A 223,946-nucleotide genomic window follows, 5' to 3' on the forward strand; every position below is an offset into this window, starting at 1 on the left:
TCGGCGATGCCGCCGTGCGTGATCCAGGCCTTGGTGCCGTCGATCACCCAGTCCTCGCCGTCCCGCACGGCCCGGGTGCGCAGGGAGGCCGCGTCGGAGCCGGAGGACGGTTCGGAGAGGCAGTAGGCGCCGAGCAGTCCGCCGCCGAGCATCGCGGGCAGGTGCTCGACCTGCTGCCGCTTGGTGCCGTAGTTCGCCAGCGCGTGGCAGGACAGGGAGTGGACGCTGACGCCGAGGCCGACGGTGAGGCGGGCCGCCGCGAGCTCTTCGAGGACCTGGAGGTAGACCTCGTACGGCTGGTCGCCGCCGCCGTAGCCGGAGTCGTAGGGCAGGCCGAGCAGTCCCGATCGGGAGAGGAGGGTGAAAACCTCGCGCGGGAAGCGTCCGGCGTCCTCCTCCTCGGCCGCCTTCGGGGCGACCTCGCGCCGCGCGAGGTCGCGGGCCAGCGAGATCAGATCCCGGGCCTCGTCCGTGGGCAGTTGCCGGTCCACCGGCTGCGGGGCACGGTCGGGCATGGCGACGCTCTCCTCCCTGTCGGGCACGGCGGCGGGCGTACGCCTGGGGTCGAGGCGGGTCCGCCGGGTGTCGCACGGGCGTGCCGCTGCTCCCGCTCCCGGGTCTCGGAAGCGGCTGACCAGCGGCTGTGCGCTGTGAGTATGCCCGTTCGGAGGTGCGTCGTCACGGGTCGACGACCGCTCGCTCCGAGAACGGTCCGGGCGTCCGGAACGGGCCGGGCGCGCCCCGTCAGCCGTCCCGGCGGGCCGGGGCGGGCGCCGGATACGTCGGGTCCAGTTCCTCGATCGCGCGCAGGGTGCCGCCGAGGGTCTTCACGAGGAGTTCGCGCATCGTCTCGCGGGACAGGTCGGGGCCGCTGATCCACTCCAGGGTCGCGCCCTCGACGCTGCACACCCAGCCGAACAGGCCCATGCGGGCGAGGCGGGAGATGTCGCGGCGGCCGTAGGCGCCGTCGGCGATGGTCTCGACGATGGCCGCGCGCACTCCGTCGCGGATGGCGTGCACCTCGGTGTCGAAGCCGACGCCGCCGCTGACGATGGTGCGGTAGGCGGCCTGGTTGTGCTCGGCCCAGCGGAGATAGCTCTCCATCGTCCGCTGGACGCGGTCGAGTTGGGACAGTTCGTGACCGCTCGCCGCGAAGGTCACGAGGTCGGCGACGGAGTCGTTGATGATCGCCAGGTAGTAGCCGCGCTTGGACTGGAAGTAGTAGTAGATCAGCCCCTTGGCGACATGCGCCTGCCGCGCGATGTCGTCCATGGACAGCGCGTCGTAGGACGTGTCGGCGAACAACTTCCGGCCGATGGCGATGAGTTCGGCGCGGCGCGCCAAGGAACGCTCGGTACCGCGGGCCCGGGGGCGTGCGACGTCACGCTGCTGACTGATTTCCAATTTCGACTCTGGCTCTCCAACTGGGCTTGGTCAACCGCAGTATGGCAGGTCAAGTATGCGTCAGGTCACAGCAGGCCGATTTGCGCCACGAGCATCGCGATCACCACGACGAGGGTCCAGCCCATCACGTGTTCGACGATCTTGGGACCATCGTCCTTGGGGCCGCCGGTGCGGGTCCGGGTGCGGGCGGCGCTGGCTGAGTGTGCGGTCATGGTGGCTCGCAGAGGTCGGATGTGCGGTGGACTCCCCCGTTCTGTCCACCTTGCCATCCATATCGCCTTTCGAGCCGGAGACCTTGGTCACAGGCTCCGCGTCAGCGCACGCCCACCGCCGCGAGTGCCGCGCGCTGGCGGGCGGTCGGCCGCGCCGGGAAGTAGAGGTAACAGACGCCGCCGGTACCGGAGGAGAGCTTGCCGGAGGCGTTGTACCGCTTGGTGCGCAGCCAGATGTTCTCGAACTCGCGGCGCCGGTAGACGCGACGGACGGCCGGATCACCGGGCGAGTTGGGGTCGTTGGCGATCACGTCACCGGCGGCGGTGAAGCCGATCACGGTCATCAGATGGCCGGCCGTGCCGTATCCCGCGCCGGTCAGCTCACTGCTGAGGAACGACTGCGACGTGATGGCCGGGATGCCCGCCGCGATCAGCGTCTCCAGGTCGGTGAGGGAGCGGAGCCGGGTGACCACGCCCTGGAGGTCCGGGTACGTGGCCGCGTAGGCGGCGTTGAACGGCCAGTTGCCGCAGCCCTGGTACTGGTAGTCGTAGGTGAAGCGGGCCGCGTTGTCGACCTGGGGGTCGGCGTAGGACGGGTCGACCCAGGCGAGCTGTTCCGGGGTGAGCCGGCCGCCCCAGTACTCGATGATCATCTGCGAGGAGGTGGGGCTGCACCAGGCCTCGCCGCCGTTGTCGTACTCGGGGTACTGGCCGGTGTGGATCTCCTGCGAGTAGCGCGGGACGACCAGTTCCTGGGCGAGTCCGGGGGTGGAGGCCGGGACGGTGAAGCGGTCGGGGACGTCCGAGCCCATCGCGCCGAGCCGCCACACCGTGGGGGTCAGCCCGGTGCCCGGCTCGCGGTAGAGGGTCAGCCGCAGCCGGTACGACGCGAGGCGCAGGCCCGTGGTCGGGTCGTCGATCGCGAAGGTGTCCGTCCAGACGGCGGATCTGCCGTCCTTCTGGTCGTCGACGGAGGTCCGCCTGATGTCCTGGTCGCCGGCGGCCCAGCGGCCCATCACGTACCAGGGGGTGTCGGTGCCGTCGGAGTACGTGCCGCGCAGCTCGACCTGGAGCCAGGTGCCGGCGGGGGTGTGCGCGTTCCAGGAGGCGACGGCCTCCGTCGCGGGGACGGAGAGCGTGTGCACGGGGGACGTCCAGGTCGCGTACTCCCAGTTCGAGGTCCGGCCCGTGTGCGGGTCCGCGTAGGCGACGGCGCCGAGGGCGGTGGCGATGGCGAGACCGGGGCGGGTGCCCGGGACGGCCCGGGTGCCGTGGGCGGTGCCGCGGCACCAGTCGTCGTAGGCGGTCCAGGCGTGGTACTCGACCGTGGGCGTCGGGGCCTGGCCCCGGTCGGGGTCGGCGGGCTCGGCGCCGGTCGCGCTGTCGGCCGCCGCGGGGCCCGCGCCGCTCACCACGACGGCGCCGACCGCCGCGGCCAGGACGGTCCTACGGGACGGATGTTCGGCTCTGCTCATATGCGGAAGACCCCCAGATGCTCCGAGTCGGGACAGATCCAGTACGCGGTTGTGCGCCCACTATGTACGTCCGCGGCGGGCCCCTGCCAGCACCACGAGCCATGTCACGCCGACCAATATTGGTCTCGACCACTGGCGTCGACCACCGGCATGACCTGGGGCGCAGCCCGCCGCTCCGTAGAATGCGGGAGCGACCTGCGGCATCAGCCCACGACCTTCGGGACCAGTCATGCGCGACCTCGCCGAGCGGCTCCGCCGGCTGCCACCGTCCTGCGGCCCGGTCCGGCTCGTCGGTGTCGACGGACACGCCGGTTCCGGGAAGTCCACGTTCGCCGGACGGCTGGCCGCCACCCTGGGCGGGGCACCCGTGCTGCACCTGGACGACCTCGCCACCCACGACGAGCTCTTCGGCTGGACCGACCGGCTGCTGGACGAGGTGATCACCCCGCTCGGCCGCGCCGAGAGCGCCCGCTACGCCCCCTACGACTGGCGCGCCCGACGCTTCGGGGCGCCCCGCGCGCTGCCCTCCGCGCCCGTGGTGCTGATCGAGGGCGTCGGCGCCGGGCGGCGGGCGGTACGCCCGTTCCTCGCGCGGCTGCTGTGGATGGAGCTGCCCCGGGAGGAGTCCTGGGCACGGGGACGACTGCGGGACGGGAGGGAGCAGCGGGACTTCTGGGACGGGTGGGTCGAGGCGGAACGCGAACACTTCTCCGAGGACCCCTCGCGGCCGTACGCGGACGTGCTGGTACGGCAGTTGGAGAAGGGGTACGAGGTGCTGCCGGGGCCCTCCGGGACGATTGGACCGGACCACGAGATCACCCACCGTGACGAACCGCCCGCAGTGTGCTGAACTTGTGAAGACCGTCAGCCGCGAACTTGCCTGAGTGCCTCAACTCGGCTTGACCCAGGGGCCGTACAGGTCTTACGTTCTGAACGTGCGGCCGTTCGGAGCCGCCCAGAATCGCGAAGCCCCCGGTTGTTCCCCCGTGATCGGGGGCTTCGTTCTGCTCTCAGCGCCGTTTCCGGCCGCCACGACCCGTGATTCGCTCACCCTGGGTCACCGTCCCGAGTGCGCCCCATCTGCTCCCACCTCGCCAAACGGCCCGTGCGGCACCCTTCGATGGGCGACTGCCCCGCAGGTACGATGCCCAGGGTGCGACCGACGGACGGCTGCTGCGCGCACCACGGCAACTCCCGTCCGCGGCACAGCGGTTCGACCCAGACTGCCGACGGGCACCGGCCCGGCGGCGAATCAACGGGGGCACGGTTTGTGGGGGGACGTGATGGACTTCGGCACGCAGGGCCCCGAGGCCCCGGCCGACCTCGCGTGGCTGCGAGGCGTGGACGCCTACACGATGGGCGCTTATCCGCAGGCGGAGGAGGAGTTCCGCACCGCGGTACGGATGGATCCCGGGATGGCCGACGGCTGGCTCGGACTGCACGCGCTGCGCGTCGACACGACCACCGCGCTGCTGCGGATGTACCGGCACCGGGAACGCTTCGGCGAACAGCGCACCAGGCACCGCCGCACGCTCAACTCCTGGTACTGGCTGGGCTGGTGGGTCCAGCCGGTGCTGGAGAGCCCGCGCGATCTGCTGCTCGCGCACGCCTCGCACTGGCTGGACGGCCGTCATGTGCCCGAACTGGACCGCGCGTTGGCCGGACTGCCGCCCGTCGACACCGACCACCAGGTCCGCTTCCTGCACGCCTGCCGGGCCTATCTGGTCAAGGACTGGGAGCAGCTGGTCCGGCACACCGATCCGCTGCTGAACGACCAACTCCTCGGCATCGAGGCCGGGTTGTTCGGCGGGATGGCCCGGGTACGGCTTGAGATGTACGGCCAGGCCGAGCCGCTGCTGTCCGCCGCGCTGATGCGCTGCCGCAGCGAGCAGCCGCAGCGCAAGGAGCTGCGGTACTGGCTGGCGCGGGCCCACGAGGGCACCGGCCGCAGCGCCGCCGCGCTCCCCCTGTACCGGGCGGTGCATCGCGTCGACCCCTCGTTCATGGACACCTCGGCGCGGCTCGCCGCGATCACCGACTCCGACGGGTACGACGGCTCCGAGGACATGACCGACCTGGCGGCGATCACGCTCTCCGGCGGGGCGGACGCGCTGGAGGGGCCGGACGGGCTCGATCCGCTGTTCGGTGTGGAGGGGCGCGATCTGAGACTGTCGGAGCCCGGTCTTCCGGGGGCGGGTCCGCTGTCCTCGGCGGCCGACTCGGTGCGCGAGAAGACCGCGGTGCCGGTCCCACCGCTGCCCACCGGTCCCACCGATCCGGTCTTATTGGAGGAGGCGCTCAACGAGCTTGAGCGCATGGTGGGGTTGGAGCCGGTGAAGCGCCAGGTCAAGGCGCTGTCGGCGCAGTTGAACATGGCGCGGCTGCGCGCCGGGCAGGGGCTGCCGGTCCAGCCGCCGAAACGGCACTTCGTCTTCTCCGGTCCCTCGGGCACCGGCAAGACCACCGTGGCCCGCATACTCGGCCGCGTCTTCTACGCCCTCGGGCTGCTCGGCGGCGACCATCTCGTGGAGGCGCAGCGGGCCGATCTGGTCGGCGAGTACCTGGGTCAGACGGCCGTCAAGGCGAACGAGCTGATCGACTCCGCGATCGGTGGCGTGCTGTTCGTCGACGAGGCCTACTCGCTCTCCAACTCCGGGTACGGCAAAGGCGACGCGTACGGCGACGAGGCCTTGCAGGTGCTGCTGAAGCGGGCCGAGGACAACCGCGACCACCTCGTGGTGATACTGGCCGGCTACCCGGAGGGCATGGACCGGCTGCTGGCCGCGAACCCCGGGCTGTCGTCCCGGTTCACCACCCGCGTCGACTTCCCTTCCTACCGTCCCCTCGAACTCACCTCCATCGGCGAGGTGTTGGCCGCGGAGAACGGGGACGTGTGGGACGAGGAGGCGTTGGACGAACTGCGGTCCATCGCCGGGCACGTGGTGGACCAGGGGTGGATCGACGAGCTGGGGAACGGGCGGTTCCTGCGGACGCTGTACGAGAAGAGCTGCGCGTACCGGGATCTGCGGTTGTCGGTGTATCCCGGGATGCTGACGCGGGACGACCTGTCGACGTTGCGGTTGCCGGACCTGATGCAGGCGTACGGCGAGGTGCTGTCGGGACGGGGGCCCGCCGGCGGCTGAGCGGTACGCGCCGGGTGGGGTGGAGCTGTCGATTCACGGCTGCGGCCCGGCGGGGGCCGGTCGCGCCCGCGCGGCGGAGCCGCGGATCGACACAGCCCCGCGCCCCTGAGAACGGGGCGCAGGGGGACCTGCGTCAGCTCGGTACCGTCTCTTTCACTTCCGCCGTTCGTGGCTGTGCCGGTACCTCTCGATGGGCCGGGTCCGTCACCTCGCCCACCAGCAGCTCCAGTACGTCCTCCATCGCCACCAGGCCCAGCACCTTGCCGGCGGCGTCCGCCACCTGGGCCAGGTGCGTGGCCGCGCGGCGCATGACCGTGAGGGCGTCGTCCAGGGGGAGTTCGGAGCGCAGCGTCGTCATGGGGCGCCAGATCTGCTGGGGCACCGCCCGCTGGGAGTCCTCCAGGTCGAGTACGTCCTTCACATGCAGGTAGCCCATGAAGGCGCCGGTCTCCGTGGCGATCGGGAAGCGGGAGTAGCCGGTGCGGGCGGTGAGGGCGACGATCTCGCCCGGGGTGACCGAGGGGCTGACCGTGACCAGGTTCTCGCGGCGCAGCAGGACGTCGGTGACCGGGCGGGAGCCCAACTCCAGTGCGTCCTCCAGGCGTTCCTGCTCCTCGGGGTCGAGGAGGCCGGCCTGCCCCGAGTCCTCCACCAGGCGGTTGAGCTGCTCGCTGGTGAAGACGGCCTCGACCTCGTCCTTGGGCTCCACGTGGAACAGCCGCAGGACGGCCTGGGCGACGGCGCCGAGGGCGACGGTGATCGGCTTGCAGAGCCGGGCGAAGGCGACCAGGCCGGGGCTGAGCCACATCGCGGCCTTCTCCGGCGCGGCCATCGCGAGGTTCTTCGGGACCATCTCGCCGATGACGAGGTGGAAGAAGACCACGGCGGCCAGCGCGAGGACGTAGCCGAGGGGATGGATCATGCCCTCGGGCAGGTGCATCCAGGTGAAGACCGGCTCCAGGACGTGCGCGACCGTCGGTTCGGCGACCGCGCCGAGCGTCAACGAGCAGACGGTGATGCCGAATTGGGCCGCGGCCATCATCTGCGGGAGCCGTTCGAGGCCGTAGAGGACCTGGCGGGCGCGGGCCGTGCCGAGGGGTTCGATCTGGCTGCGGCGGACGGAGACGAGGGCGAACTCGGCGCCGACGAAGAAGCCGTTGGCGAGTACCAGGAGTACGGCGAAGAGGAGTTGGAGGACGGTCATCGGGCCGCCTCCATGACGTTCACGGGGGGAGCCGTGCGGACCAGGCGGACCCGCTCGGCGCGGTAGTGGCCCACCTGGCGCACCGAGAGTCGCCAGCCGGGGAGTTCGGCCTTGTCGCCGGGGGCGGGGATGCGGCCGAGGAGGTCGGCGACCAGTCCGGCGACGGTCTCGTACGGTCCTTCGGGCACGTCCAGGCCTATGCGTTGGAGGATGTCGACACGGCAGCTGCCGTCCGCGTCCCAGGCGGGTTTCCCGTCCTCGGGCGCCACGGCGGCGAGTTCGGGCAGGTCCTGTCCGTCGTGCTCGTCGCGGACCTCGCCGACGAGTTCCTCGACGATGTCCTCCAGGGTGACCACTCCGGCCGTACCGCCGTACTCGTCGACGACGACGGCGATCGGCTGCTCGCTGCGCAGCCGGGCCAGCAGGGGCTGGACGGGCAGGGTCTCGGGGACCAGCACCGGGGACTTGGCGATGCCGGTGACGGGGGTGCGGAGCCGGGCGTGCGCGGGCACGGCCAGGGCGTCCTTGAGGTGGACCATGCCGATGATCTCGTCGATCTTCTCCCGGTAGACCGGGAAGCGGGACAGACCGGTGGCGCGGGTCAGGTTGACCACGTCCTCGGCGGTCGCCGAGGACTGGAGCGCGCTGACCTTCACCCGCGGGGTCATGACGTGCTGCGCGGTCAGCTCGCCCAGCGACAGGGTCCGGACGAAGAGGTCGGCCGTGTCCTGTTCCAGGGCGCCGGCCTGCGCGGAGTGGCGGGCCAGGGAGACCAGTTCGCCGGGGGTGCGGGCGGAGGCCAGCTCCTCGGCGGGCTCGACGCCCAGGGCGCGGACGAGCCGGTTGGCGACGGTGTTCAGCGCGGCGATCACCGGGCGGAACAGCCGGGCGAAGGCGTGCTGCGGTGCGGCGACGAAGCGCGCGACCTGCAAGGGCCGCGACACCGCCCAGTTCTTGGGCACGAGTTCGCCGATCACCATCTGCACGGCGGAGGCGAGCAGCATGCCGACGACCACGGCGACACCGGAGACGGCGCCCTCGGGGATGCCGATCGCGCTGAACGGGCCGTGCAGCAGCTGGGCCAGGGCCGGTTCGGCGAGCATGCCGACGACCAGGGAGGTGATGGTGATGCCGAGCTGGGTGCCGGAGAGCTGGAAGGACAGCTCCTTGAGCGACTCGACGACCGTGGCGGCCCGTCGGTCGCCCTCGGCGGCGGCCTTCTCGGCCTCGGGACGCTCCACGGTGACGAGCCCGAACTCGGCCGCGACGAAGAAGCCGTTGGCCAGAATCAGCAGGATCGCCGCTCCGAGGAGCAGCAGGGGGATGGTCATGCCGCCGCCTCGATATGTCGGGAGGGGGCGGCGCAGGTACTACAGGACGATCCGTCCATCGCTGGAGGGAGTCACTCCTCGGGTAGCAGGGGGCCTCTGAAGACCGGGGGGAGCATCAGTGGCGGAGGCGCGACGAAAAACGCCACCGCGAACAGATTAATCAAGACATGGCCGTCTACGGCAGATCCCTTGTCGAGTGGGCCTCGGTGAGCGCCCGCAGAGCGCGCGCGTCCGCGATGGCCCGCTCCTTGGCGATGCCCGGCTGGATGCCGAGCACGGGGAGGCTGGTGCCGTCGTTGAGGTCGAGGAACACCCAGGGGTCGCCGGGGCGCAGATTCACCCGGAGGATCTCGGCCCACTCCAGTCGGCGCCTGCTGACGATGTTCACGACGGTCACTCCGGACTCGTCGGCGACGACCTTCACCCGCGCCAGCACGGCCAGCACGCCGAAGAGCAGGGCGCCGGTGAAAACGAAGCTCAGCTTCTCCCCCGGGGTGAGCTGTTCCAGGAGCAGCGCGACGGTCGTGATGACGACGAAGATCGCGACGCCCGCGGTCAGCAGCACGGCACGGGTACGGCCCGGCCGGAACGTGACCGGCAGGGCGGGGAGTTCGGACATGATCGGCGTGGTCCTCGGCCTGTTCCTCGGTGTGTCGCTCGGTGGGTCGCTCAGAGACGGCAGGCGTGGATGGCCGTCGTCAGGATGGCCCGGGCGCCGATGTCGTACAGGTCGTCCATGATCCGCTGGGCCTCCTTGGCGGGGACCATCGCGCGGACCGCGACCCAGCCCTCGTTGTGCAGCGGGGAGACGGTCGGGGACTCCAGGCCGGGGGTGAGCGCGACGGCCTTCTCCAGCTGCTCGACCCGGCAGTCGTAGTCCATCATCACGTACGTCCGGGCGACCAGGACGCCCTGGAGGCGGCGCAGGAACTGCTGGACCTTGGGCTCGGCGGTGTCGTCCGTCGGCGCGTCCTTGCGGCGGATGACGACCGCCTCGGACTTCATGATGGGCTCGCCGAAGACCTCAAGGCCCGCGTTGCGCAGGCTGGTGCCGGTCTCGACGACGTCCGCGATGACCTCGGCGACGCCCAGTTCGATGGCGGTCTCCACGGCTCCGTCCAGGTGGACGACGGAGGCGTCGATGCCGCTGTCCGCGAGGTGCTTGGCGACGATGCCCTCGTACGAGGTGGCGACCGTCTTGCCCTTGAGGTCCTCCAGGCCGCTCGCCGCGCCGGGCTTGGAGGCGAAGCGGAACGTGGAGCGGGCGAAGCCGAGCGGGAGGATCTCCTCGGCGGAGGCGGCGGAGTCGATGAGCAGGTCGCGGCCGGTGATGCCGATGTCGAGGCGGCCGGAGGAGACGTAGATCGCGATGTCGCGGGGGCGGAGGTAGAAGAACTCGACCTCGTTGACCGGGTCGACGATCCGCAGGTCCTTGGACTCCCGCCGCTGCTGGTAGCCGGCCTCATGCAGCATGTCCGCCGCAGGTCCTGACAGGGAACCCTTGTTGGGGACGGCGATGCGCAGCATGAGGTCGGCTTCCTTTGCGTGAATGCGTGAAACGGGTGGGTGTCGGAACTGGTTCTACAGGTGGGCGTAGACGTCGTCCAGCGAGATTCCGCGGGCGACCATCATCACCTGGACGTGGTAGAGCAGCTGCGAGATCTCCTCGGCAGCCGCCTCCTTGCCCTCGTACTCGGCGGCCATCCAGACCTCGGCGGCCTCTTCTACGACCTTCTTGCCGATGGCATGGACCCCCTTGCCGACCAGCTCTGCGGTGCGGGAAGTGGCGGGGTCGCCGGTGGCGGCCTTCTGCTGGAGCTCGGTGAAAAGCTCCTCGAACGTCTTATTGGACATGGTGCTGCCCACCCTATTGCAAACAATCGTGGGCTTAACGCCATGGTTCAGATACTGAGCGGAGGGTGGCCGCCGTCGCCACGGCCGCCGTCACCGCCTCGTGCCCCTTGTCCTCGTTCGAGCCCGCGAGACCGGCCCGGTCGAGGGCCTGCTCCTCGGTGTCGCAGGTCAGCACGCCCATGCCGACCGGGACGCCGGTCTCGACCGAGACCTGGGTGAGGCCCTGGACGACGCCCTGGCACACGTACTCGAAGTGCGGGGTCCCGCCCCGGATGACGACACCGAGGGCGACGATCGCGTCGTAGCCCCGGCCCGCCAACACCTTTGCCACGACCGGGAGTTCCCAGCTGCCGGGGACCCGGAGCAGGGTCGGCTCGTCGATCCCCAGGTCGTGCAGGGCGCGCAGGGCGCCGTCCACCAGACCGTCCATCACCTTTTCGTGCCACTGTGCCGCGATGACGGCGACCCGCAGGTCCCCGACGTTGCGTACGGACAGTTCCGGTGCGCCCTTGCCGCTCACGTACGTCTCTCCTCGTCGTTCTCTCGCTGGTTACTGGTTGCCGCAGGTGGACACGGGGGCCGTGTCCAGCCAGGGCAGGTCGTGGCCCATCCGGTCGCGCTTGGTGCGCAGATAGCGGAGGTTGTGCTCGCCCGCCTGTACGGGCATCGGCTCCCGGCCGGTGACCTTGAGGCCGTGCCGGACGAGCGCGTCGGTCTTGTCGGGGTTGTTGGTCATCAGGCGCAGGCTGCGCACCCCGAGGTCCTCCAGGATCTGCGCGCCCGCGCCGTAGTCCCGGGCGTCGGCGGGCAGGCCCAGTTCGAGGTTGGCGTCGAGGGTGTCCCGGCCGCGCTCCTGGAGTTCGTACGCCCGGAGCTTGGAGAGCAGACCGATGCCGCGCCCCTCGTGGCCGCGCAGGTAGACCACCACTCCCCTGCCCTCCTCCTGGATGCGCTCCATGGAGGCCTCCAGCTGGGGGCCGCAGTCGCAGCGCAGGGAGTGGAAGACGTCACCGGTGAGGCACTCGGAGTGGACCCGGACCAGGACGTCCTCGCCGTCGCCGAGCTCGCCGTGGACGAGGGCGACGTGCTCGACGCCGTCGAGCGTGGAGCGGTAGCCGTAGGCCTTGAACTCGCCGTGGGCGGTGGGCAGTCGGGTCTCGGCCTCGCGGCGGACGGTCGGTTCGGCGGTCTGCCGGTAGGCGATCAGGTCCTCGATGGAGATGATCGTCAGGCCGTGCTTGCGGGCGAACGGGATCAGTTCGGGGAGGCGGAGCATCCGGCCGTCCTCGCCGGCGATCTCGACGATCGCGCCGGCCGGGCGCAGGCCCGCGAGGCGGGCGAGGTCCACGGCGGCCTCGGTGTGGCCGTTGCGGACCAGCACTCCGCCGGAGCGGGCGCGCAGCGGGAAGATGTGGCCGGGGCGGACGAAGTCGTCGGCCCCGGTGGTGCCGCTCGCGAGCAGCCGGAGCGTGGTCGCGCGGTCGGCGGCCGAGATGCCGGTGCTCACGCCGTGGGCGGCGGAGGCGTCCACGGAGACGGTGAACGCGGTCTTCATCGACTCGGTGTTGTCCTCGACCATCTGCGGGAGCCGGAGCCGGTCCAGCTCGTCGCCCTCCATGGGCGCGCAGATCAGGCCGCGGCACTCGCTCATCATGAAGGCGATGATCTCGGGGGTGGCCTTCTCGGCGGCGATGACGAGGTCGCCCTCGTTCTCGCGGTCCTCGTCGTCCACGACGACGACCGGGCGGCCGGCCGCGATGTCGGCGACGGCCTGCTCGACCGGGTCGAGCGAGAAGTCCTCGAAACCGTCTGTGCTGTAGAGGATCGGTGCCGCTGTCATGCCGGCGCTCCTTCCAGGACGGGCTGCGGGGCCTTGCGGGAGCGCAGCCACCAGTCGCGCATGCCCCACAGGACGAGTGCGCCGTAGATGACGTAGACGAAGCCGGAGAAGGCGAAGCCGTTGGCGAAGTTGAGGGGGACGCCGACGAGGTCGACCAGGAGCCAGGCGAACCAGAACTCGACCATGCCGCGGGCCTGGGCGTACATCGCGACGATGGTGCCGACGAAGATGTAGGCGTCGGGCCAGGGGTCCCAGGACAGGGAGGGGTAGGCCTTGAAGAGGGCGGCCACCGCGACCGTGCCCGCGGCGGCGGCGCCGACCAGGATCGCGCGCTCGCGCCAGGTGGCGAAGCGGGGGGTGATGTGGCCGTCGGCGGAGCCGTCCCGGCCGCGGTTCCACTGCCACCAGCCGTAGACCGCGACGACCATGACGACGATCTGCTTGCCGGCGCTGCCGGAGAGGTGGGCGGTCGCGAAGGCGGCGAAGAGGATCACGCCGGAGACGAACTGGGTGGGCCAGCTCCAGATGGAGCGCCGCCAGCCGAAGGCGAGGCCGATCAGCCCGATCACATTGCCGATCATGTCCGACCACTTGATGTGCTGGCCGAACAGGACGAAGGCCTCGGAGTTGAGCCAGTTCACGGGGTCACCTCGCGTGAACCCATCAGCCGCTCCACGTACTTGGCGATGACGTCGACCTCCAGGTTGACCGGGTCGCCGGGCTGCTTGAGGCCGAGGGTGGTCAGGTCGAGCGTGGTGGGGATGAGGCTGACGGTGAAGAAGTCGGGGCCCGCGTCCACGACGGTGAGGCTGATGCCGTCGACGGTGATGGAGCCCTTCTCGACCACGTAGCGCGTGAGGTCGGCGGGGAGGGAGATCTTGACGAGCTCCCAGTGCTCGGACGGCTTGCGCTCCAACACCGCGCCGGTGCCGTCGACATGGCCCTGCACGATGTGTCCGCCGAGCCGGGCGCCGAGGGCCATCGGGCGTTCGAGGTTGACACGGGAGCCGACGGCGAGGGCGCCGAGGGTGGAGCGGTTCAGGGTCTCGGCCATGACGTCGGCGGTGAACTCGTCACCCTCGTGCTCGACGACGGTGAGACAGACCCCGTTCACGGCGATGGAGTCGCCGTGCTTCGCGCCCTCGGTGACGATCGGGCCGCGCAGACGGAAGCGGGAGGCGTCGTCGAGACTCTCGACGGCGGTGACCTCACCCAGCTCTTCGACGATTCCGGTGAACACTTCCCGGGTCCTCCTGCCACATCGGGGCACGGACTCCGGGGCCTGTCGAAGACGACAGAATGAGACGAACGGAAGCACCTTGAGCGACGCCGGACAGAACCCGTCCACGCAGGACGGACCGATACGGCGGCGCGCACGAATGCCCGCCCGCCGCGCACTGCCTCCCATCCGGACTTTAACCGTCGGTCCAGGAATTTCACCTGGTCAACCGGCCGCTGGAAGCGGACGGGTCGCGGACTGTAACCGCCGGTTCGGACTTTCACCGACCCCGGAGTGCGCTGCTTCTGGTACAGGGCAAGTGTGCCACGCCCGGCGAGGGTCCATCCAGGTGAAGCGTGTGGGCTGGCTCACAGAGAGCGTCCATGGACTTCTCAAGGGGCCCTCACCTGCTGGATCATCTGGTCTAGTCCTTTCCGGGGCACGGACTCCGGCCAGGACTCCCCCGAACCGGTCCGGCGGTGGTGACGACGGCCCTTGCCCACCGCCGGACCTCTCAGCCGAACAGCTCGTCCTGCGCGCCGTCCTGCGCGATGAGCAGCGCGCCGCGCAGCACGGCGGCATCGCCGAGGACGCTGTGGCGCACCTCCGTGGGCAGCGGCGACATGCTGGCGATCCGCCCGGCCACGCGTACGGCGAGGTCGGCACCGCCGGCCTGTCCGACCTCGCCACCGAGGACCACGCACCCGGGGTCCAGCAGCGCGACGACGGAGGCGGCACCGAGGGCCAGCCGCTCGGCGAGGGCGTCCAGGAAGCGGACGGCACAGGCGCGCATCCTCCCGGCAGCGGGGGCGCCTCCCGGGACGACCGGCGGCTCGACCCCGGCAGCCCCGACATCCCCGGCAGCCCGAATATCCCTGGCATCCCCGTCCGCCACAGTCACAGCCACGGTCGCGACCGCCCACCGCACGACCCCCGCCGCGGTGGCCCGCTCCCCCGCGCCTGCCACGCCCAACACCCCGCATTCCCGGGCCAGTTCGAGGACCGCGGCGGACCCGGCCAGCGAGTGGAAGCCGCCTTCGCAGTCCGTCGCCGAGGGGTGGCCCCGGGTGCCCGGCACCGGGAGGAAGCCGATCTCGCCCGCGCCGCCGGACGCTCCCCTGCGCACCGCGCCGTCCAGGACCACGGCGGCGCCGACGCCCATGTCCAGCCAGAGAAGGACGAAGGTGTCCCGGTCCCGGGCCGCGCCGTCGCGCATCTCGGCCAGGGCCGCGAGGTTGGTCTCGTTCTCGACGACGACACGGGCGTCGGGCAGCCGCTCCTGAAGGGCGCCGACCAGGCTGCGGTGCCAGGCGGGCAGGCCGGTGGTGTCGCGGAGTTCGCCGGTGGCCGGGTCGATCAGACCGGGCGCGCCGATGCCCACCGTGTGCAGACTGCCCCATTCGCGCACGGCCCCGGGTCCCCGAACTCCCGCCGCCTCGGGCCTGGTCGGCCGGGTCCCCGCCTCCTTCACGGCCCGCTCCACCAGGGCGACGGCCTGTTCCACCGCCAGGCCCGTCCCCGCGTCGGCGTCGATCGGCACGGAGGCCTCGGCGAGGACCCGACCGACCAGGTCGGAGACGAGCACGGAGACGCCCTCCAGGCGCACGTCCAGCGCGGCGAGATGGGCGCGGTCGCCGACGATGCCGTACAACCGGGCGTTCGGGCCCCGCCGTTGGGCCCCCGACTCGCCGACCATCTCGATCAGTCCGGAGGCCGTGAGGCGCTCGACGAGGTCGGCGACGGTGGGCCGGGACAGTCCGGTGAGCTGCTTCAACTGCCCTGCCGTCAGCGGGCCTTCGCGCTGCAGGAGCCGCAGGGCGAGCCGGTCGTTGATGGCCCGGGCGGTGCTCGGGGATGCGGGCATGCCGGGAATCCTCCCAGATCGAGGGCGCGCGACGGGCCGCCGGTGCGTCTCCGCCTACCGATGCGCCGCTGTCCACCGGTACATCCCTGTCCACCGGTACGTCTCCGTATCGGGCACTCTATCTATCAGGCAGGGTTCCTGATAGTTTACGCGACGCAGCTGAGGGCGGGGACGGGAATCGGAACAGCGGGAGGGCCGGAACGATGAGCGAAGTGGTCTACGACCGACGCGAGGTGAAGCGCGCGCGGTACGCCGTGGCGGCCGTCTTCACCGTGCACGGCGCGGTCACCGGCTCGTTCGCGACCCGGGTGCCGTGGATCCAGGAGCACGCGCATGTCGCCGCCGGCTGGCTCGGATTCGCGCTCGCCTTCGGCGCGTTCGGCGCGTCCTGCTCGATGCCGCTGGCCGGTTGGATCACGCACCGCTTCGGCAGCCGGGCGGCGCTGCGCGGGCTGATCTCGCTGTGGACCATGTCCCTGGTCCTGCCGTCCCTCGCGCCGAACCTGGTCACCCTGTGCCTGGCGATGTTCACGTACGGGGCGAGCGCGGGCATGGCCGATGTCGCGATGAACGCGCTGGGGGTCGAGGTCGAGCGGCTCCTCGACAAGTCGATCATGTCGAGTCTGCACGGCATGTGGAGCGCGGGTGCGCTGATCGGCTCGGCGGGCGGCACCCTCGCCGCGCACCTCGGCTCGGACGCGCGCGTGCACCATCTCGTCGCGGCCGTGATTCTCACCGCGCTCGGCGTCACCGCCTGCCGCTGGGTGCTGGACATCCAGCCGGGCGTGGAGGAGGAGGCTCCGCCCCGGTTCACGCTGCCGCCCCGGTCGGCGCTGCTCATCGGCGCGGTGGGCTTCTGCGCGGTGTTCGCGGAGGGGGCCAGCCTGGACTGGTCCGCGGTGTACCTGCACGACCAGTTGGGCACGTCGGCCGGGCTCGCGGCGGCCTCGACGACCGGCTTCATGCTGACGATGGCGGTGGCCCGGCTGGTGGGCGACGCGGTGGTGAACCGCTTCGGCTCGGTGCGTACGGTCCGTGCGGGCGGGGTCCTGGCCGTGGGCGGCGGGCTGTTGATCGTCGCGGCGGACGGTCCGGGGCTGGCGATGGCCGGCTTCGCGCTGCTCGGTCTGGGCATCGCCGTGGTCGTACCGCTGTGCTTCGCGGCGGCGGGTCGCAGCGGGCCGAACCCGAGCCAGGCCATCGCGGGCGTGGCGACGATCACCTACACCTCCGGGCTGATCGCGCCGAGCATGATCGGCGGGGTCGCGCAGGCGACGAGCCTGGTGGTGTCGTTCTGCCTGGTCACGGTGTTGGCGGGTGGGCTCGCGGTGTTCGCGGGGGTGCTGCGCGCCGGGGACCGGGACCGCCCGAGGATCAGCGCTCCGGGCGCAGCAGTGCCCGACCGGCAGCTCTGAACGCCTCGCTCCAGGGCGCGGGGCGCAGCGTCCCGGCATCCAGCCGGACCAGCACCCGGGTACCGGTCGCGTACGTCGTCGAGCCGTCCGCCGAGCAGAGCCGGAACCCGTAGGTCAGGCCGGTGCGGCCGAGCCGGTCGAGCCACAGGTGGACGGCGTAGGCGCCGGGGCTGGTGACCGGCGCCTCGTAACTGATCAGCAGTTCCCTCACGACGTTGCAGGCGTCGCCCGCGCTCGCCCAGTCGCCGTCGAACCGGACACCGTGCTCCTCCCACAGCTCGGCCCACGCCCGCTCGACGAGGAGCGGGTAGCGGGCGTTGTGCAGCATGCCGAGAGCGTCGAGGTCGTCGAAGTGGACGGTCACGGGAACGAGCCGGCCGTGGGTGAGGACGGCGGGGGTGGCGGACGGGCTCTCGACGGTCACTGCGGGGCTCCCGAGCGGTGCTGAATGGGGCGGTGGAGGCTGTGGGGACGCCCCATTCTAAGCAACCGCTCAGGAACCCCTGTCCGAGAGGGCCCAGGTCAGCCCGCGATCGAGTCCAGTTGCTCGGCCGCCGGACGCAGTGCCCACAGATCGCCGCCGGGCGGTGTCTCCAGCTTCGGTACGGCGGCCTTCGCGCTCGCGTCACCCGCGTCGGCCGCCGCGTGGACGACGTCGCTCGCCGCGTAGCGGTGGAACTCCAGCTCCGGATACGGCCACGCGGCGGCGCCGGTCGCAGTGGGCAGCAGGTAGTCGACCGCCTTCAACAGGCCCTGTCCGTCCGGGCCTTGGTAGGTCCACAGGTTCACGCCGACATGCCGGCCGATGGCCGCGAGCCGGGTGTACGCGACCAGGTCGAAGGTCGAGTAGTGCCAACTCCGGGTCCTGGCAAGCTCCTGCGGCTGGCTGCCGTCGCCCGCGATCTGCGCGTCGATGCGCTTGGCGCGGGCGTCCAGCACGGTTCGCCGGGCCAGCGCCTTGTCGCCGGTGGCGTACGCGAGGGCGGCCAACTCCATGTCGTAGAAGGTGCCGTGGTTGTTGGCGGCGGCTCCCTCCTCCTTGCCGAAGGCGCTGTTCCGCAGCCAGCCGAGGAAGTCGGAGTTCCACCCCGCCATCGCCGCGCGGTCGGTCTTCGTCCAGCCCGGCGCGCCGGTGCCGAGGATCGCGACGGCGTCCAGGACGCTGGTGTACGACTGCGAGAAGTCGATGATGCCGATGGCGCGGCCGTCGTACTTGCAGGGGATGAACTGGGCGTGGTTCAGGTTGGGGTTCATCCTGGTGCCGGGGTCGAGGAACCAGGTGCGCAGGACCTGGTCGGCCTTGCGCGCGTAGCGCTTGTCGCCGGTGTAGTACCAGGCGAGCGCGAGGTCGTAGGTCGAGTCGAAGACCTTCTCGACGTCCTGGCGGTCGGTCCCCGTGTCGACCTCGGGGTTGCGCTGTCCGTCGCGCTGGACGTACGGGCAGCCCCAGGGGTTGTCGGCGGTCGGGGCGGTCGTGGGCCACCAGTACGGGGCCTGGCTCAGGTAGTCGTGGACATCGCCGCCGGGGGCGGGCTTCGGCTTGTCGACGACCGTCCAGGGGCCCTGGTGCAGCCAGTTGTCGGCGCGGGTCGTCAAGTTCCGCAGGGCGCGCCGGAGTTGGGGGTCGCCGTGGTCGAGGCGGAGCTTGGTCTGCTGGAGGCGGGCGCCGTCGAGGACGGCGGTCCTCGGGACGGCGGGCGCCGGGTGCGCGGCGGCGGAGGGGACAAGGACGACTGTCAGCGCGCTCACGGCCGCGAGGACGACACCGAGGCGGGATCTGGCGCTCATCCATCAACTCCAATCATGCATATGAACCCAGTTCATGAATGGAACCGTGCGAGCGTAAGACCATGCGCCGGACATGACAATGGTCCGGACCGGATTCACGTACGGGGACGGGTGTCAGCGCGCCAAGTCGTAGGCGTACGACGCCGTGAAGGTGCCGGCCGCGCCCCTGCAACCGTCCGACTCCCCCGGCAGCTTGACCCACAGATAGCCGTCGATCCGCGCCTCCCCCGTGTCGAGGGTCGGCGCCCGGCCGATCCTGCGGCCCGCCGGGTCGCACCACTGGCCGTCGGCCGGGGCGCCGTTGCCGTTGCGGCTGGTGTCGATGACGGCGCCGAGACCCGCGGGACCGCCGAGGGCGTCGAGGACCTGCCGGTCGTAGGCGATCTCGGCCGAAGTGGCGTGGAAATTCGAGACGTTGCTGAAGACTCCGTCGGAGGACTCGGCGGAGGCCGCGCCCGCCTGCCGCAGCAGGGCCGCCTGCTGTCCGGCCGGGTTCCAGTCGGAGTGGCCCGCGTCGTAGTACACGCGGGCCTTCGGGTCGGCGGCCTTCAGGACGCGGCCCGCGCGGGCCAACGCCCTGAAGCGGTCGGCGCGTTGGGCCTCGGAGAGGCAGTCCGCCTGAGCTATGGAGTCCGGTTCCAGGATCACGACCACCTCGCCGGAGCCCAGCCCCGCCGCGAAGGCGTCGATCCACGCGTCGTACGCGGCGAAGTCGTCCGCACCGCCCTCGGAGGCCCCGCCGCAGTCCCGGTCCGGGATCGCGTACGGCACCACGACCGGCACCCGGTCCTGGGCCGCGGCGCCCGAAGTGACCGCGCGGACCCGGGAGGTGATCGTCGACGGCGTGAAGTCGGCGAACCACACGGCCGCGGGCCGGTCGGCGATCCGGGAGGCTATGACCTCGGTACGGGGGTCGTCGGGGTGGGCGCGGACCCAGTCGAGGACCTGGGACTCCGGGTGGCGGTAGAGGCGGGGAGCGGCGGCAGCGGTTCGGTGGGGCGCGCGTGCGGTGGCGGTCGGGCCGCTCTTCGTCGGACGGGCGGACGAACTCGCTTTCACGGACGGGGAGTTCGACACCGAGGGCACATCGGGCAGTGGCACCAGCAGGGTCGCCCCGGTCGCGTCGGGCCGTGCCGCCTGTGCGGTGCGCCCGTCGTCCAGGGCCTTGATCATCCCGGTCACGGTGCCGACCGCGACCACGACCGACGCGGCCATGACCAGCACGCCCCGCCGGGCGGTCCGCCCGCGCCGCCGGCCACGCCTCCCCGACACGCCGCCCCCTCCCGCGCGCCGCGCCCGTTCCCCCGTTCTGGGGAAGTGTCGGGCCCGCCCGCACCTCGGTCAGCCTAGGACTGGGACGCTGCCCCCATGGGGCAATTGGCACACTTCACGACACCCGTGGACAAGGTCGTCTCCCGGCTGCGCGCGCTCGACGAGGAGCTGCCCGCGCGGGACGGGGTCGCCGTGTTCAACCGCGTCTACCTCGCGGTCACGGAGGCGGTCGACCGGAGCGTCGACGCCGGGCGGTTCACGGACGCGCGGGCCGCGATCACGCTGGACGTACGGTTCGCGGAACGCTATCTGGCGGCCGTCGACGCGGTCACCGACGGGCGCCGGGCGCCCGCCTGTTGGCGACCGCTGTTCCAGCTGCGCCGCCATCCCGGCGTACGTCCGTTGCAGTTCGCCTTGTCAGGCATCAACGCGCACATCGGCCACGATCTCGCGCTCGCCGTGGTGGACACCTGTCGTACGCTCGACTGCGAACCGGCCGACCTGGAGGACGAGTTCGACCGCGTGGGTGATCTCCTCGTGTCGCTGGAGGAGCGGATCCGCGAGAAGCTGATGCCGGGCCCCGACCTGTTCCAGATCGCCGATCCGCTGACGCATCTGCTCGGCTCGTGGAGCCTGGAGCGCGCCCGGGACGCCACTTGGACGGCGGCCCGGGCCCTGTGGGCGCTGCGCGGACTGCCCGATGTCGCCGAGGAGTTCACCGAGCGGCTGGACGCGGCGGTGGGGCTCGCGGGCCGGATGCTACTCACGCCGCTGCCCGACTGACCCGGCCGAAGGCCGCGACCCCCCTCGGTCAGCGGCGAACTTCGGTCAGCGGCGAGCTTCGGTCCTCAGCCAGCCGCAGCTCTCAAGGAGCCTCAGTCCTCCGGGAGTTCGACCGGCGCGATGTCGTCGTAGACGTCTCCCGGGCCCGGGTTGGTCGGGTCGGTCGCGCCGCCGAGCTGGTGCATGACGCCCCAGACGGCGTTCAGCGCGGTCTGGACGGCGCCCTCGGCCCAGCCCGCCGTCCAGGAGATGTCGTCGCCCGCGAGGAACACGCCCCGCTTGTCGGCGGGCAGCCGGTCCTGCATGAAGTGGGTGAACAGGCGGCGCTGGTAACGGTAGTGGCCGGGCAGGTTGGCCTTGAACGCGCCCATGAAGTAGGGCTCGTTCTCCCAGGAGACGGTCACCGGGTTGCCGATGACGTGCTTCCTGATGTCGACCTTCGGATAGATCTCGCCGAGCGACTTCAGCATGACCTCCATCCGCTCGTTGGCGGACAGCGGCAGCCACTTGAGGCTGTCGTCGCACCAGGTGTACGAGAGGCAGATGACGGCGGGCTTGTCCGGGCCGTTGTCCAGGAGGTAGGTCCCGCGCGTCATTCGGTCGGTGAGGGTCATCGACATGACGTCCCGGCCGGTCGGCTCGCCCCGGTCGTCGACGGCCTCGTCGAGCCAGAACGGCCGGTCGACCGGGACGAAGAGCTTGGAGGACTCCATGTAGTGGGTGCGCTCGATCGCCGTCCAGTGGTCGATCGGGAAGAGCGAGTCGTCACAGGCGATCTTGGAGAGCAGCATCCAGGACTGGGCGGTGAAGATCGCCGCGCGGTAGGTGCGGATGTCCCCGGCCGCGTCGGTGACCGTGATGCCGTTGCCCGCCGTGCGCTGGAGCCGGGTCACGGCGGGGCGCGGCTCGCCGTTCACGTGCAGGGAGGCGAGCGAGGTGCCGTGGGGCCAGTGGACGATCTTCTGCGGCTCGCGGTCCCAGAGGCGGAGCGGGAGTTGCTGGGAGCCGCCGACGATGCCCCGGTGGTGGTCGTCGGCCTCGGTGTAGACGACGCGCAGGATTTCGAGGATCGAGTTGGGGAAGTCGGTGTCCCAGCCGCCGGTGCCGAAGCCGACCTGGCCGAAGATCTCGCGGTGCCGGAAGGACTTGAAGGACTCGGAGTCGCAGAGGAAGCCGTAGAAGGTCTGGTTGTCGAGTTTCTCGACCAGCTTCGACCAGATCTCGCGGATGCGCGGGACGTCGCGTTCGCGCATGGCGCGGTTCATGTCGGAGAAGTCGGCGCCCTCTTCGAGGCAGGCGTTCCAGGCGTGCATCACATCGCGGTAGACCTGCGGGAGGTCGTCGACGGTCCGCGCGTAGTGGGACTCGCCCTTGAGGTCGACCACCGTCGAAGGGGTGGCCTCCGCAAGGGGGTTGGGGAACGGGCGGGTCTCAAGTCCCACCAGGTCGATGTAGTGCTGGAGGGCGGTGGAGGAGGGCGGGAAGCGCATCGCGCCCATCTCGGCGGTCAGTTCCTCGGTGCCGGGGCCCTCGAAGCCGACGGTGCGCAGCCTGCCGCCGATCCGGTCGGCCTCGTGGACGACGGGCTTGAGGCCCATCTTCATCAGCTCGTAGGCGGCCACGATGCCGGACAACCCGCCGCCGATCACCGCGACTTCGGTGCCGTGCTCGGTCGCGGGTATCTGGCCGAGGCCCGCCGGGTGGGCGAGGAAGTCGTCGTAGGCGTAGGGGAAGTCCGGCCCGAACATGGTGATCGGCGGCTGCCGCTCGTCGGCGTGCTGGACGGCGTTGGGCACCGTGGACGTCATGGGGACGGAACTCCTTGCGGAACAGGAACGAGAACAGGCACAGGCACAAGAGCAAGAACACGCACAAGTGCAGGGAAGGCGGGGGGAATTCAGGACAGGGACCCGTAGAGGCCGGGGCGGCGGTCCGTCAGATACGGGTTCGCGGCACGGGAGTCGGCCAGGAGCCCGGGGTTCAGGTCGGTGAGGAGGAGTTCCTCGCCGCGTCCCGCGCGGGTGCGGGCGACTCCGTCCGGACCGGCGAGTGTGGAGAGGCCGTAGAACTCGAACTCCCCTTCCTGGCCGATGCGGTTGACGTACGCCACGTACATCTGGTTCTCCCAGGCCCGCACCGGGACCAGGGACTCGGCGACGAACTCGAACGGGTGCATGTTCGCCGTGGGCACGAGCAGCAGGTCGGTGCCGGCGAGGGCGTGGGCGCGGACCGGCTCCGGGAACTCGACGTCGTAGCAGATCATCAGGCCGATGGTCAGGCCGGCCAACTCGGCCTGGACGACGGGCTGTTCGCCGGGTGTGAAGTGGGCGCGCTCGAAGTCGCCGAAGAGGTGGGTCTTGCGGTAGTTGGCCAGGCGGGTGCCCTCGGCGGAGATGAGCTGGGCCGAGTTGTACACGGACTCGCCGTCGCGCTCGGGGTAGCCGTAGGCGATGGCGAGTCCGTGGCGGCCGGCGATCTCGGCGACGGTGTCGGCGGAGTCGCCGTCCGCGGGCTCGGCGAGGCGGTCGACGTCGTCGCCGATCGCGTAGCCGGTGAGGAACATCTCCGGCGCGGCGAGCAGCCCGGCACCGCCGGCCGCGGCCCGGCCCGCCGCCTCGTCGAGGACCTTGAGGTTCTCGACGACGGAGCCGGGGCGGCCGGAGCTCTGGAGCAGGGCGGTGCGCATGCGTGGTCCTCACCGGTACGAAAAGGTTGAAGAGCCACCTATCGGGGCCCACCTAGACGGTACGGCCGGGGGCCGGGCCGGACAAGAAGAAGCTGTTGCGTGCCGGTGAGCGGTTTGTTGCGTGCGGGTGCGGTGGGGCGGCGATTCGTTGCGCGCCTGGTCAGTGCGGCCGTCCCCGGTGCGGGGAACCGGCTGTCAGACCCCCGGCGTAGGTTTCCGCCCATGAATCCTGACCTGGTCGACCGGCTCGCCCCCTTCCGCGCGGAAGCACTGGGGCGCGGGATACCGGCCGAGGACGTCGAGCGGTGGATCGGCCTGGCCCGTCCGTCCGCGACCCTCGTCACCGGCGGGGACGGGCCGGTCGTCGGCCGGTTCGGCGGGCCGCTGCTGCTGCCCGCCGACGCCCCCGACCCCTGGTTCCCGCTGCTCGCGACCCTCGACTGCGCGGCCCTCCCCGAGGAGACGACCGGCCTCCGACTACCGCCCGAGGGCCACCTGTTGCTCTTCGGCTTCCCCGAGATGACGTACTACGGCGGCACGGCCGGCGAGGTCGTGTACGTCCCCGGGGGAACACCCGTCGAGGAGCGGAGCGTGAAGTACCCCCACGTCTTCGGCGAGGAGGGCGACGGCTTCGACGCCACCGACGCGCTCGCCGTCCACGAGCAGTTCCCGCAGCAGGAGCTGCGGCTCGCGCCCGACATCTCCCTGCCGCACCACTTCCTGGCCCCCTCCCCGGAGCCCGGCGGCGAGACGATCACGCTTCCCGGCCACCCCCGCGCCTGGGACCTGGCGGAGGTCTGGCAGGAGACCTACGGCGGCGTCGCCGTGGACGGCCCCCTGCACATCGGCGGGTACGCCTTCCACGAGTGCACGGAGACGGACCCGGTCACGGACGCCGCGGCGGACGCGGACGAGGGGCGCCGGCACCGGGGTGACAGCGCGGAGCTGCCCGCGCCCGACGAGTGGACCCTCCTGGCCCAATGGGACATCGGCCTGACCGGCCGCGAGGGCTCCACCCTGCACTGGGTGATCCCGCGCCAGGATCTGGCCGAGCGCCGCTTCGACCGCGCGCACGTGTCGTTCTTCTGGAACCCCTGACCCCGCTACGGGCGGCGGCGCACCGGGGCGCGGGGCACCGCGAACACCGTGAGGACGGCCGCGTGGTCGGAGGGCCAGCAGTTCGACGCGACGTCCGGCCACGCACTGGGCGTCCCGACCACGACCGTCCGGGAGTCCAGCACGGTCAGCCCCCGGTACAGGACGTAGTCGATCCGGTCCTGCGGCTCGGCCCGCCCGCTGCCGTCCTCGTGCACCGGATGGATCGGCGACCAGGTGTGCCCGGGCTCGGCCACCGGGTCCGGGTGGACCTCCCGGTACGAGTCCCGCAGCCCCGCGTCCGCCGCCGCCCTGGTCACCGGCCACTCGACATCCGGCCAGTCCAGATGCGAGGGGCAGTTGAAGTCACCGACCAGCACGACGGGCACCGCCTCGTCGCCCGCCTCGGCGATCCGCCCGAGGGCGTCCCGCATCTGGGCGAGCCGAACGTCCTCGTGGGCGATCAGCTCCGCGGCCGGGAGCCCGTCGAAGGCGGACTCATAGGGGCCGTAGGGCGTGTAGTCGAGGTGGCAGGTCCACAGGTCGACCTCACGGCCCTCCCCCACGGCGATCCGCACCCCGGCCGCGCCGTAGAAGCCGACGTCGGGGTCGCCGAAGCGGGCCGTGATCGGGTGGCGGCTGATGATCCCGAGGTTCTCGCCGGCCCGGTGGTGGTGCCAGCCGAGCGCCTCGGCGAGTTCCTGGGCCGCGGTGCCGCCGGTCTCCTGGAGACCGATCACGTCCGCGCCGGTCTCCGCGACGACCTTGAGCTGCTTGGCGCGGTGGTCGTCGACCTTGCTGCCGCCGAGCCAGAGGTTCCAGCTCAGCACGCGCAGTTCGGGTGCCGTGCCGGAGGTCACCATCGCGCGCAGGTCCGCCGGGGTGATCCCGGTCAGGCTCGCCCGTACCGTCCGGCCGGGAGCCGTGTCGATCGGGGCGAGCGACGGTACGGCCAGGACCGCGCAGCCGGCCGCCTCGGCGGAGCTGACGCCGGTCTGGGTGTCCTCGACAGCCACGCAGGCCGCCGGGTCGACGCCGAGGGCGCGGCAGGCGGCGAGGTAGGGGTCGGGGGCGGGCTTGGTGGCCCCGGTGTCGTCGGCGGTGACGGAGACGGCGAAGCGGCTCGCGCCGAGGGCGTCGAGGACGGTGTCGGCGACCGCGCGGGGGGAGGCGGTGACGAGCGCCGTGGGGACGCCGTCGCGGGCGAGGGCGTCGAGGAGGTCGAGCGCGCCGGGGCGGGGCACGATGCCGGTGCGGACGCGGGCGGCGAACTCCCGGTGCAGGGCGCTCGCGAGGTCCGTCGGCGAGGCGCCCGTGGCCGCCGCGAGCCAGTCGGCGGTGTGCTCGACCGGGCGGCCGAGCACCTCCGGCTGGTCGGCCTCGGTGAGGGATCTGCCCGCGACCTGCTCCACCGCCTCCCACCACAGCCGCTCGGTGTCGACGAGCGTGCCGTCCATGTCGAACAGGACGGCCTGGAGCGGGAGTTGGGTGTGGGGGGTCACGTTTCTCTCTTTCAGTACAGGCACTACGGGGGCGCGTACGGCCCTAGGTCGTGTCGGCGAAGTCCCGTCGTTCGCCCGGAGGGCGGGTCTCGCGGCGTCCGGTGCGTGCGCTGGGGGTCCCCCGGCCGGAGGCTGGGGGAGTGCCGCCCGGAAGTCCTCGTACTGGGCGTACTTGGGCTTTCGGGCGGTGCGGCGAGCGTGCGTGCCGGGCGTCGCGAGGCAGGCGGGACTTCGCGGACACGGCCTAGGGGTTGATGCGTTCCGCCACGAGGACCGGCCGTTCGGGCAGCGACACCGTCACGGCGGCTCCGGCACCGAGTGTGGCGGCCTCGTGCGTGGGCAGGTCGGCCTTGACCTCGGTGCCGTCGCCGAGCCGTACCGTGACGCGAACGACCGCGCCCAGGAAGGCGGTTCCCACGACACGCCCGTCACCGGTCGCGTCGGCGCGCACGTCGATGGCCTCGGGGCGCACGAGCACGTCGACGTCGGGTCCGGCCGGGGCCGCGCCGTCGACCGGAAGCCGCTGTCCGCCGAGCACGTCGACGAGCCCGTCCGTGAGCCGTCCCGGGAGGCGGCTCATCGTGCCGACGAACTCGGCGACGAACGCGGTCGCGGGCCGGCCGTACAACTCGGCCGGGGCGGCGCACTGTTCGAGCTTTCCGGCACGCATCACGGCGACCCGGTCGGCGATCGACAGGGCCTCTTCCTGATCGTGCGTCACGAAGAGGGTGGTGATGCCGAGTTCCTGCTGAAGGCGGCGGATCTCCTCGCGCAGCGACAGCCGGACCTTGGCGTCGAGCGCGGACAACGGCTCGTCCAGGAGCAGCACGCGCGGGCGCAGGGCGAGCGCGCGGGCCAGCGCGATGCGCTGCTGCTGGCCGCCGGAGAGCTGGTGCGGGAAGCGCTCGCCCTTGTCGCCGAGCCCGACGAGGTCGAGCAACTCGGCCGCGCGGGACCGCCGTTCGGCCGTACGGACCTTGCGCATGCGCAGTCCGAAGGCGACGTTGTCGAGCGCGTTGAGATGCGGGAAGAGGCTGTACGACTGGAAGACCATCCCGGCGTCGCGGCGGTGCGCGGGCACGTCGGTGACGTCCTTGCCGTCGACCAGCACCTCGCCGGAGGTGGGGTGTTCGAACCCGGCGAGCATCCGCAGGGCGGTGGTCTTGCCGCAGCCGGAGGGGCCGAGCAGGGCCAGGAACTCCCCCGGGTTGACGGTCAGGTCGAGTCCGTCGAGGGCGACCGTCGGGCCGAACTCCCGGCGCAGGCCCCGGAATTCGACGGTGGCGGCGCTGTCCGTCGTGGTCTTCTCAAGCGTGGTGGCGGTCATGGTTCATCCCCGGGACGAAGCGGTTTTGTCACGGCCGCCGACACCGGCGAGCGTGAGGAGGAGTGCCCAGGTGACGACCAGGCTGAGCACGGAGACGGCGACGGAGAGCTGGGCGTTGGACCCGCCGACGCTGTAGATCCACACGGCGAAGGGCTGGAAGCCGAGCAGTTGGGCCACGGTGAACTCGCCGAGCACCAGGGCCAGGGTCAGGAAGGAGGCGTTCAGCAACGCCCCGCGCAGATTGGGCAGTACGGCTCGCACCAGGGCCTGCGGCCACCCGGCGCCGCAGCTGCGAGCGGCCTCGACGAGGGTCTTCACGTCGATCGCGCGCAGCCCGGAGTCCAGCGCCCGGTACACGAAGGGCAGCGCCATCACGACGTAGGCGAGGACGAGGACGAAGGGGAAGCTCGGGTTCTGGATGGCGACGAAGGTCTCGAACAGCGGGGTCCGGGAGAGGTAGTCGGGGCCCCACTTCAGGACCGTGGCGATACCGGCGACGAAGGCGATCGGCGGCACCACCAGCGGCAGCGAGCAGATCACCTCGACGACCGGGCGCAGCCGGGGCGCGCCGAGCCGTAGCGCGACCATGGCGGGCACCATCAGGAGCAGCACGACGGCGATGGTGGCGGCGGCGAGTTCCAGCGAGAGCAAGAGGCTGGAGGTGAAGCCGTCGGTGGAGACGATCTGGGAGTAGGCGTCGAAGGTGACGCCCTCGCCGGGCACGTCGACCGTGAAGATCACGGACGCGGCGAGCGGCACCAGGAAGTACAGGGCGGCGAGGCCGAGGACGACCCACCGCCAGAGGTTCAGGCGTCCAGCCATCGCGCGCTCCGTCGTTGCAGGGGCAGGTACACGGCCATGACCAGGCCCGCGACCAGGACCATGTCGAGGCTGAGGGCGAGGGCCACGTTCTCCTGGCCGACCAGCACGTTGCCGGAGATGGCGTCGGCGATCTGGAGGGTGACCAGCGGGACCGAACTGCCCACCATGGCCGCGGCGGTGGCGTACGCGGCGAAGGAGCTGCCGAAGAGGAGGACGAACCCGCCGAGCAGGGAGGGCAGCAGCACCGGCAGGGCGATGTGGCGCCAGTACTGCACGCCGGTGGCGCCGTTGTTCTGGGCGGCCTCGCGCCACTGGGTGCGCAGGCCCTCCAGGGCGGGCGTGATGGTGAGGACCATCAGCGGGATGAGGAAGTACAGGTAGACGATGACCAGTCCGGTGAAGCTGTAGAGGTCCCAGCCGTGGTTCTTGAGGCCGAGGTGGGTGGTGAGCACACCGGCGTTGCCGAGGGTGGCGACGAACGCGAAGGCGAGCGGGACTCCGCCGAAGTTGGCGAGGACGCCGGACGCGGTGAGGACGGCCTCGCGCAGCGCGCGGAAGCGGGAGGTGACGACGACCTGCGCGAGCGGCAGGCCGAGGAGGGTGCCCAGCGCGGCCGAGACGGCGGACAGCTTGACGCTGCCGATCAGCGCGGTGAGGTAGGCACCCTGGAGCGAGTCGGTGAGGTTGGCCGTGCTGTACGAAGTGGCGCCCGTCGTCTGGTCCTTGACGGTGAAGGCGCCGTTCAGCATCGCGACGGCGGGCACCCCGAAGGCGACCGCGACGAACACGAGCAGCGGGACCACGGCGATCCAGCCGGGGACGCGGCGCCGCCGCTTCGGGGAAGCGGCGGCGACCACGTCGGCCCGCGTGAGCGTGGCCGTCATCCGGAGACGGCCTTCGCCCAGCCGGACGCGATGACGGTCTTGGCCTTGGCCTGCTGGGCCTCGGTCGGGAACGACGGGGTGCCGGTGACCTGCGGGAGCTTGGCGGCGGCGGTCTTGTCGAGGGTGCCGGCGGACTCCATGGAGGTCATCAGGACCGGGCGCGCGTAGCCCTTGAGCCACAGGTTCTGGCCCTCGGCGCTGTACAGGTACTCCTGCCACAGGCGGGCCGCCGCCGGATGCGGGGCGTCCTTGTTGATGGCCTGCGAGTAGTACTGCGCGTACTGGCCGTCGGTCGGGATGGAGACCTTCCAGTCGAGACCCTTGCTCTTGAACTCGTCGGCGTAACCGGCGTTGAGGTAGTCCCAGTCGATGGAGATGGGCGTCTCGCCCTTCTCGACGGTGGCCGGGGTGGACTCGACGGGCGTGTAGTTGCCGTTCTTCTTCAGCTTGGCGAAGAAGTCCAGGCCGGGCTGGATGTCGTCGAAGGAGCCCTTGTTGGCGAGCGCCGCCGCGTACACGCCGCCGAAGGCCGAACCCGACTTGGTGGGGTTGCCGTTGAGGGCGACCTGGCCCTTGTACTGCGGCTTCAGCAGGTCCGCGAAGGTGGTCGGACAGGTCTTGACACGCTTGGCGTCGCAGCCGATGGAGATGTAGCCGCCGTAGTCGTTGAACCACTGCCCCTTCGGGTCCTTCTGGCCCTCGGGGATCTGGTCGAAGGAGGCGACCTTGTACGGCGCGAGCAGCCCCTGCTGGGCGGCGCTCAGCGCGAAGGAGGAGCCGAGGTCGAGGACGTCGGGCGCACGGTCCTGGCCCTTGCGGGAGGTGACGGCGTTGATCTCGTCCTGGCTGGAGCCGTCCGGGTTCTCGTCCGTGATCTTGATGCCGTACTTCTTGGTGAAGCCGTCGATGATGGCGCCGTAGTTGGCCCAGTCGCGGGGCACCGCGATGATGTGCAGCGTGCCCTCCTTCTTGGCGGCCTTCACCAGGGCGTCCATCCCGCCGAAGTCGGCGGCGGAGGTGGCGGTGGCGGCGTTCTTGCCGTCGGCGGTGGTCGACGAGTTGGTCGGGGCGGCGCCGCAGGCGCTGAGGGCCAGCGCGGCGACGACGGCGAGGGAACCACCCAGGACGGCGTTTCTCGGCGGGGACACGGTCACGGTCTCTCCAGGGGTGCGCACTTGGGTTAGAGCAGAGCGGAGAACTTGTCCTTCAGAACTTGTCTGAACAAGTTGGCCTCAGTACGCCCGGCAATGGTGTCTTGTTCGTAAACATTGGCGAAACCGTGACCCCTTCTTCTCTGCACACTCCTGGCTGACACGGATCACCGAGACAACTCGACTACGCTGCTCACGCTGTGCACACTGGTCGACCCGGAGGGGGAGCATGACGGCGCGACACGAGGAGATCGCCGACGAGCTGCGGAAAGCCATCGACCGCGAGGAGTACACAGTCGGCAGCCGGCTGCCCGCGGAGACGGACCTCGCCGCGCAGTACGGCGTCTCGCGCGGCACGGTCCGCCAGGCCGTCGCCGCCCTCACCGCCGAGGGCTTGATCGGCTCCCGCCAGGGCGCCCGCCGGATGGTGCTGGCCAGCCGCCGCAGCCAGAGCTTCGCGGAACTGCGCAGCTTCGCCGAGTGGGCGCGCGCGATGGAGCGCGAGGCGACCGGGCACGTGGTCGAGCAGGAGTACCGCCCGGCCACGGCCGAGGACGCCGTACGCCTCCAACTCGCCGAGAAGACACGGGTGTTGCACGTGCTGCGGGTGCGCGGCCTGGACGGCGAGCCGGTCCTCCTGGAGCGGACCGTGTACGCCGACTGGATCTCCCCCGCCGTCGAGGCGATCGAGCCCGACTGCCCGTCCGTCACCCAACGCCTGTACGACGACACGGGGTTGGTCTTCGCCTACGGCGAGCATGTGATCGACGCGGTGGCGGCGGGCGCGCAGGACGCGGAGCTGCTGGGCATCCGCCGGACCAGCCCACTGCTGCGGGTCCGCCGGGTGACGACCACCCGAGAGGGACGGCCCGTCGAGTGGTCGGACGACCGCTACCGTTCGGACGCGGTGACCTTCAGCGTGCACAACTCGATCGGGAACAACGCGCTGGCCCGCAAGACGGCGGAGTAGGACCGGAGCAACGGGATCTCCTCAACCGGCCGCCACACAGAACTCGTTGCCCTCCGGGTCGGCCATCACCACATGGTGTCCGTCGACCTCGGTGAGCACCCGGCCGCCCGCCTCCACCAGCCGCCCGGCCTCGGCCCTGATCGCCGCCCATCTCTCCTCAGGACCGCCCGGCACCCGGACCCGGATGTCGAGATGGAGCCGGTTCTTGGCGGTCTTCGGCTCGGGCACCTTGAGGATGGACAGGCGCGGGCCGCCGCCGTCCGGGTCGCACAGCCAGGCGCCGTCCTCCTCCCCGCCGTCGTCCTCCGGGTCGTAGTGGGCGATCCACTCGGCACGGGTGGCGAAGGGCGCGGGCGGCGGCTCGTCGACGTAGCCGAGGGCCGTCTTCCAGAACGCGGCGAGGAGTCGGGCGTCCGCACAGTCGAGGGTGAGATCGATTCGTGCTGCCATGCCCTCGACGGTACGACCCGGCACTGACAATCGGCCGCGCGTGCCCTGCTCAGGTGCCCCGCGCCGAGGTGCGCCCTGCCCAGGCATGTCCTGCCCAGGTCGAACGGCGGGATCTCGCGGACACGGCCTACGTCGGCGAGCCGGACGAGAAGCGGCGCAGCAGGGGGGACAGCACCAGCACGGACTTCGTCCGCTCCACGAACGGCTCCCCCGCGATCCGCTCCAACACCCGCTCGAAGTGGCGCATGTCGGCGGCGAAGACCTGGACGACCGCGTCGGCGTCACCGGTGACGGTGGACGCGGCCACCACCTCCTGGTAGCGCTCCAGACCCCGCCGGATGGTGTCCGGGGAGGTGTTGTGCCGGCAGTAGATCTCGACGAACCCCTCGGTCTGCCAGCCGAGCGCCGCCGGGTCGACCCGTACGGTGAAGCCGGTGATGGCGCCGGAGGCCCGCAACCGGTCCACGCGCCGCTTCACGGCGGGCGCGGACAGACCGACGAGTTGCCCGATGTCCGCGAAGGAGCGGCGGGCGTCCTCGGCGAGGGCGTGCACGATGCGTTCGTCGAGTTCGTTCAGCACTGCGGGCGGTTCACTTCTCTGCGCTGGCCGGGTGGTGACGGCGATGGCCGTATACGAAGTAGAACACGGTTCAGCCCCAGGCCGTGTCCGCGAAGTCCCGCCTGCCTCGCGACGCCCGGCACGCACGCTCGCCGCACCGCCCGAGAGCCCGAGTACGTCCAGTAGGAGGGCTTCCGGGCAGCACTCCCCCGGCCTCCGGGCGGACGACGGGACTTCGCGGACACGGCCTAGTCCGGATCGCCCGCCAGCGCCCGCGCCTCGGCGAGGTCCGCCTCGTCGAAGCCGATCCGCCCGGGCTGGCCGTGCACCTCCGCCTGTGCGTCGATCCAGCGGGTGTGCGCTTCCCAGGCGGCCTGCTTGCTCATGCCGAGCGCGGCCCCGATCTGCGTCCAGGACGCGCCGGCCTCACGGGCCGCGCGGACGGTGAGCTGACGGCCGTAGGCGGCCTTGCGGGCGACGACCTCGCTCAGGGCGAGCAGTTCGAGTGTCTCGGCCTTGTCGAGCGCCTCGGCGTCGCTGCCGAAGCCGGCGAGGGACTCGCGGGTGCGGAGGTGGTCGAGGCGGGCGACCGCGGTGAGGAGGGTGTGCTCGGGTTCGATGCCCTGGGGTGTGGTCATGGGTTCAGCGTCGCGTCAGGACCACTTGACGTCAAGGGTGCCTGACGTCAAGGGCACCTGACGTCATCGGTGCCTGACGAAAGGTCCCGTCGGGCAGGGGCGGGACGGCCCCCGAACGTCCCGGGCGGAGGGACCGCGGAACGACAGGGGCCGTAGGAAAGTAGGTCGGGTCAGCTCCAGCTGGCGTGCAGGGGCTTGCCCTCCGCGTAGCCGGCCGCGCTCTGGATGCCGACGACCGCCCGCTCGGCGAACTCCTCCAGGGAGCCCGCGCCGGCGTAGGTGCAGGAGGAGCGGACGCCCGCGATGATCGAGTCGATCAGGTCCTCGACGCCCGGCCGGGACGGGTCGAGGAACATGCGGGAGGTGGAGATGCCCTCCTCGAACAGCGCCTTGCGGGCGCGGTCGTAGGAGGACTCGTCCGACGTGCGGTTGCGGACCGCGCGGGCGGACGCCATGCCGAACGACTCCTTGTACAGACGGCCGCCCGCGTCCTGCTGGAGGTCGCCCGGCGACTCGTACGTGCCCGCGAACCACGAGCCGATCATCACGTTCGAGGCACCGGCCGCGAGCGCCATGGCGACATCGCGCGGGTGGCGGACACCGCCGTCCGCCCACACATGCTTGCCGTACTTCTTCGCCTCGGCGGCGCACTCCTTGACGGCCGAGAACTGCGGGCGGCCCACGCCGGTCATCATGCGGGTGGTGCACATCGCGCCGGGGCCGACACCGACCTTGACGATGTCGGCGCCCGCCTCGATCAGGTCCTTGACGCCCTCGGCGGCCACGATGTTGCCCGCCACGATCGGAACCTGCGGGTCGAGCGCGCGCACCTGCCGGATCGCGCTGATCATCGACTCCTGGTGACCGTGCGCCGTGTCGATGACGAGCGTGTCGACGCCCGCGTCCAGCAGCTGCTTGGCCTTCTGCACGAAGTCGCCGTTGATGCCGACCGCGGCGGCGATCCGCAGCCTGCCGCCCGCGTCCACGGCCGGCGAGTACAGCGTGGCGCGCAGCGCGCCCTTGCGGGTGAGGATGCCGGCCAGCCTGCCGTCCTTGTCCACGGCGGGCGCGTAGCGGCGGTTGGCGCCGTCCAGCTTGTTGAACGCCTCGCGCGGGTCGATGTCCGCGTCGAGCAGCAGCAGGTCCCGGGACATCACCTCGGCGAGCTGGGTGAAGCGGTCCACACCGGTGAGGTCGGCGTCGGTGACGACACCGACCGGGCGCTGGTCCTCGTCGACGACGACCCCGGCGTTGTGCGCGCGCTTGGGCAGCAGGGCCAGCGCGTCGGCGACGGTCTGGTGCGGGGCCAGCCGGATCGGGGTGTCCAGGACGAGATGGCGGCTCTTCACCCAGGACACGACGTCGGTGACGACCTCGATCGGGATGTCCTGCGGGATGACCACGAGCCCGCCGCGCCGGGCCACGGTCTCGGCCATGCGCCGGCCCGCGATGGCCGTCATGTTCGCGACGACCAGCGGAATGGTGGTGCCCGTGCCGTCCGGGGAGCTGAGGTCCACACCCTGCCGCGAGCCGACCGCGCTGCGGCTCGGCACCATGAAGACGTCGTCGTACGTCAGGTCGTACGGGGGCTGGATGTCGTTGAGGAAACGCACGTGCCGCACATCCCAGTCGATCGAGGTGACCCCCGGACAGGTCAGCCAGGGGGAAGAGCACGTACTTCATTGTCCCATGTCGGGCGTAATGCCATGCCTCGGAGCATCGTCCAAGCGGCCCGGCGGCAGCCCTGGAGGAACGCCCGAGCGAGGCCGTGAGCAGAGCCCGTGACCAGAGCCCGTGATTCAGGCGTGGACAACCCTCCTCACCGCCCGCCGCGGGAAGCGCTCCCACCGAGAGCCACCTGTCCCGCCTCGGCCGAGAGCCGGGTCGGGACAGGAATGCGTACAGGAATGAGTACAGGAATCAGCACAAGGATCAGTACAAGAAGCGGTGCAGCGGGGCGGACTCGGTGAGGAGCATGGTCAGCCGGTGCGCGAGTCGCTGCCATGCCTCGTCCTGGCCGTAGGTGAGTCTCACGTCCTCGCCGTCGGCCGCCTCGATCGCCGCGAAGAGGGTGGCCGTGTCGGCGTCGGGCGTGAGGTCCACCAGGGACAGCACCCGCGCCAGCGCGCCGACCAGGCCTACGGCGGTCTTCTCGGGGGTCAGGACGGTGCCGCGGACCGCGGCCACCACACCCGAGGGGTCGGGCAGGTCCGGCGGTGCCACGAGGAGTCCGGACAGCTCGCGCAGCAGGGCGTAGAGCAAGTCCGTGTCGCCGGTGGGGAGTTCGACGATGCGCAGCCCCTCGTGCTCCCAACGGCCGTTCGGCGTCCACACCTTGGGGCCGCGCGCCACCGCCTCGGCGAATGTCTCCCGCACCCGCCGGAAGACCACGAGCCCGTCCGCGAAAAGCGCGTGCGCACCAGCTCCCCCGGCCGACTGGGCTCCCCCCGCCGACTCGGCCAGCGGCGCCAGCAAGTGTTCCTCGACCCGGTCGCACTGTGCGTCGAGATCCGGATCCACGACCACGAGACGCACCGCCGTGCGCCGCTCCTGTTGCTCCATACCGACCACTGTGCCAGCCGCCTCGGACAATGGACCTAGCGGCCGACTCCACCCAAGGCGAGCACCACGGACAGGTTCGGCGTCCGCTCGACCGCGTCCGCGAAGACGTCGACCGCCGTGTCCCACTCCTCGGGCCGAGCCTTGGCGTACGCCCGCCAGTTCCGTACGACGACCAACAGGCCCTGTTCCACGGCCCCTTCGGGCCACACGGTGTGGTCGCCGAGGCTGTCGGCGAGCGCGTCCCAGTTGCGGCCGAACCAGTCCGGCAGCCCGAGCGAGCGAGCGACACCGTCCATCAGGCCGGCCTTGTCCGTGACCCCGTCGAGGTCGAGCGTGACCGCGAGCCGCGTCATCTCAGTACCGTCCTGAACGACTTGTAGTGATCATCGGTGTAGTAGATCTCGCCGCCCCGCCCGGTGACAATGCGCCGGGCCCCACGATCGCGCGAGCCCGGTGTCCGGACGGTGTACTCGTGGTAGTAACCGCGCTTCTGCGCCGGCAGCAGCTTCTCGTAGTTCCCGAAGACGACCCCGTCCTTGGCGTACGGGAAGGGGCCGCCCCGGTCGATGAGGGCGATGGTCTGCCGTGCTTCGGCGGGGAGTTGGGACACCTTGACGGTGCCCGTGCCCCCGCTCGTGGCGGTGGACGAACAGCCGACCGGCAGCAGGAGGGCCAGCAGGACGAGGAACACCCGGGAGACGAACCGCGGCAGCATGCGCCCGATGCTGCCACGGCCGCCCCCGTGGGAGCCGCTGTCAGGGCCGTCAGATCCCGTCGGGGTCCGTCCGGCCGAGTGCCGACTTCGGCGGTGTGCCGGCCGTCATCAGATAGTCCGCGGCGGCGGTGTCCGTCACCAGGCTGGTCACGAGACCGGACCGCAGCACCGCGTCGATCGCCGCCGCCTTCCGCTGCCCGCCCGCGATGGCGACGACCTCGGGGATACGGCGCAGCTGGTCCGCCTTGACGGTGATGCACCGCTCGCCCAGGTCCCGGCCGACCCGGCGGCCCTCGGCGTCGAAGAGGTGCGCGGACGTCTCGGCGGCGACCCCGAGGGACGAGTAGTGCGCCCGCTCCTCGTCGCTGAGCATGTCGTAGACCGTCGAGATGCCCGACTCCCAGGAGCCGATGGAGACACAGGCGACCGTGACCTTGTCGAAGTACTCGAAGGCCCGGGCGATCCCCGTCTGGTGGCGCAGCGCCTCGGCGGTGGCCGCGTCCGGCAGCAGCATCGGCGCGTAGATCGGGTGGGCGTCGCCGCCCGAGACCTGCGCGGCCCGCCGGACCGCCTCGACCGAACCGCGTTCGGCCGTCCCGGCGTCGTACACACCGGTCAGCTGGACCACCGTGCAGGGCGGCAGCCGGTCGAGGGCGGCGGCCATGTGGATGGTGGACCGGCCCCAGGCCAGGCCGAGCACATCGCCCTCGTTGACCAGCTCGCCGAGCAGGTCGGCCGCGACCTCCCCGAGGTTCTCGGGGTCGGGCGACTCGTCGCTGACCTCGGCCGGGGACTCGACCACGACGGCGTGCCTGAGGCCGTAGCGGGCGCGCAACGCGTCCGAGCGCTCCGCGTCCAGCTCGGCCGGTACGCGGATCTCGATGCGTACGAGATCCCGTTCGAGAGCGGTCTCCAGGACCCGGGCCACCTTGAAGCGGCTGACGCCGAACTCCTCCGCGATCTGGATCTTGGATTTGCCCTCAAGGTAGAAGCGGCGGGCCATGGCCGCCGCCTGCACCAGCTCAGCGGGTCCCATCCGCATGGCTGACCGGCCCGCCGACATACCCGACACGGCGATCTCCTCACTGCTGTTCACACTCTGGATTCGCCGTTCATCCTTGCAGATCCGGCGCACTTGATCAGCCTTGATGGCCGCCGTTCACATACCTGCCGCTCAGTGGTCGCACGCCCAGGATGCCTTGCTCACGACCCCTTCGGCCTGTGTGCGCAATGCACGTACCGCCGCTGCCGGGTCGGATGCCCCGTACACCGCCGAACCGGCGACGAACACGTCCGCGCCGGCCTCCGCGCAGCGCTCGATCGTCGAGGCCGAAACTCCCCCGTCGACCTGAAGCCACAGCTCCAGCCCGTGCTTGCCGATCAGCTCACGGGTGCGGCGGATCTTGGGCAGCATGATGTCGAGGAACGACTGGCCACCGAAGCCCGGCTCCACGGTCATGATCAGCAGCATGTCCAGCTCGGACAGCAGATCCTCGTAGGGCTCGATGGGCGTCGCGGGCTTGAGCGCCATGGAGGCACGGGCGCCCTTGGCCCGAATCTCCCGGGCGAGCCGCACCGGGGCGGCGGCGGCCTCGACGTGGAAAGTGACGGAGGAGGCACCCGCCTCGACGTACTGGGGCGCCCACCGATCGGCGTCCTCGATCATCAGATGGCAGTCCAGCGGGGTGTCCGTCGCCCGGGCCAGTGACTCTACGACCGGCACGCCGAGCGTGAGATTCGGGACGAAGTGGTTGTCCATGACGTCGACGTGGAGCCAGTCGGCGCCCTCGACCGCCTTGGCCTCCTCGGCGAGGCGGGCGAAGTCGGCGGACAGGATGCTGGGGTTGATCTGCACGGCCATGCCCCAAGCCTGCCATGTCCCGCGGGGGTTAGCGGCATCGGTCGGGGTCGGACGGGGTCGGGTGCGAGGGCGGACGCGGTCGGGTGCGAGGGCGGACGGGGTCGGGTGCGGGGTACGGGGTCGCCGTGCCCACTGCGAGAATCCGTCCCTGAGCGACGAGGGAGATGGCATGGGACAGCCGTTGGGACAGCCGTTCGGTTCCTACCAGAACGAGATCTACTTGAACGGGCTCGGCGGCATCGTGCCGTCCTACCCGATGGCGTTCGCGGAACTGGAGGACAGGGCACGCGCCGCGCTCCCGCCCTCCGTGTGGTCCTACGTCGCGGGCGGCGCGGGCGACGAACGCACCCAGCGCGCCAACGTGACCGCCTTCGACCACTGGGGGCTGGTCCCCCGGATGTTCGTCGGCGCGGCCCAACGCGACCTGTCCGTCGACCTGTTCGGGCTCAAGCTGCCCTCCCCCGTCTTCATGGCGCCGATCGGGGTCATCGGCCTGTGCGCCCAGGACGGACACGGCGACCTGGCGACCGCGCGGGCCGCCGCGCGCACCGGCGTGCCGATGGTGGCCTCCACGCTCACCGTGGACCCGCTGGAAGAGGTCGCGGGAGAGTCCGGCGACACTCCGGGCTTCTTCCAGCTCTACACCCCCACGGACCGCGACCTCGCCGCGAGCCTCGTCCACCGCGCCGAACAGGCCGGCTACAAGGGCATCGTGGTCACCCTGGACACGTGGATCACCGGCTGGCGCCCCCGCGACCTGTCCACCGCCAACTTCCCCCAGCTGCGCGGCCACTGCCTCGCCAACTACACGAGCGACCCGGTCTTCCGCAGCCGTCTCGCCCGCACCCCGGAGGAGGACCCCCAGTCCGCGGTCCTCCTCTGGACGCAGCTCTTCGGCAACCCCCTCACCTGGGACGACCTGCCCTGGCTGCGCTCCCTCACCACCCTCCCGCTGATCGTCAAGGGCATCTGCCACCCCGAGGACGTCCGCCGGGCCAAGGACGGCGGCGTCGACGCCGTCTACTGCTCCAACCACGGCGGCCGTCAGGCCAACGGCGGCCTCCCCGCACTCGACGCCCTCCCGTCCGTGGTCGAGGCCGCCGACGGCCTCCCGGTCCTCTTCGACTCCGGCGTCCGCAGCGGCGCCGACATCGTCAAGGCCATCGCCCTGGGCGCCACCGCGGTGGGCATCGGCCGCCCGTACGCCTACGGCCTGGCCCTGGGCGGCACGGACGGCATCGTCCACGTCCTACGGTCCCTCCTCGCGGAAGCGGACCTGATCATGGCGGTCGACGGATACCCGACCCTGGCGAGCCTCACGGCGGATGCGCTTCGGCGGGTGGGGGGAGGACGGGGGTGATGGCGGGGGTGGCCTCGCCGACCGGGCTGCCCGCGATGTGTGGACGGCCCGCCCTTGGGGGTGTGCATGAGTGACGACCAGGTGACGATCAAGCTCACGAGTGACGAGGCGCTGGTGCTGTCGCACTGGCTGGAGAATCTCCAGATGACGGATCTCAGTCGTGTCGTCGACGATCCGGCGGTGTGGGCGCCGATCCATCGAATCGCCGGAACACTCGACAAGGCACTACCTGAACTGTTCGGCCCTGACTATGCCCAGCGACTTGAGGCCGCCCGGCGGCGGCTTCAGCGGGAGGACTGATCGAGCCGCCCGCACTCCTCGGTCCTCCGGCCGAAGCCGGGTGAGGGTCGCGGAAGGCGCCGCTCGCACCGCGTCCGGCAACGTTCCGTACCAGCAAGGCAGTTGACAGCCCCGACGCGCTGAGCCATCCCGCCGGTCACCAACCCCCGTAACCCCGCATCGACCGGGCGACACCTCACCCAGTACGACGGATCAGCGCCAGGTACATCGCGTCGGTGCCGTGCAGATGCGGCCACAGCTGGACGTCGGGACCGTCGCCGAGGGCCGGGACTCCCGGCAGGAGAGGGCGGGCGTCGAGGAGTTCGGTGTGCGGGTACTGCTTGAGGAGGTCTTCGACGACGGCCCGGGTCTCGGCGAGGTGCGGTGAGCACGTCGCGTAGCCGACGACACCGCCGACCCGGACGGATTCCAGCGCGGTGCGCAGCAGCCCGCGCTGGAGGGGCCCGAACCCGTCGAGGTCCTCCGGACGGCGCCGCCAGCGCGCCTCGGGGCGGCGGCGCAGCGCGCCGAGGCCGGTGCAGGGCACGTCCATCAGGACACGGTCGAAGCTGCCGGGCCGCCACGGCGGCCGGGTCCCGTCGGCGGCGATGACCTGATAAGGCCCGGGGTTCCCGGCGAGCGCCTTCGCCACCAGGCCCGCGCGGTGGGGCTGCTTCTCGGAGGCGAGGAGCGTCGCCCCGCGATCGGCGGCCACGGCGGCGAGCAGCGCGGCCTTGCCGCCGGGCCCCGCGCATCCGTCGAGCCAGGTCTTGTCCGGCCCGTCGAGCGGCGCGTTGGCGAGCGCGAGGGCGACCAGCTGGCTGCCCTCGTCCTGCACCCCGGCGCGGCCTTCCTTCACGGCGGTCACGGCCCCGGGTTCGCCGCCCTCGCTGAGCCGCACGGCGTACGGCGACCAGCGCCCCGGCAACGCGGCCTCCTCACCCATGAGTTCGTCGGTGGTGGACCGGCCGGGCCTGGCCACGAGGGTCACCTCGGGCCGCTCGTTGTCGGCCTCCAGCAGGTCCTCGATCCCGGCGCGCGGTCCGCCGAGCGAGTCCCACAGCGCGGAGACGACCCAGCGCGGGTGGGAGTGCACGATGGCGAGGTTGTCCTCGGGGTCGTCCTCGTAGGGCGGCGCGACCCGTTCGACCCAGGTGTCGAAGTCGTCCCGCGCGACCTTCCGCAGCACGGCGTTGACGAACTTGGCCCGTCCGTCGCCGAGGACGACCCGGGCGAGTTCGACGGAGGCGGACACGGCCGCGTGGGTCGGGATCCGCGTCCCGAGCAGCTGGTGCACGCCGAGGCTCAGCACGTCCAGCACCGGCGGGTCGACCTCGCGCAGCGGCCGGTCGACGCAGGAAGCGATGATCGCGTCGTACGTCCCCTGCCGGCGCAGCGTGCCGTAGACCAGTTCGGTGGCGAGCGCCGCGTCCCGTGCGTCGAACTTCTCGGGTCCCTCCTTCTCGCGCGCCTTGCGGAGCAGCGGCGGCAGGACGAGGTTGGCGTACGCGTCCCGCTCGTCCACGGCCCTGAGCGCCTCGAAGGCGAGGATGCGGACGGGGTCCTTCTGCGGCCGGCGGTAGGGCTTGCCGGGTTTACGGGGTCGAGGGGACTGCTCGCTCACGAAAAAGGTGCTCCGGATTTCTGGCCGAGATGTCCCTCAAGCCTACGTCGCACCGGCCCGACCGCGCGCGGGACGTCACGCCCCGGAACCTCACACCCCGGTACGTCACACCCCGGTACATCACGCCCCCCGGCCTCAGAGGGTCCCGACCGACTCCCCCGCCCCGATCCGCGCCCCACGCGCCCAGTCCGCCGCCCGCATCGGCTTCTTGCCCTGCGCCTGCACCCACAGCAGCTCGACGGCGTACGACCCGGTGCCCACGTAGACGTTGTTCTTGCCGACCGACAGCTCACCGGGCGCGAGGTCGGTCCGCTCCGGCACGGGCAGGGCCTGCACGATCTTGAGCCGCTCGCCCCGGAACCCGGTCCAGGCGCCGGGCGCCGGGGTGCACCCGCGCACCACCCGGTCCACGCGCAGCCCGGGAGCGGCCCAGTCGACCTGGGCGTCCTCGACGTTGATCTTCGGCGCGAGGGTGATGCCGTCACCGGGCTGCGGTACGGCCTTGAGGGTGCCGTCCTCGATGCCGTCCATGGTCGCCGCGAGCAGGCCGGAGCCGGCGAACGCGAGCCGGGTGAGCAGGTCGCCGCTGGTGTCGGTGGAGCGGATCTCCTCGGTGACGGTGCCGTAGACGGGCCCGGAGTCGAGCCCTTCCTCGATCAGGAAGGTGGACGCGCCGGTGATCTCGTCGCCGGACATGATGGAGTGCTGCACGGGAGCGGCGCCGCGCCAGGCGGGCAGCAGCGAGAAGTGCAGGTTGACCCAGCCGTGGGCGGGGATGTCGAGGGCGACACGGGGCAGCAGGGCGCCGTAGGCGACGACGGGACAGCAGTCGGGCGCGATCTCGCGCAGCCGCTCCAGGAACTCCGGGTCGCGCGGCCTGACCGGCTTCAGTACCTCGATGCCCGCCTCCTCGGCCCGCTCGGCGACCGGGCTCGCGACGAGCCTGCGCCCACGCCCGGCCGGTGCGTCGGGCCGCGTGACGACGGCGGCCACCTCGTGCCGCCCGGAGGCGATCAGGGCGTCCAGTGCGGGAACTGCGACCTCGGGGGTACCGGCGAAGACGAGCTTCATGGCTGGGTTCGGGCCTCTCGGGCGGGGGTCGGGCGGCAGCGCACCAGTCTATGGCGCGCGGGCCGAGGAGCCCACGTGGGAGAGCGTGCGGGGGCCCGCAGCGCGCACCGGTCCAACGGGGGCGTACGCATATGCCCTTACGCCCCCGTTGCGTGACCAGCGGAGCGCACAGGCGTTGGTCAAGAAAGAGTTGACCACTTTGGGCCGTACGCACGCGGCCCGATCCTTTTCATCGCCGGTTCGAGAGGCTTGTTCATGGCCGACCACGCAACCCACGACGCCCAGGCTCGGGCCAGCCTGCACTTGCTGGTGCGGGACATCGAGCGGGTCCGCCGGCAGGTGGACGCACTGCGCACGCTCACCGCCCAGCTGGGCAACGTCTACCGCCCGCGCCGCTCCGGCCCCTCCACGGGCTTCGTCGTCTACGGACGCGCTCCCGCCCCGACGGTCCGTCTCGCGCAGGAACTGCGGGACAGTGTCGAGACCCTGGTCACGGCCGCCGTGGACTTCGACCGCTCGCTCGGCTTCTCGTGGGACGCGGTGGGCTCGGCCCTCGGGGTCACCAAGCAGGCGGTGCACCGCCGCTACGGCGCGCGCCGCGCCGCGACCCAGGCGGCGGCCGACGCCGAACGCACGACGGAGGCGGCGACCGCCCGCCCGGTCACCGTGAACACGGGCCTCCCCACGATGCCCGCCCTGCCCACGGTCCCGGCGGCCCGCTCCATGCCGACCCAGCCGACAGCGGGCAGCCCCACCCTCCGGGACGAGGTCAGGCCCACCGCCTTCCCGGGCCCGCGCAACGGCTGAGCCCCGACCGATCCTTGTCTGCCTCCCGGACGACAACCGGGAGGCAGCCGCACGCCAGGGGCATGAACACCGACCGCTGACCGCCGACGGCAAGGACCCCCACGGCGCCCCCAAAGGGGAACCCGGGCGGCGTCTCGACAGGCCGAAGCCTGACCAGCCGCAATCAGACCAACCACCTTCAGGTCGACCGCAGTCGGGCAGGCAGTAGAACAGACGGTGCGCGGGTCAGAGAAGATCCACGGTCGCCCGAAGACCGAGGCCTGTCACCCGACGTCCGCCGGATCCACCCGCCGCCAGACACTCGCCGCTCGCCACCCGGCACCCGGCACCCGGCACCCGATGTCCGGTGGATTCACCCACCGCCCGACAACCGTCCCTCGCCACCCGACCCCGGCCACCCGCCAGCCACCACCCACCACCCGTCACTCCCCGCCCGTCACCCGATATCCGGCGGATCCACCCGCACCCGCACCACATCCCCCCCACCCCGAGCCGTCCGAGCGGCCTGTGCCCCCTTCAACGCGGCGGCCAACGCCCCTCCGCTCCCCGGCCGCACCCGGATCAACGCGCGCTCCCACCGCTCCCCCACCGGTGGCGCCCCCACCCGGCGAGGCCCCCCGGCCTGCACGACCGGCACCGGCACGGGTCCCAACACCTCAGCGTCCGGCGGCAGTTCGACAGCGGCGAGGAACTCCGCGACGGCCTCCCCCACCCCCGCCACGGCGGCCATGCGGGACACCGGCGGAAATCCCAGCTCCGCCCGCTCGGCGAGTTCCCGCACCGCGTGCCCCACGGGGTCCCACCGCACCAGGGCCTGCACGGGCCGCAAGGTGGGCTCGGCGACCACGACGACGGTTCCCCCGGCCCCCTGCGGCCGGACCAGCGAACCCGCCGCGATCCACCGCCGCAACGCGTCCTCCCCGGCGCGCAGATCGGGCCGCCCGAGCATGGCCCAACCGTCCAGCAGCAGGGCCGCCGCGTACCCGCCCTCGGCGACCGGCTCGGCCCCCGGTGTGCTCACGACCAGCGCGGGAGTCCCCGGCACGGTGTCGAGCACCTGCTCCCGCCCGGACGTCCGCACCGGCACCGCCGGAAACGCCCGCCCCAACTCCTCGGCCGTCCGCCGCGCCCCCACGACCTGGGCCCGCAGCCGGAACCCCCCGCACTCGGGACAGTGCCAGGAGTTCTCCTCGACCCCGCACCAGCCGCAGCGCAGCACACCCGCGTCCTGCGCCTCCAACGGCCCCGCGCAGTGCCGACACCGCGCGGCGGCCCGGCACTGCGCGCACGCCATCCGCGGCACGTACCCGCGCCGAGGCACCTGCACCAGCACGGGACCGTGCTTCAGCCCCTCCCGCACGGCCTGCCAGGCGAGCGTCGGCAACCGGGCCGCCCGCGCCGCCTCGTCCCGCGCCAGGTCGCCGTCCCCCACGGTCCGTACGAGCGGCGCGGCCAGCCGCACCTGGTCGCGCGAGGCGACCAAGGGCCGCGCCCACCCGCTCTCCACGAGCTGCGCGGCCTCCACCGTGCAACTCCAACTCCCCAGCAGGAAACCGCACTTGTCCTGGGCGGCGCGCAGCAGCAGCACCTCCCGCGCATGCGGCTGCGGCGCGTGTCGTTCGCTGTGGCTGTCGTCCCCGTCGTCCCAGATCACGACGAGCCCCAGATCCTGGACCGGCGCGAACATCGCGGCCCGTGTCCCGACCACCGCCCGCACCGAGCCCCGTCGCACGGCCAGCCACTGCCGGTACCGCTTCTCGGGCCCGGCGTCGGCGGTGAGCAGCGCGTGCCGCCCCTGCCCCAGCAGGGCGGTCAACGCGGCGTCGACCCGCCCGGCGGCCCGCCCGTCCGGTACGACGACGAGCGCGCCGCGCCCGGAGGCGAGCGTCGCGGCGACGGCCCGCGCGATCTCGTCGCTCCACTCCGGCCCAGGCAAGGCGTTCCACACCGCGCGCGGCGCGCCCCCCGAGGCCAGCGCCTCCAGGAACCCGGTCCCGCGCTCGTACCGCGCCCAGGACCGCGCGTCCGGCACCCCGGGCGGCGGCAAGGGCGCGGGCGACGGCTTCTGCTCGGCCCGTGCGCTGCGCGGCGGCACGGCCAGTTGCAGCACATCGGCGAGACTCCCCGCGTAGCGGTCGGCGACGGACCGCGCGAGGTTGAGCAGTTCGGCGCTCAGCACCGGTTCCGGTGACACGACCTGCGCGAGCGCGGCGAGCGGCCCGGAGTAGTCCGACTGCGCGAGGCGCTCGACGAGGAACCCGTCGATCAGCCCCCCGCCCTCCCGCCGCCCGTCCCGCACCCGATGCCGCCCGGCCCCGAACCGCACCCGCACCCGCACCCCGGGCTGCGCGTCGGCGTCGAGTTCGGCGGGCACGGCGTAGTCGAAGTACCGGTCGAGATGCAGCACCCCTTTGTCGACGAGCACCCGCGCGACGGGCAACTCCCCGGCCAGCGCGGCCCCCCGCCATGTCCGCGGCTTCGCCTTCGCCCCCTTCGCCTGCCGCACACTCTCCCGAATCAGCGCAAGCTGCTCGGGCGGCGCACCCTCCGCCCCGCCGTCCCGTTCCCCGTCCGCGCTGCTCACGCCTGCATTCTTACCAAACGGGACTGACAACGGCCGCCGACCGCCGTGCGCCCAGGGGTGCCTAGGTCGTGTCCGCGAAGTCCCGTCGTCCGCCCGGAGGGCGGGCCTCGCGGCGTCCGGTGCGTGCGATCGGTGCGCCGCCCGGAAGCCCTCGTACTGGACATACTTGGGCTTTCGGGCGGTGCGGCGAGCGTGCGTGCCGGGCGTCGCGAGGCAGGCGGGACTTCGCGGACACGGCCTAGGCCCCGCCGAGCGCCTGGACGACGAGCTGCTCGGCGAAGGCCATGTCGTCGTCCGGGTCGCCGTCCCGGAAGCGGCCCCCGGCCTCCGAGGCGGCGAACCCGAGCATGAACGTGGACAGCAGCCGCTCGACCTGCGGAATCCGCTCCTCCGCGACTCCGGCCGCGTGCAGGGCGTCGTAGACCGCGTTCCGTGGCCGGAAGGCCTCCGGGGTGGCGGCCGGACGCTGGAAGAGGAGCAGGAACAGATCGGGGTGGCGCCGGGCGGTGGTCCGCATGCTGCTCGCGAGCACGCGCAGTTGCTCACGCCAGCCGAGTCCGGGAGCCGGCACCTCGATCTCCAGGAGCAGCCGCTCGACCAGGCCGTCGAGGAGTCCCTGTTTGTCGCCGACGTGCCGGTAGAGCGTCATCGGGTTGACGTCGAGTTCCTGCGCGACGGCCCGCATGGTGACGGCGGGCAGCCCTTTCCGGGTCGCCAACTCCCATGTCACGTCGAGCACTTGATCACGACTGATGCGCCGTGGCGTCACTTGACATCCTCCCTCGAAGCTACGTATACAGAGTATACGTATACGTTGTATATATCGAGGGAGTGGCCATGCTGACCGTCAGCGGCCTGCGCAAACGATGGGGCCCCGTCCAGGCCCTCGACGGCTTCGACCTGCGGATAGCGCCCGGCGAGATCTGCGGTCTGATCGGCCACAACGGCGCGGGCAAGACGACCTTCGCCCGCGTCGTCGCGGGCCTGGAGCGACCCGACGCGGGCTCGGTCCTGGTCGCGGGAACGGACCTCGCGACGGCCCCCCGCCCGGCACGACGCCACATCGGCCTGGCGCCCCAGGAGTTGGCCCTCTACCCCACCGCCACCCTGCGCCAGAACCTCCGCCTCTTCGGCGGCCTGGCCGGTATGAGCCGCACCGAACAGCGCTCCGAACTGCCCCTCGTAGCAGAGCAGTTGGCCTTGGCCGACGTACTCGACCGCCCGATCGCGACCCTCTCCGGCGGCCAACAGCGCCGCGCGCAGGCCGCCACCGTGCTGCTCCCCCGCCCCCGCGTGCTGCTCCTCGACGAGCCCACCGTCGGCGCCGACCCCACCACCCGCGAAGCGCTGCTACGACTCGTCAGGACCCGCGCCGACGAGGGCGCCGCCATCTGCTACACCACGCACTACCTGCCGGAGTTGGAGGACCTTGGCGCCACCCTCGCGGTCGCCGCGGCCGGCCGGGTGATCGCCCGCGGCGACCGGGCCGACCTCCTGGACGGCCTGCCCGGCGAGGTGACGGTGACCTTCACCGGCCCCGTGCCCGAACACCTCGCCCCGACCTCGACCACCCCCGGGGAACTGCGTTTCAGCACCACGGACCCGGCCCGCTCCCTGGCCCGGCTCCTGCGCGACCTGGGCCCCGACACCACCCGGGTCCGCTCGGCCGCGGTCCGCGAACCCTCCCTCGACGACCTCTACCGAAGCCTGGCCGCCGACCGACTCCCCGCGGAGACCCGCCATGCGGTCTGAACCCGCCCCTGCCACGGCCCGCCGCACCTGGGCGATGACCCGCCACACCGTCGTCCTGTTGGTCCGCGACCCGGGAACCCCGCTCGCCTACACCGTTATGTCCCTGGTCCTCCTGAGCGTCCTCCACCCAGTCTACGACCGCCTGGCCGGCCCCGCCGTACCGGGCATCGTCCAGGCCGCTCCCGGCATCGCGGTGATGTTCACCCTGCTCGCCCTGGACGTGGCCGGCCAACTCCTGCTCTCCGAACGCACCTGGCGCACCTGGGACCGCCTGCGCGCGGGCCCCGCGAGCCCCACCACCGTCCTCACCGGCAAGACCCTGCCGCTCATGGCCCTGTTCCTGGCCCAGCAGGCCATCCTCTTCCTCTTCGCGACCGCGGCCTTCGGCTTCCCCCTCACGGCAGGCACCTGGCGCCTCCCCCTGCTGGCCCTCCTCTGGGCGGCCTGCGTCACCTCGTGCGGCCTGGCCCTCGGCGTCCACGCCCGCAGCCAGGGCCAACTGGCCGCCGCCTCCGACATAGGCGCCCTCACGATCACCTGCCTCAGCGGCTGCCTGGTCCCCCTCACCGTCCTCCCCCACTGGGTCTCCACCGTCGCCCCGGCGACACCGGGTTACTGGGCACTGCACGGCTTCCAGGCCGCCGTTCTCGGCGACACCACCGCCTACGCGCACGCGGCGGCGGTGATCGCGGCGATCACGGCGGCGGCCCTTTGGAGTGCCGTCCGCGGGACCCGCCGCTGACCCGGCCGCCGGAAAACGCCGAGGCCCGGCTCCCCCAAAGGGAAACCGGGCCCCGCGACAACGATCAGGACCTACAGCCCCGCAGCCTTCCGCAGTGCCTCCACCCGGTCCGTGCGCTCCCACGTGAAGTCGGGGATCTCGCGGCCGAAGTGGCCGTACGCGGCGGTCTGGGAGTAGATCGGGCGCAGAAGGTCGAGGTCGCGGATGATGGCGGCCGGGCGGAGGTCGAAGACCTCGTCGATCGCCTTCTCGATGCGGTCGGTGTCGACCTTGGCGGTGCCGAAGGTCTCGACGAACAGGCCCACCGGCTCGGCCTTGCCGATCGCGTACGCGACCTGGACCTCGCAGCGCGAGGCGAGGCCCGCGGCGACGACGTTCTTCGCGACCCAGCGCATCGCGTACGCGGCGGAGCGGTCCACCTTGGAGGGGTCCTTGCCGGAGAACGCGCCGCCGCCGTGGCGGGCCATGCCGCCGTAGGTGTCGATGATGATCTTGCGGCCGGTCAGGCCGGCGTCGCCCATCGGGCCGCCGATCTCGAAGCGACCGGTGGGGTTGACGAGCAGGCGGTAGCCGTCGGTGTCGAGCTTGATGCCCTCGTCCAGGAGCGCCTTCAGCTCGGCCTCGACCACGAACTCGCGGATGTCGGGGGCGAGCAGCGACTCCAGGTCGATGTCGGACGCGTGCTGCGAGGAGACGACGACCGTGTCGAGGCGGACGGCCTTGTCGCCGTCGTACTCGATGGTGACCTGGGTCTTGCCGTCGGGGCGCAGGTACGGGATGGTCCCGTTCTTGCGGACCTCGGAGAGGCGCTTGGCGAGGCGGTGGGCCAGGAAGATCGGGAGCGGCATCAGCGTCGGCGTCTCGTCCGTCGCGTAGCCGAACATCAGGCCCTGGTCGCCGGCGCCCTGCTTGTCGAGCTCGTCCCCTTCGTCACCCGCGGCGGCACCCTCGACCCGCTTCTCGTACGCCGTGTCGACACCCTGCGCGATGTCCGGGGACTGCGCGCCGATGGACACCGAGACACCGCAGGAGGCGCCGTCGAAGCCCTTCTTGGAGGAGTCGTAGCCGATCTCCAGGATCTTGTCGCGGACGAGCTGCGCGATGGGCGCGTAGGTCTTGGTGGTGACCTCGCCGGCCACGTGCACCTGGCCGGTGGTGATCAGCGTCTCGACGGCGACCCGGGAGGTCGGGTCCTCCCGCAGAAGCGCATCGAGAATGGTGTCGCTGATCTGGTCAGCGATCTTGTCGGGGTGACCTTCGGTCACGGACTCCGAGGTGAAAAGACGACGGGACACAACGCTCCCTGAGGTTGCAGCGGCTGCTGGCTGATCATTGGCGGACGGGACGGGAGCTGCGCCCGACGTCGTCCGAGAACAGTTTATCGGTCGCGGCCCACAGACGGTCCCCCTGTCTCGTCTCTCGGGAAGCGCTGTGACCTGCGGCACGCGCATTTTGCCGAATGCCGAGTGCCGTTGGCCAGAGCCGCCACGCGCGAATGTCAGGTTTCAGCGAACTGTCAGACCGCTGAAACAAATCAGGCGAGCCGCTGTGCGACCAGGTCCCAGACGGTCTCGGCCAGGGCTTCCTTCGGTCCGTGGGGCACCGCGGTCTCGCTGCCGTCGGCACCGAGCACGACGGCCTCGTTCTCCTCGGAACCGAAGGTCATACGCTCGCCCACCTCGTTCACCACCAGCAAATCGCATCCCTTGCGCGCCAGTTTGGTGCGTCCGTTGGCGAGGACGTCGTCCGTCTCGGCGGCGAATCCGACGACCACCTGTCCGGGCCGGGCGCGGTCGGCGGAGATCTCCGCGAGGATGTCCGGATTACGTACCAGGACGATGGGCTCGGGCTCCTTGTCGTCCTTCTTCTTGATCTTCCCGGTGGCGTACTCGGCCGGGCGGAAGTCCGCGACCGCCGCGGCCATGACGACCGCGTCGGCGTCCGCGGCGGCCTTGAGCACCGCGTCACGCAGCTGTACGGCGGTGCCGACCCGGACCACGTCGACGCCCGCCGGGTCGGGCAGTGCCGTGTTCGCCGCTAGGAGGGTGACCCGGGCGCCCCGGGCGGCGGCGGTGCGCGCGAGGGCGTACCCCTGCTTGCCGGAGGAGCGGTTGCCGAGGAAGCGGACGGGGTCGAGGGGCTCGCGGGTGCCGCCGGCGCTGACGACGACGTGCCGACCCTTGAGGTCGGGCTCGGTGACGCCCCGGGCGGAACCGCGCCTTCTCAGAACGTGGCGGCAGACCTCGAAGATCTCGGTGGGGTCGGGCAGCCGGCCCTTGCCGGTGTCGACGCCGGTGAGGCGGCCGACGGCCGGTTCGATCACGAGGGCGCCGCGGCGGCGCAGTGTCGCCACGTTCTCCTGGGTGGCCGGGTGTTCCCACATCTCGGTGTGCATGGCGGGCGCGAAGACGACCGGACAGCGGGCGGTGAGGAGGGTGTTGGTGAGGAGGTCGTCGGCGAGGCCGTGGGCCGCCTTGGCCAGTGTGTCCGCCGTGGCGGGCGCCACGACCACGAGGTCGGCGCCCTGGCCGATGCGCACGTGCGGGACCTCGTGGACGTCGTCCCACACCTCGGTGGAGACGGGGTGCCCGGAGAGCGCGGACCAGGTGGCGGCGCCGACGAAGTGCAGGGCGGAGGCGGTGGGGACGACCCGGACGTCGTGCCCCGACTCCGTCAGTCGGCGCAGCAGCTCGCACGCCTTGTACGCGGCGATGCCACCGCTGACTCCCAGGACGACCTTCGGCTTGTCCACGTCTCTCCCCGAGTTCGGAAACGTACGTATCCATGACACACCACAGGCCCGGCAGTCGCGCTGCCGGGCCTGTGGAGAGAACTGTCGCGACTCAGGTCGCGGGGCCCTCGACGGCCTCGGAGGTCAGCAGACCCGCGTTGATCTCGCGCAGGGCGATGGAGAGCGGCTTCTCGTGGACGTGCGTGTCGACGAGCGGGCCGACGTACTCCAGCAGGCCCTCACCGAGCTGCGAGTAGTACGCGTTGATCTGACGGGCGCGCTTGGCGGCGTAGATCACGAGGCTGTACTTCGAATCGGTGGCCTCAAGGAGCTCGTCGATCGGAGGGTTGATGATGCCCTCGGGAGCGGTGATGGAAGAGGACACGCTCTGCCTTCCGAAAGATGGGATGAGATCGGAAAAACGATCACACAACTTCCATCAAGGCTAGCAGCTCGCGCGCCACGTCCTCGACGGAGGTGTTGACCAGGGTCGCGTCGAACTCGGGCTCGGCCGCCAGTTCGACCTTCGCCGCGTCCAGGCGGCGTTCGATGACCTCGGGCGGTTCGGTGCCCCGTCCGGTGAGTCTGCGCACCAGCTCCTCCCAGGAGGGGGGAGCCAGGAACACCGAGTGGGCCTCCGCCATGGAGTCGCGGACCTGCCGGGCGCCCTGGAGGTCGATCTCCAGCAGCACCGGCACACCGGACTCCAGGTGCTCCAGCACGGCGTTACGGGGCGTGCCGTAGCGGTTGCCCGCGAACTCGGCCCACTCCAGCAGCTCGCCGTTGGCGATCAGCTTGTCCATCTCCTCGTCGCTGACGAAGAAGTAGTGGACCCCGTGCTTCTCACCGGGGCGGGGCTTGCGGGTCGTCGCCGACACCGAGAGCCAGACCTCGGGGTGTTCCTTGCGCATATGAGCGACGACCGTGCTCTTGCCGACCCCTGAGGGGCCGGAGAGCACGGTCAGCCGCGGACGTTCACTCATGCAGCGATTATTCCAGCAATCCCGGGGTGCCCGGGACTCAAGAGCCGGTGCTGCCGAACTCACGCTCCAGGGAGGCGATCTGGTTGGAGCCGAGGCCACGCACCCGGCGGCTCTCGGAGATGCCGAGTCGCTCCATGATCTGCTTGGCGCGGACCTTGCCCACGCCAGGCAGGGACTCAAGCAGGGCGGAGACCTTCATCTTGCCGATGACGTCGTTCTCCTGGCCCTGCTTGATGACGTCATGCAGGGAGGCGCCGGAGTGCTTGAGTCGATTCTTGACCTCGGCCCGCTCCCGGCGAGCCGCGGCGGCCTTTTCGAGCGCGGCTGCGCGCTGTTCAGGGGTAAGGGGCGGAAGAGCCACGCCTACGTCACCTCGGATGTCGAACTGTCGGATACGGACCGGTGAGGAACCTAGTCGCCCCACACCTGGGGAGCTACGAGCAACACGCTCGCCCGTTAACTCTGCTCGGAGACTAGCGGCCAGGGGCGCCAGAGTCAGCGAGAACAGAGGAAAAGTCCTGGTCAGCCTGCGCCAGGCCGGACATTTCCGACATAACGCCCCGGATTTGAGGATGTATTCAGACTCAAGCCACTCCGGATCCGGTCGTCGAACCACTCATCGGAGGACTCGATCGACCCGTTCGAACACCTCAGACGGTCGCAAAGGCGACGCGGATCTCCTCCGCGAAGCGGTCCGAGGCCGCCCGGAGCGCTCCCGCGTCCGGACCGTGACGTAGAACACCTCGGCTCACGTTCGGCACCACATTGCGCAGCACCGACCCGAAAACCCCGGGAAGATCGGCCGGAGTGGCCCCCTGCGCGCCGATGCCGGGCGCGAGAATCGGACCGTTCACGGCGAGGTCGTACGACGACAGGTCGCCCAGGGTCGCGCCGACCACGGCCCCGAAGGACCCCAGCGGCTCCTCCCCCGCGTTCTCGGCGGCCAGGTGGGCCAGCATGGTCGCTCCGACGTTACGGCCGTCCGCGCGGACCGCGTGCTGCACCTCGCCGCCCTCCGGGTTGGAGGTCAGCGCGAGCACGAAGAGGCCGGCTCCGCTCTGCCGGGCCAGTTCGACCGCCGGGGCGAGCGAGCCGTAGCCGAGGTAGGGCGAGACGGTCAGCGCGTCGGAGAACAGCGGGGAGTCCTTGCGGAGGAAGGACTCGGCGTAGGCCGCCATGGTCGAGCCGATGTCGCCGCGCTTGGCGTCCATCACGACCAGTGCTCCGGCCGCCCGCGCCTCCTCGACGGACTTCTCCAGGACGGCGATCCCGCGCGAGCCGAAGCGCTCGAAGAAGGCGCTCTGCGGCTTGAGGACGGCGACCCGGTCGGCGAGCGCCTCGACGACCGTGCGGCTGAACCGCTCCAGGCCCGCGATGTCGTCGTCGAGGCCCCAGTCCGCGAGCAGCGAGGCGTGCGGGTCGATGCCGACGCAGAGGGGGCCGCGTTCGTCCATGGCCGCGCGGAGGCGGGCACCGAAGGGTTCCAGGGGGCTCATACCGGCTGCTTCCTCACGTCGGCGCCGACCGCGTCGGCGAGGGTGGCGTACGGGCTGGTGCGCAGGCGCGCGGCGAGGCCCTTGTGGACGGCGCGGCCCCAGAAGGGGCCCTCGTAGACGAAGGCGCTGTAGCCCTGCACGAGCGTGGCGCCGGCGAGGATGCGCTGCCAGGCGTCCTCGGCGTTCTCGATGCCGCCGACGCCCACCAGGGTGATGCGGTCGCCCACGCGCGCGTAGAGGCGGCGCAGTACCTCCAGGGAGCGGGCCTTCAGGGGTGCTCCGGAGAGTCCGCCGGTCTCCTTGACGAGGGCGGGTTCGGACGTCAGGCCGAGGCCCTCGCGCGCGATGGTGGTGTTGGTGGCGATGATGCCGTCCAGGCCGAGTTCGACGGCGAGGTCGGCGACCGCGTCCACGTCCTCGTCGGCGAGGTCCGGGGCGATCTTCACCAGGAGCGGGACGCGGCGGTCGGTCACCGCGCGGTCGGCGGCCTCGCGGACGGCGGTCAGCAGCGGGCGCAGCGCCTCGGTCGCCTGGAGGTTGCGCAGTCCGGGCGTGTTGGGCGAGGACACGTTGACGACGAGATAGTCGGCGTGCCGGGCGAGTCGCTCGGTCGACTTCACATAGTCGCCGACGGCCTCCTCCTCGGGGACGACCTTGGTCTTGCCGATGTTGACGCCGACGACGGTCCTGAAGACCGCCTCGCGGGCCTCCAGGCGGGCCGCCACGGAGGCGGAGCCCTCGTTGTTGAAGCCCATGCGGTTGATCAGCGCGCGGTCCGGCACCAGGCGGAACAGCCGCTTCTTGGGGTTGCCGGGCTGCGGCTCGCCGGTGACCGTGCCGATCTCGACGTGGTCGAAGCCGAGCATCGACATGCCGTCGATCGCGACGGCGTTCTTGTCGAAGCCGGCCGCGAGCCCGAACGGGCCGTGCATCCGCAGCCCGAAGGCCTCGGTGCGCAGTTCCTCGAAGCGGGGCGCGAGCGCGGCGGCGAGGAACGTGCGCAGGACGGGGACGCGGGCGGCCAGCCGGATCCAGCGGAAGGCGAGGTGGTGGGCCCGCTCCGGGTCCATCCGTTTGAAGACGAGGTTGAAGAAGATCTTGTACATGGTGTCCTCACGAAGAGGGGGACACCGTTTCCGGTGTCCCCCTCTTCGGCTGCTAGTCGCGGGCCGCGGTCAGGTGCTGGGCGTGTTCCTGGAGTGAACGCACGCCCACGTCACCGTGGTTGAGGGCATCGATGCCCTGGACGGCGGCGGCGAGCGCCTGGACCGTCGTCAGGCACGGGACCGACCGGGCCACGGCCGCCGTACGGATCTCGTAGCCGTCGAGGCGGCCTCCGGTGCCGTACGGGGTGTTGACGATGAGGTCGACCTCGCCGTCGTGGATGAGCTGGACGATGGTCCGCTCGCCGTTCGGGCCGACGCCCTCGGACTGCTTGCGGACGACCGTGGCGTTCAGGCCGTTGCGCTTGAGGACCTCGGCGGTGCCGGAGGTGGCGAGCAGCTCGAAGCCGTGGGCGACCAGTTCGCGCGCCGGGAAGATCATCGAGCGCTTGTCGCGGTTGGCGACCGAGATGAACGCGCGGCCCTTGGTGGGCAGCGGGCCGTAGGCGCCCGCCTGGGACTTGGCGTACGCCGTGCCGAAGACGGAGTCGATGCCCATGACCTCGCCGGTGGAGCGCATCTCCGGGCCGAGGACCGTGTCGACGCCCCGCCCGTGGATGTCGCGGAAGCGCGACCACGGCATGACGGCCTCCTTGACGGAGATCGGCGCGTCCAGCGGGAGTTCGCCGCCGTCGCCGTGGGCCGGGAGCAGCCCCTCGGCGCGCAGTTCGGCGACGGTCGCGCCCAGGGAGATGCGGGCGGCGGCCTTCGCGAGCGGTACCGCGGTCGCCTTCGAGGTGAAGGGGACTGTACGGGACGCGCGCGGGTTGGCCTCCAGGACGTAGAGGATGTCACCGGCCAGCGCGAACTGGATGTTGATCAGGCCGCGCACGCCGACGCCCTTGGCGATGGCCTCGGTCGACGTCCGCAGGCGCTTGATGTCGAAGCCGCCCAGGGTGATCGGGGGCAGGGCGCACGCCGAGTCGCCGGAGTGGATGCCGGCCTCCTCGATGTGCTCCATGACACCGCCGAGGTACAGCTCGTGGCCGTCGTAGAGCGCGTCGACGTCGATCTCGATGGCGTCGTCCAGGAAGCGGTCGACCAGGACCGGCCGCGAGGGGCTGATCTCGGTGGACTCGGCGATGTACGACTCCAGGCGGGTCTCGTCGTAGACGATCTCCATGCCGCGTCCGCCGAGGACGTAGGAGGGGCGGACGAGGACCGGGTAGCCGATCTCGTCGGCGATGGCCTTGGCGCCGACGAAGGTGGTCGCGGTGCCGTGCTTGGGGGCGGGCAGGCCCGCCTCGGCGAGGACCTGGCCGAAGGCGCCGCGGTCCTCGGCGGCGTGGATCGCCTCGGGGGACGTGCCGACGACGGGTACGCCGTTGTCCTTGAGTGCCTGCGAGAGGCCGAGCGGGGTCTGGCCGCCGAGCTGGACGACGACGCCCGCGACCGGGCCCGCCTGCTGCTCGGCGTGGACGATCTCCAGCACGTCTTCGAGCGTGAGCGGCTCGAAGTACAGGCGGTCGGAGGTGTCGTAGTCCGTGGAGACGGTCTCGGGGTTGCAGTTGACCATCACGGTCTCGTAGCCCGCGTCGCTGAGCGCGAAGGAGGCGTGGACGCAGGAGTAGTCGAACTCGATGCCCTGGCCGATGCGGTTGGGGCCCGACCCCAGGATGATGACCGCGGGCTTCTCGCGCGGGGCGACCTCGTTCTCCTCGTCGTAGGACGAGTAGAAGTACGGCGTCTTCGCGGCGAACTCGGCGGCGCAGGTGTCGACGGTCTTGTAGACCGGGCGGATGCCGAGCGCGTGCCGGACCTCGCGGACGACGTCCTCGCGCAGGCCGCGGATCTCGCCGATCTGCTGGTCGGAGAAGCCGTGCCGCTTGGCCTCGGCCAGCAGCTCCGGGTCGAGCTTGGCGGCGGCGGCCAGCTCTTCGGCGATCTCGTGGATGAGGAAGAGCTGGTCGACGAACCAGGGGTCGATCTTCGTGTACTCGAAGACCTCCTCCTGGGTGGCACCCGCGCGGATGGCCTGCATGACGGTGTTGATCCGGCCGTCGGTGGGCCGTACGGCCTCTTCGAGGAGCTGGGTCTTGTCGCCGGGGTCGCCGACGAAGGTGAACTGGCTGCCCTTCTTCTCCAGGGAGCGCAGCGCCTTCTGGAAGGCCTCGGTGAAGTTGCGGCCGATGGCCATGGCCTCGCCGACCGACTTCATGGTGGTGGTGAGGGTGGAGTCGGCGCTCGGGAACTTCTCGAAGGCGAACCGCGGGGCCTTCACGACGACGTAGTCGAGGGTCGGCTCGAAGGAGGCCGGGGTCTCGCGCGTGATGTCGTTCGGGATCTCGTCCAGGGTGTAGCCGACGGCCAGCTTGGCGGCGATCTTGGCGATCGGGAAGCCGGTCGCCTTGGAGGCGAGGGCCGAGGAGCGGGACACGCGCGGGTTCATCTCGATGACGATGACGCGGCCGTCGACCGGGTCGATCGCGAACTGGATGTTGCAGCCGCCGGTGTCGACGCCCACCTCGCGGATGATCGCGATGCCGATGTCCCGCAGGTTCTGGTACTCGCGGTCGGTCAGCGTCATCGCCGGGGCGACGGTGATCGAGTCGCCGGTGTGCACGCCCATGGGGTCGAAGTTCTCGATGGAGCAGACGACCACGACGTTGTCGTTCTTGTCGCGCATCAGCTCCAGCTCGTACTCCTTCCAGCCGAGGATGGACTCCTCCAGGAGCACCTCGGTGGTGGGAGACAGGGTGAGGCCCTGGCCGGCGATGCGGCGCAGCTCCTCCTCGTCGTGCGCGAAGCCGGAGCCCGCGCCGCCCATGGTGAAGGAGGGGCGGACGACGACCGGGTAGCCGCCGAGGGTCTCGACACCCTGGATGACGTCGTCCATGGAGTGGCAGATCACCGAGCGGGCGGACTCGCCGTGGCCGATCTTCCGGCGGACGGCCTCGACGACGCCCTTGAAGAGGTCGCGGTCCTCGCCCTTGTTGATGGCCTCGACGTTGGCGCCGATCAGCTCGACGCCGTACTTGTCGAGGGTCCCGGCCTCGTGCAGCGAGATGGCCGTGTTGAGGGCCGTCTGACCGCCCAGGGTGGGCAGCAGGGCGTCCGGGCGCTCCTTGGCGATGATCTTCTCGACGAAGTCCGGGGTGATCGGCTCGACGTAGGTCGCGTCGGCGATCTCCGGGTCGGTCATGATCGTCGCCGGGTTGGAGTTGACCAGGATGACGCGGATGCCTTCGGCGCGCAGGATGCGGCAGGCCTGGGTGCCGGAGTAGTCGAACTCGGCGGCCTGGCCGATGACGATCGGGCCGGAGCCGATGACCAGGACGGACTGGATATCGGAGCGCTTAGGCACGCTGGCCCTCCATGAGAGATACGAAGCGGTCGAACAGGTAGGCGGCGTCGTGCGGGCCCGCTGCCGCTTCGGGGTGGTACTGGACGCTGAAGGCCGGCCGGTCCAGGAGCTGGAGTCCCTCGACGACCTGGTCGTTGAGGCAGACGTGGGAGACCTCGGCGCGGCCGTAGGGGGTCTCGGAGACCTGGTCCAGGGGCGCGTCGACGGCGAAGCCGTGGTTGTGCGCGGTGACCTCGACCTTGCCGGTCGTACGGTCCTGGACGGGCTGGTTGATGCCCCGGTGGCCGTACTTCAGCTTGTAGGTGCCGAAGCCGAGGGCGCGGCCGAGGATCTGGTTGCCGAAGCAGATGCCGAAGAGCGGGGTGCCGCGCTCCAGGACGGCCCGCATGACCGAGACCGGGTGGTCGGCGGTGGCCGGGTCGCCCGGGCCGTTGGAGAAGAACACGCCGTCCGGCTGGACCGCGTAGACGTCCTCGGCGGTCGCGGTGGCCGGCAGGACGTGCACCTCGATGCCGCGCTCGGCCATGCGGTGCGGGGTCATGCCCTTGATGCCCAGGTCGACGGCGGCGACGGTGTACTTCTTCTCGCCGATCGCGGGGACGACGTACGTCTCCTTGGTGGCGACCTCCGCCGACAGGTCGGCGCCCGTCATCTCGGGGGCCTGGCGCACCTCGGCGAGCATCGCGTCGTCGTCGGGCAGCGCGGTGCCGGAGAAGATGCCGACGCGCATCGCGCCGCGCTCGCGCAGATGGCGGGTGAGCGCGCGGGTGTCGACGCCGGAGATCCCGACGACGCCCTGGTTGCGCAGTTCCTCGTCGAGGGAGCGGCGGGAGCGCCAGTTGGAGGGCACGCGCGCGGGGTCGCGCACCACGTAACCGGCCACCCAGATGCGGGCCGACTCCGGGTCCTCGTCGTTGACCCCGGTGTTGCCGACGTGCGGGGCGGTCATCACGACGACCTGGCGGTGGTACGACGGGTCGGTCAGGGTCTCCTGGTAGCCGGTCATGCCGGTGGAGAACACGGCCTCGCCGAAGGTCACCCCCACGGACCCGTAGGCACGGCCGCGGAAGATCCGGCCGTCCTCCAGGACGAGTACGGCGGGAACCTTGTCGGCTCCCCTGGTGGAGGTGGTCATCGTGCGCCTTCCGTGTCGGTCTTTTCGAGACTCTTGTTGATCATGCTGTTGAGGGCGTCGACCCACTCGCCGTGCTCGGCCGCGGTGTCGGACCGGAACCCGGAGTCAATCAGCCGGTCGCCGTGCTCCCACGTCACGACCAGCAGTCCGCCCTCGCTGAGCACCTTCCCGGCGATTCCCTTGCCGAGCAGGGCCTCGCGCAGCGCGCCGGCCGGGATGAAGAAGTCGGTGGCTCCCGGCCGTACGACGTCCAGTCCCGCGTCCGTCAGGGTGAGCTCGACCCGGCTGCGCGTGCCCAGGCCGTGCGCCACGATGCGGTCGAGCCACTGCCCGGCGGTGGTGGAGCCGTGGTAGCGACCGCTCATCGTCAGTCTCGCCGGACCGGGGTCGGACGGCGCGTCGGGCAGCTCGGCCAGATCGCCCTGGAGGGTGCCGCGCCACTTCCAGCCCTCGCGCATCAGCCAGTAGACGAGCGCGACGAACAGGGCGAGCCCGACGAGCCAGCCGATACGGGCCGCCCAGTCGGTGACCGGGGCGGACTTCTCCCCGGCCGCGAGGTGGGTCAGTTGCAGTGGTGTCACGTGAGCTTCCCGTCGACGAGCGTGGCCTTGCCCCGGAGCCAGGTGTGCGTCACTCGGCCCGGCAGCTCACGCCCCTCGTACGGGGTGTTGCGACTGCGCGAAGCGAAGCCCGCGGGGTCCACCGACCCACGGTATTCCGTGTCGACGAGCGTGAGGTTGGCGGGCTCACCAGCCGAGACGGGGCGGCCGTGCCCCACCGCCCGCCCGATCTCGGCGGGCTTGGCGGACATGCGCTCGGCGACCCCGGCCCAGGTGAGGAGCCCGGTGTCCACCATGGTCTCCTGCACCACTGACAACGCGGTCTCCAGGCCGACCATCCCCATGGCGGCGGCGGCCCACTCGCAGTCCTTGTCCTCGTGCGGGTGCGGGGCGTGGTCGGTGGCGACGATGTCGATCGTGCCGTCGGCGAGCGCCTCGCGCAGGGCGAGGACGTCCCGCTCGGTGCGCAGCGGCGGGTTGACCTTGTAGACGGGGTTGTAGGAGCGCACCAGCTCATCCGTGAGGAGGAGGTGGTGCGGGGTGACCTCGGCGGTCACGTCGATGCCCCGGGACTTGGCCCAGCGGACGATCTCCACGGAGCCCGCGGTCGAGAGGTGGCAGATGTGGACGCGGGAGCCGACGTGCTCGGCGAGCAGGACATCCCGGGCGATGATCGATTCTTCGGCCACCGCGGGCCAGCCGCCGAGCCCGAGTTCGGCCGAGACGACACCCTCGTTCATCTGGGCGCCCTCGGTGAGGCGCGGCTCCTGCGCGTGCTGGGCGACGACTCCCCCGAAGGCCTTCACGTACTCCAGGGCGCGGCGCATGATCACGGCGTCGTCGACGCACTTGCCGTCGTCGGAGAAGACGGTGACCCCGGCGGCCGACTCGTGCATGGCGCCCAGCTCGGCGAGCTTCTTGCCCTCCAGGCCGACCGTGACGGCGCCGATGGGCTGCACATCGCAGTAGCCGTGCTCCCGGCCGAGCCGGTAGACCTGCTCGACCACACCGGCGGTGTCGGCCACGGGGAAGGTGTTGGCCATGGCGAACACGGCCGTGTAACCGCCGCTGGCGGCGGCCTGCGTGCCGGTCAGCACGGTCTCGGAGTCCTCACGGCCGGGCTCGCGCAGATGGGTGTGCAGGTCGACGAGACCGGGCAGCAGCACCTTGCCGCCGGCCTCCACGACCTCGGCGCCCTCGGCGCTCAGCCCGGTGCCCACCTCGGAGATCGTGTCCCCGTCGATCAGCACGTCCTGCGGCTCGCCGCCGAGGACCTTCGCACCACGGATCAGGATCTTGCTCATGTGACTCACTTCTCCTCGATGCGGGTGTGGCTGACGGCGGGTTCGTTGCCGCCCAGAAGCAGATAGAGCACGGCCATCCGGATGGACACTCCGTTTGCGACCTGCTCGACGACGGTGCAGCGGTCGGAGTCGGCGACCTCGGCGGTGATCTCCATGCCCCGGACCATCGGGCCGGGGTGCATCACGATCGCGTGCTCGGGCATCTTCGCCATGCGGTCGCCGTCGAGGCCGTAGCGCCGCGAGTACTCGCGCTCGGTCGGGAAGAACGCCGCGTTCATGCGCTCGCGCTGCACGCGCAGCAGCATCACCGCGTCGGACTTGGAGAGCGTGCTGTCGAGGTCGTACGACACCTCGCAGGGCCAGGACTCGACGCCGACCGGCACCAGGGTCGGCGGGGCGACGAGGGTGACGTCGGCGCCGAGGGTGTGCAGCAGGTCGACGTTCGAGCGGGCGACGCGGCTGTGCAGGATGTCGCCGACGAGCGTGATCCGCTTGCCGGCCAGGTCCTGGCCGAGCCCGGCGTCGCGGCCGACGAGCCGGCGGCGCATGGTGAACGCGTCGAGCAGGGCCTGCGTCGGGTGCTGGTGGGTGCCGTCCCCGGCGTTGATGACGGCCGCGTCGATCCACCCGGAGGTGGCGAGCCGGTAGGGCGCCCCGGAGGCCCCGTGCCGGATGACGACCGCGTCGACGCCCATGGCCTCCAGGGTCTGCGCGGTGTCCTTCAGGGACTCGCCCTTGGAGACGCTCGACCCCTTGGCGGTGAAGTTGATGACGTCGGCGGAGAGGCGCTTCTCGGCGGCTTCGAAGGAGATCCGCGTGCGCGTGGAGTCCTCGAAGAAGAGGTTGACGACGGTACGGCCGCGCAGGGTCGGCAGTTTCTTGATCGGCCGGTCGGCGACCCGGGCCATCTCCTCGGCGGTGTCGAGGATCAGGACGGCGTCGTCGCGGGTGAGGTCGGCGGCCGAGATGAGATGACGCTGCATCTGTCAGGCTCCGTAAGGCAGTTCACGAAAGAGGGAGATTCCGGGCAGTCGGGGGCACGCCGAACCGGCGCACACCGCTCGGGCTGCTACGGGGTCTGCTTGGCGCCGAGCAGCACGGTGTCGCGACCGTCCTCCTCGGCGAGCTGGACCTTGACCGTCTCCCGCAGCGACGTGGGGAGGTTCTTGCCGACGTAGTCGGCGCGGATGGGCAGTTCGCGGTGGCCTCTGTCGACGAGGACCGCGAGCTGCACCGCGCGGGGGCGCCCGATGTCGTTCAGGGCGTCCAGGGCGGCGCGGATGGTGCGGCCGGAGAAGAGCACGTCGTCGACGAGGACGACGAGACGGCCGTCGATGCCGTCACCGGGGATGTCGGTGCGGGCCAGCGCGCGCGGCGGGTGCATGCGCAGGTCGTCGCGGTACATCGTGATGTCGAGGGAGCCGACCGGGATCTTGCGGTCGGTGATCTCTTCGAGCTTGGCGGCGAGCCGCTGGGCGAGGAAGACGCCCCGGGTCGGAATGCCGAGGAGCACCACGTCGTCGGCGCCCTTGGCGCGCTCGACGATCTCGTGGGCGATGCGGGTCAGGACCCGCGCGATGTCGGGGGCTTCGAGAACCGGCCGGGCATCGGACTCGTACTGCTGGGTGTCCATAAGAAACGGACCTCCTTCTCCGCCTCACGGGACGGACCTTAAAGGACGTCGGAATTGCGCCATCCACGATAGCAGGCCGGGGCGACACCCCTGATCACCCCTATGGAGTAATCAGCCACCACGGGCACGGAACGCCCGGTGCGGACCATTCGGCTTGACGCGGAAGTGTAACGCTGCGTAACCTCACAGTGAGTTACGAGCCGCGCGGCGCGGGAACACCGTTGCCGCGTCGACACAGTGTCCGGGGAGCTATATGTCCAGCGAATACGCCAAACAGCTCGGGGCCAAGCTCCGGGCCATCCGCACCCAGCAGGGCCTTTCCCTCCACGGTGTCGAGGAGAAGTCCCAGGGACGCTGGAAGGCGGTCGTGGTCGGGTCGTACGAGCGCGGCGACCGTGCCGTGACCGTGCAGCGCCTCGCCGAGCTGGCGGACTTCTACGGGGTTCCGGTGCAGGAGCTGCTGCCGGGCACCACGCCGGGCGGGGCCGCCGAGCCGCCGCCGAAGCTGGTCCTGGACCTGGAGCGGCTGGCCCACGTGCCCGCCGAGAAGGCCGGCCCCCTCCAGCGGTACGCGGCCACGATCCAGTCCCAGCGCGGCGACTACAACGGCAAGGTGCTCTCGATCCGCCAGGACGACCTGCGCACACTCGCCGTCATCTACGACCAGTCGCCCTCGGTCCTCACCGAGCAGCTGATCAGCTGGGGTGTGCTGGACGCGGACGCGCGTCGCGCGGTCTCCCACGAGGAGAACTGAGCCGCTCCCACCTCAGCAGAAACGTGCCGCCGGGATGGCCGGAACTTCACCGTTCCGACCGTCCCGGCGGCTTTCTGCGGTCCTCGTGGGCCGCGGACCCGGGATACGCCAGGGGGCCCGCAGCGCTCATGCTGCGGGCCCCCTGGCGAATGCCTGCCTCTTACGCCTCGTCGCGGCGCAGCGAGGGCTTCAGGTCCTTGAACCGGCCCAGCAGGCCGTTGACGAACGAGGGCGACTCGTCCGTCGAGAACTCCTTGGCCAGCTGCACCATCTCGTCGAGGACGACGGCGTCCGGGGTCTCGTCCGCCCAGATCAGCTCGTAGGCGCCGAGGCGCAGGATGTTGCGGTCCACCACGGGCATGCGGTCCAGCGTCCAGCCGACCGAGTACTGCGCGATCAGCTCGTCGATGCGGCGCGCGTGCCGCGCGTACCCCTCGACCAGCTCCATCGTGTACTCGCTGACCGGCGGCTGCCGGGTGTCGTCCCGGGAGAGCCGGATCCAGTCCGCGAGAACGGTCTGGACACCGACTCCGCGCTGGTCGCCCTCGAAGAGGATCTGGAAGGCGCGCTTGCGGGCCGTATTGCGGGCAGCCACGGTTAGCTGTTCACCCGGCCGAGGTAGTCGCTGGAGCGGGTGTCGACCTTGATCTTCTCACCGGTGGTGATGAAGAGCGGGACCTGGATCTGGTAGCCGGTCTCCAGGGTGGCGGGCTTGGTGCCACCGGTGGAGCGGTCGCCCTGGACGCCGGGCTCGGTCTCCTGGATGGTCAGCTCGACGGCGGCGGGCAGCTCGACGAAGAGCACCTCGCCCTCGTGCTGGGCGACCGTGGCGGTGAAGCCCTCGATCAGGAAGTTGGCGGCGTCGCCGACGGCCTTGCGGTCGACCATGAGCTGGTCGTAGGTCTCCATGTCCATGAAGACGAAGTACTCGCCGTCCATGTACGAGAACTGCATGTCGCGCTTGTCGACAGTGGCCGTCTCGACCTTGACGCCGGCGTTGAACGTCTTGTCGACGACCTTGCCGGAGAGCACGTTCTTGAGCTTGGTGCGCACGAAGGCAGGGCCCTTGCCGGGCTTGACGTGCTGGAACTCGACGACGGACCAGAGCTGGCCCCCGTCGAGCTTGAGCACCAGGCCGTTCTTGAGGTCGTTCGTGGAAGCCACGGTTGCGGAATCTCCTGGACTGACGTGGACGACCACGGGACACGCGCACAGCTCGGAAGAGCTAGAGCGCGAGCAGCTCCTTGGTCGTGATGGTGAGTAGCTCGGGTCCGCCGTCCGCCTCAGGGCGTACGACGAGCGTGTCATCGATCCGGACACCGCCCCGGCCCGGGAGGTGGACCCCCGGTTCGACGGTGACCGGCACGCAAGCGTCCAGTTTACCCATGGCCGCGGGGGCCAACTGCGGGTCCTCGTCGATTTCGAGTCCGACGCCGTGGCCGGTGAGGGGTGCGAGGCCCTGTGAGTGCCCCGCGGAGTCCAGTACCTGGCGGGCCGCGCGGTCCACGTCGCGGTAGGCGGCGCCGGGGGTCAGGGACTCCCGTGCGGCGCGCTGGGCGGCGAAGACGAGGTCGTACAGCTCGATCTGCCAGTCGGCGGGCGAGGTCCCGATGACGAACGTACGGCCGATCTCGCAGCGGTAGCCGCGGTAGGTGGCGCCGAGGCAGACGGAGAGGAAATCTCCTTCCTCCACCCGGCGGTCGGTCGGCCGGTGACCGCGCCGGCCGGAGTGCGGGCCGGTCGCGACGGAGGTGGCGAAGGCGGGGCCGTCCGCGCCGTGGTCGACGAGCCGCCGTTCCAGTTCGAGGGCGAGATGGCGTTCGGTGCGGCCGACGAGGATCGACTCCAGCAGCTCGCCGAGGGCCTGGTCGGCGATCTCGGCGGCGATTCTCAGACAGGAGATCTCCTCCTCGTCCTTGACGACCCGCAGCTGTTCGGCCGCGCCGCCGATGTCGGTGAGGCGGAGCGCGGGGGCGACCGAGCGGAGGGCCCGGTGGCGGGTCACGGTGAGGTGGTGCTCCTCGACGGCCATGGACTCGGCGCCCTGTGCCGCGGCGAGGTCGGTGGCGGCCACGGCCGGGTCGCCGTCCGGGCCGGGGAGGGTGTGGAGGCGCAGCGTCTCGTCGGGGCGGCCCTCGCCTCCGGCGGGGCGGTCGTCGAGCGGGCCCGTGAGGACCAGCAGGTCTTCGGTCCTGCCCAGCAGCAGAACGGTGCCCTGCGGGGCGGGGCCGGCCAGGTAGCGCACGTTGGCCGGGTGGGTGACCAGGGCGGATTGGCTGCCGCCGGCTTGGGCGCGTTCCCTCAGCCTCGCTCGGCGGGCTGCGTAGACCTCTGACATGAGACGAGCGTAGGAGCGGTGGCCGAAATGTGCCGGTCGGGAGAGTGCCGTTCGGGGGACTGAGCATGTATTTCGGCTGCGGGCCGATAGGGGCTGGTCGCGCAGTTCCCCGCGCCCCTAAAGGCCACACGTCCCGTTGGTCACCAGCTCGGCGGGCTCGCTATCGACCTCGCCAGGACGTCGTTCAGGACCTGGGCCGTCTGCGGTACGTCCATCTGGGAGTTGTCGATGATCGGGAGGCCCGAGCCGTACCAGCCGGCCATCCGGCCGTGGATGCGGGCGACCTCCTCGTCGGTGAGGCGGCGGTTGCCGGAGCGTTCGGCGTTGCGTTCCAGGACTATTTCCAGGCCGGGGAGGAGGACGACCGGCAGGAGGCCCGGCCCGACATGGCGCTTCCAGCCGCCGAGGCCGACGACCGGGCGGTCGGGGAAGACCGCGTCGTCGAGGATGCAGGAGATGCCATTGGCGAGGAAGTTACGGGCGGCGAAGCCGCAGGTGCGGCGGGCCAGCCGGTACTGCGCCTCGGAGTGGTCGTTCCAGCCCGACTGCGGGTCGGCGAAACCGGAGCGGACCCATTCACGGACGTCGTCGAGGCTGATGTGCGCGGTGGGGACCCGGCGGTGCTCCGCCCAGTACTTGGCGACGCTCGTCTTGCCCGCGCCCGCGGGGCCGATGAGCAGCACCGCGAGGGTGGTGGAGGTCGGGTCGGGGGCGGCCTGTGCGGGAGGCGCGCTCGGCATGACCACGGGCCCGCCGGGCGGCAGTTGGACATGGCCGGTGGTGTCCGGCGCGTGGCGCGGGATCGTGTACGGCATCGGCGGTGCGGCCGGCGGCGGGGGCACCGGGCCCGGAGGGGGCGGTACCGGATGCTGTCCCGTCGGCATCCAGCCGGCGGCCGGTCCCTGCCCCGGCTGGTGGGGCGGCGGCAGCGGAGGCCCCACTGCGTGCTGCATCCGGTGCCACTCCATCTCGTACGGCGATTGGCGCTGGCAGCGAGCCCGAAACCCCGCTCCCTACCGAACGGTACCTTCCCCGGCCGCCATTTGGTGAACGGCCGGGGAGGGGCCGAAGTGCCCGCCCCCGCACGGCATATCGGGCGGACGGGGTCCGGCGGGACCTACTCCCCCACTTCGCCGTACGCGGCGAGGAGGACCGCCGGGTCGGGGCCCTCCAGGACGGTGGGCTTGGCGAGGCCGTCGAGGACGATGAAGCGGAGCAGGTCGCCGCGGGACTTCTTGTCGACCTTCATGGTCTCCAGGAGCTTGGGCCACTGGTCGTAGCGGTAGCTGAGGGGGAGGCCGACGGATTCGAGGACCGTGCGGTGGCGGTCGGCCGTCGCGTCGTCCAACCGGCCCGCCAGACGGCCCAGTTCGGCCGCGAAGTGCATCCCTACGGCCACCGCGGCGCCGTGCCGCCACTTGTAGCGCTCGTTCTTCTCGATGGCGTGCGCGAGGGTGTGGCCGTAGTTGAGGATCTCGCGCAGGCCCGACTCCTTGAGGTCGGCGGAGACGACCTCGGCCTTGACCTTGATGGAGCGTTCGATCAGCTCGGCGGTGTGCGGGCCGGCCGGGGTGCGGGCGGCCTGCGGGTCGGACTCGATGAGGTCGAGGATGACCGGGTCGGCGATGAAGCCGGCCTTGATGATCTCGGCGAGCCCGGAGACATAGTCGTTGACCGGGAGGGAGTCCAGCGCGGCGAGGTCGCAGAGCACACCGGCCGGCGGGTGGAAGGAGCCGACCAGGTTCTTGCCCTCGGCGGTGTTGATGCCGGTCTTGCCGCCGACCGCCGCGTCCACCATGGCGAGCACGGTGGTCGGGACGGCGATCCAGCGGACCCCGCGCAACCAGGTCGCGGCGACGAAGCCGGCCAGGTCGGTGGTCGAGCCGCCGCCGACGCCGACGATGACGTCGGAGCGGGTGAACCCGGACTGGCCGAGCGCCTTCCAGCAGTAGGCGGCGACCTCGGCGGTCTTGGCCTCCTCCGCGTTCGGCACCTGGATGGCGACGGCGTCGAAGCCCTGTCCGGCCAGGTCGGCGCGGAGCGCGTCACCGGTCTCGGCGAGCGCCTCGGGGTGGATGACGGCGACCCGCTTGGCCTTGTCGCCGACCAACCCGGCCAGCTCGCCCAGGAGTTGACGGCCCACCAGGACCTCGTAGGGGTCGCTGCCCGCCGTGCCGCCGACCTGGATCCGGGTCACTGACTCGCTCATGCTTCCTTCAACTCCAGTGCGTCCAGGACGGCTTGGGTGACCTCTTCGGGGGTGCGGCCGTCGGTGGGTACGACGGCCCGCGCGACCTCGGCGTACAAGTGGCGCCTGGCTTCCATCAGTTCACGCCACTGCTTGCGCGGGTTGATGGCCAGCAGCGGGCGGGCCGCGTTGAGGCCGGTGCGCTTGACGGCTTCGTCCACGTCCATGGAGAGGTAGACCACCCGGTGGCCGGCGAGCAGCGCGCGGGTGTCCTCGTCGAGGATCGAGCCGCCGCCGAGCGCGAGGACGCCCTCGTGTCCGGCCAGGGCCCGGTGCACGGCCCGCTTCTCGATCGCGCGGAAGACGGGCTCGCCCTCGTCGACGAAGATCTCGGCGATGGTGCGGCCCTCGGCGGTCACGATGTCGTCGTCGGTGTCCCGGTAGCCGACGCCGAGCCGCTCGGCGAGTTGCTGTCCGACCGTCGACTTGCCCACGCCCATCGGGCCGACCAGGACGACCAGGGGTACCGCGCTCACCGGATGGCCAGGTTTTCGAGGTACGACCGCACGTTGCGGCGGGTCTCGGGCACCGAGTCGCCGCCGAACTTCTCCGCCACCGCGTCCGCGAGGACCAAGGCGACCATCGCCTCGGCGACGATCCCGGCGGCCGGCACCGCGGACACGTCGGAGCGCTGGTGGTGGGCCTGGGTGGCCTCACCGGTGACCACGTCGACGGTCTGGAGGGCCCGCGGCACGGTCGCGATCGGCTTCATCGCGGCCCGCACCCGCAGCAGTTCACCCGTGGACAGCCCGCCCTCGGTGCCACCGGAGCGCCCGGAGACCCGCCGGATCCCGTCGCCGGTGTTGACGATCTCGTCGTGCGCCTTGGAGCCCGGCACCCGCGCCAGCTCGAACCCGTCGCCGATCTCGACGCCCTTGATGGCCTGGATGCCCATGAGAGCACCAGCCAGCCGGGCATCCAGCTTCCGGTCCCAGTGGACGTGCGAACCGAGGCCGACGGGAACGCCGTAGGCCAGGATCTCGACGACTCCGCCGAGGGTGTCGCCGTCCTTGTGGGCCTGGTCGATCTCCGCGACCATCGCCTTCGACGCGTCCGCGTCCAGGCAGCGCACGGGGTCGGCGTCGAGCTTCTCGACGTCGGCCGGGGTGGGCAGGACGCCCTGCGGGGCCTTGGCGGAGGCCAGTTCGACGACGTGCGAGACGATCTCGATCCCGGCCGTCTCCTTCAGGTACGACCGGGCGACCGCGCCCAGCGCGACCCGTGCCGCGGTCTCGCGCGCCGAGGCACGCTCCAGGATCGGGCGGGCCTCGTCGAAGCCGTACTTCTGCATGCCCGCGAGGTCGGCGTGGCCGGGGCGCGGGCGGGTCAGCGGGGCGTTGCGGGCGAGGCCGGCCAGGATCTCCGGGTCGACCGGGTCGGCCGCCATGACCTGCTCCCACTTGGGCCACTCGGTGTTGCCCACCATGATCGCGACCGGCGAACCGAGCGTGAGGCCGTGCCGGACACCGCCGAGGAAGGTGACCTCGTCACGCTCGAACTTCATCCGCGCGCCGCGTCCATAGCCGAGTCGGCGCCGGGCCAGGTGGTCCGCCACCATCTCCGTGGTGATCGGGACGCCGGCGGGAAGGCCCTCCAGCGTCGCCACGAGTGCGGGGCCGTGGGACTCCCCCGCGGTCAGCCAGCGCAACCTGCTCAACGGTGCTCCTCATGCTCGCGCCCTGGTACTGCCCTGCGTACGCGTGTCCTCGCGCACGGCGTCGGCGTGACCGGGTGCGCGGCCCTGGCCCGCCGCCCCCGATCCTCCCACGTCCGGCGCACGGACCTGCCCGACGGTCCAGAGAGCGGACGCCGAACGGCCGAGGTCAGGGACCGGCGTCCGGTACGGGGGCAGTGCCCCGCGCGCGTCAGCGGTCGGTCAGTGCCTTCTCGCCCGCTCTGCGCATCGCGTCGACGGGGGCCGGTCGGCGGCCGGTCATCTGCTCCACCTGGAGGACGGCCTGGTGGACCAGGAGGTCGAGGCCGCTGACGACCGCGCCGCCGTAGCCGGACCAGCGGGCCGCGAGGTCGGTGGGCCAGGGGTCGTAGAGGACGTCGAAGAGGGTGGCGGGACGTTCCGGTACCGCGGCGGAGAGAGCGTCCGTGGTGCCCGCGGGGGTGGTCGCGAAGACCAGGGGCGCGCGCAGGCCTTCGGCCGCGTCGGCCCAGTCAGCCGTACGGACCTCCACGTCGAGCCGCTCGCCCCAGTGGCGCATCTCGGCGGCGCGGGTCTCGCTGCGGACGTAGGCGACGATCTCGCCGGTGCAGACGCGGGCCAGGGCGGCGAGTGCCGACGACGCCGTGGCGCCGGCGCCGAGGATCGCGGCCGAGTCGACCTGTTCGATGCCGTGTTCGCGGAGGGCGGCGACCATGCCGGGAATGTCGGTGTTGTCGCCGACGCTGCGGCCGTCCTCGGTGAACACGACGGTGTTGACCGCGTCCACCGACGCCGCCGTCTCGCTGATCCCGTCGAGCAGCGGTATGACGGCGCGCTTCAGCGGCATCGTGAGGGACAGTCCCGCCCACTCCGGTCCCAGGTCCGCGAAGAACCCCGGCAGACCGGCCTCGTCGACGTCGAAGCGGTCGTAGGACCAGTCGTCCAGCCCCAGTTCCGCGTAGGCCGCGCGATGCAGCACCGGGGAGAGGGAGTGGGCGATGGGGGAACCGAGCACGGCGGCCCGGCGGGCGTCAGTTGCCCGTGCTGGCATTGAACTTGTCCTTGAGTGCCTGGAATTCGGCGTACGTCTTGGCGAATTCGGTCTTGTTCTGGCCGTCGGTCGCCACGAAGTAGATCCAGCCGTCGTGGGTCGGATTCAGCGCCGCCGCGAGAGCCTCGGCACCGGGGTTGTCGATCGGCCCCGGCGGCAGGCCCTTCTGGGTGTAGGTGTTGTACGGGTCCTTGTTGCTGTTGATCTCGGACTCGCTGATGTGGATGTTGCTCTGGCCCTTCAGGTAATTGAAGGTCGAGTCGAATTGCAGGTAACGGTTGGTCTCGGTGTTCGTGGTCTTGAGCCGGTTGTAGACGACTTCGGCCATCTTGCGGAAGTCGTCGTGCGTCTTTCCTTCGGCCTGCACGAGGCTCGCGACCGTGATGACCTGGAGCGGACTGTCCAGGTTGAGCGCCTTCGCCTTCGCGGAGAGGTCGATCGCGTCGTAGTTGTCGTTGGCCTGGGCGACCATCTGTTTGAGGACCGTTTCGGGTTTCATGCCCTTGGCGGCGCCATAGGTGCCGGGGTAGAGGAAGCCTTCCAGCGGGTCCTTGATGTTCGAGTTGTCGTTCGCCCAGTCGGGCAGTCCGAAGGTCTTGAATTCCTTCTTCGCGACGGCCTTGGTGGTGCCGTCGGGAATCTGGAGTTTCTTGTCGATATCCGCGTAGATCTTGGCGTTCCGCTGGCCCGGGGGAACGATCAGATTGTCCTGGCTCTTGGGGTCGAGCATGAGCTTGACGGCGGCTGCGGCGGACATCTCTTTCTTCAGGAGGAAGACGCCGGCCTGGATCTTCTTGCCGTCGGGATTCTGCGACTGGGCGGCGACGAACGCGTCGACGCTCTTGACGACGCCCGCCTCTTTCAGCTTCTGCCCGATGTCCGAGCCGAAGGCGCCCTTGGGGATGGTGACGCTCACCGAGCCCGTGCCGTCGCCCGCGTAGTCGGGCGCCGAGCCGAAACGGTTCTGGTAGAAGTGCCAGCCGAAATAGCCGACGCCGGCGAGGCCGCCGCCGAACACCAGGACGACGACCAGGCAGGCGCAGCCGTTGCGGCGCTTCTTCTCCTTGCCGCCTTTACCCTTGCCGCCCTTGCCTTTGCCGCCTTTGCCCTTGCCGCGTCGGCGGCCGTCCTCCGGCTCGTCGTCGGCCTCGTCATCGTCGTCGCCGTCGTCCGCGAAGAACGCGTGTTCGCCCTCGTCGGGTCCCGGGTCCCAGTCGGTCTTCTCCGGTTCGGGTTCCGTGCGGCGCTTGCCGGGGGGCTCCGGCGGCGGGAACGCGTCGGGCGTGCCGTAGAGATCGGGCTGCTGTTCGCCGTAGGCGGCGGCCTGTTGTCCGTACGGGTCGCCGGGGTCGGCGGCGTAGGGGATCTGGGCGTGGGTGCCCATGCCGTCCCAGCCGCCCTGCTGGTACTGCTGCTGCTGACCGGCGTACTGCTGATGACTCTGATCGGCGTACTGCTGCTGGTCGGGGTACTGCTGGTGCTGGCCGGGGTAGTGCGGGTGGCCCTGCGCGTCGTAGACCTGGTACTGCTGCTGCGCCTGACCGTAGTCGGCCTGCTGGCCGTGGCCCCAGTCGCCGTACTGCTGCGGCTGCTGCGGGTGTTCCGGATAGTGCTGCGGCTGGCCGTCGTAGGAGGACTGCTGGCCCACGTGGGCCTGCTGGCCTTCCCATCCGATGTCCCCGAACAACGGGTCCTCCGGATGCCACGGTTCGGAGCCTGGGCCCCGGCCATACTCAGTCATCGATCCCCTAGAGCCGCGAGGCGGCGGTCGCGGCGCTTGGGGCCCCGGCTCCCGTCCCGCCTCTTGCTGTGCCATGGCTGTTCGAACACCATCGCATCGCGCGGAACGTTACCGTATCGCGATCAGATGACCACTTCGACGCCCTCGCCGGGTGGTTTACCTGACACCCGTTCGGATTCCAACGCCTGCTGAAGGATGATGACCGCCGCTGCCTGGTCGATGACCGAGCGGCCCTTCTTGGAGCTGACGCCCGAGGCGCGCAGTCCCTGACTGGCCGTCACCGTGGTCATCCGTTCGTCCAACAGTCTGACCGGTACCGGGGCGATGCCCCTGGCCAGCTCCTGGGCGAAGGCCCGGACCTTCACGGCGGCCGGTCCCTCGCCGCCCTTGAGGGAGCGAGGGAGGCCGACGACGACTTCGACGGGTTCGTACTCCTCGACGAGCTGCCTCAGCCGGCGGTGGGCCGCCGGGATGTCGCGGCCGGGGACCGTCTCGACAGGAGTGGCGAGGATCCCGTCGGGGTCGCACGAGGCGACCCCGATGCGGGCGTCCCCGACGTCGAGTGCGAGCCGACGTCCTCTTCTCATACTCTCGGCCGCTTCTTACTTCGCGGTGTCGGCGACGAGGCGCTCGACGGCGTCGACGGCCTCGCCGACGGCGGCCGGGTGCTGGCCGCCGCCCTGGGCCACGTCCGGCTTGCCGCCACCGCCGCCGCCGAGGGTCTTGGCGGCCGTACGGACCAGGTCGCCGGCCTTGAGGCCGCGCTCGCGGGCGGCCTCGTTGGTGGCGATGACCGTGAGCGGCTTGCCGTTGTTGACGGTGAACAGGGCCACGACGGCGGCCCGTCCGCCCTGGATACGGCCGCGCACGTCGAGGACCAGCTTGCGCAGGTCGTCCGGGGTGGTGCCGTCCGGGACCTGACCGGTGACGACGGCGACACCGTGCACGTCCTTGGCGGACTCGGCGAGTCCGGCGGCGGCCTGGAGCACCTTCTCGGCGCGGAACTTCTCGATCTCCTTCTCGGCGTCCTTCAGCTTGCCGAGCATGGCGGAGACCTTCTCCGGAAGCTCCTCCGGGCGGCCCTTGATCAGCTCCTGGAGCTGGGCGACGACCGTGTGCTCACGGGCCAGGAAGTTGTAGGCGTCCACGCCGACGAGCGCTTCGATACGACGGACTCCCGAGCCGATCGACGACTCGCCGAGCAGCTTGACCAGGCCGAGCTGGGAGGTGTTGTGGACGTGGGTGCCGCCGCACAGCTCCTTGGAGAAGTCGCCGATGGTGACGACCCGGACCCGCTCGCCGTACTTCTCGCCGAACTCGGCGATGGCGCCCTGCTTCTTGGCCTCGTCCAGGCTGAGGATCTCGGCGTGCACGTCCAGGTCGCGGGCGAGCACCTCGTTGATCTTCTGCTCGACGTCGGTCATCACGGCGGTGGGAACCGCGGACGGCGATCCGAAGTCGAAGCGGAAGCGGCCCGGCTGGTTCTCCGAACCGGCCTGCGCGGCCGTCGGACCGAGGGCGTCACGCAGCGCCTGGTGGGTGAGGTGGGTGGCCGAGTGGGCGCGGGCGATGGCGGTGCGGCGGCGGACGTCGATCGAGGCCTCGGCCTTGGCGCCGACGGTGACCTCGCCGAACTGGACGACGCCCTTGTGGACGTAGACCCCGGGGACCGGCTTCTGGCAGTCGCGGATCTCGATGACGGCACCGGACTCGACCTTGATGCGGCCGGTGTCGCCGATCTGGCCGCCGCCCTCGGCGTAGAAGGGGGTGCGGTCGAGGACGATCTCGACCTCGTCGCCCTCGGTGGCGGCCGGGGAGGACACGCCGTCGACCAGGATGCCGACGACGGTGGACTCGCCCACGGTGTCGGAGTAGCCGATGAAGTCGGTCTCGCCGGCCTGGTCGGCGATGGCGCGGTAGGCGCCGACGCCGGCGTGGCCGGTCTTCTTGGCCTGGGCGTCGGCCTTGGCCTGGTCGCGCTGCTGCTTCATCAGGCGCCGGAAGCCGTCCTCGTCCACGGACAGGCCCTGTTCGGCGGCCATTTCGAGGGTGAGGTCGATCGGGAAGCCCCAGGTGTCGTGGAGCAGGAACGCCTTGTCGCCGGCGAGGACGGTCCCGCCGGACTCCTTGGTGTCGGTGATCGCGGTGTCGAGGATGTTGGTGCCGGCCTTCAGCGTCTTGAGGAAGGCGGCCTCCTCGGCGAGGGCCACGGTCTCGATGCGCTGGCGGTCGGTGACCAGCTCCGGGTACTGCTGGCCCATCATCGCGATGACGGTGTCGATGAGGTCCTTGACGACCGGGCCGGTGGCGCCGAGCAGGCGCATGTTGCGGATGGCGCGGCGCATGATGCGGCGCAGGACGTAGCCGCGGCCCTCGTTGCCGGGGGTCACGCCGTCGCCGATGAGCATCACGGAGGTGCGCATGTGGTCGGTGACCACGCGCAGGGAGACGTCGGAGTCGTGCGCGTCGCCGTACTCGACACCGGTCAGCTCGGTGGCCTTCTTGATGACGGCCATCGAGGTGTCGATCTCGTACATGTTCTGGACGCCCTGGAGGATCATCGCCAGGCGTTCCAGGCCGAGGCCCGTGTCGATGTTCTTGCTGGGCAGCTCGCCGAGGATCTCGAAGTCCTCCTTGCCGATGCCCTCGCCGCGCTCGTACTGCATGAAGACCAGGTTCCAGATCTCCACGTACCGCTCGTCGTTGACGGCCGGGCCGCCCTCGACGCCGAACTCGGGGCCGCGGTCGTAGTTGATCTCGGAGCAGGGGCCGCACGGGCCGGGGACGCCCATCGACCAGTAGTTGTCCTTCTTGCCCAGGCGCTGGATGCGCTCGGCCGGGACACCGATCTTGTCGCGCCAGATGGTCTCGGCCTCGTCGTCGTCGAGGTAGACCGTGATCCACAGGCGCTCGGGGTCGAGGCCGTAACCACCCTTGTCCTGGGGCGAGGTGAGCAGCTCCCAGGCGTAGGTGATGGCGCCTTCCTTGAAGTAGTCGCCGAAGGAGAAGTTGCCGCACATCTGGAAGAACGTGCCGTGCCGGGTGGTCTTGCCGACCTCTTCGATGTCGGGGGTGCGCACGCACTTCTGCACGCTGGTGGCGCGCGGCCACGGCGGCTTGACCTCGCCGAGGAAGTACGGCTTGAAGGGGACCATGCCGGCGGGGACCAGGAGCAGAGTCGGGTCGTCCGCGATGAGCGACGCCGAGGGGACAACGGTGTGGCCGCGCTCCTCGTAGAAGCTCAGCCAGCGGCGGCGGATTTCAGCCGACTCCATCAGTGGTCCTCATTCCGGTTGTACGAGTACGTCGTCCTGTCGTTGCCTTCGACGGACCGTGGGTTGCTGCGGTTCTCGATGGCCATGTACTGCCTGGCGGCCGGGAGTTCGGGGTCGACCGGGGCGTTGATCCCCAGCGCGTCGCCGAGCTCGGCCTCGCGCTGGGCCATGCCCGCGCGGACGTCGAGCGCGAAGCCCAGTGCGCTGTCCTTGAGCCGGTGCCCGGCTTCGAGCGCCTTGTTGGCGGCGGAGACGGCCAGGTGCTCGGGGGTCAGCTGCTTCAGCTTGCGGTTGACCTTGGTGGTCGCCCAGACACCGGCGGCCACGCCCGTGCCGAACCAGAACGTACGGCGGAACATCGCTCGGTCAGTCCTTCTTCCGGGTGCGCTTGACCCGCCGTGCGGCCGGGACCGTGCGGCCCACGATCACGGTACGCCGGGACTCCTTGGCGGGCACGTCCTCGCGTCGGCCGCCCAGGGCCCGGCGGACGCCGTAGCCGAAGGCCGCGACCTTGACGAGGGGGCCGCCGAAGGTGGAGGCGACGGTGGTGGACAGGGCGGAGGCGTTCGACGTGACTTCCTGGACGTCGGAGGCGATGGCGTCGACCCGGTCGATCTGGGTCTGCGCCGAGCGCACCGCCGCGGAGGCGTCCGCCAGGAGCGGGACGGCCTGGTCGGTGACGTCCGCGACCAGCTTGGTGGTCGCCTTGAGCGTCTGGGCCAGCCTCACCAGTGCGACGGCGAGGAAGGAGACCAGGATCGCCCAGAAGACGGCCACCAGGATCCCGGCCACCTCTCCACCGGACACCTGACACCTCTCTCACGGACACCTGTAGATAACTGGCCCCGAGCCTATCGCGCCGGGGATGGCGCTCCGTACCGCATTACCGCCCCGCGCGCGGTGGAGTCGAGCGAAGCGATTGTACGGACTGAACACGGTTCAGTACGCTCCGTGTTCCATGCGAGCTTCCCATGGCGGCGACGCCACCGCGGACGGCAATCTGCCCCTCGAACCCGACCGGTTCGTGGGCCGCCCGGCCGAACTCACCGAACTGGCGCGGGCGCTCGACGCCTCGCGCCTGGTCACGGTGACCGGGCCCGGCGGGGTCGGCAAGTCCCGGCTCGCGGCCCACGCGGCGGCCCGGTCCGCTCCCCCGGACGGTGTGTGGCGGGTGGAGCTGGCGCCGGTACGCGATCCGGAACTCGTGGACTTCGCGGTCATGGAGGCGCTGGGCCTGACGGACCACACCGCGCGGCTGCCGCGCGAGGCCCTGCTCGCACATCTGACGGGACGTCAAGTCCTGCTGCTGCTCGACGGGTTCGAGCATCTGGTGGAGGCCTGCGCCCCGCTGGTCGCCGAGCTGGTGGGACGGGTGCCCGGGCTGCGGGTGCTCGCGGTGGGGCGGCGCCCGCTGGAGCTGGCGGGCGAGCGGGTGGTGGCGCTGGCGCCGCTGGGCCCGGACGAGGCGGTGGAGCTGTTCACCGAGCGGGCCGCGCAGCAGGGCGTCGCCCTCGGCCAAGAGGACGCGGACGTACGGGAGTTGTGCGTACGGCTGGACGGGATTCCGCTCGCCGTCGAGCTGGCGGCGGGGCGGCTGCGGGCGCTGTCGCCCGGGGAGTTGCTGGCGCGCTTCGACGACCGGTTCCGGCTGCTGGCCGGCGGGCGCCGGGACGCGCTGCCCCGGCACCAGACGCTGCGGACGGCGATCGGCTGGAGCCATGAGCTGTGCACGCCCGAGGAACGGCTGTTGTGGGCGCGGCTGTCGGTGTTCGCCGGACGCTTCGACCTGGAGGCCGCCGAGTACGTGTGCGGCGGCGACGGACTGCCCTCGGACGGCGTCCTCGACGTGCTGTCCGAACTCCTCGCGCAGTCCGTGGTCGTCCGCGAGGCGACACCGACGGGCGTGCGCTACCGGATGCTCGACACGATCCGGGCCTACGGCGCGGACTGGCTGGAGGCGACCGGGGACGCGCCCCGGCTGCGGCGCAGACACCGCGACTGGTACCTGGGGCTGGCCACCTGGTGCGAGCTGGACTGGTTCTCGCCCCGGCAGGGCGAGGTCGCCGCGCGTGTGGAGGCGGAGCTGCCGAATCTGCGCGGTGCCCTGGAGTACTGCCTGACCGAGCCGGAGGAGACGCATCTGGGCCAGTACCTGGCGGGCTCCCTGTGGTTCTACTGGGCGGGCTGCGGACGGCTCTCGGAGGGCCGGCACTGGCTGGAGCAGGCCGTACAGCTGGACTCCGACAACGACCAGTCCCGGCTGAAGGCCCTGTGGGTGCTCGGCTATGTGGCGATCCTCCAGGGCGACACCGTGCCCGCGCTCGCCGCGCTCCAGGAGTGCCGCGAGGAGGCCGACGAGGCCGCGAACCCCACGGCGGTGGCGTACGCCGAACACCGCACGGGCTGCCTGGCGCTGGTCACCGACGACATGCCGCGCGCGGAGACCCTGCTGCGCTCCGCGCTCGACCGCTACCAGCAGATCGGCGAGCTGAACAGCAACGTACTGATGGGCCAGGTCGAACTGGCGATGGCACGGGCCTTCCAGGGCGACCTCGCGGACGCGGTGAAACTCTGCGAGGACGTACGGCGCGTCTGCGAGGACCACGGCGAACGGTGGACGCGGGCGTACGCGCTGTACGTCCTGGCCTACGTCGCCTGGAGCGAGGGCCGGCTCCCGGACGCGCGGGACCTGCTGGCGGACTGCCTGGGCAGCGCGCACGGCTTCCGCGATCTGCTGGGCTCGGTGCTGGCGGTCGAGCTGCTGGCCCTCGTCACGGCGGCGGAGGGCGACGCCGCCGAGGCCGCGCTGTTGCAGGGCGCGGCGGGCGGGATGTGGCCGTCGGTGGGCCTGCCGCTGTTCGGTTCGGCGTACTACAACGCGCCGCACGAGCTGTGCGAGGCGATGGCCCGGGAGCGGCTGGGCGACGAGCGGTACGCGGAGTGCGTGCGCGAGGGTGCGCGGCTGGGCCGGGAGGCCGCCGTGGCACGGGCGCTGGGGCAGCGCCGGCCGCTCGGCGCCGTACCGGTGCCGCGCGGGCCGCAGCGGCCCGCGCGGGCGGGTGTGGAACTGCGAAAGCCCGCCGCCTCGCCCACCCGGAAGGGCGGGGAGACGGCGGGCTGACGTGGTGCGGGTGGTGCTACGTCCGGTGAGTGATCAGCGGGCGTAGTACTCGACGACGAGCTGCTCGTCGCAGATCACCGGGATCTCCTTGCGGTTCGGCTCGCGGTCCAGGCGGAAGGCCAGGGCGGCGAGGTTCACCTGGAGGTAGCGCGGGGTCTCGCCGTCGGGGGCGAAGCCACCGGCGCGGGAGACCTCGAACAGGGTCTTGCTGCGGCTGCGCTCGCGGACCATGACGACGTCGTCCGGCTTGACGCGGAAGGACGGCTTGTCGACCTTCTGGCCGTTGACCTCGATGTGGCCGTGCACGACCATCTGGCGGGCCTGGTAGATCGTGCGGGCGATGCCCGAACGCAGGACCAGCGCGTCGAGACGACGCTCCAGCTCGATGATCAGGGCCTCACCGGTCTTGCCCTGGACCTTGGAGGCACGCTCGTAGGCGCGGACGAGCTGGCGCTCGGACACGTCGTACTGCGCGCGCAGACGCTGCTTCTCCAGCAGACGGACCTTGTAGTCCGAGTTCTGCTTGCGGCCACGACCGTGCTCACCCGGCGGGTAGGGACGGGCCTCGAAGTACTTGACGGCCTTCGGGGTCAGCGCGATGCCGAGGGCACGCGACTTCTTGACCTTGGGGCGGGACTGGTTCGCCACAATCTCTCATTTCTCGGGTTTCGGCTTGTCAGGGTGGTGAGGGAGGTCGCATCCGCAGCCGGGGAAACCCGTCGGGTCCGCGCAGGACCTGATGGGCAGCCGCTCCCCTGATCTGGGCACTACGTGCAGCACGCGAGTGGCCCACCGACCGGGCCCGCCCTGGGGCGGATGGTGGTGGGCTGCCCGCGACACCGTTCGAACGGTGCGCGACGCTCCTGGAACCCCTGGGGGTTCCGGCCGGTTGTCCCGCTCTGACTGCGCGGGACTCGGCACTCCGAGGGATTCTACAGGCCGCTCAGGACCGCTTTCGACCGAGGTGCTTCCGGGTCCACTCCACCGCGTCCGCGTACCGCGCCTCCGCCCCGTGCCGGGTCGGCTCGTAGTACTCGCGGTCCTTGAGCTCCTCCGGGGCGTACTGCTGCTCGGCGATCCCCTCGGGCAGGTCGTGCGGGTAGACGTACCCCTGGGCGTGCCCCAGCTTGGCCGCGCCCTTGTAGTGCCCGTCCCGCAGATGCATGGGGACCGGGCCCGCGTGCCCCTTGCGCACGTCCTCCATGGCGGCGCCGATCGCCGTGGTCGCCGCGTTCGACTTGGGGGCGAGCGCGAGCGCGATCGTGGCGTGGCTGAGGGTGAGCGCGGCCTCCGGGAAGCCGATCATCGCCACGGCCTGGGCGGCGGCGACCGCGAGCGGCAGCGCGTTCGGATCCGCCAGGCCGATGTCCTCGCTCGCGGAGATCATCAGACGGCGGGCGATGAAGCGGGGGTCCTCGCCGGCCTCGATCATGCGGGCCAGGTAGTGCAGGGCCGCGTCGACGTCCGAGCCGCGGATGGACTTGATGAGGGCGCTGGCCACGTCGTAGTGCTGGTCGCCGTCCCGGTCGTACTTCACGGCCGCGCGGTCGACGGTCTCCTCCAGGGTCTGGAGGGTGATGTCCGGCTCGCCCTTGTCGAGAGCGGCCCCGGCGGCTGCCTCCAGGGCGGTCAGCGCCCGCCGGGCGTCGCCGCCCGCGATGCGCAGCAGGTGGTTCTCGCTGTCCTCGGGGAGGGTGACCGCGCCCTTCAGACCGCGCTCCTCGCCGAGCGCGCGGCGCAGCAGGGCGCGCAGGTCGTCGTCCGTGAGGGGTTCGAGGGTGAGGAGCAGGGAGCGGGACAGCAACGGGGAGATCACCGAGAAGTACGGGTTCTCGGTGGTCGCCGCGATCAGGGTCACCCAGCGGTTCTCGACGGCCGGGAGCAGGGAGTCCTGCTGGGCCTTGCTGAAGCGGTGGATCTCGTCGAGGAAGAGGACGGTCTCCTTGCCGAAGCCGCCGGTGGCGCGCCGGGCGCCGTCGATGACCGCGCGGACCTCCTTGACCCCGGCGGTGATCGCGGACAGCTCCACGAACCGCTTGTCGGTGGCCTTGGAGACGACATACGCGAGGGTCGTCTTGCCGGTGCCGGGCGGTCCCCAGAGGATCACCGAGGACGGTCCGGCCGGGCCGCCCGCGCCTTCGCCGACCAGTCTGCGCAGGGGGGAGCCGGGCTTCAGCAGATGCTGCTGGCCCACCACCTCGTCGAGGGCGCGCGGGCGCATCCGTACCGCCAGGGGACTGCCGGACGGGTCCTTCTCCTGGCGTTCTTCGGCTGCGGCGGTGAAAAGGTCGGGCTCCACGTCGAAAACCCTATGTCACGCCACTGACAACCCGGTCCGGCCCGGACTCAGGCCCAGAGCTGGGTGCCCCAGCGGGTCAGGATCAGCATCGCGATGATGCCGACGTGGGTGACCGGGAGGACCCAGGTGAACTCGCCCAGGAAGTTCTTCACCGGGCGCGGGGCCTTCAGGAAGTCGTTGCGGATGTTGAACGAGGTGACGTACCAGAACATGGTGATCGTGGCGACCCAGGCCAGCGAGCACCACAGGCACAGCGCGTTGATCCGGTACAGCGACTGGAACTGGAGCCAGGTGCAGAAGCCCACCCCGAAGAGGGTGCCGAAGTTGAAGGTCAGCCAGTACCAGCGGGGGAACTTCACCCGGGTCAGCAGGCTCATGCCGACGCAGATCACGATGCCGTAGGCGACCAGGCCGAGCATCGGGTTCGGGAAGCCGAAGGCGGCGGCCTGCTTGGACTCCATGACGCTGCCGCAGGACACGATCGGGTTGATGCTGCAGCTGGGGGTGAACGTCTTGCCCGCGAGCTTGCCCTCAAGGATCTTGAACTTGTCGATCGTGATGACCCACGCGGCGAGCAGACCGGCCGCGCCGGTGATCACCAGCAGCACGGCGAAGGCCCGGCTGCTGCCGACCGCGCGCGGCTCCTCGGCCGTGTGCTCCGGCTCGGAGTCGGTGGAGACGTCCTTCACTGTCGTCTTGCTCATCACGCCGATCCGTCACTTGAGAGTTGGACCTTCTTCGGGCACGGCCATTGTGCCGCACGCGCCCCCGTGTCCACCGTTCGGTGGACATAAGGAAGTACGCACGGTCGTCCCCGAGCGCTCGATTCCGGACGATGCTCAAGGCATGACAACACAGGCGAACGAACTCGCAGTGGATGTGCGGGGGCTGCGCAAGCGGTACGGGGACGTGACCGCCGTGGACGGAATCGACCTGGAGATCCGCACCGGAGAGGTGTTCGGCCTGCTCGGACCCAATGGCGCGGGCAAGAGCACCACCGTGGAGATCCTCCAGGGCAACCGGGACCGGGACGCGGGCGAGGTCCTCGTCCTCGGGTCGGACCCGGCGACGGGCACGCGCGCGTGGCGTTCGCGGATCGGCATCGTCTGGCAGGACGAATCGGCACCCGCCGAGTTGACGGTCGGCGAGACCGTCCGGCATTTCGCCCGCTACTACCCGCGGCCTCGCGACCCCGAGGAGGTCATCGGACTCGTCGGACTCGACGCGAAGACCGACAGCCGGATCAAGGCCCTCTCGGGCGGCCAGCGCCGCAGGCTCGACGTGGCCCTCGGAGTGATCGGCGATCCGGAACTCCTGCTCCTGGACGAGCCGACGACCGGTTTCGACCCGGCGGCCCGGCGCCAGTTCTGGGACCTGATCCGCAAGCTGGCCGGCGAGGGCACCACCATCCTCCTCACCACCCACTACCTGGAGGAGGCGGAGAACCTCGCCGACCGCCTCGCCATCGTCGCCGCGGGCCGGGTGGTCGCCGAGGGCGAACCAGCCGCCCTGCGCGAACGGCACGGCACCGGGGCCACCGTCGAGTGGACCGACCTCGACGGCACCCCGCGCGCGGAGCACACCGACACCCCCACCAAGGTCGTGGCGGACCTCATGCGGCGCTTCGACGGCGAGATCCCCGGGCTGCTGGTCACCCGCCCCACCCTGGAGGACGTCTACCTCCGGCTGACCGGACAGGAGGACGTGCGATGACCACGACGACGGCGGGAACCCGGACACGGCCCCGCACCTCCGAGGAACGACTGCCCGGCGCCTGGGGACTCGGACTGCGCCGCGGAGTGCTGGAACTCAAGCAGTTCTTCCGCCAGCGCGACCAGGTCGTCTTCACCTTCGCCTTCCCGGTCGTCTTCCTCTTCCTCTTCGCGTCGATCTTCAAGGACGACGTCCGGGGCGCGGGCGTCACCGCCTCCCAGCTCTACGTCCCGGCCATGATGGCCGCCGGCATCATGTCCACGAGCTTCCAGTCCCTCGGCATCTCGATCGCCATCGAACGCGACGAGAAGGTGCTGCGCCGACTGCGCGGCACACCGATGCCACCGGCCGCGTACTTCCTCGGCAAGATCTGGCTGGTTCTGGTCACCGGCCTGCTGGAGACGGCCGTCCTGCTGCTCGTCGGAACCGGCTTCTACGGCGTCGACCTGCCCTCGTCCGCCACCAGGTGGCTGGACTTCGGATGGATCTTCGTGCTCGGTCTCACGGCCTGCGCGCTCCTCGGCATCGCGGTCAGCTCGGTCCCCAAGTCCGGCAAGAGCGCGACCTCCGTGGTCGTCCTGCCCTTCCTGGTGCTCCAGTTCATCTCCGGGGTGTACATCTCCATCGACACGATCCCGGACTGGATGCTCGACATCGGCGCGCTGTTCCCCCTGAAGTGGATGTGCCAGGGGCTGCGCGGGGTGTTCCTGCCCTCGTCCGCGCAGGTGCTGGAGCAGGCCGGGAGCTGGGAGTTCGGGAAGGTCGCGCTGGTGCTCGGGGCGTGGTGCGTCGGAGGATTGCTGCTGTGCCTGCTGACCTTCCGGTGGAAGAACCGGCGCGACGGATGACCGTTCCCGCCCCGGCGAAGGGCTCGTACACCTGGGACCGGTCGTTCCGGATCTGGGACACGTACTTCGCCCTGATCTGGCTGGCCACCCTGGTGTTCGTGCTCGGCACGGACAGGCCGGGGTGGCCGGTGCGGGTGGCGGCGGCCGGACTGCTCGTCCCGCTGGTCCCCCTGTACGTCCTGCTCGGGCGCCCGGTCCTCCAGGGCGATCCGCCCGACGAGCGGCGGGCCGTCACCTACCTCGTGGCGCAGATGGCGCTGTTCCTGCCGTCGGCCGTGCTGGTCGGTGAGACCCGGCTGATGTGCTTCGCGCTCGTCCCGCCCTGCTTCATGGTGCTGCGGCTGCGCTGGGCGCTGATCGCGGTGACCGTGATCAACATCGTGCCGGTGATCGGCTGGACGCTGCTGTGGTGGCCCGCCGCCCAGGACGTGTTCTTCAACTCGGTGTTCGCCGTGGTCACCCTGGTCTTCTCGATAGCCCTCGGCAGCTGGATCATCCGCATCATCGAACAGAGCCAGGAACGGGCCGAGTTGATCGCCGAACTGGACGCGAGCCGCCACGAGGTCTCCCGGCTCTCCTCGGCGCACGGCGCGCTGGCCGAACGCGAGCGCATGGCCCGCGAGATCCACGACACCCTCGCCCAGGGCTTCACCAGTCTGCTGATGCTCATCCAGGCCGTGGAGGCCGAATTGCACGACGACCCGGCGCAGGCCCGCCGCCATCTCGCTCTGATGGACGAGACCGCCCGGCAGAACCTCGCCGAGGCCCGCGCCCTCGTTGCCGGCGGCACCCCGGCCGACCTCGCCGACGCCTCACTGCCCGACGCCCTGCGCCGCCTCGCCGCCCGCCACGACGCGGCCCTCTCGGTGACCGGCCCGGTGCGCGCCCTGCCCGCCGGACCCGAGGTGGTCGCCCTGCGCTCCTGCCAGGAGGCGCTTGCCAACGCCCGCAAGCACGCGGGGAGTTCGGCGACGGTGAGCCTCACCCTCGCGTACGCCGACGAGACGCTCACCGTGTCGGTACGGGACGACGGCTGCGGTTTCGAGCCCGGCGCGGTGTCCGGCGGCTACGGTCTGGCCGGGCTCCGCACCCGGGCCGCCGAGGCGGGCGGGACGGCGCTGGTACGCAGCGCGCCGGGCGCGGGCACGACAGTGACGGTCCGGCTGCCGGTGTCCCCCGCAGCGTCTTCGAGGAGTCCGCGATGATCCGTATCCTGCTGGCCGACGACCACCCCGTCGTACGGGAGGGGCTGCGCGCCATGCTCAGCGCCGAACCGGATCTCGATGTGATCGCCGACGCGTCCGGCGGGCCGCAGGCCGAGGCGCTGGCGGCCCAACTCCAGCCCGACATCGTGCTGATGGACCTGCGGATGCCGGACGGTGGAGGTGTCGACTCCATCGTGCGGATGACCGCGGCCGGGCTGCCGTGCCGGGTGATCGTCCTCACGACGTACGAGACGGACCGGGACATCCTGCGCGCGGTGGAGGCGGGAGCGGCGGGCTACCTCCTGAAGGACCTGCCCCGGGGCGAACTCGCCGACGCCGTACGGGCCGCCGCGCGCGGCGAGACGGTGCTGGCGCCGTCCGTGGCGGCCCGGTTGGTGGACCAGCTGCGGACGAAGCCGGAGCGGCCTCGACTGTCGGAGCGGGAGACCGCTGTGCTGCGGTTGGTGGCGGAGGGATGCACCAACGCGGAGATCGGGCGGCGGCTGTACATCGGGGAGTCGACCGTGAAGACCCATCTGCTGCGCGTCTTCGGGAAGTTGGGGGTGGACGACCGGACGGCGGCGGTGACGAGTGCGATGCGGTACGGGTTGCTGGACCACTGAGACCCGATGGACGAGAGAGGCGCCGGATGCCTTCCACAGCACCCGGCGCCTACGGCCCGCACTCGAACTAGCCGAGCTTCGACTCCAGTTCCGCCACGATCTCGTTCACCGGGACCGCCGACTGCTCCCCGGACTCCATGTCCTTGAGCTGGACGACGCCCTCGGCGAGGTCGCGTTCGCCCGCGACGATCGTGTAGCGGGCGCCACTGCGGTTGGCGCTCTTCATCGCGCCCTTGAGGCCCTTCGCGCCGTAGGAGAAGTCGGCCGCGATGCCCAGCTTGCGCAGTTCGGTGACCTTGGCGAACAGGACCCGTCGGGCCTGCTCGCCGAGCGGGACCGCGAACACGCTGGTGGACGCGGGGAGTTCGAGTTCGACGCCCTCCGCCTCCAGGGCCAGCACCGTGCGGTCGACGCCCAACGCCCAGCCCACGGAGGGCAGCGCGGGTCCGCCGATCATCTCGGAGAGGCCGTCGTAGCGACCGCCGCCGCCCACCGCGGACTGGGAGCCCAGACCGTCGTGGACGAACTCGAAGGTCGTGCGGGTGTAGTAGTCGAGGCCGCGGACCAGCTTCGGGTCGTCCTCGAAGGCGACGCCCGCCGCCGTGATCAGTTCGCGGACCTCCTCGTGGTACGCCTTGCACGCGTCGCACAGGTAGTCGCGCAGCATCGGCGCGTCCGTCAACTGCTTCTGGACGTCCGGACGTTTGTCGTCGAGGACCCGCAGCGGGTTGATGTCCGCGCGGCGCAGGGTCTCCTCGTCGAGGTCCAGGCCCCGCAGGAAGCTCTGCAACGCCTCCCGGTACACCGGGCGGCACTCCTTGTCGCCCAGGCTGTTGAGGAGGATGCGGAACTGGCGCAGGCCCAGCGAGCGGTACGCCTGGTCCGCGAGGATGATCAACTCGGCGTCCAGGGCGGGGTCCTCGGCCCCGATCGCCTCGGCGCCGACCTGGGAGAAGTGGCGGTAACGGCCCGCCTGCGGCTGCTCGTAGCGGTAGTACGAGCCCGAGTACCAGAGCTTGACCGGCAGGTTGCCCTGACGGTGCAGGTTGGCCTCGAGTGCCGCGCGCAGTACGGAGGCCGTGCCCTCGGGGCGCAGGGCGAGCCGGTCGCCGCCCTTGGTCTCGAAGGCGTACATCTCCTTGGTCACGATGTCGGTGGACTCGCCGACCCCGCGCGCGAACAGCTCGACGTTCTCGAAGCCGGGCGTCTCGACGTAGCCGTAGCCGGAGTCGCGCAGCGGTGTGGCGATCGCCTCGCGCACCGCGAGGAACTTCGCGGAGCGGGGCGGAAGCAGGTCGTACGTGCCCTTGGGGGCCTGGAAGGTACTCACGGAAGGTCTCGTCACATTCCTCGTCGGGGAGCGTTCGCGTCAGCGCCGCGCTCGCGGTGGCCGGCGGCCACGTCCCGCAGATACGGGTTGGTCGCGCGCTCCTGGCCGATGGTCGTCTGGGGGCCGTGGCCGGACAGCACCACGGTCGAGTCGTCGAGCGGCAGGCACACACGGGCCAGCGAGTCGAGGATCTCGGCGTGGGAGCCGCCGGGCAGGTCGGTGCGTCCGATGGAGCCGGCGAAGAGCAGATCCCCGGAGAAGAACACGGAGGGGATCTCCGCGGTCTCGGGCATCCTGAAGGTCACCGACCCCTTCGTATGGCCGGGCGCGTGCGCGACCGAGAACTCCAGTCCCGCCAGCTCCAGCCGCGCGCCCTCGGTCAGCTCCTTGACGTCGTCGGGCTCCCCCACGGTCAGCTCGCCCATCAGCGGCATCCCGATCGAGCGGCCGAGCGCCTTCTCGGGGTCGCTCATCATGTAGCGGTCCTCGGGGTGGATCCAGGCCGGCACGTCGTGCGCGCCGCAGATCGGGACGACCGAGGCCACATGGTCGATGTGGCCATGGGTGAGGACGACCGCGACGGGCTTGAGCCGATGTTTCCTGAGCGCTTCCTCGACTCCCTCGGCGGCCTGATGGCCGGGGTCGATGATCACGCACTCCTCACCGGCGGCGGGGGCGACGAGATAACAGTTCGTCCCCCAGGCCCCGGCGGGGAACCCGGCAATGAGCACGATCGTCCTTCGTTGTGTCGATACGGGTGGGGATAAGGATCCCTGCGTCAGTGGTCAGAGCCTACCGGCGCTGCCGAATCCTCAGCGAACCCATATACGGTACGGGGCACACGCAGGCGGTCGGCTCATAAGACGCACGCGTCCCAGTCGACGTACGAGACGCATGAGGAGAGAATCCGGTGGTCACCCAGGAACAGCGGAAGCGGCAGCTCGCGCGGGAGAAGTTCTTGCGGCAGCAGCAGCGGCGCACGGCCGCCCGGCGCAAGGCGCGGGCGCGCAACTCGGTGATCGCGTCGGTGCTCGGCGTGATCGTGATCGGCAGTGTGGTGCTGTACACGACCGGGGTCATGAAGGACGACAAGAAGTCCAACGCGAGCGCGGACGTGACGCCCAGCGCCTCGGCGACGAGCAAGGCGCCGGACCCGTGCGCCAAGGCCGCCGCGGGCAAGGTCAAGACGGAGACCTGGAAGAAGGAGCCGGCGCTCACGATCGACAAGTCGGCGAAGTACACGATGAAGCTGGCGACGACCTGCGGTGACATCGACATCGCGCTGAAGGCCTCGGCCGCGCCGCACACCGTGAACTCCTTCGACTTCCTGGCCGGCAAGGGCTACTTCGACCACACGAAGTGCCACCGGCTCACCACCAGCGGCATCTACGTGCTCCAGTGCGGCGACCCGACGGGCACCGGCAGCGGCGGCCCCGGCTACACGATCCCGGACGAGAACCTGAAGGACGCCACCCTCAAGGGCAGCACCTACCCGGCGGGCACGGTGGCGATGGCGAACACCTATGACGCCTCCACCGGCAAGGGCCGCAACACCGGCGGCAGCCAGTTCTTCCTGGTCTACAAGGACAGTCCGCTCCCGGCCAACTACACCCCGTTCGGTACCATCTCGGCCTCCGGGATGAAGGTCCTCCAGAAGATCGCGGCGGCCGGTGAGAGCACGGGCGCGGGCGACGGCGCACCGAACGCGACCGTGGTGATCAACAAGGCGACGGTAACCAAATCCTGACCGTCAACAGCGAAACTTCGGTCGCGCGGGATGCGGACAGGCAACCCGCCGGTCGCCTATGTTGGCCGTGACGAAACTGTGGACGATGCCCGGGGGCACAGAGGCCCTGTGCAGGCATCATGTGGAGGAGGCGCTGTGAGCAGCGACCCGTGGGGACGCGTCGACGAGACGGGGACCGTGTACGTGCGTACGGCCGACGGCGAGCAGGTCGTCGGTTCCTGGCAGGCCGGCTCCCCTGATGAGGCGCTGGCCTATTTCGAACGCAAGTATGAGGGCCTGGTTGTCGAGATCGGCCTCCTCGAAAAGCGCGTGAAGACGACCGATCTGTCGGCGAAGGACGCGCAGACCGCCGTCGACCATCTGCGCGAGCAGGTCGACGCCCACCACGCGGTCGGCGATCTCGCCGCGCTGCGGGCCCGGCTCGACAAGCTCGTGGAGAACGTGGACGCGCGCCGCGAGGAGCGCAAGCAGCAGCGCGCCAAGCAGTCCGACGAGGCCCGGCACGCCAAGGAGGCGCTGGTCGTCGAGGCGGAGGAGCTGGCGCAGTCCGACCAGTGGCGGGCCGCCGGTGAGCGGCTGCGCGCCCTGGTGGACACCTGGAAGGGGCTGCCGCGTCTGGACCGCAAGTCGGACGACGAGCTGTGGCACCGCTTCTCGCACGCCCGGTCGGCCTTCTCCAAGCGCCGCAAGGCGCACTTCGCGTCGCTGGACGCGCAGCGCGAGGAGGCCCGCAAGACCAAGGAGAAGCTGGTCGCGGAGGCCGAGGGTCTGTCGGCCTCGAACGACTGGGGTCCCACGGCCGCGCGCTACCGCGAGCTGATGTCCGACTGGAAGGCGGCGGGCCGCGCCCAGCGCGAGCACGAGGACGATCTGTGGAACCGCTTCCGCGGTGCCCAGGACGTCTTCTTCGCCGCCCGCAGTTCGGTCTTCGCCGAGCGGGACGCGGAGCAGACGGAGAACCTGAAGCTCAAGGAGGAGCTCGCGGAGGAGGCCGAGAAGCTGCTGCCGATCGGTGACCTCAAGGCGGCCCGTGCGGCCTTCCGGTCGATCAACGAGCGCTGGGAGGCCATCGGTCATGTGCCGAGGGACGCCCGCCCGAAAGTCGAGGGCCGGATGCACACGGTCGAGCGGGCCCTCCAGGAGTCCGAGGAGACCGAGTGGCGCCGGACCAACCCGGAGGCACGCGCGCGTGCCGAGGGTCTGACCGGTCAGCTCCAGGCCGCGGTGGACAAGCTCAGGGGCCAGATCGAGCAGGCGCGCGCCCAGGGCAACGCCTCCCGCGCCGACAAGCTGGAGCGCGAGCTGGAGGGCCGCCAGGCCCTGCTGGACCAGGCGCTGAAGGGCCTCCAGGAGTTCGGCGGCTGACCCGTCCGCACGCACACGAAGAGGGGCTCCCGTACATCACGTACGGGAGCCCCTCTTCGTGCAAGCCGTTCGCCTACGTCTTGTTGCGCGCCGACGTCACCCGGTAGACGTCGTAGACGCCCTCCACTCCCCTGACCGCCTTCAGGACGTGGCCCAGGTGCTTGGGGTCGCCCATCTCGAAGGTGAAGCGGGAGGTGGCGACGCGGTCGCGGGAGGTCTGGACGGCCGCGGAGAGGATGTTGACGTGCTGGTCGGACAGGACGCGGGTGACGTCCGAGAGGAGCCGGGAGCGGTCCAGGGCCTCCACCTGGATGGCGACCAGGAAGACCGAGGACTGGGTGGGCGCCCACTCGACTTCGAGGATGCGCTCGGGTTCGCGGGACAGTGACTCCACGTTGACGCAGTCGCTGCGGTGAACCGATACTCCGCTGCCCCGCGTGACGAACCCGATGATGGGGTCGCCGGGGACAGGCGTGCAGCAGCGGGCCAGTTTGACCCACACGTCGTCGACGCCCTTGACGACGACACCCGGGTCGGCGTTCGACCGGCGCTTGCGGCCCCGGCCGGTCGTCGGCGGGACGCTCTCGTCGATCTCCTCGGTGGCCGCCTCCTCGCCGCCGAGCGCCTGCACGAGCTTCTGTACGACGTTCTGCGCGGCGACATGGCCCTCGCCGATCGCCGCGTACAGCGAGGAGATGTCCGGGTAGCGCATCTCGTGCGCGAGGGTGACCAGGGAGTCGCCGGTCAGGATGCGCTGGATCGGCAGGTTCTGTTTGCGCATCGCGCGGGCGATGGCGTCCTTGCCCTGCTCGATGGCCTCGTCCCGGCGCTCCTTGGAGAACCAGGCTCTGATCTTGTTGCGGGCGCGCGGCGACTTGACGAAGCCGAGCCAGTCGCGGGAGGGGCCCGCGCCGGGCGCCTTGGAGGTGAAGACCTCGACCAGGTCGCCGTTGTCCAGGGTGGATTCGAGCGGTACGAGCCGCCCGTTGACCCGTGCTCCTATGGTCCGGTGGCCGACCTCGGTGTGCACCGCGTACGAGAAGTCGACCGGGGTGGCACCGGCGGGCAGCGCTATGACGTCGCCCTTGGGCGTGAAGACGAAGACCTCGTTGCGGGAGAGGTCGAAGCGCAGGGACTCCAGGAACTCGCCCGGGTCCTCGGTCTCCTTCTGCCAGTCGAGCAACTGGCGCAGCCACGCCATGTCGTTGAGGTGGTCGTCCTTGCCGGTGGACCGGGGCGCGTCCGAGCGCACCTTGGACGTGCCGGCGACGGCCTCCTGCTTGTACTTCCAGTGCGCGGCGATGCCGTACTCGGCGCGGCGGTGCATGTCGAAGGTGCGGATCTGGAGTTCGACGGGCTTGCCGTTGGGGCCGATCACCGTGGTGTGCAGTGACTGGTACATGTTGAACTTGGGCATCGCGATGTAGTCCTTGAACCGGCCGGGGACCGGGTTCCAGCGCGCGTGCACGGTGCCGAGGGCCGCATAGCAGTCCCGGACCGTGTCCACGAGGACGCGGATGCCCACCAGGTCGTAGATCTCCGCGAAGTCACGGCCGCGGACGATCATCTTCTGGTAGACGCTGTAGTAGTGCTTCGGGCGGCCGGTGACGGTCGCCTTGATGCGGGCGGCGCGCAGGTCGGTCTGGACCTCGTCGGTCACTATGGCCAGGTACTCGTCACGCTTCGGTGCCCGTTCGGCCACCAGCCGGACGATCTCGTCGTACATCTTGGGGTAGAGGATCGCGAAGGCGAGGTCCTCCAGTTCCCACTTGATGGTGTTCATGCCCAGGCGGTGGGCGAGCGGCGCGTAGATCTCCAGGGTCTCGCGCGCCTTCTTCTCCTGCTTCTCGCGCTTGAGGTAGCGCATGGTGCGCATGTTGTGCAGGCGGTCGGCGAGCTTGATGACCAGGACGCGCGGGTCCTTGGCCATCGCGACGACCATCTTGCGGACGGTCTCGGCCTGCGCTGCCTCGCCGAACTTGACCTTGTCGAGCTTGGTGACGCCGTCGACGAGGAGGGCCACGGAGTCGCCGAAGTCGCGGCGGAGCTGGTCGAGGCCGTACTCGGTGTCCTCGACGGTGTCGTGCAGCAGGCCCGCCATCAGCGTGGCCGGGTCCATGCCCAGCTCGGCGAGGATCGTCGTCACGGCGAGCGGGTGCGTGATGTACGGGTCGCCGCTCTTGCGCTTCTGGCCGCGGTGCCAGCGCTCGGCGACCTGGTAGGCGCTCTCGACCTGGCGGAGGGTGGCCGTCTCGATCTTCGGGTCGTTGCTGCGCACTATCCGCAGCAGCGGCTCCAGGACCGGGTTGTACGGGTTGGAGCGCTGCACGCCGAGGCGGGCCAGGCGGGCGCGGACGCGGTTGGAGGAGCCTCCGGAGCGCGCGGCGGGCTGACCGGCGGTGGGGCGGGGCGCGGGGGTGGCCGCGGGGCGCTCGGGCTGGTCCGGCTTGGGACGCGAGGGCTCGGCCGCCTTGTCGGCGGGGGCCGTCTGGGCGTGCTCCGCCGTACCGCGCGGCTCGCTGTGCGCGGTGCTCGCACCGGTCGCCGGCTCGGCCGCGGGGCCCGGGGTGGGCTCGGGCTTGGCGGCGGTCAGGGGCTGGGCCTCGTCTGCCAAGAGGACTCCTCGTGCGCGATCCGGGTCCCCCGGTCAGGCTCCGGAGTGCCCATGGTAGCGATCCCGGGCTCGGGGATCGCCTTCAGGCCGATGTGAGGGCCGTCTACCGGTGAAACGCGAGGGGCCGCCACCGGCATTCCGAAGGTGACGTGCGGGCGCCTTGGAGGTGTCTCTCGGTGGTACGGCCCCGGGCGCCCCGGGGACGGGAACGGCCGCCCCGGTGTCACCGGGGCGGCCGTCACGTCACGCGTGCACCTCAGACGACGAGCAGTGCCTCCAGCGGTGCCCCGTCCAGAGCCGGCTCCAGGCGGGCGCGGCCCGCGAGGAAGCCCAGTTCCATCAGGACCGCCAGACCGGCGACCTCGGCGCCCGCCCGGCGGATCAGCTGGACCGAGGCCTCGGCCGTGCCGCCCGTGGCCAGGACGTCGTCCACGATCAGGACGCGGTCTGCGGCCGACAGGTCCTCCGCGTGGACCTCGATCTCGGCGGAGCCGTACTCCAGGTCGTAGGCCTGGCCGAGCGTCGCTCCGGGGAGCTTGCCCGCCTTGCGCACGGGAATGAAGCCGACGCCCGCGCGGACCGCCACCGGCGCCCCGAGGATGAAGCCGCGGGCCTCCAGGCCGACGACCTTGGTGGCGCCGGTGCGCTCCACGACCTCGGCGAGCGCGTCGGTGAGGGCGGTGAACGCGGCCGGGTCCGCCAGGAGCGGGGTGATGTCCTTGAACATCACACCCGGCTCCGGGTAGTCGGCCACATCGCGGATGCGGCTGAGCAGCAGCTCCTGGACGTCGGTCATCGGCGCTTCCCGGAGGGGCGGCCACGGCCGCGGTTGCGGGACGCGGGCTGCGTGCGCGGTCCTACGACCGCTGCCTCGTCCTCGTCGTCGTAGTCGCCGTCCGTGTCGTCGGTGACCTCGGGCTCGACCGGCTCACCCTGCGCGGCGGCCTGGGCCCGCTTGGCGAGGACGCGCTTCTTGAGCGCCTTCATCTGCGGCTCGGCCTCCTTGAGGTCGGCGACCAGCGGCGTGGCGATGAAGATCGAGGAGTACGCACCGGCCGCGAGGCCGACGAACAGCGACAGCGAGATGTCGTTGAGGACACCCGCGCCGAGGAAGCCGCCGCCGATGAACAGCAGGGCCCCGACCGGGAGCAGCGCGACGACCGTGGTGTTGATCGACCGCATCAGCGTGCCGTTGATCGAACGGTTCGCGACATCGCTGTAGGTCCAGCGGGTCTGCTTGGTGATGTCCTTGGTCTGCTCCTTGAGGCTGTCGAAGACGACGACCGTGTCGTAGAGCGAGTAACCGAGGATGGTCAGCAGACCGATCACCGTGCCGGGCGTGACCTCGAAGCCGACGAGGGCGTAGATGCCGATGGTGATGGTGATGTCGTGGATCAGGGCGACGAGCGCGGCCAGGGCCATCCGCCACTCGAAGGCGATCGCCAGGTAGATCACGACCAGCACCATGAAGATCGCCAGGCCCTCCCAGGCCTTGTTGGCGATCTGGTCGCCCCAGCTGGGGCCGACCAGGTCGGCGGCGATGCTCTCGGAGCTGACGTTCAGGTCCTTGGCCAGCTTGGCCTTGATGCCGTCGGACTTGTCGGTGTCGATGCCGGCGATCTGGATGCGCAGGCTGCCGTCACCGAGCTTCTGGACGACCGCGTCGTGGCCGGAGGCGTCCTCGGCGTACTTCTCCGCCTGGCTCACCGAGGCACTCATGTGCTTCGGCGTGGTGAAGGCGGCGCCGCCCTGGAACTCGATGCCCATGTTCAGGCCGCGCACCGTCAGACCGAGGATGGCCGTGATGGTGATCAGGATCGAGACGCCGTACCAGATCTTGCGATTGCCGACGAAGTCGTACCCGACCTCGCCACGGTGCAGTCGGGCGCCGAGGTTGCCGAGTTTCGACATCTCACGCCTCCTTCGTGTCGACAGGGCCGGCGGCAAGACCGGAGGGACGGCGGGTGCGGCGCAGCGGCGCCTTGGCGCCGAGGGCCTTCGGGTCGAGGCCCGAGTACTTGTGACCGCCGGAGAAGAACTTGCGGCGGGCCAGGATCGTCATCAGCGGCTTGGTGAACAGGAACACCACGACGACGTCGAGCACGGTGGTCAGACCGAGGGTGAACGCGAAGCCCTGGACCTTGCCGACGGTGACGATGAACAGCACCGCGGCGGCGAGGAACGACACGAAGTCGGAGACCAGGATGGTGCGCCGGGCGCGCGGCCAGGCCCGCTCGACGGCGGGGCGCAGCGAGCGGCCCTCGCGGATCTCGTCCCTGATGCGTTCGAAGAACACGATGAACGAGTCCGCGGTGATACCGATCGCGACGATCGCGCCGCAGACGGCCGGCAGGTTCAGCGCGAAGCCGATGCCCGGACCGAGCAGGGCCATGATCACGTAGGTGAGGATCGCGGAGACCAGCAGCGAGGGGATCGCGATGACCGACAGACCGCGGTAGAAGATCAGCAGGTAGAGGACGACCAGACCGAGGCCGATCGCGCCCGCGATCAGACCGGCGTGCAGCTGCTCACCGCCGAGGGCCGCGGTCACCGTGGTGACGCTGTCCTCCTTGAAGGTGAGCGGCAGGGCGCCGTAGGACAGCATGTTGGCGAGGCTCTGGGCCTCTTCCTGGGTGAAGCTGCCGGAGATCTCCGCGCTGCCGCCGGTGATCGACGAGCTGACGGAGGGGCTGGAGACGACCTGGCCGTCGAGGACGATGCCGAACTCGTTCTGCGGGGCGGTGTTCTTCGCCAGTTCGCCGGTGACGGTGGCGAACTTGTCGCCGCCCTTGCCGGTGAAGTCCATGGTGACCTGCCAGCCGGCGGCGGTCGTCGTGTTGAAGACGGCCGAGGCCTTCTTGACGTCCGTGCCGTCGACGGCGGCGGGGCCGAGCAGGTACTTGTACCAGACGCCGTTGACCTGGCCGCAGGCCACGGTCGCGTCGGTGGCCTTGGAGTCCTTGCCCGCGGTGTTCTGGACCGACTTCTTGGAGCAGTCCAGCGCGGTGTACTGGGCCTCCAGCTTGGCCGCCGCCTGACTGGCGGCGCTGCTGCTGGACGCGGACGGGGAGGCGCTGGCCGAGGCCGAGGCGCTGGCGCTCGCGGACGGGGTGGAACCGGCCTTCAGGGCGTCGCTGAGGGCACGTCCCTGCGAGGTGGAGGTGGCCGACGGGGTCGCGGAGCCGGTCTTGGACGAGGAAGCCGTCGTCTTGGGGCTGGCCGAGCTCGACGGGCTGCTGGAGGCGCTGCCGGACGCGCTCGGGGACGGGCTCGCCGCGGCGCCGACCGACGCCTCGGTGGCCAGGACCGGGCGGAAGTACAGCTTGGCCGTGGTGCCGACCTGCTGCCGCGCTTCCTCCGAGTTCGTGCCCTTGGGGATGTTGACGATGATGTTCCTGGTGCCCTGCGTCTGGACCTCGGCCTCCGAGACACCAAGACCATTGACACGGCGGTTCATGATGTCGACCGCGGTGTCCATGTTGGCCTTGTTGATCGCGGATTCCTGGCCCTTCTCCGGGACGGCCCGGAGAGTGATGCTCGTACCGCCGGCCAGGTCGATGCCGAGACGCGGAGTGGTGTGCCCGGATGCGAACATGCCACCGGTGAGCGCCACGATGGCGATCAGGATGAGGGCCAGCGAGCGCCCCGGCTTGCTCTGGGCGCTCGCGTTACGGCCCCTCTTAGGTGCTGCCACCTTCTCGTACTCCCTCTCGGGCCGCTCCGCGCCGGGTCAGCGCGCCTGCGGCCATGACATGGTGTCGGGATCCCGTGCGAGCGACGCACGTCCCCGGGGTGCGCGGGGCGCGAGCGGGTCGCGCCGCGCTCCCGGGACGTGACTACTTCGCGTCGGAGTCGCCGTCGGTCTTCTTCGGCTCTTCGTCCGTCTTGGCCTCGGCGGCCTCGGCCGGTTCCCCGGTGGCGTCGGCCGGCTCGTCGGCCGCGTCCTTCTTGCCGAGGTCGATGGGCTTGTCGTCGGAAGAGTCGGCGGCGGGCTCGTCGGTCTCGGTGAGGGAGGAAGCGTCGTCCGGGACGACGTCCGCGTCGTCCTTCAGGTCGTGCTCGATGCCGTGGACAATGCGGTTGTACTCGTCGTCGGTGAGGACGGCGCCGATCGCGTTCTTCGCGAAGAGGAGCTCGACGCCGGGGCCGGCGTCGAGGAGAACCGTCTCCTCGTTGACCTCCTTGACCGTCGCGTACACGCCCCCGATCGTGCGGACGCCGGTGCCGGGCTGCATCTCATTACGCATCGACGCGGCTGCCTGCTGCTTGCGCTTGGCAGAGCGGGTCATCAGGAACATGGCCCCGATGAGCACGATGAAGGGGAGGAGGGTCACGATATTCACGGGACGGAATTTCCTTCGCACGACCGCGGCGGTGAGCGGCCTGGTGGATGGGGGTGGTCGGCGCCGCCCACAAGGGCGGCATCGGCGGAGTCTAAGCGAGTCCACGCTGATGGAACAACGCTCAGCATGGCACCGGGGTTCCTGCCCCGGCCATTGTCCCCGCCGTCACGCCCCGAACAGGTCCCCTTGTCCGTTTCCCCCGGTTGACGAGCGGGGCGGGGTGAGGCCGAGATGGGCCCACGCGGCGGGGGTGGCGACGCGTCCGCGCGGGGTGCGGGCCAGCAGTCCTTCCCGTACGAGGAAGGGTTCGGCGACCTCTTCGACGGTCTCGCGCTCCTCCCCCACCGCGACCGCGAGCGTGGACAGGCCGACCGGTCCGCCGCCGAACAGCTTGAGCAGTGCCTCCAGGACACCTCGGTCGAGCCGGTCGAGGCCGCGGCCGTCGACCTCGTACACCTTGAGGGCCGCGCCCGCGATGTCCCGGGTGATGAAGCCGTCGGCCTTGACCTGCGCGTAGTCCCGGACGCGGCGCAGCAGCCGGTTGGCGATGCGAGGCGTACCGCGCGAGCGGCCGGCGATCTCGGCGGCGCCTGCGGGGTCGATCTCCACGTCGAGGAGGTCCGCCGAGCGGTGGACGACGCGCTTCAGCTCGGCGGGTTCGTAGAACTCCATGTGCGCGGTGAAGCCGAAGCGGTCGCGCAGCGGGGGCGGCAGCAGTCCCGCGCGCGTGGTGGCGCCGACCAGGGTGAACGGCGGGAGTTCGAGCGGGATCGCGGTGGCGCCGGGGCCCTTGCCGACGATGACGTCGACGCGGAAGTCCTCCATCGCCATGTACAGCATCTCCTCGGCGGGCCGGGACATGCGGTGGATCTCGTCCAGGAAGAGGACCTCGCCCTCCTGGAGGGAGGACAGGATCGCGGCGAGGTCGCCGGCGTGCTGGATGGCGGGGCCGCTGGTGATGCGGATGGGGGCGCCCATCTCGGCCGCGATGATCATCGAGAGGGTGGTCTTGCCGAGGCCGGGGGCGCCGGAGAGCAGTACGTGGTCGGCGGTGGCGCCACGCGCGCGTGCGGCGCGCAGCACCAGGTCGAGCTGTTCGCGGACCTTCTCCTGGCCGATGAACTCGCCCAGGTCCTTGGGGCGCAGGGCGGCCTCGACGGCCTGGTCCTCGCGGTCGGCGACCGAGCCCACCAGCCGCTCGGCGGCGGTCTCGTCGGTCGTGTCGTCCCAGTTCACTGACGTCTCCTAGCGGGCGCGGTTCAGGGTCTGCAGGGCGGCCTTGAGCAACTGCCCCACCTGCGGCGCCCCTTCGGCGGCCTCGGCCTGCGGTGCCACGGCGGCCACGGCCTCGTCGGCCTCACGGGTGGCGTACCCGAGGCCGATGAGGGCCGCGTGCAGCTGGTCGCGCCAGCCGCTGGTGACCGGCGCGCCGATCGCCGGGGCGGTGCCCACGGGTGCGCCGAGCCGGTCCTTGAACTCCAGGAGCAGCTTCTGCGCGCCCTTCTTGCCGATGCCCGGGACGGCCATCAGCGCCTTCTCGTCACCGGCGGCGACCGCCCGGCGCAGCGCGTCCGGGGTGTGCACGGCCAGCATCGCCTGCGCGAGGCGGGGGCCGACGCCGGTCGCGGTCTGGAGCAGCTCGAAGATCTGCCGCTCGTCGTCGTCGACGAAGCCGTACAGGGTGAGCGAGTCCTCGCGGACGACGAGGGAGGTGGCGAGCTTGGCCGGCTTGCCGAGGCGGAGCGTGGACAGGGTGTTCGGCGTGCACTGGACCGCCATGCCGACACCGCCGACCTCGACCACCGCGGTGTCGGGAGCGAGTGCGGCGACCGTGCCACTGACGAAGGCGATCATGCGGTACGGCCTTTCGATGCGTTCGGGGTCCTGGCTGTGTGCAGGGCGACGGCCTGCTGAAGTCGGTTCTGGGCGACCGCCTGTTGGAGGCGGTGCTGCGCGGGGGCCCGCCAGATGTGGCAGATCGCGAGAGCGAGGGCGTCGGCCGCGTCGGCGGGCTTGGGGGGAGCGTCGAGCCGGAGCAGCCGGGTCACCATCGCGCCGACCTGCGCCTTGTCGGCGCGTCCGCTGCCGGTGACGGCGGCCTTGACCTCGCTCGGGGTGTGCAGGGCGACCGGGATGCCGCGGCGGGCGGCGCACAGCATGGCCACGGCGCTGGCCTGGGCGGTGCCCATCACCGTCCGCACGTTGTGCTGGCTGAACACCCGCTCCACGGCGACGAATTCGGGCCGGTGCTCGTCGAGCCACGCCTCGATGCCCTGCTCGATGGCGACCAGCCGCAGCCCCAGCTCGGCGTCCGCCGGAGTGCGTACGACACCGACGCCGACCATGGTGAGCGGCCGGCCCGCGACTCCCTCGACGACACCGACACCGCATCGCGTGAGACCGGGGTCGACTCCCAGTACGCGCACACCAACCCCCCTCGTTCGATCGCCAGTTTGTGCAGGCTATCGGGTGTCACTGACAAAGCGGCGGGCCGACGGGGTGTGTCCCGTCGGCCCGCCGAAATCCCGCTCAGCTCGCGGCAGCGCTACGCGTCGACCTTCTCCATGACCTCGTCGCTGACGTCGAAGTTGGCGAAGACGTTCTGCACGTCGTCGCTGTCCTCCAGGGCGTCGATCAGCTTGAAGATCTTGCGGGCGCCTTCCTCGTCGAGTTCGACCTGCATGGTCGGGACGAAGTTGGCGTCGGCGGAGTCGTAGTCGATCCCGGCGTCCTGGAGCGCGGTGCGGACCGCGACCAGGTCGGTGGCCTCGGAGATGACCTCGAAGGACTCACCGAGGTCGTTGACCTCCTCGGCGCCCGCGTCGAGCACGGCACCCAGGACGTCGTCCTCGGTCAGCTCGCCCTTGGGGACGACGACGACGCCCTTGCGGTTGAAGAGGTACGAGACGGAACCGGGGTCCGCCATGTTCCCGCCGTTGCGGGTCATGGCGACGCGGACGTCCGAGGCGGCGCGGTTGCGGTTGTCGGTGAGGCACTCGATGAGCACCGCGACTCCGTTGGGGCCGTAACCCTCGTACATGATCGTCTCGTAGTCGGCGCCACCGGCTTCGAGGCCGGCGCCGCGCTTGACGGCGGAGTCGATGTTCTTGTTCGGGACCGAGCTCTTCTTGGCCTTCTGGATGGCGTCGAACAGCGTCGGGTTGCCGGACACATCGGCACCACCGGTACGGGCCGCGACCTCGATGTTCTTGATCATCTTCGCGAAGAGCTTGCCGCGCTTGGCGTCGATCACGGCCTTCTTGTGCTTCGTCGTAGCCCATTTAGAGTGGCCGGACATCTGCCTGTCTCCTTCGCGTAACCCAACTCTTTACGAACCCCAGAGATCCTACTAGGACCCCGGAGCCAGGTTCGCGCGCACCATGTCGACGAACAGCGAGTGCACGCGGTGGTCGCCGGTCAGTTCCGGGTGGAACGACGTGGCGAGCGCGTTGCCCTGGCGGACCGCGACGATGTGGCCCTCGTGCTCGGCGAGGACCTCGGTCTCGGCGCCGACGGACTCGACCCAGGGGGCGCGGATGAAAACGCCCTCTACAGGATCGCCCTCGACGCCCGTCACGTCGACCGCCGCCTCGAAGGACTCGTTCTGACGTCCGAAGGCGTTGCGGCGCACGATCATGTCGATGCCGCCGATCGTCTCCTGGCCCGAGCGTGGGTCGAGGATCTTGTCGGCGAGCATGATCAGGCCGGCGCAGGTGCCGTAGACGGGCATACCGGCACGCACGCGTGCGCGCAGGGGCTCCATCAGTCCGAAGAGGACGGCCAGCTTGGAGATGGTGGTGGACTCACCCCCGGGGATGACGAGGGCGTCCACCTCGGCGAGTTCCTCGGGACGCCTGACCTGCCTGGCCACGGCGTCGGCCGCGGCCAGGGCGATCAGGTGTTCCCGTACATCTCCCTGGAGCGCGAGCACTCCGACCACGGGAGTGGTCATCACCAGCCCCGGTTCGCGTAACGCTCGGTCTCGGGGAGGGTGTCGCAGTTGATGCCGACCATGGCCTCGCCGAGGTTGCGGGACGCGTCCGCGATGATCTTCGGGTCGTCGTAGAACGTGGTCGCCTTCACGATGGCGGCGGCGCGCTTGGCGGGGTCGCCGGACTTGAAGATGCCGGAGCCGACGAAGACGCCCTCGGCGCCGAGCTGGCGCATCAGCGCGGCGTCGGCGGGGGTGGCGACGCCACCGGCGGAGAACAGCACGACCGGGAGCTTGCCCAGCTCGGCGACCTCGCGGACCAGCTCGTACGGGGCACGCAGGTCCTTGGCGGCGGCGTACAGCTCGTTGTTGTCGAAGCCGCGCAGGCGGGCGATCTCGTTCTTGATCTGGCGCAGGTGGCGGACCGCCTCGACGACGTTGCCGGTGCCGGCCTCGCCCTTGGAGCGGATCATCGCGGCGCCCTCGGCGATGCGGCGCAGGGCCTCGCCGAGGTTGGTGGCACCGCAGACGAAGGGGGTCGTGAAGGCGAACTTGTCGCTGTGGTTGACCTCGTCGGCCGGGGTGAGGACCTCGGACTCGTCGATGTAGTCGACGCCGAGGGACTGGAGGACCTGGGCCTCGACGAAGTGACCGATGCGGGACTTGGCCATGACCGGGATGGAGACCGCCTCGATGATCTCCTCGATCATGTTCGGGTCGGACATCCGGGCCACGCCGCCGTCCTTGCGGATGTCGGCGGGGACCCGCTCCAGGGCCATGACGGCCACGGCACCGGCGTCCTCGGCGATCTTCGCCTGCTCGGCGTTGACCACGTCCATGATCACCCCGCCCTTGAGCTGCTCGGCCATCCCGCGCTTCACACGCGCGGTGCCGGTCTCGGGGGTCTGGGCGGAGCTGGGGGTGCTGGACACGGGGTGACCTCACTCGGTGGAAGAGGGTTGCTGCACTACCGAGCAAACGCGAGAGACCCAGGCCACAGCAAGGGCCAATGAACAGCCGGTGGATCGTTTTGGCAGCTGTGTGTCGGGGGGTGGGGTGGTGGGGCCTGCGGGGTGGCATCTGGGGCGGGGGCCCTGACCTGCCGTGCTGCGGGCGGCTCCCGGCAGCACGGCCCCGCAGGCGCGGGGCTTCCACCGGAGCGGAGCGGGCCCCACCAGGGCCGGTCCGGCCCGACGCCTCAGCCGCGGGATCATGCCGCAGGCACGGGCCCGGGGCTGACCTCCTCAGCCTCCCGCACCCCGATCAACCGGAAAGACGGGCGGTCGGGCGCGCCCACCCGCGGTGCCGCGCCAGCTCGCGCCGGCGCCGCATCACAGCCAGTCCTACGCCGCCCGGTCCACCAGTGGTGCCGGTGGCTCGTCGTCCATTTCGAAGGCCATGGGGAAAGGGGCGTGTCCGGCCAGGCGGAACCAGCGGACCTTGCGGTGTTCGCGGAGGCGGCGGGCCGCGCCCACGGCGTCGTTGTGGAAGCGGCGGGCCATCGGCACGCGCCGTACCGCCTCGGCGAGTTCGCGGGCCGCCGCCTCTCCGCCGGGGGCCTCGCGGACGTCCTCGACCTGCGGGGGCTCGGCGAAAACCGCGCGCAGCGCCTGGCTCAACTCGCTCTCGGCGACCTCCCGTTGCTCCTCCTCGGCCTGCCGGGCGGCGTGCGCGGCCTCGTAGAGGACGATCGACGCGGCCGGGTCGAGGACACCCGAGGTGGCCAACTCCTGTGTCACCGAGGCGCGGCGCAGCAGTTGCGCGTCGAGTGCCGCGCGTGCCGCGTCGATCCGGGCGTGCAGCCGGTCGAGCCGGCCCGCGGTCCAGCTCAGGTACAGGCCGATCGCCACCAGGGCGACGAGGATCCAGATCAGAGTTGCGCTCACGGGCGGCAAGGCTACCGGGCCGTTCCACCAGGGTCGGGCGGGTGTCGCCCGGGCCGAGGCGACCGAGTGTCCCCGAGGCGCCCGTTCAGTCCCGTGCCAGGCCGAACCTCGCCCGCAGGCCCGTGCGTTCGTCCGTGGCGACGGCCGCCGCGCCCGCGGTCACCGTCTCGTACACGGACAGGATGTCCGCCCCGACGGTGGACCAGTCGAAGCGCCGTACGTGGGCGCTCCCGCTGCGGCGCAGCTGTGCCAGCCGCTCGGGGTCGCCCAGGAGTCGTACGGCCGCTTCGGCGAGGGTGTCGGGGTCCTCGTTGGTGAACAGCTCGCCGGCCGCGCCCTGGTCGAGGACCTGCGCGAAGGCGGGCAGGTCGGAGGCGAGCACCGGGGCGCCCGCCGACATCGCCTCGACGAGGATGATCCCGAAGCTCTCGCCGCCGGTGTTGGGAGCGACGTAGAGGTCGATGCTGCGCAGGAAGCGGGCCTTGTCCTCGTCGCTGATCATGCCGAGGAACTCGACGCGTGCGCGCAGTTCCTCGGGCAGTGTCTCGACGGCCTCCTTCTCGTCGCCGCGTCCGGCCACCAGCAGCCGGGCGTTCGGGCGTTCGGCGAGGATCTTCGGGAGGGCCTTCATGAGCACCGGGAGGCCCTTGCGGGGTTCGTCGATGCGCCCGATGAAGCCGATCGTCTCCCCCTGCCACTCGGGCCTGGGTTCGGCGCGGGCGAAGAAGTCGACGTCGACGCCGTTCGGGATGACGACCGCGTCCCCGCCGAGGTGTTCGACGAGCGTGCGGCGGGCGTACTCGCTCACCGCGATCCGCGCGCTGATCTTCTCCAGCGCGGCCTGGAGGATCGCGTACGCGGCGATCATCGCCCGGGAGCGCGGGTTGGAGGTGTGGAAGGTGGCGACGATCGGACCCTGCGCGGCCCAGCAGGTCAGCAGGCCCAGGGACGGCGAGGTCGGTTCGTGGATGTGGATGACGTCGAACTCGCCGTCGTGCAGCCAGCGCCGGACGCGGGCGGCGGACAGGAAGCCGAAGTTCAGCCGGGCCACCGAGCCGTTGTACGGCACCGGGACGGCGCGCCCGGCCGAGACGACGTACGGCGGGAGCGGGGTGTCGTCGTCGGCCGGGGCCAGGACGGACACCTCGTGGCCGAGCCGGATGAAGTACTCGGCGAGGTCCCTGATGTGGAACTGGACGCCGCCCGGCACGTCCCAGGAGTAGGGGCAGACGATGCCGATCCTCACGAGGGCCCCTTCGCGGGGTCGAGGTCCGCGAGCCACAAGCGCTGGAGCATGTGCCAGTCCTCCGGGTGGTCGGCGATGCCGGTGGCGAAGGCGTCTGCCAGCGCCTGTGTCATCACAGACGTCTTCTCGGCCCGGTCACCTGACTCGGGCACCTCGACGGGCGGATGGACGCGTCCCCTCATGACCGGGGAGTCGTCGTACCAGAGCGTGACCGGGAGCAGCAGCGCGCCCGTCTGCTGGGCGAGGAGGGCCGGTCCCGCGGGCATCCTGGTGGTCTCGCCGAAGAACTTCACCTCGACGCCGGAGGCGGACAGGTCGCGTTCGGCGACCAGGCAGACCAGACCGCCGTCGCGCAGCCGCCGGGCGAGCGTGCCGAAGGCGGTGCCGCCGCTGTGCGGCAGGACCTCCATGCCGAGGCCCTCGCGGTAGGCGACGAACCGGTCGTAGAGCGTCTCGGGCTTGAGGCGTTCGGCGACCGTGGTGAACGGCGTCTCCAGGGCGGTGGTGACCCAGGCGCCGGCGAGGTCCCAGTTGGCGAGGTGCGGCAGCGCGAGGATGACACCGCGGTCGGAGGCGATGCCCTCGGTGAGGTGGTGCACGTCCTTGGGGTCGAAGCCGGTGCGGATCCGCTCGGCGCTCCAGGCCGGGAGCCGGAAGGACTCCATCCAGTAGCGCAGGTACGACCGCATGCCCGCGCGCGAGAGCTCGGCGAGGCGCTCGGGGCTCGCGTCGGGCACCACGCGCGCGTAGTTGCTCTCCAGGCGCCGCACGCCCTTGCCGCGCCGCTTCCAGGCGAGGTCGGCGACGGTGCGGCCGAGCCGGACGGCGACCGGCTCGGGGAGCTTCTTGACGGTGCTCCAGCCGAGGCCGTAGAGGGCGTCCGTCAGCCGTTCCCGCGCACTGGTCACGGGGTCGCCCCGCTGCTGTGCTGCGCGGCCTCCCGCTCGGCCTCCGCGTCGGCCTCGGCGGCCTCGCGGCGGACCGTGACGACCCGCTGGACCAGCGTGACCAGGCTGCCCACGGCGACGATCCACAGCGCGATCGGCAGCAGCCACTGGATGCCCGGGACGCCGAACTTGTGCAGACCCGAGAGGCCGCACGCGACGAGGGAGATCACGAGCCGCTCGGCCCGCTCGACCAGGCCGTTGACGGCGACCGGCAGACCGATGGCCTCGCCGCGCGCCTTGGTGTACGACACCACCTGGCCGCTGGCCAGGCAGAAGATCGAGACGGCGCACAGGGCGATGTTGTCGCCGCCGCCCGCGTACCAGAGGGCGAGGCCGCCGAAGATCGCGCCGTCGGCGACCCGGTCGAGCGTGGAGTCGAGGAAGGCGCCCCAGCGGCTGGAACGGCCCAGCTGGCGGGCCATGTTGCCGTCGACGAGGTCGGAGAACACGAACAGCGTGATCACGACCGTGCCCCAGAAGAACTCGCCCATGGGGTAGAAGACCAGCGCGCCCGCGACCACCCCGGCGGTGCCGAGGAGGGTGACCGTGTCGGGGCTGACGCCCCGGCGGATCAGAAACGCGGCGAACGGCGTGAGGACACGCGTGAAGAATGCACGCGCGTACTTGTTCAGCATGGCCTTCCCGAGGGTCGGTGTCGCCGCGCGGCCCCTGCTGGCCACCGGCTGGCCCATCGTAGCCACGCGCGCGCGTGGGCGACCGCCGGGCACCCGCGCGCCCGTGTTCCGAATGGCTGCGGCACGACGCGACGCCGGCGGTACCGGCGGCCGGATCGCGTCCGCTGTATGGACGCACCGTGACGGGAGTGGAAAGCTCGAACCACCGCGGGCGTCATCGGAGCCGCCACCGCACGCGGCACCGTGTGTCCGCGCCCACAGTGACCTCACCGTGCACGGGAGGCAAGGCCATGGGCGACAAGGCGAACGCACACCCCGGAGCCGCCGGCAGGGCTACGGCGGCCGACCACCCCGCGTCCGTACGGAATGTGGTGCTGGTCGGCCACTCCGGATCGGGCAAGACGACTCTGGTGGAGGCCCTCGCGCTGACCGCGGGGGCGGTGAACCGGGCGGGCCGCGTGGAGGACGGCGGCACCGTCTCCGACTACGACGAGATCGAGCACCGCCAGCAGCGCTCGGTGCAGCTCTCCCTGGTGCCCGTCGACTGGGACGGGTACAAGGTCAATCTTCTCGACACCCCCGGGTACGCCGATTTCGTCGGCGAGTTGAGGGCCGGTCTGCGTGCGGCGGACGCGGCCCTCTTCGTCGTCTCGGCCTCGGACGGGGTGGACGGCTCGACCCGCATGGTGTGGGAGGAGTGCGCGGCCGTCGGCATGCCGCGCGCCATCGTCGTCACGCACCTGGAGTCGGCCCGCGCGGACTTCGAGTCGATGACCCGCACCTGCGCGGAGGCGTTCGGCGCGGACGACCCCGACGCCGTGCTCCCGCTGTACCTGCCGCTGCACGGCGCGCCGGGGCCCGACGGGCACGCGCCCGTGACCGGGCTCGTGGGGCTGCTGTCGCAGAAGCTGTTCGACTACGCGTCCGGGGAGCGCAAGGAGTCCGAGCCCGGCGCGGACCAGGTGCCCGGGATCGAGGAGGCCCGCAACCGGCTCATCGAGGGGATCATCGCGGAGAGCGAGGACGAGACCCTCATGGACCGCTATCTCGGCGGCGAGGACATCGACGTCAAGACGCTCATCGGCGACCTGGAGCGGGCCGTGGCACGCGGGGTGTTCTTCCCCGTCCTGGCCGCCGCCCCCGCCGCCGAGGGCGCCCGCCAGGGCCTGGGCACGGTCGAGCTCCTGGAGCTGATCACACGCGGCTTCCCGACCCCGCTGGAGCGCGAGGCGCCCGGGGTGACGACGGTCGACGGCCGGGCGCGCGAACTCAAGGCCTGCGACCCGAACGGGCCGCTGGTCGCCGAGGTCGTGAAGACCGCCTCCGACCCCTACGTCGGCCGGGTCTCCCTCGTCCGCGTCTTCTCCGGCACCCTGCGCCCCGACGAGACGGTCCACGTCTCCGGGCACGGCCTCGCCGACCGGGGGCACGAGGACCACGACGTCGACGAACGCGTCGGCGCCCTGTCCGCGCCCTTCGGCAAACAACAGCGGGCGCTCACCCACTGCATCGCGGGCGACCTCGCGTGCGTCGCGAAGCTGGGCCGCGCGGAGACCGGGGACACCCTCTCGGCCAAGGACGACCCGCTCCTGATGGAGCCCTGGGAGATGCCCGACCCGCTGCTGCCGCTCGCCATCCAGGCGCACAGCAAGGCGGACGAGGACAAGCTCTCGCAGGGCCTGAGCAGGCTCGTCGCCGAGGACCCCACCATGCGCCTGGAGCAGAACCAGGACACCCACCAGGTCGTCCTGTGGTGCCTGGGCGAGGCCCACGCGGACGTCGCCCTGGAACGCCTGCGCAGCCGCTACGGCGTCCAGGTCGACCTCGTCCCGCACAAGGTGTCCCTGCGGGAGACGTTCGCCGCCAAGGCGCAGGGGCGCGGCCGGCACGTCAAACAGTCGGGCGGGCACGGGCAGTTCGCGATCTGCGAGATCGAGGTCGAACCGCTCCCGGGCGGCACGGGCATCGAGTTCGTCGACAAGGTCATCGGCGGCGCGGTGCCCCGGCAGTTCATCCCGTCGGTGGAGAAGGGCGTAAGGGCCCAGGCCGCCAAGGGAGTCGCCGCCGGACATCCGCTGCTCGACGTGCGGATCACGCTCCTCGACGGCAAGGCGCACTCGGTGGACTCCTCGGACGCCGCGTTCCAGACGGCGGGCGCGCTCGCCCTGCGGGAGGCCGCGGCCGACGCGAGGATCCACCTCCTGGAGCCGGTGGCCGAGGTGACCGTCCTGGTCGGCGACGACTACGTGGGCACGGTGATGAGCGACCTCTCCGGGCGGCGCGGCCGGGTCCTGGGCACCGAGCAGACGTCCGGCGGGCGCACCCTGATCCGCGCGGAGGTCCCGGAGATAGAGATCGGCCGCTACGCCGTCGACCTCCGCTCCCTCTCGCACGGCACGGCCCGCTTCAACCGCGCCTACGTCCGGCACGAACCGATGCCCCCGCAGATCGCCGAACGGATCCGCGAACAGGCGGGCGACACACCGTAGTTCGACCCGTGGTTCGACGATCTCGTGGTGCAGGCGGGCGGCTTCGGCCGTCCGCCTACGAATGTCCGTGGCTGCCGATACGCTGATGACCTGATCAACAGGTGTGCGGAGCACGGAAGTCGGGAAAGCCGCAGAAGCGGGAACAGCGGCGATCGGGGGCGGGAATGACCGTTGACAGCGGTTACGCGGACATCTTCGGACCACAGGTGCCGCGTACGGGCGACGAGGGCCAGACGGCGACCTACGCGCTGGCCTCGGCCGCCTACCGGGACAACCCGGTCGCGGACATCAAGAAGGCCGACAACGAATGGCACCAGACGACCGTCAACGAGGGCCGCAAGTGGGCGACGATCTTCCGCCCCAACCTCGGTGAGGCCTTCGCCGGAGCCGTCGTCTCCCGCATGCTCGGCCCCGGCCGCAAGCCGCTCATCCAGTCGTTCGGCACCGAACCGCAGGCCGTCGTGGAACACGCCCTGGCGGCCAACAACATCCGCCGCGCCCGGGACAACAGGCTGTCCACCATCATGGTGCTGTGCGGCCTGCTGTTCCTGCCCGGACTGATCGTCTGGCTGCTGGTCTTCCAGCTGCGCAGCCTGATCGACAAGCGCACCCAGACGAACAAGCGGGCCGGCGCCATCGCCACCACCCTGCTCGTCGCGGTGGGCGCGGTCGCCGTGATCTTCCTGATCAAGATGCCCTTCACCGGCTTCTGGACCTGGTACGCGCGCGCTTGCGTCGTCCTCCCGGTCGTCGGCTGGCTGTGGGCCAAGCAGGTCTGCGAGAACACCGCGAAGGACCTGCGCGGACGCTGGGACAGCCTGCTCTCCGGCAGCAGCGTCGGCGCCAAGGTCCCCGAGGCGGTGCCGACCAGCCCCGGCGAGACCCAGGCCGAGCAGCTGCGCCAGGCCCTGGCCAAGCTCAGCGCCGAGCAGCAGTCCAACTCGGTCTTCTACGCCGGGCCCAAGGGCATCCTGGGCATGGGCACCCGCTGGGGCAGCTGGCAGCTCGCCGAGGACCTGATCCCGCGCGACGCCGACCGCGAGATCCACCCCTTCCGCAGCTGGGACGTCATCCGCAACATCCACGACGACCTGCGCATGCTGGAGCGGAACACCATCAACACCGGCGGCTTCCCGAAGGCGTCGGTACGGCACTGGATCGTCACACCGGTCGGCGAGGGCGCCAAGGCGGTGTCCCGGCCGGACGGCACGGACGTCGAGGCGTACCAGATCAAGTCGCACGCGATACAGGACATCTGCAACAAGCAGCAGTTCGGCGCGGGCGACCGCCACTACCTGGGGGTCCAATGGACGCTCTGGGAAGGGCAGTTGGTCATCACGATGATGATCACGGTCACCGTGCTGCACAAGACCCTGCGCATCGAGATCACCGGGCACGCGCTCGGTCCGGTGAACTCCCTGTTCACCGGCAAGCCCGAAGCCCCCACGAAGAGCGTCCAGAAGACCTTCAAGCCCTGGGAGAACCGCAGCGTCAAGCTCCCCCTCGTCCCCGCCGACGAGGTCGTACGGCTCGCGGTCCGCGCGCCCATCACCTGGTACCCGCCGCTGCTGAACTGGCTCGGCGGTTCGATAGCCCTGCCCGAGCCCTTCGGCCTGCGGCACGCCTGGGCCGATCAGCCCTGGCGCCACCGCTTCATGGCGGACGACGCGCTGCGCGCCGCGACCCCGGTGCTGCGCGTGGTGCACGCGGCGGCGATCCGCGTCCTGGACGAGAACGGCGTCGACACCGACAAGTTCAGCTCCCGCTCCTCGGCCCTCAGCGGCGGCGTCCAGGAGGTCTCGCCGAAGAAGGCCGACCTCTACGACGCGTAGCCGCACCCGACCGCGTGGCTCACGCCGTGGGCCACGCGTCCGCCAGCATCTTCCGCGTGTCCGCGAGGAGTTGGGGCAGCACCTTCGTGTGCCCGACCACCGGCATGAAGTTGGTGTCGCCGCCCCAGCGCGGGACGATGTGCTGGTGCAGATGGGCGGCGATGCCCGCGCCCGCCACGCTCCCCTGGTTCATGCCGATGTTGAAGCCGTGCGCCCCGGACGCGGTCCGCAGGGCCGTCATCGCCTGCTTGGTGAGCGCCGCGAGCTCCACGGTCTCCGCGTCGGTCAGATCGGTGTAGTCGGCGACATGGCGGTAGGGCACGACCATCAGATGGCCGCCGTTGTACGGGTACAGATTGAGCACCCCGTACACCAGCTCACCGCGCCTGACGATCAGCCCGTCCTCGTCCGATTTGGCCGGGATCGAGCAGAAGGGGCAACCGTCGTCGGCCCCGGGGCCGGTCGGCTTGTTCTCACCCTGGATGTAGGCCATCCGGTGCGGGGTCCACAGGCGCTGGAACGCGTCCGGCGTCCCCACTCCGATCTGCTGCTCCGGCTCACTCGTCATGCAAGTCAGCATATGGCTTCGCTCGTTCGCGGCGTGTCGCCGGGGTTGCGCGCTGGGCCCCCGCCGCCAAGCTGGACCGATGGACGACGACAGTCGCAAGGCCCGGTGGGAGCGCCGCACCGAGGTTCCGCTCGCCATGGCGTCGATGGTCTACCTCGCCGCCTACGCGGTCCGCATCCTGGCCCACGGTCTGCCGGGCGGCTGGCAGGACATCTGCCTGGCCGTGCTGTTCGCGGCCTGGGCGCTCTTCGCCGTCGACTACGCGGTCCGCTGGCGGCTCAGCGGGCAGCGGCTGCGCTTCGTACGGACGCATCTCCTCGACACGCTGGTGCTGGCGCTGCCCCTGCTGCGCCCGCTGCGGGTCGTCAAGGTCTACGAGACCGTGCAGCGCCGGCACGGCCGACCCCGGCTCGCGCTGCACGCGCGCGTGATCGTCTACGCCGGCCTGTCCACCGTCCTGCTCGGCTTCGCCGGCGCCCTCTCCGTCTACCACGAGGAGCACGCGGCCCCCGGCGCGACGATAAGGACCTTCGGCGACGCCGTCTGGTGGACCTGCGCCACCTTCGCGACCGTCGGCTACGGCGATGTCGCCCCCGTCACCCCGCTCGGCCGCCTGATCGCCGTGGGAATGATGGCCATCGGCCTGGCCCTCCTCGGCGCGGTCACCGGAACCTTCGCGTCCTGGCTGCTCCAGGTCTTCGCCCGGGAGGACGACGAGAGGCCCCCGGGGGTCTGAACTCCCCTGGGGGCCTCTCGGAAGGCGCGGAACCCTAGACCTGTTCCCGGTCCGCCACGATCTGCTCGATCTTCGCGATGGCCGCGTCGAACGCGATGCCGTTCTCCTGCGAGCCGTCGCGGTAGCGGAAGGAGACCGTGCCCGCGTTCATGTCCTCGTCGCCGACGATGACCATGAACGGCACCTTCTGCTTCTGCGCGTTGCGGATCTTCTTCTGCATCCGGTCCGAGGAGGAGTCGACCTCGACGCGCAGCCCCTTCTTCTTGGCCGCCACGGCGAACTTCTCCAGGTACTCCACGTGCGAGTCCCCGATCGGGATGCCGACCGCCTGCACCGGCGCCAGCCACGCCGGGAACGCCCCGGCGTAGTGCTCAAGCAGTACCGCGAAGAACCGCTCGATGGACCCGAACAGCGCGCGGTGGATCATGACCGGCCGCTGCTTGGAGCCGTCAGGACCGGTGTACTCCAGGTCGAAGCGCTCCGGCAGGTTGAAGTCGAGCTGGACGGTGGACATCTGCCAGGTCCGGCCGATCGCGTCCTTCGTCTGGACGGAGATCTTCGGCCCGTAGAACGCGGCCCCGCCCGGGTCGGGCACCAGCGGCAGCCCCTGCTTCTCGGCGACCTGGCGCAGCGTCTCGGTGGCCTCTTCCCAGACCTCGTCCGAGCCGACGAACTTCTCCGGGTCCTTGGTGGACAGCTCCAGGTAGAAGTCGGTCAGGCCGTAGTCGCGCAGCAGGTTGAGGACGAACGTGAGCGTCTTGTCCAGCTCGTCGGCCATCTGCTCGCGCGTGCAGTAGATGTGCGCGTCGTCCTGCGTGAAGCCCCGCGCGCGGGTGAGGCCGTGCACGACGCCGGACTTCTCGTACCGGTACACGGTCCCGAACTCGAAGAGCCGCAGCGGCAGTTCACGGTAGGAACGGCCGCGCGCGTCGAAGATCAGGTTGTGCATCGGGCAGTTCATGGGCTTGAGGTAGTAGTCCACGCCCTCGTCGAGCTGCATGGGCGGGTACATGCCGTCGGCGTACCAGTCCAGGTGCCCGGACGTCTCGAAGAGCTTCCCCTTCGTCGCGTGCGGGGTGTAGACGAACTCGTAGCCCTCCTCCTCGTGGCGGCGCCGCGAGTAGTCCTCCATGACCCGGCGGATCACACCGCCCTTGGGGTGGAAGACGGCGAGGCCGGAGCCGATCTGGTCCGGGATGGAGAACAGGTCGAGTTCGTTGCCCAGCTTGCGGTGGTCGCGCTTCTCGGCCTCGATCAGGAAGTCGAGGTGCGCCTTCAGCTCCTCCTTGGAGGGCCAGGCGGTGCCGTAGATGCGCTGGAGCATCGGGTTCTTCTCGCTGCCGCGCCAGTACGCGGCGGCGTTGCGCATCAGCTTGAACGCGGGGATGTTCCGGGTGGTCGGCAGGTGCGGGCCCCGGCAGAGGTCCTTCCAGCACAGGTCGCCGGTCTTCGCGTCGAGGTTGTCGTAGATCGTCAGCTCGCCGCCGCCGACCTCGACGTCCGCGCCGTCGTCGGTGGACGCGGAGCCCTTGATGCCGATGAGTTCGAGCTTGTACGGCTCGGACGCCAGCTCCTCGCGAGCCGCCTCGTCGGTCACCACGCGCCGCGAGAAGCGCTGGCCGCGCTTCTGGATCTCCTGCATCTTCTTCTCGACGGCCTTGAGATCCTCGGGCGTGAACGGCCGCTCGACGTCGAAGTCGTAGTAGAAGCCGTCCTTGACCGGCGGGCCGATGCCGAGCTTGGCCTCGGGGAACAGTTCCTGCACGGCCTGGGCCATGACGTGCGCGGTGGAGTGGCGCAGGATGTTGAGGCCGTCGGGCGAGGAGATCTCGACGCCCTCGACCTCGTCGCCGTCGGAGACGACGTGGGCGAGGTCCTTGAGCTCTCCGGCCACGCGCGCGGCGATGATCGAGCGCTCGCCGGCGAAGAGCTCGGCGGCCGTCGTGCCCGTCGTCACCGTGCGCTCTTCCCGCTCGGAATCGCGTTGGATGATCACACGGACGTCTGACACCGGTCTCTCCTGACTGCTGGGTGAATGCGGCGCCATACCGTGAGCGCGCGCAAGAGGGAATCGTACCGACCCTACGGGCCCCACCGCGAAACGGTCGCACCCCCTCCCCCGGCTCAGTCCTCCCCGCTGCACGCCTCCTCGACAAAGTCGAGGTTCTCCTGGAGGGACTTCATCAGCCGGTCCCGCTCCGCCTCGTCCACCTGTACGGGTACGACCCCGGAGGCGCCGGTCAGCCGGCGGAAGCCGCCCCGGCTCTCCAGCCGCCCGTGCACGCGCACCGGGAGCCCGACGAGGTGGGCGTGCCCGGCGATCCGGTACGACTCCTCGTCCAGCGTCATCCGGACGTGCCCGACCTCGGCGCCGGCGATCACCTGCATCCGTACGGTGCCTTCGCCGCGCGGCCCCGAGCGGCGCATCCGCACCACCGAGCCGGTGACGCGTACCGGCATGGAGGGTTCCTCGCGCAGATAGCGGGCGCCGGCCGCGCGCAGCACGGGCAGGTCGCCGGGCGAGAACTCGACGGCCTCGGCCCGTGCGGCACAGCCCTCGGGGACGCCCGCGGCGGGCGCCCACTCGACGGCGATCCGGGCGCCCTCGGTACCGCGCACCAGCGCGACGACGGCCTCGGTCAACTCGCGGCTGACGCCTGCCTCGACGGCCCCGTCGAAGGCGTCCATGCCGCCGGTGGCCCGCTGGTAGTCGATGGCCTCGCGGGTGGCGTACAGGGCCTGGTGCAGGCGTACGGCGAGGGTGCGGCCGGGGTCGACGGGGACGAACGCGGTGAGTTGCCGGCCGCCGGGGGCGGAGCCGACGAGGACGTGTTCCAGGGACGCGGCGGCGGGACGGCGGTGGCGGGCGCCGTAGTAGCCCGCGCGGGCCCGGGTGGCGAGGGCGGCGGCGAGCAGCATCTGCCGTGCGGCGGCGCGGAGTTGCTCCTCCACGGTCCAGGGCGCGGCGCCGGCCGGGCCGGTCGGGATGTCCCGCCACCAGCGGATCTCGTCGCTCGGTACGGCGAGCCCGACGAGGACCTCGCGGGCGGAGGGGGTGTTGCTGCGGGTGAGGGCGATGAGCGCCTCGCCGAGGAGGTCGTCGCTGTCGGGGAAGGCCCGGCTCTCGGGGACCAGCAGGCTGGTGCCCGAGCCGCCGGGCCCGGGTGGGGTCCAGCGGCCGTAGCGTCCGGGGGCGCCGCCGCGCCGCTGCCAGCCGTGCCGGCGCAGCAGGGCGCCGAGGACGGCGGGGTCGACCTGGTCGGGCTCGGGCGGGCGTTCCCAGGAGGTGGTGTCCACGGGGTGGGGTCGTACCGGCCTCTGGTGTTCCTCGACCGAGCGGTCCCTCATGGCCTGCCTCCCGTCCCGACCCGCGTCATGATCTCGCACAGCGCCCGGTCGTCGAAGATGCGCGCGGTCGGTATCCGCACGGTGGTCCGGGTCCGGCCGGTGATCGCGTGACCGGCGAGGTTGACCCAGTAGCAGCAGTGCCGCAGGTCGAGGCGGTCGTGGCTGGCGCGCAGCCAGTCGTCCTGGGACCGCGGGACGAGCATCACGACGAGGATCTTGTGCACCGAGACCGGGGTGCGGGCGAGCTTGCGCAGATGGTCGTTGTCGAGCGTGAAGGAGAAGGAGGGTCCCGGCGGGTTCGGGGGGATCTGGTAGGTGCACTTGAGCTGCACCTTGATGGTGACCTCGTCGTCGACGGTGTGTCCGGGCGAGCCGTGGCTGACGTGCCAGTCGATGCCGTTGTCCGGGAAGGGCTGCGAGAGCGAGCAGCCGGCCGCGGCGGCGACGGCGTGCAGATAGCCCACCTGCAAGGTCTCCATGCAGGCGGTGGTGGCGAGCGATCCGCGATGGGGTGCCGTCCGTTCGGGCAGCAGCCCGCCCCGCTCGGGCTGCGCTATCACCATGACCAAATCGCCTTCCACGCCAAGTGTTTCCCCGTACCGGGCCGCTGAACTGCAAAGACCCGCACTCCTGTTGTGTCCTTCCGGCGTACGGCGCAAACAGCACGGGTATCACCAAACAGGCAGAAGACGGTGCGTCAGCTGCCGTGGGTGAACAAGGAGTTGTGTACGTATGACGTGCTGGTACGAGGGCCCGTTGGCCGCGTTCGACACGGAGACCACGGGCGTGGATGTGGAGACCGACCGGATCGTGTCGGCCGCCGTCGTCGTCCAGGACGCCCCCGGTGCCCGCCCCCGGGTCGCCCGGTGGCTGGTGAACCCGGGGGTGCCGGTGCCCGCCGGGGCGACGGCGATCCATGGACTGACGGACGAGCATCTTCAGCGCAACGGCCGCTGGCCCGCGCCGGTGATGCACGAGATAGCCGACGAACTGGCCGAACAGGCCGCCATGGGGCGCCCGTTGGTGGTGATGAACGCGCCGTTCGACCTGACGCTGCTGGACCGCGAGCTGCGCCGGCATCGCGCGTCGTCGCTGGACCACTGGTTCCAGACGACGGCGCTGCGGGTGCTGGACCCCCGGGTCCTGGACAAACACCTGGACCGCTACCGCAAGGGCCGCCGCACCCTGACCGACCTGTGCGCGCACTACGGCGTCACGCTGGAGGGCGCCCACGACGCGGGCGCGGACGCGCTGGCCTCCCTGGAGGTGGTACGCGCGCTGGGTCGCCGCTTCGCGACCCGGCTGGAGCGGCTGTCCCCCGCCGAACTGCACACATTGCAGTCGACGTGGCACGCGGCCCAGGCACGCGGACTACAGGCGTGGTTCACCCGCAGCGGCACACCGGAGACGGTGGACCAGTCATGGCCACTGCGCCCGGCCCTGACGGCCGAGGCCGCGTAGCCGGCGGCCGGGTCCGCGCACAAAAAAACCGGCCCGCTGGTGCGGACCGGTTTTCCCCGGTGGGCGATACTGGGTTCGAACCAGTGACCTCTTCGGTGTGAACGAAGCGCTCTCCCACTGAGCTAATCGCCCGGGAACGGACTGAACAATACAGGCCCGCGCGGGTTTCCTTCAAACCGCTTCCAGGTACGCGAGCAGGCCGCGCCGTCCGGCCCGCATCATCAGCGCGTGGTTGAGCCGGAACACCGGCCGCCCGGGTACGGCGAACCGCCTGAGCAGCGGCCGGTTCAGGTCGACCTCCTGGTCGTAGCGGGCGAGTGTGCCGGGGCCGTCGGCCGTGAGTGTCCAGCGCGCCCAGCCCTCCAGGTCGCCGGTCATCGCGATCTCCAGCACCCCGGCCACCGGATCGCGCCGCACTTCGCGCGCGGTGAAGGTCAGCGCGTAGGGCAGGGTCGCCCGGATGCGGATGACGCCGGTGGTGGCGTCGAGCTGGACGACCTCACGCACCTGCGGCCACCAGCGCGGATACTCCTCGGCCCGCTCCAGGACCGGGTAGACGACGGCGGGCGGCGCGGGCAGCTCCCACCGGGCACGGAAGCGGTAACGGGTCCAGTCCATGGCGGGAGTCTGCCTGCCCGACGGCCCGTCTCCCACCCACCAGGAGCGTTTGAGTACCCGTACTCATGTCCTACGGCGTGACGGGGACCACACTCCGAGTCATGACGCACTTTCCGCCACCGGCCATGGAGTTGCGGCTCCTCGATGCCGAGCTGCGCCAACTCGACGCCCGCCGCGCTCAGTTGCTGCACCGCCGGGCCTGGCTGCTGACGATGACGCAGCCGGTCCGGTCCGCGCCCGTGCCGCCGCCGCTGCCGTTCGCACCGCCCCGCCGCGAGGCCACCGCGCCCGGCGTGCAGAACCTGCTGCTCCTGCTCGGCGGCATCCTGCTCACGCTCGCCGCGACGGCGTTCACGCTGGTCAGCTGGGGCAGCATGGGGATCGCGGGCCGGGCGCTGGTGCTCGGCGCGGTGACCGTGGCGGCGCTCGGTACGCCCGTGGCGCTGCTGCGGCGCGGGCTGCGTTCCACGGCCGAGTCGATCGCGGGCATCGGTCTCGTCCTGACGGTGCTGGACGCCTACGCCCTGCACGAGGTCGCCTTCGCGGACGCGGACGGCGCGTTGTTCGCCGCCGCCGCGACGACGGTCCTGGCCGCGCTGTGGGCGGTCTACGGCATCGGAACGGCGGCCCTTCCGAACCCGGCCGGCGCCCGCCCCGCCGACTCCACGGCACCGGGCACCGCGCCCGCCTCCCCGACCCTGAGCCTCCCCCTCCCCGCCGCTCTCGTGGTCGCCCAACTCACCCTGGTGCTCTGGGTGATCGCGGCCGGTGGCGGCAAGCACACGATCACGGCGGCGGTGCTGCTGACCGCCGTGATCGACATGATGATCGCGCTCCGGGCCGTCCCGAAGGCGGTGCGTGTCGTCGCCGTCGGCGGCGCGCTCGCGATGGGCGGCTGGGGCGTGCTGGCGACCGGCCTGATCTCGTTGATCGCGGCCGGTCCGGGCGCCGCCGCCCGTGCGGCGGCGCTCCTGGCTCTCGCGGCGGCGGGCGCGTTCGGCGCCGCGTGGCTCGTCCCGGGCCCGGCGCTACGGACCGCCTCGGCCACCGTGGGCGGTCTGCTGGTGGTCGCCGCGCTCGGCGGTCTGCTGCGCGTGCCGCTGCCGTTCGACTGGACGGTCCTGGGGTATCTGGCGTGCGGGATCGGCCTGTTGGCGCTCGTGCGGGGCCGACTGCCCGAGCCGGTGCGTCGCGGTCTCGGCCTGGCCTCCGCCGTCGTCCAGGCCGTCGCCCTGCTGTGGACGCTGCCGGCCGTCGTCACCACGCTGTTCGGCCCTCTCGCGTGGGTGTCCCGGATCTGGTCCGGCGCGCCGGACGACGCACGGACCGCGGCGACGGTGGACATCGGATGGCCGGCGCACCAGAGCACCGTTCCCCTGGCGCTCATGGCGGTCGCCGCCGTCCTCGCCGGTACGGTCCGGAACGCGACGTGGCGACCTCGGGCCCTGGCCGGCGCCCTCACGCTGACCTGGCTGACGGCGACGATCGTCCCGGCGACGCTGCAACTGCCGTACGCCATGAGCCTGTTGACGCAGGCACTGGTGGCCGTGGCCCTGCTCCTCCTCACGCACCGCACCGCGACGGTCCTCGCCCTGCTCGCCTCCCTCTGCCTGACCACTCTCTCGCTGGCGTCCCAAACGGCCACGCTCGCCGTACTCGCCTCGCTGACCGCCCTGTTGGCGATGGCGGCCTGGCGCGGGCGCCTCCCCCGCGTCACCGTCGTCTTCTCCCTCGGCTACGCCACGGCCCTCGCCTGTGCGGTGGGCGCCTCGCTCGCATGGCAGCCGCAGCACGCCGCGTTGCTGGTGCTTCTCGTGCCGGTGGCGGCGGCACTGCTCGCCGCGCGGCTCACCGATCCGGTCACGACGGTGGTGGTCGAAGTCTCGGGCGCGGTCGCGGGCGTACTGGCGATCGGTCTCGCCGGGGCCGAACTGCCCATGCTGGCGCTGGTGTTGGCCCTGTGCGGGGTGATCGTGGCGGGCACGGCGGTACGGCCCGAACGCCGGAACCTCGGCTATGTGGCCGCCGCCCTCTTCGTGCTCGCCAGTTGGGTGCGGCTGGGCACCTGGAACGTCGTCGACCCCGAGGCGTACACGCTACCGGTGACCGTCCCCGCGCTGTTCGTCGGCGCGCTGCGCAGACGCCGCGACCCGAACGCCACATCCTGGACGGCCTACGGCCCCGGGCTCGCCGTCACCCTCGCGCCGAGCCTCCTCGCGGCCTGGACCGACCCGCACTGGACGCGCCCGCTGCTGCTGGGCACGGCCGCGCTGGCGCTCACGCTCCTCGGCGCCCGGCACCGGCTCCAGGCACCGCTCGTCCTCGGCGCCACCACCCTCGCGCTGGACGCGCTGCACGAACTCGCCCCGTATCTCGCCCAGGTCGTCGGCGCCCTCCCCCGCTGGGCGCCTCCCGCCCTCGCCGGACTCCTGCTGCTGGCCGTCGGCGCGACCTACGAGCAGCGGATCCGGGACGCCCGGCGGGTGCGGGAGGTCCTGGGGAGGATGAACTAGCCGTGCGCTAGGGCATCTTGTCCCCGAGCAGGGCCAGGTTCTCGATGGCGGCGAGGCCGTACAGCGCGGTGTCGTTCGACGACACCCACGCGGCCTCGCTGCCCGGGACGAGGGTGACCGGGCCGTTCAGGGCCTCCGTCTTCCACGGCGAGGTCTCCAGGTAGCCGTCCGAGCCGTAGAACTTGGTCCAGGCCCGCTTGGCGAGCGTGGCGTCGTCGAGTTGCACGGCGGCGTAGGCGTCGAGGCGGGAGTGGCCCTGGAAGAGCAGCAGGGTGCCGAAGTTGGAGCCGTAGCGTGCCGCCTGTTCCGTCTTGGAGGCGTTGAAGTAGCGGCAGTAATCCATGTACACCTCCTTGAACTTGGGCATGTCGACCAGGTGAATCAGTTCCGCGCACAGCTCGTTGAGGCCGAAGACGGCGGAGAGGTGCGAGACGGAGACCACGGGCGCGGAGGCGACGGCGAACCTGCCGGTGTCGAGGTCGTAGAGGCCGCTGCCCTGCACGAATCCGTTGGGCTGGGCGGCGATCGTCTCCATCGTGGACAGGACGCGTGCCTTGGCCTTCTCCCACTTGGGGCCCTTGCGTTCCCACTCGGTCAGCCACGCGGAGACCAGGCCGCTCCAGTCGGTGCCGAAGCCGATCGACAGGGCGTGCCGGTCGGGGGTGTACGGCGCGGTGCGGATCTTGCGGATCGGGTCGAGGACGAGGAACGTCTCGTCGGAGTCGACGTTGGCGGCCATGAGGTCGCCGACGCGTTCGTCGGCGGTGAGGAAGTAGTAGTAGCGCCGGTAGGTGGTGTTGGCGATGCGCTGCTGCTTGGCGCTGTCGGCGTAGTGCTGGACGCCGTGCCGGGTGCCCAACCCGGCCCACTGGCCGAGGTGGTAGACGTCGACCTCACCCGTGTGCCGGGTGAGCGCCTCGGCGAAGCGGAAGATGTCGGCGCGGCCCGAGCGGAGGTACGCGAACCAGAGCCAGATGTCCGGTGACAGCTCGGAGTTGTCCCAGGCGTAGCCGCCGATGTCGTACCGCCACTGGTGGCGCACGGTGTCGTAGGAGTGCATGAAGTCGCCGTAGTCCCAGAAGCCGTACCAACGGCGTTGTGCCACCTGGTCCTTGTAATAGGTGAAGAGGAAGTCGAGGTGGTCCTCGATCTTCGCCTTGGCGGCGGTGGAGCGGTCGGGCTGGGAGTAGAGGCCGGGGCCGAAGACCTTGGACTTGATCAACTGCGCGGGCGGGGCGGCGAGTTGGGGCAACACCCGGACCGCCTCGACCTGTTGGGCGAGGGTCTCCGGGGTCGGCGTCGACTCGTTGGCCCAGAAGAGGAGTTCGGAGGTGCGGGCGATGCCGTACGGGGTGCCGAACTCGGGTTCGTAGTCCTCGTAGGTGATTTCGAGGCCTTCGAGCTGCTTGGCGTAGGTGTCCTGGCCCATGCCGTCGTGATAGAAGCGCAGGTCCATCGGCTGGGCCTCGGGCGACCAGAGCCAGAGGGTGACCTCGGCCTCGTCGGTGTGGGCGTCGCGGATGTCGAGCTGGGCGGGGAACTTCTCCCAGAAGTCCCGCAGCCCGAAGGAGAGTCCGCCGCTCGCCCCGCCGACGTAGCCGAACCCGGAGGCGTGTCCGCCACCGCCGGCGGCGATCCAGCCGTGGCCCTTGGTGGTGCGCTTGCGCAGGGTGAAGCCGTCGGCGGAGAGCTGGGAGAGCGTGTAGTCGCCCCACTTGGGGATGTACTGGAGGCGGGTGGTGACCCGTTGGTCCCAGGTGGCGGGATCGGCGAGTTTCCGGCCCGCGTACTGGGCCGCCTGGACGGTCGCTCCCGGGTCCCGGCGCAGGCCTGTGATGCCCTGAACCGCCTCCCGCAGCAGGCCAGTTCCCTCGCCGCCGATGCGGATGTGCCGGTCGTAGGCCGCGTCCCGCATGGGCACGGTGAAGCGGACGCCGAGGCCGCGGATGAAGTCACCGCTCGCCTTGCCGGGCTCCACCGTGCCGTCGTAGGTGATCGTGTGGACCATGCGGAAGGAGTCGGCGCCCGCGTAGAAGTAGAGGCGGATCGAGAACGGCAGCCAACTCCGGCCGCCCTTGCGGTGCTTGCCGTCGATGCGGACCACCGCCCGCACCGGGCCGTCCTGTTCGACGGTGACCTCGCCGATCGTCCCGTCGAAGCGCTCGGTCCGTACCGAGCCCTGGTCCTCGTCCTCGATCTCGGGCTGGCGGACGAGGACGAGTCGGCCGTTCTTCGCGATCTCCGTGCCGCCCCGGGTGACGGACTTGATGAGGGTGGAGCCGTTCTTGCCGATCCTCGCGGTGATGACCCCGGTCGACACGTCGATGGTGCCGCCGTGTCTGTCGACGGTGACCTTCTGGTCGGGGGCGGTGGTGTCCCCGGCGGTGAGGGTGAGCTTGCCGGAGCCCGAACTCACCGCGTGCGCGGTCCACTTGAGGGAGCCGTCGGGCCAGTAGGCGATCGGCCAGGACTGCACGGGCACGGCCGTGCCCTGCGCGTCGGTCAGCGCGAAGGTCTGGTCCTCCTGGTAGGTGCCCATCGGCCACGGCACGCCGAGCGTCGAACCGGGGGCCGCGCCGAGACCGCCGTCCTCCAGCCAGTCGAGGGTCACGGGGTCGTCGTCGGCCACTGCCGCCCCGGGCGCGGCCTGGGCGTCCTTCGCCCCTGGCACCCAGCTGAACTGCGCGGCGGCTCCGGCGACAGCGGCGGCCTTGAGGAGGGACCTGCGGGGGATGGGAGACATGGCCTGTCCTTTCCGTACGGATGGCGTTTCTCACGCCCGTCTGGTCAGGGGCATGACAGATAGAGGAGTGGCAGCGGAGCGGACCGCTGCCGTGGACCGGCCCGTCAGCGGTGCCGGTACCGCTGTTCCACCGCGACGGCCGCCGCGGTGACGGCCCCCAGCACGGGGACCGCAAGCGGTGCGACGAGCAGGGCGGAGCAGGCGACGAGGACCAGTCCGCCGACGAGCAGGAAGGAGCCCGCGGGGTCGAGCACCGTGCGGCGGCCGGCCTCGGCGAGCAGGGCCCGCCAGCTGTCGCCCGGCGCCCAGACCGCCGCCGCGCGCAGTCCGGCGACGACGAGCCCGAGCAGGGCGAACACCCCGACGGCGCCGACCAGCGGCCCACCGGGCAGCCCGGCCCGCACGGCCTGGACGTCCACCCAGACGGCGACTCCCGCGCCCCACCCGGCGAGGCCGACCAGCGAGCCGCCGCGCACAGCTGCCCGGAAGTCCGCGACGAACTCCCGCCAGCCACCGCCCACATGACCGGTACGGCGCCTCAAGTGCCGTGCCCCGGCGGCGAACGCGGCGGGATACGTGACAACTCCCGCCGAGGCGACGGCGATCCAGACCCCGGTGAGCAGACACTCGGCGAACACCCCGAACCGCTCCGCGAGGACCGATTCCCGCCGCGCCTTCACACGTGCTTCGGCCACCGCCTCAGCCCTTCAGTCCGGAGGTCGCCATACCGTCGATCAGGTAGCGCTGGAAGGCGAGGAAGAACAGCAGCACCGGCAGCAGCGCGACCAGCGACATGGCGATCATGCCGCCGTAGTTGGCCGCCACCCCGTCGGAGTCGCGGAACATCATCAGGCCGAGCGAGACGGTGTACTTGCCGGGCTCGTTGAGGTAGATCAGCGGGCCCATGAAGTCGTTCCAGGCGTTGATGAAGGTGAAGATCGCGCTGGTGATGAGCGCGGGCCGGCACAGCGGCAGCACGATCGACCAGTAGATCCGCAGATGCCCGCAGCCGTCGAGCCGGGCGGCCTCGTCCAGTTCCTTCGGCAGGTTCCGCATGAACTGCACCATCAGGAACACGAAGAAGGCCTCGGTCGCCAGGTACTTGCCGATGAGCAACGGGACGTAGGTGTTGACCAGTTGGAGCTTCTGGAACATCACGTACTGCGGGATCAGCAGCACGTGGTACGGCAGCAGGAGGGTGCCGATCATCAGGGAGAAGAGCAGGTTGCGGCCGGCGAACCTGATGCGGGCGAACGCGTACGCCGTCAGCGAGCAGGACACGAGGATGCCGACGACCGAACCGAGCGCGTAGAAGAGGGAGTTCTCGAAGAAGGTCCAGATCTTGATGTCGGCTATGCCGTCGGCGAGGCCCTTGAAGTTGGACAGGATGGGGTGGCCCGGGAACAGCTGGAGGCTGTTGATGATGTCCTTGCTCGGCTTGAACGAGGCGCCGATCACCCAGACCACCGGATAGAGGATCACCGCGAGGATCAGCAGCGCGCCGAGATGCCAGACCAGGGAACCGGTGGAGCGGCGGCCGAGGGCGGGGGGCTTCGTGGTGGTGGCGCTCATCGGGCGTCCTCCTCGTAGTGCACCCACTTCTTCTGCGACCAGAAGAGGACGGCCGTCACCAGGGCAACGGCGAGCAGCAGCATCCAGGCCATCGCGGCGGCGAAGCCCATCTGGGCGTCCTTGAAGCCCTTCTGGTAGAGGTAACAGGTGTAGACGAGCGTGGCGTCGGCGGGACCGCAGTACGTGTTGGAGACGACGTACGCCGAGCCGAAGATCTGGAACGAGTGGATGGTCTCCAGCAGCACGTTGAAGAACAGCACCGGGGAGATCATCGGCAGCGTGATGCTCCAGAAGCGGCGGAAGGGTCCGGCGCCGTCCATCTCGGCGGCCTCGTACAGCTCCCGGGGCACCTGTTTGAGTCCGGCCAGGAAGATGACCATGGGCGCCCCGAACTGCCAGACGGTCAGCGCGACCAGGCAGTACAGGACCCAGTCCGCGTTGCCGACCCAGCCGCCGACGTGGAAACCGAGGAAGGACTGCGTACGGTCCACCACGGCGCCGTCGGAGAACAGCGACCGCCAGACGAAGCCGATGGAGACGCTCGCGCCGATCAGCGAGGGGGCGTAGAACGCGGCCCGGTAGAAGGCCTGGCCGCGGCGGCTCTGGGCCAGCAGCAGGGCGACACCGAGGGCGAGCAGCAGCTTGAGCGGGGTGCCGATGACGACGTACTTCGCCGTGACCTCGACCGACTTGCGCCACCTCGGGTCGTCGAACATCGCGGTGAAGTTGTCGAAGCCGACCCACTTCGGGCTGTTGAAGAGGTTGTAGTCGGTGAACGCGAAGTAGAGCGAGGCGACCATGGGACCGGCGGTCAGCAGCAGGAAGCCCGCGATCCAGGGGGACATGAAGAGATAGCCGGCGAGGTTGTCCCGGCGGCCCCGCCGCCCCTCGGTGACGGGGGCGGCGGGGTCTGCCTTCCGGGTGCTGGGCACGGAGTCCTTGACGAGCGTCACGGCGGTTCCCATCAGGCTTGGAAGGCGGCCTCGGACTCGGTGAAGAACTGCTTCACCGCGTCGGTGACCTTGGTCTTGCCCTGGCCGAGGTCACCGCCGATGCGCAGGAAGGCGGCCTCGACGGTGTCGGCGCCGGAGGGGTGCGGGGTGATCGTGCCGAGGACGCCGGACTTGGCGGTGGTGTTCTCGTACTGCGCGATCTCCTTGCTCACCGTGTCGGTGGGCTTGAACGCCGCGTACTGCTCGGTGCTCGCCAGGATGCCGCGGTCGTAGCCCATGATCGTGCCGACCGCCGGGTCGTGGACCATGAAGTCGATGAACTGCGCGACTTCCTTGGGGTGCGCGGTGTGGGCGGAGGCGCTCAGCATCAGCGAGGCGAGGTACTGGCCGGTGTGCTTGCCGTCCATGGTGGGGATCGGGGCGAGGCCGTAGGTGCTGGAGCCCTCCGCCGAGTAGCGGACCGTGAAGTTGTCCCAGGTGAACTCCGAGGCTCCGTGTCCGGCGGAGAGCGAGGACTTGGGCGCGTCCTGGGCGACGACCTTCGGGTCGGTGACGATTCCGGCCTTCACCCGTCCGTACCCGTCCGTCCACCACTCCGTCAGATCGGACTTGTCGAAACCGAGTCCGTCCTTGGTGAAGAACGCCTTGCCGTTCTGGCGGAGGTAGAGGTCGTACAGGTACATGATGGCGAAGTAGCCCGTGTCGCCGGGGACTTTCGTCTTGTCGTGGATCGTCTTGAGGGCCTTGAAGTACTCGTCCCAGGTCCAGCCCGTGGCCGGGTCGACGCCCGCCCTCTCGAACACCTTTTTGTCGATGACCAGCGCCATGGTGTTGGAGCCGACCGGGACGCCGAGCTGCTTTCCGTCCACCTCGCCGACCTTGGTGACGCCCGCGCGGAAGTGATCCAGGCTCAGATTGCCTGCTTTCACCTGAGAGTTGAGGTCGAGAAGAATGCCTCTCTTGTCGTACTTCCGAAGAAATCCGACGGCGTTCTGGAATACGTCCGGCGGATTTCCACCGGCGGCCTGCGTCTGGAACTTCTCCCAGAACGATTGATAGGTCTGAAAGTCCGTCTTCACCTTGATCTTCGGATACTTCTTCTCGAAGAGCGCGATGGACTGATTGATCTTTTTCGCCCGCTCCTCGGCACCCCACCACGAGTAACGGATCGTCACCGTCCCGTCCGCGGACGTGCCGTCGCCGCCACCGCAGGCCGTCGCACCCAGCCCCAGCGCGACCGCCGAGACTCCGGCGGCCTTCAGTACCGTGCGTCTCTCCACATTCGTGCGGGTTCCCATGACGGGACCTCCCCGTAGCGTCGTTGCCACCTGCATGAATCGTTTCAAGTAAGCGCTTGCTGGCACAAGTTACGGAGGCCCTCGGGGTGCGTCAATGATTCGCACAGGATTTTCTCGCGGCCCGGCCGAGCCCTACGACGGCACCGGCGGGCTCTGCGCGGGGGTGACGGGACGGACATCGCAGGTGAGACGCCCGCGATCGACGGGCCGAACAGGAAGCGGAACGTCCCTTCCGCCGACGGCCCGCAGAAAAAGGCCTGGGGATGGGGAGTTGACCTCCCGTCACCGACGGCACCGACGGCATCCGCGTCACCGCCGGCCGAACGACGACGGCCCGCCTGTGTGATCACAGGCGGGCCGTCGGTCCGGGTGGGCGATACTGGGTTCGAACCAGTGACCTCTTCGGTGTGAACGAAGCGCTCTCCCACTGAGCTAATCGCCCGGACGCACGGAGAACATTACCCCATGTCAGCGGGTGCCTCCGACCAGCGCGAGAAGGCACCCGGACGCCCTCACCGGGTCACTGGTCCTTGATCTTCCAGGGCATCACGACACCGAACTTCCAGACGTAGACGCCCACGAGGGCGACCACGATCACCAGGCCGATCGAGGTCAGGACGATGTTGCGACGGCGCACCGCCGGGTCCAGCGCGCGCTGCGCCGCCTCGGTGACTTTGCGCTTCGTCCAGCGCAGCACCAGCTGGGCCCAGACGAACTCGGTCGCCCAGATCGCCATACCGCCGAAGATCACCACCCAGCCGGGTCCCGGCAGCGGCAGCATGATGATGCCGGCGACCACGACCGCGAGGCCGACGACGAAGACGCCGACCTGCCAGCTCACGTGCAGCGCACGGCGCGCCTTGACGAAGTCCGGCGCCTTGGAACCGAGCCCCCGCTCGTCCCGCGCCCCGTCCGCCCGCATCCCGTCCGGTGATTCCTCGGCCGCCCCGTCAGGCGCCACGACAACCTCACCCGGCCCGTCACTCCCCGTATTCATACGGACAAACCCTACCCGAGGGAAACCAGTCACCGGAATGGCCGCACCGAGCGATCGAGCTCTCGGCCGGAAGAGTTACGTAAAGGCACGCAAAACACTCAGAGGGGTTTACAACGGCACCGTAGGTGGCATGTCGATTTCGCCGACGTGCGAATCCCCGAGCGCACACTGAGCGAAAGGCCCTGGCGCTTATGAACACCACGGTCAGCTGCGAGCTGCACCTGCGCCTCGTTGTGTCGAGCGAGTCATCCCTGCCTGTCCCCGCAGGCCTGAGGTACGACACGGCCGACCCCTACGCCGTGCACGCCACCTTCCACACCGGAGCCGAGGAGACCGTCGAGTGGGTGTTCGCCCGCGACCTTCTCGCGGAGGGCCTCCACCGGCCCACCGGTACCGGCGACGTCCGTGTCTGGCCATCCCGTAGTCACGGTCAGGGCGTCGTCTGCATCGCACTGAGCTCTCCCGAGGGCGAAGCCCTGCTGGAGGCTCCCGCACGGGCCCTGGAGTCCTTCCTGAAGCGGACGGACGCCGCTGTGCCACCCGGCACGGAGCACCGGCACTTCGACCTGGATCAGGAGCTGTCGCACATCCTGGCGGAGAGCTAGCGCAAGGCCCAGACCCACACCACCCGGCGCCGTCCGAACTCGGGGAGACGGCTCGGGCCTGGACAACCGCATGTGGCACACACCGGCGCCGTCGCCGCGATCCGTCGCGGGGGCGGCGCCGCTGTGTGCGCCACCGGCCACCGGCGGTCACCCTCGCGGGCCGCTCCGGGGGCGACTCTCCGTGGTCCGGGGAACCGTGCGGGACACGGAGGCGTTCATAGAGGCAGGGGCCGCCCTCCGGGAAGCCACTACCATCGGCCAGCATCGGCGGGCGCCCGCCCGACCCCCAGGCCAGGGAGCTAAACGTGCTGATCACCCACGACACCCGGTGTGCCCTCGACACCGTGGTGGATCTGGTGAACACCGCACCGGAGGACGCGGCGACGCCGGACGGGCTGTCGGACGTCGCGCTGCTCACGGATTTCGTGCGGAACCACGAGATCAGCGATGTCGGTGAGCTCTCGGAGTTCGACCTCTCCGCCGTGCGCAAGATCCGCGGCCGGTTCACCGCGGTCTTCGGGGCGCCGGACGCCCGGACCGCCGCCGGACTGATCAACGACCTGGTCGCCGCCGCGGGCACCACACCGCGCCTCACGGACCACGACGGCTACGACTGGCATGTGCACTACTTCGCGCCCGGCGCCTCGGTGGCCGACCATCTCGCCGCCGACTGCGGGATGGCGCTCGCGTTCTTCGTAGTGGCCGGCGAGCAGGAGCGGCTGCGCCGCTGCGAGGCCCCCGACTGCAGGCGCGCCTTCGTCGACCTCTCCCGGAACCGCTCGCGCAGATACTGCGACAGCCGGACCTGCGGAAACCGGCTGCATGTCGCCGCCTACCGGGCCCGGCGCAAGGAAGCCGCGGGCTGACGGCCGGCGCCGCTCGATGAGGTCGTGGCCCCCGGCGGGTGACGTCGGGGACCACGAGTACGGCTCACAGCATCAGCAGGTCGTGCAGCGAGGCCATGAGCAGCAGACACCCGATCACCGCAAGGAAGATCATCAGCGGTGGCTGGGAAAGGGCGAAAAGGCACCCGCGCGGCTCGTCCTTCGGCGGCGCGGCGTCGCTCTGTGTCGTGTCCAGCATCTCGCCGCGATGATGACGCAGCGAGCACCCCTCCCGCGATCAACACGCCCGATAGGGGCGGGAGTTCGCCGAATTCCGTGATGTCCGTTTCGGGTCGCGTCAGGTCCTGAACACTTACCGGCCGACCGGGCTCGCTCTGTGTCGTTTCAGTCGCCGTGCGCCCGTCATATGCCGTGCTTCTTCAGGATGGCCTCGATGTCACTGAAGTCGTCCCCGCTCTGGGCGCGGGGCGCGGCTGCCTGCCGGGTCGCCGGGCGCGCGGCGGGACCGAGGGAGGGCGCTGAGGCGGTCGGCGCCACCGCGTCCGGCTGCCCGGAGGCGCGGGCCGCCCGGCGCTCCTTGCGGGTTCCGCCGCGACGGCGCTCCACGGCGCGGGTGCCGGTGAAGAGCAGCCAGGCACCGCCGAGCAGTATGAAGCCCGCCCAGGCCGTGGGACTGAACGCGGTGTCGGCGGCCCAGCCGACGACCCCGGTCATCACCAGGCCGACGGGCACCAGCGAGTAGGCGGCGATGCGGGCGGCGGAGAGGAAACGCTTGCGGTACGCCGTGACCGCCGCGATGCCCAGGCCGGCCGCGGAGACGGCGGAACAGACGGTCTCGGCAATCATCCGGTCCTCCAGGCTTGGTTCGGTCGGGCGGGCGGGTCTCGGTCGCGCGCACGGCACAGAGGTCACGGCACAGAGGTGACGTCCCCGTCCGGCAGGTCGCACTTCGTCCCTTCCATCCTGCACCGTCCGGTCCCCGGGATGCCATGCCTCGGAAGGACATCAGGGACAACTCCGGGTCGTCTCCTCCCCAGGTGCCGGTCGGTGTCGTACACCCGCGCCCGGTCGGACCCACATGGTCCCGGTCGGGACCCTGGGTCCGGTCGGGACCCTGGGTCCGAGGCTGGGAGACTGGTCCCATGAGCGACCTCCCCTCCGCGAGCACCCCCGTCCTCGACGTCTGGTGCGAGCTCCAGTGCACGGACTGCCGTACCGCGCTGGACGATCTGCGCGCCCTGCGGGCCCGCTACGGCGACCGGCTGGAGCTGCGGCTGCGGCACTTCCCCCTGGAGAAGCACAAGCACTCCTTCGCCGCCGCGCAGGCGGCCGAGGAGGCGCTGGAGCAGGGGCGGGGGTGGGACTACGTCGAGGCCGTGCTCGACCGGGTCGAGCAGCTGGACCGTAGGGGCGAACCCTTCCTGGTCGAGGTGGCCGGTGAACTCGGGCTGGACGCCGAGGAGTTCGACACCGCACTGATCGACGGGCGGCACATCCTGATCGTCGACGCCGACCAGGCCGAGGGCAAGGCCATCGGCGTGACCGGCACGCCGACGTACGTCATCGGGGGCGAACGCCTCGACGGCGGCAAGAGCCAGGAAGGGCTGCGCGCCCGTGTCGAGGAGATCGCCGACCGGCTGCTCGCCGGGGGCGAGTGAGCGGTCGGCGAGTGAGCGGTCGGCTAGGTCTCAGAGCAGGGTCTTGTACAGGTGGTAGGTGACCGTCTCGTAACCGAGTGACTCGTAGAGCCGCTCGGCCGGGGCGTTGCCCTGGAAGACGTTCAGGCGGATGGCCGGGAGACCGGCCGCGATGCCCTGCGCCTCGGCCAGGAGCATCAGGGTGCGGCCGTGCCCCCGGCCCCGGTGCCGGGCGTCGGACTCGACCTTGTAGACGAAGGTCGAGCCGTCGCGGAGGCCGGTCCAGAGCGTGCCCACCACCGTGCCGTCGTGCTCCAGGACACTGAAGTCCATGCCGGCGGTGGCGAGTTCGTGGGGCATCAGTTCGGCGTTGCTGTCCAGGGCCCTGGTCCGGGCCTCCGCCTCGGGCACACCGCGCTCGGTCCAGCTCGCGGTGAAGTTCCGGGTCAGGAGCTCCCTCCACGGGCCGTACTCCTGTGGGGTCATGGGCCGCGCGCGGCTCCCCGCGGGCAGTTCGGGCGCGGTGTCACCGAGCGGCTTCTGCATGTGGCGGTTGCGGACGACGTACCCGAGGGCGGTCGCCACCTTCAGGGCCGTCTCCGCCTCGGCGGGCACGGATGCCTCGATCCGGTCGCAGCCCCAGCTCCGCACCACTTCCTCGGCGGCCAGCGCGGCCACGGTGCCCCGGCCGCGCCGGCGGTCCGGTTCCTCGATGCGCAGATCCAGGATCTGGGCCACCGAGTCGCCGAAGAACGGACTCGTGCCAAGGCGTATCCCGCCGACGGGACGGCTGTTCACACACACCTGGTAGCGGCGTGAACGCGTCCCGTCGGCCTGGTGCTGGAGCGGCTCGGCCGGCCGCAGGGTCGTGGTCATCACCTGTGTTCTACCCGACCCGGAGCACCAGGTCAGCCCGACAAGGACGGGCTTTTACGGATCGAGGTCGTCGGCCGACCGCTCGTCGAAGACGCGCATGGCCTTGGCGGTCACCGGCCCCGCCACGCCCGGGAGTTGGCGGTCGTCGAGCAGGTGCACGGCCTGCACGTCCCGCAGCGAGGAGGTCAGGAAGACCTCGTCGGCGCGCTCCAGGACGTCCAACGGCAGGTCGGTCTCCTTGGCGCCGGTCCATTCGACGGTCAGGGCGCGGGTGATGCCGGCGAGGCAGCCGGAGGTGACCGGCGGGGTGTGGATCTCGCCGTCCAGGACGACGAAGACGTTCGAGCCGGTGCCCTCGCAGAGCTGTCCGACCGTGTTGGCGAACAGGGCCTCAGAGGCGCCGTGTTGGTGGGCGCGGGCGAGGGCGACGACGTTCTCGGCGTAGGACGTGGTCTTGAGGCCGGCGAGGGCGCCGCGTTCGTTGCGGGTCCAGGGGACGGTGACGACGGCCGTGGAGTCCGGGCGGCGCTTCGCCTCGCCGAGGGCGACCACGAGGGTCGGGCCGTGCTCGCCGCGGTCCGAGCCGAGCGGGCCGTGGCCGCCGGTGTAGGTGATGCGGAGCCTGCCGAACGGCAGCGGGTTGGCGGCGAGGACGGCCGCGCAGCCGCGGCGGACCTCGTCGAGGTCGGGGTCGGGGAGGCCGAGGCCGCGCGCGGAGCGGGTCAGCCGGTCGAGATGGCGGGTGAGTGCGAAGGTCCTGCCCTCGGTCGCCTTCACCGTCTCGAAGATGCCGTCGCCCACGGTCAGTCCGTGGTCGAAGACGGAAACGCGGGCGGACTCGATGTCCTGGAGCCCGCCGTCGAGCCAGATCTTCATGAAAGAGCCCCTCCGTTCACCTCGTACGCGCCCGACGCTATCGCGAGCAGCCGGGAGGCCTTCAGCTCGGTCTCCCGCCACTCCCCCTCGGGGTCCGAGCCCCAGGTGATGCCCGCGCCGGTGCCGAAGCGGAGGGTGCCGTCGGTCCGATCGATCCAGAAGGTGCGGATGCCGACGGCCAGTTCGCCGGTGCCCGTGTCGGCGTCGACCCATCCGATGCCGCCGCAGTACGGGCCCCGGGGCGCGGTCTCCAGGGCGTCGATGATGCGCAGGGCGCTGGACTTGGGGGCGCCGGTGACACTCCCGGGCGGAAAGGCGGCGGCGAGCAGCTCCGGCCAGCCCGCGTCCGCCGGCAGCTCGCCCCGGACCGTCGACACGAGATGGACCAGCCCGGGGTGCTTCTCGACGACACACAGGTCCGGCACGGTCACGGTCCCCGTGGCGCAGACACGCCCGAGGTCGTTGCGGACCAGGTCCACGATCATCACGTTCTCGGCGTAGTCCTTGTGCAGCAGGTCCGCCTCCGTCCGCCCGGTCCCCTTGATCGGCCCGGACTCGACGACCCGCCCGGTGCGGCGCAGGAAGAGCTCGGGTGACGCACCGGCGGTCTCGACCCCGTGACCGGGCAGCCGGATCGTTCCTGCGTACGGTGCCGGGTTGCCGCGCGCGAGCAGCGCGGTGAGGGCGTCGACGTCGGCGTCGGGGGCCACCGGGGCGGACAGGACCCGGCACAGGTTGGCCTGGTAGACCTCGCCGGCCGCGATGTGCTCCCTGATGCGGCGGACGCCGGCGGTGTAGGCGGCGCGGTCCAGGGAGCTGGTCCAGGCATCGCGCGCGGGGCCGCGCCAGGCGCCGGGGACGGGTGCCGGGACCGGCTCGTGCCGTACGTCACGGAAGCGCGCGCAGGTCAGACGGCCCTCGAAGTCGGCCGCGACCGCCCAGAAGCCGGTGGAGTCCAGGGCTGCGGGATCGCTGGTGACATCGAGCAGGCCGGTGGCGACACGGCCGCCGAAACGGGCGAGAGGAGCGAGGTCGGACACGTCGCCGAGTCTATGGCGGGTGTCTCACAGGTTGCCCGGTGATGTCACCGCGGCTGCCCTGACCACGTGTTCCCTTAGACGCAGGCCAGCACGCTGCACAAACGCGTTTTTGTGCTGGCCGGGGAATCCGCTAGAGTTCAACTCGTCGCCGCGACGCGCAAGCCGAGCGGAAACGACAAGCGGACGTAGCTCAGTTGGTAGAGCGCAACCTTGCCAAGGTTGAGGTCGCCAGTTCGAACCTGGTCGTCCGCTCGCAGGAAGTGGGGGATCTTCCCGAACCCCCGCACTCCTGGTGGAGTGGCCGAGAGGCGAGGCAACGGCCTGCAAAGCCGTCTACACGGGTTCAAATCCCGTCTCCACCTCCAAGGACGATTAGCTCAGCGGGAGAGCGCTTCCCTGACACGGAAGAGGTCACTGGTTCAATCCCAGTATCGTCCACTGGTCCGCAAGGATCCCCGCGCGATTAGCTCAGCGGGAGAGCGCTTCCCTGACACGGAAGAGGTCACTGGTTCAATCCCAGTATCGCGCACGCACCGCCCATGATCCCCGGATCGTGGTCCCGAGGACGATTAGCTCAGCGGGAGAGCGCTTCCCTGACACGGAAGAGGTCACTGGTTCAATCCCAGTATCGTCCACACATCGAAGCCCCCGGCGCTCACCGCGTCCGGGGGCTTCTTCGTGGGCCGGTCAGCTGGAGAACAGCATGTGGCCGAAGCTCTTGTGGCGGTGGTGGCCGCCGTGCCCGCCGTAGTGGCCACCGCCGTGACCGCCGCCGTGCGGGGCGCCCCAGGCGGGCGCGGGCGGGGCCGGGTAGGCCTGCGGGCCCGGGGGCGGCGGGGCGGGCTGCTGCCACTGGGACTCCACACGGGTCAGCGCCTCCAGCTCGCCGTAGTCGAGGAAGATCCCCCGGCAGTTGCTGCACTGTTCGATCTGGACACCGTTGCGGTTGTACGTGTGCATCGGCGCATGGCACTTCGGACACTGCATGCTCGGCTCAACTCCTCGGCCGTCGGTACGTCTTCGTGTTTCCCCAGGACAGACTCCGTCCGACCCCGGTCGGTTGCACCCTACTTCGCGGATCCGGGCGTCAACTCGGGCGGAACGGAGCCCATTCGGTCACAGGCGTCCACGACCGCCACCTCCACCTCGTCCAGCGGGCGGCCCGCCGCGACCGCCTTGGCGATGGCCAGGGCTGCGGTCTGCACGGTCAGGGCGCGGGCCGGGACGTCCAGGGCGGGCCAGGGGTCGCCGTCCCGCGGGACCGCCGGGCCGTCCGCCGCGCGGTACGCGGCCAGGAAGCGGGCCCACTCGTCGGGCGGGAGCAGCCCGCACGCGTACCAGGCGGCGGGCCGTGCCAGGTCCCATCCGGGGACTCCCGCGCCCAGGTCGTCGACGTCGATCAGCAGCCAGGGGCCGTCCGGCGCCGGGTGCCGGACGAGCTGGCCGAGGTGGAGGTCGCCGTGGCAGAGGGTGGTCGTGTCGGGCTGGGGCGCCTCCGCGCGGGCCCAGGCGGGCAGCAGGGACCAGGCGTGCAGCACGGGGGCGACGGCGGGGTGGCCGCCGACCGCCTCGCGCAGCCGGCTGATCGCGCGGGCCGCCTTGAGGGGGCCGCGCATCGGCGGGAGGGCGGTCGGGGCGGGGGTCCGGTGGAGGCGGGCGAGAAGGGTGGCCGCGGCTTCCCAGGGGGCCGCGTCGGGGTCGTCGGGGTCCACGGGGGCGCCGTAGGGCCAGAAGGTCACCTGGCGGTCGTCCAGGTGGACGGGGGTGGGGTCGAGCGGGGGCAGGAGGATGCCGGGGAGCCGCGCGGCCGTTTCGAGGCGGGCGGTGAGGTCGGTGGGGTTGGTGTGCGGGGCATGGGCCTTGGCGACGGTGTCCGCGTGGCGGACGACCGTGCCGTCCGGGCGGTCCGAGAGGGTGGCTCCGCCGGGAGCGCAGGGGCAGGCCGGGGCCGGGGTTCGGGTGTGCGCCGCTCGTACGGCGCGGGCCGTCAGGTCGGGCAGCACGTGGGTGGTCACCGGGTCTCCCTGAGTCGTACGGCTTGCCACGGGAGTCTCCCCCGAGACGGCCGCCGGGCAAAGCAAAGCCGGCGCAGCTCCCCAGCTGCGCCGGCTTTTCTTGCCGTCCGCCGCACCCCCGTCCCCACGGGGTTTCATGGGTTGATGTCCCCGCCCGGACCGCTCTTCCGGGCCTGGGGTCGCCGCTCAGCGCCCCAGCATCACTCCCACGGACGACGCCTGTGTGGCCACGGTCTCCCAGCCGTCGAAGACGACGAGGAGCAGGACCGCCAGGGGAAGTGCCATCAAGGTCGCCACCAGTGGGTGGCGACGGCCCGTGCGGCGGGTGCGGAAGGCCGCGTTGTACGCCTTGCGTCCCTCTTCGCGGATCAATGCCCGCGGTGCCGTGTGGGCCATGGTCCCTCTCCTGACCGTGCTCCGTTGACCGAACTCTGTTGTGGTTGGCAGCGGCGGGTGTCTGACCTCGGGGGACGAGTGCTGCACCCGCCGCTTGACCTCAAATCTAGGTGCGCGGCGCGTGCGGGTCGTCATGCCCTCGTACCGATTGGCGGGCCTCCCGGAGGATGAGCAATGACCTGCGAAGTACTCCCCTGGGTGGAGACGGGGTCCTAGGTCTCGGGGTCTTCCCGGAGGGCGCGTCCGGTGTGCCCCGCTTTCTCTGAGCTGTCCTCGCGCGGGACCGGCTGCTCGACCAGGGCGAGGACCCGGGTCGCCATGAAACGGGCGGTACGGACCACGGAGCCGTTGCGGGTGACTTCGCTCACTTCCACGACACCTCGTCGTACGGCCGTCTCCACCCTGCGGCCCGCCCTGCTCGCCACCACCTCATAGGTACGTGTGGTGTCGCCGGCGTCCACCACTATCTCGACACGATCACCCTTCACGCGCTCAATCCCCCTTCTGCGACGGTTGGTTGGGGTTGGGCACCGTACGAAGTCCTGCTGTTCGCACGGCCTCTGACCACCCTTCAAAGTTTCCCACCCGGCACTGACAATCCATCGGTCCGAGAGGGCGCGGCCTATGCGCGCGGGCGGCGGTGGAAACGTAAGCTGTCGCTCGTCACACGGACCGGGCAGCGGGGATGGACATGGCGATGATGCGCCTGAGGCGCGAGGACCCGCGCGTCGTCGGCTCGTTCAGGCTTCACAGACGGCTCGGCGCGGGCGGAATGGGCGTCGTCTACCTGGGTTCCGACCGCAAGGGCCAGCGGGTCGCGCTGAAGGTGATCCGGCCGGATCTGGCGGAGGACCAGGAGTTCCGTTCGCGGTTCGCGCGCGAGGTGTCGGCCGCGCGGCGGATCAGGGGCGGCTGTACGGCCCGGCTGGTCGCGGCGGATCTCGAGGCCGACCGGCCCTGGTTCGCGACGCAGTACGTTCCCGGGCCCTCCCTGCACGACAAGGTCGCCGACGAGGGGGCGCTCGGCGCCGCCGAGGTCGCCGCGATCGGGGCCGCGCTGTCGGAGGGGCTCGTCGCGGTGCACGAGGCCGGGGTCGTCCACCGGGATCTCAAGCCGTCCAACATTCTGCTGTCCCCCAAGGGGCCGCGGATCATCGACTTCGGTATCGCCTGGGCGACCGGGGCGTCCACGCTCACGCACGTCGGTACGGCGGTGGGCTCCCCCGGGTTCCTCGCGCCCGAGCAGGTGCGGGGGGCGGCGGTCACGCCGGCCACGGACGTGTTCTCGCTCGGGGCGACGCTCGCGTACGCCTCCACCTCCGACTCGCCCTTCGGGCACGGCAGTTCAGAGGTGATGCTGTACCGCGTGGTGCACGAGGAGGCGCAGCTGCACGGGGTGCCGGACGCGCTCGCCCCGCTGGTGCGGGCGTGTCTGGCGAAGGACCCCGAGGAACGGCCCAGCACGCTGCAACTGTCCCTGCGGCTCAAGGAGATCGCCGCCCGCGAGGCCCAGGGGCTGTCGGACGTACGGCCGCCCGCGCCGCGCGGTGGTGAGGCGGACCGGCCCACCGGGCGGCTCACCGAGAGCTATCCCGAGCAGCAGCGGACGCAGGGGGGACGGCGTCCGTCGGGTGCGCAGGGGCCGCAGGGTCCGCTGGGGCCCCTGGGGCCTCATGGCACGCCTGCGCCTCGCGGTGCGGCTCCTGTGTCGCGGGGTGGTGGCAGTTCTTCGCGTGGGGGTGGCGGTGTGCCGTCTCGCGGGGGTACTGGTGTGCCGTCTCGTGGAGGTAGTGGCGGGGGTGGAGGCGGGGGTGTTCCTTCTCGGTCGGGTTCGGCTCGGCCGACTCCGGCCGGGCGCAGCACGACCCGGTCCGGGAACGGCAGTGGGAACGGGAGTGCGAGCGGCAGTAGGCCCGCGCCGCGCAGTGGTGCCGGGCGGTCGGGGCCGCGGACCACGGGGACCGGGCGGCGGCCGGCCAATCCGCGGTTGCTGCGGCAGCGGTTGTTCGTGTTCGTGGTGGTGACGTTGTTGGTCGCGCTCGGGATCGCGGTGGCTCAGGGGTGTTCGGGGCCGTCGCGTGGGCTTGGGCGGGCGGGGGAACACGGGTCGGTCGTGGGGGCGGATGGGTTGTTCGGGGTGGTGGGTGGTTTCGGCGAGGTGTGAGGGGGGGGGTGGGGCGGGGTGTGTTTCGCCCCCGCCGCCCCTACCCGTCCCGTCACCAGGGGCTGCCGCCCCTTCCGCCCCGCCTGGGGGCTGCGCCCCCAGCCCCCCCATCGGCCCTTGAGAGGCCTCGTCCTCAAACGCCGGACGGGCTGGATGTTGCCGGCCTGAGTCGAGAAGCGCCCGGACGGGCTGGATGTCGCCGGCCTGAGTTGTCGAGATGCGCCCGGACGGGCTGGATGTTGCGGGCCTGCGTCGAAAAGCGCCCCGATGGACACGCGGCGGACAGATCACTCCACCGCCAGCCCCGTTCACAAGTTCGGCAGGATCCGTTCGAAGAACTCGCGGTCCGCGTCGAAGAGTGGGGTCATCGTCAGGAACTCCGTGGGTGTGACCCAGCGGACTTCGGAGACCTCGCCCGGGTCGGGGACGATCGTGCCGTTGCCTGTTTCGGTGGCGGTCCACCAGTGGAGGCGGAAGGTGCCGTCGTCGGTCTCGGACTGCCAGACCTTGGCCAGCGGGGCGACGGCCAGGCCGACTTCCTCGTGGACCTCTCTGACGAGGGCTTCTTCCTGGGTCTCGCCCGGCTCCAGTTTGCCGCTGAGCGGGGCCCAGTAGCCGGAGCGGGCGGAGTCGGGGCCGCGGCGGATGACCAGGACGCGGTCCGCGCGCCGGAGGACCGCGACGATCGCCTCGCGCTGGGCCAAGCCGTGCTCCTAGAGTTCGGGGCGGCCGGTGGCCACCGCGTAGAAGGCTACGGCAGCGGCGGCGCCCACGTTGAGGGAGTCGACGCCGTGGGCCATCGGGATGCGGACCCATTCGTCGGCGGCGACCAGGGCCTGGGTGGAGAGGCCGTCGCCCTCGGCGCCGAGCATCAGCGCGACCCGGTCCATGCGGTGCGGGGCGGCCTCGTCGAGGCTGCGCGCCTTCTCGTCCGGGGTGAGGGCGAGGAGCGTGAAGCCTGCCTCGCGGACCGACTCCAGGCCCTTGGGCCAGCTGTCGAGGCGGGCGTAGGGGACGGAGAAGACCGCGCCCATCGAGACCTTCACGCTGCGGCGGTAGAGGGGGTCCGCGCAGTCGGGGGACAGCAGGACCGCGTCCATGCCCAGGGCCGCCGCCGAGCGGAAGATCGCGCCGATGTTGGTGTGGTCGTTGACCGACTCCATGACGACGACCCGGCGGGTGGTCTGGAGGAGTTCGTGTGCCGTGGGGAGGGGTTTGCGCTGCATGGAGGCGAGGGCGCCACGGTGGACGTGGTAGCCGGTGACGCGTTCGGCCAGCTCCGGGCTCACCGCGTAGACCGGGGCGGGGAGTTCGTCGATCACGTCCCGCATGACGTCGACCCACTTCGCGGACAGCAGCATCGAGCGCATCTCGTAGCCCGCGTCCTTGGCGCGTCTGATGACCTTCTCGCCCTCGGCGATGAACAGGCCTTCGGCCGGTTCGCGCTTGCGGCGCAGCTCCACATCGGTCAGGCCCGTGTAATCACGCAGGCGGGGGTCGTCGGGATCCTCAACGGTGATGAGATCGGCCACAGGGTGATACTGCCTTGTCCTGGGTGTCGTGCCAACGGCTGGGAACGGGTTGTGTTACCCGGGGTTACGCAAGACCTTCCGGGCCCACGGCGACGACCGCGCCGATGACGATCACCGCCGGCGGTCTCACGTCCTCGGTGCGCACGGTCTCGCCCACCGTCGCGAGGGTCGCGTCCACCCGGCGCTGGGCGGCCGTCGTGCCCTCCTGGACCAGGGCGACCGGAGTGTCGGCCGGCTTGCCGTGCGCGATCAGGGTGTCGGCGATCTTCCCTATCTTGTCTACGCCCATCAGGACCACGAGCGTGCCGGTGAGCTTCGCGAGGGACGGCCAGTCGACGAGGGAGCGCTCGTCGTCAGGGGCGACATGGCCGCTGACCACCGTGAACTCGTGTGCGACCCCGCGATGGGTGACGGGGATGCCGGCCGCGCCCGGCACGGAGATCGAGCTGGAGATGCCGGGCACGACCGTGCACGGGATGCCGGCCTCGGCCAGCGCCTGGACCTCCTCCATGCCACGGCCGTAGACGTACGGGTCGCCGCCCTTCAGCCGCACGACCGACCTGCCCCGCTTGGCGTGTTCGATCAGGGCGTTGTTGATGGCCTCCTGGGCCATGTAGCGGCCGTAGGGGATCTTCGCCGCGTCGATCACCTCGACGTGCGGGGGGAGTTCGGCGAGGAGGTCGCGGGGGCCGAGGCGGTCGGCGATGACGACGTCGGCCTCGGCGAGGAGGCGACGGCCGCGGACCGTGATCAGGTCCGGGTCGCCGGGGCCGCCGCCGACGAGGGCGACGCCCGGGGTGCGGGTGCGGTGGTGGGGTGCCACCAGGGTGCCGTCGCGCAGGCCCGCCACGACCGCGTCGCGGATCGCGGCGGTGTGGCGGGGGTCCCGGCCGCGCACGTCTGTGGTGAGTACGGCGACGGTGACGCCCTCGCTGTGGCCCGTCGCCGGGGTCAGCGCGGTGGCCCGGTCGGCGTCGTCGGCGCGCACGCACCAGACGCGGTGCGCCTCCGCCTCGGCGGAGGCGGCGGTGTTGGCCTCGGGGTCGGTCGTGGCGATCAGCGCGTACCAGGCGTCCGCGAGGTCGCCGGTCGTGTACGGGCGCCGCTCCCAGGCGATCTCGCCCGCGTCCGCCATCGCCTCCACGGAGGGCGTCGCGTCGGGCGACACCAGGGTGATGTCCGCGCCCGCCGCGATCAGCGCGGGCAGCCGGCGCTGGGCGACCTGGCCGCCGCCCAGGACGACGACCCGGCGGCCGGCGAGGCGGAGGCCTACGGGGTAGGCGGGGTGTTCGGCCATGAGGGTGCGGCTCCTCTTTGACGGCGGGTTGCCCGGCGGGGTGCCCTGCGTGCGGTACGGCGTGCGGTGGCCCTGACGTGCAGATTTTACGGGCAGGGGGCTGTGGCGGCTCGGCCGGTCCACTGGCTGAGCCGCCACAGCCCCCTGGGGGCGCCTACTTCTCGGTCACCCCTGCGGAGTCGAACGTCGCCACCTCGTGCATCGCCCGCGCCGTGCTCTGCACCAGCGGCAGGGCTAGCAGCGCGCCCGTGCCCTCGCCGAGGCGGAGGTCGAGGTCGACCAGGGGGCGCAGGCCGAGCTTGTTGAGGGCGGCGACATGCCCGGGTTCGGCGCTGCGGTGGCCCGCGATGCAGGCCGCGAGGACCTCCGGCGCGATGGCACGGGCCACCAGGGCCGCCGCGCCCGCGCTGACGCCGTCCAGGATCACCGGCGTCCGCAGGGACGCGCCACCGAGCAACAGGCCGACCATCGCCGCGTGTTCGAAGCCACCGACCGCGGCGAGCACGCCGATGGGGTCGGCCGGGTCCGGCTGGTGGAGTTCGATCGCGCGGCGCACGACCTCCGTCTTGCGGGCCAGCGTCTCGTCGTTGATGCCGGTGCCCCGGCCGGTGACGTCGGCGGGGTCGGTGTCCGTGAACACCGAGATCAGGGCGGCGGACGCGGTGGTGTTCGCGATGCCCATCTCCCCGGTCAGCAGAGCCTTGTTGCCGGCCGCCACCAGGTCCCGGGCCGTCTCGATGCCCACCTCGATGGCCTGCTTGGCCTCCTCGCGGGTCATCGCGGGACCGGTCGTCATGTCCGACGTGCCGGCCCGGACCTTGCGGGGCAACAGGCCCGGCGTGGCCGGGAGTTCGGACGCCACACCCACGTCCACCACGCACACCTCGGCGCCCACCTGGCCCGCGAAGGCGTTGCACACGGCGCCGCCGCCGAGGAAGTTGGCGACCATCTGGGCCGTCACCTCCTGAGGCCAGGGCGTGACGCCCTGCGCGTGCACCCCGTGGTCGCCCGCGAAGATCGCGACGGCCGCGGGCTCGGGGATCGGCGGCGGGCACTGCCGGGAGAGACCGGCCAGCTGCGCGGAGATGATCTCCAGCATGCCGAGCGAGCCCGGCGGCTTCGTCATCCGCTTCTGCCGCTCCCAGGCCTCGCCGAGCGCCTTGGCGTCCAGCGGGCGGATCCCGGCGACCGTCTCCGCGAGCAGGTCGTGCGGGTCCTCGCCGGGCAGGGCACGGCGGCCGTACGTCTCCTCGTGCACGACCCAGGACAGCGGGCGGCGCTTGGACCAGCCCGCCTGCATCAGCTCGGGCTCGTCCGGGAACTCGTCGACGTAGCCGACGCAGAGGTACGCGATGACCTCCAGGTGCTCCGGCAGACCGAGCGCGCGGACCATCTCGCGCTCGTCGAAGAAGCTGACCCAGCCGACGCCGAGGCCTTCGGCACGGGCCGCGAGCCACAGGTTCTCCACGGCGAGGGCGGCGGAGTACGGCGCCATCTGCGGCTGCGTGTGGCGGCCCAGGGTGTGCCGGCCGCCGCGCGTGGGGTCGGCGGTGACGACGATGTTCACCGGGGTGTCGAGGATGGCCTCGATCTTCAGTTCCTTGAACTGCTTCGCCCGGCCCTTGGGCAGCGACTTCGCGTACGCCTCGCGCTGGCTCTCGGCCAGTTCGTGCATGGTGCGGCGGGTGTCGGCGGAGCGGATGACGACGAAGTCCCACGGCTGGGAGTGCCCGACGGACGGCGCGGTGTGCGCCGCCTCCAGCACGCGCAGCAGCACGTCGTGCGGGATCGGGTCGCTGCGGAAGCCGTTGCGGATGTCACGGCGTTCCCGCATCACCTTCAGCACGGCCTCGCGCTCGGCGTCGTCGTAGCCGGGTGCGGCCGGGCCGGTGGACTCCCGTACGTCTGCCACTGCGGCCGTGCTCTCTTCTTCCTGGTCGGCGGCCCGGGTGCGCAGGTCGTCCGCGTGCTGTACGAGTTCGGGCTCGCCGTCCGCAGCGGCCTCCCGGGGAGCGGGCACAGCGGCGAAGGACTCCGGGCCGCCGGACGGCTCCTCCGTGGGGAGGACGAGCGGGTGCGGCGGGGTCGGCGCGAGGTGCGGGGTGGTGGGCACCGACCCCTCCACCGGCACGAAGCGGCCGAGCGAGTCGTCGGGGCCGGGGCTCACGGAGACGCCCTGCGGTACCTCGGCCGGCTCCACGAACTCGGCGTCCGGGGCGGCGGGTTGGGCGAGTGGCGTGCCCTCGGGGTCGACGTCGGGCTCGACGGAGGACACCTGCGGCACGAGCACCGGCTCGGCCTCCTCGGCCGGGACGTGCTGCTCCGCCACGACTTCGGGTGCGGCCGTGGGCTGGGGGGCGACCGGCTCGCTCGGCGGCGCGTCGAGGAGAGCGGGTGCGGCTTCGGCGGGCGGGACCGGGTCGGCCTCGGCGAGCGTCGCGGGGACGGGCTCGACGGACTCGACGGGCGCGACCGGGACCGGGACCGGGGCGGCCTCGGCGAGGGTGGTCGAGTGGTCGGCCGGGGGTGCGGGTCGCTCGGTGTCGGAGAACTCGACGGGTTCGACAGATTCGACGGGTTCGACGGGTTCGGCCACGAGGCCGAGCGGGGGCTCGACTCCCGTGGGAACAGGGGGAGTTGCCTCGGCTTCCTGGACCGCGACGACCCCGTCGAGGGGAGCGGGCTCCTGGGTGTGAACGGGGTCCGCGTCGAGAGCCTGGTCGGCACCCTGGGCGAACACAAGGCCCTGCGCCTGGTCCTGGCCCTGGCTCTGGTCCTGGCCCTGGCCCTGGCCCTGGCCCTGGCCCTGCTCAACGGGGGCTACGTCTTCGGAGGTCTGGCCGGTAGCGCTCTGAACCGACTCCGCCTCGGAAACGGGGCCGCCGTCCTGCGCGAGTCCGGCCTCGCCCGCCGCCTCGGGGGTTTCGTCCTGCACGAGCGGCGCACCGACGGCAGCCGCCGTACTGTCCGGAAGCACGGGGTCGGAGCCGGTCACGTCACCGTGGACGACCGCGCTCTCGACGCCAAGGCCGTCGCCGTGCACCGGGCCCGCCTCGACACCCTGCTCGTGTCCATGGGTGAACCCGGCATCGGAGGCGAACGCCTCCTGGGCGCCCGGCAGTTCGGGGACACCGGCCGATCCGGAGCTCTCCGTGCTCATGTGGACCGAGGAGGCGGAGGACGCCGTCATCGCCTGCGCCACCGCGTACTGCCGGCCGTCGCCCTGCCAGGCGCCGCCCGCGTCGGGGGCCGTGGCGACTCCCGCGTTCACCGCTTCCGTGGCGAGTCTGGCCACCGCCGCCTGGGCCGCGCCGACGGGTTCGGGGGCGGGTTCGGATGCCACCGCTGCCGCCGGTACCGGGGCCGGCACCGGAGTCGGGGCGGGGGCCGGGGCAACCGTTTCCGCGGTCCGCACCCCCGCGGCGACCGAGGAGTGGGCGCCCCAGGGGGCCGCGCCCTGCGGGGGCAGGTCGCGGAGTTGGGGGGCGTCGAGGTACTCGGGGCTGGTGGCCACCGGGCCGGGCTGCCGGACCGGCGCGCCCGCGGGGCCGCGGTCGGCGAGGGAGCGGACCGGGCTCGCCGAGGTGTCGGGGAGGGGCGGGCCGAGGTGCAGCGGGCGGCGCGGGGTGACCGGCGCGGGCGCCGGTTCGGCGAGCCGGACGGCGCCGAGGTCGACGGAGCCGCTGTCGCGACCGGCCGTCTCGTGCGGCCCCGGCTCGTGCGGAACGGGCTCCTGGACGGTCTCGACGACCGGCTCGGGCACGGGGGGCGGGACCTCGTTGCCCCAGGCGCCCTGGGCGCCCGGCAGCAGCAACAGATCCTCGTCCTCGGCGGTGGTCTCGGAGAGGTAGGTGTACGCGCCGTGTGCGGGAACGCTCGGCTGTTCCACCATGCCTGCGTTCTCCGGCAACCCCTCGGCCGGGACCTGGCCGGTGTCGGTCATGCGTACCCCTCGCCCATCGGTTAGTGCTTCTACGACCCGCTCACCGGGAACGGCGCACCGACCGCCCCGCAGTGGAGAACGAGCGTGCGTGTCCAGCGGCACGAACGACCCGACGCCAAAAAGCGACAAAGCCATTTAGACGACAAAGCCATTCAATGGCATTGTCGCGGCCGTTGCGCCGTCACGGCAGCTTGATCCGCGACGGCCCGCTGTGGACTGCGCCACGTTGCGCGTCCTCCGGTTCCGCTGTACCACACACACCCCAAAACGGGCGGGTTTTCCGGACATTGACGAACGAAGCGCCGGTCCACCCTGTGCGGTACAACGGTCCGCCAGCCTACCGCGCGCAGTACGACAACAGGATCACGGGGACGGTTCGCGGGGTCACGAAACGCGCTCGGGAAGGAGGCCGCTGAGCAGGAACGCGACGCTCCGTTCCGTCTCCGTCCAGGCCCTGGTGTCGAGTTCGACGGACTGGAGGAGGGCGCACTCGACGTGGTAACCGTGCTCCGTCAGGTCGCGGCCGACGAGTTCGGCCTCGTCGCGGGTCGCGGCGTGCGCCACGATGCGCTGCGGGCGCCGGTCGGCGACGGCGGAGACGACGGCCACTCCCCCGCCGCCGACGCGCACCACGTCGGGTTCGGGGAGGTTCTCCAGGATGTGCGGGGCGTCGCCCTTGACGATCTGGAGGTGCACGCCGAAGCTGCGGGCCGCGGAGTCGGTGCGGGCGCAGGCCTGGGTGTCGCGGTCGACGGCGATGACGGCGGCTCCGGCGCGGGCCGCCTCGATGGCGAAGGCGCCGCTGCCGCAGCCGATGTCCCACACGAGGTCGCCGACGCGCGGGCCGAGGCGGGCGAGTTGGGCGGCCCGCAGCAGTTCCGTCTCGCCCTCGCCCAGCTCGCCGACGTAGGCCTCGGCGGGGAGGGTCCAGCCGCGGGCGACGGCGGCCGGGTCGCGGCCGGCGATCCAGCTCTCGCCGGGTCCGGCGGTGACGGCGGGGCCGGCCGGGCCGCCCATGACGATGACGACGTTGGGGTCGCGCCAGGTGCGGTCGGCGGCCTTGTCGGAGGTGAGGACGGTGACCTGCTCGTGCTCGGTGCCCAGTTCCTCGCAGATGACGAAGGTGCGGTGGACGCCTTCGAGGAGCAGGCCGAGTTCGGCGGGACCGGCGCCCGGTGAGGTGAGGACGGCGACTTTCGCGTGGGCCCGGCAGACGTTCACCGCGCGTCGCAGGGTGCGCCGGTGGGCGACGACCACTTGCGCGTCGTCCCAGGCCATACCGGCGCGGGCGAAGGCGGCGGCCACCGAGGAGACGGCGGGGACGACCTCCACCTCCAGGCCGAACTCGGGTGCGCGCAGGGTCCGTACGACCCCGAAGAAGCCCGGGTCCCCGTCGGCGAACACGACCGCCGTGCCGCGGTGGCCCGTGATGCGGCGGGCGGCCAGGGCCACGCTGCCGAGCCGGATGCGTTCGGCGCCGGCCGGTACCTCGGGCAGTTCCAGATGGTGGGGCGCGCCGGCCACCAGGGTGGCGGCGCTCAGCGCGGAGCGTGCCGCGGCTGTCAGCGGAGAGCCGTCCCAGCCGATCACCGTGACGCGGTCGGCCATCGTCGTCAGTCTCCAGGGGTGCATCGCGGGTCGTCGGGGGAAGCGGCCCGTACGCGGGCACCGTGAGGGTACCTGGTGCGGCTGGGCGGTGCTTCCGTGGTCGTACCCGCCGGATTCAGTTCCAGTCGGCGAGTGACGTGAAGCCGTCGGCGTCGGCGAGCTGCTCGGCCGTGCCCTCCAGGTCCTCGGGGAGGAGGCTCCACACGATGAAGTCGGTGCGGACGTCGATCCAGGTGCCGTCGTCGGCGTGGACGTGCGCTATGCAGGCGTTGCGCAGGACGCCCTCGCTGATGCAGCCGATCTTCTGCGCGACCTGTTGGGAGGCGGTGTTGTCGGCGGCGGTGCGCAGTTCGATGCGCTCCAACTTCTGGTCCCCGAACAGCCATTGGGCGGTGGCGAGGGCGGCTTCGGAGGCGTAGCCCTCGCCGCGTGCCCAGGGGGCGATGATGTACGACAGCTCGGTGGACCGGACATGCCAGTCCGTCTTGGTCAACTGGACGATGCCGACGAGCCGTTGGGTGAGGAACTCGGTGACGGCGAGGTCGAGGCCGCGGCCCGAGGTCCGTTCGGCGGGCGCGTAGTTGGTGATCCACTCGCGGGCGCCGGGCTCGCTGAACGGCTGGGGGACGTCGGTCCAGGCCGCGACCTGGTCGTCGTTCATCATCTCGGCCAGGGCCTGCGCATCGTCCTCTTCGAGGGGCCGCAGCACCAACCGCTCCGTGCTGATGGAGATGTTGGGGAAGGTGCTAGTCATGCGCCGCTCCGTAACCTTTGGAAAATGTTCAGGGCAACCTGAACTGCCCAGCATGCAGCATGAAAGCGGTGAACCGCACCACGGGGTCCACCCGCGGTGAGCGGGTGGACCCGGTGAGTTGTGGTGAGTTGTCTACAAGACGACTCAGAAGGACGGGATGACGGAACCGGCGTACTTGTCCTCGATGAACTTCTTCACCTCGGGCGAGGTGAGCAGCTTCGCGAGCTTCTTGACGCGCGGGTCCTTCTCGTTGCCCTTCTTCACGGCGAGGAAGTTGCCGTAGGGGTTGTCCGTCGCCGACTCCAGGACGAGGGCGTCCTTGGCGGGCTTCAGGCCGGAGGAGATGGCGTAGTTGCCGTTGATGACGGCCGCGTCGACGTCGTCCAGGGAGCGCGGGGTCTGGGCCGCCTCCAGCTCCTTGAACTTGAGCTTCTTGGGGTTGTCGGTGATGTCGGCGGGGGTGGCCTCGTTGCCCACGCCGGCCTTGAGGGTGATCAGCTTGTTCGCCGCGAGCAGCTTGAGGGCGCGGGCCTCGTTGACGCTGTCGTTGGGGACGGCGACCGTAGCGCCGCTCTTCAGGGCGTCGGCGCTCTTCACCTTGTGGGAGTAGAGGCCGAGCGGCTCCAGGTGGACCGTGACGACGGGCACGATGTGGGTGCCGTTCTTCTTGTTGAAGTCGTCGAGGTACGGCTGGTTCTGGAAGTAGTTGGCGCCCACCGAGCCGTCCTCGGTCGCGGTGTTCGGTGTGACGTAGTCGGTGAACTCCTTGACCTCCAGGTCGAGTCCGGCCTTCTTCGCCAGGTGGTCCTTGACGTAGTCGAGGATCTCGGCGTGCGGGGTGGGGCTCGCGGCGACGACCAGCGGTCCGCTGTAGTCGGCGGCCGAGGAGGAGCCCTTGTCCGAGCCGCAGGCGGAGAGCGCGAAGGTGAGCGCTCCGGCGGCGAGGACGGCGGTGCTGAGCTTTGCGGTGTTACGCACGAAAAGTGCCTTTCCTGAAGGGTGTCGCGTACTACGACCCCGCGGTGGGTGGTGCGGGGAGTCTTGGGGGGTGAGCCGCCGGGGTGCTTACGCGGCTTTCAGCAGCCGTAGCCTCGGCGCGGGGCCCGAGCGTCCGCCGCGCCGGTGCGCGGAGCGGGCCGCGTAGTCGCCGGCGAACTGGATGAGGGAGATGACGACCGCCAGGATCGCCACGGTGATCCACATCAGCTGTGTCTCGAAGCGCTGGTAGCCGTAGCGGATGGCGATGTCGCCGAGGCCGCCGGCGCCGACCGTGCCGGCCATCGCTGAGTAGCCGATGAGCGCGACGATCGTGGTGGTGGTGCTGGAGATCAGCGAGGGCAGGGACTCCGGCACGAGGACCTTGCGCACGACGGTCCAGGTGTTGCCGCCCATCGACTGCACGGCCTCGACCAGCCCGCCGTCCACTTCGCGGACAGCCGTCTCGACGAGGCGCGCGAAGAAGGGAATTGCCCCGATCGCGAGCGGCACGATGGCGGCCTCGCGACCGATGGTCGTCCCCGTGACGGTCCGGGTGAAGTTCATCAGCGCGACCATGAGGATGATGAAGGGCAGCGAGCGGGCGACGTTCACGATCTGCCCGATGACCTTGTTGGCGGCCACGTTCTGGAGCAGTCCGCCGCGGTCGGTCAGCACCAGCAGGATGCCGAGCGGGAGGCCGCCGACGACGGCGACGAGCGTGGACCAGCCGACCATGTAGAGCGTGTCCCAACACGCCTGGGACAGCAGGGGCTGCATCTCGGACCAGCTCACTTGGCACCTTCCTTCAGCAGTACGGGCTCCTGGCCCACCACGTCGATCCGCAGGCCCTGTTCGCGCAGGAAGCCGATCGGCACGACGTTGTCCTCGTAGCGGCCGGGCAGTTCGATGCGCATCCGGCCGACCTGGAGGCCGCCGACGGTGTCGATGGCGGCGCCGAGGATCGAGATGTCGATGTTGTAGGTGCGGGAGAGCCGTGAGACGACGGGCTGGGTGGCGGCCTCGCCGTGGAAGGTGATGTCGACGACGGTCCGCTCCTCGTCGCCCGCCTCGCCGCTGACCGGGAAGAGCGCGGCGGCCAGTTCGGAGCCGGGGGTGCCGAGCAGTTCGCTGACGGTCCCGGACTCGACGACCCGCCCGTGCCGCATGAGCGCGGCGGAGTCGCAGACCGACTTCACGACGTCCATCTCGTGGGTGATGAGCAGGACGGTCAGGCCCAGCTGCCGGTTGAGGTCGCGCAGCAGCTGGAGGATCGAGCGGGTGGTCTCCGGGTCGAGGGCGCTGGTGGCCTCGTCGGAGAGCAGCACCTTGGGGTCGCCGGCCAGGGCGCGGGCGATGCCGACGCGCTGCTTCTGGCCGCCGGAGAGCTGTGCCGGGTAGGACTTCGCCCGGTCGGCGAGCCCGACCAGGTCGAGCAGTTCGAGTGCCTTGGCGGAGCGCTCCTTCCCGGACTTCCCGAGGATTTCGAGCGGCAGCTCGACGTTGTCCTGCACGGTGCGCGAGGAGAGCAGGTTGAAGTGCTGGAAGACCATGCCGATACGGCTGCGCGCCTGCCGGAGTTCGCGTCCGGCGCGCGGTCCGCGCCCGGCGAGGGCGGTGAGGTCCTGGCCGTCCACGGTGACCGTGCCGGCGGTGGGCCGCTCCAGCAGGTTGACGCAGCGGATGAGCGAGGACTTGCCGGCGCCGGACTGGCCGATGACGCCGTACACCTCGCCTTCGCGGACGTGGAGATCGACGCCGTCGAGAGCGGTGACCTCACGGCCTCGCGAGCGGTAGACCTTGGTCAGGCCCGATGTGGTGATCACTGGGGTTCCATGACTGTCGAGTACGGGGGCGTGGATGTGCCCGGGTACGAGGGGGGAAATGTGCGTGGGGCGGCGGTGTCGCACGGCGGTCGGCGCGTGGACGTGCCGGGGCGGCTCGCTTCGGGGCGCGAGGCTGGGGCGCGTGGCCCGGGGGTGGTGCGGGGGCCCTCTAGAAGGCGCGCATTCGACACATACAACGAGCACCGGGCGTCAGGGTCGCCTCGGTCGCAAGGGTGCGGCAGCTCGTCGTGGTCATGGAATCAGTAAAGCAGACGTACGGTCCTGACAAAGTGCCGCTGTCCGTATGCCGGACAGCGGCGGACGGGTGTCAGCGGCGCGCGGAGATCTCCACTCCCCCGTCGCTGACCAGCGCGGACAGGGCCGACAGGTCGTTCACGACAAGATCGGCTTCGAGCTCGTGGGCCTCGTGGGTTGTGGCCAAGGCCACGGTGATCATTCCGGCCGCGCGGCCCGCCCTGAGGCCCGCCGGGGCGTCCTCGAAGACGACGCAGCGGGCCGGGTCGACGCCGAGCCGACGGGCGGCGAGGAGGTAGGGCTCGGGGTCGGGCTTGCCGCGGGTGACGTCCTCGGCGACCACGAGGACCTTGGGCAGGATGCCGGCGTGCGCGAGCCGGGCCTCGGCGAGCCGGCGGGTGGCGGAGGTGACGACGGCCCAGCGGTCGGCGGGCAGCGAGCCGAGGAACGCCTCGGTGCCGGGCAGCGGAATGGCGCCCCCGTTGGCGACGTCCTCGACCTCCAGCGCCTCGATGCGGGCGACCGCGGCGGGGACGACGTCGGCGGGCAGCAGGTCGGCGGCTATCGCGACGGCGGTCCGCCCGTGGAGTTCGACCCGGGCGAAGTCCTCGGCGGCGATCCCGAACTCCGCCGCCCAGCGCGTCCAGCACCTGCGCACGGATTCGAGGGAGGAGACGAGCGTGCCGTCGTTGTCGAACAGGAGGGCCTCAGCATGGATCTTCATGTTCCCGACCCTACGGTCACCGGGTCTTTTGGCCCGTAATAGGGTCGCGGCATGCTTGATGCCCTGACGCTGGTGATCGGTGTCGCCGCGCTGCTGCTCGCCGCCTGGACCGGGTGGGCGGCCTACCGCGACCAGTCGACGAAGGACTGGCACTTCATCGGCATGGCGGTGGTCACCCTGCTGGCCACGGTCCAACTGGTGGTCGGGATCGTGCAGTTGGCGCGTGGCGAGAAGGCGGAGCAGGGCACGACGATCTTCGTGGCGTATCTGCTGGGCGCGTTCGCGGCGGTACCGGCGGCGGGTCTCATGTCCCTGGCGGAGCGCACCCGCTGGGGTTCGGCGACGGTCGCGGCCGGCGCCGTGGTCCTGGCCGTGCTCGAAGTGCGGCTCTACGACATCTGGGGAAGCTGAGATGACCACCGTGGACGAGAACACCGCGGAAGACAACACGGCGGAAGCCGGGCCCCAGCGGCTCATCGGCGGACCCGGCATGCTGCTCGTCTGGTTCTACGGCGTGATGGTCGTCGGCGCGGTCTCGCGTTCCGTCTACCAGATCTCCACCGAGTTCGACCGGGCCCCGCTCGCCTACTCCCTGTCGGCCGTCGCGGGGGTGGTGTACGGCTTCATCACGTACTCCCTGGTCCGCGGCGGCGAGCGGGCGCGCAGGGCGGCACAGGCGTGCTGCGCCGCCGAACTCGCGGGTGTCCTGATCGTGGGCACGCTGACCGTGATCGACGGCTCGGCCTTCCCGGACGCGACGGTCTGGTCGTACTACGGCGCGGGGTACGTCTTCATCCCCGTGCTGCTGCCGCTGTCCGCGCTGTACTGGCTGCGGAAGAACCGGGCCGGCGCGGTCACGCGGTAGCGACGTACGCCTCGACCGGCTTCTCCAGGACGATCATCGGTACGCCGTCGGCGCCCTGGGAGGTGCCTACGGTCTCGTAGCCGACGCGGCGGTACAGGCGGAGGTTGCCCTCGCTGCGGTGGCCGGTGTGGAGGCGGAACTTCTTGGCGCCGCGTTCCTCGGCGAGGGCGGACTCGGCGGCGCGCAGGAGACGGGCGCCGATGCCGTGGCCCTGGAGGCGCGGGTGGACGCAGAGTTTGCCGATGGCGGCGGCGCCGTCCTCGGTCACCGTGCCGCGGACCGAGCCGACCACCTCCTCGCCCAGCCGGGCCACGAACACGCAGTCCGAGCCCAGTTCGGCCCGGACCGAGTCGAGGCTCTGGACGAGCGGGTCGATGCGGTAGTTGCCGTACAGCGCCGCCTCGCTCTGGAAGCACAGGTACTGAAGCCTGAAGATCTGCTCTGCGTCCTGCTCGGTCGCCACCGAGATGGTCACGCTCATGCCCATGTGCGCACGCCTCCCGCTCACCTGATCGCCACTTGATTCCTCACTCCTATCCCCGTGCTTCGCGGGCCGCAACCTCCGGCGTCAGCAATCGCCGGAGACATCCCAGACATCTGGAACGTTCCGGGCCGAGACTGCCCTGTGAGATACCCAACTCCCCCGCGATCTCGCGGTAGGTGAGGTCCTCGGGCGACAGCAGCGCCGCCAGCAGACGCGGGCAGCGGCCCGGCAGCCGGCGCACCGCGTCGTGCAGCGCGCGATGCCGCGCCGCCGTGAGGGCGACCTGCTCGGGGCCGCGCTCGCCGTCCTCGACGGGATCGTCGCCGTACGACTGCTCGACACGGGCCGTGCGGCGGGTGCGGCGGGCCTCCGAGCGGACCGCGCGGCGGAGCCAGCCCTCGGGGTCGCGCGGCGGGCCGGAGGTGTCGAGGCGTTCCAGGAGGCGGAGCCAGACGGCCTGTTCGAGGTCGGCCGGTTCGGTTCCGGAGGCATATGCCTCGGCGGAGGCCTCGGCGGCGAGCAGTGGGCGCAGGGTCGTGACGAGTTGGTGTGTCATATGCGGCACGACGTGGCCGCCCCGGCACAAGGTTGCCGGGGCGGCCGTCTGTCACTCCAACGGGGCGCGGGGCTCAGCCGTTGACGAAGTCCGCGCGGGCCAGCAGACCGGTGTCGGCGTTGTCGGTGAAGACACCGTCGATGCCGGTGGCGAAGTAGCGCTTGAAGGCGCCGAACGCGTCGCCGTAGGCGTCCACGTCCGTGCCCTTGCGGTACTCCAGCGGCAGGAAGGGGTTCTCGTTGCGCATGGTGTAGGGGTGCAGGATCAGCCTGGCCTTGTGCGCGTCGGCGACGAGGGTGGTCTCCTTGTTCAGGCTGCCGTCCGCGTTCTTGGTGATGATCAGGTCGAGTGTCGGGCCCAGACCCTGGGCGTACGACGCGATCTCGGCGAGGCCCTTCGGGGTGACCAGGTCGTCGACCGTGCGCGGGTCGCCCAGGTCGACGAAGTCGAAGGGCCGGGTGCCCGTGCCGGACAGCAGCACGACGAGGTTGTTGCCGACGAGCCGGCGGATCTTCTGGATGCTGGTCGGCTCGAAGGACTGGATGAGGACCGGCGAGTTCCGCTTGTCCTTGCCGTGCTTGCGCAGGGCCGAGGAGAGCAGCTTCTCCATGTCGAAGCCGCGCTTGCGGAAGTAGGTGGGGTGCTTCATCTCCGGGTAGATCCAGACCTGCTTGCCGCGCTTACGGGTCTGCTCGTCCTGCCACTTGAGGACCTCTTCGAAGGTCGGGATCTCCCAGCGGCCGTTGTAGAGCGTGTTGTGCGGGCGGTTGGCCGGAATGCGCTCGATCGCGCGCAGGGTCTTCAGCTCGGCGAGCGTGAAGTCCTCGGTGAACCAGCCGGTCGTGGAGACGCCGTCGAGCAGCTTGGTGGTCTTGCGGCTCGCGAACTCGGGGTGGTCGGCGACGTTCGTGGTGCCGCCGATCTCCGGCTCGTGCCGGCAGACCAGGTGGCCGTCCTTGGTGGGGACCAGGTCACCGGCCTCGACGATGTCGGCGCCCAGGTCCAGGGCCAGGTCGTACGAGCCGAAGGTGTGCTCGGGGCGGTAGCCGCTGGTGCCCCGGTGCCCGACGATCGTCGGCCTGGGCAGGTCCTTCAGGCCGCCGCCGTGGCGGGCCGTCGCGGCCTCGGCGGCTCGCGCGGTGCCCGCCGGTCCCAGGGCGGCCGCTCCCGCGCCGAGCACGGCCGCGCCGAGCAGCGCCCGTCGTCCGGTGCCGCCCGCCCGCTCGGCCGGCCCCTGTGTTCCCTGCGTGTCCATGAAGCCTCCTGGCGTCGCCCCGTCGCTGCGCGCCGATCGTAGGTGCGTGTACATGACGAGCGGGAGACCTCGGCCGGAACACGACGGTGACGCTCGATGTCGTACGGAAGGACAGGTTTGACACCGCATCAGCCAGGAACGCGAGATACGTCACAACATGGCGGCCCGGTTACGGGACGACTCCGGAGCGACACCGCAGGTAAACGTGCGTCAACACTGCGTAAGACCTCGGTGAACCCGATGTGCAATACGCGGGGCACCGCGAGTATCGTCCTCACCTGCACAGTTTTATATCGACCCCTTGACACCGGAGGGCCCGTTGTCCCGCTTCGTGCTCATCAAGGCAGTGCTCGGACCGATCATGCGCCTGATGTTCCGCACACGTGTGGAGGGCGCGGAGCACATCCCCGGTGACGGCCCGGTGATCCTGGCCGGCAACCACCTCACGTTCATCGACTCGATGATCCTTCCGCTGGTCTGCGACCGGCAGGTGTTCTTCATCGGGAAGGACGAGTACGTCACCGGCAAGGGCTTCAAGGGCCGTCTCATGGCCTGGTTCTTCACCGGCGTCGGCATGATCCCGGTGGACCGGGACGGGGCCAACGGCGGGGTCGCCGCCCTGATGACCGGCCGCCGCATCCTCGAAGAGGGCAAGGTCTTCGGCATCTACCCCGAGGGCACGCGCTCCCCCGACGGCCGCCTGTACCGGGGCCGTACCGGCATCGCCCGGCTCACGATGATGACGGGTGCGCCGGTCGTGCCGTTCGCGATGATCGGTACGGACAAGTTGCAGCCGGGCGGCGCGGGCATTCCCCGCCCGGGGCGGGTCACCGTCCGGTTCGGCGAGGCGATGGAGTTCTCCCGGTACGAGGGCATGGACCGGGACCGGTATGTGCTGCGGGCCGTGACGGACTCGGTGATGGCCGAGGTCATGCGGCTGTCGGGCCAGGAGTACGTGGACATGTACGCCACCAAGGCGAAGGCCGCGTAACGCTGTTCTCGGGCGCGGGTGCGTCGTCGCCGGTCGCGCCCGCGCGGCAGAGCCGCGAGACGGAACAGCCCCGCCCCCTAAAGACGTTGGCCCCTCAGCAGGAACCACGCCGCCACCGCTGTCGCGAGCAGGACTGTCGCGCCCACTCCCGATGCCACGCTCAGGCCGTCGACGAAGGCCTCCCTCGCCGACGTCAGCATGTCCTGGGCCGCCTGGGCCGGCATGCTTCCCGCCGCTTCCACCGCGCCGCCCAGTGATTCGTGGGCGGCGCTCGGTGTGCCCGCCGGAGCCGCGAAACCCCGGTAGACACCCGTCACGATCGAGCCGAGTACGGCGATCCCGAGGGCAGCGCCGAGTTCGTAGGCCGTCTCCGAGACCGCCGAGGCCGCGCCCGCCTGTTCCTTCGGTACGGAGGAGAGGATGACGTCGGCGGTCACCGTGAAGGAGAAGCCCGCGCCGACACCGACCACGAGCAGCGCGGCGCCCAGGAGCGGGTAGCCGGTCGACCGGTCGAGGGTGGTCAGTACGGCCAGCGCGAGACCGACCGCGGCGAGGCCGCCCGCGACCACCGCGCGGACCGAGAAGCGGCGGGCCGTACGGCCCGCGATCAGACCGGCCGCCACCGCGCCGACAGCGGCGGGGATTTCGGCCAGGCCCGCCTCGAACGGGCCCCTGCCCTGGACCAGTTGGAGGTACTGGGAGAGGAAGAACACCAGCCCGGACAGGCCGAGGATGGTCAGCAGGTCGGCCAGGACGGCCGCGCTGAAGCCCCGGTCACGGAACAGGCGCATGTCCAACAGGGGTGCGGGAAGCGTGAGTTGGCGGCGGACGAACCAGTACAGGGCCGCCGCGCCCAGTACGCCCACGGCGAGTGCGGGCCACTGGAAGCCGTGGGTCGCGGCCTCCTTGACCGCGTAGACCACACCGATCACACCCACCAGGGACAGCACGACGCTGATCATGTCCCAGGGGCCGGGGTCGGGGTTCTTCGACTCGGGCAGCATCTTGACGCCGACCAGGACGAGGACCGCCATCACCGGCAGGTTGATGAGGAACACCGAGCCCCACCAGAAGTGTTCGAGCAGGAAGCCGCCCGCCACCGGGCCGACCGCCGTACCGGCCGAGGCGGTCGCGCCCCAGATGCCGACCGCCAGGCTGCGTTCGCGCGGGTCGTGGAAGAGGTTGCGGATCAGGGCGAGCGTGGCGGGCATCAGGGTCGCGCCCGCGACACCGAGCAGCGCCCGCGCCAGGATCATCAACTCCGGTGTCACGGCATAGGCGTTGAGGACCGAGATCGCGCCGAAGGCGGTGGCCCCGACGAGCAGGATCCGCTTGCGGCCGATGCGGTCGCCGAGGCTGCCCATCGACACGAGCAGGCCCGCGATGACGAAGGAGTAGACGTCGCCGATCCACAGGAGCTGGGTGCCGGACGGCTTCAGGTCCTCGCTGATGTAGGGGGTCGCGAGACCGAGGACGGTCGCGTCCACGGCCACCAGCAGCACGGCGAGCACGAGGACGCAGAGCGCGAGCCAGCGGCCCGGGCGCTTCTCCGTCTCCGTCACGGCCGCCGGCCGCAGGGTGCTGGTCATGATTCCTCTCTCCGTAGCGCGCCGCCGAGCAGCAGCTCGACGATCATGTGCGTGAAGTCGTTGGGGGCGACCCGGCCCTCCTGGACGGCCCAGGCGCCGGAGGCCATCAGTCCGTACAGGGCCTCGGTGAGCCAGGCCGGCGCTAGGTCGATGCGGAACTCGCCGCCGGCCTGGCCGCGCCGGAAGAGCGCGGCGATCCGTTCGTCGAGGCGGGTCCAGCCCGCGTTCTGCTGTCCGTTCTCGAACAGCTGGTTCTCGGTGTAGAGGAACGCGAGCAGGCCGGCCGCCGGCTCCAGCGCCCGCACCAGCCGCCGTACGGCCTCGCTCGCGGGGCCCTCGTCCAGGCGGGCCGTGTCCAGGGCGGATTCGCACTCGGCGATGCCCAGCGCCTCCAGGGCGCGGACCAGTGCGTCGCGTCCGGCGAAGTGGCGGTGCAGGGTGGCCCGGCTGATCCCGGCCGCCTTGGCGACCTCGTCCATGGTGGACGTGGATTTCCGGGTGAGCAGGGCGGCTGCGCTGCGCAGCACGTGGTCACGATCGACGGCCATGAGACAACCATAACCCATATGAGACATGAATGTCTCACCGCGGGCATGGCTGCCTCATGGCCGGTGGATCAGCGGGAGCCCGGAACGGCTCAGTGCCAGGGCAGCTGTCCGCGCCTGTCCCAGTACGTGCGGGGCTCCTCGGCGAGTGCCGCGAGCCGGGACACCTGGTCCTCGTCCAGGTCCACGACGGCCGCGTGCAGGTTGGACGCCAGCTGCCCGGCCGTCGCCGCCCCGGACAGCACCACACCGGCCCACGGCTCGCGCAGGACCAGCGCCAGGGCGACCGCGTCGGTGCCCACGGACGTCTCCTCCGCCACGGCCTTCAGCGCGTCCGGCGCGTACGGCTGGGACAGCCGCCCGTTGGCCATGCCCTCCTTGACGATCACCGCGAGTCCGGCGTCGTGCGCCTCGGCGAGGGCCGGGCCCGCCGAGGTCTCCAGGACGTTGTAGGTCGACTGGACGGTACGGAAGAGGGGCTCGCCGTCGACCGTGACGGCGAGCGCGGCCCGGATGGCGTCCGCCTGGGCCGGTCCGCTCGTCGAGAAGCCGACGGTCACGCCCGTCGCCGCCAACTCGGCCAGTCTCGCGTGGAGTTCCTTGTCGGTGAGGGCCGGGCTCTCGGGGGTCACCGAGTGGATCTGGTAGAGGTCGAGACGGTCGCCGAGCAGTTCGGCGCTCTCGCCGCGCTGACGGTCGTAGGTCCGGACGGTGTGGTCCTTGACCTCGTGCTTCTCGGCGTCGGTGGTCCAGTCGGCGGTGTAGGTGTAGCCCCACTTGCTGCCGACGACCACGTCGTCGAGGTCGGGGTGGGCGGTCAGCCAGTCGGCGAGGAACTCCTCGGAGCGGCCGTAGGAGCGGGCCGCGTCGAAGTAGCGGACGCCCTGCGCGTAGGCGGCGTCGAGGAGTTCGTGGGTGCGGGCGCGGAGGGCTTCCACGGTGCGGAGCGCTCCGAGGTCCTCGTCGCGGCCGAGGTTGATGTAGCCGGGGCGGCCCACGGCGGCGAGGCCGAGTCCGAGGTGGGCCGTGGGTGTGGTGGCGGTGGCGAGGCGGGCGAAGGGCATACCCACAACGTAACGCGGGATGCCCTGTCGCCTCAGGATGCGGTCGGTGCGGTCGGTGTCCTCGGTCGGTCGGTGCCGTCGGTGTGGTCCCGTGCGGCTCAGGACTTGGCGTCGGCCCAGAGGTGCTGTCGGACCAGATCCGCCTTGACCTCGGCCAGTTGGACCGCCACCGCGCTCGGGGCCGTACCGCCTCGGCCGTTGCGGGAGGCCAGCGCGCCCGGGACGTTCAGGACCGTGCGGACCTCCGGGGTCAGGTGGGCGGAGATCTTCGCGAACTGCTCGTCCGTGAGGTCGTTCAGTTCGATGTCCTCGGACTCGGCGACCTTGACGCACTCGCCGGCCACCTCGTGCGCCACGCGGAACGGGACGCCCTGCTTGACCAGCCACTCGGCGATGTCGGTGGCGAGGGAGAAGCCGGCCGGGGCCAGTTCCTCCATGCGCTCGCGGTGGACGGTCAGGGTGGCCATCATGCCGGTGAACGCCGGGAGCAGGACCTCCAGTTGGTCGATGGAGTCGAAGACCGGCTCCTTGTCCTCCTGGAGGTCGCGGTTGTAGGCGAGGGGGAGGGCCTTGAGGGTGGCCATGAGGCCGGTCAGGTTGCCGATCAGGCGGCCCGACTTGCCGCGCGCCAGCTCCGCGATGTCCGGGTTCTTCTTCTGCGGCATGATCGACGAGCCCGTGGAGAACGCGTCGTGCAGGGTCACGAAGGAGAACTCCTTCGTGTTCCAGATGATGACCTCCTCGGCGATCCGGGAGAGGTTCACCCCGATCATCGCGGTGATGAAGGCGAACTCGGCGACGAAGTCGCGGGAGGCCGTGCCGTCGATCGAGTTCGCGACCGAGCCGTGCTCGAAGCCGAGGTCCTTCGCCACCGCCTCCGGGTCCAGGCCGAGGGAGGAGCCCGCGAGCGCGCCGGAGCCGTACGGAGAGACGGCCGTGCGCTCGTCCCACTGGCGCAGGCGTTCCGCGTCCCGGGACAGGGACTGGACGTGGGCGAGCACATGGTGGGCGAACAGCACCGGCTGGGCGTGTTGGAGGTGGGTGCGGCCGGGCATCGCCACGTCCGGGTGCGCCTCCGCGAGGCCGACCAGCGCGTCCTGGAGGTCGGCGATCAGGCCGCCGATCGACCGGGCGTGGTCGCGCAGGCACATGCGGAAGAGGGTGGCCACCTGGTCGTTGCGGGAGCGGCCGGCCCGGAGCTTGCCGCCGAGGTCGGGGCCGAGGATGGTCAACAGGCCGCGTTCCAGGGCCGTATGGACGTCCTCGTCGGCGATCGTGCCCACGAAGGAGCCGTCGGCGACGTCCGCTTCGAGCTGGTCGAGGCCCGCGAGCATACGGGTCAGTTCGTCGTCCGTGAGGAGGCCCGCCTTGTGCAGCACGCGCGCGTGGGCGCGGGAACCGGCGATGTCGTAGGGCGCCAGCCGCCAGTCGAAGTGGACGGACGCGGACAGCTTCGCCAGGGCCTCGGCGGGACCGTCGGCGAAACGTCCGCCCCAGAGCCGTACGTCACCGCTGTTGCTGCTCACTTGCGCTGCTCCTCAAAGGCCGTGGAAGGGGCTCGTCGTGCTGTGGTGCCCCTGCATTGTGTCGCATGCATGATTATGCAGCGCTCTGCATGATTCGTCAATTTGAAAGAGCCTTGGAACGACCTTGAACACGGGCAACCGCTTTCCCGTACCTCTCGCCGAACGCAGGCGCCGCGTTTCCCCCCACGAGTCACCCATAGTTCCCCCCTGACCCGAGTGAGGCATTCCCATGTCCAGGGCTCTCCCCAAGTACAACAAGCGTCGCGTCGTGTTCATCGGCGGTGCCGCCGCCGTGGCCCTCACCGGTGCCGTCATCGCCGGTACCGCTCTTGCCGGGACCCCGGACAAGAGCAGCACCGCGCAGACCGCCCGGACACTGTCCGACCCCGGGACCATCTCCTGCCCCGACGTGAAGTCGCAGCTGCCCGCCATTCCGGCCTCCGCTCAGGCCGAGGTGGACCGCAACCTCGCCCTCCTCGACACCCAGATCGCCGAGGCCAACAAGCGACTCGTCGACACCGTCGGACAGGGCGGCGCCAACTTCGTCCAGAACGCCATCCTCGGCCCGCTCAAGGACAAGCGCGTCTCCACCATCGACCGCATCGCCATCTCGATCGGGCGCAAGGGCACCAAGCCGACCGGGCTCGACGCCCTGGCCGCCTGCACCCTGAACGCGGCCGGTTCGACGGGTGCCACGGGGGCCACGGGTGCGACCGGTGCGACCGCCACCCCGAGCGCCACCGCTGCCGCCACGCAGGCGGCCGGAGGGACCGACGACACCGCCGCCGCCGGGTCGAGCGCGGTCGGGACCATCTCCTGCCCGGACGTGAAGTCGCAGCTGCCCGCGATCCCCGCCTCCGCGCAGGCCGAGGTGGACCGCAACCTCGCCCTCCTCGACACCCAGATCGCCGAGGCCAACAAGCGACTCGTCGACACCGTCGGACAGGGCGGCGCCAACTTCGTCCAGAACGCCATCCTCGGCCCGCTGAAGGACAAGCGCGTCTCCACCATCGACCGCATCGCGATCGCCATCGGGCGGCAGGGCACCAAGCCGACCGGGCTGGACTCCCTGGCCGCCTGCACGCTCACCAAGTGACGTGACAGGCAGCCGTGGCCGCCCCGATGAACGCCGGCCGGGGCGGCCACGGTGATGTCCGGAGCGGGGGCGTTGCCTGTTCGGCCCAACTGAGGTGCCGTCAGGGCGTCCCCGCTCTAGCGTCTGACCCATGCGTCCCGGTGTGCTCGCCCTCGTGTCCGCGTCCCTCCTTCCTCCACTGCTCGGTGCGATGCCCGCACGGGCCGCGGAGCCGTCGCCCTCGTCACCCTCATCGCCCTCGTCGCTCGCGGACACCGGAGGCGGGAGCCAGCTGCTCCTGGCCCAGGCGCCGAGCGTCAAGTCCACGTCCGGGACGCTCAGTTGGTGGGAGCGGCGCCGGAGCGGGACGTGGGTGAAGGTCGGTTCCGCGCCTGCCCGGTTCGGGGCGAAGGGCCTTGTCGAGGGGCGGGTCCGTCAGCAGGGGTCCTATACGACCCCCACCGGGTTGTACGACCTGCCGTACGCCTTCGGGATCAAGAGCGCGCCGACCGGGACCCGGGTCAAGTACCGGCGCGTGAACGGAAGTTCTTGGTGGTGTGAGGACATCCGGTCACGGGTCTACAACCGGTGGAGCGAGCCGTTGGCTCATGACTGCCGGGCGTCGGAGTCGGAGCGGTTGATCTCGTACGCGACGCAGTACGCGTACGGGGTGGTCATCGGGTACAACTACGCGAAACCGGTGAAGGGACGTGGGGCCGGGATCTTCCTGCACGTCAACGGGCGTGGGGCTACGGCCGGTTGTGTGTCGGTGCCGGTGGACGCGATGCGGAGGATCCTGGGGTGGGTCGATCCCGCGCGAGGGCCGCACCTGGCGATCGGGACGGTGAGTGGAGCCACGGCTCTCGATCGGTACTGATGATCGGAGCTGATGGGCTGCGGGGCCGGGGCCGGGGCCGGGGCTTTGCGACCCTAGGTCGCTTCCCCGGGCGGGAGTTCCACCGTGAACGTGGTTGAGCCCGGTCGGCTCTCCAGTTCCACGGTGCCCCCGTGCGCCTCCGTCACCGCCGCCACGATCGACAGGCCCAGGCCCGCTCCCCCGCCTGCCGTCGCTCCCGTCGCCGTGCCCCCGCCCTCCGTCCTTCGTCTGTCCGCCCGCGTGAAGCGTTCGAAGACCCCGGGCTGGACCTCCGCCGGGACGCCCGGGCCGTCGTCGTGGACCAGCAGGCGGGTCGCCTCGGCCGCTGTCTCCACCGTCACCGTCACCTTTGTGCCAACAGGCGTGTGCAAACGCGCGTTGGCCAACAGGTTGGCCAACACCTGTTGCAGGCGGTGGGCGTCGCCGGTGACCGTGACCGGTTCCTCGGGGAGATCGAGGGCCCAGCGGTGGTCGGGGCCCGCGGCCCGCGCGTCGGCGACGGCGTCGAGGACCAGACGGGTCAGGTCGACCGGGCGGCGTTCGAGGGGGCGGCCCGCGTCGAGGCGGGCCAGCAGGAGCATCTCGTCGACCATCACGCCCATCCGCGCCGACTCGGCCTCGATGCGTTCCAGCGCCCGGGTCACCTTGGGCGGGACGGGGTCCGGATGGAGGAGGGCCAGTTCGGCGTGACCGCGGATGGAGGCGACCGGTGTGCGCAGCTCGTGGCTGGCGTCGGCCGCGAAGCTGCGCAGGCGTTCCTCGCTCGCGTGCCGGTGGGTGAGCGCGTCCTCGACATGGCCGAGCATGCGGTTGAAGGCACCGGCGACCTGGCCCACCTCGCTGCGCGGATCGGACTCGGGTGCCCGGGACGGCAGCGCCACCTCGCCGCTGGCCAGCGGGAGTTCGCTGACCCGGGTGGCGGTGGCGGCGACCCGGCTGAGCGGACGCAGCGACCAGCGCACCCAGAGGGCGCCCGCGAAACCGGTGATCAGGAGGGCGGCGCCGAAGACGATCGCGGCGACCTCCTCCAGCCGGTGGACGGCGGCGTCCACCGGCTCCAGCGGGAGCCCGGTGATCAGCACGTCGCCGTCCCGGCCCTTGGCGGCGAGGACGCGGTACTCGCCCAGGGCGGAGAGGCGGACGGTGCGGGCCGTGCCGCCCACCGGGACCCCGGCGAGTTCCGCACGGTCCTGTGCGGTCAGCGGGACCTTCAGGTCGATCGTGGTGCCGTCCGTGTCGGCGGGCACGACCCCCGAGTTGGTGACGGCGCCGTCGACCAGGCGGGCGCCGAAGGTGTGCGGTGCCTGCCGGCGGGTGTCGCCGCGTTCCCGGTCGTCGGCGTCGTGGTCGGTGAGTGTCCGGCCCTTGTGCTCCAGGCTGGCCGGGAACTGCGTGCCGACCTGGGCGAGTTGCTGGTCGAGGCGGCCGGTGAGGAAGCCGCCCAGTTCGACCACGGCGGCCACTCCGACGGCCGCGCAGCTGACCGCGAGCAGGACCACCAGGCCGGCGGTCAGGCGCGCCCGCAGCGTGCGCAGCCGGGGCAGCCGCCTCCCCACGGCCTTCAGCGCCCCGCCCATCACGCCACCGGCTTGAGCACGTATCCGGCACCGCGCACGGTGTGGATCATGGGCACCCGGCCCGCGTCGACCTTCTTGCGCAGATACGAGATGTACAGCTCCACGACATGGGCCTGGCCGCCGAAGTCGTAGGACCAGACGCGGTCGAGGATCTGGGCCTTGCTGAGGACGCGGCGCGGGTTGCGCATGAGGAAGCGGAGCAGTTCGAACTCGGTCGGTGACAACTCGATGAGGTCGCCCGCGCGGGTCACCTCGCGGGCCTCCTCGTCCATGACCAGGTCCCCGACGGTCATCCGCGGGCCCTCCTCCTGCTGGCGGGCCATGCCCGCGCGGCGCAGCAGTCCGCGCAGCCGGGCGACGACCTCCTCCAGGCTGAAGGGTTTGGTCACGTAGTCGTCGCCGCCCGCGGTGATGCCGGCGATGCGGTCCTCCACGGTGTCCCGGGCCGTGAGGAAGAGCACGCAGACGTCGGGCTTCACCTCGCGCAGGGAGCGCAGCACGGCGAGGCCGTCGGTGTCCGGGAGCATCACGTCCAGGACGACGGCGTCGGGCCGCAGCTCGCGCGCCCCGGCCAGCGCGGCGGCTCCGTCGCCCGCCGTGCGGACCTGCCAGCCCTCGTAGCGCAGGGCGCCGGAGAGCACCTCGGCCAGGTCGGGGTCGTCGTCGACGACGAGGACGCGCACGGGGGTGCCGTCGGGGCGGGTGAGGGCCGGCCGGCCGGAGCGGGTGGTGTTCATGGCACTTACAGCATCACCCCTGGCGGCGACCCCGGCCGCCGCGAGGACCTCTGAGTTTCCTCTGAGAAGGCCGGGAACGGCGTCCGCTCAGAGATCCCTCAGAGGTTGGGCCCGCACAGTTGTGTGCGGGACGGGTGAAAGGACCGACACATGACCACCGTGTACGAGCAGCGAAAGGCGCCGCCCGTGCCGCGGGTGCCCCGGCGCTCACCGGCGGGCCCGGTGCTCGCGCTGCTGTGGGCCGGAGCGGCGGCCGCGGTCGCCCTCTGGTGGGCGGACACCGGCTCGGTCGTCGGGGCGGCGGGCCGGCTGACCGGGGTCGGGCGGATCGCCGGGCTGCTGTGCGGGTACGCCTGCGCGGTGCTCGTGGGGCTGATGGCGCGGGTGCCGCTGCTGGAGCGGCGGATCGGCTCGGACCGGGTGGCACGCTGGCACGCGATGGCGGGCCGCTACACGATCTGCCTGCTGGTCGTGCACGTCGTGTTCATCCTGCTCGGTTACGCCGCTCAGGACCGCGCCTCGATCGTGCACGAGACGGTCACGGTGGTCCTGGACTACCCGGACATGCTGAAGGGCACCCTCGGCGCCCTCGTACTGTTCGCGGTCGGCATCACCTCGGCACGGGCCGCGCGCCGGAGACTCAGCTACGAGTTCTGGTACTACGTCCATCTCCTCACGTACTGCGCGGTCTTCCTCGCCTTCTTCCACCAGCTGAGCCTGGGCGACGAGTTCAACGGCCACGCCGGAGCGACGGCCGCCTGGTACGGCCTGTACCTCGGTGTCGCGGCCCTCGTCCTGTGGTACCGGATCCTCGCGCCGGTGCGGCTCAACCTGCGGCACCGGCTGCGGGTCGAGTCCGTGCACAAGGAGGCGCCGGGCGTGTACTCCGTCGTCGTACGGGGCCGGCATGTCGACGAACTCGACGCGCAGGCGGGCCAGTTCTTCCGCTGGCGGTTCTTCGGCGAGGGCATGGGCTGGACGTCGACGCCGTACTCGCTGTCGGCGCCGCCGCGCGGGGACCGGCTGCGGATCACGGTGAAGGCGCTCGGCGACCACAGCGCGGCGGTGCCGCTGCTGCGGCCGGGTGCCCGGGTGTGGGCGGAGGGGCCGTACGGCGCGATGACCGCCGAACGGCGCACCGGGCAGCGGTCGTTGCTGATCGCGGCCGGGGTCGGGATCACCCCGCTGCGGGCGCTGTTCGAGACCCTGCCGGGCGAGGTGACGCTGCTGTACCGGGCGCGTACGGCCGAAGACCTGGCGCTGGGCGGGGAGTTGGAGGCCATCGCGCGGTGGCGCGGCGCGAGGGTGCTGTACGCGCTCAACGGGCCGCAGGGGCAACGGCCTTCGCTCGGCGCGGCGGCACTGCGCCGGGCCGTGCCCGATCTCGCCGGGCACGACGTGTACGTCTGCGGTCCGCACGCCTTCGCCCAGGAGGTCTACGGGGCGCTGTCCGCCGCCGGTGTGCCGGACCGCCGTATCCACCACGAGTCGTTCGAGCTGTGAGGTCGTCGTGCATCCGTTGAAGCAGAACCGGCCGCTGCGGCGGATCGTGCTGGCGACTGCGGCGACCGCGTCCGGCCTGGTCATGCTGCTGGCGCTGAAGCCGCACACGGCTCCGGTGGTGACCTCGGCACCCCGGGTCGTCTCGTCGCCCGCTCCCTCCGCCGGCGCGAGCGGGAAGGCGGTGGCCGGGACGAGGACCGTCACCGGCTCGACCGTGCAGACCCGTTGGGGACCCGTCCAGGTGAGGATCACCGTGTCGAACGGCAAGATCACGGATGTCACCGCGGTCCAGTCCCCCTCGGACAACCCGCGTGACCAGGAGATCAACTCCTATGCCCTGCCGCAGTTGCGGAGCGAGGCGCTGGCCGCGCAGAGCGCGAAGATCGACACGGTGTCGGGAGCGACGTACACAAGTGACGGTTACCGCCAGTCACTTCAGTCCGCACTGGACTCGGCGGGACGCTGAACGCACAGCCTCCACGGCACGTACTTCAGGGCCAAGGGGCCACGCCACCCCCCTTGTGCCCCGTCCACGGAGGAACCGTGACCACCACGCTCGCAGGCGGACGTGCCGCCCGACGACAGACGATGCGCCGCATCCGCCCGCGCCGCTCCCCAGCGACCCTGCTGCTGCTCGCCGTCTGGGCGGGAGCGGTCGCGGTGCTGTGGCTGTGGTGGCAGAACACGCCGTCCATCGCCGACCAGAACGGCAAGATCCTCAACGCGGGCCGTATCACCGGCCTGTTGGCCGGCTATCTGATGGCGCTCGTCGTGCTCCAGATGGCCCGCGTGCCCGCCCTGGAACGCCGGGTCGGCTCCGACCGGGTCGCCCGCTGGCACGCGATGAGCGGCCGGTACACGCTCTGCCTGGTCTTCGCGCACGTCTTCCTCATCATGTGGGGCTACGCCCTCCAGGCGGGCAAGACGCTGGGCGACATCGTCCAGCAGACCATCGACTCGGTGAACCAGCTGCCCGACATGGGCAAGGCCGCCATCGGCACCGGCCTGTTCCTGCTCATCGGCCTCTCGTCGATCGGCGCCGTCCGCCGCAGGCTGCCGTACGACACCTGGTACCACGTCCATCTGCTGACGTACGGCGCGGTGTTCCTCACCTTCTGGCACCAGATCAGCACCGGCAACGACTTCGCGCTGACCTCGATCGCCAAGACCTTCTGGTACGGGCTCTACGGCACGGTCACCGCGCTCGTGGTCTGGTACCGGATCCTCACCCCGATCCGGCTCAACCTGCGGCACCGGATGTACGTCGAGGCGGTCATCGAGGAGACGCCCGGCATCGTGTCGGTGCTGATCGGCGGGCGGAAGCTGCACCGGATGGGCGCGGAGGCCGGGCAGTTCTTCCGGTGGCGCTTCCTCGCGCCGGGCATGCGGTTCAGCTCGCACCCGTACTCGCTGTCGGCGGCCCCCCGCCCGAACATGCTGCGGATCACCGTCAAGGCGATCGGCGACCACAGCGCCCGGCTGCGCGAACTGCGCCCCGGCATGAAGGTGTGGGCCGAGGGCCCCTACGGCGCGATGACCTCGCAGCGGCGCACCCGAGGCAAGGTGCTGCTGGTCGCGGGCGGTGTCGGCATCACGCCGATGCGCGCGCTGTTCGAGACGCTGCCCGGCGCGGCCGGTGACATCACGCTGCTCTACCGGGCGAACACGACTCAGGACCTGGCGCTGTGGGACGAGTTGGCGAAGATCGCCGACGAGCGCGGCGCCCGTCTGATGTACGCGGTCAACAGCCCGGACGGCGAGCGCCCCGACATCTCGGCGGACTCGCTGCGCCGCAAGCTGCCCGACATCGACAACCACGACGTCTTCATGTGCGGGCCGCCCGGCTTCGCGCAGTCGGTCTACGAAGCACTGCGCGGCGCGGGGGTTCCCGCCCGCCGCATCCATCACGAGTCGTTCGAGATGTGAGCGACGGGAGTCAGGAGCAATGAAGAAGAGCCACCCCATCCGGCGTGTTCTGCTCGCGAGCGCCGCCACCGTGTCCGGGATCGTTCTGCTGCTCTCGCTGAAGCCGGCGACCGACTCCTCCTCGGCGTCCGCGCAGGGTGCGGCGCAGGGAGCCGCCGCCGCGCAGGAGTCGCCCCAGGGCGGCGCCGCGGCGGCCGGGACCTCGACCATCACGGGCGCCGCCACCCAGACCGAGTACGGGGTCGTCCAGGTGCGCCTGACGGTCGCCAACGGGAAGATCACCAAGGCCGAGGCGGTGCAGGCGCCGCACGGCGGGACCAGTGACCAGAAGACCGCGCTGTCCGTCCCCAAGCTGAACCAGGAGGTGGTCGCCACGCAGAGCGCGGACATCACCTCCGTGACCGGGGCGACGTACACCAGCGGCGGCTACAAGAAGTCCCTCCAGTCGGCCATCGACAAGATGAAGGCGGCCAACTCGGCTGCCCCGGCGCAGAGTTCGGCCGCCGCCGCGGCGCCCGCCGCGCAGGCCAAGACGGTCACCGGCAATGTCGCGACGACCATGTACGGGCCGGTCCAGGTCCGGATCACGGTCGCGGGCGGCAAGATCACCAAGGCCGAGGCGGTGCAGGCCCCGAGCGGCGGCATCAGCGACCAGAAGACCGCGCTGGCGATCCCCAAGCTCAACCAGGAGGCCGTGGCCGCCGGGAACGCGAACATCGACTCGGTGTCGAGCGCCACGTACACGAGCGGCGGTTACAAGCAATCCCTCCAGTCGGCGCTGGACAAGGCCGGTGGCTGACACGGTGACCGATCCCGCGGAGGCTCCCGCCGCGCTGCGGCACGCCGAGGAGGTCATGGGGACGGTGTTCTCCTTCGACATCCGCGGCGGCGAGCCGGAGGCCGTGCAGGCGGTGCTGGAGCAGGCGGTCGCCCAACTGCACCGGGTCAACGAGGTGTTCAGCACCTACCGCGACGACAGCCAGGTCTCCCGGCTGGCGCGCGGCGAGCTGACCGTGGCGGAGTGCGACGCCGAGGTCGCCGAGGTGCTGGAGCTGGGCGCCGAGGCGGAGCGGGTCAGCGCCGGCTGGTTCAGCACGAACTACGAGGGGCGCCTGGACCCGACCGGCATCGTGAAGGGCTGGGCGGCCGAGCGGGCGGCCGAGCTGATCGCGACGGCGGCCGGGGTGAGCGGGGTCAGTGTGAACGGCGGCGGCGACGTCCAGATGTTCGGCGCCCCGGGACCGCACCGGCCCTGGCGGGTCGGCGTCTCCGATCCGCTGCGTCCCGGCGGTCTCGCGGCCGTGATCTCGGCGGCGGGCGCCGACGAACTGGCGGTCGCCACCTCGGGTACGGCGGAGCGCGGGGCGCACATCGTGGACCCCTCCACCGGCAAGTCCGCGGTGACCGACCTGGTCGCCGTCACCGTGGTGGCACCCCGGCTGACCTGGGCCGACTGCTGGGCCACGGCCGCGTTCGCGATGGGCTCGCGGGAGGGCCTGGCCTGGCTGGAGTCGCTCCCGAACGTGGAAGCCCTGCTCATCACGGCCGGCGACGAGGTGCGCTGCACGGGCGGGCTGGCGGGCCGCCTCGGCTAGGCCGTGTCCGCGAAGTCCCGCCTGCCTCGCGACGCCCGGCACGCACGCTCGCCGCACCGCCCGAAAGCCCGAGTACGCCCAGTACGAGGACTTCCGGGCGGCACGCCGATCGCACGCACCGGACGCCGCGAGGCCCGCCCTCCGGGCGGACGACGGGACTTCGCGGACACGACCTAGGGATCTCCCCCATGCGCGTCGGGGGCGCACCGGACAACTCCGGTGCGCCCCCGACGCGTTGGCGGTACGGCCGGTCAGTGGTCGTTCTGCGCCAGCCGCAGCAGATGGTCCGCGAGCGCCTGACCGCCCAGCGGATCGCGGCTGATCAGCAGGAGCGTGTCGTCGCCGGCGATGGTGCCGAGGATGTCCTGCAACTCGGCCTGGTCGATCGCCGAGGCGAGGAACTGGGCCGCGCCCGGCGGGGTGCGCAGGACCACGAGGTTGGCGGAGGCCTCCGCGGAGATCAGCAGCTCGGCCGAGAGCCGCCGCATCCGCTCCTCCTTCGCCGACTCCCCCAGCGGCGCGCGCGGGGTGCGGAAGCCGCCCTCGCTGGGCACCGCGTAGATGAGGTCGCCGTCGTTGTTGCGGATCTTCACTGCGTTCAGCTCGTCCAGGTCCCGGGAGAGCGTCGCCTGGGTGACGCTCAGCCCGTCGTCGGCCAGCAGCTTCGCCAACTGGCTCTGGGAGCGCACCGGTTGCCGGTTGAGGATGTCCACGATCCGGCGGTGGCGGGCGGTGCGGGTCTGCGGCACGGCCGGCCCCACGGACTGTTCGTGCTCCTGCGCCTGACTCATCGTCGACTCGTTCTCCGGATCATCCGTCCCCCTTGGCCACGTCCAGGACACCGGGCAGCGCCCGGAGGAACGCGTCGCTCTCGTCGTCGCCGAGGTTCAGCGGCGGCATCAGCCGTACGACATCGGGAGCGGGCGCGTTGACCAGGAAACCGGCGTCCTGAGCCGCCTGCTGCACCTGGGGCGCGAGCGGCTCGTTGAGCACGATACCGAGGAGAAGGCCCGCACCCCGGACATAATCGATCAACGGGTGGCCCAGTGACTCGATTCCGTCGCGGATCCGCTCGCTCTGCCGCTTCACGTTGTCGAGCAGGCCCTCGGCCTCGATCGTGTCGAGTACGGCGAGACCGGCGGCGCAGGCGACCGGGTTGCCGCCGAACGTCGTGCCGTGCTGGCCGGGTCCGAGCAGGTCGGCCGCGCGCCCGAAGGCGACGGTCGCGCCGAGCGGCAGCCCGCCGCCGAGGCCCTTGGCGAGGGTCACGACATCGGGCAGCACGCCTTCGTGGGCCTGGTACTCGAACCAGTGTCCGGTCCGGCCGACCCCGGTCTGCACCTCGTCGAGGACGAGCAGCGCGCCGTGCGCCGCGGTGATCGCGCGGGCCGCCTTCAGATACCCGGCGGGCGGTACGACGACGCCGTTCTCGCCCTGGATGGGCTCGATGATCACGAGCGCGGTGTCGTCGGTGACGGCGGCGGCCAGGGCCTGCGCGTCGCCGTAGGGCACGTGGGTGACATCGCCGGGCAGCGGCAGGAACGGCTCCCGCTTGGCGGGCTGGCCGGTGAGGGCGAGGGAGCCCATCGTCCGCCCGTGGAAGCCGCCTTGGGTGGCGACCATGTGCTGACGGCCCGTCAACCGGCCGATCTTGAAGGCGCCTTCGTTGGCCTCGGCGCCGGAGTTGCAGAAGAACACCTTGCCTTCGCGGCCGAAGCGCTCCAGCAGCCGTTCGGCGAGGGCGACGGGCGGTTCGGCGATGAACAGGTTGGAGACATGGCCGAGTTCGGCGATCTGCCGGCTGACGGCCTCGACGACCGCCGGGTGGGCGTGGCCGAGCGCGTTGACCGCGATACCGCCGACGAAGTCGCTGTACTCGTTGCCCTCGGCGTCCCAGACCCGGGCGCCCGCGCCGCGGACGAGGGGGAGCTTGGGGGTGCCGTAGTTGTTCATCAGCGCGCCCTGCCAACGGGCGGTCAGTTCCTGGTTGTTCACGACTCCCCCTGGTCGTCGGTGGGCTTCTCGTCGGGCACGACCATCGTGCCGATGCCTTCGTCGGTGAAGATCTCCAGCAGGATCGAGTGCTGGACCCGGCCGTCGATGACGCGGGCGGTGGTCACGCCGCCGCGCACCGCGTGCAGACAGCCCTCCATCTTCGGCACCATCCCCGCGCTCAACTCCGGGAGCAGCCTCTCCAGTTGGGAGGCGGTGAGGCGGCTGATCACCTCGTCGCTGTTGGGCCAGTCCTCGTAGAGGCCCTCGACGTCCGTGAGGACCATGAGCGTCTCGGCGCCCAGCGCGGCAGCGAGTGCCGCAGCCGCCGTATCAGCATTGACGTTGTAGACATGTCCGTCGTCCTCGCTCCTCGCGATCGACGAGACGACCGGGATACGGCCGTCCGCGAGCAGGGCCTCGATCGCGCCGGTGTCGATCGCGGTGATCTCGCCCACCCGCCCGATGTCGACCAACTCCCCCTCGATCTCGGGCAGATGCTTGGTGGCGGTGATGGTGTGGGCGTCCTCGCCGGTCAACCCGACGGCGAGCGGCCCGTGTTGGTTGAGCAGCCCGACCAGCTCGCGCTGGACCTGCCCGGCGAGCACCATCCGTACGACGTCCATGGCGTCCTCGGTGGTGACGCGCAGGCCGGCCTTGAACTCGCTGACGATGCCGTGCTTGTCGAGGGCCGCGCTGATCTGCGGGCCGCCGCCGTGCACGACGACGGGCTTGAGGCCCGCGTGGTGCAGGAACACGACGTCCTGGGCGAACGCGGCCTTCAGGTCCTCGTCGATCATGGCGTTGCCGCCGAACTTGATGACGACGGTCTTGCCGTTGTGCCGGGTCAGCCAGGGCAGCGCCTCGATGAGGATCTGCGCCTTGGGCAGCGCGGTGTGCTTGCGAGTAGTGCTCATGACGAGTACGCGCTGTTCTCGTGGACGTAGTCGGCGGTGAGGTCGTTGGTCCAGACGGTGGCCGTCTCGCCGCCCGCGGCGAGGTCGGCGACGATGTGCACCTCGCGGTAGCGCATGTCGACCTTGTCGCGGTCCTCGCCGACCCCGCCGTTCTTGCAGACCCAGACGCCGTTGATGGCGACATTGAGCTGATCCGGCTCGAAGACGGCCTTGGTCGTGCCGATCGCGCTCAACACCCGGCCCCAGTTGGGGTCTTCGCCGTGGATCGCGCACTTGAGGAGGTTGTTGCGGGCGATGGAACGGCCCACCTCGACGGCGTCGTCCTCGCTCGCCGCGTTGACCACCTCGATCTTGATGTCCTTGCTGGCGCCCTCGGCGTCCCGGATGAGCTGCTGCCCGAGGTCGTCGCAGACGGCGCGTACGGCCTCGGCGAACTCGGCGTACTCCGGGGTGACTTGGGCGGCGCCGGAGGCGAGCAGCAGCACCGTGTCGTTGGTGGACATGCAGCCGTCGGAGTCGACCCGGTCGAAGGTGGTGCGGGTCGCGGCCCGAAGTGCCGTGTCCAGTACGTCACTTTCGACGTCGGCGTCGGTGGTGAGGACGACGAGCATGGTGGCGAGACCGGGGGCGAGCATGCCGGCGCCCTTGGCCATACCGCCGACGGTCCAGCCATCCTTGGTCACGACGGCGGTCTTGTGCACGGAGTCCGTGGTCTTGATGGCGATGGCGGCCTTCTCGCCACCGTGCGCGGAGAGTTGACCGGCGGCGGCCTCGACTCCCGGCAGCAGCTTGTCCATCGGCAGCAGCACTCCGATGAGCCCCGTCGAGGCGACGGCGATCTCGGCGGCGTTCAGACCGAGCGTGTCGGCGACCTTCTCGGCGGTGGCGTGGGTGTCCTGGAAGCCCTTGGGGCCCGTACAGGCGTTGGCGCCACCGGAGTTGAGGACCACGGCGGAGACCTGACCGCCCTTCAGGACCTGCTCGGACCACAGTACCGGCGCGGCTTTGACGCGGTTGGAGGTGAAGACGCCCGCGGCGGCGAGGCGGGGCCCGGTGTTGACCACGAGGGCCAGGTCCGGGTTGCCGTTCTCCTTGATTCCGGCGGCGATGCCCGCGGCCGTGAATCCCTGTGCTGCCGTCACACTCACGGCGCGACTCCGATCGTAGAGAGCCCGGTGGTCTCGTCGAGCCCGAGGGCGAGGTTCATGCTCTGGACGGCACCGCCCGCGGTGCCCTTGGTCAGGTTGTCGATGGCGCTGATCGCGATGATCCGGCCCGCGGCCCCGTCGTACGCGACCTGCACCTGAACGGCGTTGGAACCGTGGACGGACGCCGTCGCCGGCCACTGTCCCTCGGGCAGGAGGTGGACGAACGGCTCGTCGGCGAAGGCCTTCTCGTAGACGGCGCGCAGCGACTCCGCGGTGACCCCCGCCCGCGCCTTGGCGCTACAGGTGGCGAGGATGCCGCGGGACATCGGCGCGAGGGTCGGTGTGAAGGAGACGGTGACGGGCTCACCGGCCGCGCCCCCCAGGTTCTGGATGATCTCGGGGGTGTGCCGGTGGCCGCCGCCGACGCCGTACGGCGACATGGAGCCCATGACCTCGCTGCCGAGCAGATGGGTCTTGGGCGCCTTGCCGGCCCCCGAGGTCCCGGAGGCGGCGACGATCACGGCCTCGTTCTCGGCGAGTCCGGCGGCGTACGCCGGGAAGAGCGCGAGGGAGGCGGCCGTGGGATAGCAACCGGGCACCGCGATGCGCTTGGACCCCTCCAACGCGGCGCGGGCGCCCGGCAGTTCGGGCAGGCCGTAGGGCCAGGTGCCGGCGTGTGCGGAGCCGTAGAACTTCTCCCAGTCGGCCGCGTCCTTCAGCCGGAAGTCGGCGCCCATGTCGACGACGAGGACGTCCGGGCCGAGCTGCTCGGCCACGGCGGCGGACTGGCCGTGCGGCAGGGCGAGGAAGACCACCTCGTGTCCGGCGAGGATTTCGGGGGTAGTTTCCTCCAGGACCCGGTCGGCCAGCGGCAGCAGATGCGGTTGGAGCGCGCCGAGTTTCTGGCCGGCGTTGGAGTTGCCGGTCAGGGCGCCGATCTCGACCCCGGGGTGGGCCAGGAGCAGACGCAGGAGCTCGCCGCCCGCGTATCCACTCGCTCCGGCCACTGCCGCACGTACCGCCATGGAACCCTCCTCATCGATGGCATGACTATACGTTTCGTTGCACGTTTATGCAATCCAAGGTCGAGACGGCCGTGGTCTCAGTCGCAGATCATCCGGTTGCCCAGGCTCCCGAGCCGACCGATGCGCTCGGTGTCGCGTTCGCGCTGTCGTCGTACGACGTACCGGCCGGGGGCGATGCCCGTGCCGCCGTGCTCGGGGTGGATGAGGTAGGCGACCGCCGAGGTCTCGATCACGCCGAGGGCCAGGCCCATGGTGTCGTGGACCGCCTCGGTCCAGCGGCAGGTGCCGGGGTCGGCGACGAGGGTGTGCGGATTGCCGCCGGCCGCGCTGCGCAGCAGCTCCACGCCCCCGGCGGGCACCTCGCGCCAGATCTCGTTGCGCGGGATGACGGCACGGGCGACGAACGCGTACGGGACGACGATCAGGTCGCCCTGGGCCTGGAGGCCGTCGACGACGGGGATGGCGACCTCGCGCTCCAGATGGCCGAGCACATCGAGACCGGAGCGCCGGGTGAGGTCCGCGAGGGTCGTGGGGGCGGGTGTGGTCGTGGGGGCAGGGGTGGTCATGAGGGCGGGCGTGGCCATGGGGCATCACCTTGAGTGTTCGAAGGGGTGCGGTACGTGCTCAGGTGCGGCGGACGAGCCGCGCGTAGTGCTCGCCGGACAGGCCGTAGGTCCAACCGGCCGCCGCCACCGGGTCGTCGAAGTGCGCGGGCACGCTCAGGCCGTAGCGGCGGTGGCTGCCGTCGGGTTCGACGGAGCCGTTGACGACGAGCAGCAGCCGGGCCGGGCGGCGCCACACCCCGGGCGGGATGTCGTAGAGGTGGAGTTCGGAGCCGGGGTTGCCGGGATCCCCGGCGGTGGCGAGGTGCCGGAGGCCCGCCTCGGCGATGTAGGTGTCCCAGCCGATGCGTTCGATGGCGCTGCGGCGGACCTCGATGTTGCGCTCGGCGTTGATGCGCTCGACGGTCGGGTCGGTCATCACCCAGGTCGGGACGTGGGTGCCGTGCAGGACGTAGATCCGGGTGTCGTCGGCGAATCGGACGGCGGGGCCCTCGTCCCGGTGCAGCCGTACCTCGCCGTGCAGGGCGTTGGGGCGGGGTTCGGTGTGGAGCGCGGTGGGTCGCTCCGCCAGCACGCAGCGTCCCCGGCCTGGCCACCACCAGCCGGTGGAGCGTGCCAACTCGGCGAACAGGGCGAGCAGTTCGGCGTCGCGGCGACGGTAGGCGGCCAGGCCGAGCCGGGCGTACACGTCGTAGTGGCCGATCCAGTGGGCGTCGTGCTGCCCGTACCAGGTCAGGCCGTCCGTGCCGCCGGTCGTGGGCATCAACTCGGCGCGCATGGGGGCGCGTACGCAGTCGCTCAGGGTGGAGCGCAGCGCGTCGTGGGCGACCGCGTCGACGACGCGCCGCACCGGCGCTCCTGCCTCCAGGGCCTGTTCGGCGGCGACGCGGAGCGGTTCCCATCCGTACTCGGGTCTCGCGGGGTGACCGATGGCGTGGTCGAGGCTGCTGCGCAGGTCCCGCACGAGGTTGGCCAGCAGGGCCGCCGGGGGCCAACCCGCCGGGTATCGGGGCAGGTTGGTGCCCCGGAAGCGGACGGGTGGGAAGGTGCGCGGGTCGTCGTGGACGAGCGACAGGGCCGCGGCGGGTGAGGGCGCCCAGACGAACTCGGGGGCCGGGAGGTCGATCAGTCGGTAGAGGGCGGCTACGGCCGCTTCGGCGGCGGGCCGGTCGGCGGGACGTGCCGCCAGGCCGTGCGCCTGCCATTCGTCGCTCAGCCCGCGGGCCGACGCGACACGGTGGGCTCCCTCGCGGAGAGCTGACACCGGGGTCACCGGAGGACTTCGAGGTCCGCCTTTCGCATCATCATGACGAGGATCGTGACAGCAACGGCGGCGGCGCGCAACCGGGTTGTCCGCCGCGGGCGCGATCCTCGCCGCGCGTGGGCCGCCGCCGGATCGACAGCGGCCCACGCCGGAGGGCGACGGCTACTTCTGCTTGATCCTCAGGAACGTGACGGAGTTCGCCGGGAAGGTGTAACTGAACCTGTCGGCAACGCCGTTGAAGGTGGACAGGACCGGCGCGACCGCCGTGGCCGTCTCGCTGTTCACCGCGTCGGGCGCGGCGGCGAGCGTGGTCACCTTGGCCCGGGACCCGACCTCGGCACCGCCCAGGTCGATCGCCGTACGGGCCGCCGAGGACTGGGCGTTGACGACCTTGACGATCAGGTCACCGGTCTTCGCGTCCTTGGTGACGACCTGGCGGAACGGCTCGGCCGGCTTGTCGTCGGTGAAGCTCCCCCACTCCTGCCCGTCGAGGTACAGGGTGACCTGACGGCCCCGCACCTTGATGTCGACGTCGTAGGCGCGGCCGGTGTCGATGGTCCCCGGCTTGGCGATCAGCGTCGACTTGCCGCCGTCCACGGCCTGTTCGACGGCGGTCTGGGTGTTGTTCCAGCCACCGAGGTTCCACCAGTAGTAGTTGCCGGTGTCCTTGACACCGAACGCGACGAGGAAGCCTTCCTTCCCGGAGCGCTTCGTGGCCTTCACGTGCAGGTCGTAGTCGTGCCAGGCCGGGTCGCCCGCCGACACCATGGTGTTCTCGGCGGCGGTGTCGGTCTGGACGTACTGCCCGTCCTGGAGGCTCCAACTCCCGCCTCCCGTATGGGTCCACCGGGTCGCGTCACCGGAGAAGTCGTCGGAGAGCAGCGCCGTACCGTCCGCCGCCGTCACCTTCACGTCGTCGTACGCGGCGCTGGTCGCCCAGGTGGACAGACCGACCGCGCCGGAGATCGGGGCGACGAGCGACGGTGTCGCGGTGGCGGTCGACGGCACCACCCGGCTGCCTACGTTGTTCATGAACAGCTTCTGGACCTCGTAGTTGGCGGACCCCCAGGAGGCGTGGTTGTTGAACCAGACCAGGTCCGGGCGCCACTGGACGTAGTCCTCGTTGGCGAACAGCGGCGCGTAGGAAGCGAGTTCGACGACATCGGCGTTGCGTTCCAGGCCGGTCATGTAGGCCGCTTCGGCGAGGCCGTTCTTGAACGCGTTGCCGCCGGAGGCGTATTCGCCGAGGAAGACCTTGGGGCCGGTGCGGTCGTAGGAGTCGTAGCGGTCGTTGTTCTGGAGGAACCACTGCGGGCTGTTGTAGTAGTGCTCGTCGACCATGTCGACCCGCGCGTCCTTGTTGAGCTGCCAGGCCGTGTCGAAGGTCGAACCGCTGTCGTCCGGGCCCGCGTTGGAGATCACGGTCATGTACGGGTACGCGGCCTGGATCGCCGCGCGGAACCGGGTGAAGCGGGCGAAGAACTCGGCGGGGAGGTTCTCCTCGTTGCCGACCTCGATGTGGGTGAGGTGGAAGGGCTTGGGGTGGCCCATCCGGGCGCGCAGCCCGCCCCACTTGGAGGTGGCCGGGCCGTTGGCGAACTCGACCAGGTCCAGGGCGTCCTGGATGTGCCGCTTGAGCAGCGCGGGGTCGTCGACGGCCTTGTTCTGGCCGCAGCCGGTCACCAGGGCGGGGACGACGGGCAGCGGCATCGCGCCGATGTCCTCGGCGAGGCGGAAGTACTCGTAGTAGCCGAGGCCGTAACTCTGGTTGTAGCCCCAGAAGTTGGAGTTCGTGGCGCGGGTCTCGACCGGGCCGACGGTGTCCTTCCACTGGTACGAGCGCTTGCGCTGGTAGCCGGAGGCCGCGCTGTAGTCGTCCATGGAACCGGTGTTGACCAGGCAGCCGCCGGGGAAGCGCACGAAGCCCGGGTGCAGGGCGGCGATCTTCTCGGCGAGGTCCTTGCGCAGGCCGTTCGGCTCGTGCTTGTAGGTGTCGCGGGGGAAGAGCGAGACCATGTCGAGGGCGCTCGCGGCCGAGGAGGCGACGGTGAGGCGGCCGGTGGTGCTGGTGCGGGTCGCGGTGAAGGTGACCCGGTAGCGCGCCCAGCCGCCCTTGCGCACCTTGACCTCGTGCGCGGTGGCCAGTGTGCCGCCGGTGTCCTGGAGGCTCACGGTCAGCGCGGTGCCGCTGTCGGCGCGGGCCCACACCGAGAAGTCGTACTTCTTGCCGTCCTCGACCGCGATGCCGGTGTTGTAGCCGGTGTCGGTGACGGACGAACCGGCCGCCAGGGCAAGGTAGTTGCGGTTGGTCTCGTTGAGGCGGCCGGCGTCGTTCACCACCTGGGCACTGCCGCTGACCGTCCAGCCGGTCAGCGGGGTGTACGACTTGTTGTCGTCGGTGGAGTACTCGAAGGACCGGTTCTGGACGAGTTCGGCGTACAGGCCGCCGTCCGCGGCGCGGTTGATGTCCTCGAAGAAGACGCCGTACATCGTTCTGTCGATGGCGGCGCCCAGCGTGCTCGGGTCGACGGTGATCGCGTAGTCGGTGACCTCGGCGGCTCGGGCGGGGGCGGGGGCGACGGCCGTCGCCAGCAGGAAAGCGCTTGCCCCCAGGGCAAGCCTCAGGCGGGTGCGGCTGGTGCGTGACATGGATACTCCGCGGCTCGTATCGGATCGTGCGCGATGCTCGAATAGCGTGTTCGATATATCGGACGCCGGTCAGCACTTCGAACGGCAAGATAGGCAAGCGTCGTGAGCACGTCAATGGGACGGGTGCGGGCGGGGACGTAGGGTCGAGGGCATGGCCGTGACGCGCGGAGTCGCCCGGAGTCGCGCGGAGGGCGCCCGCCGACCCGCCGGACGGGCCGCGTCGATGTCGCAGGGAGGGGTGGCAGTGGGCGAGTTCTGGCCGGTTCCCGATGTCCTGGCGTATCTGGCCGGGAGTTGGCGGGTACGGCGGACGGTGCGGGATCTGGCGAGCGGGGACGAGGGCGACTTCTCGGGGACGACCGACTTCGGCGCGCTGCCCGAAGGGGGCCTGCTGCACACCGAGTCGGGCACCTTCACCTGGCGGGGCGTGGCCCGTCCCGCCGAACGGACGCTGCGGTTCCTGCCGGGCCCGGTGCCCGGTGCGGCCGATGTGCGCTTCGGCGACGGCCGGCCCTTCCACGCGCTGGAGCTGACGACGGGACGGTATGTCGCCGACCATCCCTGCTCGGCGGACCTGTACCGCGGCGAGTTCACGGTCCTGGACGCGGACCGGTGGCGGACCGTGTGGCGGGTGGGCGGGCCCGCGAAGGACCTGGTGCTCAGCACGGACTACCTGCGCATGGACCATCTGGGCGCGGACTCACCGCGCGTGGGCTGAACTCGGGCTTCTCGCAACCCAGTTGACCGGCCAAGCAGCCCCACAGGGCTTGTGCCTGCTAGACGCGCGACTGGGCCGCCGCGTCGAAGCGCAGGTTCCAGCGGCCCGCGCTGCCGGTGACCGCGGTGGTCGACAGGGGGCGTACGTCGAGGTTCCAGTAGGTCGAGGGCGGAGCCTTGAGGGCGTAGACCAACGCGGCCCGGATGACGGAGGGTTCGGCGACGGCGACGATCCGGTCGCCGTCCTCGATGGGCCGGGTGTCCAGCCAGCCGCCCACCCGGGCGATGAAGGAGAGCAGCGATTCGCCGCCGTGCGGGGTGGAGCGCGGGTCGGCGAGCCAGGCGTCCACCAGGTCCGGTTCGCGGGCCATCGCCTCGCCGAGCGTCAGCCCGCGCCAGCGGCCCATGTCGCAGTCCCGCAGGGCGAGTTGGACCAGCGGGGTGTAGCCGAGGGCGTCGCCGGTGGTCCGGCTGCGCGGGGTCGGCGAACAGTAGCGCAGCTCCGCCGCCGCGAGCGGCAGCAGTATCGGGGCCGCGCGCTGCACCTCGTCCCAGCCCGCCTGGTCCAGCGGCCGGTCGTCCTCGAAGCGCTCCGCGAGCAGCGGGGTGCTGCGCGCGGCGGCGACGAACGTGACCCGAAGTTGCATGCGGCGATCGTGATCCGCCGAAGTACGCAGGTCAAGGGGGGCCGGGCGAGAGTTACCCAGGGTGGGCGAAACCTTACTTCGAAGTCAGGACCAGGCGGACAAGTCACTCGAAATACAGGGCCATCCACCGGTCGGGGTGTTCCAGTGGCTCGAATCCGACCTTCTCGTACACGCCGTGGGCGTCCAGCGTGGCGAGCAGGATCCGGCGCACGCCGAGCGGCCGCAGTTCCTCGCGCACGGCCGCGATGAACGCCGTACCGATGCCCTTGCCGCGGGTCGACGGGTCCACGTACACGTCGCACAGCCACGCGAACAGCGCCCCGTCGGTCACCACGCGCGCGTACGCCACCTGCTCGCCCGAAACCGTGTCGTACACGCCGAAGTTCATCGAGGACGCGACCGCGCGCTCGTGCTGTTCGCGGGGGCGGTCCATCGCCCAGTAGGCGTCGGTGGACAGCCAGTTGTGGACGCGGTCGAGGTCGACCCGGGCGGTGTCGGCGGAGAACTCGTAGCCGTCGGGAAAGGGCGGGATGTCGTTCATGACGGGAGAATCGCAGGCCAGGAGCGTGGGAGTCGAGCGGTTTTCACCGGCCGCTCAGCGGATCTCGTCGTAGGCCGCCCGCAGCCGCCGTACGCCCTCGGTGATCTCCCCCGTCCCCGCGACCGCCGCGAAGCTCAACCGGATGTGGGCGGCCGGGGGTTCGGCGCTGAAGTAGGGGCGGCCCGGGGTGAGGGAGACGCCCGTGCGCAGGGCCGCGGTCGTGAGGGACTGCTCGTCCGTGCCGGCGGGGAGGCGGAGCCAGAGGTGGTAACCGCCGGAGGGGATGTGCGGGAGGGCGAAGTCGGGGAGTTCCCCGCGCAGGGCCGCCGTCATGGTGGTGCGGCGGGTCCTCAACTCGGCGGAGACGGCGCGGAGATGGCGGGGCCAGGCCGGTGAGCCGACGAGTTCGAGGGCCGCCTCCTGGAGCGGGCGGGGGACGAAGAAGGTGTCGACGACCTGGATGGCGCGCAGGCGTTCCCGCACCGGTCCGTGCGCGGTGAGCGCGCTGACCCGGAAGCTGGGCGAGGTGGCCTTGGTGAGGGAGCCGACGTGGACGACGACTCCGTCGGGGTCGTCGGCGGCCAGCGGGGGCGGCAGCGGGCCGGAGTCCTCGTGCACCAGCCGTCGTACGAAATCGTCCTCGACGACGAACGCGCCGGCGGCGCGGGCGATGCGCAGGACCTCGGGGCGGCGGGCGGGGGCCAGGACGGCGCCGGTCGGGTTCTGGAAGAGGGGCTGGCAGACGAACACCCGGGCGCCGGTCGCGTGGAAGGCGTCGGCGAGCAGCGCGGGACGCACGCCGTCCGCGTCGACCGGCACCGGGACCGGGCGCAGACCGGCCGCCCGCGCGATGGCCAACATGCCCGGATACGTGGGTGATTCGACGAGGACGGCGGCGCCGGGGGGCGCCAGGGCGCGCAGTGCGGTGGTCAGGGCGGTCTGGCCGCCCGCGCTGACGAGGACGTCGGCGGCGGTGACCGCGCCGCCGATGCCGCGCGCGAACCACTCGCGCAGTTCCGGCAGGCCCTCCATCGGCGGGCGGCTCCAGGCGCCGGGGCGGCGCCCGGCCCGGGACAGGGCCTCGGCCATCGCGCGCTCGGGCTGGAGGGACGGGTGCAGATAGCCGCCGTTGAACTCGATGACGCCCGGCGGCGGGGCGGCCAGTGAGGCCAGGACGCCCGAGGCGTCGACCGTGCGCGGTACGACGTCGGCGGCGCCGTCCGCGCTGAGGGCGACCTCCTGCCAGGAGGTGTCGCCCGCGGGCGCGGTCGCGGTGCGCGGCGCGGCCCGGAACGCGCCCGCGCCGGGGCGGGTGACGACCAGCCCCTCGGCGGTCAGCCGCGCGAGGGCGCGGGAGACGGTCACCGGGCTCACCCGGAACCGGTCGACGAGCGCCCGGCTCGACGGCAGCTTTCCACCCGGAGAGTAGCGGTCGAGCTCTTGTCGCAGCTGTTTCACCAGTTCTTCGACACTGCTACGCTCTTGCATGAGAGCACACGATAGCGCTACCGCACCGAGTCCGATAGCGGTCGGCACCGCCCCCACGGGAGACACCACCGGGACGGCCGGGCCCGCGCGGACCCCCGCCGGCACGGTCCTGGCCGCGCTCGGGGTGATCGCCTTCTCCCTCACCTTCCCCGCGACCGCCTGGGGGCTCGAAGGCTTCGGCCCCTGGTCGCTGGTGTCCGTGCGCTGCGTCCTCGCCGCGCTGCTGGCGGGCGGCTGTCTGCTGGCGCTGCGCGTGCCCGTGCCCGCCCGCCGGCACTGGGCCGGGCTGGCCGTCGTGGCGGTCGGAGTGGTGGTCGGCTTCCCCATGCTGACCACGCTCGCGCTGGAGACGTCGACCACCGCGCACGCGGCCGTCGTCGTCGGCCTGCTGCCGCTGACCACCGCCGCGATGTCCGCGCTGCGCACCGGCATCCGCCCCTCGCGCACCTTCTGGACGGCCGCGCTCGCCGGCGCCGGCGCGGTGCTCGCCTTCACCGTCCAGCAGAGCGGCGGCGCGCTGACCACCGCCGACCTCTACCTCCTCGCCGCCCTGCTGGTCTGCGCGGCCGGCTACACCGAGGGCGGCCGGCTGGCCCGGGTGATGCCCGGCTGGCAGGTCATCGCCTGGGCCCTGGTCCTGTGCCTCCCGCTGAGCGTCCCCGCCGCCGCGACCGCGCTGTCCTACGACACCCCGCACCTGACCGCGCACAGCGTGGCCGGGGTGCTGTGGGTCGCCGCCGGTTCGCAGTTCCTCGGGCTGGTCGTCTGGTACCGGGGGATGGCGGCCGTCGGGGTCCCGAAGGCCAGCCAGTTGCAGCTGGCGCAGCCGCTGCTCACGCTGGTGTGGTCGGTGTTCCTGCTCGGCGAGCGGCTGCCGGTGGCCGCTCCGGTGACCGCGGCGGCCGTGCTGGTGTGCATCGCCGTCACCCAGCGCGCCCGGAGTTGAGGGGCGTGCGCGACCCGGTCCCGGCCGGGCGGGCCGCCGTAGACTCGGAAGGCGTGGACCGCTGCTCCCGGAATCGGTGAGGAGGCGCTGGAGATGCGTGCGACCGTGGGTGACAGGCTTGTCCAGCACGGCAGGGTGGTCGGGCTGCACGACCAGGTGTCGGAGGTCGTCGAGGTGTTGGGCGCGGAGGGCAGTCCGCCCTACCGCGTCCGCTTCCCCGACGGGCACGAGGCCGTGATGTCACCCGGCCCCGACTGCGAGGTCAGGCACCAGGCCCCGGAACGGTAGCTCAGCGCGGGGCTCTCGCCGGCTGCCCGTAGTGGTCGGCGACCACCCGCGCCATGGCCCCGGCCGGGTCGACCGCGACGTCCCGGGCGGCGAAGAAGACATGCCCGCCGACCTCCGGCCAGCGGTGGGCGAGGGTGAGGTGGCGAGAGAGTTCGGCCGGATCCCGCCAGGCCGCGGGCTGCGCCGGGTCGCCCGCCTTGTACAGCGCCTCACCCGCGTACAGCCGCGTCCGCGAACCGCGCGCGACCGCCGCCCACCAGGGCAGCAGCTTCGCGTAGTCGGCGGGGGCGAAGCCGATGTTCCAGTAGAGCTGCGGCACGATGTAGTCGATCCAGCCCTCCCGCACCCACTTGCGGGTGTCCGCGCAGAGATCGTCGTACGTCTGCACCCCGGCCGTGGTGTCGGAGCCGCGCGGGTCGGTGGCGGCGTTGCGCCACACGCCGAAGGGGCTGATGCCGAAGCGCGTGCCCGGGCGGGTCCGTCCGATGCGGGCGGCGGTCTCGCGGATCAGCTTGTCGATGTTGTCGCGGCGCCAGGCGGCCCGGTCGGTGAAGCCGCCGCCGTACTTGTCGTAGGCCGCGTCGTCGTCGAAGGTCTGGCCGGCGACCGGGTAGGGATAGAAGTAGTCGTCGAAGTGGACCGCGTCCACGGGGTACTTGCGCACCGCGTCAAGGATCGCGTTCTCGACGAAGAGCCGCACCTGCGGGAGCCCGGGGTTGTAGTAGAGCTTCCCGCCGTACGGCACGACCCAGTCGGGGTGCCTGCGCGCGGGGTGCGAGGCGACGAGCTTCGTGAGGTCGGTGGTGTTGGCGACGCGGTACGGGTTGAACCAGGCGTGCAGTTGCAGCCCCCGCACATGCGCCTCCTCCACCGCCGTCTTCAGCGGGTCCCAGCCGGGGGCGACGCCCTGGGTGCCGGTCAGGTACTGGGACCAGGGCTCGTAGGGCGAGGGCCAGAACGCGTCGGCGGTGGGCCGGACCTGGAAGATCACCGTGTTGAGGCGGTCGCGGACCGCGGTGTCGAGATGGGCGATCAGTTCGGTGCGCTGCTGCGCGGCGGTCAGGCCCGGGCGGGAGGGCCAGTCGCGGTTGGCGACCGTCGCCAGCCACACGCCCCGCATCTCGGTGACCGCGCGCGGACGCCCGGCCGCGACCGGCGCGCGCCCGGTGTCCGCAGCCGTAGCGCCGGTGGCCGTCGCACTGCCCGTGGCCGCCGTGCTCGCCAGGGTGGACAGCGCCGCCATCGCGAACGTCCGGCGTGACAGTCGCCCCATTCGTACACCCCCATACGCTGTGGATCCGTGCGGTCACGGATCGTCTCCGCGCCCCAGAATGCCCGACCCCGGCGATCGATCATCGATACTTGCGGGTAACGTGCACGATCGGAGCAGACTCCGGACAACGGGACAACAGGGCTCCACCAGAGCCCGCAGAGGCAGCGAAGGGGACGATGTGACGGACATCCCCGCGGGAGACATCTCGCGCGTCGGAGTGGTCGGCTGCGGCCAGATGGGCGCCGGTATCGCCGAGGTGTGCGCCCGCGCCGGCCTGGACGTCAAGGTCGCCGAGACCACCGGTGAGGCCCTGGAGATCGGCCGGACCCGGCTGTTCAACTCCCTGTCGAAGGCCGCCGAACGCGGCAAGATCTCCGCCGAGGAACTGGCGCGGACCCAGGCGCGGCTCAGCTTCACCACCGATCTCGGCGAGTTCGCCGACCGCGACCTCGTCATCGAGGCCGTCGTGGAGAACGAGCAGGTGAAGACCGAGATCTTCCAGGTCCTCGACCAGGTCGTCACCCGCCCCGACGCGATCCTCGCCTCCAACACCTCCTCGATCCCGCTGGTGCGGCTCGCGGTCACCACCTCGCGCCCCGACCAGGTCATCGGCATCCACTTCTTCAACCCGGCCCCGGTGCAGCAACTGGTCGAGCTGATCCCGGCGTTGACCACGTCCGAGGGCACGCTCAGCCGCGCCCAGCTGTTCACCGAGAAGGTGCTCGGCAAGCACGCGATCCGCGCCCAGGACCGCTCCGGCTTCGTCGTGAACGCGCTGCTGATCCCCTATCTCCTGTCCGCGATCCGGATGTTCGAGTCGGGCATCGCCAGCCGCGAGGACATCGACAACGGCATGGAGCTGGGCTGCGCCCACCCGATGGGCCCGCTGAAGCTGTCCGACCTGATCGGCCTGGACACGGTCGCTTCGGTCGCGTACTCGATGTACGACGAGTTCAAGGAGCCGCTGTACGCCGCTCCCCCGCTGCTCCAGCGGATGGTCGACGCGGGACGCCTGGGCCGCAAGTCCGGCTCGGGGTTCTACACCTACGGCTGACCGGCCGCCTCGCGGCGACTCCTCGTGATGTCGCGGCCGGCACGGGCCCGGCGCTCTTCGGAGTGCCGGGCCCGCGGCATTCACACACCGTGTGCGCACCGGGCCCGCATATGCCGTTCGCACACTCTCCCCCGTTGCCCACCAGGCGAGTTGACTCTTCACGCGCATGCAAGGGATGTTCCGACTACGGAAAGGAGCGGACACGTGACCGCCGACCCCGAGCATCCCGTGGTCCATGGAGAACTCGCAGAGTTACGCCGCCGCCTCGACGTCGCCTACGCGCGCGTCGAGGGAGGGCTGGCCCTGCTCAGCCATCGCACCGAGGAGACCGACAAGGAAGTGGATGATCTGAGCGCACGCATCGTCGCGCTGGAGCACACACGGTGGCCGCTGCCGGCGATAGCCGCGTTGACCGCCGTGGGCGCGCTCGCCGTCACCGTCTGGCAGGCCCTGGGGCGCTAGCGTCCGAAGGACCGTGGATCGGCCGCGGCTCTACGGGGCGCTCCTCAAGTGATGCAACAGCAGCAACGCGGCTGCCATGTTGGCGGCCGGGACCTCCCCGCGGGCGACCATGTCGGGTACGAGTTTGAGCGGTACCCATTCCCGGCGGTCCGATTCGAAGTCGTCCACGGGGTGTCCGGTGTACTCGCCCTCGTCGGCCCAGTAGATGTGGTGCCGGGCGTCCGTGAGCCCGTTGGACGGTTCCACACTCATCAGGTGGTGCAGGGGCCCCGGCCGCCAGCCGGTCTCTTCCTCCAGTTCCCGGGCGGCGGCCCGCGCGATGTCCTCGCCGTCCTCGACGACGCCCGCCGCGAGCTCCCACCCCCAGCTGTCGGTGATGAAGCGGTGCCGCCACAGGAGGAGTACTTCGTTCGCCTCGTTCACGACCGTCGCCACCGCCACCGGCCGCAGCCGGATGAGGAAGTGGTCGAGGTGCTGGCCGTCGGGTAGTTCGACATCCGCGAGATTGACGCTGAACCAGCGGTTTGAGTACACAGTTTGTTCGTTCTGTTTCGTCCACTGCACGGTTCTGCCACCTTCCGTCGAGTAAGTGGCAATATCGCAGCAGGGACTGTGGTGTGGTCCACGGCGCTTCTAGAGCGGTACGCGCAGTGCCCCGTCGATGAGTTCGGCCGCCTCGGCCGTACCCGCGCAGTCGCTGCGCACCAGGTACTCGCGCACCGCGCGGAGTCTGTCGCGCAGCCGCTGGGACTCCATCCCTCTGGCCTGCTCGGCCATCTGCACGGCCGTGGCCACCGCTTTGTCGGCGTTGCCCTGGCGCAGTTCGATCTGGCTGAGCATCGCGAGGCGGTGCACCCGGCCCCGGTCGTGCGCCGGAGTGTCCACGGCCGCGGTGGCGTGCTCCCCCGCCGCCGTCAGATCGCCGAGGCTCAGCAGCGCCTCCGCCACCTGGACGTTGACCAGGCCCGGCTGGACATAGCCGGTCTCGTCGGGTTCGTATCCGCGCCGGATGCGTTCGGCGGCCTGCTCGGCCCGCCGGATGCAGGACAGCGCGCTCGTGCCGTCGCCGAGGTGCGCGTACGCCTTCGCCTGCATCGCGTACAGGTCGGAGGCGAGCGCCGGGGTGATCTGCCGGCCCGCCGCGCGCAGCGCGGCCTCCGCGAAGGCGACGGCCTGGCGGAACTCCCGCATGAACAGCGACTGGTTGACGAGCAGCGCGATGACGTAGGCGCCGAGTCCGCGGTCGTTGCTCGCCTTCGCCAGCCGCAGCGCCTGGTGGAAGTAGCGCTGGGCGAGTCCGTGCGCGTCGGAGTCGTAGGCGCAGATGCCCGCGATGGCCACCAAGCCGCCGGTGGCGCGGTGGAGTTGGCGGCCGGTGGCGTCGGTGTAGCTGCCGCGCAGCAGGGGCGCGGTCTCGGAGTTGAGGAAGCCGACGATCCGGGTGCGGGTCGCCACGCCCCCCGCCTTGCGGTACATCTGCTCGTAGTGGGCGCGGGCCGCGCGCAGCATCTCGATGTCGGCCATGCTCACGCGGTGCCGGCCGCCGCGCGAGACGTCGACGTCGTCGGGCGGGTTCTCCCACTCCCACACGGGCATCACGGCGGGTGTCCCGGTGACCGCGGGCGCCCCGAGGATGTGCGGGCGCTGCTGTTCGTCGGAGCGCCACAGGGCGGTGGCCCGCTCGACGAAACCGGAGAGGGAGGTGCCGTGCGGGGCGGAGGGTTCGCCGGGGACGCCCAGGCCGATGTCGTCGAGGGTGACGGGCCGGTGCAGGCGGATCGCCAGCACCTCGCAGATCAGGTCGGGGACCTGGCCTCTCGGCCGCTGGCCCTTCAACCACCGTGCCACGGCGGTGTGTTCGTACCGGAGCGCGAGGCCTCGGGCGCGGCCCGCCTGGTTCACATGGGCGGCAAGTCCCGCGTGCGAGATGCCCGCCTCGTCCAGGATCGCGTCGAGGAGTGTGTTGGGCTGCATGGTTGGCCCCCCGGTGACTCGGTGCGGACAGAGTAGTGCGGTCGGGTTCGCACGGGGTGTGAACGGAGTGCGTGGATCCGGGGCGTGCGCGCGCTGTCGCGGAGAGTTTCCAACCGGTTGACTGGATTGCCTCGCAAGAGGCCGGCCGGGCCGCCGGCTCCCCCTCGTAAGTGCGGCGGCCTGGCTTTGCGGTGACCGCTGAACACCTTTGCGGTGACCACTAAACACCGTTGTGCTGGGGGTGGTTGGTCGGCTGCGGGTGCGTCATGGCGGGCGGCGCGCCCAGGTGGGGACATGTGGCCTTGCGGTCGTTGCGCAGGACCAGTAACGCGACGTCGTCCGTCGGGGTGCCGCCGGTGTGGCGGAGCAGTGCCGTGAAGACCGAGCCCAGTACCGACTGCGGTATGGGGAGCGGGTGTTGGCCCACCAGCTCGGCCAGCGCGTCCCTCAGCGGGAAGAAGCGGCCCCGTGCGTCCCGCGCGTCCTCCGCCCCGTCCGTGTAGAGGAACAGCGCTTCCCCCGGACGCAGTTGACCGCAGCACACGAAGGGCAACGCGGTCGGCAGCGGGAACGGGCCGAGTGGCGGCAGAGGATCGGCGCGGGCCACGGGACGGACCCCTCCCCCGCTGAGCAGATACGGCCACGGGTGCCCGCAGTTGAGGGCGCGCAGTGCGCCGTCCGCGCCGATCTCCAGCAGCAGTACCGTGACGAACTCCTCGGCCACCGGGCTGTCGGGGTCCGGCGCGCCCGTCGCGGGGTGTTCGGCGCGGGCGCGTTCGCCGAGGTGGCGGGCGAGGGCGCGGTCGAGGCGGCGCAGGACGCCCGCCAGGTCGGGTTCGTCGTGGGCGGCCTCGCGGAAGCTGCCGAGGACCGCGGCGACCGTGCCGATCGCGGCGATGCCGTGGCCGCGCACGTCGCCCATCACGACCCGGACGCCGTGCTCGGTGGCGATCACCTCGTAGAGGTCGCCGCCCACGACCGCGCCGCGTTCGGCGGAGAGCTGGGCGGCGGCGATGTTCAGGCCGTCGAGGCGGGGCGGCAGCGGGCGCAGCAGCGCGCTCTGGGCCGCGCCCGCGATCCGGCGGACCTGGCGGAGTTCGCGCAGCAGGGAGCGGCGGACCTGGAGGACGAGACCGGTGCCGACGGCGAAGAACACCGCGCTGGTGACGATGCGGGCGCCCAGATCGGTCTGCTGGGCGAGCGGGCAGGTGAGTTTGTAGGTGATCGCCATGGCGCCCCACATGCTGGGCAGCCCCAGGGCGAGCGCCCGGCGCAGTGGACGGCGGGCGCGCGGCGACGGGCGCGGCCTGCGGGGCACCCCAGCCTTGATGCGGATCATGCCTGTGGCCCCCCAAATAGGCCCCGACAGCGCAATCGGACCGACCCCGAAAGGCCGGTCCGATTCTGTCGACCGCATGCCCCGGTCGGGCCGGATCGCCCGCACTTCTCACCCGAATGAGTGAGGTGACATGAGACAGCCGCATTTATGCGGGTAGGGGCCGTTCCAGCACGGAATCGGCCCCTCCGGTGATCAGCCCCGCAGTACGGCTCCCGTGCGCTCGGCGGCGAGCGCGACCGCCGCGTCCCGGGCCGCCGACGCCTCGTCGACCGTCAGGGTCCGGTCGGCCGCGCGGAACCGCAGCGCGTAGGCGAGGGACTTCTTGCCCGCACCGAGCTGCGCGGCGTTGTCGTAGACGTCGAACAGCCGGATGGACTCCAGCAGTTCACCGGCGCCCTCGCGCAGCGCCGCCTCGACGGCCGTGTGCGGGACCGCCGTGTCGACGACCAGGGCGACGTCCTGGGTGGCGACCGGGAACGTCGAGATCTTCGGGCCCTTGGGGACACCCGCCGACGCCGACTCCAGGACGTCCAGGTCCAGTTCCATCGCGCTGGTGCGCGCGGGCAGACCCAGGGTCTTCAGGACACCGGGGTGCAACTCGCCCGCGTAGCCGACGACTTGCTCGACTCCCTCGACTACGACGGCGAGTTCGGCGCAGCGGCCGGGGTGCCAGGGACCGTACTGGCCCTTGCGGACGAGGAGTTCGGTGCCGGCCTCGCGGGCGAGGATCCGGGCCGACTCGACCGCGTCGGCCCAGTCGGACGGACGGCCCTTGCCCCACCAGCCGGCCTGCTCGCGGGCGCCCGTGAGGACGACGGCCGCGTGCCGGGGCTGGAGCGGGAGCGCCTCGGTGAGGGAGGCGATCTCCTCGTCGGTCGGCCGCCGGTCGACGGGCAGCCGTACGGCGATCTTCAGCTCTTCGCGCGGGTGGAAGACCAGGCCCGTCTCGAAGAGCGCGAGGTCGTGCGAGCCGCGGCCGTCGTTGCGCCGCAGCGCGCCGAGCAGGCCCGGGAGCAGCGTCGTACGGAGTGCGGGCTCCTCGTCGGAGAGCGGGTTGACCAGCTTGACGACCTTGCGGTTCGGGTCGTCGGCGGCCAGGCCGAACTGGTCGAAGACGTGCTCGCCGACGAAGGGGTAGTTCGGCGCCTCGACGTAACCGGCGCCGGCCAGCGCGCGGCCCACGCGGCGGTGCAGCCGCTGGCGGTCGGTGAGGCCCCGGCCCGCGGGGGGCTTGGGGAGCGTGGAGGGCAGGTTCTCGTAGCCCTCCAGGCGGATGACCTCTTCGGCCAGGTCGTTCGGGTCGGTGAGGTCGGGGCGCCAGGACGGGACGGTGACGATCAGCTCGTCCTGCCCGTACACGTCGCAGCCGACTTCCTGAAGACGCCGTACGACGGTCTCGCGGCCGTACTCGACACCGGCCACCTTGTCGGGGTGGTCGGCCGGAATGGTGATGGTGTGCGGGGCCGAGGGCGCGATGACCTCGGTGACACCGGCGTCGGCCGTGCCGCCCGCGAGGAGGACCAGGAGGTCGACCGTGCGCTGCGCGGCGGCGGAGGCGGCCTGCGGGTCGACTCCGCGCTCGAAGCGCTTGGACGCCTCGGAGGCCAGCTTGTGGCGGCGGGCCGTGCGCGAGATGGACAGCGCGTCGAAGTGCGCGGCCTCGACGACGACCTCGGTGGTGGTGCCCTCGGTGTCGTCGATCTCCGTGTTGGCGCCGCCCATGACGCCCGCGAGGCCGATGGGGCCGCGGTCGTCGGTGATCACCAGGTCCTGGGCGTCCAGCGTGCGCGTGACCCCGTCCAGGGTGACGAGCTGCTCGCCCCGCTCGGCCCGGCGCACCCCGATCGGACCCTGGACGCGGGAGCGGTCGTAGGCGTGCAGGGGCTGGCCCAGCTCCAGCATCACGTAGTTGGTGATGTCGACGGCGAGCGAGATCGGGCGCATGCCCGCCTTCTGGAGGCGGCGGGTCAGCCAGAGCGGGGAGCGGGCCTCGGGGTCGAGGCCGGTCACCGTGCGGGCGGTGAAGCGGTCGCAGCCGAGCGGCTCGGAGACCCGCACCGGGTAGCCGAACGCGTTCGGGCCGGGCACGTCCAGGAGGGCCGGGTCGCGCAGCGGGAGGCCGTAGGCGGTGGCGGTCTCGCGGGCGACACCGCGGATCGACAGGGCGTAGCCGCGGTCGGGCGTGACGGCGATGTCGAGAACCTCGTCGACGAGCTGGAGCAGCTCGATCGCGTCGGTGCCGACCTCGTGCTCGGGCGGCAGCACGATGATGCCGTGCGAGCCGTCGTCGCCCATGCCCAGCTCGTCGCCGGAGCAGATCATGCCGTGCGAGGTCTTGCCGTACGTCTTGCGGGCGGCGATGGCGAAGTCGCCGGGCAGGACCGCGCCGGGGAGGACCACGACGACCTTGTCGCCGACGGCGAAGTTGCGGGCGCCGCAGACGATCTCCTGCGGCTCACCGGTGCCGTTGGCGGTGCCGACGTCGACCGTGCAGAAGCGGATGGGCTTCTTGAAGCCCTCCAGCTCCTCGATGGTGAGGACCTTGCCGACGACGAGCGGGCCCTTGAGGCCGTCGCCCAGCTGCTCGACGGTCTCCACCTCAAGACCCACGGAAATGAGCTTGGCCTGGACGTCGCGGCCGGTCTCCGTCGCCGGCAGGTCGACGTACTCCCGCAGCCAAGAAAGCGGGACCCGCATCAGATCTCCATCCCGAACGGCCGGGTGAACCGGACGTCACCCTCGACCATGTCTCGCATGTCTTCGACGTTGTGGCGGAACATCAGCATCCGCTCGATGCCGAACCCGAAGGCGAATCCGCTGTACTTCTCCGGGTCCACCCCGCAGGCCACCAGGACACGGGGGTTGACCATGCCGCAGCCGCCCAGCTCGATCCAGCCCTCGGAGGAGCAGGTGCGGCAGGGGCGGTCGGGGTTGCCGACGGACTCGCCCTTGCAGACGTAGCAGAGCATGTCCATCTCGGCGGACGGCTCGGTGAAGGGGAAGTAGTTCGGCCGCAGCCGGGTCTTCATCTCCGCGCCGAAGAGCGACTGGACCATGTGGTCCAGGGTGCCCTTGAGGTCGGCCATGGTCAGGCCCTCGTCGATGGCGAGGAGCTCGATCTGGTGGAAGACCGGGGTGTGCGTGGCGTCCAGCTCGTCGGTGCGGTAGACGCGGCCGGGGCACACGATGTAGACCGGCGGCTCGCGGTCCAGCATGGCGCGGGCCTGCACGGGCGAGGTGTGGGTGCGCAGCACGACACCGGACTCGTCGCCCTCGGTCCCCCGGGGGCCCTGGACGAAGAAGGTGTCCTGCATCTGCCGGGCCGGGTGGTCCGGGGTGAAGTTCAGGGCGTCGAAGTTGAACCACTCCGCCTCGACCTCGGGGCCCTCCGCGATCTCGTACCCCATGGACACGAAGACGTCCGCGACCCGCTCCATGAACGTGGTCAGCGGGTGGCGGGCACCAGCCGGGACCCGGTCGTACGGCAGGGTGACGTCCACCGCCTCCTCGACCAGGACGCGGGCGTCGCGGTCGGCCTCCAGCTCGGCCTGGCGGGCGGCGAGGGCCTTGTTGACCGCGCCCCGGGCCTGGCCGACGAGCTTGCCCGCGGCGGCCTTGGCCTGCGGGGGCAGCGCGCCGATCTCGCGGTTGGCGAGGGCGAGCGGGGAGGTGCCGCCGGTGTGGGCGACCTTGGCCTCCTGGAGCGCGTCGAGATCACCGGCGGCGGCGAAGGCGGCGAGCGCCTCGTCCCGCATGCGCTCGATCTCTTCCGGTTTCAAGGCCTCGACCTCTACAGGGTCGTACGACTTATTCGGTGCCGACATCTCTTCCCGTGCTTCCGGTTGGCTGGCGGATGGTCCCCGTACCGACTCGACTCGGGGGACGCGTCGTCGTCCCTGGAACGGGGACGCGAAGGTGCCAAAGGCCGAGTCTAACGGGGGTGAGACAGGTGACCGCGCCCGTGGGGCCTCGTCGGCGGTTACTGAAGGTACGCCGGGGTGCCCACGGGCAGCATAAATCGGAACTCGGCGCCGCCGCCGGGTGCGCGGCCGACCGTGATGGTGCCGCCGTGGGCTTCGACGATGCCCTTGACGATGTACAGCCCGAGCCCGGTGCCGCCGCGCTTGCTGCCCCGCCAGAAGCGGGTGAAGACGCGGTTCATGGACTCCTCCGGGATACCTGGGCCCTCGTCGCTGACCGTCACCGAGGTGCCGGTCTCCTCGCCCTCGCGCGGGGACGCGGAGGCCGTGACGTCGATGGTGACGGTTCCCTCGCCGTGGCGCACCGCATTTTCCAGCAGGTTGCTCAGCACCTGGTCGACCTTGTCGGGGTCGGCCCACAGGTCGGGCAGCGGCTGCTCGACGCGGAGCATGAACCGGTCGGCGGGCTGGCCGGCGGCGACGTACGCCTGGATGTGCCGGCCGACGGCCGCGCCGATGTCGACGGGCTGGCGGCGCAGTTCGAGCCGTCCGGAGTCGATGCGGGAGATGTCGAGCAGCTCGGCGATGAGCCGGGTGACGCGGTTGGCGTCGGCGTCGACGGTCTCCAGCATCAGCCGCTTCTGGTCGTCGGTGAAACGTTCCCACTTGGCGAGGAGGGTCGCGGTGAAGCCCTTGACCGAGGTGAGCGGCGAGCGCAGCTCATGGGCGACGGTGGCGATCAGCTCGGCGTGACTGCGCTCGGTGCGGCGCCGCGCCTCGGTGTCCCGCAGCGAGACGACGACCCGGCGGACCGGGCCGAGCGGTTCCGCGCGGACATAGCGCGCGGTGACCAGCACCTCGTGCCCGCCCGGCAGCAGCAGGTTCCGCTCCGGCTGCCGGACCCGGATCGCCAACCCGCCGTAGGGATCGGTCAGTTGCCACCAGCGGCGGCCCTCCAGGTCCTCTAAGGGCAGGGCCTTCTCCAGCCGCTGTCCGAGGGCGTCGGCGGCGCGGACGGAGGTGATGCGCTCGGCGGCGGCGTTGAAGCAGACGACACGGCCGTGCTCGTCGGCGACGACCAGGCCGTCGGCCAGTTCGTCGGGGTCGATGCCGAGGTCGTCGTGCCGGGCCGTGGCGGGCCGGGGCACACCGCATGCTCCCGGCGTGCTGCTCGTGCCGACGGTCATCCCCGTACCCCACCTCTTCTCATACGGCGCAGGTGGCCCCCGAGCTGGTCACCCTACTAGCTGTCGGTGACGGAGCGGCACCCTCCGGAGCCGCGCTGTGCACGGGCAGACGCATAGAGACATACGGCGGCGGCGGTGGCGAGGTTCAGGCTCTCGGCCTTCCCGTGGATCGGAACCCGCACGACGGCGTCCGCGAGTGCGCGGGTCTCCTCCGGAAGCCCCCAGGCCTCGTTCCCGAACACCCAGGCGGTGGGCCCGCCCATGGCGCCCCGGTCCAGTTCGTCGTCGAGGTCGTCGGTCCCGGCCCCGTCGGCGGCGAGGATCCGCACCCCGGTGTCCTTGAGCCCGGCCACGGCCCGCTCGACGGGCACTCCGACCGCCACGGGCAGATGGAACAGGGAGCCCACGGAGGCCCGTACGGCCTTGGGGTTGTAGAGATCGACGGACGCGTCGGTCAGTACGACGGCCTCGGCACCGGCGGCGTCGGCGCACCGCAGGACGGTGCCGGCGTTCCCGGGATCGCGCACGTTGGCCAGCACGGCGACGAGCCGGGGGCGGGCGCGCAGGATCTCCTCGAACGGGGTGTCGAGGAACCGGCAGACCCCGACCAGGCCCTGCGGGGTGACGGTGGTCGAGATGTCGGCGATGACCTGCTCGTCGGCGAGCTGCACCCGGGCACCGGTGTCATGGGCCTCACCGACGATGTCGGCGTACCGTTCCGCGGCCTCGACGGTGACGAACAGCTCGACGAGCGTGTCCTTGTAGCCGGCCGCCTCCCGCACGGCTTGCGGCCCCTCGGCGAGAAACAGCCGCTCCTTGCTCCGGAAGTTCCGCCGGGCGAGCCGCCGGGCGGCGGCGACGCGGGGGGAGCGAGGGGAGATGAGGTCGGGGGACATTCTCTGCTTCACCTTCAGAATCTCAGGGGGCCCTGATTGCCCTTAGGGGCGCGGGGAACTGCGCGACCAGCCACAACGAACCCGCACCCGACAACGAACCGGGCGAGGCCAGCAACAAAGGACCCGCAGGCATGAAACCTGCGGGTCCTTCAACTCACGGCTAAAGCCAGCGCAGCGTCACGCGGCCTTCGGCGCGTTGACGTCGCTCGGAAGCGCCTTCTGCGCGACCTCGACCAGCGCGGCGAACGCACCGGCGTCGTTGACGGCCAGCTCCGCGAGGATCTTGCGGTCGACCTCGATGTTCGCCGCGTTCAGACCCTGGATGAAGCGGTTGTAGGTGATGCCGTTGGCGCGGGCAGCGGCGTTGATGCGCTGGATCCACAGCCGGCGGAAGTCGCCCTTGCGCTTCTTGCGGTCGTTGTAGTTGTAGACCAGCGAGTGGGTGACCTGCTCCTTGGCCTTGCGGTACAGGCGCGAACGCTGACCGCGGTAGCCGGAGGCCGCTTCGAGGATCGCCCGGCGCTTCTTGTGGGCGTTGACTGCCCGCTTGACGCGTGCCACTTGTTAACTCCTTGTAGCGGGGCCGTGGTTGGACTCACACGGCCCGGAATCGATGGGGTCCCGGTCCAGACGTACGGCGCTCGTCGGGAGCGCCGCGTACGTCACTTGCCGAGAAGCTTCTTGATCTTCTTGGCGTCGCCCGGGGCCATCTCGGCGTTGCCGGTGAGGCGGCGCGTCACGCGGGACGACTTGTGCTCAAGGTAGTGGCGCTTGCCGGCACGCTCGCGGAGCACCTTGCCGGAGCCGGTGATCTTGAAGCGCTTACTGGCACCGCTGTGCGACTTGTTCTTCGGCATAGCGCCGTTATCTCCTCGTCGGTGGCGCTCCGATGCCCGGTCGTGAAACCGGGCACGGTGGAGCGTCGCTCTTGTTTCGGTTGCGTCCCTGGACTGACGTCCGGGGATCAGGCGTCGGCGGAAGCCTCGGCCGGGGCCTCGACCTCGTCGACGACGTCCTCGGCGACGGTGTTCTCGACCTCGGACTCCGCGGCGTTCTGCGACTTGCCCGGGTTGGCCTTCGCTTCCGCCTTGCGGGCGGCCTGGGCCTCGCGGGCCTCGGCCATCGCCTCGGTCTTCTTCTTGTGCGGGCCGAGCACCATGATCATGTTTCGGCCGTCCTGCTTCGGGTTCGACTCGACGAACCCGAGGTCCTCGACGTCCGAAGCGAGACGCTGGAGCAGTCGGTAGCCCAACTCGGGCCTGGACTGCTCACGACCGCGGAACATGATCGTGATCTTGACCTTGTCGCCCTGCTTCAGGAACCGGACGACGTGACCCTTCTTGGTGTCATAGTCGTGCGGGTCGATCTTCGGCCGGAGCTTCATTTCCTTGATGACCGTGTGCGCCTGGTTCTTGCGCGCCTCACGGGCCTTCATGGCCGACTCGTACTTGAACTTCCCGTAGTCCATGAGCTTGCACACGGGTGGACGGGCGTTCGCCGCGACCTCGACCAGGTCCAGGTCGTATTCCTGCGCAAGCTCCAGGGCCTTAGCAAGCGGCACGATGCCGACCTGCTCGCCACTGGGACCGACCAGTCGCACCTCGGGAACGCGAATCCGGTCGTTGATGCGGGGTTCGGCGCTGATGGATCCTCCTCGGTTAGCACCACACGGCCATCTGGCGGACGGCCGTGTTTGTCTCGATAGACAGACCTAACCGCGCCGAAGCACAAAAAATGCCCCGGACGATCACAAGACGGGGCTCCAAAACACTGCCGGAGCACCGCCGCGACGATCGCGGGGCGCGCTTTCGGGCGACTCCATCGTCCGTACGGAACGATGGCAACCGCCTGACCGGGGGTGACCCGCCGTCCGTGCGGACGGTCAGGTGGGAGATCGGAGCCTCCACTTGTTGGCCGGGCACGCGAGTGCCTGGCCGGTCATCACACAAGGTTAGCAGCTACCCGGGGGTGGTGCGAACCGCCGTACACCGGGCCCTATCGTGTGGGGCATGAGTGACACGCCCCCCGAGTCCGTGAATCCCGAGTCCGTGAATCCCGGCTCCCCCGACTTCGACGCCCTGACCCGCGACATCGCGGAGGTCCCGGCGGTCGAGGTGATCGTGACGGTCGCCGTCAACCTGATGAGCGCCGCCGCCGTGAAGCTCGGGCTGACCGAAGAGGGCGACAAGTACAAGGACCTGGACGAGGCCCGCAAGCTGGTCACCGCGCTGGCCGGGCTGCTCGACGCGAGCGCGACCGAGATCAGCTCCTTCCACGCGGCCCCGCTGCGCGACGGTCTGAAGTCGCTCCAGCTGGCGTTCCGCGAGGCGTCCCTCGTCCGCGACGAGCCGGGCCAGGGTCCGGGCGAGAAGTACACGGGCCCGGTCTACGGCTAGAAACCCGCTCCGCCCGTAGCTCCCCCGCCCGTCACCTCATCCCACCCGTACGTACAAGGGCTCGCCCGGAGGCGTCGCCCCGGCCGGCAGGACCGCCAGGTCGAGGCCGTGCACCAGGCGGGCCCGCAGTGTCTCCTCGGCCGCGAGCCGGCGGGCCACCGCATGGATGCCGCCGGCGTGCGGCACGGCGGGTTCGAAGACCAGGGCCAGGGTGCCGTCCCCGCGGCCGGGTCCCAGGTAGGCGCGGAGGACCGCGCGCACATCGGTGAGCGCGGCCCGTACCGCCTCCGCGACCGCCGGGTCGGTGAGCGGGTCCACGCTGGTGCGCCCCTCGGCGAGCGCCAGCAGCGCGGGTCCCGACAGCTCGAACGACACCGGCCCGGCCAGGTCCAGCACGACCGTGTCCGCCTTCTCGTGCACGGCGGCCTGCAAGGCCTGGTGCAGCGGTACGGCCACGGGGCGCGCCGCCGGGTCCCAGCGGGCCAGCGAGTCGCTGGAGGTGAAGGCGGGCAGCGCGGTGCGACCGCCGGCCTTCAGGGTGGGGACGGCCATGTCGCTGGTCTTCTCGCGGCGCAGCCCGTTCTCGTCCACCTCGACCTCACCGAGCACGGCCACCACGGGGACGAGCAGCCGGGCACCCTTGAGGGCGGCCAGGACGGGGTCCACGGCGGTGCGGTCCTCGGCCCAGGCGGCGAGCGCCGCGCTCAGCGCGGGATCGGCCGAGCCGTCGTCGTCGGAGTAGCCGGAGTCGGGAATGTTCTTGTTCGCCACGGTGACCGACCCTATCGGGGGGATCCTGCTGGGCTTGTGCGGGTCCTGAAACGCCGGGGACACAGCTTTCACACCTTTCTCAGACACCGTTGACAGACCTCTAACTTCCGTCTCACGGTGCGCACAGTCGCCGCCTCCACGATCGCGGACATGGAGTCTTCCAGAGCCGCCCGCCGCAACCACCGCGCGCGTCCCTCCCGGCGCCGTCCGCTCCTCTACACCGCCCTGGCCACCGTGGCCGTGGTGGGCGCCACGGCGGCCGGAACGGTGTACGTGAAGGCGCAGGCGCACTCCGGCCCCGTATCGTCGGCGGCGGCGCCGTCCGCGTCGGCGTCGGGCGGCGGGGAGGCGACGGTGGAACCGGTGACACAGCCGACGGTGGACTACGACGCGCTGCTGGCCAAGGCCATGAAGGCGGTGACCCCGACCGGCGACCAGAAGGTGTCCGTCGCCGTGCTCGACGTCGACTCCGGCGAGAGCGCCACGTACGGCGGCGCGGCCTACGACACGGCGAGCATCGTCAAGGTCGACATCCTGGCGACGCTGCTGCTCCAGGCGCAGGACGCGGGGCGGCAGTTGACCGCGACCGAGAAGTCGTACGCCACGACGATGATCGAGAACAGCGACAACGACTCCGCGACGGCGCTGTGGAACAGCATCGGCACGGCGGACGGGCTCGACGCGGCGAACAAGACGTTCGGGCTGACCGGCACGACGGGCGGCGACGGCCCGCTGTGGGGGCTCACCCAGACCACCGCCGCGGATCAACTCACCCTGCTCCAGCAGGTGTTCGGGGACGACTCGAAGCTGAGCGCGGCCTCGAAGTCGTACCTCCAGGGGCTGATGGGGAAGATCGAGGCCGATCAGCAGTGGGGTGTCTCGGCGGCGGCCGAAGGCTCCCGGTGGCGGCTGAAGAACGGCTGGCTGGCGCGGAGCACGACCGGGCTGTGGGACGTCAACAGCATCGGGCGGGTGACGGCCTCGGACGGGCACGAGTACCTGATCGCGGTGCTGTCCAAGGGCAGCACGACACAGGCCAAGGGCATCACGCTGATCGAGGCGGCGGCGAAGGCGGCGGTCTCGGCGTTCTCGGGGAGCGACTCCTCCACGACGGCCTCCGCGTCGGCTTCCGCGTCGGCCACCGACTGACGCACTCGCGCGGGCTTCCGGAAGCCGCGCGGCCACCGGCCGACTCGCGCAGGGGCTAGAAGCCGTCGGGCCGTCGGCGTCGGCCGCGCCACAGGACGACCCCCGCGACGAGCAGGACTCCGCCCACGCTGCCCGCGAGGGGGCCCGCCCAGTCGGACGTACGGCTGTCGGTCCTGACGGGGTCGGGGCCCGCGCCGAAGTACTTCTTGTCGTAGGCGGCGGCGTGCAGGCTCGTCGGCTTGAGGGCGGCGGCGGCCCTGATCGCGGCGGCGGGGTCGACGAAGCCGAAGCCCCGGGAGTCGTCACGGCCGCCGACCGGGGGGTTGCGGGCGGTGTCTTCGAGGAGCTTCTTGATCTGGGCCGGGGTCAGTCCCGGGTGGGCCGCCTTGATGAGCGCGACCGCGCCCGACACGAAGGCGGACGCGGCGCTGGTCCCCCAGCCCTCGTAGTACTTGTGGTCGGGGTCGGCGATGACGACGTTGACCCCGGGAGCGCTGACCGTCGCGTACCAGCGGCGGGTGGAGAAGGAGGCGCGGGTGCCGTAGCGGTCCACGGCGGTCGCGGCGATCACACCCGGGTAGGCGGCCGGGTAGGAGACGTGGTCGCCCTTCTCTCCGCCGTTGCCCGCGGAGGCGACGACCGCGACGCCCTTCTTCAGGGCGTACTGCACGGCCTCGTCCTCGGCGGGCTCGGGGTGGGCGGAGGCGGAGTCGTCGCCGAGGGAGAGGTTGATGACGTCGGCGCCGTGGTCGGCGGCCCAACGGATGCCGTCCGCGAGGGCGTTGCCCCGGGTGGTACGGGCCTTGCCGCGCGCCGAGTCGCCGTCTTCGAGGATCACGCGGACGGGCAGGATCTTCGCCTCCGGGGCGACACCCATAACCCCGTCCTCGTCGCCGGGGCCGTGTCCGTGCCCGGCGATGATGCCCGCCATGGCCGTGCCGTGCCGGGCCCAGGCCCGGTCGCCCGGCTTCGCGCCGAAGCCGACCATGTCCTTGCCGGTGAGGACGTTGCCGACGAGGTCGGGGTGGTCGGCCTCGACGCCGGTGTCGAGGACCGCGACGGTGATGCCCCTGCCCTTGGTGGTCTGCCAGACCTCCTGGGTGTGCATGGCGTCCAGGGCCCATTCCTGGGCGCGTATGCCGTCGGCGTGCGCGACGGTGGACGGGACCAGGGCGAGGGAGGCGGCCAGCAGGGCGCTCACCAGCCCGGCCCTGCGGGACGTGACGGTCATGAATTCCCTCCCGAGGCCTTCGAGTTCGCCGAGGCGCCGGACGTCTCCGACGTCTCCGAGGCCGCGGTCTCGGACGGTGAGTCGACGGTCTTGCGCAGGCCCCGCTCGACCCGGTCGGCGAGCCCCTGCGCCTCGTTGCCGAGACCGGACTGCGCGGGCGCGGCGGTGGAACCGGAGGTCGCGGCCTCGGCGGCGGGTTCGGGTCCGTCGACGGTACGGCCGTCCGCCCAGCCGGAGACGGCGTAGACGACGACGGGGGCGTCGGTGAGGACGGAGACGGTCCAGGAGGCCCGCTGTTTGTCGCCGAACGCGGCGGCGACGGTGCCCTTGGCGGCGTACGGGCGGGGCATGAGGTCGGTCCGGTCGCCGAGCTTGTCGTTCTTGAACCGGTCGGACAGCGAGGTCATCGCGGCGATGTCGGCCTTGGTGAAGAGGAGGCCGACCGTGGTGACGTAGCTCTGGGTGGCGTCGGTGTAGGTGGCGCGCAGGAGCCGCTGGCAGCCGACCGGGGCGAGCACCTTGCTCAGCAGCGGGTCGAAGGCGCCCGCGCAGCCGCTGTCCGGGGCCACGGCGATCCGGGTCCAGGTGCGGTCGGCGCCGCCGGGGCCCGCGCCCTGGCCCTGCACGGTGGGCGGGAACAACTGGTCCACCGGCACGCTGTGCCACAGCTGCCCGGCGGCGGCGAAGGTGCTCGCGCCGCTGTCGGCCCCGTCGTCGCCGGTGAGCCAACTCCCGGTCACCGCACCGCCGATGAGCCCGAGACCGAGCACGACACAGGCGGCGACGGCGACGGTACGGGACCGTATCCGCGCCCCCAACGGCCGCGGCCGTGCCCGCTCGTCGTACCCCTCGGGCTCCCCGAACGACACAACCGGCCGCCCTGTGCCGGGAGTTGCCGGCGAACTCCAGGAGAACGCGGGATCGGGCCCGGACTCGCCCCCGGGCCGCGGCATCTCGGAGGCGGGCCGGACGGGGGTACCGGGAGCGGCGGGCGACCAGGCGCCGGTACCGGTGCCGGTGGCTTCGGTGGTGGGTGCGGAGGCCTGCGGGGCGGGACCGGCGGGAGGGACAACGGGAGGACGGGGCGCGGCAGTTCCGCTGCCGCTCCCGCTGCTGCCGGTGGAGGGATACGGCGCGCGGGCACCGGAGGGCGACCACACACCGCGCGAGGGCGCACCGTCCGTGGGATCGGTGAACGACTCCCCCCGCCAGGGAGCGGCGGGCGGTGGCCTCAGTCGGGAGGTCGCCTCCGGCGGCTCCTCGGGAGCAACAGCCGGGCGCGGAGGGGGTGTTGCCGACGCGGCGGGGGTCTCCCGCTGCCGATCGGGCGCGGCCGGAGGGGTCTCGGCCGAGGGCCGCGACGGCGCTGCGGGGCCGGGAGAGGCCGCGGGCCGGGGCGGAGCGGCGGGGCTTGGAGGCGTGGACGGACGCGACGGAACGGCGGAGCCAGGCGCCGTCGCCGGTCGGGACGGTTCCTGCCGCGGTCGCGCAGGCGCCCCGCGCGGAGCCTCCGGCGTACGGCCCGGCGGGACAGCCGCCCCGGCAGGCGTCGCCGGGCGCGACGGCTCCTGCCGCGGTCGATCGGGCGACTGACGCGGCGGCTCACCCGACGGCCGGGGCGGCGCAGCGGGGCGCTCGGTTGATTCGGGAGTGGAGCGCGGCCGGCCAGGCGGGGTGTCGGAGCCCTGCGTCGGGGTCGGGGCCTGGGGCGGGCGGGGGGGCCTGGTCGGCTCGGGGCTGGATTCCCCCGGTGGTTCGGTGGCTCCGGTCGACGCCACCGTAGGCCGGTGGGGCGGTCGGGGCGGGACGGTGCCGGGGCGTTCGGGGGTCGGTCGGCGCGGGGCGGTCGTGGGTACCGGCGGGGCGTCCGGGAAGCGTGCCGAGGCCGGTGGCGGGGGCGGGCTTACCGCGTCGGAGGCGGTCGGTGAGAAGGGGCGAAGACCGGGGAAGCGCGGCCGGGTGTCGGCGGCGGAGCCCGATGGCGACGAGGCGGCAGAGGCTGTACCGGTTCCGGAGCCGTTACGGGCCCCCGGGGTGTTCCTCTCGGAGCCACCGCTCTCGAACGCGTGGCCGACGAAGCGGTTCTCCGAGGAGGAGGAGGGCGAAGGCGATGCGTAGGGAGTGTCAGGGGCGCCGGCCGGGCGTGCCGGGCCCGCTTCGGCGCCGGCGTTCCGCCTGGCCGCGCGTCTCGCGTTGCCGCCCTCCCACCAACCGGTCCCGGGCCGGTCGCCACCCCAGGTGGCCCTGCCGTTCCCGTCGTTCTCGCTCCCGGCGGTCGTCCCCGCCCCGCCCCCGGTGGACGGAAGCGGGCCACGCTCCGAACCTGCCCCCGACGCGGCCCCGGGAGATTCCCCGGCGCCGGAATACGGTCCGTCCAAGTCCTCGCCTGATGTGTCGTTCACGGACTGCGTCGAACTCCCAGAAGGGGCCTGCGGCGGTACGGGGGCGCGCCGCGCTTCCGTGCTCATGCACCCCCCGTTTCCTCGTACCCGGGCCACCGTTTGTTCGTATGCGGGCCGGTGTTCTCCTGCCCTTGTTCGTATACGGGCCGATGTGCGTCCCGCCTCACCCGGCACGCGTACAAAAAAGCAAAGTCGTCCCGAGCACGCATACCCGCCGCGGCGGACCGTCATCCCGGACGCGGTCGAACGACCGGCGGCGCCTCCTCCGTGCGTGCGCGTCACTCTACGGGTTGCCCCGGCTCGAACGGGAACCAGTCCACGCCCCGGGGGCATCTGCCCGGATCGTCCCCCTACCCTGCGGTAATCCTGTCTGGCAGGCTGCGTCCATGACTGCGCGCGCCGCCGACCGGGCCCGTTACGACCGGGCCACCGCCCACCTCGACGCCCCACTCGCGATCGTCGACCTGGACGCCTTCGATGCCAACGCGGACGACCTAGTCCGCCGGGCCGGGGGCAAGCCGGTCCGCGTCGCCAGCAAGTCCGTCCGCTGTCGAACCCTCCTCGAACGCGTGCTGGCCAGGGACGGCTTCGCGGGCCTGATGTCCTTCACGCTCGCCGAGTCGCTGTGGCTGGCCCGCTCCGGCTTCGACGACGTCCTGCTCGCCTACCCCTCCGCCGACCGCGCCGCCTTCGCCGAGTTGACCGGCGATCCGAAGCTCGCCGCCGCCGTCACCGTGATGATCGACGACCCGGCCCAGCTCAGGCTGATCGACGAATCGCGCGGCGGCGGCACCGAAGTGGTGCGTGTCTGCCTGGAGTTGGACACCTCACTGCGGATGCTCGGCGGCCGGGTGCGCATCGGCGCGCTCCGCTCCCCGCTCCGCTCCCCCGACCAACTCGCCGACATCGCACGGGCGGTGGACCGCCGCCCCGGCTTCAAGGTCGTCGGGATCATGGGCTACGAGGGTCATATCGCCGGTGTCGGCGACGCCGTCGCGGGCCGGCCCTTCCGCTCCCGCGCGATCCGCCTGATGCAGGCCACCGCCAAGCGCGAACTCGTCGAGCGGCGCGCCGAGGTGGTGCGGGCCGTGCGGGCCGTCGTACCGGATCTGGAGTTCGTCAACGGCGGTGGCACAGGCAGTGTCCAGTACACCGCCGCCGAGGACTCCGTGACGGAGATCGCGGCCGGTTCCGGGCTGTACGTGCCGCGCCTCTTCGACAACTACACGTCGTTCAGCGCCCGTCCGGCCGCGCTCTTCGCGCAGCCCGTCGTACGGCGCCCGGGTGTCGGCGTGGTCACCGTCCTCGGCGGCGGCTACCCGGCCTCCGGCGCGGCGGGCCCCGACCGGCTCCCGGTGCCGTACCTCCCGGAGGGGTTGCGCTACGACCCGCAGGAGGGGCCCGGCGAGGTGCAGACGCCGCTGCTCGGCTCGCCCGCCGACGATCTGCTCATCGGCGACAAGGTGTGGTTCCGGCACGCCAAGGCGGGTGAACTGTGCGAGCGGTTCGACGCGTTGCACCTGATCGAGGGCGACGAGGTGACGGCCACCGTCCCGACCTACCGGGGCGAGGGCATGACCTTCCTGTGAGTGCTCACGAGGTCGGCTGCCCCCGCTCCGGCGGGGGTTCACCGCTTACATCGGGGTGACGTACGCCCCCGCGATGCCGCCGTCGACCAGGAAGTCGGCGGCGTTGACGAACGAGGAGTCGTCGCTCGCCAGGAACGCGACGGCGGCGGCGATCTCGGTCGCCTCGGCGAAGCGGCCGACCGGGATGTGGACCAGGCGGCGCGCGGCCCGCTCGGGATCCTTGGCGAACAGCTCTTGCAGCAGCGGGGTGTTGACCGGCCCGGGGCACAGCGCGTTGACGCGGATGCCCTCGCGGGCGAACTGGACGCCCAGTTCACGGGACATGGCCAGCACCCCGCCCTTGGAGGCGGTGTAGGAGATCTGGGAGGTCGCCGCGCCCATCCTGGCCACGAAGGACGCCGTGTTGATGATGGAACCCCGGCCCTGGCGGCGCATGTAGGGGATCGCGGCCTTGCAACACAGGTACACGGAGGTCAGGTTGACGTCCTGGACGCGCTTCCAGGCCTCCAGGCCGGTGTCGAGGATGGAGTCGTCGTCGGGCGGTGAGATGCCCGCGTTGTTGAAGGCGATGTCGACGCTGCCGTAGGTGTCGAAGGCGGCCTTGAAGAGCGCCTCGACCTGCTCGGGGTCGGTGACGTCGACCTTGACGAACAGCCCGCCGACCTCGTCGGCCGCCGCCTTGCCGTGGGTCTCGTCGATGTCGCCGCAGACGACGTTGGCCCCCTCGGAGGCGAGTCGGCGCGCGGTGGCGAGGCCGATGCCGCTGCCGGCTCCGGTGATGACGGCGGTACGGCCGACGAGACGACGGCAGACAATCTCTGAGGTCACTGTGCTGGGCCCTCCGTGCTGGTGGAGACGTCGCTGATGAAGACGTTCTTGGTTTCGGTGAAGGCGGTGAGCGCGTCCGGGCCGAGTTCGCGGCCGATCCCCGACTGCTTGAAGCCGCCGAAGGGGGTCCAATAGCGGACGCTGGAATGGGAGTTGACGGACAGGTTGCCCGCGCGGACGGCCCCCGAGACGCGCAGCGCGCGCCCGACGTCCCGGGTCCAGATGGAGCCGGAGAGGCCGTAGTCGGTGGCGTTGGCCAGCCGGATCGCGTCCGCCTCGTCCTCGAAGGGGAGGACCACGGCGACGGGGCCGAAGACCTCCTCGACGGCCACGCGGGCGTGCGGGTCGACTCCGGTGACGACGGTGGGCGGGAACCAGAAGCCGGGGCCCTCGGGCGCCGTGCCGCGGATGCCGGCCAGGTCGTCGGTGACGTACGAACGGACGCGCTCCAGCTGGACCTTGGAGATCAGCGGGCCCATGTCCGTCTTCTCGTCGGCCGGGTCGCCGACCGTGACACCCTCGATCGCGGGGGCCAGGAGGTCGAGGAACCGGTCGTACACGGAGCGTTGGACGAGGACGCGGGTGCGGGCGCAGCAGTCCTGGCCCGAGTTGTCGAGGAAGGACATGGGGGCGGCTGCCGCGGCGGCCTCGATGTCGGCGTCGGCGAAGACGATGTTGGGGCTCTTGCCGCCGAGTTCGAGGGTGACGCGCTTGAGGAGCGCCGAGCCCTTCGCCAACACCTGTTTGCCCACGCCCGTGGACCCCGTGAACACGATCTTCGCGACGCCCGGGTGCTCGACGAGCGCGGTGCCCGCGACCGGGCCGTGGCCGGGCAGTACTTGGAAGAGGTCCTCGGGAAGGCCTGCCTCCAGGGCGAGTTCGGCCAGCCGGAGGGCCGTCAGCGGGGTCGTCTCGGCCGGCTTGAGGATGACCGCGTTGCCCGCCGCGAGCGCGGGTGCGGTGCCCCAGGCTGCGATCGGCATGGGGAAGTTCCAGGGCGCGATCACGCCCACCACGCCCAGCGGTTCGAGGATCGTGATGTCCAGGCCGCCCGCGACCGGGATCTGCCGGCCGGTCAGCCGCTCGACTCCCCCGGCCGCGTAGTCGAGGAGATCGCGGACGTTGCCGGCCTCCCAGCGGGCGTTGCCGACCGTGTGCCCGGCCTCGCGGACCTCCAACTGGGCCAGTTCTTCGAGGTGTTCGTCGACGGCGGTGGCGAAGCGGCGCAGCAGCCGGGCCCGGTCGGCGGGCGGCAGCGCGGCCCACTTCGTCTGGGCCCGGGCGGCGCGTACGACGGCGGCGTCCACGTCGGCCGCGGTGGCGGCCGGGACGGTGGCGACGACCTCCTCGGTGGCGGGGTTCAGCACCTGGAGTTCAAGCTCGTGGGACAAGGAAAGACCTCTCACAGACGTTCGAAGGAGCGGCGCAGCTCCCAGTCGGTGACGGCGGCGTCGAAGGCTTCGAGTTCGACGCGGGCCATGTTGCGGTAGTGCGCGACGACCTCGTCGCCGAAGGCGGCCTTGGCGATCGGGCTGTTCTCCCACAGCTCGGCGGCCTCGCGGAGGTTGGTGGGGACGTGCGCGTACTCGGCGGTGTAGGCGTTGCCGACGCAGGCCTCCGGCAGTTCGAGCCGCTGCTCGATGCCGTACAGTCCGGCCGCGACCAGACCGGCCACCGCGAGATGGGGATTGACGTCCCCGCCGGGCAGCCGGTTCTCGAAGCGCATCGAGCGGCCGTGGCCGACGACCCGCAGGGCGCAGGTGCGGTTGTCGTAGCCCCAGGCGACGGCGGTCGGCGCGAAGGAGCCCGGCTGGAACCGCTTGTAGGAGTTGATGTTCGGGGCGTAGAGGAGCGAGAAGTCGCGGAGCGCGGCGAGTTGTCCGGCGAGGAAGTACCGCATGACCTGCGACATGCCGCCCTCGCCGTCCCCGGCCATGGCGTTGCCGCCCTCGCCGTCGCCGAGCGAGAGGTGGATGTGGCAGGAGTTGCCCTCGCGTTCGTTGTACTTCGCCATGAAGGTGAGCGAGACGCCCTCCTGGGAGGCGATCTCCTTGGCGCCGGTCTTGTAGACGGCGTGCTGGTCGCAGGTGACGAGGGCGTCGTCGTAGCGGAAGGCGATCTCGTGCTGGCCGGGGTTGCACTCGCCCTTGGCGGACTCGACGGTCAGCCCGGCGGCGGCCATCTCGTTGCGGATGCGGCGCAGCAGCGGCTCGATCCGGCCGGTCCCGAGGACCGAGTAGTCGATGTTGTACTGGTTGGCCGGGGTGAGGCCTCGGTAGTTGGCGTCCCAGGCCTGTTCGTAGGTGTCCTTGAACACGATGAACTCCAGCTCCGTACCGACCTGCGCGGTGAAACCGTGCTCGGCGAGGCGCTCCAGCTGGCGGCGCAGGATCTGGCGGGGTGCGGCGACCACCGGCGACCCGTCGTTCCAGGCGAGGTCGGCGATGAGCAGGGCGGTGCCGGCGTTCCAGGGCACACGGCGGAGGGTGGACAGGTCCGGGTGCATGGCGAAGTCGCCGTAACCGCGTTCCCAGGAGGACATCGCGTAGCCGTCGACGGTGTTCATGTCGGTGTCGACGGCGAGGAGGTAGTTGCAGCCCTCGGTGCCGTGCCGGAGGACGTCGTCGAGGAAGAAGCGGGCGGCGAACCGCTTGCCCTGGAGCCGGCCTTGCATATCGGGGAAGGCCAGGACGACAGTGTCGATCTCGCCACTGGCGACGAGGGCGTGCAGCTCCTCGACGCTCAGCGGGGGTGTGCGGTCTGCCACGGGAAAGCTCCTTCGGCTTCTGCGCGCTTTTTCCGGCCGAGCCGGAAGCCATAAGGTATTGCGGAGAACCATTGCTTGGGAAGGGGGTGCCGCCATATGTCGTTGGATGCGGAGGACGGCGTCGAGGACCGGTTGACCCCGGTGCTGCGGCCGGTGCGGGCGGGCAACGGCTTCGAAGAGGCACTGGAACAGATTCTGCAGGTCGTACGGCTCGGGCTGGTGCCGGGGGGCGAGCGGTTGCCGGCCGAGCGGGAGCTGGCCGAGCGGCTGGGGATCAGTCGGGTGACACTGCGCGAGGTTCTGAAGGTACTTCAGGACCAGGGGCTCGTGGAGTCGCGGCGCGGACGCTACGGCGGGACGTTCGTGCTGCCGAAGTCGGACGCGGGCGGCGAGGACGAGTTGCGCCGGCGGATCAGCGCGGTCGACATCGAGGACGTGCTGCGGTTCCGGGAGGTGCTGGAGGTCGGCGCGACGGGTCTGTGCGCGACGCACGGGCTCAGCGCCGAGCAGGGCGGGCGGCTGCGCGAGGCGCTCGCCCGCACGCACGACGCGCCGCTCGCCGACTACCGCCGCCTGGACACCCTGCTGCACCTGACCCTGGCCGAGCTGTGCGGTTCGCCGACGCTGACCGCGCAGTACGCGGCGGTCCGGGCCACGGTGAACGACCTCCTCGACTGCATCCCGCTGCTGGTCCGCAACCTGGAGCACTCGCAGCGGCAGCACATCGCGCTGGTGGAGGCGGTGCTCGACGGGGACGCGGACGGGGCGCGGGAGATGATGCGGGAGCACTGCGCCGGGACGGCGGCCCTGCTGCGGGGCTTCCTCGCGTGACGGGCGGGGTAGTTCAATGGTTCCCTACGAGTCCATTCACGTCGCTTCGCGGTCGGAGGAAAGCATGGCGGGCAGGCCGCTGATCGGCATCAGCACATATCTGGAGACCGGAGCGCGTTGGGGGAACTGGGAGCTGGAGGCCGCGCTGCTGCCGGCCGGCTACCCGCGCCTGGTCCAACAGGCGGGCGGTCTCGCGGCGATGCTGCCGCCGGACGCTCCCGAACAGGCGGCGGCGACGGTCGCCCGGCTCGACGGCCTGGTGATCGCGGGCGGCCCGGACGTCGAGCCGGTCCGCTACGGCGCGGAGCGCGACCCCCGCACCGGCTCGCCCGACCTCGCCCGCGACGCCTGGGAACTCGCCCTGATCGAGGCAGCGTTGACGGCGGGCATCCCGCTGCTGGGCATCTGCCGGGGCTTGCAGCTGCTGAACGTCGCCGTGGGCGGCACCCTCGTCCAGCACATCGACGGCCACGCGGAGACACCGGGAGTCTTCGGCCGGCACCCGGTCAAGCCGGTGCCGGGCACGCTCTACGCGTCGGCGGTGCCGGAGGAGACGTCCGTGCCGACGTTCCACCACCAGGCCGTCGACCGGCTGGGCGCGGGCCTGGTGGTCTCGGCCTGGGCCGCGGACGGCACCGTGGAGGCCGTCGAACTCCCCTCCGCCGACTGGGTGTTGGGCGTGCAGTGGCATCCGGAGATGGGCGAGGACTTGCGCGTGATGCGGTCCCTGGTGGCGGCGGCCACGACCACCGCTACCGTGCCGGCTCCCACCGCGCCCTGAGCCAGTCGAGGGCCGCGTCGCCCTGCGCCCGCTGGAAGGCGCGCAGGGTGGGCAGGCCCGGCGGCGGGGGCCGCAGCGAGTGCTCGACGAAGAAGGCGGCGAGGCCCGCCAGGGTGGCGGTGACACCGGACGGGTCCGCGCCCTCGGCGAGCGGGTGCCGGGTGAACAACTCCTCGGGATCCGGGCCGCCTTGGGCCCGCACGCACGGCAGCATGACCAGCAGGTCGAACCAGGGGGCGGCCCGGACGGCGTGCGGCCAGTCGACGAAGGCGACCCCGCCGCCGTCCCTGAGCAGCATGTTGTCCGCGCGCAGATCGGCGTGCGCGAGGGTGTCCCCGGACGCGAACTCGGCCCAGGGGGCGGCGAGTCGGGCCAGTTCCGGGAGATGTTCCGCCGTCCAGGGGTCGAGCCGTCCCACGGCCTCGCCCGCCGCCCCGTCGAGGAGCCGCTGCCAGCCGTCGAAGGCGTCGGCCAGGCTCTCGGCCACGGTCGGCGCGGCCACGGGAGACGGGGTGAGAGCACGCCCCAGCTCCGCCACGGCATGCAGCACCCGCTCCAACTCGGCCGCCCGCCAAGGGACATGGGGCTGTCGTCCGACGACCTCCTCGAAGACCAGCACGACCCAGGTCCCGTCGTCGTGCACACCGAGGAGGCGGGGAGCGGGAACCCGGGGCGGCAGAGCGGCGGCATGGCGGGCCTCCGCGCGGTGCAGGTCCGGGCTGTGCGGGTTGGTCTCGGCGCTGACCGCCTTCACGAAGGCCCGGGTCCCGCCGACCGTCCGCACCCGGGCGGCGGTCCCCGGGGAGAATCCGCCGTCCTGGGTGACCGCATGCGCCACGGGCGAGCCGAGCAACCGCGCGACGGCGTCGTGCACATGGGCGGGGAGGGCTTCCCAGGGGGTGCGGACGCCGGTGGCGGGCGGAGCGGTGGGAGGAGACATGATGGCCATGGTGCGGGAGCGTCGCGGGCGGGTGCCATGGGTTTTCGCGCCCGGCCAGGGGGCTCCGGGCCGGGCCCGAGCGTCAGCCTCGGGTCAGGGACAGCAGGTCGCGCGCCGGGCCCGTCGGTCTGTGGCCGGTGGGCCAGACCGCCTTCAGGTCCCGGGCCAGGGTGACTCCCTCCACCGGGATGCGGACCAGGCGGCGCGTCGCCAGTTCCTCGCCGACCGCCAGTTCGCTCAGGACGGCCGGGCCCGCCCCGCTCACCGCCGACGCCTTGACCGCCGTGGTGGAGGACAGCTCGATCAGGGGGCGGGCCAGGCCGCCGAGGGCCGCGTCCAGGACCTGCCGGGTGCCCGAGCCCTTCTCCCGCAGGATCAGCGGGGTGGCCGCCAACTCCGTTGCCGGGACCGGGCGTCGGCGGCGGGCCCAGGGGTGGGTGGGGGCCGTGACGACGATCAGGTGGTCGTGGGCGATCACCGCGGAGTCCAGACCGGGCGGCACCGACAGGCCCTCCACGAAGCCCAGGTCCGCCTCGTCGGCCAGCAGGCGTTCGGCGACCGTCGTCGAGTTGCCGGCCAGCAACGACACCGCCGTGTCGGGGCGCCCGGAGCGCAGCGCCAGGAGCCATCCCGGAAGCAGGTACTCCGCGATCGTCATGCTCGCGGCGACCCGGAGCCGCGAGTCGCGCCGGTGCCGCAGCGCCTGGGCTCCCGCGTCGAACGCCGCCGCGGCCTCGACGACCCGCCGCGCCCAGTCCGTGACGAGGGCGCCCGCGTCGGTGAGCCGTGAGCCGCGCGGGGAGCGGTCGACCAGGGCCACGCCCAGCTGCCGTTCCATGGAGCGGATCCGGCTGCTGGCCGCCGGCTGGGTGATGCCGAGTTCGCGGGCCGCGCCGCCGAGGCTGCCGAGCCGGGCCACCGCCAGCAGCAGTTCCAGCGCGCCCAGATCCGGCACCCGGTGCGCTATCGACCCTTCCGGCCCGCCGTCCGTCCCGCCCTCGCTCATCGATCCACCTCGCTCATAAATCCAGTTTATGTCCCCATAGACAGATCCTCCCTGGTCGGCCGTCTCAGCCGGCGAGACGCTGGACGCATGGTCACCGCAGTTCGTCACCTCGGACCCAACTGGTACGCGTCCGTCATGGGCACCGCCATCGTCGCCACGGCCGGTGCCGGGCTCCCCGGCCACCTCCCGGGACTGCGCACGGCCTGCACCGCCGTGTGGGCCCTCTCCCTCGTGCTCCTGCTGACCCTGCTCACCGCCCGCGCCCTGCACTGGACCCACCACCGCGACCAGGCCCGCGCCCAGCTGCGGGACCCGGCGACGGTCCCGTTCTACGGCTGTCTCGCGATGGCCCTGCTGGCGGTGGGCGGCGGCGCGCTGGTCGTGGGGCGGGACTGGATCGGGCTGCGGGCGGCGGTCGTGCTCGACGCCGTGCTGTTCGGCGCCGGAACGGTCGTAGGACTGGTGGCCGCCGTGGCCGTCCCGTACCTGATGGCCGTACGGCATCGCGTGCACCCCTCGGAGGCGACCCCGGTGTGGCTGCTGCCCGTCGTGGCGCCCATGGTGTCCGCCGCGCTCGGGCCGCTCCTCGTGCCCCATCTGCCGCCCGGGCAGCCCCGGGAGACGCTCCTCCTCGCGTGCTTCGCGATGTTCGGGCTGAGTCTGCTCGCCACACTCCTGATGCTGCCGCTGGTCTTCGCCCGGCTCGTCACCGGCGGACCGCTGCCCCTCGCGCTCACCCCGACGCTGTTCCTGGTGCTGGGCCCGCTGGGTCAGTCCACCACCGCCGTAGGCAAGTTCGCGGACTTCGCCCCCGGTGTCGTACCGCCCGCCACCGCCCACGCCTTCGGCCTCCTCGCCGTCCTCTACGGCGTCCCCGTCATGGGCTTCGCACTGCTCTGGTCCGCCCTCGCCACCGCGCATGTCGTCCACGCCCGGCGCCGGGGCATGGGTTTCGCGATGACCTGGTGGGCGTTCACCTTCCCGGTCGGCACCTGCGTCACCGGCGCCGAGTCCCTGTCCCGGCACACCGGCCTCGCCGTCTACGACGGACTCGCGTTCGTCCTCTACGGCGTGCTCGTCGCCGCCTGGGCCACCGCCTCCGTGCACACGGCCCGGGGTGTGGTCAGCGGCGCGCTGCTCGCAGGGCCTCGCCCAGCACCCTCGGCGCTTGTGCCAGTGACGGCCCGTACCACGTCAGGTGCCGACCGCTGACGAGCGCGCAGGGCAGCCCGGGGAAGGCCTCGGGGCCGTCGTCGGCCGTGAAGCGGTAGGGCTCGTCCGGGAGGACCACCAAGTCCCTTGCTCTCGACCGCAGTTCGGCGATCGGGGCGCGCGGGTAGCGCTCGGTGTGCGTCGCGTACGCGTGGTCGACGCCCAGCCGGGAGAGCACGTCGCCCGCGAAGGTGTCCCGGCCGAGCACCATCCAGGGGCGGCGCCAGACGGGCACGACGGCGGTCGACCGGGCCTCGGGGGACGGGAGTTCGTCCCAGGCCCGCTCGGCCCCGGCCAGCCAGCGCGGCCGTGCGGGCGCTCCGCACGCGCGCAGGACCCGGTCCAGTTCGCGAAACGCCTGCGGGACGTCCCGCACTTCGGTGACCAGGACCTCGACTCCCGCCTCCCGCAAGGCCGTCAGGTCCGGCTCGCGGTTCTCCTCCTCGTTGGCGACCACCAGGTCGGGCGCGAGCGCGAGGATCGGGTCGAGTTTCGGGTTCTTGGTGCCGCCGACGCGGGTGACGTCCAGGTCTGCGGGATGGCTGCACCAGTCGGTCGCGCCGACCAGAACTCCCGGCAGCGACACGGCGATCGCCTCCGTCAGGGACGGTACGAGCGAGACGACGCGCATCAGCGCGGGCGGTCCTGGACCGCCTCGATGTGCTCGGCCACCGCGACCACGACGACCCGGGTGTCGGGCACGGTCGCGCGCCAGCGGTGCCGTACCCCGCCGGTCAGGTACATCGTGTCGCCGCGCACCAGCCGGTACGCGCGCCCCTCCGCCTCGACCTCGACGGCGCCGTCCGCGACGTACATCAACTCGTCGTTGCGGTGCTGGAATTCGCGTCCCGCGTCATGGTCACCGGTGAACTCCGAGGCGTGCAGCTGGTGATGACCCCGTACCAGCGAACGCATCCGGGGCGCCGCCGACTCGGGCTCCTCGGCGCGTACGACGTCCACGCTGCACGCGGGATCGGCGGCGGCGAGGAGTTCGACGGCCGTGGTGCGCAGGGCGTCGGCGACCTTCTCCAGGGAACTGCGGCTGGGGCGCGCCCGGTCGTTCTCGACCTGGCTCAGGAAGGGCACCGACAGGCCGCTGCGCTCGGCCACGACGGCGAGCGTCAGGTCCAGCGCGCGGCGCCGCCGCCGTACGGCCGCACCCACCCGAAGGGGCTGTTCTTTGTGGTCGCCCATCGCTCCGGCTCCCTCCTTCGCTCGTCGGCCCGCGGCCGGATCTGAAACCACCTCTGATGAGTTCTCTGCACCCTACGCATGTTCGGCAAACCGTTTCATGCGCCTGTCACATCCACGTCACACAGTGTGCGATCGGACCTCACTGTTCTGGCCAGTGCGCGAGGGCCCGTAGGCCCTCGATCGGCGTCGGACTTCGTCCCTACTCTTCAATGCGCGTGCGGTCGCCTGTGTTCCCGGTCACTTCCCGGGCCCGATCCGGGGGGCTTCGTAGCGCTGTGTGGTTGGCCGGATCCTTTTCGTACCGGGACAGCACGAAAGGCGGGCTTCGCCGCACGAAGGGGGGAACGTGCGGCGAAGCCCGCTTCCGGAGCGGCGGCCGTGACGGTCAGGTCATCCGGCCTCCCGGCTCTTCTGGTTCTTCGCGACCGGCGCCCACTGGTCGACCAGGCCCGGGTGCCGCTTCAGCCAGGTGCGGACGGCGGACTGCTCCTGGCCCTTGCCGGACTTCTGGATCTGCGCCTCCAGACCGGTGAGCTGCGGCTCGGTCATCCGGAAGTCCTTCAGCCACGTGCCGACGTCGGGGTTGTCGGCGGCGAAGCCCTGGCGGGAGACGGTGTGCACGCCGTCGCCCTTGCCCCAGGCGCCCTTGGGATCCTTGAGCTTCTTCAGCCCGTAGTCGCTGTACGCCCAGTGCGGCGACCAGAGCGTGACGACGATCGGCTGCTTCTTGGCGTACGCCCGCTTCAGCTCGGCCAGCATCGCCGGGGTGGAACCGTCGACGACGTCGTAGCCCTGAAGGCCGTACTCCTTGAGGACCTTGGACTTGAGGAGGCCCATCATTCCGGCGCTCGGTTCGATGCCGGTGATCCTGCCTCCGAACTCCGAGGCGTGGGTCTTGAGGTCTGCGAGGCTGTCGACGTCCTTCACGTACGACGGGACGGTCAGCTCCAGGGACGTGGCGGCGTACCAGCTGCCGAGGTCGTCGAGTTGCTTGCCGTACTTCTTCCAGTACTCGGCGTGCGTGGTGGGCAGCCAGGCGTCGGTCTGGAAGTCGATCTGGCCGGTGGCGAGGCCGGTGTAGAGGGGGCCGGCCGCGTACTGGGTGGTCGTCACCTTGTAGCCGCGCTCCTCCAGGATCTCCTTCCAGAGGAAGGTGGAGGCGATGCCCTCGTCCCAGGGGATGTAGCCGATGGTGATGTTCTTGCCCTTGCCGACGTCGGTGGCGGAGGTCGTCTTCGGGGCGGAGGAGGGGCCGAAGACGCCCAGCCCGCCGGCCACCAGGGCGAGGACGACCACACCGGTCACGGCGAACGCCGGGCGGGGGCGGTGGTTCCAGGGCTTGGCGCTCTCCGTCGCGCGGGCCTTGGCGGCGGCCCTGCGGCCGAGCGGGGAGATCTGGGTGCCGAGCGCGCCGGTCATCCGGTCCAGGTAGATGGCGAGGACGACGATGCCGACGCCCGCCTCGAAGCCGAAACCGATGTCGAGCTGGCCGATGGCCTCGTTGACCGCGCCGCCGAGGCCGCCGGTGCCGACCATGCCGGCGATGACGACCATCGACAGGCCCAGCATGATGACCTGGTTGACGCCCGCCATGATCGTCGGGAGCGCCAGGGGCAGCTGGACGCGCAGCAGGGTGTCGCGCGGCGAGGTGCCGAACGCCTCGGCGGCCTCGACGAGTTCGGCGTCGACCTGCCGGATGCCCAGCTCGGTCATGCGGACGCCGGGGGCGAGCGCGAAGATCAGGGTGGCGACGACGCCCGCGGAGGTGCCGAGCCCGAAGAAGAGGATCGCCGGGATCAGCAGCACCATCGACGGCATCGTCTGGAGCAGGTCGAGAGCGGGCCGCAGGACGGCGCTGACGGTCGCCGAGCGGGCCGCCCAGATGCCCAGCGGGATCGAGATCACCAGGGCGATGACGGTCGCCACCAGCACCAGGGCCAGCGTAGACATGGACCGGTCCCACAGGTCGAGCGAGTCGATCAGCAGGAACCCGGCGAAGGCCAGCACGCCCGCGACCAGCCCACGCAGCCACCAGGCGAGCACCGCGAGGATGCCCGCGAGCAGCAGCGGTTCGGGCGCGGTGAGCACCGCGTTCACACCGTCGTACATCCCCTCGACGACGGTCTTGACCGCGTCGAAGAGCCAGGACATGTGGGCGACGAGCCAGTCGACCCCGGAGTCGGCCCAGTCACCGAGCGGAAGCCTGGGCACAGGCGGTCACCTCCTCCGGCTCAGTGGTCAGGTCCCCGCCGAGAAACGCGACCAGCCGCTCCTGCGGTACGACTCCCACGACGTCGTCGGTCCCGTCGAGCACCGCGACCGGGTGGGTCAGGTGGGCGCTGAGGGCGCACAGGTCGGCGAAGGAGGTGTCCGGCGTGGCGGTCCCGCAGGCGCAGTCGGCCTCGTGGCCGTCGACGCGGGTGTCCATCACGGCGGAGGCGGTGAGCACCCGGGAACGGTCGACGTCCTGGATGAAGGAGGCGACGTAGTCGTCGGCGGGGCGCAGCAGGATGTCCTCGGCGGTGCCGGTCTGCACGACGCGGCCGTCGCGCATGACGGCGATGCGGTCGCCCAGGCGCATGGCCTCGTTGAGGTCGTGGGTGATGAAGACGATCGTCTTCTTCAACGACTTCTGGAGTTCGAGGAGTTGGTCCTGCATGTCGCGGCGGATCAGCGGGTCGAGCGCGCTGAAGGACTCGTCCATCAGGAGCAGGTCGGCGTCGGTGGCCAACGCCCGGGCCAGGCCCACGCGTTGCTGCATGCCGCCGGACAGCTCGTCGGGCCAGGAGTCCTCCCAGCCGGCCAGGCCGCACAGGGCGAGCGCCTCGCCGGCGCGGGCCTCGCGCTCGGCGCGGGGCACGCCCTGCACTTCCAGGCCGTAGGCGGCGTTCTCGCGGACGCTGCGGTGCGGGAAGAGCGCGAAGTGCTGGAAGACCATGCTGATCTTGTGGGCGCGGACCTCGCGCAGTTCGCGGTCGCCGAGCGCGGTGAGGTCCTGGCCGTCGAAGAGGACACGGCCCGCGGTGGGCTCCAGGAGTCCGTTGAGCATGCGCAGGAGGGTGGACTTGCCGGAGCCGGACAGGCCCATGACGACGAAGATCTGGCCCGGTGCGACGGAGAAGGAGGCGTCGATCACGGCCGCGGTGGTGCCTTCGGCGCGCAGTTCCTCCCGGTCGGCTCCGGCCCGGAGCCGTTCGACTGCCTGGTCGGGTCGTCTGCCGAACACCTTGTGCAGGTGTTCGGCTTCTAGCCTGGCTGACACGCGTACCTCTCGTTCGGGGGCAGGACGGGGAGCCGACGGCGGTACCGGTGCCGCCGGGGCCGGGCCGTCAACTTCGGTCCTCGGGCCGTCGACGGTTGAACAGGCAACCGACATCGCTCCGAGGCCGCGCCTGCCCGGGGTTCCCGGACGCAAACGCGGGAGTGGTTCAGGTCACGGTCCGCGCGGTGCGGCATGATGCGTGACGTGACCGGACGACTGATGCTTCTCGACACCGCCTCGCTCTACTTCCGCGCCTACTTCGGCGTCCCGGAGTCCGTGAAGGCCCCGGACGGAACGCCGGTGAACGCCGTGCGCGGGCTGCTCGAATTCATCGACCGGCTGGTCAAGGACCACCGCCCCGACCAGCTGGTGGCGTGCATGGACGCGGACTGGCGGCCCCAGTGGCGGGTCGACCTGATCCCCACCTACAAGGCGCACCGCGTCGCCGAGGTCCGCGAGAGCGGCCCGGACGCGGAGGAGGTGCCGGACACGCTCTCCCCGCAGGTCCCGATCATCGAGGCCGTCCTCGACGCGGTCGGCATCGCGCGCGTGGGCGTCGAGCCGTACGAGGCGGACGACGTGATCGGCACGTTCACGGCACTGGCCAAGGGTCCGGTGGACATCGTCACCGGCGACCGCGACCTGTACCAGCTCGTCGACGACGCGCGCGGCGTCCGCGTCCTGTACCCCATCAAGGGCGTCGGCCAACTCCAGGTCACCGACGAGGCGTTGCTGCGCGAGAAGTACGGCGTGGACGGCCGGGGCTACGCGGAGCTGGCGCTGCTGCGCGGCGACCCCAGCGACGGCCTGCCGGGCGTGCCGGGGATCGGCGAGAAGACGGCGGCCAAGCTCCTGGCCGAGTTCGGTGACGTGCCCGGGATCATGGCGGCGATCGACGACCCCAAGTCGAAGCTGACCCCTTCGCAGCGCAAACGCCTCGACGAGTCGCGGCCCTATGTGGCGGTCGCGCCCAAGGTCGTACGGGTCGCGGACGACGTGCCGCTGCCCGATGTAGACCCCGCTCTGCCGCGGGCCCCGCGCGATCCCGAGCTGGTGGGCGCACTGGCGGAACGCTGGGGGCTGGGCGGATCATTGGAGCGACTGCTGACCACGCTGGGCGCGTAAGCATTGTTCTTGCCCTTGCTTCCTTGCCTTTCACAGAGAATGTAGTGCTAACTTAGGTAAGCCTAAGCATGGGAATTCGGGAGGCCGTCATGGCAGAACGTCCGGCACGGAAGCCGCGTAAACCCCACTCAGCGCAGGTTGTCCGCACCGAACGACTGACCCCCCACATGCAGCGTGTGGTGCTCGGTGGCGAGGGTCTGGCCGAGTTCTCGGCGGACACCTGCACCGACCATTATGTGAAGCTGCTCTTTCCGGCCGGGGGCGCCAGCTACCCCGAGCCCTTCGACATGGAGCGCGTCCGCGCCGAGTTCCCGCGCGAGCAGTGGCCGGTGACCCGCACGTACACCGTGCGTGCCTGGGACCCCGAGCACCGCGAACTCACCCTTGACTTCGTGATCCACGGCGACGAGGGCCTCGCCGGTCCCTGGGCCTGCCGTGTCCAGCCGGGCGAGTCCGTCCTCTTCATGGGCCCCGGTGGCGCCTACGCCCCCGACACAGCTGCCGACTGGCATCTGCTCGCCGGGGACGAGAGCGCGCTGCCCGCCATCGCCCGCGCGCTGGAGTCGCTGCCCGAGGGCGTCACGGCGCACGCCTTCGTGGAGGTCGCCGGGCCCGAGGAGGAGCAGAAGATCGACTCGGACATCGAGGTCGTCTGGCTGCACCGCGGGGACCGTCCGGTCGGCGAGGCGCTCGTCGAGGCGGTACGGGCCCTGGAGTTCCCCGAGGGCCGTGTGCACGCGTTCGTGCACGGCGAGGCCGCCTTCGTGAAGGACCTGCGGGCACTGCTGCGGGTCGAGTCGGCGATCCCTCGCGAGGATCTGTCGATCTCCGGCTACTGGCGGCTCGGGCACAACGAGGACGGCTGGCAGGCGTCCAAGCGGGAGTGGAACGCGCGGATCGAGGTCGAGCAGGAGGGCGGCGCGGGGGCCACGGCCGCCGCGTAGCACCCCACGCGATTCCCCGAAGGGGGCGGCGCTTCTCGTGGCACCGCCCCTTCGTCAGCCCGTCGGTCGTTCACACCGACCGCTGATACGACCTGAACGTGCGGATGGACAGCCACACCGCCACCACCGCGAGCCCCAGCAGCGCACCGCCCCGGCTGAGCACGTCTCCCCAGTCGGGATGCTCGGACATCGCCGAACGGCTCGCCACCATCGCCCAGTTGAGCGGGTTGAAGTCGGCTATGTGCCGCATCCAGCCGGGCATCTGCGCGGGCGCCATGAAGGCGCTGGACAGGAAGGTCAGCGGCAGCAGCAGGAAGGTGTTGATGCCGATGATCGACTCCCGCTCCCGCACCAGCATGCCCAGTGCGTTGGAGAGCGCCCCGAACACCGTGCCGAGCAGCACCGAGGCGACGACCAGGATCACGATGCCGCCGACCCCGCCCGGGTAGTCGGCGCCGCCGAGCGCTCCCAGCAGCACGATGACGACCGACTGGAGCGCGGTGACCAGTCCGTTGTTGACGACGTTGCCGTTCATCAGCGCGGCCCGGCTGACCGGGGTGGTCAGGAACCGGTTGAGGGTGCCGCGCTGGATCTCCTCCAACGTGCCCATGCCCGCCCACATGTTGGAGCTGAGCGCGCTCATCACGACCACGCCGGGGACGAGGTAGTCCAGGTACGAGGTGGTGCCGAAGCCGCCGAGTTCGACGACCTTCTTGAAGAGGTTGCCGAAGAGGAAGAGCCAGATCACCGGCTGGATGAGGGTGATGACCGCGAAGGCGGGCTGCCGCGCGAACACCATGAGTTGACGCTGCGTCATGTACCAGGTCTGGGAGACGGCGCTGCTCATCGCACACCTCCGGCGACCGCGAGCTGCTCGGTGCTGTCCGTGTCGGCCTCGGAGTAACGGCGGCCCGCGTAGCGGAGATAGACGTCGTCGAGCGAGGGACGGGCGACGGTCGCGGCGGCGACCGCGACACCGACCCGCTCGAACGCCGCCAGCATGACGGGCATCGCGGCTGCCCCGTCGTCCGCTCGGGCGCTGACCCGGCGTCCGTCGACCAGCACCTCGTGCACGCCGGGCAGTCCGACGAGGGCGCTCCTGAGCAGGGTGCGACCGGCGTCGCCGACCGCTTCGCGCAGCTCCAAATGGACGGCGTCGCCCCGGAGTTCACCCTTGAGGGAGTCGGGGGTGCCCTCCACGACGACCCGGCCGCGGTCGACGATCGCGATGCGCTCGGCGAGCCGGTCGGCCTCTTCGAGGTAGTGCGTGGTGAGCAGGATGGTCAGCCCCTCCTCCCCCGCGAGCCGGCCGATCTCGTCCCACATCGCGGTGCGGGCCTCCGGGTCGAGGCCGGTGGTGGGCTCGTCCAGGAACAGCACCTCCGGCCGGTGCACCAGGCCGAGCGCCACGTCCAGGCGGCGGCGCATTCCGCCGGAGTAGCCCTTCACCGGGCGCCCGGCGGCGTCGGCGAGGGTGAAGCGGTCGAGGAGTTCGTCCACCCGCTCGGTGAGCGCGGCGCCCCTCAAGCCGTAGAGCCTGCCTTGGAGTCGGAGGTTCTCGCGGCCGGTCGCGGTGGGGTCGGCGCCCGAGTTCTGGGCGACCACGCCGATCGCGCGGCGCACCCGGTCCGGGTGGCGCAGCACGTCGTGGCCGGCGACGGTCGCCGTGCCGGAGTCGGGCCGGGCCAGGGTGGTGAGGATCTTGACGGTGGTGGACTTCCCGGCGCCGTTGGGCCCCAGGAGGCCGAAGACGGTGCCGGGTTCCACGGTGACGTCCATGCCGTTGAGGGCGGTGACGTCCCGGGGATAGGTCTTGATCAGCTGGTGTGCCGCTACTGCGGGCGCACGGGTACTGCCCATGACAGCTCTCCATCGGTGAAGTGGGCGGATGTGCGTGAGCACGACCGATCCGCGTGAAGAGCGCCGGGCTATCCTGGGTGTGCCGCACCTCGATGGCCTGGCTTCGCCGCACGGCGGGGTCGGTCCGGGGTTCGTGACCCCGGCGGGGCTGCTGCAACAGCCCGGTCGGGGTCAGTCTCGTCTAGCTGAACTCGGCCGGCATCTCCCCCGTTTCGTGGAAGTGGCGCCAGCCTTCGACGCCGGGCATCGAGCCCTTCCTGAGCTCCTCCAGGAAGCCGCGGACCCATTCGGCCTGCGCCTCGATCATGTGCAGCTGGTACTCGACCTCGACCAGGAAGAGCCGGGGCACCGACTCGTAGAGCTTCTCCAGCGCTCCGCGCTCGCCGGCCGCCTGCACCTCCAGGTTCTTCACCCGCTCCTCCAGCAGCGTCGCCGCCTCGTCGGGGTGCAGGGCGCCGAGCAGGGAGAGGGCCGTCTCGAAGATGGGGAACTCCTTGACCGGGCGGGCCAGCAGCTCCGAGAGCCACTCGGTCATCTCCTGGCGTCCGGCGTCGGTCAGGCCGTAGACCGTGCGCTCGGGGCGGTTTCCCTCGCGCTCTATGTCGGCGACCTCGACGAAGCCGTGTTTCTCCAGGCTCTGTACGACGGTGTAGAGCGAGCCGTAGTTGATCTTCGTGCTGGTGTCCTTGCCCTGGCGGCGCAGGGTCTGGGCGATCTCGTACGGATGCATGGGGCCCTGGCAGAGGGTCACCAGCACGGCGAGTGCCAGCGGATTGCCGAGCTTGCGGCGCTTCGCGGCCACCGGACCACCACCTCCCACCCACACCTCGCATCGGAATATTCGTGATCGAACATATCGCGAGTTGCCGCAGAACGTCAATACACGATGTATCGCGATTTTCCGCCGGGAGCAAGAGCGTGAGGACTTGGGCCCGCCGTGGACACGGCCGCGTGACGCGTCCGAAACAGGCCGTCCCTAATTTCTGTCACCCGACAGGAATTCGCGCCGAAGGCAGGTGCCGCCGTGGCCACAACCGCCCCCTCCGACGTACGCCCCGATCCGCCCCACTCCCCCGACGACGGCTCCCTCGCCGAGTTCGGCTACCGCCAGGAGCTGCACCGCAGCCTCGGCCGATACGCGTCGTTCGCGGCCGGGTTCTCCTTCATCTCCGTCCTGACGACCGTCTTCCAGTTCTTCGCCTTCGGGTACGCGTTCGGCGGCCCGGTCTTCTTCTGGGCCTGGCCGGTGGTCCTGGCCGGGCAGCTGCTGGTCGCCGCCTGCTTCGCCGAACTCGCCGCGCGCTACCCGATCTCGGGCGCGATCTACCAGTGGTCCTCGCGCCTGTCCAACGCGGCCTTCGGCTGGTTCGCCGGCTGGATCATGGTGATCGGCCAGATCGTGGTCGTGGCCGCGGCGGCGCTCGCGCTCCAGATGGTGCTGCCCGCGATCTGGTCCGGCTTCCAGCTGGTGGGCGGCGACCCCGCGCCCACCTCACCGGACGGCGCGGCCAACGCGGCCGTCCTGGGCGTGATCCTGCTGGTCCTGACGACGGTCGTGAACATCCTCGACAACCGCGTGATGTCGGTGATCAACCGGGTCGGAGTGACCGCCGAGATCATCGGCGCGATCCTCATCGTCGTCCTGCTGCTGACCCACTCCAAGCGCACCCCGACCATCACCTTCCACACGACCGGCAGCCTGGAGGGCGGGCTGCTCGGCGCGCTGCTGGTCGGCTCGTTCACCGCCGCCTACGTGATGATCGGCTTCGACAGCGCGGGCGAGATGAGCGAGGAGACCCACAACCCCCGCCGCACCGCGCCCCGCACGATCCTCACCGCGCTCGGCGCGGCGGGCCTGCTCGGCGGCCTGATCATCCTCGGCGGCCTGCTAGCCGCACCCAGTCTGACCGACGGCCACCTGGGCGTCGACGGCCTCAGCTACGTCCTGACCAGCAGCCTCGGCGACGGCGTCGGCAAAGCCCTGCTGGCCGACGTGGTGGTGGCCATCGCGGTGGCCACCCTGGCCATCCAGACGGCGGCCTGCCGGATGCTGTTCTCCATGGCGCGGGACGGCCAACTCCCGTTCTCCGCAAGCCTGTCCAGGGTCAACCCGCGCACGGGCATGCCCAGCGCCCCCGCCCTGGTCGTCGGCGTCCTCGCGGCGGCCCTGCTCCTCCTCAACTTCGCCTCCCCCGACGCCTTCCTGGCCATCGGCACCACCTGCATCGTGATGCTGTACCTGGCCTACGCCATGGTCACCGGCCCGCTGCTGATCCGCCGCCTGCGCGGCGAGTTCACGACCCACGGCACGGACGAGACGGGCGCCCGCCTGTTCTCCCTGGGCCGCTGGGGCGTACCGGTGAACGCCCTGGCGCTCCTGTACGGCCTCGTCATGACGGTCAACCTGGCGTGGCCGCGGGCGGCGGTGTACGACCCGGCGGGCGGGCACTGGTACTTCCAGTGGTTCACGGTGTTGTTCCTGGTGGTGACCGTGGGCGTCGGCCTCCTGTACCGGCTGACGAGGGCGCGCGCCGTGCCCGCGGCCGAGGAAGTGGCCCGCGTCTCCCCCGAACCGGTTCAGTAGCCGCCGTTGCCGTGCGTCACCCTGGTGATCCTTCGTCCCGGTGGTGGCGCACGGCCGTGAACACGGTGTGAAGCCGCGCACGGGACAGCTCCACGCGCCGGAGTGCACGCCCTTTCTGACCGGCCGGAAGCCGTCACATGCTGCGAGGCAATGGGTCGTCAGGACTATTGACGGCTCGGGTGCGCCGCGGCGAACTCGTGGGTCCGGAGCGGGACTTGGCCGGTGTGACGGACGAGAGTCCAGTGGCGTCCCGGAGAAGCGACTCTGGAGATCGAACGAATGCGGTTGTATCGTAAGGAGGTGCGAATCCGGCCGGAACGGACCGGCTGTTGACCGACAGCGGGACCACCCGGATGTTCGCGGAGGATGTGGGACTCGCTCATACGACAGCCCGCGGCTGCCAGTGGGTGTCCTCACTACTGGCCGAAGGGGTGTCAGCGGGCGTATGTCGCGTACACCATCCACAAGATCCGGATCGGTGGCTCGGACACGCGCGAGCGTGCCGAGACGGTGGTCGACCGCCCCACAGGGTCTCGGCGGTTGACCGGCAACGGGCTTCCCGTGCCGTCCGAGGGGCGGCGCGGTCGCGGGGTATGGAGCACAGCGCGCAGTTCAAGGACCAGGTTGCTGCCCGCGCACCGCCGGTGCGGGACGG

210 protein-coding genes, 7 tRNA genes, 1 pseudogene and 1 riboswitch (1 of these 219 running past the window's edge) are annotated in these 223,946 nt (G+C 71.2%); of the genes and pseudogenes, 57 read left to right on the top strand and 161 right to left on the bottom strand.

Annotation, left to right across the window (positions count from 1 at the left end; translation table 11 throughout):
- The 4 genes from ACIQPR_RS26400 to ACIQPR_RS26415 form a co-directional block, all read right to left on the bottom strand.
- Positions 1 to 515, bottom strand: partial view of an acyl-CoA dehydrogenase family protein gene (locus tag ACIQPR_RS26400; protein WP_403652841.1) — the 5' end (the start) only. Its footprint begins 667 nt before the window's first position; the window shows 515 of its 1,182 coding nt (coding positions 1-515); it begins with the start codon at positions 513 to 515; its stop codon lies beyond the left edge, outside the window.
- A gap of 229 nt (positions 516 to 744) precedes the next feature.
- Positions 745 to 1,404: a TetR/AcrR family transcriptional regulator gene (locus ACIQPR_RS26405; RefSeq protein WP_403652844.1), complete on the bottom strand. Its 660-nt coding sequence runs from the start codon at positions 1,402 to 1,404 to the stop codon at positions 745 to 747.
- Positions 1,405 to 1,469: 65 nt separating this feature from the next.
- Positions 1,470 to 1,616: an SCO1431 family membrane protein gene (locus tag ACIQPR_RS26410; protein ID WP_403652847.1), complete on the bottom strand. Its 147-nt coding sequence runs from the start codon at positions 1,614 to 1,616 to the stop codon at positions 1,470 to 1,472.
- Positions 1,617 to 1,717: 101 nt separating this feature from the next.
- Positions 1,718 to 3,091, bottom strand: a complete 1,374-nt coding sequence (locus ACIQPR_RS26415; protein ID WP_403652850.1) for a peptidase C39 family protein — start codon at positions 3,089 to 3,091, stop codon at positions 1,718 to 1,720.
- Between the two features lie 229 nt (positions 3,092 to 3,320).
- Here ACIQPR_RS26415 and ACIQPR_RS26420 point away from each other — a divergent pair, with 229 nt between their 5' ends.
- Both ACIQPR_RS26420 and ACIQPR_RS26425 read left to right on the top strand, forming a co-directional pair.
- Positions 3,321 to 3,941 carry a uridine kinase gene (locus ACIQPR_RS26420; RefSeq protein WP_403652852.1) on the top strand — a complete coding sequence of 207 codons (621 nt, stop codon included), beginning with the start codon at positions 3,321 to 3,323 and terminating at the stop codon, positions 3,939 to 3,941.
- 433 nt (positions 3,942 to 4,374) lie between these two features.
- Positions 4,375 to 6,234 carry an AAA family ATPase gene (locus ACIQPR_RS26425; RefSeq protein WP_403652855.1) on the top strand — a complete coding sequence of 620 codons (1,860 nt, stop codon included), beginning with the start codon at positions 4,375 to 4,377 and terminating at the stop codon, positions 6,232 to 6,234.
- 133 nt (positions 6,235 to 6,367) lie between these two features.
- Here the strand turns inward: ACIQPR_RS26425 and ACIQPR_RS26430 are convergent, their stop codons facing one another.
- The 10 genes from ACIQPR_RS26430 to ACIQPR_RS26475 form a co-directional block, all read right to left on the bottom strand.
- Positions 6,368 to 7,438 (bottom strand): hemolysin family protein, encoded by a 1,071-nt coding sequence (locus ACIQPR_RS26430; RefSeq protein ID WP_403652857.1) that lies wholly within the window; start codon positions 7,436 to 7,438, stop codon positions 6,368 to 6,370.
- Positions 7,435 to 8,769, bottom strand: coding sequence for a hemolysin family protein (locus ACIQPR_RS26435; RefSeq protein ID WP_403652860.1), 1,335 nt, complete (start codon positions 8,767 to 8,769; stop codon positions 7,435 to 7,437). The genes ACIQPR_RS26430 and ACIQPR_RS26435 overlap by 4 nt, the downstream gene beginning before the upstream one ends.
- A gap of 175 nt (positions 8,770 to 8,944) precedes the next feature.
- A complete protein-coding gene (locus ACIQPR_RS26440) occupies positions 8,945 to 9,388 on the bottom strand; it encodes a PH domain-containing protein (RefSeq protein ID WP_403652863.1) in 444 nt (147 codons plus the stop codon).
- 50 nt (positions 9,389 to 9,438) lie between these two features.
- Entirely contained in the window at positions 9,439 to 10,296 is an 858-nt protein-coding gene (gene hisG, locus ACIQPR_RS26445; protein WP_403652866.1) for an ATP phosphoribosyltransferase, read from the bottom strand.
- 54 nt (positions 10,297 to 10,350) lie between these two features.
- Entirely contained in the window at positions 10,351 to 10,623 is a 273-nt protein-coding gene (locus tag ACIQPR_RS26450) for a phosphoribosyl-ATP diphosphatase (protein WP_018534786.1), read from the bottom strand.
- A gap of 34 nt (positions 10,624 to 10,657) precedes the next feature.
- Positions 10,658 to 11,143: a 6,7-dimethyl-8-ribityllumazine synthase gene (gene ribH / locus ACIQPR_RS26455; RefSeq protein WP_399122321.1), complete on the bottom strand. Its 486-nt coding sequence runs from the start codon at positions 11,141 to 11,143 to the stop codon at positions 10,658 to 10,660.
- Positions 11,144 to 11,173: 30 nt separating this feature from the next.
- Complete coding sequence (locus ACIQPR_RS26460; protein ID WP_403652869.1) at positions 11,174 to 12,463, bottom strand: bifunctional 3,4-dihydroxy-2-butanone-4-phosphate synthase/GTP cyclohydrolase II; 1,290 nt, start codon at positions 12,461 to 12,463, stop codon at positions 11,174 to 11,176.
- Entirely contained in the window at positions 12,460 to 13,104 is a 645-nt protein-coding gene (locus ACIQPR_RS26465) for a nicotinamide riboside transporter PnuC (protein WP_403652872.1), read from the bottom strand. Before ACIQPR_RS26465 ends, ACIQPR_RS26460 begins: the two co-directional genes overlap by 4 nt.
- Positions 13,101 to 13,703 carry a riboflavin synthase gene (locus ACIQPR_RS26470; RefSeq protein ID WP_403652875.1) on the bottom strand — a complete coding sequence of 201 codons (603 nt, stop codon included), beginning with the start codon at positions 13,701 to 13,703 and terminating at the stop codon, positions 13,101 to 13,103. Before ACIQPR_RS26470 ends, ACIQPR_RS26465 begins: the two co-directional genes overlap by 4 nt.
- Positions 13,704 to 13,853: 150 nt before the next feature.
- A riboswitch (FMN riboswitch) is annotated at positions 13,854 to 13,984 on the bottom strand.
- A 212-nt stretch (positions 13,985 to 14,196) separates the two neighbouring features.
- The gene (locus ACIQPR_RS26475) at positions 14,197 to 15,546 is read right to left on the bottom strand and encodes an ROK family transcriptional regulator (RefSeq protein WP_403652878.1); all 1,350 of its coding nucleotides are present in this window, start codon (positions 15,544 to 15,546) and stop codon (positions 14,197 to 14,199) included.
- A gap of 203 nt (positions 15,547 to 15,749) precedes the next feature.
- Between ACIQPR_RS26475 and ACIQPR_RS26480 the strand changes: the two genes are divergently transcribed.
- The gene (locus ACIQPR_RS26480) at positions 15,750 to 16,961 is read left to right on the top strand and encodes an MFS transporter (protein ID WP_403652880.1); all 1,212 of its coding nucleotides are present in this window, start codon (positions 15,750 to 15,752) and stop codon (positions 16,959 to 16,961) included.
- On the opposite strand, the gene ACIQPR_RS26485 is transcribed toward ACIQPR_RS26480, so the two are convergent.
- The 3 genes from ACIQPR_RS26485 to ACIQPR_RS26495 form a co-directional block, all read right to left on the bottom strand.
- Positions 16,921 to 17,385 (bottom strand): acyl-CoA thioesterase, encoded by a 465-nt coding sequence (locus tag ACIQPR_RS26485; RefSeq protein ID WP_403652883.1) that lies wholly within the window; start codon positions 17,383 to 17,385, stop codon positions 16,921 to 16,923. The two genes, ACIQPR_RS26480 and ACIQPR_RS26485, sit on opposite strands and share 41 nt — an antisense overlap.
- Before the next feature lie 98 nt (positions 17,386 to 17,483).
- Complete coding sequence (locus tag ACIQPR_RS26490) at positions 17,484 to 18,749, bottom strand: alginate lyase family protein (RefSeq protein ID WP_403652886.1); 1,266 nt, start codon at positions 18,747 to 18,749, stop codon at positions 17,484 to 17,486.
- Positions 18,750 to 18,863: 114 nt separating this feature from the next.
- A complete protein-coding gene (locus ACIQPR_RS26495; RefSeq protein WP_403653941.1) occupies positions 18,864 to 19,970 on the bottom strand; it encodes a glycoside hydrolase family 6 protein in 1,107 nt (368 codons plus the stop codon).
- A gap of 147 nt (positions 19,971 to 20,117) precedes the next feature.
- Here ACIQPR_RS26495 and ACIQPR_RS26500 point away from each other — a divergent pair, with 147 nt between their 5' ends.
- The gene (locus ACIQPR_RS26500; protein WP_403652889.1) at positions 20,118 to 20,804 is read left to right on the top strand and encodes a DUF5995 family protein; all 687 of its coding nucleotides are present in this window, start codon (positions 20,118 to 20,120) and stop codon (positions 20,802 to 20,804) included.
- A 92-nt stretch (positions 20,805 to 20,896) separates the two neighbouring features.
- On the opposite strand, the gene ACIQPR_RS26505 is transcribed toward ACIQPR_RS26500, so the two are convergent.
- Together ACIQPR_RS26505 and ACIQPR_RS26510 are read right to left on the bottom strand one after the other, a co-directional pair.
- Positions 20,897 to 22,612, bottom strand: coding sequence for a flavin monoamine oxidase family protein (locus ACIQPR_RS26505; protein WP_403652890.1), 1,716 nt, complete (start codon positions 22,610 to 22,612; stop codon positions 20,897 to 20,899).
- 89 nt (positions 22,613 to 22,701) lie between these two features.
- A complete protein-coding gene (locus ACIQPR_RS26510; protein ID WP_403652893.1) occupies positions 22,702 to 23,490 on the bottom strand; it encodes a carbon-nitrogen hydrolase family protein in 789 nt (262 codons plus the stop codon).
- A gap of 222 nt (positions 23,491 to 23,712) precedes the next feature.
- Between ACIQPR_RS26510 and ACIQPR_RS26515 the strand changes: the two genes are divergently transcribed.
- Positions 23,713 to 24,588, top strand: coding sequence for a DUF1963 domain-containing protein (locus ACIQPR_RS26515; protein ID WP_403652896.1), 876 nt, complete (start codon positions 23,713 to 23,715; stop codon positions 24,586 to 24,588).
- A 5-nt stretch (positions 24,589 to 24,593) separates the two neighbouring features.
- Here ACIQPR_RS26515 and ACIQPR_RS26520 read toward each other — a convergent pair whose 3' ends face one another.
- From ACIQPR_RS26520 to ACIQPR_RS26540, 5 genes are all read right to left on the bottom strand, one after another.
- A complete protein-coding gene (locus ACIQPR_RS26520; protein ID WP_403652899.1) occupies positions 24,594 to 26,087 on the bottom strand; it encodes an HAD-IA family hydrolase in 1,494 nt (497 codons plus the stop codon).
- Positions 26,088 to 26,331: 244 nt separating this feature from the next.
- Positions 26,332 to 27,414, bottom strand: coding sequence for an ABC transporter ATP-binding protein (locus tag ACIQPR_RS26525; protein WP_403652901.1), 1,083 nt, complete (start codon positions 27,412 to 27,414; stop codon positions 26,332 to 26,334).
- Between the two features lie 3 nt (positions 27,415 to 27,417).
- Positions 27,418 to 28,236: an ABC transporter permease gene (locus tag ACIQPR_RS26530; protein ID WP_403652905.1), complete on the bottom strand. Its 819-nt coding sequence runs from the start codon at positions 28,234 to 28,236 to the stop codon at positions 27,418 to 27,420.
- Entirely contained in the window at positions 28,221 to 29,120 is a 900-nt protein-coding gene (locus tag ACIQPR_RS26535; RefSeq protein ID WP_403652908.1) for an ABC transporter permease, read from the bottom strand. The genes ACIQPR_RS26530 and ACIQPR_RS26535 overlap by 16 nt, the downstream gene beginning before the upstream one ends.
- Entirely contained in the window at positions 29,117 to 30,274 is a 1,158-nt protein-coding gene (locus ACIQPR_RS26540) for an ABC transporter substrate-binding protein (RefSeq protein ID WP_403652911.1), read from the bottom strand. The genes ACIQPR_RS26535 and ACIQPR_RS26540 overlap by 4 nt, the downstream gene beginning before the upstream one ends.
- Positions 30,275 to 30,500: 226 nt before the next feature.
- On the opposite strand from ACIQPR_RS26540, the gene ACIQPR_RS26545 reads away from it, so the two are divergent.
- Entirely contained in the window at positions 30,501 to 31,241 is a 741-nt protein-coding gene (locus tag ACIQPR_RS26545) for a GntR family transcriptional regulator (protein ID WP_403652914.1), read from the top strand.
- Positions 31,242 to 31,262: 21 nt separating this feature from the next.
- Here ACIQPR_RS26545 and ACIQPR_RS26550 read toward each other — a convergent pair whose 3' ends face one another.
- The 9 genes from ACIQPR_RS26550 to rpe form a co-directional block, all read right to left on the bottom strand.
- Positions 31,263 to 31,691, bottom strand: coding sequence for a VOC family protein (locus ACIQPR_RS26550; protein ID WP_403652917.1), 429 nt, complete (start codon positions 31,689 to 31,691; stop codon positions 31,263 to 31,265).
- A 127-nt stretch (positions 31,692 to 31,818) separates the two neighbouring features.
- Positions 31,819 to 32,271: an Lrp/AsnC family transcriptional regulator gene (locus ACIQPR_RS26555; protein ID WP_403652920.1), complete on the bottom strand. Its 453-nt coding sequence runs from the start codon at positions 32,269 to 32,271 to the stop codon at positions 31,819 to 31,821.
- A gap of 227 nt (positions 32,272 to 32,498) precedes the next feature.
- Positions 32,499 to 32,888, bottom strand: a complete 390-nt coding sequence (locus tag ACIQPR_RS26560; protein ID WP_403652922.1) for a hypothetical protein — start codon at positions 32,886 to 32,888, stop codon at positions 32,499 to 32,501.
- A 170-nt stretch (positions 32,889 to 33,058) separates the two neighbouring features.
- Positions 33,059 to 34,501, bottom strand: a complete 1,443-nt coding sequence (locus ACIQPR_RS26565; protein ID WP_403652925.1) for a GuaB1 family IMP dehydrogenase-related protein — start codon at positions 34,499 to 34,501, stop codon at positions 33,059 to 33,061.
- A 319-nt stretch (positions 34,502 to 34,820) separates the two neighbouring features.
- Complete coding sequence (locus ACIQPR_RS26570; RefSeq protein ID WP_403652927.1) at positions 34,821 to 35,450, bottom strand: hypothetical protein; 630 nt, start codon at positions 35,448 to 35,450, stop codon at positions 34,821 to 34,823.
- Between the two features lie 35 nt (positions 35,451 to 35,485).
- Entirely contained in the window at positions 35,486 to 35,803 is a 318-nt protein-coding gene (locus ACIQPR_RS26575; protein WP_403652929.1) for a barstar family protein, read from the bottom strand.
- Complete coding sequence (locus ACIQPR_RS26580) at positions 35,800 to 36,165, bottom strand: ribonuclease domain-containing protein (protein WP_403652932.1); 366 nt, start codon at positions 36,163 to 36,165, stop codon at positions 35,800 to 35,802. The genes ACIQPR_RS26575 and ACIQPR_RS26580 overlap by 4 nt, the downstream gene beginning before the upstream one ends.
- Before the next feature lie 49 nt (positions 36,166 to 36,214).
- Complete coding sequence (locus tag ACIQPR_RS26585; protein ID WP_403652935.1) at positions 36,215 to 37,261, bottom strand: sugar-binding transcriptional regulator; 1,047 nt, start codon at positions 37,259 to 37,261, stop codon at positions 36,215 to 36,217.
- A gap of 78 nt (positions 37,262 to 37,339) precedes the next feature.
- The gene (gene rpe / locus ACIQPR_RS26590; protein WP_403652938.1) at positions 37,340 to 38,026 is read right to left on the bottom strand and encodes a ribulose-phosphate 3-epimerase; all 687 of its coding nucleotides are present in this window, start codon (positions 38,024 to 38,026) and stop codon (positions 37,340 to 37,342) included.
- A 169-nt stretch (positions 38,027 to 38,195) separates the two neighbouring features.
- On the opposite strand from rpe, the gene ACIQPR_RS26595 reads away from it, so the two are divergent.
- Both ACIQPR_RS26595 and ACIQPR_RS26600 read left to right on the top strand, forming a co-directional pair.
- Positions 38,196 to 39,386, top strand: coding sequence for an alpha-hydroxy-acid oxidizing protein (locus ACIQPR_RS26595; protein ID WP_403652941.1), 1,191 nt, complete (start codon positions 38,196 to 38,198; stop codon positions 39,384 to 39,386).
- Positions 39,387 to 39,452: 66 nt separating this feature from the next.
- Positions 39,453 to 39,686, top strand: a complete 234-nt coding sequence (locus ACIQPR_RS26600; RefSeq protein WP_403652944.1) for a hypothetical protein — start codon at positions 39,453 to 39,455, stop codon at positions 39,684 to 39,686.
- Positions 39,687 to 39,861: 175 nt separating this feature from the next.
- Here ACIQPR_RS26600 and ACIQPR_RS26605 read toward each other — a convergent pair whose 3' ends face one another.
- On the bottom strand, positions 39,862 to 41,289 hold the full coding sequence (locus ACIQPR_RS26605) for an RsmB/NOP family class I SAM-dependent RNA methyltransferase (protein WP_403652947.1): 1,428 nt from the start codon (positions 41,287 to 41,289) through the stop codon (positions 39,862 to 39,864).
- A gap of 135 nt (positions 41,290 to 41,424) precedes the next feature.
- Positions 41,425 to 42,360 (bottom strand): methionyl-tRNA formyltransferase, encoded by a 936-nt coding sequence (gene fmt, locus ACIQPR_RS26610; protein WP_403652950.1) that lies wholly within the window; start codon positions 42,358 to 42,360, stop codon positions 41,425 to 41,427.
- A 255-nt stretch (positions 42,361 to 42,615) separates the two neighbouring features.
- On the opposite strand from fmt, the gene ACIQPR_RS26615 reads away from it, so the two are divergent.
- Complete coding sequence (locus tag ACIQPR_RS26615) at positions 42,616 to 43,167, top strand: hypothetical protein (RefSeq protein ID WP_403652953.1); 552 nt, start codon at positions 42,616 to 42,618, stop codon at positions 43,165 to 43,167.
- 436 nt (positions 43,168 to 43,603) lie between these two features.
- On the opposite strand, the gene ACIQPR_RS26620 is transcribed toward ACIQPR_RS26615, so the two are convergent.
- A complete protein-coding gene (locus tag ACIQPR_RS26620; protein WP_403652956.1) occupies positions 43,604 to 45,751 on the bottom strand; it encodes a primosomal protein N' in 2,148 nt (715 codons plus the stop codon).
- Between the two features lie 238 nt (positions 45,752 to 45,989).
- Positions 45,990 to 46,520 (bottom strand): TetR/AcrR family transcriptional regulator, encoded by a 531-nt coding sequence (locus ACIQPR_RS26625; RefSeq protein WP_403652959.1) that lies wholly within the window; start codon positions 46,518 to 46,520, stop codon positions 45,990 to 45,992.
- A gap of 68 nt (positions 46,521 to 46,588) precedes the next feature.
- On the opposite strand from ACIQPR_RS26625, the gene ACIQPR_RS26630 reads away from it, so the two are divergent.
- Positions 46,589 to 47,503 carry an ABC transporter ATP-binding protein gene (locus ACIQPR_RS26630; RefSeq protein WP_403652962.1) on the top strand — a complete coding sequence of 305 codons (915 nt, stop codon included), beginning with the start codon at positions 46,589 to 46,591 and terminating at the stop codon, positions 47,501 to 47,503.
- The gene (locus tag ACIQPR_RS26635; protein WP_403652965.1) at positions 47,493 to 48,245 is read left to right on the top strand and encodes an ABC transporter permease; all 753 of its coding nucleotides are present in this window, start codon (positions 47,493 to 47,495) and stop codon (positions 48,243 to 48,245) included. Before ACIQPR_RS26630 ends, ACIQPR_RS26635 begins: the two co-directional genes overlap by 11 nt.
- Positions 48,246 to 48,316: 71 nt before the next feature.
- Here ACIQPR_RS26635 and metK read toward each other — a convergent pair whose 3' ends face one another.
- The 13 genes from metK to pyrR form a co-directional block, all read right to left on the bottom strand.
- On the bottom strand, positions 48,317 to 49,540 hold the full coding sequence (gene metK, locus ACIQPR_RS26640) for a methionine adenosyltransferase (protein WP_403652968.1): 1,224 nt from the start codon (positions 49,538 to 49,540) through the stop codon (positions 48,317 to 48,319).
- A 239-nt stretch (positions 49,541 to 49,779) separates the two neighbouring features.
- A complete protein-coding gene (coaBC, locus tag ACIQPR_RS26645; RefSeq protein ID WP_403652972.1) occupies positions 49,780 to 50,997 on the bottom strand; it encodes a bifunctional phosphopantothenoylcysteine decarboxylase/phosphopantothenate--cysteine ligase CoaBC in 1,218 nt (405 codons plus the stop codon).
- Positions 50,998 to 51,088: 91 nt separating this feature from the next.
- On the bottom strand, positions 51,089 to 51,361 hold the full coding sequence (gene rpoZ / locus ACIQPR_RS26650) for a DNA-directed RNA polymerase subunit omega (protein ID WP_019059732.1): 273 nt from the start codon (positions 51,359 to 51,361) through the stop codon (positions 51,089 to 51,091).
- A 40-nt stretch (positions 51,362 to 51,401) separates the two neighbouring features.
- Complete coding sequence (gene gmk / locus ACIQPR_RS26655) at positions 51,402 to 51,959, bottom strand: guanylate kinase (protein ID WP_403652974.1); 558 nt, start codon at positions 51,957 to 51,959, stop codon at positions 51,402 to 51,404.
- A gap of 37 nt (positions 51,960 to 51,996) precedes the next feature.
- Entirely contained in the window at positions 51,997 to 52,320 is a 324-nt protein-coding gene (locus ACIQPR_RS26660; protein ID WP_019059734.1) for an integration host factor, read from the bottom strand.
- 289 nt (positions 52,321 to 52,609) lie between these two features.
- Positions 52,610 to 53,455: an orotidine-5'-phosphate decarboxylase gene (pyrF, locus tag ACIQPR_RS26665; protein ID WP_403652977.1), complete on the bottom strand. Its 846-nt coding sequence runs from the start codon at positions 53,453 to 53,455 to the stop codon at positions 52,610 to 52,612.
- Positions 53,452 to 54,561, bottom strand: coding sequence for a quinone-dependent dihydroorotate dehydrogenase (locus ACIQPR_RS26670; protein ID WP_403652980.1), 1,110 nt, complete (start codon positions 54,559 to 54,561; stop codon positions 53,452 to 53,454). Before ACIQPR_RS26670 ends, pyrF begins: the two co-directional genes overlap by 4 nt.
- A 52-nt stretch (positions 54,562 to 54,613) precedes the next feature.
- Entirely contained in the window at positions 54,614 to 57,922 is a 3,309-nt protein-coding gene (gene carB / locus ACIQPR_RS26675; protein ID WP_403652983.1) for a carbamoyl-phosphate synthase large subunit, read from the bottom strand.
- Complete coding sequence (gene carA, locus ACIQPR_RS26680) at positions 57,915 to 59,057, bottom strand: glutamine-hydrolyzing carbamoyl-phosphate synthase small subunit (protein ID WP_403652986.1); 1,143 nt, start codon at positions 59,055 to 59,057, stop codon at positions 57,915 to 57,917. The genes carB and carA overlap by 8 nt, the downstream gene beginning before the upstream one ends.
- Positions 59,054 to 59,638 carry a hypothetical protein gene (locus ACIQPR_RS26685; RefSeq protein ID WP_403652990.1) on the bottom strand — a complete coding sequence of 195 codons (585 nt, stop codon included), beginning with the start codon at positions 59,636 to 59,638 and terminating at the stop codon, positions 59,054 to 59,056. Before ACIQPR_RS26685 ends, carA begins: the two co-directional genes overlap by 4 nt.
- On the bottom strand, positions 59,635 to 60,921 hold the full coding sequence (locus ACIQPR_RS26690; RefSeq protein WP_403652992.1) for a dihydroorotase: 1,287 nt from the start codon (positions 60,919 to 60,921) through the stop codon (positions 59,635 to 59,637). Before ACIQPR_RS26690 ends, ACIQPR_RS26685 begins: the two co-directional genes overlap by 4 nt.
- Positions 60,922 to 60,926: 5 nt before the next feature.
- The gene (locus tag ACIQPR_RS26695; protein WP_403652995.1) at positions 60,927 to 61,904 is read right to left on the bottom strand and encodes an aspartate carbamoyltransferase catalytic subunit; all 978 of its coding nucleotides are present in this window, start codon (positions 61,902 to 61,904) and stop codon (positions 60,927 to 60,929) included.
- An 86-nt stretch (positions 61,905 to 61,990) separates the two neighbouring features.
- Positions 61,991 to 62,554: a bifunctional pyr operon transcriptional regulator/uracil phosphoribosyltransferase PyrR gene (gene pyrR / locus ACIQPR_RS26700; protein WP_200712615.1), complete on the bottom strand. Its 564-nt coding sequence runs from the start codon at positions 62,552 to 62,554 to the stop codon at positions 61,991 to 61,993.
- A gap of 253 nt (positions 62,555 to 62,807) precedes the next feature.
- Here pyrR and bldD point away from each other — a divergent pair, with 253 nt between their 5' ends.
- Positions 62,808 to 63,308 (top strand): transcriptional regulator BldD, encoded by a 501-nt coding sequence (gene bldD, locus ACIQPR_RS26705; protein ID WP_019059743.1) that lies wholly within the window; start codon positions 62,808 to 62,810, stop codon positions 63,306 to 63,308.
- Between the two features lie 160 nt (positions 63,309 to 63,468).
- On the opposite strand, the gene nusB is transcribed toward bldD, so the two are convergent.
- From nusB to ACIQPR_RS26770, 13 genes are all read right to left on the bottom strand, one after another.
- The gene (nusB, locus tag ACIQPR_RS26710; RefSeq protein WP_403652999.1) at positions 63,469 to 63,903 is read right to left on the bottom strand and encodes a transcription antitermination factor NusB; all 435 of its coding nucleotides are present in this window, start codon (positions 63,901 to 63,903) and stop codon (positions 63,469 to 63,471) included.
- Between the two features lie 2 nt (positions 63,904 to 63,905).
- Positions 63,906 to 64,472, bottom strand: coding sequence for an elongation factor P (gene efp, locus ACIQPR_RS26715; protein ID WP_043683951.1), 567 nt, complete (start codon positions 64,470 to 64,472; stop codon positions 63,906 to 63,908).
- Positions 64,473 to 64,533: 61 nt separating this feature from the next.
- Positions 64,534 to 65,646, bottom strand: a complete 1,113-nt coding sequence (locus ACIQPR_RS26720; protein ID WP_403653003.1) for a M24 family metallopeptidase — start codon at positions 65,644 to 65,646, stop codon at positions 64,534 to 64,536.
- 140 nt (positions 65,647 to 65,786) lie between these two features.
- Positions 65,787 to 66,599 carry a Pro-rich N-terminal domain-containing protein gene (locus ACIQPR_RS26725; RefSeq protein ID WP_403653006.1) on the bottom strand — a complete coding sequence of 271 codons (813 nt, stop codon included), beginning with the start codon at positions 66,597 to 66,599 and terminating at the stop codon, positions 65,787 to 65,789.
- Between the two features lie 164 nt (positions 66,600 to 66,763).
- Positions 66,764 to 67,855, bottom strand: coding sequence for a 3-dehydroquinate synthase (aroB, locus tag ACIQPR_RS26730; RefSeq protein WP_403653009.1), 1,092 nt, complete (start codon positions 67,853 to 67,855; stop codon positions 66,764 to 66,766).
- Positions 67,852 to 68,370, bottom strand: coding sequence for a shikimate kinase (locus tag ACIQPR_RS26735; RefSeq protein ID WP_403653012.1), 519 nt, complete (start codon positions 68,368 to 68,370; stop codon positions 67,852 to 67,854). The genes aroB and ACIQPR_RS26735 overlap by 4 nt, the downstream gene beginning before the upstream one ends.
- A complete protein-coding gene (gene aroC / locus ACIQPR_RS26740; RefSeq protein WP_403653015.1) occupies positions 68,367 to 69,551 on the bottom strand; it encodes a chorismate synthase in 1,185 nt (394 codons plus the stop codon). Before aroC ends, ACIQPR_RS26735 begins: the two co-directional genes overlap by 4 nt.
- 208 nt (positions 69,552 to 69,759) lie before the next feature.
- The gene (locus ACIQPR_RS26745; RefSeq protein ID WP_403653018.1) at positions 69,760 to 70,599 is read right to left on the bottom strand and encodes a shikimate dehydrogenase; all 840 of its coding nucleotides are present in this window, start codon (positions 70,597 to 70,599) and stop codon (positions 69,760 to 69,762) included.
- Complete coding sequence (gene mltG / locus ACIQPR_RS26750) at positions 70,580 to 72,340, bottom strand: endolytic transglycosylase MltG (RefSeq protein ID WP_403653021.1); 1,761 nt, start codon at positions 72,338 to 72,340, stop codon at positions 70,580 to 70,582. Before mltG ends, ACIQPR_RS26745 begins: the two co-directional genes overlap by 20 nt.
- Positions 72,341 to 72,462: 122 nt before the next feature.
- On the bottom strand, positions 72,463 to 72,927 hold the full coding sequence (gene ruvX, locus ACIQPR_RS26755) for a Holliday junction resolvase RuvX (RefSeq protein ID WP_403653023.1): 465 nt from the start codon (positions 72,925 to 72,927) through the stop codon (positions 72,463 to 72,465).
- 15 nt (positions 72,928 to 72,942) lie between these two features.
- Entirely contained in the window at positions 72,943 to 75,615 is a 2,673-nt protein-coding gene (alaS, locus tag ACIQPR_RS26760) for an alanine--tRNA ligase (RefSeq protein WP_403653026.1), read from the bottom strand.
- Complete coding sequence (locus tag ACIQPR_RS26765) at positions 75,615 to 75,974, bottom strand: hypothetical protein (protein ID WP_403653028.1); 360 nt, start codon at positions 75,972 to 75,974, stop codon at positions 75,615 to 75,617. Before ACIQPR_RS26765 ends, alaS begins: the two co-directional genes overlap by 1 nt.
- A 7-nt stretch (positions 75,975 to 75,981) precedes the next feature.
- Positions 75,982 to 76,422: a DUF948 domain-containing protein gene (locus tag ACIQPR_RS26770; RefSeq protein ID WP_400977991.1), complete on the bottom strand. Its 441-nt coding sequence runs from the start codon at positions 76,420 to 76,422 to the stop codon at positions 75,982 to 75,984.
- Between the two features lie 151 nt (positions 76,423 to 76,573).
- Between ACIQPR_RS26770 and ACIQPR_RS26775 the strand changes: the two genes are divergently transcribed.
- A complete protein-coding gene (locus tag ACIQPR_RS26775) occupies positions 76,574 to 78,736 on the top strand; it encodes an ATP-binding protein (protein WP_403653032.1) in 2,163 nt (720 codons plus the stop codon).
- 33 nt (positions 78,737 to 78,769) lie between these two features.
- Here the strand turns inward: ACIQPR_RS26775 and rpsD are convergent, their stop codons facing one another.
- From rpsD to ACIQPR_RS26790, 3 genes are all read right to left on the bottom strand, one after another.
- On the bottom strand, positions 78,770 to 79,384 hold the full coding sequence (gene rpsD, locus ACIQPR_RS26780; protein ID WP_362660023.1) for a 30S ribosomal protein S4: 615 nt from the start codon (positions 79,382 to 79,384) through the stop codon (positions 78,770 to 78,772).
- Between the two features lie 295 nt (positions 79,385 to 79,679).
- Positions 79,680 to 81,035 (bottom strand): replication-associated recombination protein A, encoded by a 1,356-nt coding sequence (locus tag ACIQPR_RS26785; protein ID WP_403653035.1) that lies wholly within the window; start codon positions 81,033 to 81,035, stop codon positions 79,680 to 79,682.
- A 47-nt stretch (positions 81,036 to 81,082) separates the two neighbouring features.
- Positions 81,083 to 81,739 carry a vitamin K epoxide reductase family protein gene (locus tag ACIQPR_RS26790; protein WP_403653038.1) on the bottom strand — a complete coding sequence of 219 codons (657 nt, stop codon included), beginning with the start codon at positions 81,737 to 81,739 and terminating at the stop codon, positions 81,083 to 81,085.
- 142 nt (positions 81,740 to 81,881) lie between these two features.
- On the opposite strand from ACIQPR_RS26790, the gene ACIQPR_RS26795 reads away from it, so the two are divergent.
- The 4 genes from ACIQPR_RS26795 to ACIQPR_RS26810 are packed head-to-tail and all read left to right on the top strand — an operon-like array spanning position 81,882 to position 85,424.
- On the top strand, positions 81,882 to 82,748 hold the full coding sequence (locus ACIQPR_RS26795) for an ABC transporter ATP-binding protein (protein WP_403653040.1): 867 nt from the start codon (positions 81,882 to 81,884) through the stop codon (positions 82,746 to 82,748).
- On the top strand, positions 82,745 to 83,596 hold the full coding sequence (locus ACIQPR_RS26800; RefSeq protein WP_403653043.1) for an ABC transporter permease: 852 nt from the start codon (positions 82,745 to 82,747) through the stop codon (positions 83,594 to 83,596). Before ACIQPR_RS26795 ends, ACIQPR_RS26800 begins: the two co-directional genes overlap by 4 nt.
- Positions 83,593 to 84,801: a sensor histidine kinase gene (locus ACIQPR_RS26805; RefSeq protein WP_403653045.1), complete on the top strand. Its 1,209-nt coding sequence runs from the start codon at positions 83,593 to 83,595 to the stop codon at positions 84,799 to 84,801. Before ACIQPR_RS26800 ends, ACIQPR_RS26805 begins: the two co-directional genes overlap by 4 nt.
- On the top strand, positions 84,798 to 85,424 hold the full coding sequence (locus tag ACIQPR_RS26810; protein WP_403653047.1) for a response regulator: 627 nt from the start codon (positions 84,798 to 84,800) through the stop codon (positions 85,422 to 85,424). The genes ACIQPR_RS26805 and ACIQPR_RS26810 overlap by 4 nt, the downstream gene beginning before the upstream one ends.
- Positions 85,425 to 85,491: 67 nt before the next feature.
- On the opposite strand, the gene hisS is transcribed toward ACIQPR_RS26810, so the two are convergent.
- On the bottom strand, positions 85,492 to 86,754 hold the full coding sequence (gene hisS / locus ACIQPR_RS26815) for a histidine--tRNA ligase (protein ID WP_403653050.1): 1,263 nt from the start codon (positions 86,752 to 86,754) through the stop codon (positions 85,492 to 85,494).
- An 11-nt stretch (positions 86,755 to 86,765) separates the two neighbouring features.
- Positions 86,766 to 87,485, bottom strand: coding sequence for an MBL fold metallo-hydrolase (locus ACIQPR_RS26820; RefSeq protein ID WP_403653053.1), 720 nt, complete (start codon positions 87,483 to 87,485; stop codon positions 86,766 to 86,768).
- 179 nt (positions 87,486 to 87,664) lie between these two features.
- Between ACIQPR_RS26820 and ACIQPR_RS26825 the strand changes: the two genes are divergently transcribed.
- Together ACIQPR_RS26825 and ACIQPR_RS26830 are read left to right on the top strand one after the other, a co-directional pair.
- Complete coding sequence (locus ACIQPR_RS26825; protein ID WP_403653056.1) at positions 87,665 to 88,501, top strand: peptidylprolyl isomerase; 837 nt, start codon at positions 87,665 to 87,667, stop codon at positions 88,499 to 88,501.
- A 135-nt stretch (positions 88,502 to 88,636) separates the two neighbouring features.
- Positions 88,637 to 89,866 (top strand): DUF349 domain-containing protein, encoded by a 1,230-nt coding sequence (locus ACIQPR_RS26830; RefSeq protein ID WP_403653059.1) that lies wholly within the window; start codon positions 88,637 to 88,639, stop codon positions 89,864 to 89,866.
- A gap of 73 nt (positions 89,867 to 89,939) precedes the next feature.
- On the opposite strand, the gene ACIQPR_RS26835 is transcribed toward ACIQPR_RS26830, so the two are convergent.
- From ACIQPR_RS26835 to pgsA, 15 genes are all read right to left on the bottom strand, one after another.
- The gene (locus ACIQPR_RS26835; protein WP_403653062.1) at positions 89,940 to 92,480 is read right to left on the bottom strand and encodes a RelA/SpoT family protein; all 2,541 of its coding nucleotides are present in this window, start codon (positions 92,478 to 92,480) and stop codon (positions 89,940 to 89,942) included.
- Between the two features lie 256 nt (positions 92,481 to 92,736).
- Positions 92,737 to 93,276 carry an adenine phosphoribosyltransferase gene (locus ACIQPR_RS26840; RefSeq protein ID WP_403653064.1) on the bottom strand — a complete coding sequence of 180 codons (540 nt, stop codon included), beginning with the start codon at positions 93,274 to 93,276 and terminating at the stop codon, positions 92,737 to 92,739.
- Entirely contained in the window at positions 93,273 to 94,391 is a 1,119-nt protein-coding gene (gene secF / locus ACIQPR_RS26845; protein ID WP_403653067.1) for a protein translocase subunit SecF, read from the bottom strand. The genes ACIQPR_RS26840 and secF overlap by 4 nt, the downstream gene beginning before the upstream one ends.
- A 1-nt stretch (position 94,392) precedes the next feature.
- Positions 94,393 to 96,174 (bottom strand): protein translocase subunit SecD, encoded by a 1,782-nt coding sequence (secD, locus tag ACIQPR_RS26850; RefSeq protein WP_403653070.1) that lies wholly within the window; start codon positions 96,172 to 96,174, stop codon positions 94,393 to 94,395.
- Positions 96,175 to 96,316: 142 nt separating this feature from the next.
- Positions 96,317 to 96,823 (bottom strand): preprotein translocase subunit YajC, encoded by a 507-nt coding sequence (gene yajC, locus ACIQPR_RS26855; RefSeq protein ID WP_403653073.1) that lies wholly within the window; start codon positions 96,821 to 96,823, stop codon positions 96,317 to 96,319.
- Positions 96,824 to 96,988: 165 nt separating this feature from the next.
- Positions 96,989 to 98,059 (bottom strand): Holliday junction branch migration DNA helicase RuvB, encoded by a 1,071-nt coding sequence (gene ruvB, locus ACIQPR_RS26860; RefSeq protein ID WP_403653076.1) that lies wholly within the window; start codon positions 98,057 to 98,059, stop codon positions 96,989 to 96,991.
- A 9-nt stretch (positions 98,060 to 98,068) separates the two neighbouring features.
- A complete protein-coding gene (gene ruvA, locus ACIQPR_RS26865) occupies positions 98,069 to 98,677 on the bottom strand; it encodes a Holliday junction branch migration protein RuvA (protein WP_403653079.1) in 609 nt (202 codons plus the stop codon).
- Positions 98,674 to 99,249 (bottom strand): crossover junction endodeoxyribonuclease RuvC, encoded by a 576-nt coding sequence (gene ruvC, locus ACIQPR_RS26870; RefSeq protein WP_403653081.1) that lies wholly within the window; start codon positions 99,247 to 99,249, stop codon positions 98,674 to 98,676. Before ruvC ends, ruvA begins: the two co-directional genes overlap by 4 nt.
- A gap of 119 nt (positions 99,250 to 99,368) precedes the next feature.
- Positions 99,369 to 100,121, bottom strand: a complete 753-nt coding sequence (locus ACIQPR_RS26875; RefSeq protein ID WP_019066362.1) for a YebC/PmpR family DNA-binding transcriptional regulator — start codon at positions 100,119 to 100,121, stop codon at positions 99,369 to 99,371.
- Between the two features lie 51 nt (positions 100,122 to 100,172).
- A complete protein-coding gene (gene pdxT / locus ACIQPR_RS26880; RefSeq protein ID WP_403653084.1) occupies positions 100,173 to 100,775 on the bottom strand; it encodes a pyridoxal 5'-phosphate synthase glutaminase subunit PdxT in 603 nt (200 codons plus the stop codon).
- The gene (gene pdxS, locus ACIQPR_RS26885; protein WP_403653944.1) at positions 100,775 to 101,623 is read right to left on the bottom strand and encodes a pyridoxal 5'-phosphate synthase lyase subunit PdxS; all 849 of its coding nucleotides are present in this window, start codon (positions 101,621 to 101,623) and stop codon (positions 100,775 to 100,777) included. Before pdxS ends, pdxT begins: the two co-directional genes overlap by 1 nt.
- Positions 101,624 to 102,097: 474 nt before the next feature.
- Entirely contained in the window at positions 102,098 to 102,640 is a 543-nt protein-coding gene (locus ACIQPR_RS26890; protein ID WP_403653087.1) for a hypothetical protein, read from the bottom strand.
- A gap of 85 nt (positions 102,641 to 102,725) precedes the next feature.
- Positions 102,726 to 103,886 carry a glycosyltransferase family 4 protein gene (locus ACIQPR_RS26895; protein WP_403653089.1) on the bottom strand — a complete coding sequence of 387 codons (1,161 nt, stop codon included), beginning with the start codon at positions 103,884 to 103,886 and terminating at the stop codon, positions 102,726 to 102,728.
- Entirely contained in the window at positions 103,883 to 104,794 is a 912-nt protein-coding gene (locus tag ACIQPR_RS26900) for a phosphatidylinositol mannoside acyltransferase (protein ID WP_403653092.1), read from the bottom strand. Before ACIQPR_RS26900 ends, ACIQPR_RS26895 begins: the two co-directional genes overlap by 4 nt.
- Positions 104,791 to 105,525 carry a phosphatidylinositol phosphate synthase gene (pgsA, locus tag ACIQPR_RS26905; protein WP_403653095.1) on the bottom strand — a complete coding sequence of 245 codons (735 nt, stop codon included), beginning with the start codon at positions 105,523 to 105,525 and terminating at the stop codon, positions 104,791 to 104,793. Before pgsA ends, ACIQPR_RS26900 begins: the two co-directional genes overlap by 4 nt.
- Positions 105,526 to 105,758: 233 nt before the next feature.
- Between pgsA and ACIQPR_RS26910 the strand changes: the two genes are divergently transcribed.
- Positions 105,759 to 107,957 (top strand): elongation factor G-like protein EF-G2, encoded by a 2,199-nt coding sequence (locus tag ACIQPR_RS26910; RefSeq protein ID WP_403653098.1) that lies wholly within the window; start codon positions 105,759 to 105,761, stop codon positions 107,955 to 107,957.
- Between the two features lie 164 nt (positions 107,958 to 108,121).
- Positions 108,122 to 109,789 carry a hypothetical protein gene (locus ACIQPR_RS26915; RefSeq protein ID WP_403653100.1) on the top strand — a complete coding sequence of 556 codons (1,668 nt, stop codon included), beginning with the start codon at positions 108,122 to 108,124 and terminating at the stop codon, positions 109,787 to 109,789.
- 19 nt (positions 109,790 to 109,808) lie between these two features.
- On the opposite strand, the gene ACIQPR_RS26920 is transcribed toward ACIQPR_RS26915, so the two are convergent.
- Positions 109,809 to 110,369, bottom strand: coding sequence for an HIT domain-containing protein (locus ACIQPR_RS26920; RefSeq protein ID WP_019066352.1), 561 nt, complete (start codon positions 110,367 to 110,369; stop codon positions 109,809 to 109,811).
- A 67-nt stretch (positions 110,370 to 110,436) separates the two neighbouring features.
- Between ACIQPR_RS26920 and ACIQPR_RS26925 the strand changes: the two genes are divergently transcribed.
- On the top strand, positions 110,437 to 111,093 hold the full coding sequence (locus ACIQPR_RS26925; protein WP_403653103.1) for a potassium channel family protein: 657 nt from the start codon (positions 110,437 to 110,439) through the stop codon (positions 111,091 to 111,093).
- 34 nt (positions 111,094 to 111,127) lie between these two features.
- On the opposite strand, the gene thrS is transcribed toward ACIQPR_RS26925, so the two are convergent.
- From thrS to ACIQPR_RS26940, 3 genes are all read right to left on the bottom strand, one after another.
- On the bottom strand, positions 111,128 to 113,104 hold the full coding sequence (gene thrS / locus ACIQPR_RS26930; RefSeq protein WP_403653106.1) for a threonine--tRNA ligase: 1,977 nt from the start codon (positions 113,102 to 113,104) through the stop codon (positions 111,128 to 111,130).
- A 113-nt stretch (positions 113,105 to 113,217) separates the two neighbouring features.
- Positions 113,218 to 114,441: a hypothetical protein gene (locus ACIQPR_RS26935; protein WP_403653109.1), complete on the bottom strand. Its 1,224-nt coding sequence runs from the start codon at positions 114,439 to 114,441 to the stop codon at positions 113,218 to 113,220.
- The gene (locus tag ACIQPR_RS26940; RefSeq protein WP_403653112.1) at positions 114,438 to 115,004 is read right to left on the bottom strand and encodes a DUF4365 domain-containing protein; all 567 of its coding nucleotides are present in this window, start codon (positions 115,002 to 115,004) and stop codon (positions 114,438 to 114,440) included. Before ACIQPR_RS26940 ends, ACIQPR_RS26935 begins: the two co-directional genes overlap by 4 nt.
- Before the next feature lie 169 nt (positions 115,005 to 115,173).
- Here ACIQPR_RS26940 and ACIQPR_RS26945 point away from each other — a divergent pair, with 169 nt between their 5' ends.
- Entirely contained in the window at positions 115,174 to 115,902 is a 729-nt protein-coding gene (locus tag ACIQPR_RS26945) for a 3'-5' exonuclease (RefSeq protein ID WP_403653115.1), read from the top strand.
- 60 nt (positions 115,903 to 115,962) lie between these two features.
- Here ACIQPR_RS26945 and ACIQPR_RS26950 read toward each other — a convergent pair.
- Together ACIQPR_RS26950 and ACIQPR_RS26955 are read right to left on the bottom strand one after the other, a co-directional pair.
- A tRNA-Val gene (locus ACIQPR_RS26950) sits at positions 115,963 to 116,034 on the bottom strand.
- A gap of 39 nt (positions 116,035 to 116,073) precedes the next feature.
- Positions 116,074 to 116,520: an SRPBCC family protein gene (locus ACIQPR_RS26955; protein ID WP_403653118.1), complete on the bottom strand. Its 447-nt coding sequence runs from the start codon at positions 116,518 to 116,520 to the stop codon at positions 116,074 to 116,076.
- Between the two features lie 65 nt (positions 116,521 to 116,585).
- Here ACIQPR_RS26955 and ACIQPR_RS26960 point away from each other — a divergent pair, with 65 nt between their 5' ends.
- Entirely contained in the window at positions 116,586 to 119,033 is a 2,448-nt protein-coding gene (locus ACIQPR_RS26960; RefSeq protein WP_403653121.1) for an SCO7613 C-terminal domain-containing membrane protein, read from the top strand.
- Positions 119,034 to 119,040: 7 nt separating this feature from the next.
- Here ACIQPR_RS26960 and ACIQPR_RS26965 read toward each other — a convergent pair whose 3' ends face one another.
- The 7 genes from ACIQPR_RS26965 to ACIQPR_RS26995 all read right to left on the bottom strand — a co-directional run bounded on the left by ACIQPR_RS26965 (position 119,041) and on the right by ACIQPR_RS26995 (position 126,596).
- Complete coding sequence (locus ACIQPR_RS26965; RefSeq protein WP_403653124.1) at positions 119,041 to 121,776, bottom strand: Tat pathway signal sequence domain protein; 2,736 nt, start codon at positions 121,774 to 121,776, stop codon at positions 119,041 to 119,043.
- A 104-nt stretch (positions 121,777 to 121,880) separates the two neighbouring features.
- The gene (locus ACIQPR_RS26970) at positions 121,881 to 122,471 is read right to left on the bottom strand and encodes a hypothetical protein (RefSeq protein ID WP_403653126.1); all 591 of its coding nucleotides are present in this window, start codon (positions 122,469 to 122,471) and stop codon (positions 121,881 to 121,883) included.
- Positions 122,472 to 122,475: 4 nt separating this feature from the next.
- Positions 122,476 to 123,348, bottom strand: a complete 873-nt coding sequence (locus tag ACIQPR_RS26975) for a carbohydrate ABC transporter permease (RefSeq protein ID WP_403653129.1) — start codon at positions 123,346 to 123,348, stop codon at positions 122,476 to 122,478.
- Positions 123,345 to 124,313 (bottom strand): carbohydrate ABC transporter permease, encoded by a 969-nt coding sequence (locus ACIQPR_RS26980; protein WP_403653132.1) that lies wholly within the window; start codon positions 124,311 to 124,313, stop codon positions 123,345 to 123,347. The genes ACIQPR_RS26975 and ACIQPR_RS26980 overlap by 4 nt, the downstream gene beginning before the upstream one ends.
- On the bottom strand, positions 124,313 to 125,599 hold the full coding sequence (locus ACIQPR_RS26985; RefSeq protein ID WP_403653135.1) for an ABC transporter substrate-binding protein: 1,287 nt from the start codon (positions 125,597 to 125,599) through the stop codon (positions 124,313 to 124,315). The genes ACIQPR_RS26980 and ACIQPR_RS26985 overlap by 1 nt, the downstream gene beginning before the upstream one ends.
- Positions 125,600 to 125,969: 370 nt before the next feature.
- A tRNA-Val gene (locus ACIQPR_RS26990) sits at positions 125,970 to 126,041 on the bottom strand.
- Positions 126,042 to 126,119: 78 nt separating this feature from the next.
- On the bottom strand, positions 126,120 to 126,596 hold the full coding sequence (locus ACIQPR_RS26995; protein ID WP_403653138.1) for a TIGR02611 family protein: 477 nt from the start codon (positions 126,594 to 126,596) through the stop codon (positions 126,120 to 126,122).
- Positions 126,597 to 126,787: 191 nt separating this feature from the next.
- On the opposite strand from ACIQPR_RS26995, the gene ACIQPR_RS27000 reads away from it, so the two are divergent.
- Together ACIQPR_RS27000 and ACIQPR_RS27005 are read left to right on the top strand one after the other, a co-directional pair.
- On the top strand, positions 126,788 to 127,201 hold the full coding sequence (locus tag ACIQPR_RS27000; protein ID WP_004002642.1) for an SsgA family sporulation/cell division regulator: 414 nt from the start codon (positions 126,788 to 126,790) through the stop codon (positions 127,199 to 127,201).
- Positions 127,202 to 127,506: 305 nt separating this feature from the next.
- Positions 127,507 to 128,067 (top strand): CGNR zinc finger domain-containing protein, encoded by a 561-nt coding sequence (locus ACIQPR_RS27005; protein WP_403653141.1) that lies wholly within the window; start codon positions 127,507 to 127,509, stop codon positions 128,065 to 128,067.
- Positions 128,068 to 128,131: 64 nt separating this feature from the next.
- Here the strand turns inward: ACIQPR_RS27005 and ACIQPR_RS27010 are convergent, their stop codons facing one another.
- Together ACIQPR_RS27010 and ACIQPR_RS27015 are read right to left on the bottom strand one after the other, a co-directional pair.
- Positions 128,132 to 128,284, bottom strand: a complete 153-nt coding sequence (locus ACIQPR_RS27010; protein WP_019059824.1) for a hypothetical protein — start codon at positions 128,282 to 128,284, stop codon at positions 128,132 to 128,134.
- A 164-nt stretch (positions 128,285 to 128,448) separates the two neighbouring features.
- Positions 128,449 to 128,892 (bottom strand): hypothetical protein, encoded by a 444-nt coding sequence (locus tag ACIQPR_RS27015; RefSeq protein WP_403653144.1) that lies wholly within the window; start codon positions 128,890 to 128,892, stop codon positions 128,449 to 128,451.
- Positions 128,893 to 129,188: 296 nt separating this feature from the next.
- On the opposite strand from ACIQPR_RS27015, the gene ACIQPR_RS27020 reads away from it, so the two are divergent.
- Positions 129,189 to 129,704, top strand: a complete 516-nt coding sequence (locus ACIQPR_RS27020; protein WP_403653146.1) for a DsbA family protein — start codon at positions 129,189 to 129,191, stop codon at positions 129,702 to 129,704.
- Between the two features lie 30 nt (positions 129,705 to 129,734).
- Here the strand turns inward: ACIQPR_RS27020 and ACIQPR_RS27025 are convergent, their stop codons facing one another.
- Genes ACIQPR_RS27025 through ACIQPR_RS27035 form a run of 3 tightly spaced genes read right to left on the bottom strand, consistent with a single transcriptional unit; the run spans position 129,735 to position 132,475 of the window.
- A complete protein-coding gene (locus ACIQPR_RS27025) occupies positions 129,735 to 130,559 on the bottom strand; it encodes a GNAT family N-acetyltransferase (RefSeq protein ID WP_403653148.1) in 825 nt (274 codons plus the stop codon).
- A gap of 54 nt (positions 130,560 to 130,613) precedes the next feature.
- The gene (locus tag ACIQPR_RS27030) at positions 130,614 to 131,435 is read right to left on the bottom strand and encodes an aminotransferase class IV (RefSeq protein WP_403653150.1); all 822 of its coding nucleotides are present in this window, start codon (positions 131,433 to 131,435) and stop codon (positions 130,614 to 130,616) included.
- Positions 131,432 to 132,475, bottom strand: coding sequence for a chorismate-binding protein (locus tag ACIQPR_RS27035; RefSeq protein WP_403653153.1), 1,044 nt, complete (start codon positions 132,473 to 132,475; stop codon positions 131,432 to 131,434). The genes ACIQPR_RS27030 and ACIQPR_RS27035 overlap by 4 nt, the downstream gene beginning before the upstream one ends.
- Before the next feature lie 179 nt (positions 132,476 to 132,654).
- On the opposite strand from ACIQPR_RS27035, the gene ACIQPR_RS27040 reads away from it, so the two are divergent.
- The 5 genes from ACIQPR_RS27040 to ACIQPR_RS27060 all read left to right on the top strand — a co-directional run bounded on the left by ACIQPR_RS27040 (position 132,655) and on the right by ACIQPR_RS27060 (position 133,110).
- Positions 132,655 to 132,727, top strand: a tRNA-Gly gene (locus ACIQPR_RS27040).
- A 39-nt stretch (positions 132,728 to 132,766) separates the two neighbouring features.
- Positions 132,767 to 132,840: transfer RNA gene (locus ACIQPR_RS27045), tRNA-Cys, on the top strand.
- A 1-nt stretch (position 132,841) separates the two neighbouring features.
- Positions 132,842 to 132,913 (top strand) — tRNA-Val (locus ACIQPR_RS27050).
- 19 nt (positions 132,914 to 132,932) lie between these two features.
- A tRNA-Val gene (locus ACIQPR_RS27055) sits at positions 132,933 to 133,004 on the top strand.
- A gap of 34 nt (positions 133,005 to 133,038) precedes the next feature.
- Positions 133,039 to 133,110, top strand: a tRNA-Val gene (locus ACIQPR_RS27060).
- A gap of 52 nt (positions 133,111 to 133,162) precedes the next feature.
- Here ACIQPR_RS27060 and ACIQPR_RS27065 read toward each other — a convergent pair.
- The 4 genes from ACIQPR_RS27065 to ACIQPR_RS27080 form a co-directional block, all read right to left on the bottom strand.
- The gene (locus tag ACIQPR_RS27065) at positions 133,163 to 133,462 is read right to left on the bottom strand and encodes a zf-TFIIB domain-containing protein (protein ID WP_318015217.1); all 300 of its coding nucleotides are present in this window, start codon (positions 133,460 to 133,462) and stop codon (positions 133,163 to 133,165) included.
- Positions 133,463 to 133,542: 80 nt separating this feature from the next.
- Positions 133,543 to 134,490: a phosphotransferase family protein gene (locus ACIQPR_RS27070; RefSeq protein WP_403653156.1), complete on the bottom strand. Its 948-nt coding sequence runs from the start codon at positions 134,488 to 134,490 to the stop codon at positions 133,543 to 133,545.
- 186 nt (positions 134,491 to 134,676) lie between these two features.
- Entirely contained in the window at positions 134,677 to 134,886 is a 210-nt protein-coding gene (locus tag ACIQPR_RS27075; RefSeq protein ID WP_026178166.1) for a hypothetical protein, read from the bottom strand.
- Positions 134,887 to 135,098: 212 nt separating this feature from the next.
- Positions 135,099 to 135,374, bottom strand: a complete 276-nt coding sequence (locus tag ACIQPR_RS27080) for a hypothetical protein (protein ID WP_403653159.1) — start codon at positions 135,372 to 135,374, stop codon at positions 135,099 to 135,101.
- 197 nt (positions 135,375 to 135,571) lie between these two features.
- Here ACIQPR_RS27080 and ACIQPR_RS27085 point away from each other — a divergent pair, with 197 nt between their 5' ends.
- Positions 135,572 to 137,050 carry a serine/threonine-protein kinase gene (locus ACIQPR_RS27085; RefSeq protein ID WP_403653162.1) on the top strand — a complete coding sequence of 493 codons (1,479 nt, stop codon included), beginning with the start codon at positions 135,572 to 135,574 and terminating at the stop codon, positions 137,048 to 137,050.
- A 308-nt stretch (positions 137,051 to 137,358) separates the two neighbouring features.
- Here ACIQPR_RS27085 and ACIQPR_RS27090 read toward each other — a convergent pair whose 3' ends face one another.
- The 10 genes from ACIQPR_RS27090 to ACIQPR_RS27135 all read right to left on the bottom strand — a co-directional run bounded on the left by ACIQPR_RS27090 (position 137,359) and on the right by ACIQPR_RS27135 (position 149,964).
- A complete protein-coding gene (locus tag ACIQPR_RS27090) occupies positions 137,359 to 137,754 on the bottom strand; it encodes an NUDIX domain-containing protein (protein ID WP_403653165.1) in 396 nt (131 codons plus the stop codon).
- Positions 137,755 to 137,763: 9 nt separating this feature from the next.
- Positions 137,764 to 138,582: a TrmH family RNA methyltransferase gene (locus ACIQPR_RS27095; RefSeq protein WP_403653168.1), complete on the bottom strand. Its 819-nt coding sequence runs from the start codon at positions 138,580 to 138,582 to the stop codon at positions 137,764 to 137,766.
- A 64-nt stretch (positions 138,583 to 138,646) separates the two neighbouring features.
- Complete coding sequence (cobA, locus tag ACIQPR_RS27100; RefSeq protein ID WP_403653171.1) at positions 138,647 to 139,879, bottom strand: uroporphyrinogen-III C-methyltransferase; 1,233 nt, start codon at positions 139,877 to 139,879, stop codon at positions 138,647 to 138,649.
- A gap of 154 nt (positions 139,880 to 140,033) precedes the next feature.
- Positions 140,034 to 143,822: a nicotinate-nucleotide--dimethylbenzimidazole phosphoribosyltransferase gene (gene cobT, locus ACIQPR_RS27105; protein WP_403653174.1), complete on the bottom strand. Its 3,789-nt coding sequence runs from the start codon at positions 143,820 to 143,822 to the stop codon at positions 140,034 to 140,036.
- Between the two features lie 384 nt (positions 143,823 to 144,206).
- Complete coding sequence (gene cbiE / locus ACIQPR_RS27110; protein WP_403653177.1) at positions 144,207 to 145,430, bottom strand: precorrin-6y C5,15-methyltransferase (decarboxylating) subunit CbiE; 1,224 nt, start codon at positions 145,428 to 145,430, stop codon at positions 144,207 to 144,209.
- Between the two features lie 115 nt (positions 145,431 to 145,545).
- Entirely contained in the window at positions 145,546 to 146,184 is a 639-nt protein-coding gene (locus tag ACIQPR_RS27115) for a GNAT family N-acetyltransferase (protein ID WP_403653180.1), read from the bottom strand.
- 144 nt (positions 146,185 to 146,328) lie between these two features.
- Positions 146,329 to 147,162 (bottom strand): MetQ/NlpA family ABC transporter substrate-binding protein, encoded by an 834-nt coding sequence (locus ACIQPR_RS27120; protein WP_403653183.1) that lies wholly within the window; start codon positions 147,160 to 147,162, stop codon positions 146,329 to 146,331.
- Positions 147,163 to 147,249: 87 nt separating this feature from the next.
- Positions 147,250 to 147,954 (bottom strand): methionine ABC transporter permease, encoded by a 705-nt coding sequence (locus tag ACIQPR_RS27125; RefSeq protein WP_403653186.1) that lies wholly within the window; start codon positions 147,952 to 147,954, stop codon positions 147,250 to 147,252.
- Positions 147,951 to 148,985 (bottom strand): methionine ABC transporter ATP-binding protein, encoded by a 1,035-nt coding sequence (locus ACIQPR_RS27130; protein WP_403653189.1) that lies wholly within the window; start codon positions 148,983 to 148,985, stop codon positions 147,951 to 147,953. Before ACIQPR_RS27130 ends, ACIQPR_RS27125 begins: the two co-directional genes overlap by 4 nt.
- 328 nt (positions 148,986 to 149,313) lie before the next feature.
- Positions 149,314 to 149,964: an HAD family hydrolase gene (locus tag ACIQPR_RS27135; protein ID WP_403653192.1), complete on the bottom strand. Its 651-nt coding sequence runs from the start codon at positions 149,962 to 149,964 to the stop codon at positions 149,314 to 149,316.
- A 51-nt stretch (positions 149,965 to 150,015) separates the two neighbouring features.
- Here ACIQPR_RS27135 and ACIQPR_RS27140 point away from each other — a divergent pair, with 51 nt between their 5' ends.
- Positions 150,016 to 150,375: a hypothetical protein gene (locus ACIQPR_RS27140; protein ID WP_403653193.1), complete on the top strand. Its 360-nt coding sequence runs from the start codon at positions 150,016 to 150,018 to the stop codon at positions 150,373 to 150,375.
- A gap of 1 nt (position 150,376) precedes the next feature.
- Positions 150,377 to 150,829, top strand: a complete 453-nt coding sequence (locus tag ACIQPR_RS27145; RefSeq protein ID WP_403653196.1) for a hypothetical protein — start codon at positions 150,377 to 150,379, stop codon at positions 150,827 to 150,829.
- Here the strand turns inward: ACIQPR_RS27145 and ACIQPR_RS27150 are convergent.
- From ACIQPR_RS27150 to ACIQPR_RS27160, 3 genes are all read right to left on the bottom strand, one after another.
- Entirely contained in the window at positions 150,819 to 151,316 is a 498-nt protein-coding gene (locus ACIQPR_RS27150; protein ID WP_403653198.1) for a GNAT family N-acetyltransferase, read from the bottom strand. The two genes, ACIQPR_RS27145 and ACIQPR_RS27150, sit on opposite strands and share 11 nt — an antisense overlap.
- Positions 151,317 to 151,362: 46 nt before the next feature.
- Positions 151,363 to 151,869, bottom strand: coding sequence for an RNA polymerase sigma factor (locus tag ACIQPR_RS27155; RefSeq protein WP_403653201.1), 507 nt, complete (start codon positions 151,867 to 151,869; stop codon positions 151,363 to 151,365).
- Positions 151,870 to 151,942: 73 nt separating this feature from the next.
- A complete protein-coding gene (locus ACIQPR_RS27160; protein WP_403653204.1) occupies positions 151,943 to 153,124 on the bottom strand; it encodes a glycerophosphodiester phosphodiesterase in 1,182 nt (393 codons plus the stop codon).
- A gap of 319 nt (positions 153,125 to 153,443) precedes the next feature.
- Between ACIQPR_RS27160 and ACIQPR_RS27165 the strand changes: the two genes are divergently transcribed.
- A complete protein-coding gene (locus tag ACIQPR_RS27165; RefSeq protein ID WP_403653207.1) occupies positions 153,444 to 154,115 on the top strand; it encodes a lysophospholipid acyltransferase family protein in 672 nt (223 codons plus the stop codon).
- A gap of 77 nt (positions 154,116 to 154,192) precedes the next feature.
- Here the strand turns inward: ACIQPR_RS27165 and ACIQPR_RS27170 are convergent, their stop codons facing one another.
- From ACIQPR_RS27170 to argH, 4 genes are all read right to left on the bottom strand, one after another.
- On the bottom strand, positions 154,193 to 155,704 hold the full coding sequence (locus ACIQPR_RS27170; RefSeq protein ID WP_403653210.1) for an MFS transporter: 1,512 nt from the start codon (positions 155,702 to 155,704) through the stop codon (positions 154,193 to 154,195).
- Entirely contained in the window at positions 155,701 to 156,252 is a 552-nt protein-coding gene (locus ACIQPR_RS27175) for a TetR/AcrR family transcriptional regulator (RefSeq protein ID WP_403653213.1), read from the bottom strand. The genes ACIQPR_RS27170 and ACIQPR_RS27175 overlap by 4 nt, the downstream gene beginning before the upstream one ends.
- A gap of 89 nt (positions 156,253 to 156,341) precedes the next feature.
- The gene (locus ACIQPR_RS27180) at positions 156,342 to 157,313 is read right to left on the bottom strand and encodes an aldo/keto reductase (protein WP_403653216.1); all 972 of its coding nucleotides are present in this window, start codon (positions 157,311 to 157,313) and stop codon (positions 156,342 to 156,344) included.
- Between the two features lie 98 nt (positions 157,314 to 157,411).
- Positions 157,412 to 158,839 carry an argininosuccinate lyase gene (gene argH, locus ACIQPR_RS27185; RefSeq protein ID WP_403653219.1) on the bottom strand — a complete coding sequence of 476 codons (1,428 nt, stop codon included), beginning with the start codon at positions 158,837 to 158,839 and terminating at the stop codon, positions 157,412 to 157,414.
- Positions 158,840 to 159,068: 229 nt separating this feature from the next.
- On the opposite strand from argH, the gene ACIQPR_RS27190 reads away from it, so the two are divergent.
- A complete protein-coding gene (locus tag ACIQPR_RS27190) occupies positions 159,069 to 159,935 on the top strand; it encodes a hypothetical protein (RefSeq protein ID WP_403653222.1) in 867 nt (288 codons plus the stop codon).
- Positions 159,936 to 160,065: 130 nt separating this feature from the next.
- A complete protein-coding gene (locus tag ACIQPR_RS27195; protein ID WP_403653225.1) occupies positions 160,066 to 160,791 on the top strand; it encodes a L,D-transpeptidase in 726 nt (241 codons plus the stop codon).
- Between the two features lie 53 nt (positions 160,792 to 160,844).
- Here ACIQPR_RS27195 and ACIQPR_RS27200 read toward each other — a convergent pair whose 3' ends face one another.
- A complete protein-coding gene (locus ACIQPR_RS27200; protein WP_403653227.1) occupies positions 160,845 to 162,368 on the bottom strand; it encodes a sensor histidine kinase in 1,524 nt (507 codons plus the stop codon).
- Complete coding sequence (locus tag ACIQPR_RS27205; protein WP_403653230.1) at positions 162,368 to 163,105, bottom strand: response regulator transcription factor; 738 nt, start codon at positions 163,103 to 163,105, stop codon at positions 162,368 to 162,370. The genes ACIQPR_RS27200 and ACIQPR_RS27205 overlap by 1 nt, the downstream gene beginning before the upstream one ends.
- A gap of 150 nt (positions 163,106 to 163,255) precedes the next feature.
- On the opposite strand from ACIQPR_RS27205, the gene ACIQPR_RS27210 reads away from it, so the two are divergent.
- The 5 genes from ACIQPR_RS27210 to ACIQPR_RS27230 all read left to right on the top strand — a co-directional run bounded on the left by ACIQPR_RS27210 (position 163,256) and on the right by ACIQPR_RS27230 (position 168,129).
- Positions 163,256 to 164,608: a ferric reductase-like transmembrane domain-containing protein gene (locus ACIQPR_RS27210; RefSeq protein WP_403653233.1), complete on the top strand. Its 1,353-nt coding sequence runs from the start codon at positions 163,256 to 163,258 to the stop codon at positions 164,606 to 164,608.
- A 7-nt stretch (positions 164,609 to 164,615) separates the two neighbouring features.
- Entirely contained in the window at positions 164,616 to 165,074 is a 459-nt protein-coding gene (locus ACIQPR_RS27215; RefSeq protein WP_403653235.1) for an FMN-binding protein, read from the top strand.
- A 77-nt stretch (positions 165,075 to 165,151) separates the two neighbouring features.
- Positions 165,152 to 166,534, top strand: a complete 1,383-nt coding sequence (locus tag ACIQPR_RS27220; RefSeq protein WP_403653238.1) for a ferric reductase-like transmembrane domain-containing protein — start codon at positions 165,152 to 165,154, stop codon at positions 166,532 to 166,534.
- A 19-nt stretch (positions 166,535 to 166,553) separates the two neighbouring features.
- Positions 166,554 to 167,333 (top strand): FMN-binding protein, encoded by a 780-nt coding sequence (locus ACIQPR_RS27225; protein WP_403653240.1) that lies wholly within the window; start codon positions 166,554 to 166,556, stop codon positions 167,331 to 167,333.
- A complete protein-coding gene (locus ACIQPR_RS27230) occupies positions 167,326 to 168,129 on the top strand; it encodes an FAD:protein FMN transferase (protein ID WP_403653243.1) in 804 nt (267 codons plus the stop codon). Before ACIQPR_RS27225 ends, ACIQPR_RS27230 begins: the two co-directional genes overlap by 8 nt.
- A gap of 251 nt (positions 168,130 to 168,380) precedes the next feature.
- Here ACIQPR_RS27230 and ACIQPR_RS27235 read toward each other — a convergent pair whose 3' ends face one another.
- From ACIQPR_RS27235 to ACIQPR_RS27270, 8 genes are all read right to left on the bottom strand, one after another.
- Complete coding sequence (locus tag ACIQPR_RS27235) at positions 168,381 to 168,920, bottom strand: arginine repressor (RefSeq protein WP_403653245.1); 540 nt, start codon at positions 168,918 to 168,920, stop codon at positions 168,381 to 168,383.
- A 19-nt stretch (positions 168,921 to 168,939) separates the two neighbouring features.
- A complete protein-coding gene (locus ACIQPR_RS27240) occupies positions 168,940 to 170,124 on the bottom strand; it encodes an acetylornithine transaminase (protein ID WP_403653248.1) in 1,185 nt (394 codons plus the stop codon).
- Positions 170,121 to 171,038 (bottom strand): acetylglutamate kinase, encoded by a 918-nt coding sequence (gene argB, locus ACIQPR_RS27245; RefSeq protein ID WP_403653251.1) that lies wholly within the window; start codon positions 171,036 to 171,038, stop codon positions 170,121 to 170,123. The genes ACIQPR_RS27240 and argB overlap by 4 nt, the downstream gene beginning before the upstream one ends.
- The gene (gene argJ, locus ACIQPR_RS27250) at positions 171,035 to 172,186 is read right to left on the bottom strand and encodes a bifunctional glutamate N-acetyltransferase/amino-acid acetyltransferase ArgJ (protein ID WP_403653254.1); all 1,152 of its coding nucleotides are present in this window, start codon (positions 172,184 to 172,186) and stop codon (positions 171,035 to 171,037) included. Before argJ ends, argB begins: the two co-directional genes overlap by 4 nt.
- Entirely contained in the window at positions 172,183 to 173,211 is a 1,029-nt protein-coding gene (argC, locus tag ACIQPR_RS27255) for an N-acetyl-gamma-glutamyl-phosphate reductase (RefSeq protein WP_403653256.1), read from the bottom strand. The genes argJ and argC overlap by 4 nt, the downstream gene beginning before the upstream one ends.
- Positions 173,212 to 173,288: 77 nt before the next feature.
- Positions 173,289 to 173,795, bottom strand: coding sequence for a hypothetical protein (locus ACIQPR_RS27260; RefSeq protein ID WP_403653258.1), 507 nt, complete (start codon positions 173,793 to 173,795; stop codon positions 173,289 to 173,291).
- 40 nt (positions 173,796 to 173,835) lie between these two features.
- Positions 173,836 to 175,038, bottom strand: coding sequence for a DUF6745 domain-containing protein (locus ACIQPR_RS27265; RefSeq protein WP_403653260.1), 1,203 nt, complete (start codon positions 175,036 to 175,038; stop codon positions 173,836 to 173,838).
- A 162-nt stretch (positions 175,039 to 175,200) separates the two neighbouring features.
- Positions 175,201 to 177,687, bottom strand: a complete 2,487-nt coding sequence (locus ACIQPR_RS27270; protein WP_403653262.1) for an alpha-L-arabinofuranosidase C-terminal domain-containing protein — start codon at positions 177,685 to 177,687, stop codon at positions 175,201 to 175,203.
- A gap of 244 nt (positions 177,688 to 177,931) precedes the next feature.
- Here ACIQPR_RS27270 and ACIQPR_RS27275 point away from each other — a divergent pair, with 244 nt between their 5' ends.
- On the top strand, positions 177,932 to 178,405 hold the full coding sequence (locus tag ACIQPR_RS27275; RefSeq protein ID WP_403653947.1) for a DUF6314 family protein: 474 nt from the start codon (positions 177,932 to 177,934) through the stop codon (positions 178,403 to 178,405).
- A gap of 58 nt (positions 178,406 to 178,463) precedes the next feature.
- Here the strand turns inward: ACIQPR_RS27275 and ACIQPR_RS27280 are convergent, their stop codons facing one another.
- From ACIQPR_RS27280 to ACIQPR_RS27290, 3 genes are all read right to left on the bottom strand, one after another.
- Entirely contained in the window at positions 178,464 to 179,051 is a 588-nt protein-coding gene (locus ACIQPR_RS27280) for a histidine phosphatase family protein (protein ID WP_403653265.1), read from the bottom strand.
- Positions 179,052 to 179,154: 103 nt separating this feature from the next.
- The gene (locus tag ACIQPR_RS27285) at positions 179,155 to 179,592 is read right to left on the bottom strand and encodes a GNAT family N-acetyltransferase (RefSeq protein ID WP_403653268.1); all 438 of its coding nucleotides are present in this window, start codon (positions 179,590 to 179,592) and stop codon (positions 179,155 to 179,157) included.
- Positions 179,593 to 179,646: 54 nt separating this feature from the next.
- Positions 179,647 to 181,080, bottom strand: coding sequence for a PLP-dependent aminotransferase family protein (locus tag ACIQPR_RS27290; protein ID WP_403653271.1), 1,434 nt, complete (start codon positions 181,078 to 181,080; stop codon positions 179,647 to 179,649).
- On the opposite strand from ACIQPR_RS27290, the gene ACIQPR_RS27295 reads away from it, so the two are divergent.
- Both ACIQPR_RS27295 and ACIQPR_RS27300 read left to right on the top strand, forming a co-directional pair.
- Positions 181,079 to 182,026: a DMT family transporter gene (locus tag ACIQPR_RS27295; RefSeq protein ID WP_403653274.1), complete on the top strand. Its 948-nt coding sequence runs from the start codon at positions 181,079 to 181,081 to the stop codon at positions 182,024 to 182,026. The genes ACIQPR_RS27290 and ACIQPR_RS27295 overlap by 2 nt on opposite strands.
- Before the next feature lie 93 nt (positions 182,027 to 182,119).
- Positions 182,120 to 182,314 carry a DUF1918 domain-containing protein gene (locus ACIQPR_RS27300; RefSeq protein ID WP_403653277.1) on the top strand — a complete coding sequence of 65 codons (195 nt, stop codon included), beginning with the start codon at positions 182,120 to 182,122 and terminating at the stop codon, positions 182,312 to 182,314.
- Position 182,315: 1 nt separating this feature from the next.
- Here ACIQPR_RS27300 and ACIQPR_RS27305 read toward each other — a convergent pair whose 3' ends face one another.
- On the bottom strand, positions 182,316 to 183,587 hold the full coding sequence (locus tag ACIQPR_RS27305) for a glycoside hydrolase family 10 protein (RefSeq protein WP_403653280.1): 1,272 nt from the start codon (positions 183,585 to 183,587) through the stop codon (positions 182,316 to 182,318).
- A 178-nt stretch (positions 183,588 to 183,765) separates the two neighbouring features.
- Here ACIQPR_RS27305 and ACIQPR_RS27310 point away from each other — a divergent pair, with 178 nt between their 5' ends.
- Both ACIQPR_RS27310 and ACIQPR_RS27315 read left to right on the top strand, forming a co-directional pair.
- The gene (locus ACIQPR_RS27310) at positions 183,766 to 184,641 is read left to right on the top strand and encodes a 3-hydroxybutyryl-CoA dehydrogenase (RefSeq protein WP_403653282.1); all 876 of its coding nucleotides are present in this window, start codon (positions 183,766 to 183,768) and stop codon (positions 184,639 to 184,641) included.
- A gap of 204 nt (positions 184,642 to 184,845) precedes the next feature.
- On the top strand, positions 184,846 to 185,103 hold the full coding sequence (locus ACIQPR_RS27315) for a hypothetical protein (protein ID WP_019066269.1): 258 nt from the start codon (positions 184,846 to 184,848) through the stop codon (positions 185,101 to 185,103).
- Between the two features lie 30 nt (positions 185,104 to 185,133).
- Here the strand turns inward: ACIQPR_RS27315 and ACIQPR_RS27320 are convergent, their stop codons facing one another.
- The 10 genes and pseudogenes from ACIQPR_RS27320 to infC all read right to left on the bottom strand — a co-directional run bounded on the left by ACIQPR_RS27320 (position 185,134) and on the right by infC (position 196,089).
- Positions 185,134 to 185,667 carry an NUDIX hydrolase gene (locus ACIQPR_RS27320; protein WP_403653285.1) on the bottom strand — a complete coding sequence of 178 codons (534 nt, stop codon included), beginning with the start codon at positions 185,665 to 185,667 and terminating at the stop codon, positions 185,134 to 185,136.
- A 69-nt stretch (positions 185,668 to 185,736) separates the two neighbouring features.
- Complete coding sequence (locus ACIQPR_RS27325; protein WP_403653287.1) at positions 185,737 to 187,077, bottom strand: transcriptional regulator; 1,341 nt, start codon at positions 187,075 to 187,077, stop codon at positions 185,737 to 185,739.
- A 220-nt stretch (positions 187,078 to 187,297) separates the two neighbouring features.
- Complete coding sequence (locus ACIQPR_RS27330) at positions 187,298 to 188,416, bottom strand: PP2C family protein-serine/threonine phosphatase (protein WP_403653290.1); 1,119 nt, start codon at positions 188,414 to 188,416, stop codon at positions 187,298 to 187,300.
- A gap of 192 nt (positions 188,417 to 188,608) precedes the next feature.
- Positions 188,609 to 191,113: a phenylalanine--tRNA ligase subunit beta gene (gene pheT / locus ACIQPR_RS27335; RefSeq protein WP_403653293.1), complete on the bottom strand. Its 2,505-nt coding sequence runs from the start codon at positions 191,111 to 191,113 to the stop codon at positions 188,609 to 188,611.
- Entirely contained in the window at positions 191,113 to 192,240 is a 1,128-nt protein-coding gene (gene pheS / locus ACIQPR_RS27340) for a phenylalanine--tRNA ligase subunit alpha (protein WP_403653296.1), read from the bottom strand. The genes pheT and pheS overlap by 1 nt, the downstream gene beginning before the upstream one ends.
- A gap of 155 nt (positions 192,241 to 192,395) precedes the next feature.
- Entirely contained in the window at positions 192,396 to 193,523 is a 1,128-nt protein-coding gene (locus ACIQPR_RS27345) for an ATP-binding protein (protein ID WP_403653299.1), read from the bottom strand.
- Positions 193,524 to 193,579: 56 nt separating this feature from the next.
- Positions 193,580 to 194,419, bottom strand: a complete 840-nt coding sequence (locus ACIQPR_RS27350) for a TrmH family RNA methyltransferase (protein ID WP_403653302.1) — start codon at positions 194,417 to 194,419, stop codon at positions 193,580 to 193,582.
- 177 nt (positions 194,420 to 194,596) lie between these two features.
- Positions 194,597 to 194,980: a 50S ribosomal protein L20 gene (rplT, locus tag ACIQPR_RS27355; protein ID WP_019066261.1), complete on the bottom strand. Its 384-nt coding sequence runs from the start codon at positions 194,978 to 194,980 to the stop codon at positions 194,597 to 194,599.
- A gap of 101 nt (positions 194,981 to 195,081) precedes the next feature.
- Entirely contained in the window at positions 195,082 to 195,276 is a 195-nt protein-coding gene (gene rpmI, locus ACIQPR_RS27360) for a 50S ribosomal protein L35 (protein ID WP_403653305.1), read from the bottom strand.
- A gap of 107 nt (positions 195,277 to 195,383) precedes the next feature.
- Positions 195,384 to 196,089 (bottom strand): annotated as a pseudogene (gene infC, locus ACIQPR_RS27365) (translation initiation factor IF-3).
- A 339-nt stretch (positions 196,090 to 196,428) separates the two neighbouring features.
- Between infC and ACIQPR_RS27370 the strand changes: the two are divergent.
- Positions 196,429 to 196,815, top strand: a complete 387-nt coding sequence (locus tag ACIQPR_RS27370) for a DUF1844 domain-containing protein (protein ID WP_403653308.1) — start codon at positions 196,429 to 196,431, stop codon at positions 196,813 to 196,815.
- A 36-nt stretch (positions 196,816 to 196,851) separates the two neighbouring features.
- Here the strand turns inward: ACIQPR_RS27370 and ACIQPR_RS27375 are convergent, their stop codons facing one another.
- Positions 196,852 to 197,586: an SseB family protein gene (locus ACIQPR_RS27375; RefSeq protein ID WP_403653310.1), complete on the bottom strand. Its 735-nt coding sequence runs from the start codon at positions 197,584 to 197,586 to the stop codon at positions 196,852 to 196,854.
- A 150-nt stretch (positions 197,587 to 197,736) separates the two neighbouring features.
- Between ACIQPR_RS27375 and ACIQPR_RS27380 the strand changes: the two genes are divergently transcribed.
- Entirely contained in the window at positions 197,737 to 198,735 is a 999-nt protein-coding gene (locus tag ACIQPR_RS27380) for a serine hydrolase (RefSeq protein WP_403653313.1), read from the top strand.
- Between the two features lie 55 nt (positions 198,736 to 198,790).
- Here the strand turns inward: ACIQPR_RS27380 and mycP are convergent, their stop codons facing one another.
- A complete protein-coding gene (gene mycP / locus ACIQPR_RS27385) occupies positions 198,791 to 199,966 on the bottom strand; it encodes a type VII secretion-associated serine protease mycosin (RefSeq protein ID WP_403653316.1) in 1,176 nt (391 codons plus the stop codon).
- The gene (locus ACIQPR_RS27390; protein ID WP_403653318.1) at positions 199,963 to 200,835 is read right to left on the bottom strand and encodes a hypothetical protein; all 873 of its coding nucleotides are present in this window, start codon (positions 200,833 to 200,835) and stop codon (positions 199,963 to 199,965) included. Before ACIQPR_RS27390 ends, mycP begins: the two co-directional genes overlap by 4 nt.
- Positions 200,836 to 202,754: 1,919 nt before the next feature.
- Here ACIQPR_RS27390 and ACIQPR_RS27395 point away from each other — a divergent pair.
- On the top strand, positions 202,755 to 203,957 hold the full coding sequence (locus ACIQPR_RS27395; RefSeq protein WP_403653320.1) for an amino acid deaminase/aldolase: 1,203 nt from the start codon (positions 202,755 to 202,757) through the stop codon (positions 203,955 to 203,957).
- A gap of 45 nt (positions 203,958 to 204,002) precedes the next feature.
- Here the strand turns inward: ACIQPR_RS27395 and ACIQPR_RS27400 are convergent, their stop codons facing one another.
- The 3 genes from ACIQPR_RS27400 to ACIQPR_RS27410 are packed head-to-tail and all read right to left on the bottom strand — an operon-like array spanning position 204,003 to position 207,552.
- Positions 204,003 to 204,785: a 3-oxoacyl-ACP reductase gene (locus ACIQPR_RS27400; RefSeq protein WP_262058488.1), complete on the bottom strand. Its 783-nt coding sequence runs from the start codon at positions 204,783 to 204,785 to the stop codon at positions 204,003 to 204,005.
- Positions 204,782 to 206,176 carry an aldehyde dehydrogenase family protein gene (locus ACIQPR_RS27405; RefSeq protein ID WP_403653323.1) on the bottom strand — a complete coding sequence of 465 codons (1,395 nt, stop codon included), beginning with the start codon at positions 206,174 to 206,176 and terminating at the stop codon, positions 204,782 to 204,784. The genes ACIQPR_RS27400 and ACIQPR_RS27405 overlap by 4 nt, the downstream gene beginning before the upstream one ends.
- An 11-nt stretch (positions 206,177 to 206,187) precedes the next feature.
- Positions 206,188 to 207,552, bottom strand: a complete 1,365-nt coding sequence (locus tag ACIQPR_RS27410) for a glutamine synthetase family protein (RefSeq protein ID WP_403653326.1) — start codon at positions 207,550 to 207,552, stop codon at positions 206,188 to 206,190.
- 96 nt (positions 207,553 to 207,648) lie between these two features.
- On the opposite strand from ACIQPR_RS27410, the gene ACIQPR_RS27415 reads away from it, so the two are divergent.
- Complete coding sequence (locus ACIQPR_RS27415; protein ID WP_403653329.1) at positions 207,649 to 208,383, top strand: FadR/GntR family transcriptional regulator; 735 nt, start codon at positions 207,649 to 207,651, stop codon at positions 208,381 to 208,383.
- A gap of 64 nt (positions 208,384 to 208,447) precedes the next feature.
- Complete coding sequence (locus ACIQPR_RS27420) at positions 208,448 to 209,164, top strand: gamma-glutamyl-gamma-aminobutyrate hydrolase family protein (protein ID WP_403653332.1); 717 nt, start codon at positions 208,448 to 208,450, stop codon at positions 209,162 to 209,164.
- Here ACIQPR_RS27420 and ACIQPR_RS27425 read toward each other — a convergent pair.
- Complete coding sequence (locus ACIQPR_RS27425) at positions 209,136 to 210,104, bottom strand: phosphotransferase (RefSeq protein ID WP_403653334.1); 969 nt, start codon at positions 210,102 to 210,104, stop codon at positions 209,136 to 209,138. The two genes, ACIQPR_RS27420 and ACIQPR_RS27425, sit on opposite strands and share 29 nt — an antisense overlap.
- Before the next feature lie 82 nt (positions 210,105 to 210,186).
- Entirely contained in the window at positions 210,187 to 211,110 is a 924-nt protein-coding gene (locus ACIQPR_RS27430) for a LysR family transcriptional regulator (protein WP_403653337.1), read from the bottom strand.
- A gap of 87 nt (positions 211,111 to 211,197) precedes the next feature.
- Between ACIQPR_RS27430 and ACIQPR_RS27435 the strand changes: the two genes are divergently transcribed.
- Positions 211,198 to 212,322, top strand: a complete 1,125-nt coding sequence (locus ACIQPR_RS27435; RefSeq protein WP_403653340.1) for a TDT family transporter — start codon at positions 211,198 to 211,200, stop codon at positions 212,320 to 212,322.
- Here ACIQPR_RS27435 and ACIQPR_RS27440 read toward each other — a convergent pair.
- From ACIQPR_RS27440 to ACIQPR_RS27455, 4 genes are all read right to left on the bottom strand, one after another.
- Complete coding sequence (locus ACIQPR_RS27440; RefSeq protein WP_403653343.1) at positions 212,234 to 212,953, bottom strand: helical backbone metal receptor; 720 nt, start codon at positions 212,951 to 212,953, stop codon at positions 212,234 to 212,236. The genes ACIQPR_RS27435 and ACIQPR_RS27440 overlap by 89 nt on opposite strands.
- On the bottom strand, positions 212,953 to 213,516 hold the full coding sequence (locus tag ACIQPR_RS27445) for a helix-turn-helix domain-containing protein (protein ID WP_403653346.1): 564 nt from the start codon (positions 213,514 to 213,516) through the stop codon (positions 212,953 to 212,955). Before ACIQPR_RS27445 ends, ACIQPR_RS27440 begins: the two co-directional genes overlap by 1 nt.
- A 390-nt stretch (positions 213,517 to 213,906) precedes the next feature.
- On the bottom strand, positions 213,907 to 215,727 hold the full coding sequence (locus tag ACIQPR_RS27450) for an ABC transporter permease/substrate binding protein (protein ID WP_403653348.1): 1,821 nt from the start codon (positions 215,725 to 215,727) through the stop codon (positions 213,907 to 213,909).
- A complete protein-coding gene (locus ACIQPR_RS27455) occupies positions 215,705 to 216,778 on the bottom strand; it encodes a glycine betaine/L-proline ABC transporter ATP-binding protein (protein ID WP_403653351.1) in 1,074 nt (357 codons plus the stop codon). Before ACIQPR_RS27455 ends, ACIQPR_RS27450 begins: the two co-directional genes overlap by 23 nt.
- A gap of 195 nt (positions 216,779 to 216,973) precedes the next feature.
- Here ACIQPR_RS27455 and ACIQPR_RS27460 point away from each other — a divergent pair, with 195 nt between their 5' ends.
- Together ACIQPR_RS27460 and ACIQPR_RS27465 are read left to right on the top strand one after the other, a co-directional pair.
- Positions 216,974 to 217,903 carry a 5'-3' exonuclease H3TH domain-containing protein gene (locus ACIQPR_RS27460; protein ID WP_403653950.1) on the top strand — a complete coding sequence of 310 codons (930 nt, stop codon included), beginning with the start codon at positions 216,974 to 216,976 and terminating at the stop codon, positions 217,901 to 217,903.
- A gap of 89 nt (positions 217,904 to 217,992) precedes the next feature.
- On the top strand, positions 217,993 to 218,847 hold the full coding sequence (locus ACIQPR_RS27465) for a siderophore-interacting protein (RefSeq protein WP_403653354.1): 855 nt from the start codon (positions 217,993 to 217,995) through the stop codon (positions 218,845 to 218,847).
- Between the two features lie 70 nt (positions 218,848 to 218,917).
- On the opposite strand, the gene ACIQPR_RS27470 is transcribed toward ACIQPR_RS27465, so the two are convergent.
- From ACIQPR_RS27470 to ACIQPR_RS27480, 3 genes are all read right to left on the bottom strand, one after another.
- Complete coding sequence (locus tag ACIQPR_RS27470; RefSeq protein ID WP_403653356.1) at positions 218,918 to 219,694, bottom strand: ABC transporter permease; 777 nt, start codon at positions 219,692 to 219,694, stop codon at positions 218,918 to 218,920.
- Complete coding sequence (locus ACIQPR_RS27475; RefSeq protein ID WP_403653359.1) at positions 219,691 to 220,707, bottom strand: ATP-binding cassette domain-containing protein; 1,017 nt, start codon at positions 220,705 to 220,707, stop codon at positions 219,691 to 219,693. Before ACIQPR_RS27475 ends, ACIQPR_RS27470 begins: the two co-directional genes overlap by 4 nt.
- 181 nt (positions 220,708 to 220,888) lie before the next feature.
- Complete coding sequence (locus ACIQPR_RS27480) at positions 220,889 to 221,509, bottom strand: PadR family transcriptional regulator (RefSeq protein WP_403653362.1); 621 nt, start codon at positions 221,507 to 221,509, stop codon at positions 220,889 to 220,891.
- 222 nt (positions 221,510 to 221,731) lie between these two features.
- On the opposite strand from ACIQPR_RS27480, the gene ACIQPR_RS27485 reads away from it, so the two are divergent.
- Positions 221,732 to 223,291: an amino acid permease gene (locus ACIQPR_RS27485; RefSeq protein ID WP_403653365.1), complete on the top strand. Its 1,560-nt coding sequence runs from the start codon at positions 221,732 to 221,734 to the stop codon at positions 223,289 to 223,291.
- Positions 223,292 to 223,946 lie beyond the last annotated feature (655 nt).

This window comes from Streptomyces sp. NPDC091280 (genome assembly GCF_044768565.1).
Lineage (GTDB): Bacteria > Actinomycetota > Actinomycetes > Streptomycetales > Streptomycetaceae > Streptomyces.

Bases quoted from the DNA above. Each gene is read 5' to 3' on its own strand.
- ACIQPR_RS26410 (WP_403652847.1), bottom strand. From the start codon at position 1,616: ATGACCGCACACTCAGCCAGCGCCGCCCGCACCCGGACCCGCACCGGC.
- ACIQPR_RS26415 (WP_403652850.1), bottom strand. From the start codon at position 3,091: ATGAGCAGAGCCGAACATCCGTCCCGTAGGACCGTCCTGGCCGCGGCG.
- ACIQPR_RS26420 (WP_403652852.1), top strand. From the start codon at position 3,321: ATGCGCGACCTCGCCGAGCGGCTCCGCCGGCTGCCACCGTCCTGCGGC.
- ACIQPR_RS26425 (WP_403652855.1), top strand. From the start codon at position 4,375: ATGGACTTCGGCACGCAGGGCCCCGAGGCCCCGGCCGACCTCGCGTGG.
- ACIQPR_RS26430 (WP_403652857.1), bottom strand. From the start codon at position 7,438: ATGACCGTCCTCCAACTCCTCTTCGCCGTACTCCTGGTACTCGCCAAC.
- ACIQPR_RS26435 (WP_403652860.1), bottom strand. From the start codon at position 8,769: ATGACCATCCCCCTGCTGCTCCTCGGAGCGGCGATCCTGCTGATTCTG.
- ACIQPR_RS26440 (WP_403652863.1), bottom strand. From the start codon at position 9,388: ATGTCCGAACTCCCCGCCCTGCCGGTCACGTTCCGGCCGGGCCGTACC.
- hisG (WP_403652866.1), bottom strand. From the start codon at position 10,296: ATGCTGCGCATCGCCGTCCCCAACAAGGGTTCCCTGTCAGGACCTGCG.
- ACIQPR_RS26450 (WP_018534786.1), bottom strand. From the start codon at position 10,623: ATGTCCAATAAGACGTTCGAGGAGCTTTTCACCGAGCTCCAGCAGAAG.
- ACIQPR_RS26460 (WP_403652869.1), bottom strand. From the start codon at position 12,463: ATGACAGCGGCACCGATCCTCTACAGCACAGACGGTTTCGAGGACTTC.
- ACIQPR_RS26475 (WP_403652878.1), bottom strand. From the start codon at position 15,546: ATGCCCGCATCCCCGAGCACCGCCCGGGCCATCAACGACCGGCTCGCC.
- ACIQPR_RS26480 (WP_403652880.1), top strand. From the start codon at position 15,750: ATGAGCGAAGTGGTCTACGACCGACGCGAGGTGAAGCGCGCGCGGTAC.
- ACIQPR_RS26490 (WP_403652886.1), bottom strand. From the start codon at position 18,749: ATGAGCGCCAGATCCCGCCTCGGTGTCGTCCTCGCGGCCGTGAGCGCG.
- ACIQPR_RS26500 (WP_403652889.1), top strand. From the start codon at position 20,118: ATGGGGCAATTGGCACACTTCACGACACCCGTGGACAAGGTCGTCTCC.
- ACIQPR_RS26505 (WP_403652890.1), bottom strand. From the start codon at position 22,612: ATGACGTCCACGGTGCCCAACGCCGTCCAGCACGCCGACGAGCGGCAG.
- ACIQPR_RS26510 (WP_403652893.1), bottom strand. From the start codon at position 23,490: ATGCGCACCGCCCTGCTCCAGAGCTCCGGCCGCCCCGGCTCCGTCGTC.
- ACIQPR_RS26515 (WP_403652896.1), top strand. From the start codon at position 23,713: ATGAATCCTGACCTGGTCGACCGGCTCGCCCCCTTCCGCGCGGAAGCA.
- ACIQPR_RS26525 (WP_403652901.1), bottom strand. From the start codon at position 27,414: ATGACCGCCACCACGCTTGAGAAGACCACGACGGACAGCGCCGCCACC.
- ACIQPR_RS26530 (WP_403652905.1), bottom strand. From the start codon at position 28,236: ATGGCTGGACGCCTGAACCTCTGGCGGTGGGTCGTCCTCGGCCTCGCC.
- ACIQPR_RS26535 (WP_403652908.1), bottom strand. From the start codon at position 29,120: ATGACGGCCACGCTCACGCGGGCCGACGTGGTCGCCGCCGCTTCCCCG.
- ACIQPR_RS26545 (WP_403652914.1), top strand. From the start codon at position 30,501: ATGACGGCGCGACACGAGGAGATCGCCGACGAGCTGCGGAAAGCCATC.
- ACIQPR_RS26550 (WP_403652917.1), bottom strand. From the start codon at position 31,691: ATGGCAGCACGAATCGATCTCACCCTCGACTGTGCGGACGCCCGACTC.
- ACIQPR_RS26560 (WP_403652922.1), bottom strand. From the start codon at position 32,888: ATGACCACACCCCAGGGCATCGAACCCGAGCACACCCTCCTCACCGCG.
- ACIQPR_RS26570 (WP_403652927.1), bottom strand. From the start codon at position 35,450: ATGGAGCAACAGGAGCGGCGCACGGCGGTGCGTCTCGTGGTCGTGGAT.
- ACIQPR_RS26575 (WP_403652929.1), bottom strand. From the start codon at position 35,803: ATGACGCGGCTCGCGGTCACGCTCGACCTCGACGGGGTCACGGACAAG.
- ACIQPR_RS26580 (WP_403652932.1), bottom strand. From the start codon at position 36,165: ATGCTGCCGCGGTTCGTCTCCCGGGTGTTCCTCGTCCTGCTGGCCCTC.
- rpe (WP_403652938.1), bottom strand. From the start codon at position 38,026: ATGGCCGTGCAGATCAACCCCAGCATCCTGTCCGCCGACTTCGCCCGC.
- ACIQPR_RS26595 (WP_403652941.1), top strand. From the start codon at position 38,196: ATGGGACAGCCGTTGGGACAGCCGTTCGGTTCCTACCAGAACGAGATC.
- ACIQPR_RS26600 (WP_403652944.1), top strand. From the start codon at position 39,453: ATGAGTGACGACCAGGTGACGATCAAGCTCACGAGTGACGAGGCGCTG.
- fmt (WP_403652950.1), bottom strand. From the start codon at position 42,360: ATGAAGCTCGTCTTCGCCGGTACCCCCGAGGTCGCAGTTCCCGCACTG.
- ACIQPR_RS26615 (WP_403652953.1), top strand. From the start codon at position 42,616: ATGGCCGACCACGCAACCCACGACGCCCAGGCTCGGGCCAGCCTGCAC.
- ACIQPR_RS26630 (WP_403652962.1), top strand. From the start codon at position 46,589: ATGCTGACCGTCAGCGGCCTGCGCAAACGATGGGGCCCCGTCCAGGCC.
- ACIQPR_RS26635 (WP_403652965.1), top strand. From the start codon at position 47,493: ATGCGGTCTGAACCCGCCCCTGCCACGGCCCGCCGCACCTGGGCGATG.
- gmk (WP_403652974.1), bottom strand. From the start codon at position 51,959: ATGAGTGAACGTCCGCGGCTGACCGTGCTCTCCGGCCCCTCAGGGGTC.
- pyrF (WP_403652977.1), bottom strand. From the start codon at position 53,455: ATGAGCCCCCTGGAACCCTTCGGTGCCCGCCTCCGCGCGGCCATGGAC.
- ACIQPR_RS26670 (WP_403652980.1), bottom strand. From the start codon at position 54,561: ATGTACAAGATCTTCTTCAACCTCGTCTTCAAACGGATGGACCCGGAG.
- carA (WP_403652986.1), bottom strand. From the start codon at position 59,057: ATGACCACCTCCACCAGGGGAGCCGACAAGGTTCCCGCCGTACTCGTC.
- ACIQPR_RS26690 (WP_403652992.1), bottom strand. From the start codon at position 60,921: ATGAGCAAGATCCTGATCCGTGGTGCGAAGGTCCTCGGCGGCGAGCCG.
- ACIQPR_RS26695 (WP_403652995.1), bottom strand. From the start codon at position 61,904: ATGCAGCGTCATCTCATCTCGGCCGCCGACCTCACCCGCGACGACGCC.
- pyrR (WP_200712615.1), bottom strand. From the start codon at position 62,554: ATGGACACCCAGCAGTACGAGTCCGATGCCCGGCCGGTTCTCGAAGCC.
- bldD (WP_019059743.1), top strand. From the start codon at position 62,808: ATGTCCAGCGAATACGCCAAACAGCTCGGGGCCAAGCTCCGGGCCATC.
- ACIQPR_RS26720 (WP_403653003.1), bottom strand. From the start codon at position 65,646: ATGTCAGAGGTCTACGCAGCCCGCCGAGCGAGGCTGAGGGAACGCGCC.
- ACIQPR_RS26725 (WP_403653006.1), bottom strand. From the start codon at position 66,599: ATGCAGCACGCAGTGGGGCCTCCGCTGCCGCCGCCCCACCAGCCGGGG.
- aroB (WP_403653009.1), bottom strand. From the start codon at position 67,855: ATGAGCGAGTCAGTGACCCGGATCCAGGTCGGCGGCACGGCGGGCAGC.
- ACIQPR_RS26745 (WP_403653018.1), bottom strand. From the start codon at position 70,599: ATGCCAGCACGGGCAACTGACGCCCGCCGGGCCGCCGTGCTCGGTTCC.
- mltG (WP_403653021.1), bottom strand. From the start codon at position 72,340: ATGACTGAGTATGGCCGGGGCCCAGGCTCCGAACCGTGGCATCCGGAG.
- ruvX (WP_403653023.1), bottom strand. From the start codon at position 72,927: ATGAGAAGAGGACGTCGGCTCGCACTCGACGTCGGGGACGCCCGCATC.
- alaS (WP_403653026.1), bottom strand. From the start codon at position 75,615: ATGGAGTCGGCTGAAATCCGCCGCCGCTGGCTGAGCTTCTACGAGGAG.
- ACIQPR_RS26765 (WP_403653028.1), bottom strand. From the start codon at position 75,974: ATGTTCCGCCGTACGTTCTGGTTCGGCACGGGCGTGGCCGCCGGTGTC.
- ACIQPR_RS26775 (WP_403653032.1), top strand. From the start codon at position 76,574: ATGCGAGCTTCCCATGGCGGCGACGCCACCGCGGACGGCAATCTGCCC.
- ACIQPR_RS26790 (WP_403653038.1), bottom strand. From the start codon at position 81,739: ATGAGCAAGACGACAGTGAAGGACGTCTCCACCGACTCCGAGCCGGAG.
- ACIQPR_RS26795 (WP_403653040.1), top strand. From the start codon at position 81,882: ATGACAACACAGGCGAACGAACTCGCAGTGGATGTGCGGGGGCTGCGC.
- ACIQPR_RS26800 (WP_403653043.1), top strand. From the start codon at position 82,745: ATGACCACGACGACGGCGGGAACCCGGACACGGCCCCGCACCTCCGAG.
- ACIQPR_RS26805 (WP_403653045.1), top strand. From the start codon at position 83,593: ATGACCGTTCCCGCCCCGGCGAAGGGCTCGTACACCTGGGACCGGTCG.
- ACIQPR_RS26810 (WP_403653047.1), top strand. From the start codon at position 84,798: ATGATCCGTATCCTGCTGGCCGACGACCACCCCGTCGTACGGGAGGGG.
- ACIQPR_RS26840 (WP_403653064.1), bottom strand. From the start codon at position 93,276: ATGACCGACGTCCAGGAGCTGCTGCTCAGCCGCATCCGCGATGTGGCC.
- secF (WP_403653067.1), bottom strand. From the start codon at position 94,391: ATGTCGAAACTCGGCAACCTCGGCGCCCGACTGCACCGTGGCGAGGTC.
- ruvA (WP_403653079.1), bottom strand. From the start codon at position 98,677: ATGATCGCCTTCGTCAGTGGCACGGTCGCCGCACTCGCTCCCGACACC.
- ACIQPR_RS26875 (WP_019066362.1), bottom strand. From the start codon at position 100,121: ATGTCCGGCCACTCTAAATGGGCTACGACGAAGCACAAGAAGGCCGTG.
- pdxT (WP_403653084.1), bottom strand. From the start codon at position 100,775: ATGACCACTCCCGTGGTCGGAGTGCTCGCGCTCCAGGGAGATGTACGG.
- pdxS (WP_403653944.1), bottom strand. From the start codon at position 101,623: ATGGCCGAGCAGCTCAAGGGCGGGGTGATCATGGACGTGGTCAACGCC.
- pgsA (WP_403653095.1), bottom strand. From the start codon at position 105,525: ATGGGCCAGCCGGTGGCCAGCAGGGGCCGCGCGGCGACACCGACCCTC.
- ACIQPR_RS26910 (WP_403653098.1), top strand. From the start codon at position 105,759: ATGGGCGACAAGGCGAACGCACACCCCGGAGCCGCCGGCAGGGCTACG.
- ACIQPR_RS26915 (WP_403653100.1), top strand. From the start codon at position 108,122: ATGACCGTTGACAGCGGTTACGCGGACATCTTCGGACCACAGGTGCCG.
- ACIQPR_RS26920 (WP_019066352.1), bottom strand. From the start codon at position 110,369: ATGCTGACTTGCATGACGAGTGAGCCGGAGCAGCAGATCGGAGTGGGG.
- ACIQPR_RS26925 (WP_403653103.1), top strand. From the start codon at position 110,437: ATGGACGACGACAGTCGCAAGGCCCGGTGGGAGCGCCGCACCGAGGTT.
- ACIQPR_RS26935 (WP_403653109.1), bottom strand. From the start codon at position 114,441: ATGAGGGACCGCTCGGTCGAGGAACACCAGAGGCCGGTACGACCCCAC.
- ACIQPR_RS26940 (WP_403653112.1), bottom strand. From the start codon at position 115,004: ATGGTGATAGCGCAGCCCGAGCGGGGCGGGCTGCTGCCCGAACGGACG.
- ACIQPR_RS26945 (WP_403653115.1), top strand. From the start codon at position 115,174: ATGACGTGCTGGTACGAGGGCCCGTTGGCCGCGTTCGACACGGAGACC.
- ACIQPR_RS26955 (WP_403653118.1), bottom strand. From the start codon at position 116,520: ATGGACTGGACCCGTTACCGCTTCCGTGCCCGGTGGGAGCTGCCCGCG.
- ACIQPR_RS26960 (WP_403653121.1), top strand. From the start codon at position 116,586: ATGTCCTACGGCGTGACGGGGACCACACTCCGAGTCATGACGCACTTT.
- ACIQPR_RS26965 (WP_403653124.1), bottom strand. From the start codon at position 121,776: ATGTCTCCCATCCCCCGCAGGTCCCTCCTCAAGGCCGCCGCTGTCGCC.
- ACIQPR_RS26975 (WP_403653129.1), bottom strand. From the start codon at position 123,348: ATGAGCGCCACCACCACGAAGCCCCCCGCCCTCGGCCGCCGCTCCACC.
- ACIQPR_RS26980 (WP_403653132.1), bottom strand. From the start codon at position 124,313: ATGGGAACCGCCGTGACGCTCGTCAAGGACTCCGTGCCCAGCACCCGG.
- ACIQPR_RS26985 (WP_403653135.1), bottom strand. From the start codon at position 125,599: ATGGGAACCCGCACGAATGTGGAGAGACGCACGGTACTGAAGGCCGCC.
- ACIQPR_RS26995 (WP_403653138.1), bottom strand. From the start codon at position 126,596: ATGAATACGGGGAGTGACGGGCCGGGTGAGGTTGTCGTGGCGCCTGAC.
- ACIQPR_RS27000 (WP_004002642.1), top strand. From the start codon at position 126,788: ATGAACACCACGGTCAGCTGCGAGCTGCACCTGCGCCTCGTTGTGTCG.
- ACIQPR_RS27010 (WP_019059824.1), bottom strand. From the start codon at position 128,284: ATGCTGGACACGACACAGAGCGACGCCGCGCCGCCGAAGGACGAGCCG.
- ACIQPR_RS27015 (WP_403653144.1), bottom strand. From the start codon at position 128,892: ATGATTGCCGAGACCGTCTGTTCCGCCGTCTCCGCGGCCGGCCTGGGC.
- ACIQPR_RS27020 (WP_403653146.1), top strand. From the start codon at position 129,189: ATGAGCGACCTCCCCTCCGCGAGCACCCCCGTCCTCGACGTCTGGTGC.
- ACIQPR_RS27025 (WP_403653148.1), bottom strand. From the start codon at position 130,559: ATGACCACGACCCTGCGGCCGGCCGAGCCGCTCCAGCACCAGGCCGAC.
- ACIQPR_RS27030 (WP_403653150.1), bottom strand. From the start codon at position 131,435: ATGAAGATCTGGCTCGACGGCGGGCTCCAGGACATCGAGTCCGCCCGC.
- ACIQPR_RS27065 (WP_318015217.1), bottom strand. From the start codon at position 133,462: ATGCAGTGTCCGAAGTGCCATGCGCCGATGCACACGTACAACCGCAAC.
- ACIQPR_RS27075 (WP_026178166.1), bottom strand. From the start codon at position 134,886: ATGGCCCACACGGCACCGCGGGCATTGATCCGCGAAGAGGGACGCAAG.
- ACIQPR_RS27085 (WP_403653162.1), top strand. From the start codon at position 135,572: ATGGACATGGCGATGATGCGCCTGAGGCGCGAGGACCCGCGCGTCGTC.
- cobA (WP_403653171.1), bottom strand. From the start codon at position 139,879: ATGGCCGAACACCCCGCCTACCCCGTAGGCCTCCGCCTCGCCGGCCGC.
- cobT (WP_403653174.1), bottom strand. From the start codon at position 143,822: ATGACCGACACCGGCCAGGTCCCGGCCGAGGGGTTGCCGGAGAACGCA.
- cbiE (WP_403653177.1), bottom strand. From the start codon at position 145,430: ATGGCCGACCGCGTCACGGTGATCGGCTGGGACGGCTCTCCGCTGACA.
- ACIQPR_RS27115 (WP_403653180.1), bottom strand. From the start codon at position 146,184: ATGACTAGCACCTTCCCCAACATCTCCATCAGCACGGAGCGGTTGGTG.
- ACIQPR_RS27135 (WP_403653192.1), bottom strand. From the start codon at position 149,964: ATGAAGATCCATGCTGAGGCCCTCCTGTTCGACAACGACGGCACGCTC.
- ACIQPR_RS27140 (WP_403653193.1), top strand. From the start codon at position 150,016: ATGCTTGATGCCCTGACGCTGGTGATCGGTGTCGCCGCGCTGCTGCTC.
- ACIQPR_RS27145 (WP_403653196.1), top strand. From the start codon at position 150,377: ATGACCACCGTGGACGAGAACACCGCGGAAGACAACACGGCGGAAGCC.
- ACIQPR_RS27150 (WP_403653198.1), bottom strand. From the start codon at position 151,316: ATGGGCATGAGCGTGACCATCTCGGTGGCGACCGAGCAGGACGCAGAG.
- ACIQPR_RS27155 (WP_403653201.1), bottom strand. From the start codon at position 151,869: ATGACACACCAACTCGTCACGACCCTGCGCCCACTGCTCGCCGCCGAG.
- ACIQPR_RS27160 (WP_403653204.1), bottom strand. From the start codon at position 153,124: ATGGACACGCAGGGAACACAGGGGCCGGCCGAGCGGGCGGGCGGCACC.
- ACIQPR_RS27170 (WP_403653210.1), bottom strand. From the start codon at position 155,704: ATGACCAGCACCCTGCGGCCGGCGGCCGTGACGGAGACGGAGAAGCGC.
- ACIQPR_RS27175 (WP_403653213.1), bottom strand. From the start codon at position 156,252: ATGGCCGTCGATCGTGACCACGTGCTGCGCAGCGCAGCCGCCCTGCTC.
- ACIQPR_RS27180 (WP_403653216.1), bottom strand. From the start codon at position 157,313: ATGCCCTTCGCCCGCCTCGCCACCGCCACCACACCCACGGCCCACCTC.
- ACIQPR_RS27190 (WP_403653222.1), top strand. From the start codon at position 159,069: ATGTCCAGGGCTCTCCCCAAGTACAACAAGCGTCGCGTCGTGTTCATC.
- ACIQPR_RS27195 (WP_403653225.1), top strand. From the start codon at position 160,066: ATGCGTCCCGGTGTGCTCGCCCTCGTGTCCGCGTCCCTCCTTCCTCCA.
- ACIQPR_RS27200 (WP_403653227.1), bottom strand. From the start codon at position 162,368: ATGGGCGGGGCGCTGAAGGCCGTGGGGAGGCGGCTGCCCCGGCTGCGC.
- ACIQPR_RS27205 (WP_403653230.1), bottom strand. From the start codon at position 163,105: ATGAACACCACCCGCTCCGGCCGGCCGGCCCTCACCCGCCCCGACGGC.
- ACIQPR_RS27210 (WP_403653233.1), top strand. From the start codon at position 163,256: ATGACCACCGTGTACGAGCAGCGAAAGGCGCCGCCCGTGCCGCGGGTG.
- ACIQPR_RS27225 (WP_403653240.1), top strand. From the start codon at position 166,554: ATGAAGAAGAGCCACCCCATCCGGCGTGTTCTGCTCGCGAGCGCCGCC.
- ACIQPR_RS27235 (WP_403653245.1), bottom strand. From the start codon at position 168,920: ATGAGTCAGGCGCAGGAGCACGAACAGTCCGTGGGGCCGGCCGTGCCG.
- argB (WP_403653251.1), bottom strand. From the start codon at position 171,038: ATGAGCACTACTCGCAAGCACACCGCGCTGCCCAAGGCGCAGATCCTC.
- argC (WP_403653256.1), bottom strand. From the start codon at position 173,211: ATGGCGGTACGTGCGGCAGTGGCCGGAGCGAGTGGATACGCGGGCGGC.
- ACIQPR_RS27260 (WP_403653258.1), bottom strand. From the start codon at position 173,795: ATGGCCACGCCCGCCCTCATGACCACCCCTGCCCCCACGACCACACCC.
- ACIQPR_RS27270 (WP_403653262.1), bottom strand. From the start codon at position 177,687: ATGTCACGCACCAGCCGCACCCGCCTGAGGCTTGCCCTGGGGGCAAGC.
- ACIQPR_RS27280 (WP_403653265.1), bottom strand. From the start codon at position 179,051: ATGCAACTTCGGGTCACGTTCGTCGCCGCCGCGCGCAGCACCCCGCTG.
- ACIQPR_RS27285 (WP_403653268.1), bottom strand. From the start codon at position 179,592: ATGAACGACATCCCGCCCTTTCCCGACGGCTACGAGTTCTCCGCCGAC.
- ACIQPR_RS27295 (WP_403653274.1), top strand. From the start codon at position 181,079: ATGAGAGCACACGATAGCGCTACCGCACCGAGTCCGATAGCGGTCGGC.
- ACIQPR_RS27290 (WP_403653271.1), bottom strand. From the start codon at position 181,080: ATGCAAGAGCGTAGCAGTGTCGAAGAACTGGTGAAACAGCTGCGACAA.
- ACIQPR_RS27300 (WP_403653277.1), top strand. From the start codon at position 182,120: ATGCGTGCGACCGTGGGTGACAGGCTTGTCCAGCACGGCAGGGTGGTC.
- ACIQPR_RS27305 (WP_403653280.1), bottom strand. From the start codon at position 183,587: ATGGGGCGACTGTCACGCCGGACGTTCGCGATGGCGGCGCTGTCCACC.
- ACIQPR_RS27325 (WP_403653287.1), bottom strand. From the start codon at position 187,077: ATGCAGCCCAACACACTCCTCGACGCGATCCTGGACGAGGCGGGCATC.
- ACIQPR_RS27330 (WP_403653290.1), bottom strand. From the start codon at position 188,416: ATGATCCGCATCAAGGCTGGGGTGCCCCGCAGGCCGCGCCCGTCGCCG.
- pheT (WP_403653293.1), bottom strand. From the start codon at position 191,113: ATGCGGGTCCCGCTTTCTTGGCTGCGGGAGTACGTCGACCTGCCGGCG.
- pheS (WP_403653296.1), bottom strand. From the start codon at position 192,240: ATGTCGGCACCGAATAAGTCGTACGACCCTGTAGAGGTCGAGGCCTTG.
- ACIQPR_RS27345 (WP_403653299.1), bottom strand. From the start codon at position 193,523: ATGACCGTCGGCACGAGCAGCACGCCGGGAGCATGCGGTGTGCCCCGG.
- ACIQPR_RS27350 (WP_403653302.1), bottom strand. From the start codon at position 194,419: ATGTCCCCCGACCTCATCTCCCCTCGCTCCCCCCGCGTCGCCGCCGCC.
- rpmI (WP_403653305.1), bottom strand. From the start codon at position 195,276: ATGCCGAAGAACAAGTCGCACAGCGGTGCCAGTAAGCGCTTCAAGATC.
- ACIQPR_RS27370 (WP_403653308.1), top strand. From the start codon at position 196,429: ATGAGTGACACGCCCCCCGAGTCCGTGAATCCCGAGTCCGTGAATCCC.
- ACIQPR_RS27380 (WP_403653313.1), top strand. From the start codon at position 197,737: ATGGAGTCTTCCAGAGCCGCCCGCCGCAACCACCGCGCGCGTCCCTCC.
- mycP (WP_403653316.1), bottom strand. From the start codon at position 199,966: ATGACCGTCACGTCCCGCAGGGCCGGGCTGGTGAGCGCCCTGCTGGCC.
- ACIQPR_RS27395 (WP_403653320.1), top strand. From the start codon at position 202,755: ATGACTGCGCGCGCCGCCGACCGGGCCCGTTACGACCGGGCCACCGCC.
- ACIQPR_RS27415 (WP_403653329.1), top strand. From the start codon at position 207,649: ATGTCGTTGGATGCGGAGGACGGCGTCGAGGACCGGTTGACCCCGGTG.
- ACIQPR_RS27420 (WP_403653332.1), top strand. From the start codon at position 208,448: ATGGCGGGCAGGCCGCTGATCGGCATCAGCACATATCTGGAGACCGGA.
- ACIQPR_RS27425 (WP_403653334.1), bottom strand. From the start codon at position 210,104: ATGTCTCCTCCCACCGCTCCGCCCGCCACCGGCGTCCGCACCCCCTGG.
- ACIQPR_RS27430 (WP_403653337.1), bottom strand. From the start codon at position 211,110: ATGAGCGAGGGCGGGACGGACGGCGGGCCGGAAGGGTCGATAGCGCAC.
- ACIQPR_RS27435 (WP_403653340.1), top strand. From the start codon at position 211,198: ATGGTCACCGCAGTTCGTCACCTCGGACCCAACTGGTACGCGTCCGTC.
- ACIQPR_RS27440 (WP_403653343.1), bottom strand. From the start codon at position 212,953: ATGCGCGTCGTCTCGCTCGTACCGTCCCTGACGGAGGCGATCGCCGTG.
- ACIQPR_RS27445 (WP_403653346.1), bottom strand. From the start codon at position 213,516: ATGGGCGACCACAAAGAACAGCCCCTTCGGGTGGGTGCGGCCGTACGG.
- ACIQPR_RS27460 (WP_403653950.1), top strand. From the start codon at position 216,974: ATGCGTGACGTGACCGGACGACTGATGCTTCTCGACACCGCCTCGCTC.
- ACIQPR_RS27465 (WP_403653354.1), top strand. From the start codon at position 217,993: ATGGCAGAACGTCCGGCACGGAAGCCGCGTAAACCCCACTCAGCGCAG.
- ACIQPR_RS27470 (WP_403653356.1), bottom strand. From the start codon at position 219,694: ATGAGCAGCGCCGTCTCCCAGACCTGGTACATGACGCAGCGTCAACTC.
- ACIQPR_RS27475 (WP_403653359.1), bottom strand. From the start codon at position 220,707: ATGGGCAGTACCCGTGCGCCCGCAGTAGCGGCACACCAGCTGATCAAG.